Origin of the sequence: Microbispora rosea, assembly GCF_900156315.1 — a bacterium.
Taxonomy (GTDB): Bacteria; Actinomycetota; Actinomycetes; order Streptosporangiales; family Streptosporangiaceae; genus Microbispora; species Microbispora rosea.
In genome coordinates, this window is the sequence record NZ_FTNI01000013.1 from 1 (window position 1) to 212,890 (window position 212,890).

The window sequence follows — 212,890 nt, forward strand, 5'->3', positions numbered from 1 at the left end:
GCGCAGCCGGTGCAGCATCGCGGCCGTGGTCTGCGGGTCGAGCAGCGACTGCCCGCCGGCCACCGTGCGCACCGCGCCCACCAGGTCAGAGCCGTGGATCTGCTTGAGCACATAACCGGCCGCCCCGGCCATGACCGCGTTGAACAACGCCTCGTCGTCGGCGTAGGAGGTCAGCATCAGGCAGGCCAGGCCGGGCACCTTCGAGCGCACCTCACGGCAGACGTCCACGCCGCCGCCGTCGGGCAGGCGCACGTCGAGCACCGCCACGTCCGGCTTCAGCGCGGGGATGCGGGCCACGGCCGACTCGGCCGTCCCCGCCTCGCCGACGATCTCGATGTCGTCCTCGGCGTCCAGCAACGCCGCCACCCCACGCCGCACGACCTCGTGGTCGTCCACCAGGAACACCCGAATCATGTCTCTACGCTATGCCGCGGGCGGGCCGATACCATGCGTATCCCGACGATTTGAGCCTTTGGAGGGCGAATGTCGCGACCCGGTCTGGTGATCGGCGGCTACACCCCCGACACGGAGGGATCGGGCCCCGGCCTGACGGTGGCCCGGCCGCACGCGGACGGGCGGCTGGAGGCGGTGGCCGAGACGACCGCGTCCGGGCCGTCGTTCGTCGTCGCGCACCCGCGGCTGCCGCTGCTGTACGCCGTGCTCGAACGCGCAGCGGACGGCGGGCTCGCGGTCTTCGCCGACGACCCCGGCGACGCCGCCCCCCGGCTGCTGGCCGAGCACCCCAGCGGCGGGTCGCTGCCGTGCCATCTGGCGCTCGACCCCGAGGGCGGGTGGCTGGCGATCGCCAACTACGGCGACGGGACCGTCACGGCCTACCGGCTGGGCGCGGACGGGATGCCCGAGCCCGGGCCGCTGACGTTCCCGCACAAGGGCCGCGGCCCGCATCCGGACCGGCAGGAGGGCCCGCACGCGCACCAGGCGGTCTTCGGGCCCGGCGGCGTGCTGTACGTGACCGACCTCGGCACCGACGAGATGCGCCGCTTCCTGCCCGGCATGCGCCCGCATCCGGACGGGCCCGTACGGCTGGCCTCCGGCAGCGGCCCCCGGCACTTCCTGCACCACGACGGGCACTGGTACGTCACCGGAGAGCTCGACGGCACCGTGCGCGTCTACGACGGCGAGTGGCGGGAGGCGGGCGTGGTGCGGGCGAGCGGCGCCGAGGGCGACAACCTGCCCGCTCACATCGCGCTGTCCGCCGACGGCCGTCACCTGTACGTCACCAACCGCGGGCCGGACACCGTCAGCGTCTTCGAGGTCGACGGGCCCCGCCTCACGATGGCGGCCGAAGTGCCGTCGGGCGGAAGCTGGCCGCGCCACTTCGCGATCGACGGCGACCGCCTCTACGTCGCCAACCAGCGGTCCGATTCCGTCGCCGTTCTGGCGCTCAAGGACGGGCTGCCCGGGCCCGCCGAACAGGCGCTGGAGGTGGGCACCCCCTCCTGCGTGCTCATCCGGTAGATCGTCAGCCCACCCGGCCGACGCCTCCGACGATCCACACCCGCTGCGCCTGGCCGGTGCTCTGCTGGGTCTCCGGCCGCCACTGGCGGATGTAGACGAGTCCGGGATCGACGAGTTCGGTGCCGTCGAAGAAGCGCAGCACCTTCTCCCGGTCCCGCGGCGCGTCGTGGGCCTGCGGCACGATGTGCCGGAACAGCTCGACGATCGGCGTGGCCAGCTCGGGGCGGCTGTCGAAGACGGCGTGACCGATGGCCAGGTAGCTGCCCGGGGCGAGGTGGTCGCGGACCCGGGCCACGCACTTGTACGGCTCGGCGGCGTCGGGAAGGTACTGCAGCCGGGCCGGGATCAGCACGGCCACCGGCTGCTCGAAGTCGATGAGGCGGAGCATCTCGGGGTCGGCCAGCATCTCCGCCGGGCGCAGGATCGAGCCGTCCACCACCCCGGTGCCGCGGTCGCGGGCGAGCATGGCCCGCGCGTGGTTGAGCACCACCGGGTCGTCGTCGACGTACACCACGCGGGCGTCGGGTGCGAGCTCCTGGGCGACCTCGTGCGTGTTGCGGCGGGTCGGCAGCCCGGACGCCACGTTGAGGAACTGCCGCACGCCCTGCCCGACGAGGAAGCGCACCACCCGCTCCAGGAACTCGCGGGTGTCCACGGCCATCGTCTTGACCTCGGGCGCGATGGTCATCAGCCGCTCGGCGAACTCCCGGTCGGCGGCGAAGTTGTCCTTGCCTCCGAGCAGGTAGTCGCTCATCCTGGCGATGTTCGCGGTACCGGTGCTGAGGCCCGCGACCTTGGCGGGCCGTTCGCCCCCGCCCAGCTCCGTGCCGCTCAAACCGCCTCCTCCCTCACGCATCATCAGTCCGCCGGTCATTATCTCCTTAATCCCACCAGAACGACCAGGCATTCTGGCCCACGATCTGCTCGGCGTAGTCGGCCAGCGTGCCCGGGCCCTGCAGGATGCTGTCGGGGCAGAACGTCCAGTGCTCGGCCGCCACGCGCAGCGCGTGCGCTGGGGTCGCGGGCGGCGCCGCGACGCTGAGCTCCAGCGTGTTGAACCCCATGCCGACCACCCGCGCCCCGAACCGCTCCTCCCAGCTGCGCACGACGGCCGCCAGGGGCACGGTCCACTCGTTGTGGTGCAACGCCCCCTGCCAGCCCATGGCGACCATCGCGTCGGCGCCGCGGTGCACCGCGGCGAGTCCCAGCGGCGTCATCCGCTCGGCCACCACATCCGCGTACCAGTCGGCGACGACGTCGGGGTCGGCCACGAGCGCGGCGGGCGGCGCGATCCCCGGGCACTCGGCTCCGAACGGCGCGAGATAGGCCTCGTGGCCCAGCAGCAGGTCCTGCCACGTCTCGGTCATGAACCCGGCCGCGCTGTAGTAGTCGATCTGGCCGGGCGAGTCCGGCGCGATCTGCCCGGCCGACCAGGGCTGCACGCCGTCCTCCAGCAGCACCGGCCACAGGCCCGACCGGGGGTGCTCGGCGCGCAGCCGGGCCCACAGCCCGGCCGGCACCGGCTCGTCGCTCAGCCAGAACGAGGGGTGGTGATGGGTGCGCAGCTTGTCGTAGTCGGGGTCCGGCCACACGAGGGACCCGGACGGCAGCTCGACGGACAGCACCCGGCCGTCGCCGCCGTCGCCGAACAGCAGCTCCAGACCCGTGGGGAGCCGCCGACGCTCGTGAACCGACATGCGCCAATAATGTCGGACCCGGCCTCGGCGCGTCCCGTGAGGGCGATCATTACGGGGGTCACGGAACGTCGAGCCGGCACAATCCCTCGGCCAGAACCTTCGTGGTCAGACGCGTACGGCTGTCGCAGCCCAGCTTGGCGAAGATGTGCTCCAGATGGGTCGTCACGGTGCGCACGCTCAGGACGAGCGCGGCGGCGATCTGCGGGTTGGAGTCGCCCTGCGCGACCCGGGTGAGCACCTCGATCTCCCGCGAGGTCAGGTCGTAGGGCAGGGCGCACGGGCGCTCGGCGATGACCGCGCCCTGGATGGAGCCGTGGAAGCCGACGCCGGCCCGGTGGAGGCGCAGCTCGCGCCACTGGCCGGTGCCGTCCAGCCACAGTCCCCGGCGCGACAGCTCGCGGGAGTCGATGAACGCCCTGGCCAGCTCCGCCATCGCCGGCTCGGCCGCGAGCGCCTCCGACGGGGGCCACCCGGCCACGTCCCTGCGCCGCCCGCCCCGTTCGTACGCCACGGCGTGGAACCCGGGCGGCAGGCCGAGCGGGTCGATGACGCAGCGGGTCACGTCGGTGAGGTGGGCCAGGGCGGGGGAGACCGCGCTGATCACCGCGGGCGCCTCGGGCGGCAGGTCCGCGCGGGAGTTGACGTGCAGCAGCCCGGTGTAGCGCCCGCCGGTCAGGAACAGCGGCGTGGTGATCCCCGCGCGCCAGCCGTACGGCTCCAGATGGCGGCGGAAGTAACGCTCGGTGCCGGGGGAGCCCATGACGACGGGCGTGCGCAGCGACATGGCCCGGCGGTAGGCGTCGAGCCGGGCGTACTCCTCCGCGGCGTCGTCGTCCACCCGCGCGTACCCCGACGCCACCAGCGACCGGTGCCGGCCGGTCGCCGGGTCGAACGCGACGAACTCGTAGGCCTCCACGGGGATGACCTCGCCCAATGCGGTCATCGCCCCATGCGCCCCCTGCCGGGCCACCTGAAAGCCGAGTTCGGCGACGGCGTGCAGGCTCCGCGCGCTGAGGCTGATTGCGTCCATGGATCCTCCATGTTCAGCCTGCCGGGTAAAGGTCCCGCAAGGAATACGTAAAGTCTCCGATGCAGTCGGCGGCCCCGTTTCCTACCCTCACCCGCAACACGACGGAGAGGTGGAGGGCCAGTGAGGGTCACGAGAAGCCGGGCGGCCGCCCTCGCTGTGGCGGCCATCATGCTGAGCGGCGGGTGCGGGGGAGGGTCGTCGTCAAACGACGGCGGCGGTGGCGGCAAGGGAGCGAACGCGTTCTCGGTCGCGCTGACCGAACCCGATCATCTCACTCCGGGCAACACCTCCAGCGACTACTCGATCACGGTGCTGGACACGCTCTTCGAGACTCCGGTCTCCATCGACGCGGCCAGCGGCAAGCCCGTGATGCGGGCGGCCGAGTCGGTGAACAGCACCGACCAGAAGGTCTGGACGATCAAATTCAAGGCGGGGCAGAAGTTCAGCAACGGCGAGCCGGTCACGGCGCAGAGCTTCGCCGACTCCTGGAACGCCACGGCCTACGGCCCCAACGGGTGGACGAACAACTACTACTTCGCCAACATCGAGGGCTACGACAAGCTCAACCCCGAGAAGGGCGACCCGTCCACGGACAAGATGAGCGGCCTCAAGGTGGTGGACGACACCACGCTCGAGGTGACGCTCACCGCGCCGTTCAGTCAGTTTCCGATCACGCTCGCCTACATCGCGTTCGCGCCGATGCCCAAGGCGGCGTTCAGCGACCTCAAGGCGTTCGACCAGGCGCCGGTCGGCAACGGGCCCTTCGTGCTCGACGGCGCCTGGGAGCACAACCAGCAGATCAAGATCAAGCGGTCGCCGTCCTACACCGGCGAGCGTGCGGCCAAGGCCGACGCGGTCACCTTCAAGATCTACGCCAGCCGCGACACGGCGTGGACCGACCTGCGGGCCGGCCGGGTGGACCTGATGACGACGGTCCCGCCCGCCAGCACGGGCGAGGCGAAGAAGCTGCTCGGCGACCGCTTCGTGCAGACCCCCGACGGCACGATGGACTACCTGGGCTTCCCGACCTTCGACAAGCGGTTCGCCAGCGCTGACCTGCGCAAGGCGTTCTCCATGGCCATCGACCGGCAGGCCATCGTGGACGCGGTCTACGACGGCGCGTTCAAGCCGATGGCGTCCCTGCTGGCGCCGCTGGTGCCCGGCTACCGGGAGAACGCCTGCGGCGAGGCGTGCACGTACGACCCCGCCAAGGCCAAGGCGCTGTTCGACCAGGCCGGGGGCTTCAGCGGCACGCTGAACCTGTGGTTCTCCAACGCCGACCCCAGCTACGAGCAGTGGATGACCGCGGTCGCCAACCAGCTCAAGCAGAACCTCGGCATCTCCGACATCAAGTTCCGCAAGATCCCGGCCGCCGACTACCTGTCGACCCTGCGCCAGCGCAAGGAGGACGGTCCGTACCGCAACAACTGGGTCATGGACTACCCGAGCCCCCAGGACTACCTCGAGTACATGTGGGGCGCGGGCAACCGGATGGGCTGGGAGAACAAGGAGTTCGACGACCTGATCAAGCAGGCGAACTCGGCGCCCAGCCTGGACGCCAGCCTGCCGCTCTACCAGAAGGCCGAGGACGTCGCGCTGGCCGACATGCCGATGATCCCGCTGTGGAACTGGCAGAACCAGGTCGGCTTCACCAGCCGGCTGAGCGGCGTGAACGTGACTCCGTACAGCAAGAACCTGTACACGATCAGCGTGAAGCAGGGGTGACACAAGGGTGAGGTACGCCGCGCAGCGCCTGGCCCAGGCGATCCCGGTGTTCTTCGCGACCACCTTCCTGATCTACGCGATGGTGTTCGCGCTGCCGGGCGACCCGATCCTGGCGCTCGCGGGCGACAAGCCGGTGCCCGAGCAGGTGCTCGCCGTGATGCGGGCGCGCTACCACCTCGACGAGCCGCTGCTCGTGCAGTACGGCCGCTACATGCTCGGGGTGTTCCAGGGAAACCTGGGGGAGACCTTCACCGGCCAGCCGGTGAGCGAGCTCCTCCAGGACCGATGGTCGGTCACCGCGCAGCTCGCGCTGACCGCCTGGATCTTCGAGCTCGCCGTCGGCATCGGCCTCGGCGTCCTGGCCGGGCTGCGCCGCGGCGGGGCCGCCGACACGGCGGTGCTCGCCGGCACCACGTTCGTCATCGCGGTCCCGGTGTTCGTGGTCGGGTACACGGCCCAGATCGTGCTGGGCCTCAATCTGGGGCTGTTCCCGACCGCGGGGACCGACGAGGGCTGGCCGGGCAGCTACCTGCTGCCCGGCATGGTCCTCGGCTCGTTCGGCCTGGCGTACGTCGCCAGGCTCACCCGCACCTCTCTCGTGGAGAACCTGCGGGCCGACTACGTGCGGACGGCGACCGCGAAGGGCCTGTCCCGGCGCCGGGTGGTGGGGCTGCACGCGCTGCGCAACTCGCTCATCCCGGTCGTGACCTACCTCGGGGTCGACTTCGGCAACCTGATGGCCGGGGCGGTCGTCACCGAGGGCATCTTCAATCTGCCCGGCATCGGCCAGCAGGTGTTCCAGTCCATCCAGCTCCAGGAGGGTCCGGTCGTCGTCGGAGTCGTCACCCTGCTCGTCATGATCTTCATTCTCGCCAACCTGGCCGTCGACCTGCTGTACGGCGTGCTCGACCCGAGGATCCGCCGTGCTCGCGCGTGACGCCTGGGCGGAGCTGCGCGGCCGGGTGATCTTCTGGTTCTCCGCCGCCGTCCTGCTGGTGGCCCTGGCGATGGCGGCCTTCCCCGGGCTGTTCGCCCGCCTCGGCCCCAACGAGGCCTGCAACCTGCGCATGTCGAAGCACGGCCCGGCCGACGGCGCGCTGTTCGGGTACGACCTGCAGGGCTGCGACTACTGGTCGCAGGTCGTGCACGGCACCCGGGCGTCCATCGTGGTCGGCGTCGCGGTCACCGTCTTCGCCCTGCTGATCTCCATCGTGCTCGGGCTGGTCGGCGGCTACTACGGCGGCGTCGCCGACGCGCTCATCTCCCGGATCACTGACGTGTTCTTCGGCATCCCGTTCGTGCTGGGCGCGACCGTCGTGCTGGTCGCCTTCCCCGACCACGGGATATGGGCGATGACGCTGGTCCTCGTGCTGCTCGGCTGGACGACCATGACCCGGCTGATGCGCGGCCAGGTCATCGCGGTCAAGGACATGGACTTCGTCGCCGCGGCCCGCATGCTGGGGGCGCGCGACCGCAGGCTGATGTTCCGGCACATCCTGCCCAACGCGATCGCACCGGTCATCGTGGTGGCCATGCTGAACGTCGGCAACGTCATCGCTGGCGAGGCCACCCTCGACTACCTCGGCGTCGGCCTGCAGTACCCCGACGTGTCGTGGGGCCTGCAGCTGAACATCGCCCAGACGTTCTTCGCCGATCACCCGCACCTGCTGGTCTTCCCCGCGCTGTTCCTCACCGCCACCGTGCTGAGCTTCCTCATGCTCGGCGACGTCGTCCGCGACGCCCTCGACCCCCGCCTGCGCTGACCCGGGCCCCGGCTCCGCCGAACAGCATGGACAAACGAGACATCGCGGGTGAACCTGGGGAGGAGGGGGAGTCGCGGGGAGATCGCCTTGACCCAATTGGTGGTGGCGCCGGATGGCAGAAGGCTCGCGGTCGAGCAACGGGGGGAGCCGGACGGGCATGCCGTCTTTCTGCTGCACGGCACGCCCGGCAGCAGGGTGGGCCCCTCACCGAGGGCGACCGTGCTCTACCGGCTGGGCATCCGGCTGATCACCTTCGACCGCCCAGGATATGGGCGCTCGGACCGCCTGGAGGGCAGGAGGGTCGCCGACGTCGCGGCCGACGTGGTGACGATCGCGGACGCGCTCGGCGTCGGCAGGTTCGCCGTCGTAGGCAGGTCGGGTGGGGCCCCGCACGCGCTCGCCTGCGCCGCGCTGCTGCCCGACCGGCTGACCAGGGCCGCCGCGCTGGTCGCGCTCGCCCCTCGTGAAGCGGAGGGGCTCGACTGGTTCGACGGCATGACGGAGTCGAACGTGGTGGAGTATCGGCTCGCGCTGGCCGGCCCGGGCGCGGTCGCGGCGCGGCTGACGCGGGCCGCCGAGCAGATCCGCGCGGATCCCGCCAGCAAGGTGGCCGGCCTGTTCCGGGAGGTGCCCGAGTCCGACCGCCGCGTGGTGGCCGACCACGGCATCCGAAGGCTGCTCGTGCGCAACTTCGCCGAGGGGCTCCGGGAGTCCACGGACGGCTGGGTCGACGACGTGCTGGCCTTCTCCGGGCCGTGGGGGTTCGATCCGGCCGAGATCCGGGTGCCGACCCTGTTGTGGCACGGGGAGAACGACGTCTTCTCGCCGGTCGGTCACTCCCGCTGGCTCGGCGGGCGGATCCCCGCGGCCACGCTGCGAATCCAGCGGGGCATGGCGCACTTCGGAGCCTTCGGCGTGCTGCCCGAGGTCCTCCTGTGGCTCGTCCGCACGTGATCAGGTGGGCTGGGGTTCGAGGTCCCGGTTCAGCCTCCGCCACGACAGCGCGGCCACGACGTTCGGATGGTTCTCGCCGAGCACCCGTCGCATCACCTCCAGAGCGCCTTCCATCAGCCGCTCCGCCTCGCCGGTCTGCTCCGCGGCACGCAGGCTGATCGCGAGGTTCGCCTGGGCGGCGAGGGCGTCGGGATGCTCCGGCCGGAGCGTGTCGCGCAGGCGGTCCAGCGCATCCCGCTCCAGGGCCTGCGCTTCCTCCAGCCGCCCCATGTCCGCCGCGCAGTTGGCGACGTTCACCATGCACGACAGTGTGAAGGGATGGGCGGGTCCCAGTTTTCTCCGGAGGGCGTCCAGCGTCCTGACGCCCAGCGCGTACGCGTCGGAGAGCTCGCGCGTGCCGCGCAGGTAGGTCATGAGATTGTTCGCGGTCGCGAGCGTGAAGGGGTGCTCCCCGCCGAGGCTCGACCTGTAGGACCCGAGGATGTTCCTCGCGAGGTTGCGCGCGCCCGGCTTGTCGTCGAGGGCCGACAGGCAGCAGGCGAACTCGAGGGCCGCGGCGGTGGCTTCCGGCGAGGAGGGATAGAGCCGCTGGTAACGCTCGTGGGCCTGCTGGGCGATCAGCCAGGCGTCGTGCTGCTGCCCGGCCTTCCGCAGGGACACGGCGAGGCTCTTGGCCGTGCGCAGGGTGTCGAGGAAGTCATCGCCGAGGCTCTCGCGGTAGAGCTCGAGCGTCGCGCGCAGCAGGTCGACCGACTCGCGGAACCGCCCCGCCTCGCGCATGTCCCTGGCGAGGTTCGCCTGGGAGAACAGCGTGTACGGATGCGCCTGGCCGAGCACGGTGAGCCGCCGTTCGAGCGTCTCCTTGTCCAGGTCCAGCGCGCTGTAGCAGTCGCCGACCAGCCGGTAGGAGACCGCGAGGTTGTTGGCGGCGGCCAGCGCCCGCGGATTGTCCTCGCCGTACAGCTCCTGCCACCGCTCGTAGGTCTGTTTGTCCATCTCCAGCGCCCGGTCGAACTCCCCGAGGGCGCGCAGGTCGGCGGCGAGACTGCCCGTGGTCATGAGCGTGTGGGGGTGGCTGGGGCCGAGGATGTCGTTCTGCCGGTTCCACACCCATTCGTCGAGTTCACGCGCCTCGCGCGACTTGCCCTCGGAGCGCAGCACGTTCGCGATGTTGAACAGCAGGTGGAGCCGCTGCCGCTCGTCCCGCCCGAACTGCCCCTCCCAGTAGTCGGCGAGCCGCTGGCCGAGCTGCAGCGCGTTGGCGAACTCGCCGCGTTTCCAGAGGTACCGGACCCGTTCGGTGAGCAGCTGGCGGGTCTCCTCCTCCACACAGTTCTCCGCGTCCGAGGGCAGCAGATGGGGCCAGATGAGGTCGTACGCCGGCCAGTTCTCGGGATCGTCCACCTCGCCCAGCCGCGGCCGGGCGCCGACGAGGATGTGGTGCACCTCGTGGGAGGTGGAGTCCACCTCCTCCGCGGTCATCTGGCTCTTGATGACGGCTTGGACCAGGCGGTGCACCTGGATCGTGTTGCTGCCGGGGTCGACCTTCGCCAGCGCGAACCTGCTGATCTCCCGGATGAGACGGTGCAGCATGAGCTTCTCCCCCCGCAGCGAGCCGTCGTGGGGCAGCAGGGACCGCATCATCTCGTCGCTGTAGAGCAGCGTCATCGAGATGGGGTCGGGCGAGAAGAAGGCGCACAGCTGCAGCATCCGCACCGCGGCGGGGGCCCGCTCCCGCAGCTGTCCCAGGGAGATGTTCCAGGTGGCGGCGACGGGCTGCGGGTATCCGGCCGGCGGGTTCGTGGCCAGGAGCTCGGCCGCCTGCGTCTGCACCTGCTCGATGTACTCGGCCGCCGACATGCCGGTCTCGCCCAGCCAGGCCGCCGCCTGCTCCACCGCGAGCGGCAGGTAGCCGAGAGCCTCGGCCACGCCGAGCGCGTCCTGCGGCTTGAGTTTCGGGACGCGGCGCAGCAGGTGCTCCAGGCTCTCCTCACGGCTGAAGACGTCCACCTCCAGCGGCGCGGCCACCGTCGACCACGACTGGTTCCGCGAGGTCACCAGCACGTGGCCCGATCCCCCGGGAAGGTAGCCGCGCACCTCCTCGGGGTCGCCCGCGTTGTCGAAGATGAGCAGCCACCGGGAGTACGGCTGGCCGCGCCGCAGCGCCTCGCGCGCCGCCTCCGCCGCTTCGACCACGTTGTCGCCCACCCGGATGCCGAGCCGTATGGCGAGCTCGGCCAGCGCCGGGTTGATGAGCTCGGGCTGCTCGGCGGGGATCCACCACACCAGGTCGTAGTCGGCCATGAACCGGTGGGCGTACTCCAGGGCGATCTGCGTCTTGCCGACGCCGCCCAGGCCGTACAGCGCCTGTGGCAGCACCACGGCCTGGTTGCCGCCGACGAGCTGGTCCCGGAGCGACTCGAGGGCCATCCCGCGCCCGGTGAAGGCGGCGTTGCGTGCCTGCACGTTCCACACCGGCGGCACGCTGCCGGGGAAGCGCGCCCCCGCCTGCGACGGGCCGGCGAGTTGCTCCGCGTCCTGCCGCCCCACCGTCCGCAGGACGGCCTCGGCGGCCGGCTCCGCGCCCATCCGCACGAGGTCGACGAGCGGAACCTCGGCGAAGGGCGGGACGAGCCGGACCTCCGACACGCGCACCAGAGTGAGGCCGCCGCTGCTCGCTGTCGGGTCGATGGCCGACAGCCGCTCCACCACCTCCCTGCCCTGCGGCGAGCGGGTGTAGGCGGCCGACAGCACCACCATCGCGCGGCTCGGCTCGCTGATGTCGGCGTGGGAGGCGCTGCCCAGGGCACGCGGCGTGACCCGGCATCCCGCGCGTTCCAGAACCCCGCCGATCCAATCGGCCCACATGCGGTCCTCGGGGGCGTAGCTGAGGAAGACATCGGCCGGCTGGGACGGTTGACGGCGGGTGAACGCATCGAGCCACCGGGTCCGCACGTGCTCGTCCAGTGGCGGCAACGACGTCACCCGCCCCTCGCTGATTGCGGCGGTCAGGCGCTCGTAGGCCGCCAGGAGCGAGGTGGGGGAGCCGGGGGTGTCGCCGAAGGCCGCCAGCGTCTCCTCGAAGGCGTAGAACCGCTTGTAGGGGATCTCCACCGCACCCCAGTACTGGTTGGCCTGCTCCGCGGTGAACCCCTGGGGGAAGCGGTCGAACATCGTGCGCGCCATAAGGCGGCCCGCGTCGAGCTTCTCCTTCTCTCCGTCGTCGATGCGCATCGGGACGGGAAGAATCCGGATGTTGCGCTCGTGGTACAGGTCGTCGATGTACCGCGCCACCTTCGAGGCGCCCTCGATGCTCTGGTCGCTCATCGTGAAGCAGTCGACGAGGATGTCCGGAAGCTGGATGGTGCAGATGTCGGCGATGTCGCTCAACCCGGTACGGCTGTCGATCAGGGCGTAGTCGTAGTTCCGCTTCATGTCGGCGCGCAGCGCGTCCAGGAACTTTCCCCCGCCCAGCCGCTCGTAGAAGTTGTCCCAGTCGAAGGTCGACACCAGCGAGGAGTAGTCGCGGTTCTGCTGTCCGGCGGAGACGTAGTCGAGCGTTCCGTCCCCCGGGAACTCCCAGTCCAGCGACACGGCGTGCGGCACCACGCGGGCGTACTCGAGATGCCAGTCGGCGGTGCGCTCCCGCGGCCGCACGGCGGCCCACATGTAGTTGCTGATGATGTCGATGACACCGGGCGTCGCGGTGAAAACGCTGCTGTCGAGAAACGGATGGAAGAACTTGTGCAGCCCGGGCGACTCGAGGTCCCAGTCGACCACCAGCACGCGCAGGCCGCTGCTGGCGAGCACCCACGCCGTGTTCGCCAGCGCCATCGTGCGGCCCGTCCCGCCCTTGTAGGAGTAGAACGTGACGACGCGGCCGTCGTGGACGTCATTCATCGGGGATCCTCCGGCTGCATCAGCCTGGGTCGTCTGGTGGGCGCGCCAGTCGGCGGGTAGGCGGTGGCGGTCTTGAACACCTGGTTGGCCGCCCTGCCGAGCGCGTCGGACAGCGCGCCGCGGAACGCCGTGACCGAGTTGATCTCGGGGCTGGAATCGGGCGGATTGGTACGCAGGGCGGATTCGAGCGAGCGCTGGAGCCTGGCCCGGGCCGTCATCGTCTCCCGGTCGTCGAGGTTCCACGGCACCATCACGCTGGTACGGCTCCGCTCGCGCTGGTCGAAGCCGCGCAGCCGCCGCCGGCAGTCGGGGGTGGTGGTGGCCCATGGATCGACCAGCATGACGGACGGATGCTCCTCGGGGGCGTCGGAGGCGAGGACGTCGGTGTGCTCCTCCAGCGACCCCACGTCCGGCAGGAAGCCGTGCGCCGTCGCGATCTCCTCGGCGTGCGACACGAGGGTCCGGGTGTTGCCGCCCCGGCGGAAGGGGTTCCACTCCTGCGGCGTGTGGCCGTAGAAATAGGGGCTGCGGTCGGAGGGGAGATGGTCCAGGTCCGGGGCGACCACCGTCACCCGGAGGGGCCGCTGCGGGGAGTAGTCGTGGAAGACGCTGCGCAGTTCGTCGTACTTCGGCGGGGGATCGAGGACGGCGACCCGGGTGCGCTGCGCGACGTGGACGATCCGCTTGGCGAGCTCCAGGGTCGCCTTCTGGTAGTGGCTGCGCATCCCCGAGAGCTTGACGAGCCCGTAGAAGCCCTCGTCGCTGTACCGCTCGCCGAGATCGTTGTGAGTGAACTGGATCGACTGGGCCACGTGGGGCAGGTGTTCGGGGGGTAACGGAGTCCACAGTGCCGGAACGATGGCCTCCGGCATCTGCCCGTCCGGTCCCTCGTGGTTCCTGACGCGCTGGAGGAACGCGGCCCATTCCTTGCCGCACTGCTCGCTCTCGAAGTAGCGGGGGGAGTAAAGGGGGACGAACACCCGGCATGTCGAGAGGGCGTCGGACAGCCGTTCCGGCCAATGGTGGCCCGAGCGCAGCTCCACATCCATGAATCCCGCCTGCCCCTGCGACAGGTTCGTCATGTTGATGATGTGGTCGCACAGGTCGGCGAAGAGCTTCGCCACCCACTTGTTCGGGTCTTTCCTGCTGTTCGGGTCGTGCATGGGGATGTGAGCGTAGCTCAGGAAAAAATATGGCACCTGCCCATGCGCGCCCGGTTGTAGGGGCATTCGCCTCCTTCCCCCAGATTCATTCACTATGGGAACGAAGCGTAAGTCAAGTGACCTTGTGTTGGGGGAGAATCTTTCGGATCACGGTGCTCTGCCAGCCACTTGGCGGCGAATCGGACGGCCCCGCCTATGGGAAAAAGGCGGCTTTCCGCGTTTCCGATCCGGCCGAGGCGGACGGCTTCCGTGGTTTCGAACGCCGTGCCGAGCTCGCCGAAGTCGCCGTCGTCGAGAACTACGTCCTCGTACTGCCACCATTGCGGCCCCTGACCGAAATCCCGCACACATCGGTAGGAACGGCGGGGTGGCCGTTCGGTGTAGCGGTACTCGCCGAGATGAAAGGCCGTGCACTGGTCATAGCCGACGCCGATGAGCAGAACGGACGCCTCCACCTCGCACAGCCGCGCGAGCGGCGACTCCTCACCCAGGTGGCACTCGGGGGCGTGGCCGTCCATGAGCGCCGCCGCGAGGGGGCCGACGGCGGCGAACGACGACTGGGGATGGGCGCTGCGGACGGCGCCCGCCGTCGTGCGTACGCACTCCGCGACTTTTCCCATGCCCGACGAGGGCGACGTCAGGGGGTCGAAGGCGGGCATGCTCGCCCGGTAGTCGGCCGTCTCGGCGTCGGTCATGCCGGCGACCTTGCGCAGGTAGGCGCGTGAGGTATCTGAATTGCCCTCAGTGGCGGTGAGCACCACGAGCGTGCCGCCGGCGCCCAGCGCGTCGCACAGCGCGCCGACGACCGCACTGGCGCCCCCCAGCACTCTTCCGATGCTCCGCATCGAGGCGTGGACGAGCAGGACCCCGCCGACGCGGACACCGAGCGCGGTCAGGTCGCGTGCGAGGCTGTACCGGGTGAACATCACGCGGTGTCACCTCCCGGGCGCCGCGGCGGGCTCGGCGACCTCCTCCGCCAGCCACGGGGCGATCGCGTGGCGCATGCCGGCCACGAAGCGCTCGCCCAGCGGAGTCAGGGCCTTCGAGCCGGCGAGGGTCTCGATCGCCTCCGCGGTCTGTACCCGCCAGTGGGCGAAGTGGCGGCGCGCCGGCTCCGGCTCGGCGTGCCTGCGGACGCGCCAGAAGTCGGTGACGGCGAGGTGGGCGTAGGTCCCCTGCAGCAGCCCCTCGATCGGCCGGGGGTCATCACGCCACGGGGCGTGGAAGAGCCGCCGGTCGCTCTCGTCGAACAGGTCGAGCAGGTCGAGCACGGCACCGAGCTTCACGTGCTGGAACTCGTGCAGGATCAGCAGTGCGAGCGTCGCCGGGTCGGAGGGCAGCGCCGCGGCGACGGCGCCGAAGGCGTCGCGGGCGGCCGAGCTCACCTCGCGGCCCTCCTCGGCGGGGAGGAGCGGCACGATCGTGGTCAGGCCCGCCTCGATCGCTGGGACGTACGACGGGTACTCCTTCTCGATGAGCTGCCACGCCTGCTCGAACGCCTCCTGCCACCGCGCCGCCTGTTCGCCGGTCAGCCGGCCGGCGGGGCGCCACCGGTGGCAGTCGCGGTAGGGATCGGCGTCCTCCAGCACGACGGAGAAGCCTCCCGAGACGAGCCTGAGCACGGGTCGCAGCGACCGCGGGCCGCCGTCCCGGAGCCGCGCCCGCCCGTCCTCGATCACCAGTGCGGCCGGCCCCTCCCCGGCACCCTCCAGCACGCCGATCGTGGGCAGGTGCACCTCGCCGCCCACCGCCTCCACATCGAGTCGCGCGTCGAGCCGGGCATGGACGGCCGCCGCCGCGGCGATGTTCGCCAGGCGTGCCGCCGGGGCGTCTCCGCGCAGGCAGGCGACCGCCCAGGCCCGGACGTACGGATGGGTGAGCACTGCGGCGAGCGCCGCCCCGTGCTCGCGGTCGAGCCGCGTCAGCAGGTCCCACGCGGTGGATTGGCCGGCCTTTCTGCGCACCGCCGCCAGCAGGGCCCGGCGCAGGCTGAGCTGGGCCGTCGCGAGGCGCTCCACCTCCTCGGCTCCGCCGAGCCCCGAGGCGATCGTGTCAAGGTCGGCCGAAGGCAGGGTGTGGGCCCGCATGGTCGTGGCCCTGACATGTCCGATCAGCGTGAACAGGTCCGCGCAGTAGACGCTGGGATTGTCGAACGACCCGGATCGGTAGCGGTGCGGGTACAGGCCGCCGCCGCAACTGCGCACGAGGGGACATCTCCTGCAGCCGGCGGACACGCCGCGCAGACCCTGCTGCCGCGCGCGCACCCCGGGATGGGCCGCGACCTCGTCCAGCGACGTGGTGGCGACGTGGTGGCCGGTGACCGGGGCGCCCTCGTGGGCGACCTTGAGCGAGTCGACCAGCTCGTAGGAGCCGTCGGTCTCGATCACGATCAGGGTGCTCGGCTGTAGCCCGATCGCCTCGGTCAGGCTGGCACCGCCGTGCGTGGTTCTGATGATCGATTCGAACAGGCGGACGGTGGTGGGCCGCCCGTCGGCCACCCAGCGATCGTAGATCTTGACGAGCCAGTCCGCGTACGCCGTGGGGGTGGGACGCGCCGGGGGCGCGTCCCAGGTCGCGTGGGGGAGCAGGAAGTCGACGCGGGGCGGCCGCAGAGCGAGCAGAGCCTCGTAGACGGCGATCGGATCGTTGGCGACGTCGATCGTGCACAGCAGGCCGGCGTACAGCTCGGGCCGCCGCCTGAGCAGTTCGACGGCCCGCACGGCCCTGGCGTGGCTGCTGCGGCCGTCGGCGTAGCGCCGGTGCCGGTCGTTGGCGGCCCGGTCCCCGTCGAGCGACACGCCCACGGTGATGCCGTGGGCGGCGAACACGTCGAGGAAACGGTCGTCGAGCAGCATGCCGTTGGTGTGGATCCGCAGATCGAGACGGCACAGGCCGTCGAGCCGGCGGCGCAGTTCCGTGGCCACCGAGGCGAGACGGTCGCGACCGGCGAGCAGCGGTTCGCCGCCGTGCAGGACGACGTGGATCTCATCCAGGCCGTGGCCGCGCACGTGGTCGGCGATGCGCTCGGCGACCAGTGCGATCGTCTCCGGTGACATCGTGGTGGGGCGGCCCCGCCAGCTCTGGTCCGCGTGCTCGTAAACGTAGCAGTGATCACACGCGAGATCGCAACGGCTGTGCACCTTCAGCACGAACTGACGAAACGGCAGGATCGGCCCGCTCGCGCCGCCCCCCTCCATCAGATCGAGGAGTTGAACGCGGCGACCGGCACGCGGGCGTCGTCAGGAGAAAAGGGCAGCAGGCGGTGCAGCGCACCGCTCAGTTCGTTCTCGCGGGTCGTCATCTCGTCGAGCGGGACACTCCGCAGGTCGCTGACCTCGGTGGCTATTTCTGATGATTCGTCATCGGCATTGTGCATGTTCGACCGTTCCGAATGGTGAGTTCGAATGAATCCGCGGCGGACGCGCGCAGCGATGCGCGGCCGCGGTCCAGGAGAACTCTAGCCCCAACAAAGAGTGCCAGAACCCGCCCCGTCGGCATGTCCGGTGCTGTCCTTTGAATAGTCTGCCGCAGCGCTCGCGCTCGCGCCGTTGTGCGCAAGTCAAGTTATCGCATGCGCCGGCGTCTGCACGGACCGCTCTTCGCCGGACAGCGCTCACAATCACCCCATATGGCCACCGATGATGAAATTTACGTATAAATCATCATTTGTCCTCATGGCCCTCGGGTCGAATCAGGCATGGGACGACCGCCACATCCCGTGCTCGCAGGACATGACGTTCTCGGCCTCGTCGACGAAGCGCGCCCGCTCCTCCCCGGCCGTGGGCCGGTCGGCGCGCGACAGGTGCCTCCGGCTGCTACCTCCGGAGACGTTCTACCCCGTCGTGAGCAGGCGGTCGAGGACGCGGACGCCGAACTCCAGGCCCTCGACGGGCACTCGCTCGTCGAGACCGTGGAACATGCCGAAGTAGTCGAGGGCAGGCGGCAGCAGCAGCGGTGCGAAGCCGTAGCCCCTGATGCCGATCCTGGCGAACCACTTGGCGTCGGTGCCGCCGGTCATGACGTACGGCACCGGCCTGCCGGCGGGGTCCTCGGCGAGCAGGGCGGCGGTGAGCTCGTCGAACAGGCCCTCGGCGGGGGAGGAGACGGCCTCCTCGAAGCTGACGAACTCGCGGGTGACCTTCGGGCCGAGCAGCCGGTCGACGGTCTCCAGGAACTCGTCGCGCTGCCCCGGAAGGAACCGGCCGTCCACGTGGGCCTCGGCCGTGCCGGGGATTACGTTGACCTTGTATCCCGCGTCGAGCATGGTCGGGTTGGCGGAGTTGCGCAGCACCCCCTTGAACAGGGCGGCCGCGCGGGGAATCCGCTCGATCTCCTCCTCCAGCCGGTCGAGGTCGATCGACCGGCCGAGCGCCCGCGACAGCTCGTCGATCAGCCGGGCCACCTCGGGCGTCAGCCGTACGGGCCATCGGTGGTCGGCGAGGCGGGCGAGGGCCCGGGCCAGCTCGGCCACGGGGTTGTCCACGGCGGGCTTGGACCCGTGACCGGGCACGCCGCGCGCGGTCAGGCGCATCCAGGCGGTGCCGCGCTCTCCGACGGCCACCGGGTAGATGCGGACGCCGTCCTCATACCAGGAGAAGCCGCCGGACTCGCTGATCGCCTCCGTGCAGCCCTCGAACAGGTCGCGGTGCCGTTCGACCGCGTGGCCCGCGCCGTACTCGCCGGTGGACTCCTCGTCGGCGAGGAACGCCAGCACGAGGTCGCGCCGGGGACGCACGCCCCTGCGCGCGTTCTCGCGGGCCCAGGCGAGGGTCATGGCGAGCGTGCCTTTCATGTCGACCGCGCCCCGGCCGTGCACGCAGCCGCCGGAGATCTCCCCGGAGAACGGGTGCGTTCCCCACTCGGCCGGGTCGGCGGGCACGACGTCGAGGTGCCCGTGCATGAGCAGCGCGTCGCGGCTGTCGCCGGGGATGCGGGCCACCACGCTGGTGCGGCGCGGCGCCGACTCGAACACCACCGGTTCGATGCCGACCTCGGCGAGCAGGGACGCCACGTATTCGGCGGCCCGCCGCTCGCCCGGTCCGTCGCCGGACCCGTCGTTGGTGGTGTCGATCCGCAGCAGTTCCGAGCAGAGCTCCGCGACCTCACTCACGGTGTTTCCCCCTTGTCGAGCGTCAGCGGTGGCACCTCGGGGGTGGGGAAGCCGAAGACGATCCCGTAGAACGCCAGCTCGGCCTCCAGGGCCCGGACGATCGTCTCCTCGCGCCGCCACCCGTGCTGTTCCCCCTCAAAGGTGAGGTACGCCCAGCGGTGCCCGTGACGGGCCAGCGCGGCGGCGAAGCGCTCCGACTGCGCGGGATCGACCACCTTGTCCTCCAGGCCGTGCAGGAGCAGGGCCGGCCCGGAGGCCCGTTCCGCGTGCAGTTCGGGCGACCTGTCCACGTAGCGCTGCCGGGTCTCGGGCAGCGGGCCGATCAGCCCGTCGAGGTAACGCGACTCGAAGTCGTGCGTCTCCGCCGCCCAGTGTTCGGGGTCGGAGATGCCGTAGTGGGACACCGCGCCGCAGAACACGTCGCTGTGGACGAGGGCGGCCATCGACGTCCAGCCGCCCGCGCTGCCGCCTCTGATCGCCACCTTCTCCGCACGCCCGCTGTCCAGCAGCCACCGCGCCACCGTCTCGCAGTCGCGCACGTCCACCACGCCCCAGCTGTGGCGCAGTCGCTCGCGGTAGGCCCGGCCGTAGCCGGTGGAGCCGCCGTAGTTGACCTCGGCGACGCCGATGCCCCTGCTGGTGAAGTAGGCGATCTCCAGGTCGAGCACCGGCGGCGCGGAACTCGTCGGCCCGCCGTGCACGAACACCACGTACGGCGCGGGCCCGCCGTCTGACCGGGCCGCAGGGGCGTACAGGTGCGCGTGGACCCCCGCGACGGTCACCGCCTCGGGCGTGGGCAGCTCGGCGTCCTCGGGCATCGGCTTGCCCGGGGACAGCACCTCGTGCGCCCCCGTGTCCAGGTGGACCCGCACCACCTCGTACGGCCGGTGCGGCGAGCCCGCGACCCCCACGACATGGGAGCCCGAGGCCGACAGGGCGGGCGCCCAGTAGGTGTAGCCGCCGCCGACGTCCCTGATCGACCCGGTGCCCGCCGGGTCGTCGGCGACCCCGAGCCGTCGCTCGTCGGCCGTGCCGTACACGGCGGCGATCCGCCCGTCCGCGACGGCGAAGAACGTGCCGCCGATCTTCCAGGTGGCGTCGCCGAACTCCAGCGGCACCGGGGTCAGGTCGCGCGCGGCGCCGTCCAGGCCGACGAGGTGGATGTTCCACCAGCCGGTGGGGTCGGTGACGGTGTACAGGCTCTCGTCGTCGCGCCACTCGGCCTGGCAGGTGGACGCGCCGGACAGCAGGACGCGATGGGGGCCGCCGTCCACGGATCCGACGCAGAGCTCGGTGGCGTCCCAGGGCATGTCGGGGTGGTTCCAGCCGATCCAGGCGAGCGTCCGCCCGTCCGGCGAGACGCGCGGGTTCATCAGGAAATGGTGGGTCTTCACCACGCTGCGCAGGGGAGAGCCGTCGAGCGGCACCGCGACGATGTCCCGGTCCCCGCTGCGGGCGTCGCCCCGCTCGCGCACGCACCACACCTCGTCGCCGTGGACGACGAGGTCGGCGTAGCGGGCGGGCTCCTCGGGGGTGAGCGGAACCGGCTCCTCGCCGGGCGTGCACAGGTAGATCCGGCCGTCCGCCCAGTTGGTGAATACCAGGCGGCCCTCGTGCGCCCGCCAGGACCGCCCGCCGTACTCCATGACCCGGTTCCTGGCGTTCCAGCCCTGCGGGAGCACGTCCTCGATGACGCCGTCGGCCATGCGCCGCACCACGCAGCGCCGGCCGCCCTCGCGCGGGCGCGGCTCGTCCCACCAGACCTCGTCTCCCGAGATCTCGACCCACACCGGGCGGTCGTCCACCCGCGCGACGTCGACGGCTCTGATGGTCACCAGTTCCCCCCGGATTCTGGAAGCGGAGTGCCGGGGGGATGCACGATGTGCGCGATCCCCCCGCTGCTCGTGGCGCGCAGCCAGACGCTCTCGAACGCCGCGCGCGGGTACACCCGCCGCACGCCGCCGTCGTCCGGCGCGGCCGGGTCGTTCGCGATGACGTCGCCGTCGGCCGTGAATCCCGTGACGACCATGATGTGCCCGCCGGTGGAGTATCCGGCACCCGGCAGCTCGTGATCGCGGAACGCCTGAGAGGTGATCACCGGGATCCCGGCGGCGACGAACCGCTCCAGCTCGGCCAGCGAGCGCAGCCGCGTGACGAAGCCGTCCAGCCCGTACCTCCCGGCGTACGCGACGCCGAAGGGCCAGTTGCCGGTGCCCTGGTAGCTGTGGTCGTACGTGTCCCGCGCGGCGTGGTCGACGGCGGGGCACGGGTCGCCGGGGGTGACCCAGGCGAGGTCGGCAGGGGCGGGCCCGCGGCCCCAGTAGTCCAGCACCATCGTGAACGACGCGGGGCTGCACCAGGACTCCCCGCCGCCGTCCCACTGCGGGTAGTGCCCCGTGTGGGCCTTCTGTGAACGGCGCGGCACGTCGAGCTCGACCGCCCGCAGGCCAGGCGGGCCGCCTCTGCCCGCCTGCCCCACGGCCGAGGCCATCACGGTGAGCGAGCGCACGCCGCCGCCGCTGCCGTACAGGGTGGCGCGTACGCGGTAGGAGGTGACGGGGCGGGCGGCGACGAAGGTGTCCACCGCGACGTCCCCGTCGGCGTCCCCCTGCCCGGGCAGCGACGTGCGGTGGATGTCGGCGTCGGTCTCGGCCCACCTGCCCATGACGTACCACTTGGTCGGCTCGCCGGTGACCGTCCGCGCCTGGATCTCGATCTCCAGCCAGGCGCCGGGCGGCGCGGCGGCCGTCCACGACGGCACCAGTTCGGTGGCCGCGAAGCCGATCTCCCGCTCGGGGGACGTCCAGCGGAGGTAGGGCCACTCCCGCTCGCCGCCGGGAGCGAACGGGTCCAGATATTTCGCCGTCCCCGACTCCCGGGCCTCGACGGACCACCGGTGGAGGACGACGGGGCTCACCTGGGGGCTCGGTCCGGCCGACAGCAGGGTGACCACCTCGCCGATTGTTGTTACCGCCCCGACCTGGCACATCGGATGGTTTACGTATCCGACACATCGGACAGTACGGCATCGGCCGCCGTGGTCCTGTCAGAGATAGAGGCCGGTGGCGGGCGCAGGATCGGGCGCGACGGACGGATGGCCGTCCCGCAGGGCGAACAGTTCCGCCAGCGTGGCATCGCCAGGACCGGCGCCTTCGGCGTGGCCCAGCCACTCGGCCGCCTGCCCGGAGTCGAACCGGCCGACCTCGATCTGCGCCAGGCACCGCCCGGGCCGTACGACGGCCGGATGGAGCCTGCTGAGGTCCTCGTTGGTCGTGATGGCCACGAGCACGTCCCTGCCCTGGCCGAGCAGCCCGTCGGTCAGGTTGAGCAGGCGTGACAGGCCCTGGCCCGTCGACTGCTTGGCCTCGGCGCGGATCAGTTCGTCGCAGTCCTCCAGGACGAGCAGCCGCCAGCGCGGCTCCTCGTCCTCACCCGGGCCGTCCCAGCCGACGGCGACGTCCATCAGGTAGCCCGGGTCGTTGAACAGCAGCTCGGGGTCGAGCACGCAGTCGACCTGGCACCACGACGCCCACTCGCGCGCGAGCGTGCGCAGCAGCGTCGTCTTGCCGGTGCCGGGCGGGCCGTGCAGGAGGATCAGCCGGCCCGTCACGCCGGCCGCGGTGGTGGCCATGAGGGCGTCAAGGCGGCCGGCGGCGGCCCGGGGGTAGTTCCGCCTGATTTCCTGCCAGGACGAGGTGGTGATGGGCTTGCCGGAGCGGTGCGGCCCGTGGCTCGACCGCCACCAGAAGCCCATGCGCACGTGGTCGGCGTCGGGGGCGGCCTCCTCCGCGTCCCTGGTCGCCTGCTCCAGGACCGAGCCGGCCAGTTCCTCGCTCACCGCCGTGGCGGTGAGCGTCGCCGACCGGTTCGCGCCGCGCGCCACCCGAAGCGTCCATCCCTCGCCCGCGATCAGCCGGGTCTCGTAGCCGTCGGTGTGCTGGGCGACCCGCAGCAGCCGGCCGCCCTCGGCGGTCAGCGGGGCGTCCGCGCGGACCCGGCCGAGGCTGGTGGTGCGCGACCAGGGCTGCTCGCCGGTCGCGAACGGCGACAGCGCCAGGGCGTCGATGACGTCGGCCGGGCTGTCGGCGTCGTCGAGCCAGATCCGCATCGGCACCGGCGGCGGGGGCGTGGAGTGAGGGGAGAAGTCGACCTCCTTGAGAACGGACATGCAGTGATGATCTCGACGTACGACTTGCTCTGTCGAATGGATTTATCGACGTATTCACTTTGCTTGCCGTTTAAGTAGTTTCTTATGGGCAAAAGGCAGTAGCTGTTGGGGCGTTACCGCTACGCTCGGTGTCCAGTCGTACGGTTTTCAACGGAGAGCACTGTGGCCATCGATCTCGTGTCCCGCGCTGAATGGGGCGCGCGTCCTCCCCGGGGCTCGTACTCGTCGCTGACCTCCACGCGCGGCGTGAAGGTCCACTACACCGGCGGCCGGGTGGACCCGGGCATCGTCACCGACCACGCCAAGTGCGTGGCCATGGTGAAGTCCATCCAGAACTTTCACATCGACGGCAACGGCTGGATCGACATCGGCTATTCGATGGTGGCCTGTCCGCATCGGAAGGTCTTCACCGGACGCGGGCCGGGGCACCTGCCGGCCGCCAACGGACCCGGCCTGAACTCCGGCCACTACGCGGTGCTCGGCCTCGTTGGCAACGCCGGCCTGATCCAGCCGACCGACGGCATCCTGCACGCGATCCTGGACGCGGTGGAGTATCTGCGAGCCAAGGGCGGCGCGGGCAAGGAGATCAAGGGCCACCGCGACGGCTACTCCACCGACTGCCCCGGGGACCCGCTGTACGCCTGGATCAAGAAGGGCGCGCCGCGTCCCGGCGCCACCCAGCCGCAGCCGGATCCCGAACCGGAGCCGGAACCGCAGCCCACGCAGAAGTGGCCCGGCCGCCTGCTCAAATATCCGCCGGTGATGCGCGGCGACGACGTGCGGACCTGGCAGGCCCGGATGAAGGAACTCGGCTACGACATCGTCGTGGACGGCGCGTACGGGCCGGACTCCCGGGACGTGTGCCGCAGGTTCCAGAAGGACCGGCGCCTCGACGTGGACGGCATCGTCGGCCCCGACACCTGGAACGCCGCGTTCGCCAAGTGATTAGGCACCCGGCGTCGTCCACAGACCGGGACCCCGGGGCCCCGAGACCGGGCCGGTGCATCTAGCATCCGGTTCATGACGGTGCCGCCTGTTGAACTCGACGATCTCGCCGATCCCGCAGCGGGGTTTCCGCAGGCCACGCGGGAGCAGTGGAGGACGCTCGCGGCCGAGGTGCTGCGCAGATCCGGCTGGGACGGTTCGCCGGACGAGGTCGAGGCCGCCCTGACCACCACGACCTACGACGGGGTGGCGGTCGCCCCGCTGTACGACGCCGCCGACCTTCCGACCGCGCCGCGGACGGCGCGGGCGCCGGGTCCGTGGGACGTGCGCCAGCGGCACGCCGACCCGGATCCGGCCGCGACGCGGGAGGCGATCCACGCCGACCTGGAGAACGGCGTCACGTCCCTGTGGCTCGATCTGAACGCGAGCGGCCCGGCCGCGCTGCCGGCCGTGCTCGACGGCGTCCTGCTCGACCTCGCCCCGGTCGTCCTCGACGCCGGCCCGCGTACGGCCGAGGCGGCGGAGACGTTCCTGCGCCTCGTCGGCGGAGTCTCGGTGCCCGCGGGCAACTTGGGCGCCGACCCGATCGGGCTGGCGGCCCGCACCGGCGCGACCGTGGACACCGCCGCCGCCGTGGCGCTCGCCCGCCGCTGCGCCGCCGATCACCCCGGCCTGCGGGCGATCACGGTCGACGCGTTGCCGTACCACGACGCGGGCGGCGCCGACGCCGAGGAGCTCGGCTGCTCGGTCGCGACCGGCGTCGCCTACCTGCGGGCGCTGACCGGCGCGGGCCTGACGGCCGAGCAGGCGTTCGGGCAGCTCGAGTTCCGCTACGCCGCGACCGCCGACCAGTTCCTCACCATCGCCAAGCTCCGGGCCGCGCGGCGGCTGTGGGCGCGGGTCGCCGAGGTGGTCGGCGGGCCGGGTGGCCAACTGCAGCACGCGGTCACCTCCTCGGCGATGATGACGGTCAGGGACCCCTGGGTGAACATGCTGCGCACGACCGTCGCCTGCTTCGCGGCCGGAGTGGGCGGGGCCGACGCGGTGACGGTCCAGCCGTTCGACGCCTGCCTCGGGCTGCCCGACGCGTTCGCCCGACGCATCGCCCGCAACACCCAGTCGCTGCTGGTGGAGGAGGCGAACGTCGCCCGCGTGGCCGACCCGGCCGGCGGCTCCTGGTATGTGGAACGGCTCACCGAGGATCTCGCGGTCCGGGCCTGGGAGTGGTTCCAGGAGATCGAGCGGGCCGGCGGCATGGCGGCCGCGCTGGAGCGGCTGGTCCCCGAGCGGCTGGCGGCGACCAGGGCCGGGCGCGCGGACAACCTCGCCCACCGCCGCGATCCGATCACCGGGGTCAGCGAGTTCCCCGACCTGAAGGAGAGAGCGGTGTCCCGGCGTCCCGGCCCGGGGCTCGCCGCCGCGTCCGGGGCCACGTCCGGTGAGGGGCTGCCGGTGACGCGGTACGCCGAGGAGTTCGAGGCGCTGCGCGACCTGGCCGACGCCCAGCCGAGCCGGCCCACCGTGTTCCTCGCCACGATCGGGCCGGTCGCCGCGCACACCACGAGGGCGGCGTTCGCCGCCAACCTGTTCGCGGCGGGCGGCGTGGCGACCGTCACCAGCGGCCCGGGCACCGACCCGGCCGCGATCGCCGCCGCCTTCCGCGACTCCGGCACGCCCGTGGCCTGCCTGTGCTCCGGCGACCGGCTGTACGGCGAGCACGCGGCGGCGGTGGCCGCGGCGCTGCGGGAGGCCGGGGCGCGCACGGTCTGGCTGGCGGGGAAGGGGGAGTATGAGGGGGTGGACGCCACCCTGTACGCGGGCTGTGACGCGCTCGGGGTGCTCCGCGCGACGTTCGACGATCTGGGAGTGCCTCGATGATTCCGGACTTCTCGGAGATTGACCTGGGGTCGGGCGCCGCCGCCGCGGACATCCCGGACGGCCCGGCCTGGGAGACCCCCGTGTGGGAGACGCCCGAGGGCATCGCCGTCAAGCCGTTCTACACGGCGGCCGACCTGGAGGACGGTGCGTCCCTCGCGACCTACCCGGGCGTCGCGCCCTTCCTGCGCGGTCCCTACCCGACGATGTACGTCACCCAGCCGTGGACCGTCCGGCAGTACGCCGGGTTCTCCACGGCCGAGGAGTCCAACGCGTTCTACCGGCGCAACCTGGCGGCCGGGCAGAAGGGCCTGTCGGTCGCCTTCGACCTCGCGACCCACCGGGGCTACGACTCCGACCACCCCCGCGTGGCCGGCGACGTCGGCATGGCGGGCGTGGCGATCGACTCGATCTACGACATGCGGCAGCTGTTCGACGGGATCCCGCTCGACCGGATGAGCGTGTCGATGACGATGAACGGCGCGGTGCTGCCGATCCTGGCGCTCTACATCGTCGCGGCCGAGGAGCAGGGCGTCACGCCCGACAAGCTGGCGGGGACCATCCAGAACGACATCCTCAAGGAGTTCATGGTCCGCAACACCTACATCTACCCGCCGGGCCCGTCGATGCGGATCATCTCCGACATCTTCGAGTACACCTCCAGGCGGATGCCGAAGTTCAACTCGATCTCGATCTCCGGCTACCACATCCAGGAGGCCGGGGCGACGTGCGATCTGGAGCTCGCGTACACGCTGGCCGACGGGCTGGAGTATCTGCGCGCCGGAGTCCAGGCGGGGCTGGGCATCGACGAGTTCGCGCCGCGCCTGTCGTTCTTCTGGTGCATCGGCATGAACTTCTTCATGGAGGTCGCCAAGCTCCGCGCCGCCCGGCTGCTGTGGGCCCGCCTGGTCAAGGGCTTCGACCCGGCCAACCCCAAGTCGCTGTCGCTGCGCACCCACAGCCAGACCTCCGGATGGTCGCTGACCGCGCAGGACGTGTTCAACAACGTCGCACGGACCTGCGTCGAGGCGATGGCGGCCACCCAGGGGCACACCCAGTCGCTGCACACCAACGCCCTGGACGAGGCGCTCGCGCTGCCGAGCGACTTCTCGGCGCGGATCGCCCGCAACACCCAGCTGCTGCTCCAGCAGGAGTCGGGCACCACACGGGTCATCGACCCGTGGGGCGGCTCCTACTACGTCGAGACCCTCACCCGCGAGCTCGCGCGGGCGGCCTGGGGTCACATTCAGGAGGTCGAGCGGGCCGGCGGCATGGCCAGGGCCATCGACCAGGGGCTGCCCAAGATGCGCATCGAGGAGGCGGCGGCCCGCACCCAGGCCCGCATCGACTCCGGAAGGCAGCCGGTGATCGGCGTCAACAAGTACCGCCCCGAGGCCGACGAGCCGATCGAGGTGCTCAAGGTCGACAACACGGCGGTGCGCAACCAGCAGATCGACAAGCTCCGCAGGCTGCGCGAGGAGCGCTCGGCCGGTGCCGTCGCCGAGGCGCTGGAGGCGCTGACGAAGGGCGCGGCCGGCGGGGACAACCTGCTGGAGCTCGCGGTGAACGCCGCCAGGGCCAAGGCCACGGTCGGGGAGATCTCCGACGCGCTGGAGAAGGTCTTCGGCCGGCACGCCGCGCAGATCCGTACGATATCGGGCGTGTACCGCGCGGAGGTGGGCGGCGCCGCGGACCGGGTCCGGGAGGCGTGCGCGCAGTTCGAGAAGGCGGAGGGCCGCCGGCCAAGGATCCTCGTCGCGAAGATGGGCCAGGACGGTCACGACCGGGGCCAGAAGGTGATCGCGAGCGGCTTCGCCGACCTCGGTTTCGACGTCGACGTCGGCCCGCTGTTCCAGACTCCCGAGGAGGTCGCCCGGCAGGCCGTCGAGGCCGACGTGCACGTGGTCGGGGTCTCCTCGCTGGCGGCCGGGCACCTGACGCTGGTGCCCGCGCTGCGGCAGGCGCTCGCCGGTCTCGGCGCGGAGGACATCATGATCGTGGTCGGCGGGGTGATCCCTCCGGACGACGTCGAGGAGCTGCGGGCCGCGGGCGCGTCGGCGATCTTCCTGCCCGGCACGGTGATCGCCGACGCCGCCCTGGAGCTGCTGCGCGAGCTGTCGGCCCGGCTGGGTCATCGGGGATCGCATCGGTGATCGCATCGGGGATCGAGGACTACGTCAAGGGCGTGCTGTCGGGCGACCGGCGGTGGACCGCCCGGGCCATCACGCTGGTGGAGTCGACCAGGGCCGACCATCGGGAGATGGCGCAGCGGCTGCTGGTCGAGCTCACCCCGCATGCCGGCAAGGCCCGCAGGGTGGGCGTGTCCGGGGTGCCCGGGGTCGGCAAGTCGACCTTCATCGAGGCGCTCGGCACGCATCTCACCGGGCAGGGGCACCGGGTGGCCGTGCTGGCCGTGGACCCCTCGTCGCGGCGCTCCGGCGGTAGCATCCTGGGGGACAAGACCCGGATGGCCCGGCTGTCGGCCGACCCTGACGCCTTCATCCGGCCGTCCCCCACGGCCGGGACCCTGGGCGGCGTGGCGAAGGCCACCCGCGAGGCCATCGTCGTCGTGGAGGCGGCGGGCTACGACATCGTGCTCGTCGAGACGGTCGGGGTCGGCCAGTCGGAGACGGCGGTCGCCGACATGGTCGACACCTTCCTCCTGCTCACCCTCGCCCGCACGGGGGACCAGCTCCAGGGCATCAAGAAGGGCGTGCTGGAGCTGGCCGACGTCATCGCGGTCAACAAGGCCGACGGCGAGCACGAGATGGCCGCGCGCAAGGCGGCGCGTGAGCTGTCCGGGGCGCTGCGGCTGCTGCGCTCGGCCACACCGGTGCTGACCTGCAGCGGTCTCACCGGCGCCGGGCTGGAGGAGCTGTGGGCGCACATCGTGCGCCACCAGGAGGGCGCCGACCTCGCCGCCAGGCGCAGCCGCCAGCAGGTCGAGTGGACGTGGGCGCTGGTCAGGGAGCGGCTGCTGGCCATGCTCCGCGACGCCACCGGGGAGATCGCGCCGGACATCGAGCGGCAGGTCCTCGCCGGGGCCCTCACCCCCGCGCTGGCCGCCGACCGCATCCTGGCGGCCTTCCTGGCCACCGAAGACCAGGCGGACGCATCTCATGACACCCGGGGCATCACCTTTCCTCCCGAGTGAGAAAGATCGCTACCCGTGTGACCGGGAATGCACTGTTGCACGTTTTCCCCGGCCGAAACCGTGCCACCATGTGGCCGCTTTCGATAACGGGGAGGTGCGATGAATCACGATCCGATGATGCCGCCGCAGGTGGAGGCCGCGCTGCGGGAGTACCGGGCGTTACTGGCCGCGCATGGGATCACCTGGGGAGAGCCGCCGCTGGGCTACGTCCGGATGATGCCGTTCCTCCGGTTTCCTGAGGAGGCCGACCGGATGAGCATCAGGCCCGACCTCGACGCCGAGTTCCGCGACACGCTGGCCGGCGAGGTCCCCCGGGGCCTGGTCGCGCTGCGGCTGACCGCGGACGGTCCCCGCCTGAAGCATCGCCTGGAACACGGCCCGGCCCGGCCGCTGCTGTCGCCGGGGCCGGCGCCCGTCATCCTGCTGGTCGACTCCGCGCTGCCGCACCCGGTCGAGGTGACGGCCGACGGCGTGCCGTACGGGATCACTGCGGGCGGGGCCAGGCTCCTCGACGTGACGACCGCGACCATGCTCACGGTGGACGGCGAGGAGGTGGACCTGTCGGGGCTGGCCCGGCCCGCGCCGGCCGCGCGGTTGCGGCTGCGCGCGGGCTTCCCGTGCCGGTGGAGCGTCACGTCGGCCGGCGGCCAGGGGTGGTATCCGGAGGGAGTGCCGGAACGGCGTGACAACGACGACAGGCCGTTCTTCCACGGCGACGACATCGTGCTCGCCGTGCCCTGCGAGCCGGTCACGATCCGGGTCACGCGCGGCATGGAGTATGACACCGCCGAGACGACGGTCGTCCCCAGGACGGGAGAGGAGACGCTGGTCGGGCTCGCCCCCCAGCGGCTGTACGACGCCGCCGCCCGCGGCTGGTACGGCGCCGACCTGCACGTCCACATGAACTGGGCGGGTGACCTGGTCGCCGTCCCGGCGGAGGCGGCCGCCGCGCAGCTCGGCGAGGACCTGCACGTGCTCAACCTCGTCGCCGGGAACGTCGCGGGCGACCGGGTCTACGACCGGGAGGCGCTCCAGCACTGGGCCGGGCGGGACCTGCCGTGGTCGGACGCCGGGCACGTGGCCCGGATGGGCGTGGAGTATCGCAACGACCTGTTCGGGCACGTCCACGTCTTCGGGGTGGCCGCGCCGCCCGCCGTCTACCACACGGGGTTCGGCGCCGACGCCGACTGGCCGCCCAACGCGGCGGTCTGCGGCGACCTGCGGGAGCCGCGCGCGGTCCTGGGGTACGCCCACCCCTTCCACGGCCCGATCTCCTCCCCGGAGGACGTGGCCGCGAACGGGACCAGGAACTGCACCGGCCGCGCCCTGGTGGTGGACGCCGCGCTCGGCATGGTCGACGGGGTGGAGGTGCTGCATTTCAGCGACCTGTCGCCCGCGCCGGGGACCGCCGAGGTCTACCGGAGACTGCTCGGCGCGGGCAACCGGCTCGCCGCCCTGGCCGGGACCGACACCATGCTGTCGTTCACCCGCCAGGACACGGTCTCCAGCCCGCCGGGCTGGGAGCGCGTCTACGCCCGCGTGGACGGGCCGCTCAGCGCCGAGTCGTTCGCCGAGGCCGTACGGCGGGGCCGCACGTTCGCCACCACCGGCCCCTGGCTGGAGCTCACGGTGGACGGCCTGGGGCCGGGGGAGACGCTCGACCTGGCGGGCGGCGAGACGGTCGCGATCCGGGCCCGGGCCGTCGGTCCGGAGGTGGAGCACATCGAGATCAGGACCGCGGCCGGCGTGCTCGCCGAGGGGCCGGGTCACGAGATCAGCGCCTCGCTGCCGGTGACGGACGCCACCTACGTGGTGGCCGTGGCCCACGGCGGTCCCCATCCGCGCTCCCCGCGCGGGCGCGCGTACGCCCACACCAGCCCGGTCTACCTGGACGTGCGGGGACGGCGCGTGGCACGAGAGGAGGACGTGCGCTGGTGCCTGCGGTGGCTCGACCTGCTCGACGAGCTGGTGCGGGCCAGGGCCCGCCTGCGGACCCGGGCCCAGCTGCGCGACCACCTCGACCTGATCGAGAAGGCCAGGGCGGTGTACGGGTCGCGCCTGTGACCCGGGTCAGGCGAACAGCGTGCGGCCCCAGTAGTCGCCGCCGTCGACCACGCCGGGCGGGCAGGCGAACAGGCCGCTGGAGACGTGCTTGATGTACTCGTTCAGCGCGTCCTTCTGCGACAGCATCCGCTGGATGGGGACGAACTGCTTGCGGGGATCGCGCTGGTAGGCCATGAAGAACAGGCCGGCGTCGAGCCGCCCGAGGCCGTCGGAGCCGTCCACGAAGTTGTAACCGCGCCGCAGCAGCCGCGCCCCGCCGTGGGCGTCGGGGTGCGCGAGCCGTACGTGCGCGTTGCCGGCGATCACGGGCGTGCCGTCCGGGCCCTTCTTGGCGAAGTCCGGCGGGTCGAACTCCCCGTGCCCGGTGAGCGGCGCGCCCTTGCCCTTGTCGCGGCCGAAGATGGCCTCCTGCTCGGCGAGCGGGGCGCGGTCCCAGGTCTCGACGTGCATGCGGATCTTGCGGGTCACCAGGTAGGTGCCGCCGTCCATCCAGGCCGGGCCGTCGCCGGACGCGACCCACAGGTGGTCGCGCAGCATGGCGGTGTCTTCGAGCTTGAGGTTGTTGGTGCCGTCCTTGAAGCCCATGAGGTTGCGCGGCGTCGCCTGCGACCGCGAGGTGGACGAGGTGCGCCCGAACCCGAGCTGCGAGTAGCGGACGGAGACCTTGCCGAACCCGATCCTCGCGAGGTTGCGGATGGCGTGCACCGCCACCTGCGGGTCGTGCGCGCACGCCTGCACGCAGATGTCCCCGCCGGAGATTTCGGGCTGCAGGTCCTCGCCGGGGAAGGCGGGCAGGTCGGCGAGCGCGGGCGGTTTGCGGCCGGCGAGGCCGAACCGGCCGTCGAACAGCGACGGGCCGAAGCCGACGGTCAGCGTCAGGCCGGAGGCGGGCAGGCCGAGCGCCTCGCCGGTGTCGTCCGGCGGCGCCTCGGGCGACCCGCCCACGGCGCCGAACGTGCCGGCGTCCTTGCCCTGGGTCATCCGGGCCGCGGCGGCCGTCCACTCCTGGAGCAGCTCCACGAGTTCGGCCTTCTCCTTCGTGATCACGTCGAACGCGACGAAGTGCAGCCGGTCCTGGGCGGGAGTGGTGACGCCCGCCTGGTGCGGGCCGTAGAAGGGCACGGGGTCGGAGGCCGTGGCCGCGTGGGCGACCGGCTCCTCGATGAGGGACCGGCCGGCGACCGCCCCGGCCCCGACAGCGGCCACACCGGCCACACCGGCCGCGCCGAGGCCGAACAGGCGTCTGCGGCTGATCCCCGCGCCGCTCATCCGGCCACCACCGAGGCCACCTTGCTGATCGGCTCGGCCAGGGCGTTGATCGCGTCGGACAGCGCCTTGAGGTCGTCCTTGGACAGCTCCGTGTGCAGCTTCCAGCCGTCGCCGCTGCGGTGGGCGGCGAGCGCGTTCTCGGCGTCGGCGAACTTCGCGTCGAGCGTCTTCACCAGCTCGGGGTCGCGCTCCTCCAGCACCGGGCGCAGCGCCTGGACGGCGGCCTTCGAGCCCTGCAGGTTGGCGTCGAAGTCCCACAGGTCGGTGTGCGAGTAGCGGTCCTCCTCGCCGGTGATCTTGCCGGTGGCCACCTCGTCGAGCAGCCCCTTGGCGCCGTTGGCGAGCTGCACGGGGGACAGGTCGACCGTCGCGGACTTCGTCACGATCGTGTTCACGTCGGTCATCAGCTTGTCGGCGATCGCGCCGTCGCCGCCGACGTCCTTCTTGACCCACAGGTCCTTCTCGATGCGGTGGAAGCCGGTCCACTCCTCGCCGTCGGGCACGTCGTTCTCCCGCGCGTCGATGGCCGGGTCGAGATCGCCGAAGACCTCGGCGACCGGCTCGATCCGCTCCCAGTAGGTGCGGGCGACCGGGTAGAGCTCCTTGGCCTTGGCCACGTCGCCGGCCTTGACGGCCTCGGTGAACTCCTTGGTCTTGCCGAGCAGCGTGTCGGACTGGCTCTTGATGTAGCGCTTGTAGCTGGCGACGGCCTCGGCGAGCTTGGCGTCCTCGGTGAGCGGCTTGTGCTCGCCGCTGACCTTGAGGGGGCCGCGGATGCCCTTGCCGGTCATCCCGGGCTTGCAGGCGGTCTCGTACACGCCTGCGGGAAGCTCCACCACGACCTCGCGGGTCAGGCCGGGCACGATGTTCTCGACCTCGCCCATGACCCGGTCGCCCGCCGCGTACACGTAGAACTCGGTCACCTTCGTGCCGTTGTTGGTGATCGAGAAGGTCGAGGTGCCGGCGGCCAGGTCGGACTTGGCCACCGTGCACTCGGTGTCGGTGGCGGCCACGGCGATCTTCCCGTCGCCGGCCGCGGTCGCCTCGGTCGTGGTGCCGGCGCCCGTGGACGAGCAGGCGGTGAGGCCGGCGAGGGCCAGCGTCGCGGCGGCCAGGACGGTGGGGGTGCGCATGTCGGTGGACTCCGGTCAGGAAGCGGGCTGGGGAGACTTGGAAGCGGGGCTCGCCGGCGTCTTGGCCGCAGGCCGCAGGAACAGGATGAGGACGGGAACCAGGTAGACGACCCAGGCCACGGCCTCCAGCACGCTGGGTTGGGGGGTGATGTTGAACATCCCGCTCAGCAGCGTCGAGTACCAGGCGCTGGGGTCGAGCACTCCGCTGATGTCGAAGGCGTAGGTGCTCAGGCCGGGCACCAGCCCCGACTCCTGCAGGTCGTGCACGCCGTACTTGAAGATTCCGGCGGCGACCAGGATCAGCAGCAGGCCCGTCCAGGTGAAGAACTTGGTGAGGTTGATCCGCAGGGCGCTGCGGTAGAGCCCCCAGCCCAGCGCGACCGCGGTCAGCAATCCGAGCGTGATGCCGATCAGCGGGCTCGCGCTGCTGGTCGCGCCCTGGACGGCGGCGAACCACAGCAGCGTCGTCTCCAGCCCCTCGCGCGCGACGGACAGGAACGCCACCACGACCACGGCGGTGGACCCGAGTTCGAGGGCCGCGCCCATCTTCTCCCGCAACTCGCCCGACATCTTGCGGGCGGCCGTGCGCATCCAGAAGACCATGAAGGTGACGAAGACGGTCGCGGCCAGGGACGTCACCGCGTCGAACATCTCCTGCTGCTGCGTCGCGAGATGGGCCGCGGTGAAGGTCAGCAGTGCGCCGAACCCGACGGAGAGGAGCACGGCGGCGCCGACGCCGGCCCAGACCATGGGCAGCCGCTCGCGGCGGCCGCTCTTGACGAGGAAGGCCACCAGGATGGAGACCACGAGAGTGGCCTCTAGGCCTTCGCGAAGGCCGATGAGATAGCTCGCGAACACATCGCCTCCGGGATTGTCGGTAAGCCTTACCTAACTTAGGGCAGGTTCACCTTACCGACAAGGTCTCCAACCCGTGGAGCGGGGTAGGTCTTCTGTCACCTTCAGGGACGCCTGAGGCGATGCATCCGGCAGGCGGTTAATTCGGTGGCGTCCCGTCTCCGCTCGCCGTTATCGTGACGGACGTCCTGCCGCCGCACCCTGGAGGGTCACTTGGAGCTCTGAGGTCTCGACACCGCGCTTACGGCCGCCATCGGCGGTCCGGCGCAGCGACCTCAGGCAGACCCTCGCCTCGCGGCCCGTGCCCGCGGTGTCTCCACGGTTCGTTCACCCATTCGCCCTTGGGGATACCCGGAGCCGCCCTATGTCTCATTCCATTGTCTGTACGGATCTGTCCTTTTCCTGGCCCGACGGGACGTCCGTCTTCGAGGAGCTCGACTTCGCGTTCGGCGCCGGTCGCACCGGGCTCATCGGCGTCAACGGCAGCGGCAAGTCCACTCTGCTCAAGCTGATCGCGGGGGAGCTGACCCCGGCGGGCGGCTCGGTGTCGGTCACCGGGCGGCTGGGCTACCTCCCGCAGAACCTTCCGCTCGGCGCGAGCCGTACGGTGTCCGACCTGCTGGGGATCACGCCCGCGCGGGAGGCGCTGCACGCGATCGAGCGGGGCGACCTGAGCGAGGCGAACTACGACGCGGTGGTCTGGGACGTCGAGGAGCGCGCTCGCGCCGAGCTCGACCGTCTCGGGCTGACGGGGGTGGATCTCGACCGGACGGTCGCGACGCTCTCGGGCGGCGAGACCGTCATGGTCGGGCTCGCCGCGCGCTTCCTCGCCGAACCCGACGTGCTGCTGCTCGACGAGCCGACCAACAACCTCGACCTCGACGCGCGGCGGCGCCTGTACGACGCCGTCGCGTCGTGGACGCGGACGCTGGTCGTGGTCAGCCACGACCGCGCGCTGCTCGACCTCGTGGACCAGATCGCCGACCTGCCCGCCCGCCGCACCTTCGGCGGCACGCTCAGCGAGTACGAGGAGGTGCTCGCGGTCGAGCGGGAGGCCGCGGCGCGGATGGTCCGCGTGGCCGAGGGCGACCTGCGCCGCCAGCGGCGCGAGCTGATCGAGGCGCGGACCAAGCTGGCGCGGCGCGTGCGCTACGGCAACAAGATGTACGAGCAGAAGCGCGAGCCGAAGATCATCATGCAGGAGCGCAAGCGCCAGGCCGAGGTCTCGGCGGGCAAGCACCGCACGATGCACGAGGAGAAGGTGGCGGCCGCCCGCGAGCGGCTGGCCGAGGCGGAGGAGGCGGTGCGCGACGAGGGCGAGATCCGGGTGACGCTGCCGGCCACCGAGGTGCCGGCCGGGCGCACCGTGCTCGAACTGGACGGCCTGCGCACGGCCGCCGGGCCGATCGGCGACCTGGTCGTCCGCGGCCCGGAGCGGGTCGCCCTGCTGGGGCCGAACGGCTCGGGCAAGACGACGCTGCTGCGCACGATCCTGGGGGAGATCCCGCCGGGTGAGGGCTCGGTCCGGCTCGACGTCCCGGCGCGCTACCTGCCGCAGCGGCTCGACGTGCTCGAGGACGCGCTCAGCCTGGTCGACAACGTGCGGGCGGTCGCGCCCGCGGCGTCGGTCAACGCCGTGAGGGCCGGGCTCGCCCGGTTCCTGTTCCGAGGCGCACGGGCCGAACGGCCGGCGGGCACGCTCTCGGGAGGCGAGCGCTTCCGCGCCGTGCTGGCCTCGCTGCTGCTGGCCGAGCCCGCGCCGCGGCTCCTGCTGATGGACGAGCCGACCAACAACCTCGACCTGGCCAGCGTGCGTCAGCTCGCGCAGGCGCTGTCGGCATATCGGGGAGCGCTCGTGGTGGTCTCCCACGACCTGCCGTTCCTGGAGTCGATCGGCATCACCCGATGGGTGACGCTGGGCCCGGAGGGGGTGACGTCGTCGGCGTGAACACGTGTTGACAGCGTCCGCTCACCGCCTGACAGTGTTTCGGGTGATCACCCCCCGGACCTTCTCACGTACCGTCCCGGCCGGCGCCGTCGCCGTGCTGGCCGCGTCTGTCACGCTCGCGGCCTGCACGGGATCGCCCGGCGGATCCGGAAAGGCCGCCTCCGGCGAGGAGGCGGCCCCGTCCGCCACGACGACCACGGCCTCCGGCCCGCCGGCGTTGACGCCGGAGGCGTACCGCAACGCGCTCACCGCCGCCGGCCGCCCCGCCCGTACGGCGCTCGCCGACATCGCCAAGGCGCGGACCTTCAAGTCGCTCCACCAGCGCATCGACCGGGCGCAGAGCTCCCTGGAGTCCGCGCTGAAGCGGCTCGGCGGTCTGCGGCCTCCCGCGGACGTCGCCCCCGAGCACGCCGACTACGTCGCGGCGCTGCGGGGCCTGAACGGCAGGCTCGGCGCGCTGGACGAGGATGTGACGTCGCACGCCCTGTGCAGCGGGACGGCCGTGCTGGCCGGTCTCGGCCGGTCGGGCGAGTTCAAGGACCTGAGGGCTTCCGCGGGCGGCCTCGCGAAGGCCGGAGACTACCCGGTGGTCCAGATCAGGCCGCCGGCCAGGCACGCCCGCCGCCTCGGCAACGGGACGACGCTGCTCTCGGCGATCCGGGGCGGCCGGGGCAGCCTGACCGTGAAGAACGGCGGCACGCAGGACGGCGTCGTGACCCTCGTGCGCGGCGGCCGTAAGGCGGTCAGCTTCTACGTGCGCAAGGGGTCGACCGCGAAGGTCGCGAACATCAAGGACGGCACCTACCGCGTCTACTTCACCACAGGGGTGGACTACGACAGGGCCACCCGTGCCTTCACCAGGGACTGCGGTTTCTCCAAGTTCGACGACGCGCTGAAATTCCAGACCGTCTACTCCGGATACAGCGTGAGGTGGAGCGACTGGACGCTCACCCTCGACGCCGTGTTCGGCGGGAACGCCACCACCAGCAAGGTGGACCCGGACGCCTTCCCGGCGTGACCGGGCACGCCGGAGGCCGCGGCCCGGGTCCGGGCCGCGGCCTCCGGTGAAGCCGTCAAGAAGAACTCAGCTGGAGAACAGCATGCCGACCCAGCTGTTGCGCCGGTGGCCGTGGTGGCCTCCGTGGTGGCCGCCCCAGGCGGGGCCACCGTGCGCCGGCGGCGGGGGAGCGTAGTGCTGCTGGGCCCACTGGGACTCCATCCGGGTCAGCGTCTCCAGCTCGCCGTAGTCCAGGAAGATCCCGCGGCAGTTGTCGCACTGCTCGATGTGGACCCCGTTGCGGTCGAACGTCCGCATCCGGCCACGGCACTTGGGGCACTCCATGTGACGAACTCTCCCTCGATCAGGTCCCGGCCTCCGCGGCCGCGACGATCCTCCTGCAGGCGGACACCAGGGCCTCGGCGGCGTCGTCGGGCGGTTCCCCCGCCCGCGCCGCCGTGGCCACCGCCGTCGCGGCCAGTTGGACGGTCAACGCACGGGCCGGCGCGTCGAGTTCCCGCCACGGGTCGTCCGCGGAGACGGCGGTCCCGCCCGCCGCGAGGTAGGCGGTCAGGAAGCGTTCCCAGTCCCACGGTCCGAGCAGGCCGGCGGCGTACCACGCGGCCGGGCGGGCCAGGTCCCACGCGGGGTCGCCAGGGCCCAGGTCGTCGGGGTCGATCAGCAGCCACGCGCCGTCGTGCCGGACGATCTGGCCGAGGTGCCAGTCGCCGTGCGTCAGCGCGCCTCCCTCCCGGACCGGCGGCAGCGTCGCGTACGCCGCCCGGATCGGGGCGGCGGCGGCGTCGGGGACGCCGGCGGCGGCCAGGTCGGCCATGGCCCTGGGCAGCCGTGACGGTCCCCCTGCGGGCGGCAGCTCCGGGGGCGTCGGCCGGGAGTGCAGCAGGGCGAGCAGCCGGCCGCCCTCCTCCCACGGGGTGGTCCCGGCGTCCACGTCGTCGATGGTGAGTGGTTCGCCGGCGGGCCAGATCGTGACGAGCCTGCCGTCCAGCCGTTCGAGGCCGAGAGGGGCCAGCATGACGCCGGGCAGGTCGGCGGCGGCGTCGAGGCGGGCGCGCAGGGCGCGTTCGTCGGTGCCGGGGGGATGGGCCTTGACGACAATGTCGCCGGCCCTCACCACGAGCACGCGGGTCTGCTTGAGCACCGTCACCGGCCCGTCGCGGCGCGCCAGCCGCGCCAGTTCCTCGATCACGGGGGACACCCTAGGGTGTCGTCATGAAGGTTGGTTTCGGTGTGCCGGTGTCGGGCTCGTGGGCGACTCCGGAGAACATGAGGCGGATCGCGCGCCGCGCGGACGAGCTCGGCTACCACGGGGTGTGGACGTTCCAGCGCCTGCTCTATCCCGTCGGCAACCCGATGGGCCCGGTCTACCGGAGCGTGCACGACCCGGTCGTCGCGCTCGCGTACCTGGCGGGCGTCACCGAGCGGGTGCGGCTCGGGGTGGCCGTGCTCAACCTGCCCTTCGTCTCTCCGGTGCTGATGGCCAAGCAGCTCGCCTCCCTCCAGGAGGTGTCGGGCGGCAGGCTCGACGTGGGCCTGGGGCTCGGCTGGCTGCCCGAGGAGTTCGCCGCCTCCGGCGTGCCGATGGAACGGCGGGGCAGGCGTGGGGAGGAGTACGTCGGCCTGCTGCGGCGGCTGTGGACCGAGGACGTCGTCGAGCACAAGGGCGAGTTCTACGAGGTGCCGCGCTCCCACCAGGACCCCAGGCCGGCGACGCCGCCGCCGGTGATGCTCGGCGGCACGGCCCGGGTGGCGCTCGAGCGGGCCGGGCGGATCGCCGACGGCTGGATCAGCTCCAGCCGGGCCGATCTGAGCACCATCGACCAGCAGATCGCCATCGTGCAGGAGGCGGCGCGGCAGGCGGGCCGCGACCCCGGCGCGCTGCGCTTCGTCGTCCGCGGCGTCACCCGCGTCCTCGCGTCGGAGGAGGGCCCACTGACGGGGTCGTACGACAAGATCCGGCGGGACGTCGAGGCGCTCGAGGCCAAGGGCGTGACCGAGGTCTTCCACGACCTCAACTTCGACCCCGAGATCGGCAACCCCGAGGCCGACCCCCGCGACTCCATGCGACGCGCCGAAGAGGCCCTGGAAGCTCTCGCCCCCCGGTGAGCTCCACCGCCGTCAGGGACACGACGAGGACGAGCCCGACGGCCAGCGGCCCGGCGACGGCCAGGTGGGCGGTGATCGCGTTCGCGAGGTCGGGGACGGACCTGCTGAGGGTCACCAGGGTCGCCGCCCACGCCGCCGCCGTGGGCACGCTGACGCGGGCGAAGGCCGCGTACGGCACGCCCGCCCAGCCCGTGAGCCTCGGGACGAGGGTGCGGGCGGCGCCGAGCCACTGACCGCCCGCGACGGCCCAGGCGCCTCTCCTCGCCACCATGCGGCGGGCCCGCGCCCACGCGGCGGGCGCGAACCGGTCCGCCAGGGGGTGGATGGAGGCGGCGCCCTCGCGTCTGCGGCCCTGGGCGTACGACAGCTGCGTGCCGGCGACGGCGGCCGCCATGGCCACGGCGACCGTCCCGGCGAACGGCAGCACGCCGAGGCGGGCGAGGTAGCCGAGGGCCACCAGCACGCTCGTCCCCGGCAGCGCCACCCCGGCGAGCGTGCCGGCCTCGGCGACGATCAGCATCGCCGCGACCGCGAGCACGAGGGGAGCGGGAAGCCGGCCGAGCAGCTCAGCCACGGTGCACCGGCCTGCGGCACACGTAGGCCAGGCCGGGCGGCATGTTGCGCCAGACCGGCCCGGTCGTGAGCACCTCGTCGAAGGCGGCGCGCAGGCGCCGCCGGAAACGCCGCGCCCGTGCCAGCGGCACCGCGGGCAGATAGGTCACCGTGGTGAACGCTCCCGTCGGGCGCAGCACCCGCCCGACCTCCCTGAGGATCGACTCCTGCACGTCCTCGGGGAAGAGCGTCCACGGCAGCGTGCTGACCACGGCGTCGACCCGCGAGACTCCCCGTTCGCCCAGCAGCGCGCCGAGGCGGGCCGCGTCGCCCTGGAGCACGTCCAGCCAGGGCCGGGCGCGTCGCAGGTGCGCCACCATCCCCGGGTCGATCTCGACGGCGAGCTGGCGGGAGCCGGGGGCGAGCCGTTCCCTGATGGCCTCGCTGATCGCGCCGGTGCCCGGGCCGAGCTCCACGACCACGGCGGGACCGTTCGTCGGGACGACGGCGGTGAGGGCCCGCGCGAGCGAGCGCGAGCTCGGGGCCACGGCCCCCACGACGCCCTGCCGCCGCAGCGCCACGCCCGCGAACGCCCTCAGATCGGAGACCTGCTGGACTGTCTCGTTCATGCGGTCCATCAGACCGGTGCGCGACCCGGGCCCGCCAGCCGTCCCGGCCCCCCTGCGGGGGTATGGCCAGCCCTACCTCCGCTGGGGGGCCTGGCCGTCTTCGACCTGGCCCGGACGGCCTCTAGGGTGGGTCGGGTGCGCCTCAACGGCCCGTGGCAGGCCCTCGCCCGCAGGGACCTGCTGGCGACCTCGCTGCCCTGGCGTGCCCTCGCCTACCTGGTGACGGGCGCGGTCGTCGGCGTGGTCGTGCTGGCGTCGCTGGTCGTCTCGCTGACCGCAGGGGCGCTGCTCACCGTTTTCCTGGTGGGCGTGCCGCTGCTGGCGGTCCCGGTGGTCGCCGCCGTGCCGCTGGGCGCGCTCGAACGCCGGCGGCTGCGGATCATGGACGCCGAGCCCGCGCCGAGCCCCCACCGCCCCGCGCCCCCGGGCCCGCGCGGATGGCTCGGGACGCGCCTGCGGGAGCAGGCGACCTGGCGGGCCCTCGCCTACACGGGCCTGCTGGCCGTCGTGCTCGGCCCGGTCGAGCTGATCGCCGTGACGTACGGCCTGGTGGCGCCGCTCGTGATGATCTTCGCCCCGGTCAGCGTGGCGGAGGCGGGGCCCATCGTGCTGCTGAAGTTCTGGCCGCTCGGCTCGCTCACCGAGGCGTTCGCCGCCGCGCTCCTGGGGGTCGCGGTGCTCGTGCTGGCGGCGTACCCGATCACCGCACTCGCGACCGCGCACGCACTGCTGGCCCGGTTGCTGCTCACGTCCGGGAAGGGCGAGCCGGGCGAGCGGCTCGCCGAGCTGACCCGCTCCCGGAGCCGCCTGGTCGAGGCGTTCGAGGTCGAGCGGCGGCGCATCGAGCGTGATCTGCACGACGGCGCGCAGCAGCGGCTGGTCGCGCTGACGATGACGCTCGGCCTGGCCAAGGTCTCACGGGGTGAGGAGGCGGCCGAGCTCGTGGCCAGGGCGCACGAGGAGGCGAAGCTCGCCCTCGCCGAGATCCGCGACCTGGTCCGCGGCATCCATCCCCGCATCCTCGCCGATCGGGGACTGCCCGCCGCGGTCGCGGAGCTGGCCGACCGGTCGCCCGTGCCGGTCGAGGTCGACGTGGACGTCCCCCGGCTGCCGGAACCGGTGGAGTCGGTCGCCTACTTCGTCGTCAGCGAGGGCCTGGCCAACGTGGCCAAGCACAGCGGGGCCGAGCGGGCCCGGGTGCGGGGCCGGCTCGACGGCCGGCTGCTCACCGTCGAGATCCGGGACGACGGGGTGGGCGGTGCGGACGTGACCGCCGGAACCGGGCTCGCCGGGCTCGCCGACCGCGTTTCCGCGGTCGAGGGCAGGCTGATGCTGTCGAGCCCGCCGGGCGGCCCGACCCTGCTGCGCGCGGAGATCGAATGCCTGCCGGCGCTTCCCTGACCGTCGTCATCGCCGAGGACGGCGTGCTGCTCCGCGAGGGACTGGCCACGCTGCTGGCCCGGTTCGGCCACCGGGTGGCCGCCACCGCCGGCGACGCCGAGGGGCTGGTGAAAGCGGTGGAGGAGCACGCCCCCGACATCGTCGTCACCGACGTGCGGATGCCGCCCGGCTTCTCCGATGAGGGACTGCGGGCCGCCGTGGCGTTGCGCGCCGCGCATCCCGGGCTCGCCGTCCTGGTGCTGAGCCAGTACGTCGAGCAGACCTACGCGGCGGAACTGCTCGACTCGGGGGACGGCACCGGCGTGGGCTACCTCCTCAAGGACCGGATCGGAGAGGTCGAGGAGTTCGTGGACGCCCTGACCACCGTCGCCGGCGGGGGGACGGTCGTGGACCCGGAGGTCGTGCGTCAGCTTCTGCGCCGCCGCCGCGACCCGCTGCGGCGGCTCACCCCACGGGAGGGCGAGGTCCTCGCCCTGATGGCCGAGGGCAGGTCGAACGCCGCGATCGCCCGCGCGCTGGCGGTGTCGGAAGCCGTCGTCGGCAAGCACATCGGGAACATCCTCGCCAAGCTCGACCTGCCTCCCGACGAGGACGCCCATCGCCGCGTCCTCGCCGTCGTCGCGTTCCTGCGCGGCTAGACCATCCCGTACGCCTGGGCGATCAGCTCGTAGGAGCGCAGGCGCGCCGCGCCGCCGTGGACCTGAGTGGTGATCATCAGCTCGTCGGCCCCGGTGCGCTTGCGCAGCTCCTCCAGCCCGTCGCGCACGGTCTGCGGGCCGCCGTGCACCACCGTCGACAGCCGCTCGTGGACGAACTCTCGCTCCATCGGGGTGTACGGGTACGCCTCCGCCTCCTCCGGAGTGGGCGTACGGCCGGGCCTCCCCTGCCGCAGGCGCAGCCACGACAGCGCGCCCGGCATGACCTGGCGCAGCGCCTCCTCGTCGGTGTCGGCCGCGACGGCCGCCACCCCGATCAGCGCGTACGGCCGGTCGAGGACCGCCGAGGGCCGGAACGAGGAGCGGTAGAGGTCGAGCGCGGGCTCGGTGTTGGCGGCGCTGAAGTGGTGGGCGAAGGCGAACGGCAGCCCGAGCAGCCCGGCCAGCCTGGCGCTGAACCCGCTGGAGCCGAGCAGCCAGATCGGCGGCCGGTCGTCACCGCGCGGCACCGCCTGGATCCTCGCGTACGGGTGGCCGGGCGGGAAAGCGCCGTCGAGGAAGCCGGTCAGCTCGGCCACCTGCTGCGGGAACTCGTCGGGGTCCACCTCGGCGGAGCGCCTTAGGGCGTTCGCCGTCGCCATGTCCGTGCCGGGGGCGCGGCCGAGGCCGAGGTCGATGCGGCCGGGATGCAGCGCGTGCAGCGTGCCGAACTGCTCGGCGATCACCAGCGGCGCGTGGTTGGGCAGCATCACGCCCCCGGAGCCGATCCGGATCGACCGGGTCGCCGCCGCGAGGTGCGCGATCAGCACGGCAGGGGAGGAGCTGGCGACTCCGGGCATTCCGTGGTGTTCGGCGACCCAGATGCGGTGGTAGCCCCACTCCTCGGACCGGCGGGCCACTTCGGTGGCGTCGCGCAGCGCCTCGGTGGGCGTGGAGCCCTCGCCGACGGTCGCGAGCTCCAGGATCGACAGCGGCACCTCGGCCGTCCCGCGCGGCACCCCACGGATGTTGTCATCGCTCATGCTCGGCCCAACCTGAGGTCGCATCAGGATATTTCCGGACGTGGTGAGGGATGTGCTTCGGCGCTCCGTCACCTGCCATGCTTGGACGCATGAGCGAGCGAAAGCCCATCGAGTCGTGGCTGTCCGACATGGACGGGGTGCTGGTCCACGAGGGGCAGCCGGTGCCGGGTGCCGACGAGTTCATCAGGCGCCTGAAGGAGTCGGGGAAGCGGTTCCTCGTCCTGACGAACAACTCGATCTACACTCCCCGCGACCTGTCCGTACGGCTGCGCGCGGCCGGGCTGGAGGTGCCGCCCGAGTCGATCTGGACCTCCGCGCTGGCCACCGCCAAGTTCCTCGCCGACCAGCGGCCCGAGGGTTCGGCGTACGTGATCGGCGAGGCGGGGCTGACCACGGCCCTGCACGAGGCCGGCTACGTGCTGACCGACCTCGACCCCGACTACGTGGTGCTGGGCGAGACCCGCACCTACAGCTTCACGTCGATAACGCGGGCGATCCGGCTGATCGACAACGGCGCGCGCTTCATCGCGACCAACCCCGACCCCATCGGCCCCTCGACCGAGGGCTCGCTTCCCGCCTGCGGCGCGGTGGCCGCGATGATCACCAAGGCGACCGGAGTGGAGCCGTACTTCATCGGCAAGCCCAACCCGATGATGATGCGCAGCGCGCTCAACCGGATCGACGCGCACAGCGAGACCACCGCGATGATCGGTGACCGCATGGACACCGACGTCGTCTGCGGCATCGAGGCGGGACTGCACACGATCCTGGTGCTCACCGGCGTCACCCAGAAGGACCAGATCGACCGTTATCCGTTCCGGCCCACGCAGGTGGTCAACTCCGTGGCCGACCTCGTCGACCTGGTCTGAACCTGACGGGTTCCGTCAGGTACGGGTGCCATGCTGGCCGGCATGAACCATCGCGTCTACCTGGAACTCGGCCCCAAGAAGGTCTTCGCCTGCTCGATCGACTGGCCGGGCTGGTGCCGCATCGGCAAGACGGAGGAGGCCGCGCTCGGCACGCTCGTGGACTACACGCCGCGCTTCCGGGTGATCGCCGAGCGGGCGGGGCTGGAGTTCGCGCCGGGGGAGCCGGAGGTCGTCGCACGGGTCAAGGGCGACAGCACGACGGACTTCGGCGCGATCTCCGCCATCCCCGGCTTCGACCGGGAGCCGGTCGACGCGCCGGAGGCCGCGCGTGCGGCCGCCCTCGCCCGCGCGGCGTGGGCGGTGTTCGCCGAGGTGACCGCGGCGTCTCCGGAGGAACTGCGCAAGGGCCCCAGGGGCGGCGGCAGGGACCGGGACAAGATGGTCTCCCACGTCGTGGAGGCCGAGCGCGCGTACGCCCGGAAGATCGGCGTGCGGCACAAGCCCTTCAAGGACGAGGCCGGCCGCATCGCCATGCGCGAGGACATCGTGCGGGCGCTCGAGCGGCCGGCCGAGGCCTTTCCTCCCGGTGGTGAGGGCTGGCCCGTGCGATACGCCGCGCGCCGCATCATCTGGCACGTGGTCGACCACATCTGGGAGATGGAAGACCGCAGGCTCTAGTCCCCCTGGTTATGCGCAATTGAGTACGAGCAAGGCCCGCGGCGCGGGCATCGCCTCCTTCGTCGGCACCTCCATCGAGTGGTACGACTTCTATCTACGGAACCGCCTCGGCGCTGGTGTTCGGCAAGCTGTTCTTCCCCGAGGCCAGTCCCACGGCAGGCGTCATGGCGTCCTTCGCCACGTTCTGGGTCGGGTTCCTGGCCCGTCCTCTCGGCGGTGTGGTCTTCGGCCACCTCGGCGACCGCATCGGCCGCAAGGGAACGCTCATCACCACGCTGCTTCTCATGGGCGGCGCGACGACCCCGTGCTGCCCACGTACGCGTCCGTCGGCATGGCCGCGCCCGCGCTGCTGGCCGTGCTGAGGCTGGTGCAGGGCATCGCGGGTGGGCGGCGAGTGGGGCGGCGCCGTGCTGATCGCCGCCGAGCACGCCGGGCCCAAGCGCATCTTCTACGCGGCGTTCGCCCAGCAGGGCTCGCCCGCGGGCTCGATCCTCGCCACCGGGATGTTGGCGCTCGTCAACCTGCTGCCCGAGGACGCGTTCCTGTCGTACGGCTGGCGCATCCCGTTCCTCGCCTCCGCCGTCCTGCTCGTGATCGGGCCGGTCATCCGGCTGCGGGTCGAGGAGTCGCCGGATTTCGTGCGGCTGCGTGAGCAGCGGGAGGTCGCCAAGCTCCCCGTCGCCGAGGTCCTCCGCCCGGCGTGGCCGCTGGTGCTGCTCGGGATCGGCGCGAGCGGCGTCGGCATCGCCTCGGCCTACTTCACCAACACCTTCATCCTGTCGTGGGCCACCAGCGACCTCGGCATCGCGAAGGGCACGGTGCTGATCGTCATGACGCCGGTGACGTTCCTGCTGGTCGGCACCGGCTCCGCGCCGTTGGCCACGCTGGGCCTCACCCTGAGCATCGTGTTCGGCGGCGCGTCGTATGCGGCGCTGGCGGGCTTCCTCGCCGAAGTGTTGGGCTGGACGAGGACCTGGACGGGCTCACCGCCGATGCCGTCGTCGACCTCGGCGGGGCGCCGGTGGTGCCGGGGTTCAACGACGCCCACCACCACCTGAGCATGCGGGGTCAGCGGCTGCGCGAGCTGGACCTGCGCGACGGCCAAGTGGGGACGCTCGACGAGGTGTACGCGAAGGTCGCCGAGCGCGCCGCGGGCCTGCCGCAGGACGCGTGGGTCAAGGGAGCGGGCTACGACCAGAACAAGCTGGGCGGGCTGCACCCGAGCCGCGAGGCGCTCGTCGGGCGGCCGGCGGCCGGCCCGACGGGCTGCTCGCCGAACAGGCCCAGGGCCTGGCGGACGCCGTGCTGCGCCCGGTGCCGTTCGAGGACTTCGTCGAGGGCATCGCGCTGGCTGGCCGGGAGGCGGCCGGTGAGGGCCTGACCAGCTTCACCGAGCCGGGCATCGGACGCGGTCTGGCCGGCAACGGCGCCTGGGACCTCGCCGCCTTCCAGGAGGCGGTGCGGCGGGGCGTGCTGCCGCAGCGGGCCACGCTGATGCCCGGCTCGCCCAACCTCCACGACATCGGCGACGGCTGGTTCGGGCTCGACCTCGGGTTCCGCACCGGCATCGGTGACGAACGGCTGCGGATCGGGCCGGTGAAGCCGTTCTCCGACGGCTCGCTCATCGGCCGCACCGCCGCCATGTGCTGCGACTACGAGGGAGAGCCGGGCAACCGGGGACTGCTGCAGCAGGACGCCGAGGCGCTGCGTGCCTTCATCCTGCGGGCGCACGCCGCGGGCTGGCAGATCGCCACCCACGCCATCGGCGACCGCGCGGTCGACGTGGTCCTCGACGCTTACGAGGAGGCGCAGGCGCGCGATCCCCGGCCCGACGCCCGCCACCGCATCGAGCACTGCGCGGTGACCAGCGACGCCCAGGTGGCGAGGATCGCCAGGCTCGGCGTCATCCCGGTGCCGCAGGGCCGGTTCGTCTCCGAGCTCGGCGACGGGATGCTCGCCGCCCTCGGGCATGGTACGTTGTTACCATGGTAACAGTGCAGCGGACGCAGACCGGCCTTCGCGTCGAGCGCAACACCTTGAAGGTGCTCAAGGGCCTGGCCGAATACCTGGACATGTCCCTCGGCGACCTCGTGGAGGGAATCGTCCTGCACGCCTTCGAGGGCAAGTCGCCGTTCGGGCCGGAGACCCTCGCGAAGATCGGGCAGCTCAAGGAGGTCTACGGCCTGACTCTGACGGCCGCCGACGCCCACCGGCTGGAGGAGAGGTGAGCGCCGGCCCGCGGCGCCGCCGCCTCACCGGCAGCCTCCGGGTCGCGCTCGCGCCCGCCGAGGCGTTCCGGCTGTTCACCCCATACGGCGAACGGGACTGGGCGGAGGGATGGGAGCCGCGGTTCCCGGAACGGGTCACGGACGACACGGCGCCCGGCACGGTCTTCCAGACCCATGCGCACGGGGCCACCACCACGTGGATCGTCCTGCATCGCGAGCCCGGCCGGTCGGTCTCCTACGCCCGCGTGCGCGAGGGGGTCCACGCCGGCACCGTGGGCGTGACGCTCGCTCGGGCGGAGCGCGGGCACAGCGACGTGACGGTCACCTACGACCTCACCCCGCTCACCGCCACGGCCGAGGCCGACCTGGCCGCCTTCGCCGCCGGCTACCCGGCGTTCCTGCGCTCCTGGGAGGACGCCATCGCCGCCCATCTCGGCAAGATGGACCAATAAGTACAGGAAGTTGGTCCGAAGGAGGGGTGCGATGGGGGCGCTGACCACGAAGGGGGCCGCCACGCGGCATCGGATCGTCGAGGGTGCGGCCGAGACGATCCGCGAGCGCGGGGTGATGGACACCACCCTTGACGACGTGCGCGCCCGGACGCGCACCAGCAAGAGCCAGCTGTTCCACTACTTCCCCGGCGGCAAGGAGGAGCTGCTGCTGGCCGTGGCCCGCTTCGAGGCCGACCGGGTGCTCGCCGACCAGCAGCCCTACCTCGGCGAGCTCACCTCGTGGGCGGCCTGGCAGGCCTGGCGTGACCGCGTCGTGGAGCGCTACCGCGAGCAGGGGCGGCAGTGCCCGCTCAACGTGGTGATGTCGCAGGTGGGGCACAGCACACCGGGCGCCCAGGCGGTGGTGACCGAGCTGATGCTCCGGTGGGAGGCGGAGATCGCCGCCGGCGTGCGGCACATGCAGGCCGCGGGCGAGATCGACCTGGGCATCGATCCCGGGCAGGCGGCGGCCGCGCTGCTTGCGGGGATCCAAGGAGGCGTGCTGCTCCACCTGTCCACCGGCCGGCTCACCCACCTGGAGGCGGCGCTGGACGTCGGCATCGGCCACCTGCGCGGCAGCGTGGCGCGGCTCAGTCCTCCGTACGGCGCAGGCGCTTGAGGTCGGAGCGGTGTTTCTTGGCGGTCAGGCGGAGCGCCGGGCCGAGGGCGGTCGTCCCCGCGAGGTCGAAGCTCGGCTCGACCCGGCTGTCGGTGGTGTTGACGCCCTGGCCTCCCGGGCCGGACGAGCGGGAGAATCGCCAGGCGAGCTCCGCTTCGGGCACGACGACCGAGCCGCGCACGGGCAACGGGCCTGTCATGACGTTCCTTCCCGCGCGTGCGGGCCCGCGACGCGGTCGCCGAGGTCGTCCGCAGGCGCCGCCCCCGGGTGGTGGTCGCCCACTCGCTCGGCAGCGTCGTGACCTGCGACATCGACTGGCTCGACTTCCACTGTAGGCCGCCCGTCTCGCGCGGGCGACGGGCGCTCTCCGCGGAGACGGAGCCTCCGGGGAGAGCGGCCGCCGTCGCGACTCGCCGCGCCGGCCTACGAAATCCAGGGATTGACGCCGTACAACACCCGGTTCTTCACCCCTTCCCCTTCGGTGATCGACCACAGGATCGGAGGCTGGGTGGATCGGTGCCAGTAGAGTTCCTGCACACCCCTGGCCGCGAAGTGCGGCACCGGCGGCTGACCCGGGACGGCGTCGTACCGCCGGCCCAGAGTGGCCACCTTGTTGTTGCTCATCGTGAACTGGTAGAGGCCGTTCCACGAGATGCCGCCCTGAGTCCAGGGGGTCGGCTGCGTGTAGGCCGCGGTCGCGCGTGCCCTGTCGTCCGTGCCGTAGGCGAGGCAACCGCGGTCACACGCGCTGGTGTCCGGAGCCATCCTGTACCGCGCGACGCGGCCCGTCGGGGCCGCCGCCTGCGGCGAGGCCGGCCTGCAGGTGGGTGTGGGCTGACGGGGGTCGCACCATTCACCGGTGAGCACGCTCGGCGGACTCGTGCTCCGGTCGAGGCCGAGATATCCGAAGCACGGCGGGCTGCTCATCGATGCGCACCGCACGCCGGTGACCTGCGGCCGCCATATGCCTCGCAGGGGCAGGACGTACCGGTTTCCCTGGGAATAGTAGGTGCCGTTGTGAAGGCCGATGGGCCTTCCGGTGTTGGTGATGTCGCTGACCGCGCTCAATCCCAGATCGAAGAGGTCGCGCAGGTCGAAGACGAGAATCCCGTTGTTCTCCGGATGTTCCCTGTTGTCGTCGGCGATGAGCAGATATTGGTGATACCAGACCACTCCGCCGGCGTGGATCCGCATGGGATCGAAGGAGACGGGGCCGCTCGCGTCCTTGAACGGATTCACCAGAAGAACGTGCTGGTAGTGGTTGAACGGCCCGACCCCCACTTCGTTCAGGAAGGTCACCCGCGATGAGTTGTTGGCGGGACCGTGCCACGTGAAGACGAACGCCCTGGCGGTGTCGTCATACGCCGTCCCCTGCGCGGTCGAGTCCCAGGTGCCGCTGATCCCCTGCGGTGTCCACATGCCTGTGGCGTCCTCGGGGGCCAGACAGAACCAGTCGACGACGTTGCGGACCCGCTCACCCTGGGGAGTGACCAGCGCCCCGCTGTCCTCCATCGGAGCGGGGCACCTCCGATTGGCGAAGGGGCCGCCCGGCAGGGAGCCGGCCAGCAGTTCCGACACCTTGGTGTAGCTGTAGCCAGGCGGCGTGAACCGGAGATCCTGGCGAAGTCCCTGGATGAGATCGCCGTACGTGTTCCCCTGCGCGTTGCGGTCGTCCCAGGTCAGTGTGTAGTCGCCGGTGCCCGTGGTGCGCATCGGGACCGGGGTCGGGACCGGTTGAGCCCCCACCACGGGGTTCGCGGGTGGGTCCGCTGCCGGGTCCACCGCTGGATCCGCCGCTGGATCCGCAGCCGCGCTTGCGGCGGTCCCCGGCGCCGGGTCACGGACGACCTGCTTGTCCCATGACTTGTTGTCCACGCCGTGAACGCCGTTCAGGCCGGTCCACGGAGCCGTCTTCTCGTCCGCGGCCTGCCAGTTGTAGGGCAGCGCCCGGGTGTCCGTGCCGGCTTTCTGGAACGGTGCCAGAATCTGCGTGAGATCTCGCAGCGCGTGTTGCCTCTGCGCGTTCTTCTGGTGCGAATACTGCCGCTGCCTCTTCTTGTTCTTGTTCGCGTTCTTGTTCCCCCCGCCGTGCGAAGCGCCGCCGGGTCCGCCGGAATCCACTCCCACGGTGGCCGTGGCGACGCCGTCCAGCAGGGGACAGGCGACGGTCAAGGCGGCGCTTATCGCGAAGGCTCTGATAAAGTCGCCGAGTGTTGGCAATTACACCCCTTTAATAAATTCTCGCCGGACTGTCCGAGTTCTTCCTGATGGCGAGAATGTCCGCTCTGAGATCCGGGGACGGATCGATGTACGCCGAATTTCCTCGGCGGCCGGAGCGGCAAACGAACATCGGCGAGCTCTTATCCCGCCGATTGTCGCTTCGTTGATGACGCAGTTTGATATGGGTGTTTTCGCCGCCTGGGGGCGGTACTCCAGGGCCGGGCTCAGTCCTCCGTACGGCGCAGGCGCTTGAGGTCGGAGCGGTGTTTCTTGGCGGTCAGGCGGCGCTCGACCGCGCCCTTGGACGGCTTGGTGGGACGGCGCCGCTTGGGCGGCGGCGCGATCGCCTCGCGGAGGAGGGCGGCGAGCCGTTCCCGCGCCGCCTCCCGGTTGCGCAGCTGCGAGCGGTATTCCGAGGCGGCCAATGTGATCACACCGTCGACCAGGCGGGCGGCGAGCCGTTCGAGCGCGCGGGCCTTGAGCGCCGGGCCGAGGGCGGTCGTCCCCGCGAGGTCGAAGCTCAGCTCGACCCGGCTGTCGGTGGTGTTGACGCCCTGGCCTCCCGGGCCGGACGAGCGGGAGAATCGCCAGGCGAGCTCCGCTTCGGGCACGACGACCGAGCCGCGCACGTGCAACGGGCCTGTCATGACGTTCCTTCCTCGATCGGGACGCCCAACCTATCTCGGTGAATATCACCACCGCTTGCCATTTATCACCGTAAACGCGGCGGGTGGTTGTCGCGGTCCAACGCGTCGTGCACAGTGACCCCCGTATTCCAGACGACAGGGATGGGCGGGAGCATGACCTCGATCGTGGGCGTCCACGGCATCGGCAAGTACCACTACTACGAGGAGGCCGGCGGGTCGGCGGGCGGCGCCGCCGAGGCCGTGCGGACCAAGTGGAACACCTATCTGCACCAGGGGCTCACCGGCCGGGCGGACGGCGCGGGCCAGTACTTCGCCGAGATCGCCTACTACGCCCACCACCTGCACGGCGGGCCGCCGAAGCCGCCGCGGCAGATGGAGGCGCCGGCCAAACTGGTCCTCGCCGACTGGGCGGTCCAGCTCGGCGGCCCGTTCCGCGACGCGGCGGGGGAGTCGCTCACCGGTCTCGCGCACCGGCTGGCCGAGTGGCTGCTGACGAGGATGGGCCCGCAGGCCGTGCGGTTCGCCCAGGACTTCTGCCCGGAGGTGGCCGCCTATCTGGGCGGCGGAGACCCGCGCGTGCGGGCCCGCGACGCGGTCGCCGAGGTCGTCCGCAGGCGCCGTCCCCGGGTGGTGGTCGCCCACTCGCTCGGCAGCGTCGTGACGTACGAGGCGCTGTGGGCGCATCCCGATCTCTCGGTCGAGTTGCTGGTGACGCTGGGCAGCCCGCTCGGCATGCGCGACGTCGTCTTCGAGCGGCTCGCGCCGGTCCCGGTGCGGGGGCGCGGGGCGCGCCCGCCGGGGGTGCGCCGCTGGATCAACATCGCCGACAAGGACGACATCGCCGCGATCCCGGCGGTGCTGGCGTCGTGCTTCGACGGCGTCGAGCGGGACGTCTCCTGCGACATCGACTGGCTCGACTTCCACACCGTGCGCAACTACCTGCGCTGCGGGAGCGCCAACGAGTACCTCAAGCCCTATGTGACCTGATTCCGAACACAGGTTACGATCGTACGACCATGAAGATTGTGCTTTTCGACTACGGCAACGTCGTGTCGCTTCCCCAGGACCCCGAGGACGTCGCGCGCATGGCGGGAGGTGATCCGGGGTTCGAGGACCGCTACTGGGAGGTGCGGCTCGACTTCGACCGCGGCTCGCTCGACCCGGCCGCGTACTGGTCCCACGTGTACGGCAGGCCGATCGGCGGAGCCGAGCTGGACGCGGTCGTCGCCCTCGACGCGGCGAGCTGGTCGCGGCCCAACGAGGAGACCGTGGCGATCATCGACGAGCTGGCCGGCGTCGGGGTTCCCATGGCGCTGCTGTCCAACATGCCGGTCAGCATCGCCGAGAGCATCGACACGCTCCCGTTCATGCGGCCGATCGGCCCCCGGTTCTACAGCGGCCGGATGGGCCTGGTGAAGCCGGAGCCGGAGATCTTCCACGAGACCGTGGCCTGGCTCGGGGCGGCCCCCGGCGACCTCGTCTTCGTGGACGACAGGCCGGAGAACGTCGCGGCGGCCGAGCGGGCGGGGCTGGCTGCCGTCCACTTCCGCGACGCCGCGGCCCTGCGCGAGGACCTCAAGAGGCTGCTGGCCTGATCCGGAAACCCGTCAGGCGTCCGAGCTCGCCGACGGGCGGGGGCCGAGGGTAGGCGCCTCGACCGGGCAGCCGGGGGCGGGCGGCTCGGGCGCGGACGCCAGGACGTTCCTCCTGATCGTGACGAACGTGACGGCCGCCGCGACGACCATCATGGCCGCGGCGGCCAGCATCGAGGTGTGGAACCCCCGGGTGAACGACGCCGGGGAGTCGTAGGCCTCCCCCGCCAGCCCCACCAGCGGCGGGACGGCGGCGACGGCCAGGAGGCCGCCCGTCCGGGCCAGGGCGTTGTTGATCCCGCTCGCCACGCCCGCGTACCGCTCCTCCGCCGTGGCGAGCACGGTCGCGGTGAGCGGGGCGACGGCCGACGACAGGCCGAGCCCGAACACGACCGCCGCGGGCAGCACGTCGGCGAGGTAGGACGCGTCCGGGGCGATGCGGCTCATCAGCAGCAGCCCGGCCGCGCACAGCAGGATGCCTCCCGTCATGGGGAGGCGCGGGCCCACCCGCTTCGCCAGTTCGCCCGCCCGGGGCGACAGCAGCAGCATGAGGATCGTCACCGGGAGCATCGCCGACCCGGCGGCGATCGGCGAGAACCCGGCCGACACCTGGAGCTGGACGACCAGCAGGAAGAACACCAGGCCCATCGCCGCGTACATGACCAGCGTGACGACGTTGACCGCGGTGAACTCCCGCGAGGCGAACACCCCCACGGGGACGAGCGAACGGGGGGAGCGCCGGATCTCCACCACCACGAAGCAGGCGGCCAGGACGATCCCGGCGGCCAGCGGCACCAGCCCGTCGCCCGCGAGGATCAGGCCGTACGTCAGCCCGGCCAGCGCGGGTGCGGCGAGGACGGTCCCGAGCACGTCGAAGCGGCCGTGCGGACCGGCGTCCCGGGTCTCGGGCACGTGCCGGGCGGCGACGCCGACCACGACGGCGGCGAGCGGCAGGTTGAGCAGGAACACCCACCGCCAGCCCGCCGTCTCGACGAGCCAGCCGCCGAACAACGGCCCGAGCGCGGCGGCCACGCCGCCCAGCCCCGACCAGGCGCCGACGGCGCGCGGCCGGTCGTCGGGCGCGAAGCTCGCCTGGATGATCGCCAGGGACCCGGGGATCAACAGGGCCCCACCGACACCCTGGAGCGCGCGGGCGAGCACGAGCACGGGCGTGTTCGGCGCGGCCCCGCAGAGCGCGGAGGCCAGGGCGAACCAGACCACCCCGGCGACGAAGATCTTCCGTCTGCCCAGCCGGTCGCCCAGCGACCCGCCCAGCAGGATCAGCGCGGCCATGGTGAGCGTGTACGCGTTCACGGTCCATTGGAGGCCGGACATTCCGGCGTGCAGGTCGCGCCCGAGAGCGGGAAGGGCCACGTTGACCACGGTGCCGTCGAGTGTTGCCATGCCCGACCCGAGGACCGTGGTGAGCAGCACCCACCGGCCTGGCGCCGAGCGCAGCCGGATATGTCCGGATGTCATGGACGCCATCATGCGTTACCCGGAGGAGTGGCCGCGCCCTACGGCAAGGTGGATTACACGATTACGATCGCTCACAGCGAACTGACGCAGAACAGGGAACAGGATCGGACTCCTGTTAGTTGAGCCGACATAACTCAACCTACTGGAGTGCTGATGTCCCAGATCCTTCCCGTCCTTCCGCTCGACGACGAGGTCGTCCTGCCCGGCATGGTCGTGCCCCTCGATCTGTCGGACGCCGAGGTCCGCGCCGCCATCGACGCGGCCCGCGCCAGTGGCGAGAGCACGGTCCTGCTGGTGCCCCGCATAGACGGCCGCTACGGCCCGGTGGGGGTGAGCGCCGTCGTGGAACAGGTCGGCCGGCTGCCGGGCGGCGAGCCCGCGGCCGTGGTCCGCGGCGTCGACCGCATGCGGGTCGGCACCGGCACCACCGGCCCCGGCGCGGCGCTGTGGGTCGAGGCGACCGTGCTGGAGCCGGTCACGACCGGGGCGAGAGCCGAGGAGCTCGCCAAGGAGTACAAGGCCCTGACCACCACGATCCTGCAGAAGCGGGGCGCGTGGCAGGTGGTCGACGCGGTCAACCAGATCGCGGACCCCGCCGTCCTCGCCGACAGCGCGGGATACGCCCCCTGGCTGCAGACTCCGCAGAAGCTGCTGCTGCTGGAGACCGCCGACCCCGCCGAGCGGCTGGACAAGCTGGTCGGCTGGGCCCGCGACCACCTCGCCGAGCTGGACGTCGCGGAGACGATCCGCAAGGACGTCCAGGAGGGCATGGAGAAGCAGCAGCGGGAGTTCCTGCTCCGCCAGCAGCTCGCGGCCGTGCGCAAGGAGCTCTCCGAGCTGAACGGCGAGCCCTCCGACGAGGAGGAGGACTACCGCGCCCGCATCGAGGCCGCCGACCTTCCGGAGAAGGTCAGGGAGGCCGCGCTCAAGGAGGTCGCCAAGCTGGAGCGGGCCTCCGACCAGTCGCCGGAGAGCGGCTGGATCCGCACCTGGCTCGACACCGTGCTCGACATGCCGTGGAAGGTCCACACGACCGACTCCTACGACATCGCCGGGGCCCGCGCGGTGCTCGACGCCGACCACACGGGCCTGGACGACGTGAAGGACCGCATCGTGGAATACCTCGCGGTGCGCAAGCGCAGGGCCGACCAGGGGCTCGGCGTGGTCGGCGGCCGCCGCAGCGGCGCCGTCCTCGCGCTGGCCGGACCTCCCGGAGTCGGCAAGACCTCGCTCGGCGAGTCGGTCGCCCGCGCCATGGGCCGCAAGTTCGTCCGCGTCGCCCTCGGCGGCGTCCGCGACGAGGCGGAGATCCGCGGTCACCGGCGCACGTACGTGGGGGCGCTGCCCGGCCGCATCGTCAGGGCGATCCGCGAGTCGGGCTCGATGAACCCGGTCGTGCTGCTCGACGAGATCGACAAGGTCGGCGCCGACTACCGGGGCGACCCGACGGCGGCGCTGCTGGAGGTGCTCGACCCGGCGCAGAACCACACGTTCCGCGACCACTACCTGGAGGTCGAGCTCGACCTGAGCGACGTGCTGTTCCTCGCCACGGCCAACGTGCTGGAGCAGGTGCCGGGGCCGCTGCTCGACCGCATGGAGATCGTCACGCTCGACGGCTACACCGAGGACGAGAAGGTCGCCATCGCCCGCGACCACCTGCTCCCGCGCAACCTGGAGAAGGCGGGCCTCACCGCCGACGACGTGACGGTGGAGGAGGCGGCGCTGCGCCGCCTGGCGGGCGAGTACACCCGCGAGGCCGGCGTCCGCTCTCTCGAGCGCTCCATCGCCCGGATCCTGCGCAAGGTGACGGCGAAGCTCGCCCTCGGCGAGGCCGAGCTCCCGCTGACGGTCACCGCCGGCGACCTGGTCTCCTACCTGGGCCGGCCGCGTCACGTGCCCGAGTCGTCCCTGCCGGAGGCCCGGCAGCGTACGGCGGTGCCGGGCGTGTCGACCGGCCTCGCTGTGACCGGCGCCGGCGGCGACGTCCTCTACGTCGAGGCGTCGCTGGCCGACCCGGAGACCGGGGCGACCGGTGTGACCCTGACCGGCCAGCTCGGCGACGTGATGAAGGAGTCGGCGCAGATCGCGCTGTCCTTCCTGCGGTCGCGGGGCGCCGAGCTGGAGCTGCCGGTCGGGTCGCTCAAGGACAGGTCGGTGCACATCCACGTGCCCGCGGGCGCGGTGCCCAAGGACGGCCCGTCGGCCGGTGTCACCATGACCACCGCCCTGGCCTCGCTGCTGTCGGGCCGGCCGGTCCGCGCCGACGTGGCGATGACCGGTGAGGTGTCCCTCACCGGGCGGGTGCTGCCGATCGGCGGGGTGAAGCAGAAGCTGCTGGCCGCCCACCGGGCGGGGATCACCACGGTGCTCATCCCGGCGCGCAACGAGCCCGACCTGGACGACGTCCCGGCCGAGGTGCTGGCCGACCTCACCGTCCACGCGGTGAGCGACGTGCGCGAGGTCCTCGACCTTGCTCTCACCCCGGCGACGGTCGCCCGGCAGGCGGTGGCTTGAGGCGGCCTGACCCACTCCACACGGCCCGCGTCTCCGTCGTCCCGGAGGCGCGGGCCTTTCCTGTGAGAAAGCACACATTTCCGGTATGGAATAAGGAATGCCTCACATCGTGTTTCAGCCGGTCGTGAGCGTATCGAACCTGGTGAACTCGCACGTGCGAGGGTGTCCCGCGGCCTGAACATCGTCGGTCCGCACCCTCCCCACGAAGGCACTCACCAATGACGCTCTCTCCGCTGCCCGATCCGATCCTGCGCCGGATCACGTCTTCGAAGGACAGCAAGTGATCACGGTTTCCGGCCTGCGCAAGGCCTACGGCGACGTCGTCGCGCTCGACGGCGTCGACCTCCACGTCGGCAAGGGCGAGGTCTTCGGCGTGCTCGGGCGCAGCGGCGCGGGCAAGAGCACCCTGCTGCGCTGCGTCAACCTGCTCGAACGTCCCGACGAGGGCGTGGTGACCGTCGACGGGCGCGAGCTGACCGCCCTCGGCGCGGCCGACCTGCGCCGCGCCCGCCAGCGCATCGGCATGATCCACCAGCACTTCGCGCTGCTGTCGTCGCGCACGGTGGCGGGCAACGTGGCCTTCCCGCTGGAGGTCATGGGCGTCGGCCGGGCCGCCCGGGCCCGGCGCGTCGCGGAGATGCTCGACCTCGTGGGCCTGGCCGACCGCGCCGGGGCCTACCCCGCGCAGCTGTCCGGCGGCCAGAAGCAGCGGGTCGGCATCGCGCGGGCGCTCGCCGCCGAGCCGTCGGTGCTGCTGTCGGACGAGGCCACCTCCGCGCTCGACCCCGCCACGACCCAGTCGATCCTCGCCCTGCTCCGGCGGCTCAACCGGGAGCTGGGGCTGACCATCCTGCTCATCACCCACGAGATGGACGTCATCAAGGCCGTCTGCGACTCGGCGGCGATCATGAGCGACGGGCGGATCGCCGAGGCGGGCCCCATTCCCGAACTGCTCGCCACCCCCGGGTCGCGCCTGGCGGCCGAGCTGTTCCCGCTGCCGTCCCCCGAGCCCGGCACCGTGACGGTCGCCCTGGCCGCGGACCAGACCCTGCTGTCGCGTCTCGCGCGTACGCACGACGTGGACGTCGCCATCGCCGCGGGCGCGGTCGAGCAGGTGGCGGGGGTCCCGGCCGGCCGCCTGCGGCTGCGGATCACCGGAGCCGGCACGGCTGCCGCCCTTGCGGAGCTGCGCGGGCGCGGGCTGCTGGTGGAGGAGGACGCATGACCTGGTCGGAGATGAGCCCCCTGCTGTGGGAGGCGACGGGGCAGACCGCCGTGATGGTGGGCTGGTCCACGCTGTTCACCGTGCTGTTCGGGCTGCCGCTCGGCGTCTGTCTCGCGGGGACGGACCGGGGCGGGCTGTTCCCCACGCCCGCCGTGCGGCGCGTGCTCGGGCTGGTCGTGAACGTCGGGCGGTCGCTGCCCTTCATCGTCCTCATGATCGCGGTCATCCCGGTCACCCGCGTGCTCACCGGCACCACGATCGGGACCGCCGCCGCGGTGGTCCCGCTGACGATCGGCGCCGTGCCGTTCTTCGCCCGGCTGGTCGAGACGGCGCTGCGCGAGGTGGGCCGCGACGTCGTGCAGGCGGCCGAGGCCATGGGGGCGGGCCGCGCGAGGGTCGTCGCGCGCGTCCTGCTGCCCGAGGCGCTGCCCGGCCTGGTCGCCGGGCTGACCGTCACCGTGGTCACCCTCATCTCCTACTCGGCCATGGCCGGGGTGATCGGCGGCGGCGGTCTCGGCGACCTCGCCGTCCGCTACGGATACCAGCGCTTCGAGACCACGCTCATGGTCGTCACCGTGGTCGTCCTGGTCGTCGTGGTGCAGCTCGCGCAGACCCTGGGCGACGCGGTCGCCCGTCGTCTTTCCCACCGTTAACCCTTCGAAGGAGTCTTTCCCATGCGTAGAACGCTCGGCCTCGTCATCGCCGCCGTGGTCGCGCTCGTGTTGTCCGCCTGCGGAGCCTCGTCTTCCGACACCGCTACCGCCTCCGGCACGGCGGCGGACGCCCCGCTCAAGGTCGGCGTGAGCCCGGTGCCGCACGCGCAGATCCTGAAGTACGTTGCGGACAACCTCGCCGCCGCGAAGGGCCTGAAGCTGGAGGTCGTGGAGTTCAGCGACTACGTGCAGCCCAACCTGCAGCTCCAGGACGGCCAGCTCGACGCCAACTACTTCCAGCACAAGCCCTACCTGGACGACTTCAACGCCTCCAAGGGCACCAAGCTGAGCTTCGTCGCCCCGGTGCACCTGGAGCCGCTCGGCCTGTACTCCAGGAAGGTCAAGGACCTCGCCTCACTGCCGCAGGACGGCACGGTCGCCGTGCCCAACGACGCCACGAACCTCGGACGGGCGCTCAAGCTGCTCGCCGACAACGGCGTGGTCACGCTGAAGGACGGCGTGGGCACCGCCGCGACCGAGCGCGACGTGACCGGCAACCCCAAGAACCTGACCTTCCGCCCGCTGGAGGCCGCCCAGCTCCCGCGCTCGCTCGACGACGTGGACGCCGCCGTGATCAACGGCAACTACGCGCTGGAGGCGAACCTCAGCCCGTCCTCCGACGCGCTGGTGCTGGAGAAGGCCGAGGGCAACCCGTACGCGAACGGCCTGGTGGTCGCGCAGGGGCACGAGAGCGACCCGCGGGTGAAGACGCTGGCCGGGCTGCTGACCGGCCCCGAGGTGAAGAAGTACATCGAGGACACCTTCAAGGGCTCGGTCATCCCCGCCACCTGACGGGCACTTACGTGGACGAATCATCCAGTCACTTGACTGAATGATTCGTCCATGCTGTCATGGTCAGATGTTGTACGCCACACCGGCACTGGACGCCGCGGACGAGAAGGTGCTCGCCGAGATCGAAGAGATGCGGCGCGACCTGAAATACCGGCTGGCGGAGGCGCATCGCTGGGACGGCCTGCTGCGGCGGCAACTGCAGGCGCGGGCGATCCAGGGGTCGAACTCCATCGAGGGCTACCACGCCAGCGTCGAGGACATCGAGTCGATCATGTCCGGTGAGGACCCGCTGGAGACGTCGGCGGCCGTGGCGCGCGAGATCTCCGGCTACCGGCAGGCGCTCACCTGCATCGGCACACTCTCGCGGGCGTGGACCTTCCGATACGACGCGGGCCTGCTGCACGGGCTCAACTTCATGATGATCGGCCACCACGTGGACAAGACACCGGGCACCGTGCGGCCCGGCGGGATCTACGTCCGGAACTCCGCCGCGGGCGAGGTGGTCTACGAGGGGCCGGACCACGAGCAGGTCCCCGGCCTGCTGGCGGAGCTCGTCGAGTGGCTCAACGAGGGCGACCTCGACGCGCCCAGCTACGTCCGCGCTGCCATGGCCCACCTCAACCTCGTCAAGATCCACCCGTGGCGGGACGGCAACGGCCGCATGTCGCGGGCGCTGCAGACGCTCGTGCTCGGCCGCGACCAGATCACCACGCCGGAGTTCGCCTCGATCGAGGAGTGGCTGGGCGAGGGCCGCACCACCTACGACTACTACGACGTGCTCGGCGAGGTGGGACGCCGCCGGTGGAGCCCGCACGGGGAGACCCTCTCGTGGGTGCGGTTCGTGCTGCGCTGCCACCACATGCAGGCCCAGCGGGTGGGTCGCCGGCTCGCCGAGGCGGGCGAGGTGTGGATGCTGCTGGAGGAGCGGACCGGGGCGCAGGGCCTGCACCCGCGCACGGTCTCCGCGCTCTACCAGGTGTTCGTGTCCCGGCGGCTGCGCCGGAGCATGTACCAGGCCGACGAGGGACTGAGCCAGGGCCAGGCCGCCCGCGACCTGCGGGAGCTCGCGGCCACCGGGTGGCTCCAGCCGTACGGCGAGACGAAGGGGCGTTTCTACGCGCCGGGGCCGAAGATGACGGAGATCAAGGCGGCGTTCGCCGAGCGGGCCGCACCGCTGCGCGACCCCTACCGGACGCTGGAGAGCTGATCACTGGCGCATCAGGATGTGACTCCTCCCACATCGACGGCAAACCGAGTAACGTTCGGTTATGCACCCTGGGGCGATCGCGGCGGTGACGCCGGACAAGCCTGCGGTGATCATGGCGGGCTCCGGCCGCGTGGTCACCTTCCGCGAGCTCGACGAGGAATCCAACCGGCTCGCGCACCTGCTGCGGGCGGCGGGCCTGAAGCCCGGCGACCACATCGCGTTCATGCTGGAGAACCATCCGCTCTTCCTCGTGATCGCGTGGGCCGCGCACCGCTCGGGCCTGTACTACACCGCGATCAGCTCCCGTCTGCAGGCCGACGAGCTGGCGTACATCGTGGACAACTGCGGGGCGCGGGTCTTCATCTCCTCGGCGAAGCTCGCCGGCGTCGCGACCGCGGTCACCGGGGCGACGCCCGGGGTCGAGCTGCGGCTCATGGTCGACGGCGTAGCCCCCGGCTTCACGTCGTACGAGGAGGCCGTGGCGGGGCAGCCCGCGACGCCGCTCGGCGACGAGTGCCAGGGCGCCGACATGCTCTACTCGTCGGGCACCACGGGACGGCCCAAGGGGGTCAAGCCGCCGCTCAGCCGGGCCCCGCTGGAGGCCCCCGGGGTCCTGGTGCAGCTCATCCAAGGCCTGTTCGCGCCCTCGGCCGACAGCGTGTATCTGTCGCCCGCGCCGCTCTACCACGCCGCTCCGCTGCGTTACAGCATGTCCTTCCAGCGTCTCGGCGCGACCGTGGTGGTGATGGAGAGGTTCGACCCCGAGGAGGCGCTGGCGCTCGTCGAGCGCCACGGGGTCACCCACGCGCAGTGGGTGCCCACCATGTTCGTCAAGATGCTCAAGCTGCCCGAGGAGGTGCGCGGGCGCTACGACCTGTCGTCGCTGCGCTGCGCCGTCCACGCCGCCGCGCCCTGCCCCGTCGAGGTCAAGGAGCGGATGATGGAGTGGTGGGGGCCGATCATCCACGAGTACTACGCGGGCACGGAAGGCAACTGCTTCCTGTACGCGGGGCCGGAGGACTGGCTCGCCCACAAGGGCACGGTGGGCCGGCCGCTGCTCGGGGTCCCCCACGTCTGCGACGAGGACGGCGACGAGCTGCCGCCCGGTGAGCACGGCACGGTCTACTTCTCCGACGGCCCCAGGTTCGAGTATCACGGCGACCCCGCGAAGACCGCGTCGGTTCAGGACCCGCACGGCCGCGGGTGGACCACGCTGGGGGACATCGGCTATCTGGACGAGGACGGGTTCCTCTACCTCACCGACCGGCGCTCGTACATGATCATCTCCGGCGGGGTGAACATCTACCCGCAGGAGGCCGAGAACGTCCTGGCGATGCATCCCGAGGTGGCCGACGTGGCCGTCTTCGGGGTGCCGGACCCCGAGATGGGCGAACAGGTCAAGGCCGTCGTGCAGCCCGCGGACCCGGCCTGCGCCGGTCCCGTCCTGGAGGCCGAGCTGATCGCCTACTGCCGGGAACGCCTGGCCCACTACAAGTGCCCGAAGTCGGTCGACTTCCGGGACGAGCTGCCCCGTCACCCCACGGGAAAGCTGTACAAGCGCCTGCTCAGGGACGAGTACTGGCCCCGGACGAGCTGACATAAAGTACACGTAGGGCGCCCGGGGATCCCCCCCACTGATCGCTTAGCGCGACCTTATCGCCGATGCGTCATCGTATTACGTGTACCGGCGGAGAGCCGGGATCACCGGCGAATCCATTGAGGGGGATGGCGATGAGCTCACCTGAGCATGTTCCCGGCGACGAGAACACCCAGATACTCCCCGGTCACGGCTGGAGCCAGTTCGGAAGCACTCCGCCGCAGCACGGGCAGTACACCGGGGCGTACCAGTCGTACGGCGCCTACGGCAGCGGTCCTTATGACACGGCGCAGTTTTCGCCTCCGGCGCGGAAGGGCACGCTGACCGCGCGCCAGAAGGCGGGCGCGGGTCTCGCCCTCGTGGCCGTGGCACTGGGCGGCGGGGTCACCGGGGCCCTCGTCGCCAACAGCGTGAACGGCGGGCAGACCGTGATCGCGAGCCCGGTGGTCAAGGGGGTCTCCAACTCCTCTACCACCACGATCGCCGCGGTGGCCAAGGCGATCATGCCGTCGGTGGTGTCGATCGAGGTGAAGACCGCCACGGCCGGCGGCGAGGGGTCGGGCGTCATCCTGTCGGCCGACGGCCTGATCCTGACGAACAACCACGTGGTGAGCATCGGCGGCGGGGGCGGCGGCACGGTCACCGTGAAGTTCAGCGACGGCAAGACCGCCAGCGCCGTCGTCAAGGGCACCGACCCCACCACGGACCTCGCCGTCATCCAGGCGCAGGGCGTGTCCGGCCTGACCCCCGCCTCCCTCGGCGACAGCGACAAGCTCCAGGTCGGCGACGGGGTCCTCGCGATCGGCAGCCCGCTCGGCCTGGAGGGATCGGTCACCTCCGGCATCGTGAGCGCCCTCGACCGCACGCTGACCGAGGCTCCCGAGGAGCAGCAGCAGCCGCAGTTCCCCTGGGGGATGGAGCAGCAGCAGCCGCAGAGCCAGGGCAACACGATCGGCGGCATGATCCAGACCGACGCCGCGATCAACCCCGGCAACTCCGGCGGCGCGCTGGTCAACACCAACGGGCAGGTCGTCGGCATCAACACGGCGATCGCCACCTCGGGCTCCAGCTCCGGCAACATCGGCGTCGGCTTCGCGATCCCCATCAACACCGCGAAGCTCGTCTCCGACCAGCTCATCAAGACGGGCAAGGCGACGCACGCCTTCCTCGGGGTGAGCGTGGCCGACGCGGTCGGCGGCGCGTCCGGCGCGGTGGTCAGCTCGATCACGGCCGGCAGCCCGGCGGAGAAGGCCGGCCTCAAGGAGGGCGACCTGATCACCAAGATCAACGACAAGGTGGTGGACAGCGCGGAGGCGCTGGTCGGCACCATCCGCAGCTCCCGCGCCGGCGACAAGGTGACCATCACCTTCACCCGCGACGGCAAGGAGAACACCATCACCACCGCGCTCGCGGAGCAGTCCGCGGGCTGACGGCCCACGATCGTCGCCGGCGGGCCTCTGGGGGGACGGCCCGCCGGCGATCGCCAATCGCGATCGCGGTCTGCGCCCCGGCGCAGACCGTGGCGCAGGCCGCCCTGCCTCACTTGCTCATGCCGGCGGTCAGCTCGGCGATGATCTGCTTGGTCGCCAGGACGAACAGCACGAAGAGCGGCGCCGTGGCGAGGACCAGCCCGGCGAACAGCGCCGACCAGTCGGTCGTGTACTCGCCGAAGAACTGCGACAACCCGCGCGGGATCGTGAACTTCTCGTCGGAGCGCAGCAGCACCAGCGGGTAGAGGAACTCATGCCAGAGCGGCACGAACTGGAACAGCATCACCGACGCCAGCGCGGGCCGCACCAGCGGCAGCATGATCTGCCCGAAGATCCGGAACTCGCCGGCTCCGTCGATCCGGGCCGCCTCGTCCAGCTCGCCGGGCAGGGAACGGTAGAACGCCGACAGCACGAACACGCAGAACGGCACCCCGGACGCGGCGTACAGCAGCGTGAGCCCGAGCAGCGAGTCGATCAGGCCCATGGAGTCCATGAGGTAGAAGATCGGCACCAGGCCCAGCCGGATCGGCAGCATCAGCCCCGCCAGGAAGTACGCCCCGAGCACCCGGCTGCCGGCGAAGTCGTAGCGGGCCAGCGGATAGGCCGCCAGCGCGGAGACCGCCGTGCCGAGCAGCACCGCACCGCAGGTGACGACCAGCGAGTTCGTCAGGTAGGAGCTGAACGACGCCTCCGTCCACACCCGGGCGTAACTGTTCAGCGTGGGGGACGCCGGCAGCCCCAGCGGCGTGGTGAAGATCTCGCTCGTGGGCCGCAGCGAGTTGAGCACCATGACGACCAGCGGCAGCAGCGCGACGACCCCGTAGCCCCACAGCAGCAGGTGGACGGCGACGCGCCCCGGAGCCCGGCGCCGCGCCGTCACAGCAGTCTCCGCTCACGGCGGCGGAAGTACGAACCGGCCAGCAGCGACACCCCGAAGATGAACACGAACATCAGCACGGCCAGCGCCGACGACCGCCCGATCGCCTCCGTGCCGCCCTCCACGAACGCGACCCGGTAGAACAGCAGGCCGAGCACGTCGGTGGAGCCCGCGGGGGACCCGGTCGATCCGGCCATCGCGTAGACCAGCCCGAAGGCGTTGAAGTTGCCGATGAACGTCAGCACGCTCACCACGCCGATCGCCGGGGTGAGCAACGGCAGCGTCACCCGCCGGAACGACTGCCAGGCCGACGCGCCGTCGACCCTCGCCGCCTCGTGGTACTCGGCCGGTATCCCGGCGAGCGCGGCGGAGAACAGCAGCATGGGGAAGCCCACCCACTGCCATGCGTTCACCACGATGACGACGGGCAGCGCCGTACGGGTGTCGCCCAGCCAGGGCAACGCCCACGAGTCCAGCCCGGCCGCCTCCAGCAGAGAGTTGACCGGGCCGAACGTCGGGTTGAGCAGCAGGCTCCACAGGTAGCCGATGACCAGCGGGTCCACCAGGTAGGGCGTGGTGAACGCGGCCTGCAGGAACCGCTTGCCGCGGCCGTACCGGAACAGCAGGAGGGCGAACAGCAACCCGACCGTGTTCTGGATCAGCATGGTCCCGGCGAAGAACAGCGCGTTGTGCCCGAACGCCCGCCACAGCTGCTGGTCGTAGGGGTAGACGCCGAACAGGTCCCGGTAGTTGCCGAGCCCGGCGAACCCCGCCTGCCGGATCCCGCGCCACTCGAAGAAGCTGTACTCGAGGGCGGTGACCAGCGGATAGACGATGAAGACCGAGTAGAGCAGGAGCGCGGGCAGCAGGAAGACGGCCAGCACCCGCCATCGAGGTGCGGCAGAGCGCCGGGGCGTGTTCAGTTCCCCGGCTTGAACCACTGCTCGACGCCCTTCTGCACGCTCTCGGCGACCGACTTGGGGTCGGTCTGGCCGGCCAGCATCTTCTGCACCTCGTCCCGGAAGACCGCGTCACCGTTCGGCTGGCCGTAGCGGAAGTCGACGAGCAGCGTGTACGGCGCGCCGTTGGCGGCGTAGTTCTTCGCCATCTCGGCCAGGAGCGGGTCCGACGGCGTGACCCCGGGAACCGCGGACAGCTGCTTGAGCTCGCTCGCGTAGAGCTGCCCGAACTCCGGCGTCGCCATCCACTTGACCAGTTCGAGCGCCTCGGCCTGGTGGGCCGACTTGGCGTTGACCCCGAACGAGCCGTCGGCCCAGCCCGGCGTGACAGGCGTGGTCACCGGGGAGCCGGGCGGCGGCGGCACCTGGAAGGCGCCGACCTCCAGACTCGGGTTGGCCGCGAGCACGGGCGCCAGGTCGAAGCTGCCCGTGGGATACATCGCCGCCCTGCCGGTCGCGAACAGCGCCTGGACGTCGGGGATCTTGACGGCCACCACGTCCTTGGGGAAGTACGGCTCCAGGTCCTTGAGCAGCTTGACCGAGGCCGTGAAGCCGGGGTCGGTGAACTTCTTGTCGCCGCTCAGCAGCGCGTCCCGGAACTTGGTGCTGCCGTAACGGGCGTTGCCGAAGATCTCGTGGACGATCGGCAGCGTCCACGTCGCGTCGGGCCCGGCCGCGACGGCGAACGGCGTGATCCCGGCGGCCTTCAGCTTCCCGGCCGCCGCGATCATCTCGTCCCAGGTGGCGGGGGGCCGGATGCCGTTGTCGCCGAACAGCTTCTTGTTGTAGAGCACCTGGAGCGTCTGGTAGGCGAACGGCACGCCGTAGATCTTGCCGTCCTTATGGCCCTTGGCGCCTTCGAGCAGCTTGGCGTCGAAGCCGGACAGCGCCTCCACCTTGCCGTCCAGCGGCACCAGCTGGCCCGCCTCGACCAGCGGCTGGAGCCCGCCGTACGCGCGCAGCTGGGCGACGTCGGGCCCGGCGGTGCCGGACAGGCCGGTGGCCAGGATGTTGTTGTACTCGGTGGCCTGGAACGGCTTGAACTCGACGTGGATCTTCGGGTGCGACTCCTCGAACCTGGCGAGGATCTTGTCGTACGCCTTGACGTCCTCCACCCGCCACGACCACAGGCTGAGCGTGACCTTGTCACCGCCCGCCTCGCCGCCCTGCGCGTCGCCGTTCTGGCCGGATGCGCCGCCCCCGGGCGCGCAGGCCGCCAGAGCCACCGCGAGCACTCCGATCGCTCCCGCGATCCACCCTCTCTTCATGAGACTCCCTTTCGGCTGGTAGCCAGTTCGGCGAGCGCCATGCGTGTAGGTAAATGCCATGCAAGGTCATCGCGTTGTCTGAAAATTACTTACATCTGACAAGATCCGCAATGCCTTCGTCACGGAAGGTTCACACGAAGGGGGTGGCGGGGCGGGCGCGTTCAGCCGCGGCGGCGGGTGAGGGCCTCGGACTCCCACAGGTCGCGGTAGTAACCGGGCACGGCGACGAGGTCGGCGTGCGTGCCGCGCTGGGTGACTCTGCCGCCCTCCAGCACGACGATCTCGTCGACCTGTTCCAGGCCGTGCAGCCGGTGGGTGACCAGCACCGTGGTGCGGCCCCGGGTGGCGTCCAGCAGGTCGGCCATCAGCAGGTCGGCCGTCTCCTCGTCCAGGGCCTCGGCCGGCTCGTCCAGCAGCAGCACCGGCGGGTCGTACAGCAGGGCCCGGGCCAGCGCGAGCCGCTGGAGCTGGCCGCCGGAGACGGTGCGGCCGTCCTCGCCGAGCACCGTGTCCCAGCCGGTGCGCTCGGTCCAGGCGTCCAGCCGGGCCCGCCGCACGGCCGCCTCGACCTCCTCGGTCGACGCCTGCGGCCCGGCCAGGCGCAGGTTGTCCGCCACCGTGGCCTGGAAGACGTACGGGTCCTGGGTGAGGCCCGTGACGAGCGCCCGCACGTCGTCGGAGGACAGGCGCCGCACGTCGGTGCCGTTGAGCCGGATCGTGCCGGACTCGATCTCCACGGTCCGCATCAGCGCCGACAGCAGGGTGCTCTTGCCCGCGCCGCTCGGGCCGACCACCGCGACCCGGCGGCCCGGCGTCAGCGTCAGGCTCACGCCGTTCAGCGCGGGCCGGCGCTCGCCGTGGCGCACCAGGAGGTCGTCGACCTCGATCGTCAGCGGCGGCTCGGGCGCGGGCGCCGGGTCCGCGGGCTCGCGCACGGCCGGGGGAGTGGCGGCGGTCTCCCTGAGCCTGCGCAGCGCCGCGACCACGCCCGCGAAGCGTTCGCCGGCCGCCGCCAGCGGCAGCGCGGGCTCGAAGGCGACCAGCGAGGTCAGGGCCGCCACGGCGGTCGCGACGCGGTCGAGACCGGCGGCCTGCGCCGCCAGGACCACGGCGACGACGGTCAGCCCCTGCGTCAGCATGCCGAGGCCGAGCGCGGCGGCGTTGATCCGGGCCTGCCCCCGCTCCAGGCGGGACAGCCGCCCGTCGGCGTCCATCGCCGCCGACAGCGCCCGGTCGCGCGCGCCGTACGCCGCGAGGTCGGCCGCGCCGTGGACCAGGTCGGCCACCCGGGCGGCCAGGTCGGCGCGGGCCGGGGCGATCCGCGCCGACCAGCGCCGCGCCGCGGCCGCGGCGCCCGCGGGCAGCAGCACCCCGGCGACGAGCAGGCCGGCGGCGAGCACGACGGCGGCGACGGGCAGCAGGAAGCCCGCGATGACGACGGCGGCGACGCCGGTGATCAGCGCGGCGGCGGCCGGCAGCAGGCAGCGGACGAGCAGGTCCTGCACGGCGTCGGTGTCGTCGACCATCCGGCTGAGCAGGTCGGCCCCGCGCTGCGGCAGCGGCCCGGCCGGGATCAGCGCCCGGTAGAGCCGCTCACGGGTGCCCGCCTGGGCGCGCAACGCGACGTCGTGCCCGGCCAGGCGCTCGCCGTAGCGGAACACGCCGCGGGTGGTCGCGAACGCCCGCACGGCCACGATCGCGACCGACAGCGCCGCCAGGGGCGGCTGCTCGGCGGCCCGCGTGATCAGCCAGGCGGCCGACGCGATGAGCGCGACCCCCGCGAGGTCGGCAGCCGCCCCGGCGAGCGCGGCGAGCACGAGCCGCCGGCCCATGCCGGTGCCGGTGACCACCGACAGCGGTGAGGCATCCGCGTGGCTCATCGGGCCTCCCCGCCCTGTGTGGAGATCGAGGGCGCCGGAACCGGGCCGACGAGGGCGCCGCCGTCGAGGCGGACGACGCGGTCGGCCAGGTCGATCATGGCCGGGCGGTGCGCGACGATGATCGCCGTGCGGCCCTCGGCCAGTCTGCGCGTGGCCTCCACGATCGCCGCCTCGCTCCTGCCGTCGAGCCGCGCCGTGGGTTCGTCCAGCAGCAGCACCTGGGCGGCGGGGCGGCAGAAGGCCCTGGCCAGGGCGACCCGCTGACGCTGGCCAGCCGACAGGTTCGCACCGCGCTCGCCGAGCGGGGTGTCGTACCCCTGCGGCAGGGCGCCGGCGAACTCGGCCACCTGCGCCGCCTCGGCGGCGGCCCTGATCTCGGCGGGTCCCGCGGCCGAGCCGAGCGCGATGTTGTCGGCCACCGAGGTCGCGAACAGATGCGGCCGCTGCGGCACGAAGGCGAGCCGCCGCCGCCACTCGTCGAGGTCGAGGCCGGCCAGATCGGTCCCGTCCACCAGCACCCGACCTTCGGACGGGGTCACGAACCCGAGCAGCAGGTGCAGCAGCGTGCTCTTGCCCGCGCCGCTCGGGCCGACGATCGCCACCCGCTCACCCGGCCGGATGACCAGCGAGACGCGGTCGAGCGCGGTCTCCTCGCGGCCCGGGTAGCGCACGGTGACGTCCTCCAGCCGGATCTCCGGCGGCCCGCCGTCCCGCGAAGCGCGCCCGGCGCCCGTCCTGGCGGCGACCGGCCCGGCCTCATGCCCGGCCTCCCGTGGGGGGTTGATCACCGCGAACGCCTCGTCGGCGGCGGCGACGCCCTCCATGGCGGCGTGGAAGCGCGTGCCCATCGCGCGCAGCGGCAGGTACGCCTCCGGGGCCAGCAGCAGCACGAGCAGCGCCGTACGCAGGTCGAGCGAGCCGGACAGCAGGCGCAGCCCCACGGGCACCGCCACCAGCGCCAGCGACAGCGACGCCACGAGTTCGAGCACCAGCGACGACAGGAACGCCACCCGCAGCGTGCGCATGGTCGCCGCGCGATGCGCCTCGGCCACCTCGCGGATCACCGACGCCTGGTAGCGGGCCCGGCCGAACGCCCGCAGCGTGGGCAGGCCGCGCACGACGTCGAGGAAGTGGCCGCCGAGGCGGGACAGCGCCCGCCACTGGCGTTCCGTCACGGTCTTGGTGGTCCACCCGACCAGTGCCCCGAAGATCGGGATCAGCGGCAGCGTGAGCACTACGATGACGGCGGTGGCCAGGTCGGCCACGAAGAGCCGGACCACGACCGCGAGCGGCACGATCCCGGCCACGGCGACCGACGGCAGGTAACCGGTCAGGTAGGGGTCGAGCGCGTCCAGCCCCCGGCCCGCGAGCGTCACCAGCTCGCCCGACCGGTACGCCGGCCCGAGACCCTCCACCCGGCCGAGGAGCAGCCGCCGCAGGGCCGACTTCAGCGCGGTGGCCGCGCGGCCCGCGAGCACTCCCTGCGCCCAGCCGAGCAGCCCGCGGCAGCCGACGACGAGCGCCAGGGGCAGCAGCGCGGCGACCGCGAACCGGCCCGACAGGACCCCGGCCAGCAACTCCGCCTGCACGAGCACGAGCAGCCCGGCCACCACCGCCGCGGCCAGGCAGCAGGCGAGATGGATGCGGACGCCCCGCTCCGCGCGGGCCAGCCGGAGGAGATCCTTGTGCAACGGTCTCCAATCAGAAGAACGTCGGCAGCGCGCCCCTGGAGAAGGTGCGCCACACCCATACTTGCGCGCCCACGAGGATCGGGGCGACCGGGACCACCATGACACTGAGCACACTCAGTGTCGGATCCGGGGCGGCGTTGCCGAGCATGTGGCCGGTCGCGGCCGCGATGACCAGGACGGCGGGCGCGGCGGCGGCGCAGGCCGACAGCAGCAGCGCGCGCCCGCTTCCGCGCGGGCCGTCCTGGAGGCGCCAGGCCGCGAACGTGCGGCCGTGCCAGGCGAGCAGCGCGAGCAGCGCCACGCCTCCCGCCACGGCGGGCGCGTCGAGGGGCGAGTCGGGCAGGCCGCGCGCGACGGCCACCAGGATCGCGCCCCAGGTGAGCGCCAGCCCGGCCGAGCCCGCGCACAGCGCGCCGTCCCACACCAGCCGCCAGGCGGCGCCGTCGGCCCTGCGGCGGAACCACAACCCCGCGTCGCGCACGATCCAGGCCAGCAGCAGGGCGACGACGAGGGGATACAGGCGGCTCAGCGCCTGGCCCTCCAGCACCGGGAACGCGCCGAAGAGCACGCCGGCGAGGGCGACCAGCCACACCTCGTTGGCGAGCACGAACGGCGCCATCGCGCCGACGAGGCGGTCGCGGCCCGCGGGAGAGCGGCCCAGCACGGGCAGCAGCACGCCGAGCCCGATGTCGAAGCCCTCCAGGGCGAAGTAGCCGGCCAGCAGAACGGCGAAGGTCAGGAACCAGAAGATGTCCATGGGGAGTGTGTCCTTCTACAGCGCGTGGGCGGGGGCGGGCTCCGCGGTGACGGGAAGGTCCGCGGCTCCGAGCACGACCCGTCCCGGGCCGCGCCGTACGGCACGGGCGATGAGGACGTAGTCGACGAGGGCGAGCAGTCCGAGCACGCCCGCGAACCCCGCGAAGGAGGCGGTGACGTCCGCCCGGGTCAGCCCGGGGGTGAGGGCGTCGGCCACGGAGAGCTTGCCGTACACCAGCCAGGGCTGGCGGCCGACCTCGCGGACGATCCAGCCGGCGATCGCCGCGACGAACGGCAGCGGGGTCATGACCATGAGGAGCGGGTGCAGCCAGCGTGAGCGGGCCAGCACGTCGCGGATGAGCAGCGGCGTCAGCACGAACATCACGGCGAACTGGACGAGCTGCCCGATCGTGATCATCAGTCCGAGCGCGGTGCCGGGGACCGCTCCGTGGAACTTGTCCGGCTGGACGGAGCCGACCGGCCCGAACTGGGCGTACCCGAACCCGACCGTGAACAGCGACCCGACGAAGGCGGTCAGCACGCCGATGCGCAGGGATCGGATGAAGAACTCCCGCTCGGGGGTGCGCCGGAACAGGTGGTAGGCGCTGGCGCCCATGACGACGAACCCGCCGGCCCACAGGCCGGCGCTCAGCACGTGGGGGAGCGCGAAGACGAGGGTCGGGTTGGTGAACAGGGCGCCGAAGTCGCGCAGCACGAGCCGTCCGCCCACCTCGGCCGAGCCCGCCGGGTTCTGCAGGAAGGAGTTGGCGACCATGATGAACAGCGCCGAGGCGTACGCCGTCAGCGTCACCAGCCAGATGCAGGCCACGTGGAGCGCGCGCGGCAGCCGGTGCCAGCCGAAGATCCACAAGCCCAGGAACGTGGACTCCAGGAAGAAGGCCAGCAGCGTCTCCATGGCCAGCGGTGCGCCGAACACGTCGCCCGCGTAGTGCGAAAGCCCGCTCCAGCTCAGCCCGAACTGGAACTCCATCACGAGCCCGGTGACGATGCCGAGCGCGTAGTTGATCACATAGATCTGCCCCCAGAAGCGGGTCATCCGCTCGTGCAGGGGGTTCCCGCCGATGGCGTATCGAGTGTGCATGATCGCCACCAGTGGGGCCAGTCCCAGCGTGAGCACGACGAACAGGAAATGGAGGCTTCCTGTGACGGCGAACTGCGTCCGGGCGAGGTCGACGACGTCCATTGATTTCTCCATGCGTAGACTGTCTACATGTAGACAGCCTACATGTAGACTCGACGCATGAGTGACCGGGATAGGCTGCGGGCGTGAACGCCGATGCGCTCCGAGGGCATATGGACGCCCTGCTGCTCTCCGTGCTGGAGCGTGAGCCGCTGCACGGCTACGCGATCATCGAGGCGCTGCGCGAGCGCAGCGGGGGTGCGCTCGACGTGCCGACGGGCACGGTCTACCCCGCGCTGCGCAGGCTGGAGCGCGCCGGACTGCTCGCCGGTGAATGGGCCTCCGACGGGGGGCGCAAACGGCGGACCTACCGCCTCACGGACGCCGGGCGCAAGGCGCTGGCGGGGGAGCGGTCGGCCTGGCGGTCGTTCACGACCGCGATAGGGAGCGTTCTCGATCCGCTGCGCTGAGATTCGTCGAGCCGAGCGCGGAGATCGCCCTGGTGCAGCGCACGCAGTGCGCGGCGCTGTACAGCTGCCACACGCTGAGCGCGTAGCTGACCGCGGACACGGCCAGCCCGGGGACGTAGCCGCTGAACCCGACAGGGCCGTGGGCGCCCGCCGCCAGCGTCAGGCCCATCGCCCCGATCAGCGGCGTCTGGATCCAGACGAACAACCCCAGCCACCGGGTGAGCCGCGCGGGCCGGCGGATGTGCCGCGATCCGCGCCCGAGCGCGAGCAGCGCGACGCCGCCCATCACGCCCACACTGAGCTGGAGCAGATCCACCGTCCTGGCCAACGGCCCGAACCACACCGGTTTGATCTCGTCGACATGCGGGCTCTCCGGGAAGACCCGCCAGATCACCGCCCACATGAACGCGACGAGCGGCACGCTGAGGAACAGCAGCGCGGCCGTGCGGCGGCCCTGGCTCACCGTCAGCTCCCCCTGGAAGCCCGGCGCGACCTCGGGCACGGTCCCGAAGTCGGCGACCGCCAGCCGTTCGGCCTCGACCCGGGGGAGACCCTCGCTCTCGTACGCCTCGGCCGCGTCGAGCAGGCTGTCGCGCGCCTCGGCCAGCAGGTCGCGCCTGGCCCGGCCGGGGCCTCGCAGCGCATGACGCATCGACGCGACGTACTCGTCGATCGGACCCGCGTTCCCCATCGTCCCTCCCCGGTCTGCCGCAAGCGTACGGCCGGGAGCCCGGGGGCGCATCAGGGTCATCCCTGACCTGGGCCCAAGGGCCCGTGCCGCCCGAGCCGTACGGCACTGCCGCCGCGGGCCGGCGGATGCTTTCCTTGAGGAACGCGGAGCGGGCACGAGACGGTCAGCGGAGGCCTCGGATAGGCAAAGGGGAGGAGCGGCAGCACTCCGGTTCGCAGATACCCTGTCCTCAGGCGAACCCGGCCCCCCAAAACATGGTCCTGTCCCTTTTGCGGCGCGAGGGACAGGCGGTTTTTGTGGGTACAGGGATGCTTATGGGCGGTGTCTTCTGACCGTTTCGCCGCGGCAACACCCTGTTAACCCTGGTCGGCGAGACTGAGAGCGGAGAGCGAGGCGGAACGTGAACCAGCCGAAGATCGTGGTGGGCATCAACGGGTCGATGGCGTCGCAGGCCGCACTGCGGTGGGCCGCCGCCGAGGGTTCGCTGCGCGGCGCGCGGGTGGAGGCGGTGTACGCCTGGGAGTGGATGGGCGGGCTGCACGCCCACTACGCGCCGATCGCGAGCCGCACCTCACGGGAGGACGAGCACAGGACCGCACTCGACGTCGCCGCCCAGGCCGTCGCCGAACTCGGCGAGCGTCATGTCGAGCCGGTCGTGGTCGAGGGTCCGCCCGCCCAGGTCCTGCTGCGCGCGACCGAGGGCGCCGACCTGCTGGTGCTGGGCGCGCACGAGGCCGAGTCCGAGCCCTACCCCGTGCTCAACCCGGTCGTCTCCGCCTGCCTGCTGCGGGCCAGGTGCCCGGTCGTCGTCGTGCTGCCCGGCATGGAGCACGACCGCCGGCCCGGAGTGCTCGCCGGGAGCCGGTCCTGACCTGACCTCCTCAGGGGCCGGATGTCCTCCCGGTCCCGGGACTTTCCGCCCTGCCGCACCGCACGGCCCGGGCGGAGCATGAGCGTATGCGGCCCAACACCCCGGCCGGCTGCCCGGTCACCGACCCGGGCGTCGTCGTCGGGTACGACGGCTCCGACTTCGCCATGCAGGCGCTCGACTGGGCGATGGACGAGGCCGAGTTCCGCGACTCGCCCATCACCGTCTGCCACGCCTGGCAGTCGCCGTACGGCGACGGCGACGAGGACGCGCGCACGTCGCTGCAGCACGCGGCCGAGCACGTGCTGTGGCACGGCGCCGAATGCGCGCGGCAGTGCACGAGCGGCGTCCGCGTGCGGGAGGACCTGTTCGAGGGCCCGGCCTCCGACCGGCTCGTCGCGCTGTCGGAGACGGCCGATCTCGTCGTCGTGGGATCGCGCGGCCTGAGCGGGGCGGCCCGGCGCGTGATGGGGTCGGTCGCGGGGCATGTCGCGACGCACGCCCTCTGCCCCGTGGTCGTGGTCCGCGGCACGGGCCCGCTGCCGCACCGCAGGCACCCCGGCCCCGTCGTCGCCGGCGTCGGCGGCGGCGACGACCACGTCCTCGCCTTCGCCTATCACGAGGCGGCCCTGCGCGGGCTGCCGCTGGTCGCGGTGCACGCCTGGCGCTACCCGGCCGCCGCCTGGAGCGCGGGGATGGCGCCCATGGTGATGTCCGACGTCCCCGGCAGGGAGGCCGTCGAGGCGCTGGAGGCCGCCGTGGAGCCCTGGCGCGCGCGGTATCCGGACGTGCGCACCCTGCTCAAGCCGGTCGAGGGGCCCGTGCTCGACGGGCTGGCCGGAGCCTCACCCGGCGCGACCATGCTGGTCGTCGGCGCGACCCGCGCCCGGGGGGTGCTCGGCAGGCTCGGGTCGGTCACCCGGCCGCTGATCGACGCGGTCACCTGTCCGGTGGCCGTCGTCCACTGCTGAGCGCTGCCGAGCGCTGCCGTGCGCTGCCGACCACGGGGACCGATAGGACCGATCCATCCCGGACCGTGACGCGCAAGGGCAGCAGGCCTACGGTAGCGGCGTCAGGTAATCGGCAAATTCCTACAAGTTTGTGATAAAGACACTTATTGGTCCTGGTGTCGCGGTGATCTCCCCCTAAAGTCCGGGGCATGCGTGCTCTAACCCGGGCCTGCCCCGATGACCGCCCCGGCGCTCGCGCGGTCGCCGCGCTCGCGGCCGCCGGCCTCCTGATCGCCGGCGTCACGGTCGCGGCGGCGGCGCCCGCCTCGGCCGAGCCGAGCGCCGTGGTGATCAGCCAGGTGTACGGCGGCGGCGGCAACTCCGGCGCCCCTTACACCAACGACTACGTCGAACTGTTCAACCGCGGCGCCGCCGCGATCTCGCTGGACGGCTGGTCCCTCCAGTACACGAGTGCCACCGGGACCGGTCAGTTCGGCTCCCAGAAGCAGAACCTGTCGGGCTCGCTCGCCCCCGGCCAGTATCACCTGATCCAGCTGTCCGCCGGATCGACGCCGAGCGGTGCGCTGCCGTCCGCCGACACCGTCGGCGCGCTGAGCCTGAGCGCCACGGCCGGCAAGGTCGCCCTGGTCCGCTCGACCACCGGCCTCGCGTGCAACGGCGGCTCCTCGCCCTGCACCCCCGAGCAGGCGGCGCAGATCGCCGACCTCGTCGGGTATGGCACGGCCAACTACTTCGAGGGTCCGGCGGCGGCCCCGGGCCTGAGCAACTCCACCGCCGCGGTGCGCGCCGGCGGCGGCTGCGCGGACACCGACGACAATGCCGCGGACTTCACCGCGGGCGCGCCCGCACCGCGCAACACGGCGACGCCCCCGGCTCCCTGCGGCGTCGCCTCGCCGTCGCCGTCCGCCTCGCCGTCCGCCTCGCCGTCCGCTTCGCCGACACCGTCGCCCACACCCACGCCCACAGGCGACCCGTGCGATCTGCCGGCGAACCGGCAGATCGCCGAGGTCCAGGGCAGCGGCGACGCCTCCCCGCTCGCCGGGCAGACCGTCCGGGTCGAGGGCATCGTGACCGGCGACTTCCAGGGGACTGGCCAGCAGAGCGGCTTCTACTTCCAGGACCCGACGCCCGACTCCGACCCGGCCACCTCCGACGGCCTGTTCGCGTTCGCCCGGGCGTCGTTCAAGGACGTCAAGGCCGGCGATCGGGTGCTCGTCACCGGCCGGGTCACCGAGTTCAACGGGCTCACCGAGTTGTCCCCGGTGACGGCGGTGGACGTCTGCGGCACCGGGACGATCAACCCGAAGGCCTATGACCTGCCGCCGGCCGGCGGCGCCACCTTCGAGCCGTACGAGAACGTGCTCGTGACCTTCCCCGAGCCGCTGACCGTGACCGACCACTACAACCTCGGCCGGTACGGCGAGGTGACGCTCGCCGCGGGCGGCAGGCTGTTCCAGCCGACCGACCGGAAGGGAGTGGACCCCGCGCTGGACGCCCGCAGGTCGCTGCTCGTCGACGACGGCTCGAACACCGAGAACCCGGCGACGATCCCGTACACGACGCCGCAGGCCGTCCGCCTGGGCGACACCGCGGCGGGCGTCACCGGCGTGCTGAGCTACGGCTTCGGGGCCTACCGGCTGGAGCCGACCAAGCCGGTCACCTTCCTGCGGACCAACCCCCGGCTGCCGGCGCCTGCGCCGGTCGGCGGGAACGTCCGCGTCGCGAGCCTCAACACGCTCAACTGGTTCACGACGCTCGGCTCGCGCGGCGCGAACACCGCCGAGGAGCAGCAGCGGCAGCTGAAGAAGACCGTCGCCACGCTCAAGGGCCTCGACGCCGACGTCGTCGGGCTCATGGAGGTCGAGAACAACGGGCAGACCGCGCTCAACGCGCTGGTCGCCGCGCTGAACGCCGAGGTGGGCGCGGGCACGTACGCCGCCCTTACCCACCCCTACCCGGGCACCGACGCCATCCACGTCGCCGCGATCTACAAGCCGGCGAAGCTGGCCCCCGTCGGGGCGACGCGGTCCTCGACCGACCCGGTCTTCCGGCGGCCGCCGCTGATCCAGACCTTCCGCCGGGTGGGCGGCGGCCAGCCGTTCACGCTGCTCGTCAACCACTTCAAGTCCAAGGGCTGTGACGAGGAGGCCACCGGCGGCGACACCGACCAGGGCGACGGGCAGAGCTGCTACAACGCCGAGCGCGTACGGCAGGCCAAGGCCGTGCTCGGCCTCGTCGACTCGATGGACCTGCCGAACCCGCTGGTGATCGGCGACCTCAACGCCTACGGCGAGGAGGACCCGATCCACACGCTGGAGGCGGGCGGCCTGACCAGCCTGTCCAAGCGGTTCATCCCCGAGGCGCAGCGCTACAGCTACCTGTTCGACGGGCTGTCGGGCGAGCTGGACCACGCGATGGCCGGCAAGCAGCTCGTCAAGCGGGTGACCGGGACGACGATCTGGCACGTCAACGCCGACGAGCCGCGCATCCTCGACTACAACCTGGAGTTCAACCCGCCGAGCCTCTACCGGCCCGACGCGTTCCGCTCCTCCGACCACGACCCGCTGCTGATCGGGCTGAACCTGCCCGGCGGCAAGGGCTGACGACCCGCACGCGAAGGGGCCCCCGGCGACGGGGGCCCCTTTTCGACGGTCAGGCGTTGGGATCGACGAAGTCGCGCTTGGTCGCCGGCGGTTCGCCCGGCTTGCCGCCGAGACGCGGATAACGCAGGTCGAAGGCGGGCCGCTCGGAGCGGATCGGCGGAATCGACACGAAGTTGTGGCGCGGCGGCGGGCAGGACGTCGCCCACTCCAGCGAGTTGGCGTGCCCCCACGGGTCGTCCACCGTCACCTTCTCCCCGTGCCGCACGGTCCACCAGATGTTGTAGAGGAACGGCAGGGTGGACAGGCCGAGCAGGAACGCCCCGAGGCTCGACACCTGGTGCATCCAGGTGAAGCCGTCGGCGGCCGCGTAGTCGCCGTACCGGCGCGGCATGCCCTGCGCGCCGAGCCAGTGCTGGATGAGGAACGTCAGGTGGAACCCGATGAACAGCATCCAGAAGTGGATCTTCCCGAGCGGCTCGTTCAGCATCCGGCCGGTCAGCTTCGGCCACCAGAAGTAGAAGCCGGAGAACATCGCGAAGACCACCGTGCCGAACACCACGTAGTGGAAGTGGGCGACCACGAAGTAGGTGTCGGTCACGTGGAAGTCGAGCGGGGGCGACGCCAGGATCACCCCGGTCAGCCCGCCGAGCAGGAACGTCACGAGGAAGCCCACCGCCCACAGCATGGGCGTCTCGAACGAGAGATGGCCCCGCCACATCGTGCCCGTCCAGTTGAAGAACTTCACCCCGGTGGGCACGGCGATCAGGAACGTCATCAGCGAGAAGAACGGCAGCAGCACCCGGCCGGTGGCGAACATGTGGTGCGCCCACACGGTGACCGACAGCGCGGTGATCGCGATCGTCGCGCCGACCATCCCGACGTACCCGAACAGCGGCTTGCGGCTGAAGACCGGGATCACCTCGGTGACGATGCCGAAGAACGGCAGCGCGATGATGTAGACCTCGGGATGGCCGAAGAACCAGAACAGGTGCTGCCACAGCAGCGGGCCGCCGGTCGCCGGGTCGTAGATGTGCGCGCCCAGCTTGCGGTCGATCTCCAGTGCCAGCAGCGCGGCGGCGAGCACCGGGAAGGCCAGCAGCACGAGGATCGAGGTGAAGAACACGTTCCACGTGAAGATCGGCATCCGGAACATCGTCATGCCCGGGGCGCGCATGCACATGATCGTCGTGATGAAGTTGACCGAGCCGAGGATCGTCCCGAGGCCGGACAGCGCCAGGCCCATCACCCACAGGTCCCCGCCGAGCTGCGGGGTGAACGCCGCGGTCGACAGCGGCGTGTAGGCCGTCCAGCCGAACGTCGGCGCCCCGCCGGTCAGCATCGATCCGAGGACCATCAGGCCGCCGAAGAGGAACAGCCAGTAGCTCGCCATGTTCAGCCTCGGGAACGCCACGTCCGGCGCTCCGATCTGCAGCGGCATGATCGCGTTGGCGAATCCGGCGAACAACGGCGTCGCGAAGAACAGCAGCATGATGGTGCCGTGCAGCGTGAACAGCTGGTTGTACTGCTGCAACGTGACGAACTGCATGCCCGGCTCGAAGAGCTCCGCCCGGATGACCATCGCCTGCAGGCCGCCGACCAGGAAGAAGAAGAACGTGGTGATCAGATAGAGGTTCCCGATCACCTTGTGGTCCGTGCTCGACAACCATGAGGCGAGCCGAGCGCCTGTGCCCCTCTGGCCCGTCAGATCGGTCGGCCGTACGGCATGAGTCGTCATCCGGGTGCTCCTTCTAGGTCAAGAAGGTCTCCTGCCCAATCACACGAGGCTCATCGCGAAATGGAATGCTGGGATCGACCGGCTGGTTATGCCCGCTGAAGACCGAGCGAAAGGAGTCGCCCATGGCGACCATCGAGGTAACCGAGAAGAACTTCAACGACATCGCCGACAACGGCATCGTACTGCTCGATTTCTGGGCATCCTGGTGCGGCCCCTGCCGGTCCTTCGCGCCGATCTTCGAGAAGGCGTCCGAGGAGCACGCGGACATCACCTTCGGCAAGATCGACACCGAGGCGCAGCCGGCGCTGTCGGAGGGCTTCGAGATCACCGCGATTCCGACGATCATGGCGATCCGCGACGGGATCGTGGTGTTCGCCCAGCCGGGCGCCCTTCCCGCGCCCGCGCTCGAGGACCTGATCGGGCAGCTGCGCGCACTCGACATGGACGCCATCCGCGCCCAGATCGAGGCGGAGGCCAAGAACTCCTGAGGCCCCGGGCCGCGCGCCCGGAAACGGAAACCGCCGTCACCCCGTCCGAGTGATCGGAGGGCGACGGCGGATTCAGACGATCGGTGACGGGCGGGCCGGCCCGGTGCCGGTCAGCTCGACCGGTACAGCTCCGCGACGCGGAAGGCGAGGTCGAGCGACTGACCGCGGTTGAGGCGGGGGTCGCAGGCGGTCTCGTACCGCAGCGCCAGGTCCTCCTCCACGATCGCGTGCCCGCCGCCCACGCACTCGGTGACGTCGTCGCCGGTGAACTCGATGTGGATGCCGCCGGGGTGGGTGCCGAGCGCGTGGTGCACCTCGAAGAACCCCGCGACCTCGTCCAGCACGTCGTCGAGGCGGCGAGTCTTGTGCCCGCTCGGCGCCTCGAAGGTGTTGCCGTGCATCGGGTCGCAGATCCACGCCACGGTCGCGCCGCTGGCGTTGACCTTCTCCACCAGCGTCGGCAGCGCGTCGCGGACCTTGCCGGCGCCCATCCGGGTGATGAAGGTGAGCCGCCCCGGCTCGTTGTCGGGGTTGAGCTTGTCGATCAGCGCGAGGGCCTCTTCCGGAGAGGTCGTCGGGCCGAGCTTCACGCCGATCGGGTTGCGGATGCGGCTGAAGAACTCGACGTGCGCCCCGTCGAGCTGCCGGGTGCGCTCGCCGATCCACACCATGTGCGCCGACACGTCGTACGGCAGGCCCGTGCGCGAGTCGATCCGGGTGAGCGCCCGGTCGTAGTCGAGGATCAGGGCCTCGTGGGAGGAGTAGAACTCCACGGTGTGGAACTCCTCCGGGTCCGCCCCGCAGGCCCGCATGAACGAGAGCGCCTGGTCGATCTCCCGCGCGAGCTGCTCGTAGCGCCGCCCCGCCGGGGACTCCGCGACGAAGTCCTGGTTCCACGCGTGGACCTGGCGCAGGTCGGCGTAGCCGCCCTTGGTGAAGGCCCGCGCGAGGTTCAGCGTGACGGCGGAGGAGTGGTAGGCGCGCAGCAGCCGGTTGGGGTCGGGGCGGCGGGCCTCGGCGGTGAAGTCGAAGCCGTTGACCATGTCGCCCCGGTAGGCCGGCAGCTCCACGCCGTCGCGGGTCTCCATAGGCTTGGACCGCGGCTTGGCGAACTGCCCGGCGAGCCTGCCGATCTTGATGACCGGCACGCGGCCGGCGTAGGTCAGCACGATCGCCATCTGCAGCAGCGTCTTGAGCTTGTTGCGCACGTTCTCGGCCGTCGCGCCCGCGAAGGTCTCGGCGCAGTCGCCGCCCTGCAGGACGAACGCCTCCCCGCGTGCCACGGCGGCCAAGCTCTCCTTGAGCTGGTCGCACTCGCCGGCGAACACGAGCGGAGGCAGGGACGCCAGCTCCGCGACGACCTTGTCCAGCTCGCCGCGGTCCGGCCAGTCCGGCTGCTGGGCCGCGGGCAGGTCACGCCAGGTGTCCAGGGCACGCGAGGTGTCGGGATTCGATGCGCTCACGGTCACCAAGGTTATTGCACCGCGTCCTGTGCGGCCCCCTCCCTGTCCACTTGCTGAGATCTTTTTTCTTGACCGGTAAGCCGCACATGCTCGGGCAGCACGCCGAGCCCGATGAACCGGGCCACCAGCGAGCGCACCACCGGCACGCGGGTGAGGGCGGGGATCCGCATCACGGGACCGGCGAGCGCCGGCCGGATGAGGCGTTCCTGCACCACCCGCTGCACGGTCTGCACGACGGCCGTGGGGACCCTCCTGCGGCGCTCGACCTTGGCGAGCAGCGCCGCGGGGGCCCGGCCGCGCAGCAGGGCCGGCCCGACGATGTTGGCGGTGGCGACCGCGTCCTGCACCGCGAGGTTGATCCCGACGCCGAAGATCGGCGACATCGCGTGGGCCGCGTCGCCGATGGCCAGCAGCCCCGGCAGGTGCCAGCGCGTGAGCCGGTTCACCTCGACGCTGAGCACGCCGGTCTCGTCGAAGCCGTGCAGGTCGCGGGTCCTGCCGCTGAGGAAGGGCAGCAGCCGTTCCACCTCGTGGCGCAGCTCGTCGACGCCCTTCGCCTCGAGCGCGGTGAAGCCGCCCTTGGGGATGACGTAGGCGAGCTGCCAGTGGGTCTTCCTGTTGATGGCGACCATGAGCCGGCCGGTCGACGCCCGCAGGAACGGCTGATCGGGATCGCCCTCGGCGCGCGGCAGCCGGAACCAGACGACGTCCATCGGGGCGCCGAACCGCTTCGGCGCCAGCCCGGCCGCCCGCCGCATCTCGGAGTGCCGGCCGTCGGCGGCGACCGTGAGCACGGCCCGTATCTCGTGCTCCTCGCCCCGCTCGTCGCGGTAGCGCACCCCGCGGATCGCGCCGTCGTGCCGTACGAGGTCGACGACCTTGGCGTTCATCAGGAGGTGGAAGTTGGGATACGCGCCCGCCTCACGGGTGAGGAGGTCGAGGAAGTCCCACTGCGGGACGAAGGCGATGTACCGGTACCTGCCCCGCAGGCGTCGCAGGTCGGCGATGGCCACCTCGCCGTCGTCGGTCCGTACGGACATCGTGTACGCCTTGTGGTGCGGCAGCCGGTGGAACTCCTGGGCCAGGCCGATCTCGCTCAGGACCTGGAGGGTCGAGGGATGGATCGTGTCACCGCGGAAGTCGCGCAGGAAGTCCGCGTGCTTCTCCAGCAGAGTGACATCGACGCCCGCGCGGGCCAGGAGCAGCGCGAGCATGGCCCCCGCGGGCCCGCCGCCCGCGATCACACATGTCGTCTCCATAATTCATCACCCGCTGAAATTGTCTCACGCGGGAGGCCGGGTCGCCAGAGTGGGCCTACCGGAGCGCGTGCGGGACCGCTATTTTGTGATCAATGGAGTCGGCCTTCTGGAGTTCGCTGTGAGTGCTCGTGTCAGTCACCTGGGTCGCGTCGCGGCCGGGGCGATGGTCCTGTCCCTCGTGGCGTCGCTGACCGTCGGGGCGCCCGCGGCCCTCGCCGCGACCGGCGACTCCGAGCCGCACACCGGCAACGGGTGCGGCTCGCAGTCCCTCACGCTGGAGGCGTGACCTCAGACGTGCGCGTGGTTGCGGGACCCCGCGCGCAGCACGTCCAGGCAGGCGACCAGTGACCTCGTGGTGATGTCCCGGGTGCGGGCGTAGGCCTCCTCCGGATACTGCCGCGGGCCGTCCTCCACCAGCATGATCAGGTAGAGGTAGACCCGGTAGAGGGTGATCCGGACGCGGGCGGCCTGGTCCAGCCGCACGGGGCCGGCCTCCTGCCGGTAACCCGTGAGCATCGGGTCGTCCTCGCGCAGCTCGTCGAAGATCGTAGGGGTGACGAAGTCGGCGAGCGGGTCGCCCCAGAACGCCCTCTCATGGTCGATGAGCGCCTGGACGCGCTTGTCGCCGTCCAGGAACACGTTGCCCGGCCACATGTCGAAGTGCACCAGTGACGGCGTGGTGACCTGATCGAGGACGTGCGCGTTCATGTGCACGAGCCCGACGATCTCCACGATCGTGGCGGGGAGCGGGGTGTTGTAGTAGACCGCGTCGTCGAGCAGCGCGCCGACCATGACGAGGAACGCCTCCCGCCAGGTCCGGCCGGTCAGCCCGGCGTACGGGTAGCCGAAGACGTCCGTGCCCGGGATGGTGTGCAGGCGGGCGAGATGGCGGCCCAGTTCGAACCGGAGCGCGCTCTCCTCCGCGGGGCTGAGCGTCGTCCGGTTCCACGGCGCCCCGCCGAGCGCGGACAGGATGAGATAGTCGCCGCCCAGCAGCGGGTCGTCGAACGACGCCTTGAGCAGGGCGGGCATCGGCAGCCCCACGGGCTCGGCGAGGTGGTAGACCATCGCCTCGGTGCGCAGGAGGTGGCGCTCGTAGGACAGCAGCCGCAGGTCGGGCGGCGGGCCGAGCTTGAGCACCACCTGACGTCCGTCGTCGAGGCCGAGCCGCCAGACGGCGTTCGCGTAGCCGTCGGTGAGCTCCTCCGACGAGGTCACCCCGCAGCCCAGCGCGTCGCGGGTGATCTCGTCGAGTTGGGCGGGGGACAACCGCCTCTTCGTCCTGCTGTCCATTCAGCCTTCCAATGACGCAGTGGTGACCGCGATGGTCCACGTGGCCTCGTGCTTGTCCCCCGGCTGCAAAACGATCAGGTCCGTGCCCGAGTTGAACGCGTCGGGCGGACAGGTCATCGGCTCCACGGCCAGCCCCCGGTGGCCGAGCCCCGTGCCGGTGCAGACCTGGACCCACGGCAGCACCGCGGGGTCCCAGGTGATCTCCACTCCGCCCTCGGGCCCCAGTGCGCGCACGCGTCCCTCCGTCACGCCCGTGAAGGCATGGTCGACGGCGGTGTCCCCGATCACGTGCGGCGTCCTGAAGTCGTAGGGCGTTCCCGCGACCTCCACCAGGTCGGTGGGGGCGAGCAGGTCGTCGGTGAGCAGCACCCGTCCGGCCGGCAGGGAGAGCTCGTAGGCGGTGACGTCGGGCCCGGCCAGCAGCCACGGGTGCGGTCCGCAGCCGTACGGCGCGGCGGTCTCGCCCACGTTCTGCGCCGTCAGCGTGGTCGACAGGCCCTCCTCGGACAGCGAGTGCCGCACCTCCAGGGCGATCCGGTGCGGATAGCCCTCGGTGGGCTCCACGACGTGCGTCAGCCGCACGTGGCCGTGGTGGTCCTCGACCGACAGCAGCTCCGCGCACTTCCAGTCGAGCCCGGAGACGAGACCGTGCAGGGCGTGGCCGCGGTCCGGCTCGTTGACCGGCAGGTGGCGGCGCTGCCCCTCGAAGACGTACGTGCCGCCGACCACGCGGTTCGGCCACGGGGCCAGGACGGTGCCGCTGTAATAGGGGACCGGCCCGCCCTCCGGCCAGCTCGTCACCAGATCGCGGCCCTCGTGGCGCAGCACCCGGAGCGCGCCGCCCCGCTCGCTGATCGTGGCCTGGTATCCGCCGCCGGCAATCGTGTAATCGGGCACGGGGGAGTCCTCTCGCTGACGCGACGTCAAGAAGCGGGTCATCTGACGGTATGCAGGGACTTTATCCCAGCTCATCGCGCTTGATCCAAGCGGGGTGGGAGGAGAGTGGGAGCGCTCCCACTTCGGGTAAAGCTAAGTCTTTTCGGCTGACGCGTCAACTTATTCGCGGGATTATCGCGTAGATCGGTATAACGGCACCGATTTGCCGCACGCCGGTCCTTGCGTGCACGTGCATGGGCGATCGCCCACCATTGCGCGCTGAAAGTTTCAGCAATTCCGCGCAGCCGTCATCGCACCGCCGCACTCCATTCGGACGGAGTGGGGCGCCGTGGGTCGCCCGCAGGCCGAGTCCGGCGCATGGGTGCGGCCCGGTGCGCGGCGCGAGATCGCCTCGCTCACCGGGCCTGCTCGCCGAGCGTTTTATCTGGTGCTGTTTATCGGCTGCTGTTCATCGGGTGCTGTTCATCGGGTGCCGCTCATTCGAATCGCGCGGGCCCGCGTGGGTGTCAGCGCAGCTCGCCGCTCTTCACGACGTCGCGGTACCAGAACGCGCTGTCCTTGGGAGTGCGCTGCTGCGTCGTGTAGTCCACGTGCACGATGCCGAACCGCTGGCTGTATCCCTCGGCCCACTCGAAGTTGTCCAGCAGCGACCACACGTGATAGCCCTCGACCTGCGCGCCGGCCTCCATGGCGCGGTGCATCGCGCTCAGGTGGTCGCGCAGGTAGGCGATCCGGCGGTCGTCGCGCACGCGGCCGTCGGCGTCGACTCCGTCCACGACGGCCAGGCCGTTCTCGGTGACGATCATCGGGACCCCGGGGTAGTCCCGCTGCACCCGGACGAGGATGTCGTGCAGGCCCTCGGGGTAGATCTCCAGCCACTCGGCCTGGGCCCGCGCGTGCCGGAAGACCCGCTCGCCCTTGCCGTCCACGAAGACCGGGGTGTAGTACTGCACGCCCAGGACGTCGATGGGCTCGCTGATGACGCCGAGGTCCCCGTCGAGGATGTGGTCGGCCATCGGGCCCCGCTCGGAGATCCAGCGCAGCGTGTCCTCGGGGTAGCGGCCCTTGAAGACGGGGTCCAGGTAGAGCCGGTTCTCCAGCCCGTCCTGGTGGTGGGCCGCCTCGCGCGCCTCCTGCGTGTCGTCGGCCGGGTAGGTCGGGTGCAGGTTGAGCGCCGGGCCGATGCGGCGTCCGGGGTGCCGCTCGTGCAGCACCCGCGAGGCGAGGCCGTGGGCGAGCAGCAGGTGGTGGCAGGCGACGAACGCGCGCGCGTCGTCCTTGAAGCCCGGCGCGTGGCTGCCGAAGCGGTATCCGCAGTCGACCACGGTCTTGGGCTCGTTGATCGTCAGCCAGTCCCCGATCTCCAGGGCGTCGAAGCAGATCTCGGCGTACTCGGCGAAGCGCTCGGCGGTGTCCCGGTTCTCCCAGCCCCCTCGGTCCTGCAGCTCCTGCGGCAGGTCCCAGTGGAAGAGCGTGGCCATCGGCCGGACGCCGCGTTCGGCCAGCCCGTCCACGAGCCGGCGGTAGAAGTCGAGGCCCTTCTGGTTGGGCTTGCCCGAGCCGGTCGGCTGGATCCGCGGCCAGGCGATGGAGAACCGGTAGCTGCCCAGGCCCAGATCGGCGATCAGATCGAGGTCCTCGTTGTAGCGGTGGTAGTGGTCGGCGGCGTGCTCTCCGCTGTCGCCGTCGCGTACGTTGCCGGGGACCGCGCAGAACGTGTCCCACACCGAGGGCCCGCGACCGTCCTCCGTCGTCGCGCCCTCGATCTGGTACGCCGCGGTGGACGCCCCCCAGACGAAGTCGGCCGGAAACCGTGCGGGTGAGTTCATGGCTTCATCCATTCTCGGTGAGGAAACGCGCGGGTGATTCGAGCGCCGTGCGGAGTTCGCCGAGGAACTCCGCGGCATCGCGACCGTTGATGTAACGGTGGTCGTATGCGAGGCCTACTGTGGCGGTCTTGCGTACGGCGAAGCCTGGACCGTCCTGGACGACCTCCGTGCGCGGCGCGGTCAGCGACAGCGCGCACGTCTGGCCGGGGAAGACGATCGGGACGGCGAACACGATGCCGTCGTGCGTGTGCAGGGTGAGCGTGATCGCGCCCCCCTGGAGGTCGCGTTCCCGGAACGACCCGGTGAGCGCCGTCTTGCGGAAGCCGACCAGGTCGCCGGCGATCTCGGCCAGCGGCCGGTTGCCCGCGTCGCGGACGACCGGGATGAACAACCCTCGGCCCACGTCGACCGTCACGCCCACGTCGGCGGTGGCGGCCCTTCTCGCCCGCGGGCCGGGGCCGGGCTGCGCGAAGAACATCGGGAAACGGTCGAGCAGCCCGCCGGCCGCCTTCACCACCATCTCGGGCAGGCCGACGAGGGTGCGCAGCCGGCGGGTGAGGTCGCGGGCGAGCGACAGGACCTCGGTCACGTCGACGTTCATCGCCGTGAAGGCCGCCGGGATCTCGCGCCGGGACCGCTCGACGACCTCGGCCGTGCGCTGCTGCGCCCGCGACAGCGTGATCCACTGCGCGTCGTCGCCCCCCGTTGTGGCGTCGTCCCCCGTTGTGGCGTCGTCCTCCACTGCGGCGTCGTCCGCGACGGCGGGGGAGGGCTCCCGCGCGCCGAGCAGTTCCTCGACGTCGGTCCGCCTGATCACCTTGCGCCCCAGGGCGTACACCCGCTCCATGGCGATGCCGTGCGCCTCGATCAGTTCGCGCGCGGGGGCCGTGACGATCACGCCGGAGACGTCGCCGGGCGGCGTCGAGGCCTGCGGCTCGCCCGGATTCCCGCCCGAGCCGGCGCCCGGGGTCTCCGTGGTCTCCGCGGGCGGCTCGTCCGCGCTCGCGAGCAGCCGGGCGATCACCTGCCCCGGCTCGCACTCGGCCCCCTCGGCGAGCAGCCGCCGCAGGACGCCGTCCGCCGGGGCCTCGACCTCCTCGGTCGCCTTGGAAGTCTCCAGCAGCACGATCGGATCGCCGTCCCGCACCTCCTGCCCGTCCTCGGCCAGCCACTCGACCAGGACGTACGACGTGTCGTTGTTGTTGAGCTTGGGCACCCGGAACTCGGTCACGAGAGCGCCTCCCTCACCGCGGCCCGGATGCTGTCGGCCTGCACGAGCACCTCGCGTTCCAGATGGGGCGCGGCGGGGATCACCCCGTCGGCCGAGTTGATCAACGTGATCGGGCGGCGCAGGCGGCCCCACAGGCGCGGGTAGAGCGCCGTGGCCACCTCGGCCGCCCAGGTGCCGCCCTCGGCGCCGTCGTCCACGACGCAGACGTGCGCCGCGTCCTCCAGCCCCGGCAGCCGGGGCACGGGGTAGAGCTGGGCGGGCACCAGCAACTCGCAGACCAGTTCGTCCTCCAGGAGGAGCGCCCGCATGGCGTCGAGCGTCCGGTGGACGAGCCCGCCGTGGGTGACCAGCGTGCAGTCGGGCCGGCCCGCGCCGTCGAGGTGCACCCGCGCCACGTCGTCCACCAGCTCGAACCGGAACAGGTCGTCCGTGCGGTACATCTGCCGCGTGTACAGGACCTTGTCCTCGAAGAACAGGCAGGGCCGCCCGAGCCCGAACATCCGGGCGAACAGCTCGCCCGCGTCGTGGAACGGGGTCATCTCGAACAGGGACAGCCCCGGCACGCCGATGAAGTGCTTCTGCGGGTTCTGGCTGTGGGTCGGGCCGTAGCCGCGGTTGCCGCCGGTGGGGCAGCGCACGACGAGCGGCACCGGCACGGGCCTGCCGTACATGGAGGTGGACTTGGCGGCGAAGTTCGTGATCTGGTCGAAGGCCAGCGCCACGAAGTCGGCGAACATGATCTCGACGATGGCCTTGTCGCCGGCGAGGGCCAGCCCGGCCCCGACCCCGGCGATCGCGCCCTCGCTCAGCGGTGTGGACCTCACCCGGGAGCCGAACCGGCTGGACAGTCCGCGGGTGACCTTGAACGCGCCGCCGTACGGGTCGCTGACGTCCTCGCCGAGCAGGTGGACCGAGGGGTCGGACTCCATGAGATCGTGCAGCGCCTGGTTGAGGTGCTCGGAGACCCTGGTCACGCCGCTCCCCCCGGCCGGGCGTGGGGGCGGGCGGAGACCTCCGCGACCACGCGCTCGACGAGCTCTCGTTGCTCCCGGTCGATCCGGGCGAACCGCTCGGGATCGGCCTCGGCGTACCGGTCGTACCAGTCGGACTCCGCGGCCCGGCGGATCTCCTCCGGCGGGCGGGTGTCGTCGCCCTTGCTGTGCGGTCCGAGGCGGTGGGTGGCGAACTCGACCACCAGCGGGGACGGCTCGGCCCGCACGGCGTCGACCAGCGGGGCGAGCGCCTGCCTGATCTCGCCGACGTCGGTGGAGCCGACGTGGTGGTGCCGGACCCCGAAGGCCGCCGCCCGGGCGGCGATCGTGCCCGCCATCTGCGCGGACGTGGGGGTCGACTGGGCGATGCCGTTGTGCTCGACCACGACGAGCAGCGGCACCCGCCAGAGGGACGCCATGTTCAGCGCTTCGTAGACGGCGCCCTCGCCCCAGGTGCCGTCACCGATGTACGCGCAGGCGAGCGCTCCCGTGCCGGCAAGTTTCAGGGCCACCCCGGTCGCCACGGGCAGGCTCTCGCCCTGCACTCCCGTCGACAGGAAGCGCCGGTGGTAGATGTGCTGGCTGCCGCCGACGCCCCCGCACAGCGCGCCCTCCCGCCCCATGATCTCGGCGAGCAGGCCGTGCGGGTCGGGATGGCGGGCGAGGAAGTGGCCGTGCCCCCGGTGGTTGCTGAACACGAAGTCGTCGTCGCGGAGCAGGGCCGACAGCGTGACCGGGATGTACTCCTGCCCGAGGCAGGTGTGGGTGGTGCCGCTCAGCACACCCTGCTCGAACAGGCCGAGCAGGGCGCGTTCGAAGTGCCGGATGAGCAGGAGTGAGCGGAGGTCCGCGTCGTTGAGAGCATGCCGCGGGCTCCGGGACGGTGCAGCGGTGACGATCACAGGTGGTCGGCTCCTGGTGCGTCTCTGGTCGAGGGCGCGCTCGACGGCGGGCCCCGCTGCCAGGGAAAAGGAGCACCGCGGCATCCATCACAGGAGCAGCAGCATCCATTGACAGGAGCGCCAGCACCCATCGACAGGAGCATCCTGCCTGGGAGCGCTCCCACGGAGCGTAAGTGCGGTAAGGGGCCGTGTCAATCCCTGGCCATACGGCTAATTTGGGAGATTACGACCGCATTGTCCGTGATCTGCGGCAATATCCTCACATTCCCCGTCTTGGGGCTAATAACGGACAGAAACTTCCATGACTCTTGACGAACGAAAGCCGTGATCCCTAGCCTCCACTGCCGTGGGAGCGTTCCCACTACTGCGTCCGAAATTGGGGGTTAACGGCGCGAGCGGCATGGATTCGCGCCGCCCCAGGCACCAGTATGGAAGCTCTCCGGCGGTGATTCCGTCGCCGGACCGTTGGTCGTCCGCGTCTTCGCATCGAATCGCCGGCGTCCGGGGCGCAGAGCGCACAAAGGAATGCCATGTTCTTAATACAAAATTCAACAGAGGTGCCGGCGTCGTGACCCGGACCGGCCTCTCACCGGCCAAGCAGGCGCTGCTGGCGCAGCGCCTCAGGGCCGGGAAAGCCGCGAGGGTCACCGTGCCGCCGCGGCCGGTAGGCACCCACCCGCCGCTTTCACACGCGCAGGAGCGCCTGTGGTTCCTGGAGCAGTACGCCCCGGGCACCACCGCCTACACCGTCGCCTTCGCCGTCCGGCTCGACGGCGGTGAGATCGACGACGCGGCCCTGGAGCGCGCCCTCATCGAGGTGGCCCGGCGCCACGAGAGCCTGCGCACCCGGTTCGTCACCACCGACGACGGGACGCCGGAGATCGTGCTGGACGACGAGCCCGTCGTGGAGCTGCGGCTGTCGCAATCGGACGACCCCGCCACCGTGCGGGAGGAGGTCCAGGCGGAGCTGGACCGGCCGTTCGACCTGGCGGCAGGCCCGCTGCTGCGGTTGCTCCTGGTCCGGCTCGCCGCCCGCGAGCACGTGCTGCTCCTGACCATGCACCACGCCGTCACCGACGGCTGGTCGTGCGACATCCTGGTGGAGGAGCTGCTCGCCCTGCACGAGGCGTACCGGACCGGGACCGAGGCCGGTCTCGCCGACCCGCCCGTGCAGTACGGCGACTACGCGCTCTGGGAACGCGGGCGGACCCACGAGGACGACATCCGTTACTGGCGGGAGCGGCTGGCCGGGCTGCCGCCGCTCGAACTGCCGACCGACCTGCCCCGCCCGCCAGAGCAGGGTTCCGCGGGGGCCGCCCACGGCATCGTGCTGGACCGCGAGCTTGCGGACGCGCTCACGGCGCTGGGCGGGGCGAACGGCGCGACGCTGTACATGACGCTGCTCGCCGCCTTCCAGGTGCTCCTCGCGCGATACTCCGGCCAGGACGACTTCGCGGTGGGATCGCCCGTGTCGGGACGCGACCTGCCGGAGCTGGAGCGGGTCGTGGGGCTCTTCATCAACTCGCTGCCGATGCGGGCGGACCTGTCCGGCGACCCGACCTTCACCGAACTGCTCGGCCGGGTGCGCGAGACGGCGCTGGACGCCTACGCCCACCAGGAGCTGCCCTTCGACCGGCTGGTCGGCGAGCTCGGCGTCGAGCGCGACGTGAGCAGGTCGCCGGTGTTCCAGGTGATGTTCGCGCTGCAGAACTACCGGTCGGCCCCGCTGCGCACCCAGGGCCTGACCATGTCGGCATACCCGTTCGAGGTGACCGCCAGCCGGTTCGACCTCGCGCTCTACCTGATGGACCAGGGCGACGGCCTGCACGGCAACATCACCTACCGCACCGAGCTGTTCCGGCCGGCCACGATCGCGCGCCTGGCGGAGTGCTTCGAGCATCTGCTCAGGTCGATCGTCGCCGATCCCGATGCCCGGGTGTCCGGCCTGGAGTTGCTTCCGGCGGCCGAGCGCGACCGCGTGCTCGCTTTCGCGGGAGCGGCGCCCGAGGCCCTGGCGCCCGCCGCGGACGCGTTCGGCGGGGCGTCGTCGCTGCACGAGGTGATCGCCGCGCAGGCGGCCCGCACCCCGTCCGCGACCGCCGTCGTGTGCGGCGGCGAGGCGCTCACGTACGCCGAGCTGGACGCGGCGGCCGACCGGCTCGCCCGGCGGCTGCGCGGGCTCGGCGTGCGGCGCGACGACCGTGTGGCGATCTGCCTGGAGCAGTCCACCGGGCTCGCGGTCGCGGTGCTCGGCGTGCTCAAGGCGGGCGCGGCCTACCTGCCGCTCGACCCGGAGCACCCGCGCGGCCGGCTCGAGTACGTCCTGGCCGACGCCGCGGCATCGATCGTCGTGACCACCCCGGACCTGCGCGACCGGCTCCCCGATGACGTCACCGCCGTAAACCTCGGGGAGGACGCGCCGGAGCCCGGTGACGCCATGGAGCCCGCGGCGCGGGGCGACCTCGCGTACGTGATCTACACCTCCGGCACCACCGGGCGGCCCAAGGGCGTCGCGGTGCAGCACCACGAGGTCCTGGTCTACCTCGCCGGGGTCCGCGAACGGCTGGGCGTGGAGCCCGGCTCGTCCTTCGCCCTGCTCCAGTCCCTGGCCTTCGACTTCGGTGTCACGGTCTTCTACCTGTGCCTGATGACCGGCGGCACGCTGCACCTGGTGCCCTCGCGCACCGCCGGTCCCGAGCTGGCGGAGATCTTCCGGCGGACCGGGATCGACTACCTGAAGATCACGCCGTCCCATCTGGCCGCGCTGCTCGCCGACGCCGGGCCCGAGGACCTGCTGCCCAGGAAGCTGCTGCTCCTCGGCGGCGAGGCGGCTCCGCGCGGCTGGGCGGCCGAGCTGGCGGCGACGGGCCGTTGCCGGGTCGTCAACCACTACGGGCCGACCGAGGCCACCGTGGGCGTGACGACCTACGACGTCGCCCGGCTGCCCGCTCCCGACGGCCCGGCGGAGGCGAGCGTGAGCCTGCCGATCGGCTCGCCGCTGCCCGGGGCGCGGGCGTACGTGCTGGACGAGCGGTTGCGGCCGGTGCCGGCGGGAGTGCCCGGGGAGATCTACCTCGGTGGCGACCGGCTGGCCCGCGGCTACCTGAACCGGCCGGGCCTGACAGCCGACCGGTTCCTCCCCGACCCGTACGGCCCGCCCGGGTCGCGTATGTACCGCACCGGCGACCTCGGCCGCTGGACCGCCTCGGGCGACCTGGAGTTCCTCGGCCGCCGCGACCTGCAGGTGAAGATCCGGGGTTACCGGGTCGAGCTCGGCGAGGTCGAGTCGGTGCTGGCCGACCATCCGGACGTGGCGCAGGCCGTGGTCGAGCCGCGCGGCGAGCAGCTCGTCGCCTACCTCGTCCCCGCCGCCGGGGAGGCCGGGGACACCGCGGCCGTGCGCGCATGGCTGGCCGACCGGCTGCCCGCGTACATGATCCCCTCGCGCTACGCCTGGCTGGACGAGCTGCCGCTCAAGTCGCACGGCAAGGTGGACCGCTCGCGGCTGCCCGAGCCGGAGGCCGACGTGCCGGCGGCCGAATACGTCTCCCCGGCGCCCGGCGCCGAGGAGGACGTGGCCCGCGTCTGGGCGGAGGTGCTGGACGTCGAGCGCGTGGGGGCGCTTGACGACTTCTTCGCCCTGGGCGGCCACTCGCTGCTGGCGATGCGGGTCATCGCCCGGCTGCGCAAGGCGCATCCGGACCGGCAGATCACGGTGCTCGACGTGTTCAAGCACCGCACCGTCCGAGAGCTGGCCCGGCTGCTCACCGCCGAGGGGGACGTGCCGCGTTCCCTGCTGCACCGGCTCACCCCCGCCAGGACCGCCACCACCACTTTGGTGTGCGTGCCGTACGGCGGGGGCAGCGCCGTGGTCTACCAGCCGCTCGCCGACGCGCTGCCGGACGACTGGGCGCTCTACTCGGTCGCCGTGCCCGGCCACGAGCTGGGCGAACAGGCCCGGCCGTTCGACGAGGTCGTTCTCGACTGCGTGGCCGAGATCTCCGAGATCATGGACAGGAACGGCGGCTCGCTGGTGCTGTACGGCCACTGCGGCCTCGGCGTCATGCTGTCCGCCGAGATGGCCCGGAGGCTGGAGGCGGACGGCCGCACGGTGGACGCGCTGTACCTCGGCGGCGTGTTCCCCTTCGCCCGTCCCGGCCGCGGCCTGAACTGGCTCGGGGCCTTCTTCGACCGCCTCACCAGCGACCAGCAGCGGGTCAACGCCCTGACCGCGGCCGGGCTCGACGTGGAGGACCTCGGCCGGGAACAGGTCAAACTCATCGTGCAGAACCGCCGCGAGGGCACCCGCGCCGCCGAGCGGTACTTCACGCGGATCTTCGAGGAGGGCGACGGCCCGGCGCTGCGCGCGCCGGTGATCTCCGTGGTCGGCGAACGCGACCCGGCGGCCGAGTTCTACCAGGAACGTTACAAGGAGTGGCACTGCCTGTCAGAGGAGACGGCGTGCGTCGTCCTCGACGAGGCCGGGCACTTCTTCCTGCGCTATCGCAACGAGGAGCTGGCCGACATCGTCACCGGCACCCACCATGCGCTCGCCTCCGGGCGTACGGAGGGGATGGAACGGGACGAAGGCCGCACCTGGTGGCTGCAGGGCGTCTCGCGCCGGGCCCATACCGTGTCCGCCGAGACCGGGGCCCAGGCGAGCGGGGCGCGGGACGGCGTGGACGGTAGGGACGATGCGGAGGGCACGCGGGTGCGCGTCGGCCCGCCGCCCAGCATGCGGCGGTTCCTCGTCGTCGCGGCCGGACAGCTCGTCTCGATGACCGGCTCCGCGCTGACCGAGTTCGCCATCCCGCTGTGGATCTACCTCACCACCGGCTCGCTCGCCAGGTTCGCGCTGTTCTCCGTGCTCGGCCTGCTGCCCGGCATGCTCGTCGCCCCGCTGGCCGGAGCCATCGTCGACCGGTTCGACCGGCGCAAGGTCATGATCGCCGGTGACGCCGCCGCCGGCGGCACCCAGCTCATGCTGGGACTGCTGCTGTGGACCGGCAACCTGCAGGTCTGGCACATCTATCCGCTGCTGGTCTGCCTGTCGGTCTCGCTCACCTTCCAACGGCTCGCGTACGGCTCGGCGATCCCGCAGCTCGTGCCCAAACGGTTCCTCGGGCACGCCAACGGCGTCGTCCAGATGGCCACCGGCACCGCGCAGCTCATCGTGCCGCTGATCGCGGTCGGGCTGATGGCGGCGATCGGTCTCGAGGGCATCCTCGTCATCGACGTGGCCAGTTACGTCGTCGCCACGCTCACCGTCGCGCTCATCCGCTTCCCGGGGACGATGGCCTGGAAGCGGCGGGAGAGCGTGCTCGCCGAGATGATGGGCGGAATCCGCCACTCCTGGGGCAACCGGGGCTTCCGCGCGATGCTGTTCTACTTCGCGGTGCTGAACATCTTCCTGTCCCCGCTGTTCATGATGATCTCGCCGCTGGTGCTGTCGTTCGGGACGCTGGCCGAGGTCGGCCGGGTGTCGTTCGCGGGCGGGCTCGGCGCCTTCCTCGGCGGCCTGGCCATGGCCGCATGGGGCGGGCCGCGCCGCAGGCGGCTGCTCGGCGTGCTGCTGTCGACGCTCGCCCTGTCGGTGTTCTGCCTGCTGACCGGCCTGCGCCCCGACCTGTTCCTCATCGCGGTCGGCGCGTTCGGCATGTCGCTGTGCCTCACCCTGCTGAACGGCGTCTACGCCACGATCATCCAGGTCAAGGTGCCGCAACGGTTCCACGGCCGGGTCATCGCGCTGAACACGCTGATCGCCTGGTCCACCCTGCCGATCGGGTTCGGCCTGGTCGCGCCGTACGGCGCGCAGGTCTTCGAGCCGCTGCTCGCCCCCGACGGGCCGCTCGCCGGCACGGCGGGCGCTCTGCTCGGCACCGGCGCGGGCCGCGGGATCGGTTTCATGTACGCCTGCTTCGCCGTGGCGATCGCGATCATCGCGCTGGTCGCGCTGCGGATCCGGGTGCTGCGCCGGTTCGACACCGACGTGCCCGACGCCCTGCCGGACGACGTCGTCGGCTACCAGGCGCTGACCGAACGCATGGCGGCCGCCCGCACGGACGCTCAGCCGGACGCGCGGACGGACCCGGGGACGGCCCTCGAGCGCGAGAAGGAGCACGCATGACGGGGACGACGAGGACGCGGCGCCTGCCCGCGCTCACCGTGCCGGAGCTGCTGCGGCTGCGCGCGGAGCAGGAACCCGACGGCGTCGCGATGATCGTGGAGGGGCACGGGACGCTCACCTTCGCCGAGTGGGACCGCAGGTCGGCGGCGCTCGCCGCCGGGCTGGCGGCCCGGGGCGTCGCCCCGGGCGACCGGGTGGCGCTGCACTTCGGCAGCCGCGACTGGATCGACTTCGCCGTGGCGTTCTTCGGGGTGCTCAAGGCGGGCGCGGTGGCCGTGCCGATGTCGGACCGGCTGGCGCCGGCCGAGCTGCGCTACATGATCGAGCACTGCGCGGCGTCGGCGGTGCTGCTCGGCCGGGACCTGACCGCGCCCCCGGGGCCCGGGGAAGGCGCCGCGGAGCCGTGGACCGCGACCCCGGCGGAGCTGGAGGCCGGCTTCGAGCCGGAGACGGCGCCGGAAGGGCCGCGGGTGCGGCCCGGCGACCTGGCGCAGATCCTCTACACCTCCGGCACGACCGGGCGGCCCAAGGGGGTCGGCGCGAGCCACGCCAACCTGGCCTACGGGTGCGTCACGCAGCCCAAGCACCGCAGGTTCGCCCACTCGCGCCACCTGTTGCACGCCTTCCCGATCGGCACCAACGCCGGCCAGACCATGCTGATCAACGCGCTGGACGCCCGGCCGGCCGTGCTGACCCCGGCGAGGTTCACGCCCGGCCGGTTCGCCCGGCTGATCGAGACCTACCGTCCCGGCACCGTGTTCCTGGTGCCCTCCATGGCGATCGAGCTGCTCGACGCCGGGCTGCACGAGCGGCACGACATGTCCAGCGTGGTGCTGCTCGGGTCGGCGGCGGCCGCGCTTCCCCCCGCTCTGTCGGAACGTCTGTCGGCGGCCTTCCCGAACGCGACCGTGACGAACTACTACACGTCCACCGAGGCCGCCCCCGCCCAGACGATCATGATTTACGACCGGACGCGGCCGGCCGCGCTGGGGCGGCCCGCGTTCGGCGGGTCGCTGCGCGTCACGGACGAGGAGGGCGACCCGCTCCCGCCCGGGGAGACCGGCGAGGTGTGGATGCGGTCGCCCACCGCCACCCGGTCCTACTACGGAGACGCCGAGGCCAGCGCCCGGTCGTTCCGCGACGGCTGGGTGCGCATGGGCGACGTCGGATACGTGGACGCCGACGGCTACCTCTACCTCGTCGACCGGGAGAGCGACGTGGTGAAGACCGGCGCGTTCAAGGTGTCCACGCTGCAGGTGGAGGCCGCGCTTCACGAGCACCCGGGGATCGCCGAGGCGGCCGTGTTCGGGCTCCCGCATCCGGTGCTGGGCTCCGTGCTGGGCGCCGCGATCGTGCCCAGACAGGCAGGGCAGGCGGGGCAGGCGGGCAGCCCGGGGCTGTCCGAGAGTGAGGTGCGCGCCTTCCTGATGGACCGGCTGGCCTGGCACGAGCTGCCCGAACGGGTCCTCGTGGTCGACAGCCTGCCCAGGAACCAGTCAGGCAAGGTCATCAAGAAGAAGCTGCCCGCGCTGCTGGGCGGCTCCGTGATCAGCACGACGGAAGGCGAGTGAGATGTCACCGACACTCATCGGCGAGGGGGAGCAGGCCTCCCTCGCACAGCACGGCATGTGGATAACGGAACAGATGGGCTGCGGTGGCCGGGTGTACCACATGCCGCTGGCCATCCGTCTCGACGGCCCCCTCGACGTGGACCGGCTGCTGGCCGCCTGCCACGACGTGGTCCGCGCGCATCCCCAGCTGGCCGCGGCCCTGGCGGAGCGGGACGGCGTGGTGCGCCTGGTGCCCGCCGCCGTGCCGCCGCCGATCAAGTTCGAGGACGTGTCCGGGTTCGAGGACGCCGGGCGTGAGCCGGGCGAGCTGGTCGACCGCGAGACGTCGCTCGCCCTGGACCTGGGGACCGGGCCGGTCGCCCGGTTCACGGTGTTCCGGCTCGCGCCGGAGCGGCACCTGCTGGTCTTCGTCGCCCACCACGCCGTCTTCGACGGCATGTCGAAGGACATCCTGGTGCGCGGCCTGGCCGCCGCGTACGCCGGGCTGCCGTCGCAAGCCCTCCCCCTGACGTACGGCGAGGCCGTCGAGCGGGAGAACGCCCAGGTGGCCAAGCTGCTCGGCGACGCCGCCGAGTTCTGGCACGGCCGCTGGAGCGACCGGCAGGACCTGCGGCTCCCCGGGCTGTCCGGGGTCTCGATCCGCGCCGCGGCCGGCGACGCCGTCGACTTCGCGCTTCCCGCCGATCTCGCCGTCGCCGCCGACAAGATGGGCGTCACCCGGTTCGAGCTGGTGCTCGCCGCGGTGCACACCCTGCTCGCGGCGTACGGCAACGAGGACGCGGCGGTGTCCGTCGACCTGTCCACCAGGATCGAGGAGACGCGGGGCCACATCGGCCTGTTCGTGAACGAGCTGCCGGTGCCGGCCCCCGCCCCGGCCGGGAGGTTCGCCGAGTTCGCCCGCGCCGTACGCGACGAGTTGCGGGCCACGTACCGGTTCCGTGAGGTGCCGCTCGCGCGTGCCGTCGGCGGCGTGAGCCCGCGCACCGCGCTGACGCCGGTGTCGGTCAGCTACCGCAGGCGTGACGGGAGCGAGCCGGAGTTCCCCGGCGTCGAGGCGTCGGTGGACTGGATGGCGTTCAACCAGGCGGTGCGCGGCACGCTGCACCTGCAGGTGGTGGACGCGCAGGACGGCGTCGCGGCCCGGCTGCAGTTCAACCCCCTCGTCCTGAGCCGCTCCGGGTGCGAGAGCGTCGCCGATCACCTGCTCGCCCTGCTGCGCGCGGTGGCCGCCGCTCCTGACGCCGACGTGGCCGACCTGCCGCTGCCGTCCCCGGTGGTCGACGGCGCGGTCGAGCCGTCCTTCGCCCGTGCCGGGGACGTCCGTGCGGAGGAGCCGTCCCCCTCGGCGCGGGGCGGTGCGGCGGACGCCGTGCCGTACCTCGCGGAGGTGGGCGAGATCTGGCGCGAGGTGCTCGGCATGCCGGAGATCGGCCCGGACGAGGACCTGTTCGACCTCGGCGGGCACTCGCTGTCGATCACTCAGATCATCGCGAAGGTCCGCGAGCGGATGGACGTGGAGTTGTCCTTCGACGTGTTCTTCGACGACCCGACGATCAACGGGATCGCGGCGGAGGTCGTCCGGCTGCGGGAGGAGGCGTGATGCGGGAGCGCGTCGCCGAGCTGGTGTCGAAGGCGAGCGGCGGCGACCTGGCCGTCGCCGACATCCTGGCGGCTGAGTGCAGCCTGCCCGCGCTCGGTCTCACTTCGATCGCCTATCTCCGGCTGATCGACCTGCTGGAGGTCGAGTTCGACTGTGACGTCGACCTGGACGGCGGCCATCTCGACACGCTCGACGGCCTGGTCGAGCACATCGCGGGGCAGCGGAAGTGACCGCGAGCCCGCCGGCGCAGGTCACCGGTCTCACGGCCCTGCCGCCGCGCACCGTGGAGTTCCGCGGCGCGCGGGGCGGGCAGGCCGCGCTCACCTGGGGCCAGCAGGGAATCTGGCGCTCCACGCGGTGGCTGGACGACGGCGACCCCTACTTCAACCTGGCCTGGACCCTGCCGGTAACCGGCGCGGCCGGTCTGGACGCCGTGCTGCGCGCCGTGGGCCGACTCGTCGAGCGGCACGAGACGCTGCGCACGGCGTTCGCCCGCGCCGGGGAAGGCGCCGGGGAAGGCGACGGGGAAGGCGGGGAGGACGGCGGGGAGGACACCGTCCAGCGGGTGAGCCGCGAGGGCCGGCTCACCGTGGGCGTGTACGAGGCGGCGGCCAGGCCGATGAGCGCGGCCAAGGAGCTGGCCGCGGAGCTGGCCGCGACCGGGTTCGACTACGCGGCCGAGCTGCCGATCCGGTGCGCGGTCGTCTGCCAGAGGGGCCGCCCGCGGGTGCTGGCGCTCGCGTTGTCCCATCTGGCGCTCGACGGCTGGTCGCTGAACATGGTGGCGGCGGAGTGGCCGCGGCTGGTCGCAGGGGAGGACCTGCCCGAGCCGGGCCGGCAGCCGCTCGACCAGGCGGCGTTCGAGCGGTCGGACTCGCCGCCCGGCGGCCAGGCGTTGTGGCACTGGCGGACCGGTCTGGCGTCCGCCCCGCGTTCGATGTTCGACTTTCCGATGCGCGAACCCGAGGAGCCGCGCTTCGTCCGGCACGGGATGGACTCCCCGGCGGCGGCCGTCGCCGCCGAGGCGCTGGCCGCCCGGCACGGCGTGACGACGTCCAGCGTGCTCACGGTCGCGAGCGCCGCGCTGCTGGCCGCCGTCACCGGGCACCGTACGGCGGCGCTGCAGCTCATCGTGTCGAACCGGCACCACCCGGGGATGGAGGCGATGGCCGGGCCCGCCGCCCAGGACGGGCTGTGCGTCATCGAGCTGGGGGCCGGAGCGACGTTCGCCGACGCGCTGCGGCACGGACATCGCCGAACTATGGCGACCTACCGCAACGGGCACTACGACCCCGCGCTCGTGCACGCCGCGTGGGAGGCGGAGGCGTGGGACCGCGGCGCCGACATCGACCTGGACGCGTTCTTCAACGACGTCAGGCAGGCGGGCCGCTGGCAGGGCCTGCCGCCGGTCGATCCCGGGGACGCCGCCGCGCTCGCCACACTCCGGGCCAGGACCCGCACGTTCTTCGTCGGCGCCTACTCGAAGGTCAAGGCGAGGATCTTCTTCGCCACCGGCCCGACCCCGTCCACCTGCGAGTTCTACGTGCTCGTGGACACGGCCTTCCTGCCCGGCGACGTCGCCGGGCGGATGCTCACCGGCCTGGAGGAACTACTGGTCCGGGCGGTCTCGGAGGAGGTGCCGCTGGACCGGGTCGCGAAGGTCGCGGGCCTGGACCCGGTGCCGCGCCCCACCGGATGGACCGCGATCGGCCACGACTGGGTGGACCTGCCGGCGACCGAGGAACTGCTGCGCCGCGCGTGCGGGACCGACCTGGCCGCGGTCGTGGTCGAGGACGCCTCGGACGGAGCCGGAGCCGGAGCCGGAGACGGGGCGGCGGCCCGGCTGACCGGGTATCTCGTCGCGTCTCCCGGGCTGGACACGCCCGAGGCCGTCCACAGCGCCGTGATGCGCGCCGCGGCCGGCCGGACCGACGTGCTCGCCCCCCACCACTACGTCCTGTGCGCGGCGCCGCCGGCCGGCCCCGCGGGCTGGCCCGCCTGTCCCCGCCTGATCGAGGGCGGTGGCCGGGCCCCGTCTTCCGCAATGACCGTCTTGGGAAGGTGACATGACCGACTCCCCGATGCTCGTGGTCGTCAACGACGAGGAGCAGTACTCCGTATGGTGGAGCGACCGCGAGCCGCCCGCCGGGTGGCGGGCCACCGGCTTCGCCGGCACGCGGCAGGAATGCCTGGACCACATCGAGACGGTGTGGACCGACATGCGCCCGCTGAGCGTACGCGACCAGGAGACGCTGAGCGTACGCGACCAGGAGACGCTGAGCGTACGGGCCCCGGCGACGCCGAGCTCCCGGGACAGATGACCAGCGCGGAGCGCCGCGCCGCGCTGATCGAGAAGCTTGCCGGGCTGCCCCCCGAGCGACGGGCGGCGCTGCTGCGCTCCCTCGGGGGCGCGTCGCGCGACCCCGGCGGCCAGGAGTGGCCGCTGTCGCCGGGCCAGGAGCGCCTGTGGTTCCTCAGCCGCTTCGACCCCGGCGACACCGGTTACAACACGCCCTGGTGCATGCGGCTGCGCGGGCCGCTCGACGTGGACGCGCTGACCGCGGCGTTCACCCGGATCGTGGAGCGGCACGAGGTGCTGCGGACCCGCTTCCGCCTGCGCGGCGACGCGCCCGTGCAGGTCGTGCTGCCGCCGGAGCCGGTGCCGCTGGAGAGGATCGCGCCGTCCGGCGAGGCGGACCTCGACCGGGCGCTGAAGGAGTTCGTCGAGCGCCCGTTCGACCTGGAGAACGCGCCTCCCCTGCGGGTCGGCCTGGCCGTGCCGGGCGAGGACGACGCGGTCGTCTGCATCGTCCTGCACCACATCGTGATGGACGGCTGGTCGCTCGACGTGCTCCTGCGCGAGCTCACGGAGTGCTACGCCGCCGGGCGCGAGGGGCGTGAGCCCGAGCTGCCGGAGCTGCCCACGCAGTATCCCCGCTTCGCCGTGCAGGAGAGGCGGCGGGACCACACGCAGGGCCTGGAGCACTGGACGAGCCGCCTGGCCGGCGCTCCCACGCTGGACCTTCCGGCCGACCGTCCCCGCCCGGCCCGCTGGTCGGGGCGCGGCGGACGCGAGGAGCTGCTGCTGCCGCCGGAGGAGATCACTCCGTTGGAGAAGGTGGCCAGGAAGCGGCGCTGCACGTCCTTCATGGCCCTGGCCGCCGCCTACCAGGCGACGCTCGCATCGGCGTCGGGCCAGACCGACTTCTGCGTCGGCGTGCCGGTGGCCGGCCGGCCCCGCAGCGAGCTGGCGCCGCTGATCGGCTACTTCGGCAACACGATGGTGCTGCGCGCCGACCTGTCCGGCGACCCGTCGTTCCACGAGCTGCTGGACCGTGTGCGCGAGGCGACCCTGGCCGGGATGCGGCACGCGGAGGTGCCGTTCGAGCACGTCCTGGCCGCGCTGCGCGTCCCCCGCGACATCAGCAGGCCGCCGCTGTGCCAGGCGATGTTCAACCTGCACAACCTGCCCAAGGACGATCTGCTGGGGACCCGGTTCGCCGACCTCGACCGGGAGGTCTACGTGGTCCCGCCCAGCCACACCAAGGCCGAGATCTCGATGGACCTGTGGCGGGGCCCGGAGGGGCTGGGCGGTGTCCTCGACTACAGCAGCGATCTGTTCGCGCCCGCGACGGCGCGCCGCCTCGTCGGCGCTTTCGCCGAGGTCGTACGGCGGGCCGGGGCCGACCCCGACCTCCCGCTGTCCGCGCTGGGCGGCCCGTTCCCGAAGTGAGAGGTGTTGAAAGTGAGTGACGCGGTGAGCGGCGTGACCAGCCCTGATACGGCGCTCGCGCTGATCCGCCGGTGGCGTGACGCGAGCCCCGACGCGGTCGCGGTGAGCGGTGCCGACGGCGTGCTGACATACCGGGAGCTGCACGACAGGGTCGACCGGCTGGCGGCGCTGCTGCGCGCCCGCGGAGTCGGCCCGGAGGTCCCGGTCGGCCTGTGCCTGGAGCGCTGCCCCGGCATGGTCGTCGCCCTGCTCGCCGTGTGGCGGGCCGGCGGCGCCTACGTGCCGCTCGACCCGGGCTTCCCCGAAGAGCGGCTCCGGTTCATGCGGGAGGACGCGGGCATCCGGCTGGTGCTGGCCGGCCAGGGCGTCGAGTCCCGGCTGCTCGAGGGCGTCCCCGACGTCGTCGAGCTTGCCCAGGACGGCGTTCCCGTCGCCGGCGGGGCGTCCGGTGATGGCGGCGTGCCATCCGACGGCCCGGTGGGGGATGCGGTGGGTGACGCGGTGGGCGACCTGGCCTACCTCATGTACACCTCCGGTTCCACCGGCAGGCCCAAGGGGGTCGCCGTCCCGCACGGCGCGGTGGTCAACCTGCTGGAGTCCTTCGCCTCCCTGCTGGAGCTCACCCCGCGGGACGCCTGGCTGGCGGTCACCACGCTGTCGTTCGACATCTCGGTGCTCGAGCTCCTCCTGCCGCTCGCCTGCGGCGCCCGCGTGGTGGTCGCGTCCGGGCACGAGACGGCGGACGGCCGCGCCCTGCGGTCGCGCGCCGTGGCCGAGGCGGTCACGATCATGCAGGCGACCCCGGCGAGCTGGCGCATCCTGCTCGAGTCCGGCGGGGTCCCCGAGAACGTCGCGACCCGGCTGTGCGGGGGCGAGGCGCTGCCCCGCGACCTCGCCGACGCTCTCCTTGAGGGAAGCGCCGGGCTCTGGAACGTGTACGGCCCGACCGAGACGACGGTCTGGTCGACGGCCGGGCGCGTCAGCCCGTCGCCCGCCGCCGTCGACCTGGGCGAGCCCATCGGCAACACGACGGTGCACATCCTCGGTCCCGACGGGCGTCCCGTGCCGCCCGGCGAGGCCGGCGAGCTGCACATCGGCGGCGCGGGCCTGGCCAGGGGATACCGCGGCATGCCGGGCCAGACGGCGGCCAGGTTCCTGCCCGACCCGTTCTCCGCGGCGCCGGGGGCCCGCCTGTACGCCACGGGCGACCTCGCGAGGATCGAGAACGGCAGGCTCTGCTATCTGGGCCGGGCCGACCAGCAGGTGAAGGTGCGCGGGTTCCGGATCGAGCTCGGCGAGATCGAGACCGTGCTGCGGGCCGCGCCCGAGGTGGCCGACGCCGCCGTCGGCGTCTGCGACGGCCCGGACGGGCTGCCGCGCCTGGTCGCCTACGTCGTGCGCGCGGCCGGGGAGCCCGAGGAGGCCGACCTGTGGCCGTCCCTGCGTGACCGGCTGCGCCGCGACGTGCCCGAATACATGGTGCCCGCGCACCTCGTGATGCTGGACGCCCTGCCGCTCACCCCGAACGGCAAGCTCGACCGCAAGGCCCTGCCCGTGCCCGAGTGGACCCGGGCGCGGAGCCGGCCGTACCGGCAGCCGTCCACGCCGCTGGAGCAGGACCTCGCGGCGATGTGGGGGGAGGTGCTCGGCATCGCGGAGCCGGTCGGCGTCGACGACGACTTCTTCGAGCTGGGCGGGCACTCGCTGACCGCCACCCAGATCATCGCCAGGATCCAGGCGCGCTTCGCGACCAGCGTGCCGATCGTGGTGCTGTTCGAGAACCCCACGGTGGCCGAGCTGGCGGCGGCGATGGACCGGCTCGACGACGACGACCTGGACCTGACCGAGATCGCCGCGCTCCGCGACGAGCTCGACGGCCTCAGCGCCGAGGACCTGGCGGCCGTGCTCGACGAGATGGCGTCGGACAGATGAGGGCGCCCCTGTCCCCGGGCCAGGAACGGCTCTGGCTGCTGCAGAGGCTGGACCCCGCCGACGCCTCCTACACCATGTACACCGTCCGCAGGCTGCGTGGACCTCTCGACGCGGACGCCCTGGAAGGGGCGCTCGCGGACGTGGTGGCCCGCCACGAGGGCCTGCGCACCCGGTTCGAGGAGGAGGACGGCGTCCCCTGGGCGGTCGCCGGGCCGCCGGGGGCGGCGGAGTCGGTCCCGCCGGTCGAACGGATCCAGGCCGGCGACGAGGAGCACGCCCGGCGGATCGTCGCCGAGCGGGTGAACGCGCCGTTCGACCTCGCCGAGGGCGTGCCGCTGCGCGTCGCGCTGATCGCGATCGGCGCGCTGGACCACGTGCTGTGCGTCACGATGCACCACATCATCGGCGACGGCTGGTCGCTGGGGATCCTCTTCGACGACCTGGCGGAGTGCTACACCGCGCGCCTGCACGGGCGCGCGCCGAGCCTGGCGCCGCTGCCGGTCCAGCCGTCCGACTACGCCCGCTGGCAGCGCCGCCGCGCCGAGCGCGCGGTGCCGTACTGGCAGGAGCGGCTGGCCGATCCGCCGCCGCCCGAGCTGCCCTGCGGTGTGGGAAACGGGGGCGAGGGTCCCGGGGACTTCCAGGTCGTCCGGCTGGGCCGGGAGGTCGCGGCCGAGCTGGACCGGCTCGCCCGCGACCACAGGACCACCCTGTTCACCGTGCTCATGGCGGCCTACCAGGTGCTGCTGCACCGCCATACCGGCCACACCGACGTTCTCGTCGGCACGGCCGTGGCCGGCCGCGACCGGGTCGAGCTGGAGCCGATGATCGGCTACCTCTCGCAGACCGTCGTGCTGCGCGGCGACCTCGACGGCGACCCGTCGTTCACGGAGCTGCTCGGGCGCACCAGGCAGGAGACGCTGACGGCGCTGAGCCGGCCCTCGGTGCCGTTCGAGCGGATCGGGCATCCCGCCGAGGCGCTGATGCCGACCATGTTCATCCTGCATACCCAGGACCTCGGACCCACCCGGCCGTTCGGCGACCTGTCCGTCGGCTTCTTCCCCGACGGCTACCGGCAGGTCAAGCTCGGCCTGTACGCCGAGGCGTGGTTCGAGGACGGCGAGATCGTCGTGTCGTTCGGCCACGACGGGTCCAGCGGCTCTCCCCACGAGGCGGAGGCCGTCCGCCGGCTCGCCGACCGTTTCCTGCTCCTGCTGGAGTCGGCGGTGGCCGAGCCGCATCGGCGGATCTCCGAGCTGCGCCTGTGGACCGGCGACGACGAGAGCGACATCCGCGCCATGGCCGGCGACGGCGCCGACGCCGCCGGACTCGTGGTTCCCGAGACGACGGTTCCCGAGATGATCGCGGGGGTCGTCCGCCGCACGCCCGGCGCCGTCGCGGTTGTCTGCGGGGAGACCGAGGTCACCTACGCCGAACTGGACCGGCGGGCGGCGCGGCTCGCCGCCGCGCTGCGGGCCCGGGGCGTGCGCTCCGGCGACGTGGTCGGCGTCTGCCTGCCCCGTTCTGTCGAGGCGATCACCGCGTTGCTCGCCGTCTGGCGGGCCGGCGCGGCCTACATGCCGTTCGAGCCGGACGAGCCGGAGGAACGGCTGGCCTTCTCGCTCGCGGACGCCGGGGCGACGCACGTGATCACGACCCGGGCGTTGCCCGCCGGGCTCACCGCCGTCGACCCGCTGGACGGCGCGGACGGCGCGGACGGCGCGGACGACGCGGCCCCCGGCGACCCGGAGGGACCGGAGGAGGCGCGCCCGGGTGACGTGGCCTACGTGATCTCCACCTCCGGCTCGACCGGCAGGCCCAAGGGCGTCGCCGTCGAGCACCGCGCCATCGCGGCCCGGATCCGGTGGATGCGGGAGGAGTACGGCCTGGCGCCCGGAGAGCGCGTCGTCCAGTTCGCGTCGCTGAGCTTCGACACGCACCTCGAAGAGGTCTTCCCCACGCTCGCCGCGGGAGCGGCCCTGGTGCTGCTGCCCGGCGGGGCGGCGACGCTGCCCGACCTGCTGGCCGCCCCGGGCGGGGAGCGGATCACGATGCTCGACCTGCCCACCGCCTACTGGCACCACCTGGTCGAGGAGATCGACCAGATCGCCTGGCCGCCCGCGCTCCGCCTGGTCGTCATCGGCGGCGAGCAGGCGTCCGGGGGCGCGGTGGCGCGCTGGCGCGGCCGGTTCGGCGACCGCGTCCGCCTGGTGAACACCTACGGCCCGACCGAGGCCGCGGTCATCGCGACCGCGGCCGACCTCGGCGCGACGCCGTACGGCAGGCCCCCGATCGGCCGGCCCGTCGGCGCGACGACGGTCCACCTGCTCGACGCGGCCGGGGCGCCGGTCCCGAAGGGCGTGATCGGCGAACTGGTCATCGGCGGCGCCGGGGTGGCGCGCGGTTACCTGCGCCGCCCGGCGCTCACGGCCGCCGCCTTCGTCCCCGACCCGCTGGGGCCGCCGGGATCGCGGAGGTACCGCACCGGCGACCGGGCGCGCTGGAACGAGGACGGCACGCTGGAGTTCCTCGGGCGGCTCGACGGGCAGCTCAAGGTCCGCGGCTTCCGCATCGAGCCGGGCGAGGTCGAGGCGCGGCTGCTCGACCATCCGGGGGTCGGCCAGGCGTTCGTCACCGTCCACGCCGAGGAACTGGTGGCGTACGTGACCGGGACCGTGACCGGGGAGGAGCTGGCCGCGCACCTCGCGCGGACCCTGCCCCGCCATCTCGTCCCGACCGCCTGGGTCGTGCTCGACGCGCTGCCGCTCACCAGCCGCGGCAAGGTGGACCGCGCGGCGCTGCCCGCGCCGGTGCGGGCTTCGTCGGCCGGGCACGTCCCGCCGAGCACGGACGCGGAGCTGCTGGTGGCCGAGATCTGGGCGGAGCTGCTCGGCGTCGGTTCCATCGGCGCGAACGACGACTTCTTCACCCTGGGCGGGCACTCGCTGCTCGCGACGAGGATCGCGGCCCGGCTGCGCCGGGCGACCGGCGTGGAGGTCCCGGTCCGCACGATCTTCGAGCGGCGCACGGTGGCCGAGCTGGCGGTCGCGCTGGAGGACCTGCTGGTGGCCGAGCTGGAGGAGCTCTCGGACGAGGAGGCCGAGCGGCTGCTGTCGTCCGCCGACCACTGACCGCGAGGCGGGCGCCTGTGTTTCCCGGGCGGCCGCCTCATGCCGTCCGAGCGCGTTCTGGGCGGCGCTGTGGGTCAAGGCGGCAGGGTCAGGAGGCCGGCGGTCGAGCCGGTGCACCGCGGGCCACCGGTTGGCGCCGTCTCCGCGACCGCCTCACCCGCACAGGCGCGGCCTGGAGACTGACACCACTCGACCGTTCCCGGGTCTGGCCGCCGTGCCGGCAGGGCAAAACCGCCGCGCACCCTCGGGTGCGCGGCGGTCTCGTCGTTGCGGTCTCCTCGCGGCCGCGGCGCGTCAGGCGGAGGTGCGGATCACCAGGTGCGTGTCGAGGATGACGACCGGCTGCTCCAGCGGCTCGCCGTTGATCCGGGCGATCAGGAGCTGGACCATCTGCCGGCCCATCGCCTCCGTGGGCTGGTGCACGCTCGTCAGCTGCGGATCGGTGTGCAGCGCCACCTTGGAGTCCTCGAAGCCGATCAGCGCGACGTCGTCGGGCACGACCAGCCCCTGCTCCTTCAGCACCCGCAGCGCGCCGACCGCCATCGGGTCGGACGCCGTGAACACGGCGTCCAGGTCGGGGTGACGGGCGAGCAGGTCGCGCATGCCCGCCTCCCCGCTCTCCTCGGAGAAGTCGCCGTACGCGACGCGCTCGGTCATACCGGTGGCCAGCAGCGCGTCGCGGTATCCGGCGAGACGGTCGACACCCACGCCCATGTCCTGCGGACCGGCGATGGTGGCGATCTTGGTACGGCCCTTGGAGAGCAGGTACTTGACCGCCTGCCGGGCGCCGGCCCGGTTGTCCATGTCGACGAAGCTGTACGGGTTGAGCCCGACCGGGCGGCCACCCAGCACGGTCGGCACGCCCAGCTCCTCCAGCCGTCCCGGCAGCGGGTCGGCGCCGTGCACCGAGGTGAGCAGCACGCCGTCGACGTGCTGGCCGGTCAGGTAGTGCTCCAGCCGGTCGTGCTCGGCACGGTTCTGCGCCATCGTCAGGATGAGCTGGAGGCCGGTCTCCGCCAGGGCGGAGCCGATGCCGCGGATCAGCCCGGCGAAGTACGGCTCGTCGAAGACGCGCTGCTCCGACTCCGACACCACCAGCGCGATGGTGTCGGTCCGATTGGTCACGAGGGTGCGCGCCGCCCGGTTGGGCACGTAGCCCAGCTCCTGAATCGCCAGTAACACCGCGTCGCGGGCGCGGTCGCTCACCTTCGGCGAGCCGTTGATGACCCGCGACACGGTGCCGCGGCCGACCCCGGCGCGCGCGGCGACCGCTTCCAGAGTCGGCCGGCCTCCGGAACGGCGGTCCCCGTTCATCTATACTGCCCCCTTATCGCGTCTGCGCTTATTGTGCCCGACCCAGAAGCCCGCCGTGTCTGATGGCGTCGGCGTACCACAAAGCGCTTGATTTCATGGTCCTCGCCTGGGTCTCGTAGTCGACGTACACGAGACCGAAGCGCTTGCCGTAGCCCCAGGCCCACTCGAAGTTGTCCATCAGGGACCAGGCGAAGTACCCCTGCAGCGGAATGCCCGACTCGATGGCCGTGTGGCAGATCCGCAGGTGGGCGTCGATGTAGTCCACCCGCTCGGGGTCGTGCACCGCGCCGTCCTCGCCGATCACGTCGTCGTAGGCGGCGCCGTTCTCCGAGATGTAGAGCGGGACCCGCGGATACTCGTCGGTGAGCCGCTGCAGCATCTCGAGCAGGCCGCTGCCGTCGACCTCCCAGCCCATGGAGGTGACCGGGCGGCCGCCGTTGACGAAGCCCACGTGCTCGCTGCCGATCCACGGCGACCCGGAGTCCGTCGGCGCGGCGGCCGCGGACGCCGCGCCGCCGGGCGCGCCGGAGACGGTGAAGCGGCTGTAGTAGTTGATCAGCAGCATGTCGATCGGTGCCGCGATCGTGGCCAGGTCGCCGTCGTGGATGAACTCCATGTCGGACAGGTGGCTCAGGTCGGCCAGCACGTCCTCCGGATAGGAGCCCTTGAGCAGGGCGTCCAGGAAGAAGCGGTTCTGCAGCCCGTCGATGCGGCGGGCGGCGTCCTGGTCGGCCTCGCTGTTCGTGGCGGCCGTGACCGGGTAGACGTTGACGCACCCGCCGATCAGCGAGTCGGGGTTCTGCGCCCGCATCGCCTGGACGGCCAGACCGTGCGCGAGGTTGAGGTGGTGCGCGGCGCGCAGCGCGGCGGCCGGCTCGCGCCGTCCGGGGGCGTGCTCGCCCGATGCGTAGCCGAGGAACGCGGCGCACCAGGGCTCGTTGACCGTGCTCCAGTTCCTGACCCGGTCGCCGAGCTCGGCGTGCACGGTCGCGGCGAAGTCGGCGAAGCGCTTCGACGTGTCACGCGACGGCCACCCGCCCGCGTCTTCCAGGGCCTGGGGGAGGTCCCAGTGGTAGAGCGTCAGCCACGGGTCGATGCCGTAACTGAGCAGCTCGTCGACGAGCCTCTTGTAGAAGTCGAGGCCCTTGCGATTGTACGCGCCGGAGCCGTCGGGCTGGATCCGCGGCCAGGAGACGGAGAACCGGTAGGCGGTGAGGCCGAGGTCCGCCATGAGCTTGACGTCCTCGCGATACCGGTTGAAGTGGTCGATCGCGATTTCGGCGGTGTCGCCGCCCACGATCCGCCCGTCCTGACTGCAGAAGGTGTCCCAGATGGAGCGGCCCCGCCCGTCGGCGGCGAGGGCGCCCTCGATCTGGTAGGCGGAGGTGGCGGCGCCCCAGACGAACCCGGTGGGGAACATCACACTGGGGGCCTCTGCCTCGGGACGTGTGCCTTGCGTTGTCACGCCTTGACCGCACCTTCCATGAGTCCGCCGATGATCTGTCGGCCGAACAGGATGAAGACGACGATGAGCGGGAGAATCGACAACAGCGTGCCGCTGAAGATCAGCACGTAGTCCGTCCCGTACTTCGCGTTGAGCGAGTTGATGGCGACCTGGACCGTCGGGTTGTCCGGGTTCAGCACGATCAGCGGCCACATGAACTCGTTCCAGTTCAGCATGAACGTGTTGATGCCCAGCACTCCCATGCCCGGCCGTACGGCGGGCAGGATGACGTTCCACCAGATCCGCAGGGTGGAGGCGCCGTCGACGCGGGCGGCCTCGACCAGCTCGTTGGGCACGGCCTGCTCGGTGTACTGCGTCATGAGGAAGACGCCGAAGCCGTTGAGCAGGAAGGGCAGGATCACGGCCTTGATCGAGCCGACCCATTCGAGGTTGACCATGAGCCGGTAGAGCGGGACCTGGCCCATCTGCTGCAGCGGGACCATCATGGTCAGCAGCACCAGCAGCAGCAGGATCTTGCCGCCCTTGAATTTCAGCCGGGCGAACGCGAAGCCGGCGAACGTCGAGATCACCACCACCGAGATCGTCACCGTGGCAGAGATGATCAGCGAGTTGGTGAGACCGGTCATGTAGTGCGCGTCGGGGTTGGTCAGCACGCGCTGGATGTTCTCCCCGAGCTTGCCGCCGGGTAGGAACGGCGGCGGCATGTCGGTCGCCTCGGTGTTGGTCCGGGACGCGATGACGATCATGTAGTACAGCGGGAACGCCGAGATGATGATCGTGACCGCGAGGATGAGCCTCGTCATCGGCGTGGCGGTCCAGAGACTGCCCGTACCCCCCGGCGCCTTGCGGCGCCGCCGCGTCTGGGTGGGCGCGGAGAGCGTGGTCACTTGTTGCCCCCGATCCGGCGGATGAGCAGGAAGTTGATGGCCGATCCGATGAGGATGAGCAGGAACAGCAGCCAGGCGGCCGCGGAGGCGTAGCCGTAGTCGAACTCGCGGAAGCCCTGCTCGAAGATGAACATCGAGACGGTCTGGAACTGGCTGTTGGTGCCGCCGTGGACGTTGCCGTTGTAGAACGTCGTCGGCTCGGAGAACAGCGTGAGACCGCCGATGGTGGAGTTCAGCACGACGAAGATCATCGTCGGCCGGAGCATCGGAACGGTGATCTGCCAGAACTGGCGCCGGCGGGACGCGCCGTCGATCGAGGCCGCCTCGTAGAGGTCCTTGGGGATCGTCTGCATGCCGGCCAGGAAGATGATCGCGTTGTAGCCGGTCCAGCGCCAGTCGATCATGGTCGCGATGGCGAGCCAGGAGGGGAGACGCTCGGCCTTCCAGTCGATGGGGTCGGCCCCGAACCAGCCGAGAACCCAGTTGACCACGCCCCAGTCGCGGCCATACAGCTGGGTGAAGACGACCGCCACCGCGACGACCGAGGTCACGAGGGGGAGCAGGACGCCCAGCCGGACGAACAGCTGCAACTTGAACCGCTTGTTCAGCGCGTTGGCCAGCAGCAGCGCCAGCAGAATCTGCGGGACCGTCGCGATGACGAACATCGCGAGGGTGTTGACGACAGCCCTCCAGAAGGCGGCGTCGTCGAGCAGGGCGGTGAAGTTGCCGAGGCCCGTCCACTCGACCGTCCCCGTGAGGTCGTAGTCGAAGAACGAGTAGTAGAGGGTGAAGGCGAGCGGGAAGAGCCCGAAGACCAGGAAGAGCAGGTAGTAGGGAGAGACCAGGAGGTACGGTGCGGCCTTGAGGTCCAGCCAGGTCATGAAGGACCGGCCCGGTCTCGGCCGGACATGCCTCCGGCTGGGCGGCATCGGTGCCCGGGTGGGGTGCCCGGCGTCGACGTGCAGGCTCATTGATTACCTTTCGGGTGAAAGCAGGCGACCGGCCCGCCGGCGGGGTGCCGCTGCGGCGGACCGGTGCTCACCTGGCGGGCTGGATCAGCCCGCGGCCTTCACGGCGTCGTCGACGAGCTTCTTCCAGCCGTTCGCGTACGGCACCGAGCCGTCGTCGATGGCGGAGACGACCGACTCGATGGCGTTCTTGACCTGGGCGTGCTTCACGCCGAGGAAGACCGGCTGGAGCGCGGCGGCCGACTTGGCGAAGATGTCACCGACGGGGGCGTCGTTGAAGTACTCGTTCTTCGCACCCTGGACGGCCGGGTCCTGCTGCGCCTGGATGTTGCTCGGCATGTTGCCGGCGTAGTTGAAGACGCTGACCTCGGCGTCCTTACCGGTCAGGTAGTCGAGGACCTGCGCCGCCTCCTTGGGGTGCTTCGACTGCTTCGGCACGGCGAGCCAGGAGCCGCCCCAGTTGCCGCCGCCGCCGGGCACCGCCGCGACGTCCCACTTGCCCTTGAAGTCCGGTCCGGCGCCGCCGTCGCCGCTGACCGCGCCGAGCATCCACGACGGGCAGCCGAGGGTGGCGAACTGCGACTTCTTCATGCCGGTGTTCCACTCCGGCGTGAAGTTGCGCAGCTTGGCCGTGAGGCCCTCCTGGCTGATCTTCTGGGCGAAGTCGTACGCCGTCTTGACCGCCGGGTTCTTGTCGACGATCAGGTTGTTGTCCTTGTCGAAGTAGGAGACGTTGCCGTTCTTGGCGGCCTCCTGCACCAGGACCACGTTGTAGAGCGTGTTGGTGCCGTCGACGAACTTGGTGTCCTTGATCTTGTCCTGGAACTTGTGGGCGACCTGGATGAAGTCGTCCCAGGTCGGCCAGAGCTTGCTGACCTCGTCGCGGTCGGCGGGCAGACCGGCCTTCTCGAACAGGTCACGGCGGTAGCACAGGCTCATGCCGCCGACGTCGGTGCCGAGGCCGAACAGCTTGCCGTCGGCGGTGACGCCGTTCTCCCACTTCCAGGCGGCGAAGTCGGCCTTGCGGTTCTGCAGGCCGAACTCGCCCAGGTCGGCCCACCACTCGGGGTGCGCCTTGGCGAGGCCCATGCCGCCCTCGTCGATGCCGACGACGTCGCCGGCGCCCGCGCCGGACTGCAGCCACTGGATCATCTGCGGCCAGTAGACCTGCTCGAACTGGTCGGTCAGGTTGTCATACTTGATCTGGATGTCCTTGTGCTCGGCGTTCCACTTGTCGACGGCCTCCTTGTAGCCGAAGTTCTTGCCGCCGCCGAACGTCTGGAGCGTGACGGTGACGGGGCCGGCCGCCGCCGAGGACCCGCCGCCCGCTGCCGCGCCCGTGCCCGTGTCGTCGGACCCGCAGGCGGCGGCGCCGAGAGCCAGCGCGGCCACCGCGGCGACCGCGAGCAGTTTGCCGCGGCGCGAGTTGTCAATCATTCCGGACCCCTCTCAGGTGGTATCCCGAATCGTCTGTGGGAGTGCATCCCAGGCCGGTCCCCGATCTCACGGCCCGCGATCGAAGGTTGTGCTCGGTGCTCCCCGCCCTGTGTCGAGCACGTTGGGAGCGCTCCCACGAAGGGTCCTCTATGAGCAACCGAGGCGTCAATATGCCGAAACCTAACTGTTACTCCCTGGGTGGTTAGAGCCGGTCAAGGGGACATAATAGGACATACCACGCTTGGGAGCGCTCCCATATCCATATGGGCAGAAATGAATAGCGGACGCCCCGAACCTGCCGGGGCGCCCGCCCTGATAAGATCGATCACCTCACTCGTGCGCCGCCCCGGCCGTCCCCACGGACACTCCGCCGCTCACCGAGACTCCTGTGCCTGGGACCGCGGCGTCCGCCACCCGGCAGGTCGGTCCGGAGCAGGCCCGCAGCAGCGCGAGCCGGGCCGAGAGCGCCAAGGTCAGGAACGGGTCGGCCGTCGCCGCGATATTGCGCAGCTCCGCCGGGTCGTCCCGCAGGTCGTACAGCTGCCGCTCCCCGGTCTCGTACTCCACGTACGCGTACCGCCCGGTCCGCAGCATCGCGTACGTGGGCGGCGAGTGCGGCGAGTAGGAGGGGTGGTAGAACTCGGCGAGCACGGTGTCGCGCCAGGGGACGTGCTGCCCGCGCAGGAGCGGGACGAGCGAGCGGCCCTCGGCCGTGGGCGGGACCGTGGCCCCGCCCAGCTCGGCGAACGTGGGCGCGAGGTCGACCGTCGAGGTGAGCGCGTCGATCACGCCCCCGGCGGGCACGCCCGGCCCGCGCACCACCATCGGCACCCGGATGTCCTCCTCGAAGGGTGTCGTCTTGCCCGGCCGCAACCGGTGCTGGCCCAGGTGGAAGCCGTTGTCGGAGGTGAAGACGATGTAGGTGTCGTCGAGGCGGCCCGCCCGGCTCAGCGCCTCGACCAGGGCGCCGACCATGTCGTCGACACCGAGCATGGCGCGCAGCCGGTCGCGGTGGACGCGATCGATCCGGCGTGTGTCGGCGGCCGACAGCGGCGTGCGCTCGCGGAGCCAGCGGGGCTCCGCCGACAGGTCGGCCTGGTCGAACGACGCGGTCCGCGGCGCCTGCTCGCCGGCGAAGGCGGCGGCGTGGCGCGGCGCGTGGTGCGCGGGCAGGTGCGGCGCGACGGGGGCGAGGTAGAGGAAGAACGGGGTGTCCCCCCTGGTGGAATCGGTCGCGAACGCCGCGGCCTTGGCGCTCAGCACGTCCTCCAGGTAGTCCTCGGGGGCGTCGCCGTACCGCCGGACCACGCCGTTCTCGTTGAGCGCGTAGCCGTACTCCTGGTAGAGGCGGGTGACGGGGACGTGCCACTCGTCCCAGCCGGGCGGGATGTAGGTGCGCGGGGCGCCCTCGGGATAGTTGTTGAGATATTTGCCCATGAGAGCGGTGCGGTAGCCCGCGTCGTGCATCCATGTCCCGAGGGTGGAGGCCTCCAGTGGCCGGAACTTCGGGAACCCGCCGGTCGGCGACCGGTTGCTCTCCACGTGGTGGCTGTGCATGTACTGCGAGCGCAGGATGGACGAGCGGGAGGGGCAGCACCAGGGGTTGGTGACGAAGAAGCGGGACAGGGTGGTGCCCTGGCGCACCAGGAGGTTGGTGATGTTGGGGAACCGGCTCAGATCCGACGCGTCCAGGTCGTCGGTGAGGATCAGCACGATGTTGGGCCGGTGAGCCGCCGGGGCGGGCTGGGCACGGGAGGCGCCGGTGAGCGCGAGGCACAGCAGGAGCGCCGCGGCGAGCCCGGCCCACAGCTTTCTCGATGGTCGTGGTTGGGGCACGGCAGCAATCATTGCCACGCGTTCACCGGGGGAAACGCCGCAGCGTGATCGCGCGACCGCGCTGCGTCCGTTATGTGGGTGATTCTTCTGGTGAATCCTCCGCTGCCGGCCAGGCCGAGCGTGTGTCGTCGCCGAGAGTGACGGCGTCCATGCCCTCCACGCTGCCGTAACGCGCCGAGGAGATCCCTTCGGGGTCTGTTCACCGCGCGTTCCCGTCCTCGTCGTGTCGCGCGGCTAGGGTGAGCGCGTCGTGAACGTTTCTTTACGGGGCGTGGAGAACGAGGGACGGCGCCACGCCGCCGAGCAGGGGCAGGCCGTCGCGTGGGTGGAGTCCCCCCTGCAGATGCTGTGCGTCGTCGAGGCGCACCACGCGGGGCTCCTCGGATCCGTCACCACGGTGGTGCCGCGGGCCGGGCTGCCGGCCCTGCGAATGACCCGCCGCGAGCTCGAGCGGCTCGGGCTGCCCGACGGGCTGGAGTTCGCCGAGCCGGCCGAGCGGGTGCCCCGGCCGGGCCGCGTCTGGGCGGTGGGCGACGCCTTCTCCGGGCGCGTCCAGCTCGCCCTCGCCACGGCCCTCCCCGGCCGCACGGTGCTGGTGGACGACGGGCTGGCCACGATCCGCCTGCTCGAGCTGCTGGTCGCGCGCCGCCCGCTGCTGCGCGCCCGCGGGACCGCGGGCCTCGGCCGCAAGGTGCTCGCCGCCGCCGCCGGGTTCCGCCTGCGCACCCGCAGGCCCACGGCGTTCACCGCGCTCCCGGTGCCCGCCGGCCTCGCCGAGGCGGTGGAGCGCACGGGCGTGCCGCTCGTCCGGCACGACTTCGCCTGGCTGCGCGCCCAGCCCGCCGACCGTCCGCCGCCGGAGCGCACCGTCGTGCTCGGCACCTCGCTCGTACGCAACGGGCTCATCCATCGCGACCGCTACCTGCGCTGGCTGGAGCGGATCGACGAGCCCGTCGCGTACTTCCCCCACCGGCGCGAGGATCCCGGTGACCTCGACCGGGTGCGCAGGATCGCCGGACTGACCGTGTACGACGCCGGGGCGCCCGCCGAGATGACGCTGCGCGACCTGCGGCCGGACCAGCGGGTGCTGAGCCTGCCGTCCACCGCGGTGACCTCGCTGCGCGTCCTGCTGTCGGCCCGGGGCGTACGGGTGGAGGCCGTGGACGTGCCGGACGACTGGTGGACGGCGTCGGCCGTACCGTCGCTGCGCTCCCACCTCCAGCTCTTCGCGCACGAACCTCACCAGCCCCTCACGCACGATCCCGGAAAGGTCGCTCCTTGACCCGTCTGCTCGCCGTGGCCGACTCCGACTCGTATCTCAAGTGGGCCGCGGGCCTGCTCGACGCGACTCCGGAGGACTGGGTCACGGACCTCGCCGTCGTCCGCACGCCCATCACCCCCTCCGCGGCGCAGATCGCCTCCGCGGTGAGCGGGACCCGCGCGCAGGGCGAGGCGCTTCCCCCGGTGCTGACGGCGCGGCAGCTGCGCCGGGCCGCCGAACGGTTCCGGCCCGACGCCGTGCTGCTGGCCTGCACCGGGCCGGTGGTGGACGCGCTGGCGGCGGAGACGCTGTCCGGGCTGCGGCCCCGGCCGGTGCTGGTGTCGGGGCTGCCCGGCATCTCGGTGCCCGCGACGGAGAAGGCCTGGCTGTTCCGCAGCGGCTGCGACCTGTTCGTCGTGCACAGCGGCCGGGAGGTCGCCGAGTTCTCCGAGATCGGCGCGCGGCTCGGCGGGGGAGGGGCGGTGGCGCTGGCCCGCCTGCCCTACCTCGACCTCCTGCCCCGCGAACCGGCCGCGCACGGCGCCGGGGGCGTACGCGACCGCGTCGTGTTCGCCACCCAGGCCAAGGTGCCCCGGCGGCGCGAGGAGCGGGAGCGGATCCTGCTCGCCCTGGCCGGCCTCGGACAGGCCAGGCCCGACCTCGACGTGGTGGTCAAGCTGCGGGCCCGCAACGACGAGCGGCAGACGCACAACGAACGGCACCACTACGAACGGCTGTGGACCGCGATGGAGGCCGAGGGCCGGGTGCCCGCCGGCGCCGTACGCTTCGCCGCCGGGCCGATGCACGAGCATCTGAGCCGCGCCGCCGGGTTCGTCACGGTCAGCTCGACGGCCGCGCTCGAGGCGATCGCCGGGAGCGTGCCGCTGCTCGTGCTGTCCGACTTCGGGGTCAGCGCGGAGATGATCAATCTGGTGTTCGAGGGCAGCGGCTGCCTGGGCACGCTCGACGACCTGGCCACGGCGGACTTCCGGGTCCCCGCCGAGGAGTGGTGCCGGGCCAACTACTTCCACGACTCCTCGGCCAGCGACTGGACCGGCCGCGTCGCCGCGCTGGTCGCCGCGGCTCGCGCGGGGACGCTGGAGCCGGCCCGCTCGCTCCTCGACGGTCCCGAGCACGCGGCCGCCCGCCGGCGCGCCCGGCTGCGCCTGGAGGTGCCGCCCAGGGTCCTGCGGTACGGTTACCGCGCCAAGCGCCGGGTGCGCCGCTATCTCAAGGCGTTCTAGACGCTCACCCCGGGGGTGTCGCGGTGAGCAGCTCGGCGGCCCTGCGGACATCGGCGTCCAGCGCGCGGTCGGGATCGACCGCGGGGATCGCCTCGACCAGGGTGTCGAGGAGCGCGGCGCAGCCCGAAGCCGTGGGGCGGCGGGCGCCGACGTGCGCCGCCTGCCGCAACCCCACCGCCAGCGACCCGCAGAGCAGCCGCAGCAGTTCGGCCATGTCGTAGGCACGCAGAGCGGCCTGGGTGCCGAACGGCACCACGTCCTGGTTGTGCAGGTTGGTCGGCAGGCTCTGCGTGCTGGCCGGCACGGCGGCGCGGCGGATCTCGGCGACGAACGCGGTCGTGGCGAGCTGCACCCCCTGCATCCCGTGCTGGCGGCCGGGTCCGGCGGCGAGCATAGGAGGCAGGCCCCCGTTGCGGGCCGGGTCGACGAGGAGGTCGAGCTGCCGCTCGGCGAGGTTGCCGAGCTGAGCGGTGACCATCGCCAGGACGTCGGCGGCGAACGCGGCCGGCTGCCCGAAGAAGTTGCCGCCGTGCACGACCAGGTCGTCGTCGGGGAAGAACAGCGGGTTGTCGCTGACACTGGACAGGTCGGCCGCGACGACACCGTCGACGTAGCGCAGGGCGTCCTCGGCGGCGCCCAGCAGCTGCGGCGAACAGCGGATGCTGTACGGCTCCTGCAGCGGGCGGGTGCCGGCCGGGAGGGTGCCGGCAAGGGTCTTGCGCATGCCGTCGGCGACGTCGACCGCGCCGGGATGGCCGTAGGCGCCGAGCAGGCGCGGGTGGAGGAAGCCCGGGTCGCAGCCGAGCAGATCGACCAGCAGGCAGGTGAGCGCCTGCAGCGCGCGGTGCGAGGACCGGACGCTGTCCAGGGCCAGGGCGGTCGCGGCCGTGGTGAGGGAGGTGCCGTTGACGAGCGCGAGTGCGTCCCGGCCGTCGAGCGCCAACGGGGTCAGCCCGGCATCGCGCAGTGCCTCGGCCGCGGGCATCCGCGAACCGTCGAGATACGCCTGTCCCCGGCCACGCAGTGCCTGGGCGGCATAGGCGAGCGGGATCAGGTCCCCGCTCGCGCCGACCGACCCGTAGCGTGGGATCGCCGGGACGAACGTCGTCGTGAACATCGCGGCGAGCCCGTCGACCACGTGTGCGGACACGCCGGACGCCCCCTGGGCGAGCGACCACGTACGCACGAGGATCGCGGCCCGGCTCACGTCATCGGCCAGATCCGGCCCCTGCCCGGCGCCGAGGTGGGCCAGGGTGTTGTCGCACTGGTCCGCTTCCTCCTCCCGGCCGGCGAACCCGACGAGGGCGCCGAATCCGGTGGTCGCGCCGTAGACCGGACGTTCCTCCTCCCGCACGTCGCGGAGGAAGTCACGGCCGCGCTCGACGCGGTCACGGACGGACGCGTCGACCACGACGGACACCGGTGCCGCGGCGCGGCGCAGGTCGGCTGAGCGCAGCGGAGCGCTGAGGTCGATGGTGCCTTCGACGGCGGACATGTCCGGACTGTAGGCACCCGATTCTCAGAATCCTATGAGAATTCGTCCGTAGCTTCCGGCTCATGGCGCATGACTACCTGATCATCGGGGCCGGACCGGCCGGGCTGCAGCTCGCCGCAGAGCTCGAACACGGCGGTCACGACTACGTCGTCCTGGAGCGCGGAGCCGGCCCGGGCACCTTCTTCACCCGGTTCCCGCGGCACCGCCGGCTGATCTCCATCAACAAGGTGCACACGGGGTACGACGACCCGGAGCTGCGGCTGCGGATGGACTGGAACTCGTTGCTGAGCGACGATCCCGACCTGCTGTTCACCCGCTACAGCGAGAAGTACTTCCCGCAGGCCGACGATTTCGTGCGTTACCTGTCCGACTACGCGGCGGCGACCGGCGTCCGGGTGCACTACGACGTCGACGTCTTCCGGATCGGCCGGGACGACGACGGGTTCACTGCCACCGACCGCAGTGGACGCTCGTGGCGGGGGCGGCGGCTGGTCGTGGCCACCGGAGTCTCCCAGCTCCACGTCCCGCCGATCCCGGGCATCGAACTCGCCGAACGCTACGACACGTTCGAGACGGACCCGCCGTCCTTCGCCGACCAGCGGGTCCTGGTGATCGGCAAGGGCAACTCGGGGTTCGAGACCGCCGACGCGCTCATGGACCAGGCCGCGGTCATCCACGTCGCCGGGCCGCACTCCGTCAGGATGGCCTGGCAGTCGCATTACGTCGGGCACCTGCGGGCGGTGAACAACAACTTCCTCGACAGCTACCAGCTGAAGTCCCAGAACTCGGTGCTCGACGGCACGGTGGAGAGCATCGAACGCCGTGCCGACGGCGGCTACCGGGTGATGTTCCGCTATGCCCGCACCGTGGAGGCGCTGCGCGAGCTGTTCTACGACCGGGTGATCGTGTGCACCGGCTTCCGGTTCGACGCCTCGATCTTCGACGACGGTTGCCGGCCCGCGCTGGTCATCGACGATCGTTTCCCCGAGCAGACGCCGGCGTACGAGTCCGTCAACGTGCCTGATCTCTACTTCACCGGCACGCTCACCCAGCAACGCGACTTCAAGAAGGCCACCAGCGGGTTCATCCACGGTTTCCGGTACGGGGTGCGCGCGCTCTACCGGATCCTGACCACCCGTTACCACGGCGAGGCCTGGCCGGCCGAGCAGGTCGAGCCCACGCCCGACGCGATCGCCGACGCGATAATCGCCAGGGTCAACCGCTCGTCGGCGCTGTGGCAGCAGTTCGGCGTGCTCGGCGACGTCGTCGGCGTGGCCGGAGCCACCGCGCTCTACCAGGAGGAGGTCCCGGTGGCGTACGTGGCGGACGGCGGCCTCGGCCGTTCCCCGCACAGGTTCGTCGTCACCCTGGAGTACGGCCTGCACCACGACGCCGTCGACCCCTTCGACATCTCGGTGCCGAGGGTCGTCGAGAACGACGCGGTCAACGCCCATGACGCGAGCTACCTGCACCCGGTGGTGCGGCACTACCGGGACGGAGCGCCGGCCGGCGTCCACCACCTCGCGGAGAACCTGGAGAACGAGTGGAACCTGCCGCAGGTGCACCAGCAGCCGCTGGCCGTCTTCGTCAAGGAGTGCCTTGCCGACGCCGGCTGAGCCGTACCCGCGCGCCGTTCTGGACCTCCTGGCCGCGGCCGGGGACCGGCCCGTCTTCGAGCACGGCGCCCGTGTCGTCACCGGCGCGCAGATGCTCGGCCTCGTCCGCCGGATCGCGGCCGGGCTGCGCGCGGCGGCCGTCGGGCCGGGGGACGGCCTCGCCACGGTGCTCGGCGTCACCCCGGAGGCGTTCGCCGCGACGATCGCCGCCTACGTCGTGGGAGCCCGGGCCGTCGGGGTGCGGCCCGGGCTGCCCCACGACCAGCTGCGCCACGTGCTCCACCAGGACATCGCCGCGGTCGTGACCGACGCGGCCACAGGCCCGGAGCACGCGCGGCGCACGCTGACCGTCTCCGAACTGCTGGCCGCGCCCGGCGAGGACGGTCCGCTGCGCCTGTCCGGCCGGCCGGAGGACGTCGCCCGGCTCGTCTACACCAGCGGCAGCACCGGCACGCCCAAGGCGTGCGCGCAGACCTACGCCGCCATGGACGCGGCGTGGACGGCCCGCCCGGCGGCGTGGCCGCCCGCGATCCGCGAACTGGCCTCCCGGCTGCGGCGCTATCTGGTGTTCGGGTCGCTGAGCAGCCAGGTGATGATGGAGTACGGCGTGCTCACGCTCGCCGCGGGCGGGACCATGGTCGTCGCCGACCCGCCCGCGTTCCCCGAGGCGATCACCAGGTATCGGGCGACCGCCAGCGTCATCACCGTGCCCCGCCTGTACGGACTCGTCGCCGCCCAGCGCACCGCCCCGGCCGACCTGAGCAGCCTCCGGGCGCTCATGGTGTCCGGGTCGCCGCTGGAGGCGTCCCGGCTCCGCGAGGCGTCCGACGTGCTCGGCCCGGTCGTGTTCCACGGCTATGGGCAGACCGAGACCGGCACGATCTCCATGGCCACGCCGCAGGACGTCCCCCCGTCGGTCGGGTTCCCGCCCGGCGTCGTCGACGTCGAGATCCGGGACGCGGAGGGCCTGCCGGTCCCGCCCGGCGCCGACGGCGAGCTGTACGTCCGCACCCCCGCTCAGGCCGTCGGCTACTGGGCCGACCCGGCGGAGACCGCCGAGGTGTTCGTCGACGGGTGGGTGCGCACCCGCGACCTGGGCCACTTCGACGAGGACGGACGGCTGTACCTGGCGGGGCGGACACGGGACGTCGTCATCGTCAACGCCAACCTCCACTACACCGGCCCGATCGAGCGGGTCCTGGCTACCTCCCCCGACATCGCGGAGGCGTACGTGGTCGGCGCCCCGGACGAGGACACCGGCGAGGCGGTGCACGCGTTCGTCGTACCGGTGGCGGACCGGACCCCCGACCGTGACTCGCTGCGCAGGCTGGTCGGCGAGCGGCTCGGCGTCGAGTGCGTTCCCGCGACCATCACCGTCCTCGGCGAGGTGCCGCTGACGCCGAACGGCAAACCGGACAAGCGCCTTCTGGCGACCGCGATACCCCGAGCCCGGAACAGCGCTCCTTGACGGCCGGACGGATACGGCCGACCAGACGGACCCGTCCGATGTCGAACCGTCACCTATGTCGAGCGGGCCGGCTCGGTTCGCCCGCGCGGTGCCGGCTCGGCCGACGGCGCCTGTGGCTCGGGTGGTCGCGACGCCGTGCGGCGCCGGGTGAGCAGGAGCGCGAGCGATCCGGCGATCAGCCCCCAGAAGGCCGATCCGATGCCCGCGATGGAGGCCGCCGAGGCGGTGACGACGAAGGTGACCGCCGCCGCCTCGCGCAGGTCCGGCCCGGTGAAGGCGGAGGCGAGCGAGGAGGCGAGGGCCGGGAGGAGCGCGAGCCCGGCCACGGCGGTGACCAGGACCGGCGGTGAGGCCACGACGAGCGCGGTGGCGAAGGCGGCGCCCAGCCCCAGCGCGAGCTGACCGGCGCCGAGGGCCAGGGTGGCGATCCAGCGCCGGGCCGGGTCGGGGTGGGCGTCGGGCCCGGCGGTCAGGGCGGCGGTGATGGCGGCGAGATTCACGGCGTGCCCGCCGAACGGCGCGGCGGCAGTGCTGACGAGCCCCGTCGTCACCAGTGCGCCGCGCAGCGGCACGGAGTAGCCGTAGGTCGCGAGGACGGCCGCCCCGGGCACGTTCTGCCCCGCCATGGTCACCAGGAACAGCGGCAGTGCGATGCCGACGAGGGCCGGCAGGGTCACGGCGGGCATCGTGAACACCGGGTCGGGGCGCAGGGACGCGGCCGGGAACGCGGCGCCGCCGATCGCGAGGCCGGCCACGGCCGCGACCAGCGCCCCGGCGATCGCCCACTGGCGGGCGTACCGCATCAGCACGGCCCAGGTCAGCGTGACCGGCCCCGCCAGCAGCGGGACCTCGGCCATCGCGTGGAGCGGGGCGGTGCACAGCGGGACCAGAACGCCGGCGAGCATGGCCGCCGCGATCGGGCCGGGGATCGCGGCGACGCCGCGGGCCAGCCACGGGACGACCCCGGCGAGCACGGTCAGGATCCCGCACACGGCGAAGGCCCCGACCGCCGCCGGGTAGCCGCCGGCCACGTGGCCGGTCGCGACGAGCAGCGCGGCGCCCGGAGTGGACCACGCGATCGCGATGGGCATCCGATAGCGGACGGACAGGACGGCGACGGCGATCGCGATGCCGGCGCACAGCGCGAGCAGGCCGGAGGCCGCCTGCCGGGAGTCGGCCCCGACCGCCCGCAGGCCCGCGAGGACGACCGAGAACGCGCTGGCGTAGCCGACGACCGCGCTGACCAGGCCGGTGAGCACCGGCTGCAGGATCCGCACCGCCCCTCCCCGAAAATACGACCGTTCCGTTTACGGAACGATTTCAGGTGACACCATAGCCAGGTGGGTACAGATGGGACAAGCCGGATCGACCCGGCCATCGGGCGGCGGCTGCGCGGGCTCCGGGAGGCACGCGGGCTGTCGCTGTCGGAGCTCGCCCGCAGGGCCGGCGTCGGGAAGGCCACCGTGTCCGGGCTCGAGCACGGAACGCGCAACCCCACGCTGGAGACGATGTACGCGATCGCGGCCGCGTTGTCGGTCCCGATGAGCGCGCTGACGCTGGACCCCGGCGCCCCGGCCGGCGCCGCCTCGCCGGTGCGGGGCACGGCCGTCCTGTCCACCCTGCTGGAGGTGTTCAGGGACCCGGGCGCGACCTACGAGATGTTCCGCCTGCGGATACTCCCCGGGGTCGAGCAGGCCTCGCCCGCGCATCCGCCCGGGGTCACCGAGCACCTCTCGGTCGTCGGGGGGACGATCAGGACGGGCCCCGCCGCCGCGCCGCTCACCGCGGGCCCGGGGGAGCACGTCTCGTGGGCCGCGGACGTCCCCCACGTCTACGCGGCCCTCGGCGGCGAGGAGGCGCACGCGATCCTCCTCATCCGCACCCCCCACGACCGCCAAGGGGCGGCGGGGGCGGCGGGGTCAGCGGGCGAGCAGGCGGCGCAGGCGTGAGGCCGGCGGCGCGGGCGGGGCGGGCGGAGGCGGAGGATCGATCAGGCCGAGCGACTCCAGCCTGCGCTTCTTGAAGTAGCGCGCCGGTCCGTGGGCGCTCACGTAGGCCGCCGCGGTGTCGCGCAGGCCGGGGTGGGCCGTGCTCTGCATGCAGTAGCCCACGGCGGCCACGAGGGCGGTGAGGTCGGCGGCGGGCGGCTCGGTGACCGTGCCGCCGGCCTCCAGCCGGGGCAGCGTGGCGTCCACGATCGTCGCCGGGATCCGGTTGCTGTTCTCGTACGGCGTGAGCCGTTCGAGGACGAGATCGGTGCCGGTGGTCGCGACCGGCAGGCCGAACAGCCGCCGCGCGGTCACCAGCGCGGTGGAGAAGCACCCGGCGACCAGCTCGGGGCGGTGCGTGGCGAAGCACGCCTCGGCGGGCGTCGTCTCGGGGGCCACGAGGAGGTCGACGCCGAGCTCCGCGGCGACCTGGCGCAGCTCGCGGGCGTGCCGCCGCCCGGCGGCGGGGTGCGGCTTGAACAGCACGGTTCGATGGCCGCGCGCCGCGACGCCGCGCAGCATGCGCTCGTGCAGCGCCGCCTCCTCGGCATCCGTGACCAGCCCCAGCGCGGACAGATACTGGCCGAGGACCACGGCGTCGGCGCGGGGCGCCGCCTCGGCCGCCCCCGCGACCCGGCCTGCCACGCTCGCGAACGACGCGTCCGTCAGCGCCTCGGCCGGCACGCCGTGCTCGGCGAGGAGCAGGGGCGCCAGGCCCGGGACGAGGTCGAGGTGGAGCAGCCGGGTGATCCGCCCGGCGATCTCCTGGGGGAGCGGGTCGCGGGTCGGCCCGTAGCTCATCAAGCCGTCGGAGTAGACGGTGATCGGGCAGTCCTTGACCAGGCCCGCGAGCGTGCGCGACGGGGACACCGCGATCGACTCCAGGACCAGCTCGTCCGGATCGCCGATCAGGTCGCGCAGCAGACGGCCGAGCATCGGCGTCTCGATCGAGCGGGGCTTCCAGTCCGACGGGTGCAGCGGCGCGATGATCTCGTTCCAGGACAGGACGCGGTCGAACCGGTCGCGCAGCGCGGCGAACCCCGGCGCCTCGTCCAGCGCCGGGGTGACCTCCGGGATCGCCGTGTTGTTCGACACGAGGAGGACCCGGCCGCCGTCGCGGAACCGCCCCTCGTCGATCGCCGCGGCGAGCGTCATCGCGCCGAACAGCGTGGAGGCGTAGAACAGCGTGGAGTCAGGCACGCGGCCCTCCTGTCAGGTGAGGGCCCGGTAGGTAGGGGCCGAGCAGAGCGGCCCGCTCGGGCTCCAGACCGCCGATCGCCTCGGTCAGCGCCTCGTGGGGGAGCCGGGCGAGCGCCGTACGCGCCCGCTCGTCGAACCGGGCGCGTACGGCCGGGGTGAACCGGCCGGCCAGCTCCACGTGGTGGGCGAGCAGCGCGCACAGGTTGCGGGCCGCCTTCGGCAGGTAGCGGGGCTCGACCTCGTCCAGGACCATCGCGTAGGCGTCGAAGAAGTGGAGCTGCCGCTCGTCGCCGATCTGCGTGAGCGAGGCCGTGAGGCCCCGCCGGTAGAACACCCCGGCGAGGGAGACCACGGCGTACGACCGGGCCAGGCGGTGCAGCCGCCAGATCCACGGGCGGTCCTCGGCGGTGTGCAGCCCGGCGGGGAAGGCCAGCAGGTCGTCCAGCTCCCGCCGGTAGATCCCCGCCCAGGCGTAGGGGTAGTCGACCATCGTCTTGAAATCGGCCGGCAGGATGCCGTCGCGCGGGTCCAGCACGACGCCGCGGCGGGGCTGCGGCGCCCGGTGCGTCTCCCGTCTGCGGCCCTCGACCTGGACGTGGTCCACGCGCACGAAGTCGCACCCGAGCCCGTCGATGGCGGCGACGAGGCGGGGCAGGTAGCCGGGCGCGAGCCAGTCGTCGGCGTCGAGGAAGGTGACGTAGCGGCCGGCGGCCAGCTTCAGGCCGGCGTTGCGGGCGCCGGCCAGTCCCAGCGGCACCGGGTTGCGGACGACGGTGAGCCCCGGCAGATCGCGCCGGAACTCCTCGACGACCTCCGCGGTCGCGTCCGTGGACCCGTCGTCCACGACGACGACCTCGGTCTCGAACTCGCGCGTCCGGTTGCGCACCAGTGACTTGAGGGCGTCGCCGAGGTACGCCTCGCCGTCCCGGACCGGCACGACCACGGACAGAGTGATCATGCGGTGACGCGGCGCAGGCGGGCCCGCGGGGCCTCCTCACCCGGGTAGACGCGCTTCACGCCGTCGCCGAGCGCCGTCTCGATGATGCGGATGTCCCGGACGAGGTGGTCCAGGCCGGTGGGCTCCAGCGAGGCGGCGTGGTCGGAGCCCCACATCGCCCGGTCGAGCGTGATGTGCCGCTCGACGGTCACCGCGCCCAGGGTCACGGCGGCGAGCGAGATCTGCAGCCCGCGCTCGTGCCCCGAGTAGCCGACCGGCACGCCGTACCGCTGCTGGAGCGTGGTGATCATGCGGAGGTTGGCCTCCTCCGGCGGGAGCGGGTAGGTGGAGGTGGCGTGCATCATCACCAGGCGCTCGGTGCCGAGGATCTCCACCGCCGCGTCGATCTCCTCGAGCGTGGACATGCCGGTGGACAGGATGACCGGCTTGCGGGTGGCGGCCAGCGCGCGCAGCAGTTCGTGGTCGGTCACCGAGGCCGAGGCCACCTTGTGCGCGACGACGTCCATGTCCTCGAGGAAGTCCACCGACGGCACGTCCCAGGGCGAGGCGAACCAGTCGATGCCGCGCTCATCGCAGTATTTGGCGATGTGGGCGTACTCGTCCGCGCCGAACTCGGTGCGGATCTTGTACTCCATGTAGGTCATCTCGCCCCACGGCGTCTGCCGGATCTGGTCGCGCTGCTCGAGCGGCACGCAGATCTCCGGGGTCCGCTTCTGGAACTTGACGGCCTGGCAGCCCGCGTCGGCGGCCACGTCGATCAGCTTGCGGGCGATGTCGACGTCGCCGTTGTGGTTGATGCCGATCTCGCCGATCACGTACACGGGCTGTCCGGGGCCGACCAGCGACCGGCCGATCCGCACCGGCCGCGGCTGCCCGAGGTGGCGGGACGCGGTGACGGGCGCGGGCGCGGCGGCGGAGGCGGTCTCCAGCGAGGCGGCCGGGCGGGCCGCGAGCACCCGGTCGGACAGCTCGCGCACGGCTCCGGCGCCCCCGGGGGCCGACAGCACGACGCGGGCGGCGGCGCGCACCCGGGGGTGGGCGTCGGGCACCGCGACCGGCCAGCCGACGATCGCCATGCAGGACAGGTCGTTGACGTCGTTGCCCACGTACGCCACCCGCTCGGGAGCCAGGCCCTCGGCGGCCAGCCACTCGCGCAGCGCGACGTCCTTGGCGCCGAGACCCTGCACCACGGGCACGCCGAGCTTGGCGGCGCGGGCGGCGACGACCGGGTTGCGCTCGGTGGACAGCACGAGCACCTTCACACCGGCCCGGCGCAGCAGCGCGATCCCCATGCCGTCGGAACGGCTGACCGCGACCATCTCCCTGCCGTCGGAGTCGACGAACGCGCGGTCGTCGGTGTGCACGCCGTCGAAGTCGGTGACGACGGCGTCCACGTCGATCGGCAGCGGCTCGTCCACGAACGGCGCGAGCGCCCTGGCGATCTCCAGGTCCTCCGGGGTGTCGATCTCGACCGCGTGCCGGGCGGGCACCGGCTGGACCGCGACCTTGCCGAAGAAGCGGTGGCCCCGCTCGCGCAGGCCCTCCGTACGCATCACGTAGAACGCGCCGGTCTCGCGGAAGTCGGGCTCGCGGTCCTGGCGGCGCGGGCGCACGGCCGGGTCGTGGTTCACCCCGTGGCCGGCGCCGGTCCAGACGAACTCGTAGGTCTCGGTGCCGGAGAAGACCGAGTCGGCCTCGCCGTCCAGCACCTTCGCGACGGCGGCGTCGAGGTCGCGGGGATCGAGGAACGCGCTGGTGCACTGGACGAGCACGACGATCTCGGGCGCCTCGCCGGCGATCTCGGACAGGGCGTGCAGCACGGCGGACTCGCTGGAGGCGGCCGGGCCGCTGAGCTCGGCCGGCCGGCGCACGACCCGGGCGCCCGCGCCCTCCGCCACTTCGGCGATGCGCTCGTGGTCGGTGCTGACGACCACGTCGTCCACCAGTTCGGCGCGCAGACAGGCGTCCACCGCACGGGCGACGAGCGGGACGCCGCCCACCTTCTCGAGGTTCTTCAGCGGGACGCCCACCGACCCTCCACGGGCGGGGACGACGGCCAGCACTCGCACGAGTGACTCCTCTACCTGCGACATCGGGAACCCCAGGGGGCCGGGGTGTCCCGAAAACTAGCCAGCAGGTTCTCCCGTTGGGGGTTACTGGGCTGAACGACCAGGGGCGCGGTCCTTAACTTTGGGTGTCGCCGCACGGGGCGGCGTTGCCGGCGGCGGAATCGTCGGCGGCGCGATCGTCAGCGGGATCACCCGCGGGATCGTCCGCGGGTCTCTCAGCGGGATCGTCCGCGGCGTCCGGGGCCAGCGGCAGCGTGATCACGAAGCGCACGCCGGGCTCGCCGTCCGTGACGTCCTCCACGCCGATGGAGCCGCCGTGGGCCTCCACCACCTCACGGGCGATGGCCAGGCCGAGGCCCGTGCCGCCCCGGTCGCGGCTGCGCGCCGCGTCGGTGCGGTAGAACCGCTCGAAGATCCGTTCGCGGTCCGCCTCGGAGATCGGGCGGCCGTCGTTGCGCACGCACAGGACGGCCGTGTCCTCGGTGCGCGTGACCCGCACGCAGACCACCGTCAGCGCGTGCCGCTCGGCGTTGTCGAGCAGGTTCGTCACCACCCGGGCGAGGTGGCGGCGAACACCCCTGACCGTCACGCCCGGGGTGTTGTGGAGGTGGGTCGGCAGCTGTTCCGGCCGCCGCGCGATCTCGCTGACGACCAGCTGGGACAGGTCGACCTCCTCCCGGGCGGTCGCGGGGGCGGTCGGGATCCGCGCGAGCAGGAGCAGGTCGGCGACGATCGCCTCCAGACGCTCGGTGTCGCGCAGCGCGGCGCAGAGCGCCTCGCAGGTGTCCTCGGGGTGCAGGCGCGCGCTCTCCAGCTGGGCGCGGATGCCGGCGATGGGGGTGAGCAGCTCGTGCGAGGCGTCGGCGGCGAACTGCCGCTGCCGCTGGATGGAGGTGTCCAGCCGGGACAGCGCGTCGTTGGCGGCCTGGGCGAGCCGGGAGAACTCGTCGTCGCCGGGCGGCTCGGGCACCCGGCCGCCGGGATTCCGCTCGGTGATCTCGGCGAGCTCCGACCGGATCGCCTCTACCGGCCGCAGCGCGCGGCCCGTCACGTTGTAGGCGGTCCAGCCCGCGAGCGCGGTGAGCAGCAGGGCCGCCAGGAGCAGCGCGGGCAGCGTGACGGAGGTGTCGAGGATGGCGGGGGCCGCCCGGCCCGCGTAGACGAGCTCGGAACCGGGCCCCGGAGAGACCCGCAGCACCGTGACGTAGAGGCAGTCGCGCCCGGAGAGCGAGCAGGCCGTCGTCTGGGTGACCTCGCGGTCGGAGGCCGGGCGTAACGGGCTCAGGCGGGGCACGCCCTCGGCCGCCGGGCTCTCGGCGACGACCCGGCCGTCCGGTCCCGCCACCTCGATCAGGTCGATGTCGTTGCCGGCGGTCGGAATGGGGTTGGGAAGGTGACCGTCGCGGATCTGCGCGGCGACGGAAGTAGCGGTGTCCAGGCTCCGGTCCCAGATGCGGTCCGCGACCATGTCGCGTACGAGCACGTGCACCACGATCGCGAGCGGGATCAGCAGGATCGCCGCAGTCCCGGTGGCGAGGAGGGCCAGCCGGGCTCGCAGTGACGGGGAGCGCCTGGGGAGGAGCATTACCCGAGGTTACTTATGGTCATCCTTAGGGAAACTCGCGACATCGAAAAGCTCACCCCAAAGATGCTCAAATTCTCTTAATGAGTGCAACCGGGCGCGGGTGCCCGCGCCGGGTCGCACTCCTCCGGGCGTCCCTACGATGTTTCAGTGAACACCCCGGCCGTGCGGGCGGGCACGGTCAGCGTGCCGGTCGCCGGATCCGCCGACGCCTGCCGGACCACCGGGTCGTCCGACGCCGCCTGCACGGGGTGCGGCGCGACCCGTGCGCCCTTCAGCGCGGGCACGACGGGGGCGGCGGTCCTCCCGGTGGCGTTGAACACCACGTAGATCGCCTTGTTCGCGGGATCGACCCCGGTGGCGTCGATGCGCATGACGATCACGCCGGGAGTGCCCGACGGCGGGAAGGAGACCCGTCTGCCGATCTCCGCGGCGGAGCCGAGCGAGAAGGCGGGGGAGGAGTAGCGGATCCGCAGCAACTCGCCGAACCTCGCCCGGGCCGCGCCGATCGCCGCGCAGCCCGGCTTCAGCGCGGGGTCGGCCAGCAGGGGCCGCGCGTACGGCCAGCGCGCCTCGTTGTCCTTGGCTGGCGGCAGTCCGCCGCCGAAGCCGTTACCCTCGTGGCAGTCCCACAGCAGGCGGTTGAACCAGTCGCCCGAGTCGTAGGAGTTGCGGTCGAGCGACTTCGACCGCAGCCGCTCGCTGCCGGCGTGGACGAACGCGGTGCCCTGGCCGAGCAGGACCGTCGCCAGCGAGAGCGACTGCATCCTGACCCGGTCGGCCATCGGGGTGTCCCCGGGCAGCTTGTAGGCGAGCGCGTCGAACAGCGTCTCGTTGTCGTGGGCGTCGACGTAGGTCACCGTGTCGGCGGGCTCGGCGGCGTACCCGGCCGGGCTGCCGTTGTGGTCGACCTCCGAGCCCCTGACGGGCGTGCCGGACGATCCGGTGAACGTGAAGTCGCGCAGGTTGCCCGCGAGCCCGAGCTTCACGAGGTCCTCGTAGTGCGCGAGCCGGTCGTCCGGCCCTGAGTCGTCCGGCCCTGAGTCGGCCGGCCCTGAGTCGGCCGGCCCTGAGTCGGCCGGCGCGGAGTCGGCCGGCGCGGAGTCGGCCAGGCCGGAGCCGAAGCCCCGGACGCCCGGGTCCGCGTCGAACGGCGTGCCGCCGCGCACGGCGTCGCGCAGCCGGTCGCTGAACGTGCCGATCCCGGTGCCGGCCATGTTCGCCTGGGTGGCCTGCTCGAACCGGGCGCCGCCGGCCACCTCGCCGAAGTCCCAGCCCTCGCCGTACAGGATGATCGACCTGCCGTCCACGCCGTCCCTCTCGGGCGTGAGCGCGTCGAGTGCCTCGCGCACGGCCAGGATGTTCGCCTTCGGGTGGTGGCCCATCAGGTCGAACCGGAAGCCGTCGACCTTGTACTCCTTCGCCCAGGTGACGATCGAGTCGACGACGAGCCGGCCCATCATCGCGTGCTCGGGGGCGGTGTTCGCGCAGCAGGTGGAGGTGGCCACCGTGCCGTCGTCCATGAGCCGGTGGTAGTAGCCGGGCACGACGCGGTCGAGCACGCTCGCGGGGTCCTGCCCGGCGGCGTGGGTGTGGTTGTAGACGACGTCCATGACCACCCGCAGGCCCGCGCCGTTGAGCCCCGCGACCATCTCGCGGAACTCCTTGATCCTCCGGTCCGGGTCGGTCGCGTACGACCCCTCGGGCACGGTGTAGTGCAGCGGGTCGTAGCCCCAGTTGTACGAGTCCTTCGCGGCCGTCTCCGCCACGCACGCCTGCTGCCGGTCGGAGTCCGGCGGCAGCGCGGCGAGGTCGCAGCGGGGTTCGGTGCGGTCGGCCTTCCGGTCGGGCACGGTGGCGAAGTCGAAGACCGGCAGCAGGTGGACGTGGGTCAGCCCGTCCTTCGCCAGGCTCCGCAGCTCGGTCATCCCGGCGCCGCCGGTCTCGGTGAACGCCTTGTACGTGCCGCGCCGGGCGGCCGGGACGGTGGCGTCGGAGGCCGAGAAGTCGCGCACGTGCAGCTCGTAGATCGACGCCCGGTCCTGGCGCACCGCCGGGGGCTTTTCCAGGCCCGTCCACCCCTCGGGCCGCAGCGACCGGTCGCCGAGGTCGACGATCTGGCTGCGCCCCGAGCCCGCCGAGACCGACAGGCTGTAGGGGTCGGTCACCTCGTTGGTCACGACCTTCCCCGCGGCGGGGGCGTAGACGGTGACGAGGTAGGTGTAGTACCTGCCCCGCCACGACGCCGGGCCGTCGATCGACCACACGCCCGTCGCGTCGTCCCTGCGCATCCGGTGGACCGTCCTGCGATCGGTGGACGGGCCGTCGTAGAGGGCCAGCTCGACCTTCTGCGCGGTCGGCGCCCACACCGCGAGCCCGCCGCGGCCGGTGGGGCCGAGCGGAGTCTTCGCGGCCCCGGCGTACAGATCGTCGAGCACGCCGGGGATCTGCACGCCGGTGGCGGTCAGCAGCGCGCCCGAGGGCCCGCGCTCGATCGCCACGACCTGGCCGCGCAGCGCGTCGCGCACGAGGCCGGCGTCGCGCGGATCCACCTTCAGCGCGCCGTACGCCGCGCCGGGAGAGGCCAGATGCGGCCACGCGGCCTTCTGAGCGGCGCTCAGCCGCCCGGGCGCCAGGCGGATCAGGCGGACGTCCCCGGTCAGGTCGCCCTTCTCGTACGCGATGCCGCCCGTGGGGGAGCAGGCCAGCGCGTAGTGGTTCTCCTCGGCGGCCTCGCCCTTCCACGCGACCGTGTCCCGGGCGATCCACTGGGCCGTGGCCCTGGACAGGTCGGCGTCCGCCCCGGTGGCCGCGGGCCGCGGCAGCAGGTATCCGTCCACACCTGACAGTTTCCACACCTCGCGGCCGGTCACGCCGAGGCCCGGCGCATGCAAGGATTTGCGGTAAGTTCCAGAAACATTGCAGTAGTTTCGTGACCCACCGCCGTAACAGGCGCGAAACGTGTGTCCGACACTGTTGGTGTCGCATGAGAAGGAGGTGGTGGGGATGCTGCTGCGGCTGCGGGTCTCGCTCCCCGACCGGCCAGGGGTGCTGGGCCAGGTGGCGCGCGCGTTCGGCGTGATGGGCGCGGACATCCTGCAGGTGACCGTGCTGGAGCGGCAGGCGGGTCGCGCGGTCGACGACTTCACCGTCTCCTGGTCGGGTGTCTTCGAACCCGGCGAGCTGCGTGAACGGATCGGCGTGGTCCCCGGCACACGGGTGGAGGCCGTGTGGCCGACCCGGGAGGTGCCCGGAGCGACCCCCGACTACGACCTGCTCGGCCACGTCGCCGCGGACCCCGACCGGGCGTACGTCACCCTCGTCGACGCGGTGCCCGACCTGGTCAGCGCCGAGTGGGCGGTCGCGGTCGACTCGGCCGACGGCACGATCGTCCACGGAAGCTGGCAGGCGCCGGAGACCGTCCCCGCGGCCGACCTCACGCCGCTACGCGCCTCGGCCTTCGAGGAGGGCGGGCTGCATCTGGTGAGCGTGCCGATGGACGGCGTCCACCTGGTGGTGGCACGGTCCCAGGGTCCCGCGTTCCACCGGGCCGAGCTGGACAAGATCGCCCGCCTGGTGGGCATCGTCTCCGTGCTGGCCGGCGGCGTCAGCCGTACCATCTGACGGCGTTACCTGCGCGGCGGGTCGATGCGGGTGCCGTCCATCGTGAACAGCATGAGCCGGGAGACGTCGACGGCGACCCGGCCGGCGTCGCCGGCGCGCCACACGGGCCGGTTGCCGAGCCTGACGATCAGATCCGCGCGGCGGTGCGTGCCCGACTGCGAGGCCGCGGGCTGCTGCTGCTGCTCCTCCTCCGCCGGGGCCGAGCCGTTCAGCAGGCGGCGCATCATCGACCGCGCCTTGCCGCCGCCTCCCGCGCCGTTGAGCTGGCGGCGGTCCGGCGGTTCCGGCACGTTGACGGCCGGGATCCCGGCCTCAAGGTAGGCGAGCCACTCGTGGCCGTGATACTCCAGGGTCCTGACCCGGCCGAAGAACGTCGGGCCCTCCGTCCGCTCCGGCACCGGCACCAGCCCGTCCGGCCGGATTCCCACGATGATCTGCGTGCCGGTGTGCTGCGACACCGCGTACGCCCGTGGATCGGTCCAGGGCATCGTGATCTGGTGAGGGCCGAAGTCGAGCATGATGAACTGGTTCTGCGGGGTGCGCACGGTCGCCGCGAGCAGGTTGAGCTGCTGGGAGTTGAGGAACGCGGCGGTGAACGCGGTCGCGGGGTCGTTGTAGACCTGCGCGGGCGTGCCGATGTCCTGCAGCACGCCCCGGTTCATGATGGCGATGCGGTCGGCCAGGGTGAGGGCCTCGACCTGGTCGTGCGTGACGTAGATGGTGGTGACGCCGAGGGCGCGCACCAGCGACGAGATCTCCATGCGCAGCTCGGTGCGCATGCCGGCGTCCAGGTTGGACAGCGGCTCGTCCATCAGGAACAGAGAGGGCTGCCGCACGATGGCGCGCCCCATCGCCACCCGCTGGCGCTGGCCACCGGACAGCGTGCCCGGCCGCCGGTCCAACGTCTCGTCGATGTGCAGCGCGCGCGACAGCTCGACGACCCGTTGCTTGACCATCGTGGGATCCGCTTTGGCGATCTCCAGCGGGAACGACAGGTTGCCGCGTACCGTCCGGTGGGGATAGAGGGCGCCGTTCTGGAAGACCATCGCGACGTCCCGGTCCCGGGGCGCGAGGTGGTTGGCGATCTCCCCGCCAAGCCACAGGTCGCCGGAGGTGATCTCCTCCAGCCCCGCGATCATGCGGAGTAGCGTGGACTTCCCGCAGCCCGACGGCCCGAGCAGGACGAGGAGCTCACCCTCGTCCGCGCGCAGGTTCATGCGGTCGACCGCGAGGTACCCCCCCGGGTAAATCTTCGTCACGTTGTCGAGGACGACGGTGCTCATGCGCGCTCGTTCCTCCCGGGCAGGCACGCCCGGATCCCCAGCCTTCGGTGTGAATGATGAGGTAGTACATCGCGTCGCGGGCACTCGTGTCCATACGTGTCGTGAAAGATCCGGCATCTACTTGCAACTTCTCGTTACACTCGACTTTCCCTTTGCTAAAGACGGCTGTCAGGGTTGTGCCATGACCTCCCTGCGGCCCTCTATGCGGCGTCAAATGTAACGAATTTGCTGAAAGTTTCTGTAAGGCCTTTCATCCCCTTCGCGCCCCTGTTACGTTCCGCTCAAATCCCCCTGAGCAAGGAGTGCGACGCAGATGAGGCGAGTCCTCACGTCCGCGGCGGTGGCCGCGGCGCTCGCGTTGGCGGTCACGGCCTGCGGCGACGGTTCCGGCGACCCCGGATCAGCCCCGGCCAAGAGCGCCGCCCCCGCCGAGGTGTCCGGCACGGTCACCTGGTGGGACACCTCGGACGCCACGACCGAGGGCCCGGTCTTCCAGGAGATCGTCAAGGACTTCGAGGCGAAATATCCGAAGATCAAGGTCAATTACGTCAACGTGCCGTTCGCGGAGGCGCGGGACAAGTTCAAGACCGCCGCGCAGTCCGGTTCCGGCGCGCCCGACGTGCTGCGCACCGACGTGGGCTGGGTCGCGGAATTCGCCTCGCTCGGTTACCTCGCGCCGCTCGACGGCACCCCGGCCGTCGACAAGCCCGAGGAGTTCCTGCCGGTCCCGGCGGCGAGCGGCAAGTACAACGGCAAGACGTACGGCGTGCCGCAGGTGACGGACACCCTGGGCCTCCTGTACAACAAGGAACTACTGAAGAAGGCGGGCTACGACGAGCCTCCAGCGACAATGGCCGACCTCAAGAAGGCGGCGCTCGACGTCAAGTCGAAGACCGGAGCGGGCGGCCTCGCCCTGAATGTGGACGCCTACTTCCTGCTTCCGTTCATTTATGGCGAGGGCGGCGACTTCGTCGACGTCCAGAACAAGAAGATCACGATCTCGTCCCCGCAGAGCGTGGCGGGGGTGAAGATCGTCGAGGACCTGATCACGTCCGGCGCCGCCGTCAAGCCCGCGCTGCAGGACAGCTACACGAACGCCGAGACCGCGTTCAAGGACGGCAAGGTCGCGATGATCTTCAACGGCCCGTGGTCCAACGCGGACAACCTCGGTGGCAAGGTGTTCAAGGACAACCCGGACAACTTCGGCGTCGCCCCGGTCCCGGCCGGCTCGGCGAAGGCCGGCTCGCCCCTGGGCGGCCACGATTACACCGTGTACGCGGGCTCGAAGAACCTGGACGCGTCCTACCTGTTCGTCCAGTTCATGGACAGCGCGGAGAGCCAGGCCAAGGTCGCCGGCAAGCTCGGCCTGCTGCCCACCCGCCAGCCCGCCTACAGCGCCTCCGAGGCGACGGCCAACCCGAAGATCGCGCAGTGGGCCAAGCCGATGGAGACGGCCGTCGAGCGTCCCTGGATCCCCGAGGCCGCCTCGCTGTTCCAGCCGCTGGTCGAGGGCTACCAGAAGCTCGCGGGCGGGCAGACGGCGACCGAGCCCATGCTCACCGACGTCGCCACCGCCTACCAGGGCATCCTCAAGGGCTGGAGCCTGTAGGAGATGACGGCTGACGTCGTCGCGACGAGAAGGGCCGCGCCCCGCTCCGGGGCGCGGCGCCTCCTGTCGCGTCACTGGTACGCGTGGGCGATGACCGCGCCGGTCGTCGTCGTGACGCTGGTGCTGGTCGGCTACCCCCTCGTGCGAGGCGTGTACCTGTCGCTCACCGACGCGACCGAGGCCACTCTGGGCCACACGATCGGGATGAACGTCATCCCTGACAGATACGAGTTCGTGGGCCTGCGGAACTACGCCGACATCCTGACGTCCTCGGCGTTCCTCGGCCGGCTGACCTGGACGGTCGTGTGGACCGTCGTCTGCGTCGCCCTGCATGTGGGCATCGGCCTCGGCCTGGCGATGCTGCTGAACCGGCCCATGCGGCTGCGGGCGCTCTACCGGATCCTGCTCGTGCTGCCCTGGGCCGTGCCGGCCTTCGTGTCCGCCTTCATCTGGCGCTACCTGCTGAACGGCGAGTTCGGCGTGGTCAACGCCATGCTCCGGGCCGCGGGGTTCGCCGGGATCAGCTGGCTGGACGACCCGTTCTGGGCCAAGGTCTCGGTGATCGCCTGCAACGTGTGGCTGGGCGTGCCGTTCATGATGCTCGCGCTGCTCGGCGGCCTGCAGTCCATCCCGCGCGAGCTGCACGAGGCCGCGGAAGTGGACGGCGCCACGCCGTGGCAGCGCTTCCGCCACATCACGCTGCCGGGCCTGCGCCCGGTGTCGAGCACGGTCGTCCTGCTCGGCACGATCTGGACGTTCAATCAATTCCCGGTCATCTTCCTGCTGACCAAGGGAGGACCGGGCGGAGCCACGGAGATCCTCGTGACGTACGCCTACCGCCAGGCGTTCGAGGGCATCAGGAACTACTCGGGCTCCGCGGCCTGGGGCATGGTGATCCTCGCGCTGCTCGTCGTGATGGCCACGGTCTACCGGCGCGCGCTCAGGCAGCAGGGGGAGGCATGGTGAGCCCGGCCGCTCCCGCCGGCGCGTGGAGCCGCGACAGGCGCAGCCCCGGCAGGTCGATCGCCCTGCACCTCACGCTGATCGCGGCGAGCATCGTGTCGGTGTTCCCGGTCGCGTGGCTGGTGCTGACCTCGCTCAAGCCGCGAACGGTCATCGAGACCGCCTCGGTCGCGCCGGTCGACCACCCCACGCTCGCCAACTACACGCAGGTCCTGGGGGAGACCCGGTTCCTGACGTGGGCCGCCAACTCCGTCGTCGTCTCGCTCATGACGGCCGTGCTCGGCGTGCTGCTGGCGGCCACCACCGGCTACGCGGTCAGCCGTTTCCGCTTCCCCGGCTTCCGCTCGGTGATGTGGATGCTGCTGATCACGCAGATGTTCCCCGTGGCGATCCTGATCGTGCCGATCTACAACCTGATGGCCGGGCTCGGGCTGATCAACCAGTTCCCGTCCCTCGTCATCGCGTACCTCACCTCCACCGTGCCGTTCTGCGCGTGGATGATGAAGGGCTACTTCGACACCGTCCCGGTGACGATCGACGAGGCCGGCCGGGTGGACGGCCTGACCCCCTTCGGCACGTTCTGGCGGCTCATCCTGCCGCTGGCCAAGCCCGGCCTCGCCGTGGCCGCCTTCTACTCGTTCATCACCGCCTGGGCGGAGGTCGCGTACGCGACCGCGTTCATGACGGGTGACGACAAGTACACGCTCGCGGTCGGCCTGAGCCAGTTCGTCGGCCAGCACAAGGCGGAGTGGGGCCTGCTGACGGCCTCGTCGGTGCTGATCGCCATCCCGGCGGCCGTCGTCTTCCTGCTCGTCCAGCGCCACCTCGTCACCGGTCTGACGGCCGGTGCGACGAAGGCGTGACCCTATATGAGAATCGGGGGATCCCAATGACCGAACTCGCCGTCCAGCCGTCCGCGGTCGCGACCCGGTGGTGGCGCGACGCGGTGATCTACCAGGTGTACGTCCGCAGCTTCGCGGACGGCAACGGCGACGGGATCGGCGACCTGCTCGGCGTGCGCAGCCGCCTGCGGTACCTGTCCGACCTCGGCGTGGACGCGATCTGGCTGACGCCGTTCTACCCCTCGCCCATGGCCGACTTCGGATACGACGTTGCCGACTACCGCGACGTCGATCCGCTCTTCGGCTCGCTGGCGGACGCCCAGGCGCTGATCGCGGACGCCCACCGGCTCGGCCTGCGGATCATCGTGGACGTGGTGCCCAACCACACCTCCGACCGCCATCCCTGGTTCGAGGCGGCGCTGCGGGCCGGGCCGGGCAGCCCGGAGCGGGAGCGCTACATCTTCCGCGAGGGCAAGGGCGCGGCGGGCGAGCTGCCGCCCAACGACTGGGAGTCGATCTTCGGCGGGCCCGCCTGGACCCGGGTCGAGGACGGCCAGTGGTACCTGCACCTGTTCGCGCCCGAGCAGCCGGACCTCAACTGGGAGCACCCGGAGGTGCACGAGGAGTTCGCCGGCGTGCTGCGGTTCTGGCTCGACCTCGGCGTGGACGGCTTCCGGATCGACGTGGCGCACGGCATGGTCAAGGCGCCGGGCCTGCCCGACGTGGGCGCCCGGGGCCAGGCCGAGATGATCGGCACGCAGGTCGTGCCGTTCTTCGACCAGGACGGCGTGCACGAGATCCACCGGGCCTGGCGCCGCATCCTCGACTCCTACGAGGGCGAGCGGATCGGGGTGGCCGAGGCGTGGGCGCCCTCGCCCGAGCGGCTGGCCAACTACGTCCGCCCCGACGAGCTGCACCAGGCGTTCAACTTCCACTTCCTCAAGACGCCCTGGGACGCGGCGCGCTTCAGGGAGGTCATCGACGAGTCCGTACGCACGTCGGCGCTGGTGGGCGCGCCCCCGACCTGGGTGCTGTCGAACCACGACGTCAAGCGGCACGTCACCCGCTACGGCGACGGCGAGCGCGGCCTGCGCAGGGCGCGGGCGGCGGCGCTGCTCATGCTGGCGCTGCCCGGCTCGGCCTACATCTACCAGGGCGAGGAGCTGGGGCTGCCCGAGGTCCTCGACCTGCCCGAGCAGTATCTGCAGGATCCGCAGCGGCTGCGCGACCCCGACAGTGGGCGCGACGGCTGCCGGGTGCCGCTCCCGTGGACCACCGCGGGCGAGCCGCCGTACGGCTTCACCCCGCCGGGCAGCTACGAGAGCTGGCTGCCGATGCCGCCGGACTGGCGCGGCCTGTCGGTGGAGGCGCAGCTGCGGGACGGCGCGTCGATGCTCAGCCTCTACCGGACCGCCCTCGCCCTCAGGCGGGAGCACCCGGAACTGGGCGACGGCACGCTGACCTGGCTCGACAGCCCGGCCGGCACGCTCGCGTTCCGGCGCGGCGACGCGTTCGCCTGCGTCCTCAACATGACGCCCGAGTGGGTGGAGATCGGGCCGGGGCACGGTGACCTGCTGCTCGCCAGCGGGGGACCGGAGACCGCCGGCGGCGTCGTCCGGATCGCCCCCGACTCCGCCACCTGGTGGACCGCGAGAGATGTCTAAAGTAAAGCTCATGAACAACACACGGCTCGCCGACATCGCCGCCCAGGCCGGAGTCAGCGAGGCGACGGTGAGCCGTGTGCTCAACGGCAAGGCGGGGGTCTCCCCGGCCACCCGCCAGGCCGTGCTCACCGCCCTCGACCTGATGGGCTACGAGCGCCCCCAGCGGCTGCGCCAGCGCAGCAACGGCCTGATCGGCCTGGTGATCCCGGAGCTCGGCAACCCGATCTTCCCTGCGTTCGCGCAGGCGATGGAGAAGTCGCTGATCCAGCACGGCTACACACCGATCCTGTGCACCCAGGAGCCCGGCGGCGCCCCCGAGGACGAGTTCACCGAGATGCTCCTCGACCGGGGCGTGTCCGGCATCGTCTTCGTCTCCGGCCTGCACGCCGACACCACCGCGCGAATGGACCGATACACCCGGCTCACCGACCGGGGGCTGCCGATCGTGTTCGTGGACGGCTACAACGAGGCCATCCCCGCGCCGTTCATCTCGCCCGACGACCGGCTCGCCGCGCGCCTGGCCGTCCAGCACCTGGTGGACCTCGGGCACGAGCGCATCGGCCTCGCGCTGGGGCAGCGGCGCTTCGTCCCGGTCATCCGCAAGATCGAGGGCTTCCGCCAGGCGATGGCGCAACTGCTCGGCCCGGCCGACGCCGACGACCTCATCCAGCACTCGCTGTTCTCCGTCGAGGGCGGGCAGGCCGCCGCCTCGGCGCTGCTCGACCGTGGCTGCACCGGGATCTTCTGCGCGAGCGACCTCATGGCGCTCGGCGCGATCCGCGCCGCCCGCGAGCGCGGGCTGTCGGTGCCCGGGGACGTGTCGGTCGTCGGGTTCGACGACTCGCCGCTGATGGCGTTCACCGACCCGCCGCTCACGACCGTCCGCAAGCCGATCGGCGCGATGGCGGCCGCCGCCGTCGAGACCCTGCTGGAGGAGATCGGCGGCACTCCCGCCAAGCACGTCGAGCTGGTCTACCAGCCCGAGCTCGTGGTGCGTGGCTCCACCAGCTCAGGCCCGCTGGTCAACCGCTGACCCCACCACCCCCACCACTCCCACCCCGTGATCTTGCAGTTTGTCGCACGGAGGGCCGCTCACCTGCGCGTCCACCCTCCGTGATCATGCACCAACCCCGTGGAGCCCGGCGTGACCTCGAACGACGCCCTTCCTGATCATGCACTCGACGTTCTCGTCGTCGGCGGCGCCGGCGTCGACACCACCGTCTACGTGCCGGAGCTGCCCCTGCCGTACGCCGACACCTACGCCGTGCCGCCCGTGGTGGACCGCATCGGCAACACCGGCGCGGGGGTCGCCCTCGGCTGCCACGCTCTCGGCCTGCGGGTGAAGTTCGTCGACCTGATCGGCGACGACCCGCAGGGCGCGCTGATCAGGGACCACCTCGCCGCCCGGGGTGTGGACTTCTCCCACGCGGTGTCGGAGGCGGGCACTCGCCGCAGCGTCCTGCTGGTGGACGCCGGCGGCAGGCGGCTGTCGCTCTTCGACCCCCGGGCCGTCCCCGGCCAGCGGATGCCGCGCGATCTCTACCTGCCCGCCCTCCGGTCGGCCCGGCACGTCCACGTCTCGATCATGGACTTCGCCCGGCACGTGTACGCCGACATCCCGGACGGCACGACGGTCTCGACCGACCTGCACGACTGGGACGGGGAGAACCCGCACCACGAGGACTTCGCCTACTCCTCCGACCTGGTCTTCCTGTCCGCGGTGAAGCTCGGCGGGCGGCGGGAGGAGGTCATGCGGTCGATCGCGGAGCGGGGCCGGGCGTCGGCCGTCGTGTGCACGGCCGGGGCCGAGGGCTGCCACGTGCTGGCCGAAGGCAAGGTCCGCAGCTTCCCGGCCGAGCCGCTGCCCGTGCCGAATCATGGGCCTGTGGCCGACAGCAACGGCGCGGGCGACGCGTTCGTGTCCGGTTTCCTGTACGGCCGCCTGGCCGGCCGGCCCCTGGAGGAGTGCGTACGGCTGGGCGCCGTGGCCGGGGCGCACGCGTGCACCAGCGAGGGCACCCACGAGGACCCGATCGGCCTGGACACCCTGTTGAGCACGGTGTCGTGAGATCGGGGCCGGTGCTGTGAGACGACGCCGGGCCCGCCACCGCCGGTGAGCGGTCGCGGGCCCGGCACCCATGGACGCCTCCGGGTCGCGGACACGAGCATGGCCACCGGCTCCGCCGAGGGAGGAAGGACGGACCGGCGAGCTGAGGGAGCCCCAGGGACGCGGCGCTCAGGGACGCAGCGCGGCGGCCTCGGACGCGAGCTTCTCGATCCTGGCGAAGTCGCCCGCCGCGACCAGGCTGCGCGGCGTGAGCCAGCTTCCGCCGACGCAGCCGACGTTCGGCAGGGCGAGGTAGGCCGGCGCGTTCGACGGGGTGATCCCGCCCGTGGGGCAGAACCGCACGTCGGGCAGCGGGCCGCTCAGCGACTTGAGGTACGCGACGCCGCCGGCCGGCTCGGCCGGGAAGAACTTGAGCTCGCGCACACCGCGCTCGGCCAGCGTCATCGCCTCGGTGGCCGTGGCGACGCCCGGCAGGAACGGCACGCCCGCGGCGAGCATGGCCGCGAGCAGGCCGGGCGTGGTGCCGGGGGAGACGAGGAAGCGGGCGCCGGCCCCGGCCGCGGCCTCCACGTCCCCGGGCGAGCGCACGGTGCCCGCGCCGACGACGGCCTCCGGCACCTCGGCGGCGATCCGCCGGATCGCGTCGAGGGCGGCCGGGGTGCGCAGCGTGACCTCGATGACCGGCAGCCCGCCCGCGACCAGGGCCCGGGCGAGGGGGACGGCGCTCTCGGCGTCGTCGAGGACGACCACGGGAACGACCGGCGCGAGGTCGAGAAGGTTGCTCATACCAGCTCCACATCGGGGTTTTGTTGGGCGAGCCAGGCGGCCGCACCCGTCAGCGCGGGCTGCTCGGCGGTGATCAGGACGGTGGCGATCGCGGCGGCGTACTCCGTCAGCGCCGGCGCGGTCGTCTCGAACCGGGCCCGGAACGCGCTGCCGGGGATCCGCGAGACCAGGCGGGGCAGCACGCCGCCGCCCAGGTAGACCCCGCCCCGCGCGCCGAAGGTGAGCGCCACGCCGCCCGCGAAGCCGCCGAGCATGGCGAGGAAGACCTCCACGGTCTCCGCGCACAGCGGGTCGTCGGAAGAGGTGATCTTCGCGGCCGTGCGGGCCTCGGGCGTGACGCCGCGCACGAGCGCGAGCCCGCGGTGCAGACGGGGCAGCCCGGTGCCCGACAACAGGTGCTCGGCGTCCACGTACGGCAGGCCGTCCGCGCGCAGCGCCCGGACGATCTCCATCTCCAGGTCCGTGACGGCGGGAACCGCCACGTGCCCGCCCTCGCCGGGCACCGGCTGCCAGCCCTCCCGTACGGGCACGAGACCGGCCACTCCGAGCCCGGTGCCGGGTCCGAGCACGACCTTCGTCAGGCCGGCGGTCGGCGGCGGGCCGCCGAGGGGCACGAGGTCGTCCCCGGCCAGGTGCGGGAGCGAGATCGCCAGCGCCTCGAAGTCGTTGAGGAGCACCGTACGCGGGATGCCGAGATCCTTCACGGACCCGGACCATCCCGCGTTCGTCAGCCGGTATCGGTCGTCGTCGACCGGACCGGCGATCGCCAGGCACGCGGCCCCCGGCCGAACTCCGCCCGCATGGTCTGCGAGATAGGCGGCTACGGCATCGGCAAGGCCGAGATGCTGGGAAACGTCGAGTACGGCTACCGCCTCCGGCTGCCCTCCGGGCCGGGCCACCAAACCGAACCTGGCGTTGGTTCCGCCGATGTCCGCGACCAGCCAGGGAAGGCTCACGCGGCACCTCCGAAGACGCTCGCCCCGCGCTCGGCCGGGCCGACCGTGCGGCGGAATGAGGCGAACAGCTCGCGACCGGTGCCGGCCCACTGCTCGTCGGTCAGCGGGGCGCCCCCCGGCGTACGGCCGGTGAGGTCGGCGAGCACGGTGAGGGTCCCCGCGGCCGAGTCGAGGCGGATCACGTCGCCGTCGCGCAGCAGCGCGATCGGCCCGCCGTCGGCGGCCTCGGGGGACAGGTGGATCGCCGCGGGGACCTTCCCCGAGGCGCCGGACATGCGGCCGTCGGTGACGATGGCCACCTTCTGGCCGCGGTCGAGCAGGACGGCCAGCGGCGGCGTGAGCTTGTGCAGCTCCGGCATGCCGTTGGCCCGGGGGCCCTGGTAGCGGACGACCGCGACGAAGTCCTGCCCGTCGAGCTCGCCCCGCTCGAACGCGGCGAGCAGGTCGAGCTGGTCGTCGAACACCTTGGCGGGGGCCTCGATCACCAGGTGCTCGGGCTTGACGGCGGAGACCTTGCTCACCGCCCGGCCCAGATCGCCCGACAGCATGTGGATGCCCCCGTCGGGGGAGAACGGCTCGGCGACCGGCCGCAGGACCTCGGTGTCGGTGCTGGGCTCCGTCCGCTCCTCCCACGCCAGCACGCCCTCCTTGAGCGCCGCGCCCTCCTTCAGCACGGGGGCAGAGCGGTAGAGGCCGAGGCCGCGCCCGGCGACCGTCAGGACGTCCGCGTGGAGCAGCCCGGCGTCCAGCAGGTCGCCGATGAACACCGCCATGCCGCCCGCGGCCTGGAAGTGGTTCACGTCCGCCTGGCCGTTGGGGTACATGCGGGTGATCAGCGGCACGACCTTGGACAGAGCCGCCATGTCGTCCCAGGTCAGCTCGATGCCGGCGGCCGCCGCCATGGCGACGAGGTGCATCGTGTGGTTGGTGGAGCCGCCGGAGGCGAGCAGCGCGACGACCGCGTTGACGATCGCCTTCTCGTCCACGACCTCGGCGACGGGCGTGTACTCCGCGCCGTGCGGGGTGATCTCGACCGCCCGCCGCGCCGCCGCGGCGGTCAGCGCGTGCCGCAGCTCGGTGTGCGGGTTGACGAACGTCGCGCCCGGCAGATGGAGGCCCATGACCTCCATGAGGAGCTGGTTGGAGTTGGCGGTGCCGTAGAACGTGCAGGTGCCGGGGGAGTGGTACGACGCCGCCTCGGCGTCGAGCATCTCCGCGCGGCCGATCTTGCCTTCGGCGAAGGCCTGCCGCGCCCTGGCCTTGACCTTGTTGGGCAGGCCCGAGGTCATGGGCCCGGCGGGGACGAATATCGCCGGCAGGTGACCGAAGCGTAAGGCGCCGATGAGCAGCCCCGGGACGATCTTGTCGCAGACCCCGAGCAGCAGGGAGGCGTCGAACATGTCGTGCGACAGCGCGATCGCGGTCGCCATGGCGATCACGTCGCGGCTGTAGAGCGACAGCTCCATGCCGGCCCGGCCCTGGGTGACGCCGTCGCACATCGCGGGCACGCCGCCCGCCACCTGCGCCACGCCGCCCGCCTCGCGGACCGCCCGCTTCAGCTCCGGCGGGTAGGTCTCGTACGGCTGGTGCGCCGACAGCATGTCGTTGTACGACGTCACGATGGCCACCCCCGGCTTCGCCGTACCGCGCAGGCCGAGCTTGTCCTCGGCGGGCGCGGCGGCGAAGCCGTGGGCCAGGTTGGCGCAGCCGAGCCGCCCCCGGGCCGGCCCCCGCTCACGCAGTTCGGCCCCGGCGCGGCGCACCCGCTCCAGGTAGGCCCCGCGGCTCTCGCGGCTTCGCGCGACCACGCGCTCGGTGACCTCGCTGATAACGGGGTGCGTCACGGAAGGTCCTCCTCCTGCCGGGGCCGCCGCGAGGCGGGGTCCAACTCGCCCCGGGGCCTTCGTCCCGGGACGTGTGCCCGTCGGCGCGTCCGGCCCCCGATTCGTTGATCGGGCACCAGTTGATCGGGCACCAGGGGTCGATCGGGCACGGAAGGGACAGTATCGGGAAGTTATGCGACTTTTCAAGCCCACTTTTGTAACTTGGAATGAATAAGTCATTGAACTTAGGTGAGCTTCTGTGCTTCACTTACGCTCGATGTCACGTTTAGCCACCCCCGGCGAGGTCCTCCAGCTCATCCGGAGCGGGGAGGCGGTGACGCGTGCCGACATCGGCCGTGTGACGGGCCTGTCCCGCCCGGCCGTCGCGCACCGCGTCGCCGACCTGCTCCAGCGCGGGCTGATCGTGGAGGACGCCGAGGGGCCGTCCACCGGGGGCCGCCCACCCGTACGGCTGCGCTTCGCCACCTCCGGGGGAGTCGTCCCGGTGGCCTCGCTCGGCGCCCGCCGTACCCAGATCGCGCTGTGCGATCTCGCGGGCGAGGTGCTGCAGCGCACCGACCTGGACATCGACGTCGAAGAGGGGCCGGGCGTCGTCCTGCCCCTGCTCATGGACACCTGGGAGAAGCTGCTCGACGGGCGGGACGACGTCGTCGGCATCGGCCTCGGCGTGCCGGCGACCGTGGAGTTCGCCGCCGGACGGGTCGAGAGCGCCCGCGTGATGGCGAGCTGGACCGGCGTGGTGATCCCGCCGATCATCGCCGAGCGGTTCCGCGTGCCGGTGCTCGTGGACAACGACGTGAACGTCATCGCGATGGGCGAGCACCGGGTCGTCTACGCCTCGGAACTCGACGACCTGCTGTTCGTTAAGGTCTCCACCCGGATCGGCGCGGGGGTCATCTCCGGCGGCGGGATCCTGCGCGGCGCGCTCGGCGCGGCCGGGGAGATCGGGCACATCCCCGTGCGGGACGGCGGCGGAGTGCTGTGCCGCTGCGGCAACCTCGACTGCGTCGACTCGGTCGCCAGCGGCACCGCGATCCTGCGCGAGCTGCGGGCCAAGGGCCGCGACGTGATGTCGCTGGCCGACGTGACCGCCCTGGTCCGGGCCGGCGACGCGGAGACCATGGCCGTGGTGCGGCAGGCCGGCCGCTGGCTGGGCGAGGTCATCTCCGGCGCGGTCAACCTGCTCAACCCCGCCGTCGTGGTCCTCGGCGGCGACGTCGCCGAGATGTTCCAGCCGCTGGTGTCGGGCGTGCGCGAGGTCGTCTACCGGCGCTCGACGCAGCTCGCCACCCGCAGCCTGCGCATCGAGCGCAGCCGCCTCGGGCCCGGCGCGGGCATCACCGGCTGCGCCCTCATGGTCCTCGACCACGTCCTGTCGGCCCAGGCCGTCGACGCCGCCGCCCGCTAGAAGTCCCACGGGCGGCCGGGCATGCCGCGAATGCCCGGCGAATGCCGGGTGAACGCCCTGGTCCGCGACGTAGGCGGCCAGGAGAGTGGATCCCACGACCGGTGCGTGACCGTCGATCCGCGGCAGGGGCGCCGCTGTTTCGTCCGCGCTCCGATGCCGCCGTGAAGGCCGCACCATGCGGTTCCCCCGGAACGGCCCGGCAGAAGGGAAAGACTCGCATGTTCAGACGGCTCCGAGCGGCCACGACGGTGGCTGCCGCCGTGGCGGCGACCGCGTCGGCGGTCCTCGTCGCGTCGCCCGCCCAGGCGTCCCCCAGTGACTGTCTCTCCTACCTCGCCGGTGCGGGTTACCCGGAGACGACGGCGAAGCGGATGGCGTGCGAGCGGGCCGCCAGCGGCGAGATCGGCGGCTACGTGTTCTGCTACGACGTGCTCAGGGAGACCGGCGTCAGCGCCGCGCATGCCGCCGAGGCCTGCGACCGGGCCGACGGAGTGTGGGCGGCCTCAGCCGGCGCCGGCTCCGCGGACCGCTGACCGCCGCGACGACCGGTGTCGCCGGTCACGCCCAACGGACGCTATCGAAAGGAACGCATCATGACCGTGCGCTTCACGAAGACGGCCATAGGACTGGGCGCGGCACTCGCGCTGATGGCGGGCGGAATCGCGAGCGTGGCCCCGGTGTGGGCGGAACCTTCCACGGCCGGCCTCGCGCCCGCCGTGAGCTGCTCGACCTCGCTTCCCCCGTCGGGCTCCTTCCTGGAAGCCACCTACTCCCAGCCCAACGCGTGCGGGAAGTGCGTGGCCGCGGGCAGCGCGTACGAGGTGACCGGGAACTACCGCGCCTACTGCCGGAACATCCGTGACGGCGGCAGCACCGTCGCGGTCCAGCTCTGGCTCTTCTGCGTGGTCTGCAGGGGCGACGAGCCGCTCCCGAGCCGTGCCGTGGCCGCCTGAGACCACGACCCGCGGCGCCCTTCCCGATCGTTCCCCGGAAGGGCGCCGCGCTTCGCCGCTTCGGCGCCGGCCGGCGATCAGCACGGGGTGTCCCGGCGTGCCCCGCACCGGCACGCGGGTTCGACCCTCACGGCTGCGGCGTCCGCGAGCACGATCAGCAGCCTGTGGCCGGTCAGGACCGTCCGGTAGAGCCGGCCCCAGCCCCCGGGATTCGAGGTCTCCATATGAGGCAGGCGGAGCGTGCGCAACAGATGACGGAGAACCTCGTCGGGCTCCGGCCTGCCCGACAGATCGACGAGAAGGCACGCCTCCGGCAACCGCCGCACGAGCCGGTGATCGGACTCCCTGGCCACGGTGCTGTCGCCGGGCACGCTCACGCGCTCCGTCAGGCCGGTGCCGCTCTGCGCCCGCCCCGGGGGACCGGCCGCGTGCGCAGGCGCCCCCCGGCGCGGGATGCCGGGGCAGGCCTGTGCCGCGCCGCGCCGAGCCGGCATGCGGCGGGCCGCCGCGGCGAGCGCGGCCCGCTCCCACGCGTCCAGGCCCAGCGCCTCGGCCAGCCGCTGCAACGACGCGCTACGGGGGCGCCCCACGGCGTCGCCTTCGAGCCTGCCGATGGTGCGGACGTTGACGCCCGCCAGGTCGGCGAGCTGCTCCTGGGTCAGCAGCGCCCGCTCCCGCCAGGCCCGGATGAGCGTCCCCAGGCTTCGATGCTCCTTCTCATGCGTGCCGCGTGTCGTCCGTGTCATGGCGCGACTCTCCCGGCGGCTCCGGCACGTGCCAAGGACGGCTTCAAAGACAGGTCCGGAATCTTGGGCCTTCCGTCCGTCATCCCACGAGCAGGCCGACGTGCCGCAGGCGTCCGGGATCGCCGATCATCTCGATCGCGGTGATCTTGTCGTGGCCGAAGGTGAAACCGAGCGCCCCGATGAGGCGGCCCTGCGGGACGATCGCGAGACCCACGCTCCCGTCCACCAGCGCGGGCCGTACGAACCGGGCGGCCCGTGAGAAGACGAGCGCGCGGGCGCCCACGGCTCGCGCACCCCGCACCAGCCCCGCGTCGCCGTCTCTGAGGACGACGTCGGGATCGAGCACGGCGAGGAGCCCGTCGAAGTCACCGTGCCGCAGCGCGGCGAGGAAGGCCTGGACGACCTGCCGCTGACGGACGAGGTCCACCTGCCGGGGCGGGGTCGCGCCCACGACCCGTCTGCGCGCGCGGCTGGTGAGCTGACGGGTGGCGGCCGGGGACCTTCCGAGGATGGCGGCGATCTCGTCGAAGGGCACGGCGAAGACGTCGTGCAGGACGAAGGCGAGCCGCTCGGCGGGGGCGAGACTGTCGAGCACGACCATCAGCGCGAGACCGATCGAGTCGGCCAGCAGGGCCTCGGCTTCGGGATCTCCGGCGTCGTGCCCCGCGGCGGAGGGCCTGGCGCTGGAGGGCCCGGCGGTGAAGGGCCCGGCGGTGAAGGGCTCGGTGGTGGTGCCGGCGAAGGGCTCCTCACGGCGGTTGCGGCGCGCGCGCAGCATGTTCAGGCACTCCCGGGAGACGACGGTGGTCAGCCACCCGGCGAGGTTGGCCACCTCGGCGGTGTCGGCGCGGCTGAGACGCAGCCACGCGTTCTGCACCGCGTCGTCCGCCTCCGCGTGCGAGCCCAGCATCCGATAGGCGACCGCCCGCAGACGGGGCCGCTGCTCCTCGAAGCGCACGGCCAGCCTGGCCTCGTCCATCTGTCACATCCTTCCGCCGCCGGGGTTCATGGCGATGAACCCGGACCCCGCTCGGATGTGACAAGGAGCATCTCATGGCATCGATTTCGGGCAGCGCCAGGCGCCGCGCACATGTGCGGGCGGCCGGCTACTGGACGGCCACCGCGGCGGTGGCGGCCGAACTGGCGGTCGGCGGCGTCTGGGACATCGCGCGGATTCCGTACGTCCGCGACCTGGTGACGCACCTGGGCTATCCGTCCTACTTCCTGGTGCTGCTGGGAACCTGGAAGGTGCTGGGGGCGATCGCCCTGCTCGTCCCGCGTCGCGCGCTGGTCAAGGAGTGGGCGTATGCGGGCGCCTTCTACACCTACACCGGGGCCGTGGTCTCCCACCTGACCACCGGGTATGCCGTGGGCGAAGTGGGGGTGCTCGCCGTCCTGACCGCACTCACCGTGCTGTCCTGGGCGCTGCGGCCCCCCGGGCGGATGCCGGCTTCGGGGAGCCGGGTTCGGGGAGCAGGGTTCAGCGAACAGGGGCGACGATCGGCCGGGCCGGGCCCCACCCTCGGTAGGACGTCGTGAAGGACGACGAGAGCAGTCCCAGCTGCGGCACGGACGCCTTCCAGGTGAACACGAACCTGACCGGCAGGTCCTCCTGGCCCAGAGTCACGACGTACGAGATGCGGGACCTGTCGAGACCGCGGGCCGGGCTCATCCAGCTCGCGAGGAACTGGCGCAGTTCGTAACCGGCGTCGGCGACCTGGACCCCGCCCGAGTACGTCCTGCCGTCCTTCCCGGAGCGGTAGACCCTCGGGGTGGCGCCGACAAGGGTCAGGATCGTGGGAATCGAGCCGACGAGGATGAAGAGCGCGGCGCCCGCCGCCGCGCTGTCGCGCCCGTCGGCGGCCTGTCCCTGCGGGTCGAGATCCAGCGGCAGCTTCTCGCCGTGCGGGAGGTGGACGTCGTCGGCGATGACGACGACGCGTTTCCGATCGCTGCCGGGATAGCTGACGCGCATTTCGTAGGAATCGCTGTCGTACCGGCCTGCCGGGTCATGGGTGAACCGGCCGTCGGCCCGCAGGTAGGTGTCACTCTGGGTGAACGCCCCCGAGCAGGTGAAGCTCGCGGAGGGAGTGGCCGTGGCGGCGGCGTCGATCGCCGCGCCCAGCTCCGCCGGCGTCCGGGGAGCCGCGACCGGGGACGGCTCGGCCGTGCGGGCCGGGCCTGCCGACGGCGAAGCGGTCCCGCCGGGCGTGGAGGCCGCCGAGGCGGAGTTGCTCGCGGTGGACCCGCCCGAAGGCCCGGCGAGGGAGGGGGAGCCGGATGCGGCAATCGGCACGGGCGATGCCCCCGGCCCCGACGCCGACAGCGGAACGCCGCCGGTCGCGGTCCGACCGGGTAGGCGGGCGACCGCGATCCAGGTCCCTGCGAGGGCCGCGACCACGGCGCCCGTGCCGGCGAGCAGAGCCCGGCGTGGAAGCCGGTGCTGCCCGCCGCTCGTCGTCTCCGCCGCGAGGAGACGAGGGGCCTGCCCGGCCGCCGCCTGCCGGCCCATCTGGAGCGCTGCGACGTCCTCTCCGGAGGACGGCACGTCGTCCAGGAGGCTCAGGAGGACCTCACGGGCGGTCGGCCGTCGCGCCGGGTCCTTGTCCAGGCAGCGCGCCACCAGGTCGCGCAGCCCGCCCGCCAGGTCACCGAGGACGGGTTCGCCCTGCATGATCCGGTAGGCGACCGCCGCGGGAGTGTCCCTGCCGAACGGCGGCGCCCCCGTGGCCGCGTACGTGATGGTGGAGGCCCAGGCGAACACGTCCGCCGGAGGCCCGATCCGGTCACCGCGGAAGTGCTCGGGCCCCATATACGACGGCGTGCCGGCCGCGTAACCGGTGGTGGCCGAGGCGTCGATCAGCCGGGCGATGCCGAAGTCGATGACGCGCGGCCCGTCGGGACCGACAAGCACGTTGCTCGGCTTGAAGTCGCGGTGCACCACCCCCGCCCCGTGGACGGCCGCCAAGGCGGTGATGGTGCCGATGGCCAGCCGGTGCAGCGCGGCGCCCTTCATCGGGCCACCGTTCTCGATCACCTGCTGGAGCGACAGGCCGTCGACGAACTCGCTCACGATGTAGGGCATGGCGGCGTCCAGTCTGGCGTCGACGATGCGCGCCGTGCAGAACTCGGCCACCTGGCGCACCGCGGCCAGCTCCCTGGCCAAGGACACGGGAACGCCGATGGACGGCCGCGCCCGTACGACCTTGACCGCCACCTTCTCCCCGGCCGGGGTCTCGCCGAGATACACCACTCCCTGGCCGCCTTCACCCAGGCGGCTTATGAGGCGGTAGTCACCCAGCTGTTCCGGGTCTCCGGCACGTAACGGACTCCCGGCCATGCAGCCCCTCATCCATCGTGATCACGGTCCAGCCTAGCGAAGGCATCGGCTCCGTCCAGGTGTCGCGCCGGGTGTTCGATCGGTTCGGCCACCGCCGGGGCCGGGCGACCGGGAACGAACATGCCGGGCGGTGGCACTAGGCTCTGTGGCGATCTCCCATGTCCCCCAGGAGTTTTTCGTGCGTGAACGTGTCCGCCGCCTGATCGAGTCGCGGCGGTTCCAGCAGGTGATCACCGTGGTGATCCTCGTCAACGCGGCGACGCTGGGCGTCGAGACCTCCGCCGAGGCGACCGCCCGCTACGGCACGGAACTACACGTCGCCGACCACATCGCCCTGTACATTTTCGTGGCGGAGATCCTGGCCAAGATGTACGTCTACCGGTGGCGGTTCCTCCGCGACACCTGGAACGCCTTCGACCTGCTGATCATCGGCTTCTCGTTCCTCCCCACGGCGGGAGGACTGTCGGTGCTGCGGGCTCTGCGCGTCCTGCGGGCGCTGCGGCTGATCTCGGTGGTGCCGTCGCTGCGGCGGGTGGTCTCCGCGCTGCTCACCGCCATCCCCGGGATGAGCTCGATCGTCGTCCTGCTCGGCCTCGTCCTGTACGTCGGCGCCGTCATGGGCACCAAGCTGTACGGCACCGCCGCGCCCGAGTATTTCGGCGACCTGCCAACGTCGCTGTACACGCTGTTCCAGGTCATGACGGGGGACGGCTGGTCGGAGATCAACCGCCAGCTGATGGAGAGCCACCCCTCGTCGTGGATCTACTTCGTCGTCTTCGTGCTGGTCTGCACCTTCGTCGTGCTCAACCTCTTCATCGCGGTCGTGGTGAGCGCCATGGAGGAGGAGGCCAGGGACGACAACCCGACGCTCGCCGAGCTGTCGGCCCTGCGTGAGGAGATCAGGAGCCTGCGCGAGAGCCTGGGCGAACGGGTGCCCTCCTGACGTACGGGCCCGGGCCCCTTCGCTCATGATCGTCGCTTGCTAGACTCCACGCATGGGGCTTCCGACGGACGCCGAGATCCGCGCTCTGCACGCGAAACACGCGCCCACGGAGGAAGCGTTCGACCTCGTCCACACGCACTGCGAGATCGTCTGCGCGATCGCCCTGCGCCTGGCCGACCACGCCGGGCTCGACGTCGACGCCGACGTGGTGCGGGCCGGAAGCCTCCTGCACGACATCGGCGTCTACCTGCTCTACGACGCGGACGGACGGCTCGACCATGCCGGTTACGTGCGCCACGGGATCCTCGGCCACGAACTGCTCCGCGGGGAGGGCCTGCCCGAGAGCCTGTGCCGGTTCTGCTCCCACCACACGGGTGTGGGGATCAGCAGGGAGGACGTGCTGCGCCAGGGCCTGCCGCTGCCTCCCCGCGACTATCTCGCGGAGTCGGCCGAGGAGCGGCTCGTCATGTTCGCCGACAAGTTCCACAGCAAGAGCGACCCGCCGAGGTTCGTCACCGCCGAGGCCTACGCGGCCCATGTCCGCCGGTACGGCGACGACAAGGCCGAGGTGTTCGCGTCGATGTGCGCCGTCTTCGGGGTCCCCGACCTGCGGCCGCTCGCGGCCGCGTACGGGCACGAGATCGTGTGACGGCGACCGCGTGAGCCGCGAGGGCTACGGGGTCAGGACGATCCTGCCGAACACCTCGCCGGCGTCCATCTTCCGGTGCGCCAGCACGGCCTGCTCCAGCGGCAGCACCTCGTGCACCACCGTGTGCAGTTCGCCGCGACTCGCCGCGGCGAACTGCTCGATCCGCACGGCACGCCGGTCGCGTCCGGCCACGGTGTCGGCGCTGAAGGTGGCGAAGGACATCGACTTCCGGAACGCCGACATCATCGCCGTGCCGAAGTCCGCCGGAGGCCGGCCCCCGACCACGCCGACGACCACCATCCGGCCGTTCGGGTTGAGCCTGGCGAAGAAGGAGGGCAGGTCCGGACCGGCGACGACGTCGATGACGACGTCGTAGCCCGCGGGAGCGTCCTCGCCTCCCTCGCCGGCGCGGTCCAGCACGTGGGTCGCGCCGAGCGCGCGCAGGCGCTCGCCGCGCTCCGCCGACGAGGTGGTGACCGCCACCGCACCGGCACCGCCGCGAGCCGCGAGCTGGACCGTCATGATCCCGATGCTGCCCGCCGCGCCGCGCACCAGCACCGACTCGCCGGGCGCGAAGCGGGCATGGGCAAGGCCGAAGTGGGCCACCACGCCGGAACTGCCGAGCGTCACCGCGTCGGCGGCGGACAGGTCCGCGGGGAGGGGAAGGACCTCCTCGACCGGGGCGATCGCCCGTTCGGCGTAGCCGCCGCCCACGCCGGTGAACGCCCACACCCGCCGGCCGATCCACGACGCGTCGACGCCGTCGCCGACGGCGGTCACGGTGCCCGCCACCTCGCCGCCGGGGATGTGACCCTCCTCGAAGCCGTAAGCGGCAAGAGTGCCGCTGCGGATCACGGCGTCCACGCCGCCGACGCCGATGGCCTCGACGGCGATCAGCACCTGCCCGGCGCCCGGGGCCGGGGCGGGGAGGTCGATGACCGCCAAGCCTTCGGGACGTCCGAACTTCCGGATCGCGACTGCCTTCACTGTCGTCTCCTGCGCTGGAATCGATCGGGGCGGCGCGCCGCGCGGGCGGGCCGCACCCGGAGAAGCAGGGAGCTTCCACGCCTCGGACGGTAACGGCCACCACCGTCCGGCCGGCCGAAGTGAGAACGGCGGGCGACCGCTTGCCTCGGATCCCGCGTTCCGGCGCTCCGCACGGTTGTGAGGGGCCGAAGCCGCCGGCCTACGCCCTCGTCACCAGCCGGTCGATCTGGACCTCCAGCGCAGGCGCGCCGAGGCGGTTGTCGACCTCGTCGTACGGCACGGCGGGCGGCTCGTCGACGCGGATGGCGCGCAGATATTCGGCGAACCTCTCCAGCTTCTGCCCGTCCCTCGCGAGGCCCCGGCGGACGAGCCGCTCACGCAGCGTCGGGCCGTCGGAGCGGATCCAGACCAGGCGCACGCCGGGCCCGCCCAGCGCCTCCACCCACGCGTGCCAGAGCGCCGCGTCGTGCACCTGGGAGGTGAAGGGCCCGCCGAGCAGCACCGGGCAGCCGTGGGAGCGGATCTCCCTGGCCGTCGCCGTCATGCCGGCGTACTCGTGCCGCTTGACGTGCTCGTCGTACCACGGCCCCTCACGCTCGCCCGCGGGCCTGCCGTACGCCGCGAGCGTGGCCTCGACGAAGCCGCCGTACATCGTGTCCTTGTCGAGCAGGGCGGGCACCGGGTCGAGGCTGGCCAGCAGCAGCTCGCAGACGGTCGACTTGCCCGCGCCCGGCGGACCGGACACCACCCAGACGGGAGCGGTCATCGCGGCGGGCCGTAGGGCTCGATGGGTGGATCGGAGTAGGGCCCGCCGTCCGCCGCCCCGGCGTCCGAGTCGCCGACGCGCCGCCCGGCCTCCTCCGTCACCCGCAGGACGTACAGGTTCCTGCCGGGATCGACCGGCACCAGACCATAGCCGGTGTCGACCTCGTCCTCGGTGAGGCCGAGCCGCCGCATCGCGCCCTCCAGCGTCGCGGGCGCGGCGAGCCGCACGGTGACGAGCACCTTGGCCACCGGCCCCGCCTCCCTCTGCTGGACGTTCTCGTCACCGGACGGCGTGGCCTCTTCAGGCCGCCTTCGCGGCGCTGTGCTTTCAGGCCGCCTTCGCGGCGCGGCGGCGCAGCGCGGCGATGATGCCGGCGGCGTCCACCACGCCGTACCCATAATCGTGGTCATACCCTACGGCACTGCGATCATCGGCCGTCCTGCGGAGCAGCGTCCGGAGCTGGGAGGGCGGCAGCACCGTCGAGGGCCAGCGGGACCGGACGGCGGCGACCAGCCCGGCCGCGACGGGACAGGCCGCCGAGGTGCCCGAGTCGGGCTCGCCGTCGCCGAGCGCGCCGGAACCGGCGAAGTGCGTGTAGGCGCAGACGTCCGGCTTGCGCGCGGCCAGCCGCCCGGGGCCCTGCGAGGAGTAGCCCACCCGCGTCCCCGCCGTGTCGATGCCGCCGATCGACAGCGCGCTGGGATGGGAGTTGGCCCCGACGATGGGCCGGTCGGGGTAGGCGCACCTGCCGTCGCGGCACTGCGTCCCGCAGTTGCCCGCGGCGAACAGGATGTCCGCCCCCGCCTCGGCCAGGCTGCCGACGATCAGGTTGAACGGATGGGCCGGGTTGTCGGAGTAGTTGCCCGGGTGCCCGGGCGGGAAGTCCCAGCGCGGGGAGAACGACCCCCAGCTGTTGGTCACCACGAGCGCCCGCGACTCGGCGGGCTGGGCGTCGAGGACATCGCGCAGGTGGGCGTACGCGGCGATGGCGTCGGACAACAGGCCGTCGAGCGTCGAGCCGCCCTGCCGCCGCGACAGCAGCACGGGCACGTCCAGCAGCGACGCCTTGGGCGCGGCGATGAGCGCGTCGAAGGCGCACATCGTGCCGTGGTCGACCGGGAAGTCCCCCGGGGTTCCGGAGACGCCCTCGGGGTTCCAGCTCCGCTCGTGATCCACTGTCACGTCGTGCCCGCGGGTGGCCTTGACGTACGCCGCGTTGATGCCGGTGTCGACGACCGCGAGGCGGACGCCGGAGCCGTCCAGCCCCTCGGCCGTCAGGTCGGGCACGCGCAGCAGCCGTTCGACGTCGTGCCAGTCGCCCACGGCGGGGTCGCCCCCGCAGGTGAGCGTGGTCTCGATCGCCGGGTCGGCGTACACCGCGACCACGTCGCGGCGGGCCGCGGACAGGAGGGCGACCCTGCTGGTGACCTCGTCGTCGGCGATCTCCCCGCGGACCACGACCGAGGCGTCCTGGGGCGCCATGGAGAAGACCAGCGGCTGGTTGAGCGACAGCGGGTCGCCGCCGGGGGACGCGGGCATCGGACGGGGTACGGCCACGGGGGCGTACGAGTGGTCGAGGACCACCCCGGGCAGGCCGTCGGCCACGTCCGACGTCATCGAGGGGACCGACGGGTCGGCGACGGCGGCGACCAGGTCGGGGGACGGACGCAACTGGATGAGTACGCGCACGACGAGTCCACTCCGTTGTTAGGCGGACAGTGACTGGGTGGATACGTTACGTGACCACATTGCTGCATCGGGAAGGCTGCGTCCACGCCTTCGCGCAAAAACGGCCCGGTGTCGCCCGGCCGGAAGCCCTCGCCCGGCAGCCTGCCGTCCGGAAGTCCCCGCTCAGCGGCGCTCGGTCAGAAGCCGCACAGGTCCGAGAGGCTCTTGGCCGCCTTGTCGTTCGGGGTGGGCGTCGTGCGGGGGCTCGCCCCGGCGACGACCGGCGTACGGGAGGCGGACGGACTCGGCGACGCGGACGGGGAGTGGGAGCCGGAGGGGGCGGCGGACGCCGCCGATCCGGCGGACGTCATCGGCGATGCGGTGGCTGCGACGGCGCCCCGGTCGGACATCGACTCGCGGATCGCGTCCTTGGTCAGTCGCCTGATCTTGGCCCAGTCCGGGTTGCCCGTGTAGATGAGCGGCGGCACGAACTGGAGACTGGTGATCTTGGCGCTGCGCACCTTCATGCCGAGCGGGACGAGGTGCTCCAGCAGGTCGCGGGGGATGTCGGTGCGGAACAGGTGCCGGGCCGCGGAGGCGATCTTGTTGAAGTTGGCGAGCACCGTGGCCGGGGTGACCTGCTGGGCGAGCGCGCCGATGACGCAGCGCTGGCGGGCCATGCGGGAGAAGTCGTCGCTGTCCACCCGCGAGCGGCCGTACCAGAGCACCTCCTCGCCGTTCAGCGTCCGGTAGCCGGCCTTGATGGTCCCGGCGGTGCCGAAGTGGCCGCCCCACTTGACGTCCTTCTCGACCCGGATCTTCAGCCCGCCGACCGCGTCGATCAGGGCCGCGAAGCCGTACATGTCGACCATCGCGTAATAGTCGATGTGCAGACCCAGGGTGTAGCCGATCGCGTCCTTCAGCGCCTGCGCGCCCCTGTTCTTGCCGCCCATGACCTGGGGATTGTTGTCGGCGTAGTACCAGACGGAGTTGAGCAGGCCCTGCCCCTCGGCGTCGAACCCGTTGGGGAACACCTTGCGCAGGGGGCTGGTCGTGGGGAAGCGGACGTACTGGAGGTTGCGCGGCAGGCTGAACAGGACGGTGTTGCCGGTGGCGATGTTCACGCTGGCCACGGTCATCGAGTCGGTGCGCACCCCGACCCGGTTGCCCGCCGCGTCGCCGCCGATCAGCAGGAAGTTCACACGCGTACGGCCGTTCCACGGGTCCTCGGCGCGTACGGGGACGGGGGTCGAGCCCTCCACCGGGGCCATGACGTCGTCGAGTAACTGGCTGGCCGTCCTGATCGTGTTCGCGGTGAAGGCGAACGGGGCCATCACGGCCACGCACAGGACGCCCGCGACGACGCCCGACACCACCTGCCCCATCTGTGTCAGGCGCTGCGGGCGCAGGGCGACGAAAGACAGGAGGACGAGCGCGAACCAGGCGAGCGCGCACACGGCGGCCCCGGCCATGACGGCGGTCATCGTGCTGCCGCGCAGCGCGACCCCCGCGTTGTCCTTCAGACGCAGGACCAGGACCACCAGGGCGACCAGCACGACGCCGAACGTCGCGAGCAGGGCGATCCCGGTGCGGCGGTTGCCCGCCCGCAGGTGGGCCGCCCCGGGCAGGACGGCCGACAGTGCCGTCCAGCCGATCAGGGAGGCGGTGGTCAGCGGAGTGCCGAAACGCGGCTGCCCACCGCGCGGGGCCGCGGCGGGCGGCGGGCCCATGGTCGCCTGGCCGTCCCCGCTCCCACCACGCCACCCCGCCTCTCCACCGGGCTGAGTCGCGTTTCCATCGAGCTGACCTGGGTTGCCGCCGGGCTGGCCTGCGTTTCCACCGGGCTGAGCTGCGTTCTCACCGGGCTGGCCTGCGTTCTCACCGGGCCGAGCTGCGTTCCCGCCGGGCCGAGCTGCGTTCCCGCCGGGCTGAGCTGCGTTTCCACCGGGCTGACCTGGGTCTCCCGGCCGGCTCGCGCCATCGCTACGCCGGCCTGGGCGTCCGCCGGGCTGAGTCGTGTTTCCATCGGGCTGACCTGCGTTCCCACCGGGCTGACCTGGCCGCTGACCTTCCCGGGGCCTACCGGTCTCGTCAGCGGGACCCCCGCCTCGCATGGTTCACCGCTCTCTCCTCCGAAGCTGTGGGGGGATTCTAGCCCCCATATCGGGACAAGGTAGACGCAAACTGAGGCGTCGATCAGGACACGGAAGTGGAGCCGACAACCCAGGTGTTGCACTGGTAGGCCTTCGGGCGCGTGTATCCCTGGCGGAACCAGGCGGCGTTGCTGCGCGTGTTCCCGTGGTCGCGAGGCCCTCCCGGCGGGTCGCCCAGGTGGCTGTAGGCCCACAGGAGCGTGTTGCGCCGGGTGGTGTCGATCGGATACGAGGCGGCGACCGACTGCATGAACATGCCGCCGAAACACGTCGCCTGCAGTTCGTGCCGGCGGCTCAGGGCCATCTTTCCGCTCTGCGAACCGGAGTCGAGCGTCTGCCGCCACCAGGAGTCGGAGATGCCAGACAGGTTCTGAATATGGTGCCCGTACTCATGGGCCATCATGCTGACGATGATCCCGTTCCACGAGCCGAGCGGGCCGTACTCCCTCGTCATGGCCGAGGTGGACGCGTAGATCGTGCTGTTGCTCGGGCAGTAGTACGGCACGTTGCTGCCGGGGGAGGGATAGTCGCCGCACGCGCCCCTGCCCTTGCGGGCCGCGATCATGTAGTTCGGCGGGCTCCAGTCGATCCCGACCCGCTTCAGCGCCGGCCCCCACGCCTTGCCCATGCACCCGCCGGTCTTGAGGATCAGCGCCTTGAACTGGGTGTGGTTGTAGATGCTCGCGTTCCCGGCCCGGCAGTTCGTCTTCGCCAGCGACCCGGCCCGATAGAGGGTGTTGTTCTTCGTCGTGCGGTTGAGCACCGGAGTCGGCCGCGTCGTGGGCTGCGACGTCGGCTTGGAGGTGGGCTTCCCGGTCGGTTCCGTGTCCGTGGTGGCCTCGTCGGTGGGGAACGGCGAGAAGGTGAAGGTCGGGATCGCGACCGGCGACACGGTCTCGTCGTGGTCGGACAGGCCGACCAGCGCGCTCACGACCACGATGAGCACGAAGACCAGCGCCAGCACGCCCATGAGCGCGCCGATGACCGCCCCCGCGCCGGACTTGCGGCGGGGCGGCCGCCAGGCGGGCGGCGGATAGGGGGCGGCGGGCCCGCGCGGGGGAGGCGGAGACTGCGGAACCCACCCCGGCCCCTGGGGCGGCGCCGGCTGCTGCGATGGCGCCTGCGGCGGTGGCACCTGGAACGGCGCTCCCTGAGGCGGCGGCACCTGGAACGGCGCCGCCTGCGGTGCCGGCATTGGTGAAGCCTGAGGTGGCGCCGCTTGGAACGGCATGCCCTGCGCAGGGCCGGGGGCGGCCGTGTTCCCGGGCGATCCCGGGAACTCCTGCGGATACCCGAGCCCGTTCGGCGCGTACGGGGCGCCGGGTGGCGTGCCCGCCGGGGCGGCGGGGGACGGCGGGGGTGGGTAGGGCTGCCCGTAGGGCCCGGCGTACGACTGCGCCGGAGGCTGCGCTCCGCCCTGGAACTGCGCCCCGCCCTGGAACTGCGCTCCACCTTGGAACTGCGCCTCGCCCTGGAACTGTGCCCCGCCCTGGAATTGAGGCCCGGGCTGGTAGGGCGTCGCGCCGGGGTAAGGGCCGTTCTGCCCATAGGCGCCACCCTGCGCTTCCGCCCCTGAATGAGACTCTGAGCTGTAGGGCGGCGAGGCCTGCGGATAGACACCGCCCCCGTTCGGCCCCGGATGCGGAACCCCGCCCTGCGGCTGAGATCCGGCGTACGCACCGGAGCCCTGCGGCATGCCGGGGACGGCGCCGTGAGACTGCCAGCCGGAAGACGGAGGGCCGGAAGGATGGGGGCCGCCCTGGGGTGAGGCGTTCGCGGGATAGGCCGGGCCGGGAGACGGGGCGCTCCCCGGGTAGGCGGCCGGGACCTGGGGATGTGCCCCCGGCGGGTAGGGGCCGCCGTACGGCTGACCTCCCTGCGACGGGGAGCCGTTCTGCGGCTGTCCCTGCGGCGGGTAGGGAGCGGCGCCGGGCGCCTGCTGCCACGCGCCGCGCTCAGGGCCGCTCCACCCCGGCGGCCCGTACGGCCCCGGCGTCGCGCCGGAGGGTCGCGATCCGTCCGGTGTGCCGGGCACGGCCTCCGGCTGCGGTGAATACGGCGGCCCGGAATAGGGAGAACTCTCCCCGGGTGGCTCTTGGGGAGGGTACTGCTGCGCCACGACATTGCCCCCTTTGTGGATTTGGGGCAAAAGAATACTGTTTTCCCATCCATCACGGATGTAGCAGATGTCGGGCACGATGTGTAATCGACCGACGTGATCTCTGCGATGTTCCGGAATCGCCGGGCTCGTCTGCCCTAGCGTTTTTCGCATGAATCTGCAGCAGCTCCGTTACGTGGTCGCCACTGCGGAGCACCGCACCATGACCGATGCCGCCAGATCGCTCTATATCGCGCAGCCCGCCTTGTCCCGCGCGATACGCGACCTGGAACGTGAACTCGGAATGACGCTTTTCGCCCGCTCGGGCCGCGGGGTCGTCGTGACGGCCCAGGGGCGCCGGGTGGTGAAGCTGGCCCGCGAGGCCCTCGACGCGGTGGCCGAGATCGAGGCCCTCGCGACGCAGGGCACCTCCTCCGGCGCCGAACTGCGGATCGCGTCCACCCCGAGCCTGGAGCCCGGTCTCGCCGGGCGTCTGCTGCCCGCCTACGCCGCCGAGCATCCGGGAATCCGGGTGCACATCGTGCGGTGCGAGGGCCGGGAGGGGGTGGTCAGCGCGGTCCGCGAGCAGCGCGCCGACCTCGGGCTGACCGACCTCCCGGTGCCCACCGACCTGGTGAGCCACCCGCTCGAGCGCCAGGAGATCGTGCTGATCTCCCCGCCCGGCCTCGACCTGCCCGACCCCGTCCCCGTGGCCAGGCTCGACGGCATGCGGCTGGTGCTGCCCGCTCCCGGCAGCCCCCGCCGCAGGGAGTTCGACCAGATCTTCGCCACGCACGGCGTCCGGCCGATCGCGGCGGTCGAGTCCGACGAGCGCCGGGGCTGGCTCCGGACCGTACGGGAGGGGCGGGCCTCGCTGCTGTGGTATCGGGGCATGGCCGAGCAGGCGGCCAGGGCCGGCCTGGTGGTCCGCTCGCTCGATCCCTCGCTCCGCAAGATCATCGCGGTCGTGCACGCCCGGCGGCGACTCCCCGCGATGGCGCAGCATTTCGTGGCCCTGGCCGAGGGCGGCTCGGCGGCGTGACCGCATGCCGTCGTTTTGGACCGTTCCACGGCTCCGCTCCCGGCGGGCACGCGAGAGGACGGCGTCCACCTAGTACGCTGGCGGCGATGTCCACTACGCCGATGCCCGCCGAGGCGCCCGGCCTGTCGGCCGTTCTGCGCCTGCGCGGCCGTGCCTTCGGTCCCGGCGACTTCGCGGTCATGGCCGTGGTGAACCGGACCCCCGACTCCTTCTACGACAGGGGATCGACCTACGCCTTCTCGGCCGCGGTCGACGCCGCCTCCCGCCTCATCGAGGAGGGGGCGGACATCGTGGACATCGGTGGCGTGAAGGCCGGTCCCGGCACGGAGGTCGATCCGGCCGAGGAGATACGCCGCGTGGCGGAGGTCGTCGCCGCGGTGCGCGACCGGCACCCCGATGTGATCATCAGCGTCGACACCTGGCGGTCGGAGGTCGCCGAGGTCGTCGCCGAGGCCGGGGCCGACCTGCTCAACGACACCTGGGGCGGCGTGGACCCCAAGCTCGCCGAGGTGGCCGCGGCGTACGGCATCGGCCTGGTGTGCGCGCACGCCGGGCGGGTGGAGCCGCGCACCCGGCCGCACCGCATCGCGTACGCCGACGTGGTGGCCGACGTGGTCGCGTACACGACGGACCTCGCGGAGCGCGCGGTCGCCGCGGGGGTCCGCCGCGACGCGATCCTGATCGACCCGGCTCACGACTTCGGCAAGAACACGTGGCACTCGCTGGAGGTCAGCAGGCGGCTCGGCGAGCTGACCGCCACAGGGTGGCCGGTGCTGGTGGCCGTCTCCAACAAGGACTTCGTCGGCGAGACGCTGGGCGGCCTGCCCGTGGAGGAGCGCCACGCGGGCACGCTGGCCACCCTCGCCGTGTCGGCGATGCAGGGCGCCCGGGTGTTCCGCGTCCACGACGCGGCGAGCGCCCGTACGGCTCTCGCGGTCGTCGCCCGCCTCGGCGGCGCGCTCTCCTAGCCCTCGATTCCAGGCAAGACCCCGAGCAGGGCGCCGGCAGGCCCTAGCAGGTCCTGGCACGGCTCCCCGGCAGAGCCCTGGGCCTCGGCCCTTCCGCACCACGACCGGCCGCGCCCGTCCTGCCGGTGCCGGAAGCGGGTCGCGATCAAAGCGGTGGACAGGGCGTTCGCGCCGTGGCTAACGTGTCGGCCATGTCGAGCCCCGAGGCGTCGAGACGCTAGCCACCGGTCATTCGGTGGCTGAATCGTCGCACCCCTGAACGGCCGCAGCGCTGAGTGGCGGCAGACCGAGCGGTGGCAGCACCGAGCGGTGGCAGCGCTGAGTGGCGGCAGACCGAGCGGTGGCAGCACCGAGCGGTGGCAGCGCTGAGTGGTGGCAGCGCTGAGTGGTGGCAGCGCTGAGCTGTCGTACCGCTCACGTGCGCGAGTGGTGGCAGCGCTGAGTGGCGGCAGCACTGAGTGGTGGCAGCGCTGAGCTGTCGTACCGCTCACGTGCGCTGAGTGGTGGCAGCGCTGAGTGGCGGCAGCACTGAGCTGTCGTACCGCTCACGTGGCGCGCTGAGCCGCGGCGCCGGCATGTCCCGCCGTGCTCGCCCCGCTGTATGCGTGGCTGCACATCATGCCTGGTTGCACGTGGCGCTGGATCGTCGCGGCCCCGTCGTCGCCGCGCGCCACCGCCGCGCGCCGCCGCACAGGGGACGCGCATGAGGACCGCCGTCGCGCCCGTCGCAGTGCCGTCGCTGTGCCTTCGCAGTGCCTTCGCGCGGCGCCTGCGGCCGAATGACCGTCGTACGGGCCGTTTTCTCCCGGGCTCCGCGCACGGTCGCCGCCGTCATGGAGTGCTTCCACCGCCGGATCCCGGGTTCGTTCGCGCGGTGATCCCGCGTGCCCGGCCGGACGCTCCCTCGTGTCGGGCCGTGGTCCGCCGCGGCGCACCGCGTGCTCATCGACCGTTCGCGATCCTTCGTGCCTTCGTGGGCTTCGCGACCTCTTACGACGCGGTGTGGAGTTGTCATGCCAATCCCCATCTACATGCTCGCACTTGCGGTCTTCGCCCAGGGGACCTCCGAGTTCATGCTGTCGGGCCTGGTGCCCGGCATCGTCCGTGACCTTCAGGTGTCCGTCCCCGCCGCGGGGGCGCTGACGTCGGCCTTCGCCGTGGGGATGATCGTGGGCGCGCCCCTGACGGCCGTCCTCAGCCTGCGGTGGCCGAGACGGCGGGCGCTGCTCGTCTTCCTGACCATCTTCATGATCGTCCACGTGGCCGGCGCGGTCACCACCAGCTTCGGCGTTCTCCTGGCCGCCCGCGTCGCCGGAGCGCTGGCCAACGCCGGATTCCTGGCCGTGGGTCTCGCGGCGGCGACCGCCATGGCCGGGCCCGGCGCCAAGGGCCGGGCCGCCTCCGTACTGCTCGGCGGGATCACGCTCGCCTGCGTCGCCGGGGTGCCGGCGGGCGCCGTGCTCGGCCAGGTGTGGGGCTGGCGCTCGGCGTTCTGGGCGGTGGCGGTCGTCTCGGTGCCGGCCGTCGTCGCGGTCGCGGTCGCCGTTCCGGCCATCCCGCCGGGGACGGCCATCCCGCCGGGGACGGCCATGTCACCGGACGCGGCCCCGCCACCGGAGGCGGTCGTGCCCGCCGCGCGACGCGAGCTGCGGGCGCTGCGCCGGCCCCGGCTGCTCGTGACCCTGCTGCTCGGCGCGCTGGTGAACGGCGCCACGTTCTGCACCTTCACCTACCTGGCTCCGCTGGTCACCGAGGTCGGCGGCTACGGCCCGGGCTGGGTGCCGGTGCTGCTGGCGCTCTTCGGCCTGGGGTCGTTCGCCGGGGTGTCGATCGGCGGCCGGATGGCGGACCGGCGGCCGATGCGGCTGCTGGTGCCCGGCGGCCTGGCCCTGACGGCCGGCTGGATCGTGTTCGCCGTGGCCGCGGGCAACCCGGCCGCCGTGCTCGTGCTCGTCTTCGTGCAGGGCGCGCTGTCCTTCGCCGTCGGCTCCACACTGATCACGCGAGCGCTCTACGCGGCGGCCGACGCGCCCTCTCTGGGCGGCGCGTTCGCGACCGCCGCCTTCAACGTGGGCGCGACCGCCGGTCCCCTGCTGGGCGGCGTCGCCATCGGCGCCGGGTTGGGCTACCGGTCACCGCTGTGGGTCAGCGCGCTGCTGGTGGCGCTGGCGCTGGCGCTCGCGGCGGCGGTGGCGGCGCGGAGGACCAGGACGACCGGCCGGCCGGCGTCCCCGACGCGCCGCGCCGCCCGCTGACCACCGGAAGGTGAACGCCGGCCGCTGACCGCCGGCCGACGAACGCCGGAAGGCGAAGACCTGGAAGACGGCCGCGTCAGGAGTACAGGACCGACAGGAACCGGACGAGGATCGCCTCGCGGGTGGCGGCAGGCAGCGCGTCGAGCACGGCGTTCACCACCGCCATCCCGGGCTGTCCCGTCGCCGTGAGGTCGATTCCCACCGACGCGGCGAGCTCGGCGAACGTGGCGTCGTCCAGCGCGTCGAGGTCGAGGGACGTGATGAGCTCGGGCAGGCCCTCGGGCACGTCGGCCGGTCCCCGTCGCCGGGCGGCGTCGGCGGCCTCGGCGATCACCTCCAGCATCGCGTCCACGCCCGCCAGCGTCACACCGGTGACCGTCACGTGGATGTTGGCCGGGATCCCGGCGTACGACAGCTGCGGCTGAAGGAACCAGCCGAGCCGGCGCGCCTCGTCGGCCAGCACGAAGACGTCCACCTCGGCGGATCCGGCGATCGCGACCAGCGCGGCCTCCGGCTCCCCGAGCACCCGCAGCCCGGGGATCTTCCCCACACCCTCGGCCAGCCGGCGGGTCGCCTCCAGCGTCCTGCGGCCGAGTTCCAGGTAGCCCTCCCGGCCGAGGGCCTGCAGGGTGGCCCAGGCGCCGCCGAGCGGCCCGGCCGACCGCGAGCTCTGCACGGTCGCGTTGATGATCGTGTAGCCGGGCCAGGCCGCCGAGGCGAAGTAGGCCCGGCGGCGCAGCTCCGCGTCGCGGAACAGCAGCACCGACGCCCCCTTCGGCGCGTACCCGAACTTGTGCAGGTCGCACGAGATCGAGGTGACGCCGGGCACGGCCAGGTCGAACGGCGGGATCGCGGCGCCCGCCTCGCGCAGCCACGGCAGCAGCCAGCCGCCGACACAGGCGTCCACGTGGCACGGCACACCGCGCGCGGCGGCCAGCGCGGCGACCTCCTCGACCGGGTCGACGACGCCCTGCGGGTAGGAGGGGGCCGACGCCACCGCCAGCGCCGTACGCTCGTCGAGCGCCGCCTCGAACGCCGGGACCGAGGCCCGGTAGGTCACCGGGTCGACGGGGACCGGCACGATCTCCATGCCGAGGTAGTGCGCGGCCTTGTGGAACGCCGGGTGCGCGGTGACCGGCAGCACGACCCGGGTCGTGCCCGGGCGGGCGTCGCGGGCGGCCTTCACCGCCAGCATGATCGACTCGGTGCCGCCGCTGGTGAATATCCCCGGCGCGCCCGGACGGCCGAGCAACTCGGCGACCGCCCCGACCACCTGCCGCTCCAGCGCGACCATGCTGGGGAAGGCGGTCGGGTCGAGCATGTTGACCTCGAGCATCTCCGCGTACGCCCGGTGCGCGGCCTCGTGCACCTCCGGCAGGCCGGTGTCGTAGACGTAGGCCGTCACCTTGCCGCCGCGCACCGGCAGGTCGGCCGCCTTCAGGGTGGTCAGCTCGGCGAGCAGCTCGGTGACGGGCCTGCCGTGTTCGGGAAGCATGCGACTCCTCAACGTGCCAGGGGGATCCGGACGACGGCGCGCAGTCCGGGGGAGGCGTCCTCCAGGTGGACCGTACCGCCGTGGGCCTCGACCGTGGTGCGCACGATCGCGAGACCGAGCCCGGCGCCGCCGTCGTCGCGGCTGCGCGCGTCGTCGAGCCGGGTGAACCGGTCGAAGACCCGCTCCCGGTCCTCGGGCGGGATGCCCGGCCCGTCGTCGGTGACGGTGAGCTCGGCGGCGCTCCCCACGGCGCGTACGCCGATCCTGACCGCCGACGCCGCGTGCCGCAGGGCGTTGTCGACGAGGTTGGCGAGCACCCGCCGCAGGTCCAGCGCGTCGCCCAGCACGACGGGAGCCGCGCCGGGCGGGAGGTCGAGGCCGAGGCCGTACCGCTCGGCCGTACGGCGGGCCATCTCGGCCAGGTCGACCGGCTCCCGGCGGCCGGTGCGGCCCTCGTCGAGCCGGGCGAGGGCGAGCAGGTCCTCGGCCAGGCGGGACAGCCGGAGGGTGTCCTCCAGCACCCCCTCGGCCGTCTCCTTCCAGTCCTGCCCCTCCGGGTGGCTGAGCGCGACCTCCAGCTGGAGCCGGATGCTCGCGAGCGGGCTGCGCAACTCGTGCGCCGCGTCGGAGACCAGCGCCCGCTGGCGCGCGTCGGCCTCCTCCAGCCGCCCGAGCATGTCGTTGAGGGTCGTGGCGAGCGCGTGCACCTCGTCGCGCGCCTCGGGCACCGGCAGCCGGCGTGACCGCGCGGTGGCGCCCACCTCGGCCGCGCCCCGCCGCAGCAGCGCGATCGGCCGCAGCGTGCGCCCGGCGACCAGCCACGAGACCGCCGCCAGCAGCGCGAGCAGGAGCGGCATGCCGGCGATCAGCACATGGCCGATGGTCACCAGGCTGCTCTCCACCTCGCCGAACGACCGGGCCACGATCACCGTCACGCCGCGGTCCGCGCTGAGCGCCCGCACCCGCAGCGGCCCCGGCAGCGCGTACGGCCGGCCGTCGAGGAAGTCGGGCTCGCCGGTGCGCACGGCGGCCTCCCGCGCCTGCGCGGACAGCAGGGGGACGAGGCGGTCGGTGTTCGGGGTGGCGTCGACGATCCGCCCGTCGCGGTCGAGCACCTGCACGATCGTGTTGTCCACCGAGACGACGGGATCGGACAGCCGGTTCGCGTCCGACAGCGCGACGATCTCACGTCCCCGCTGGTAGACCTGGTCGTCGATGCTCCGGACGAGCGCCTCGCCGAGCACCGCGACGAACACGTACGCCGATCCGGCCAGGGCGAGCGCCAGCACGGCCGTCGCCGCCGCGGTGACCCGGAACCGCAGGCTCTGCCGCCGCCACCACGTCACCGGGCGCGCGAGCACGGCAACACCGGCGCCACGTGATCCGGGCGCGGATGATGGGGGCGGGGGTGACGCGGGCACGCTCAGCCGCCGTCGCTCGCGAGCCGGTAGCCGGCGCCGCGCACGGTCTGCAGGGCGGCGCGGCCGAAGGGCGTGTCGATCTTCCTGCGCAGATATCCGACGTACACCTCGACCACGTTCGGATCGGTGTCGTAGGTGTCCCACACGTGCTCCAGGATCTCCGGCTTCGACACCACCTCGCCCGACCGGCGCATCAGGTATTCGAGCAGGGCGAACTCCCTGGGCGTCAGCTCGACCGGCGCCTCGCCCCGCGTGACCGCCCGCGCCGCCGGGTCGAGCGACAGGTCGCCCGCGCGCAGCACGGAGGGCCTGCGGCCGCCGCCCCGGCGCAGCAGCGCCCGGAGCCGGGCCACCAGCACCACGTACGAGAACGGCTTGGTGAGGTAGTCGTCGGCGCCGAGGTCGAGCCCGTCGGCCATGTCGTACTCGCCGTCCTTGGCCGACAGCATGAGGATCGGCACCCAGTTCTCCTCCGCGCGCAACTGCTTGCACACGTTGTAGCCGGACAAGCCGGGAAGCATGATGTCGAGCACGACCACGTCGTAGTCGCCGACGCGCGCCAGGTGCAGGCCCTCGTTTCCGTCGTGTGCCAGGTCGACGGCGAAGCCCTCCGCCTGCAGCCCCCGGCGCAGCGCCGCCGCCATCCGCCGCTCGTCCTCCACCACCAGAACCCGCATTGCCCCAGTGTGGCCCCTTTCGCCTGTGCGGGCGCGGCCGGCCTGAGAGCCCTCTCAGTCCGTCTCAGCGTCGGCACAGGAACGTCTCGGCAGTCTCGGGTTGTCAGGTTTTCCGCCCATAGTGGGAGATGTGAAATGGCGAAGAGAACCCGCGCCGTGAGGTGGGGAGTGCCGGTGGCGGCGGTGGCCGTGGTGGCGGCTGCCGTGGGGACGGGGCCGGTGATCGCGGCGGTGCGCAGCGACCCGTCCCTGCCGGACCGTACGGCGGAGCAACTGCTGGCCGACGTCGCGCGCACCTGGCAGAACGGCCGGATGCCGCAGATGTCCGGCACGATCGTCGAGACCGCGTCGCTCGGCCTGCCCGCGCTGCCCGGCCTGTCGGGCCTGTCCGGGCCGGGCGGACCGTCCGGCGCCTCGCCGGCGTCGCTGCTGTCGGGGTCGCACCAGCTCAAGATCTGGTACGCGGGGGAGGACAGGTTCCGCCTCATGCTGCCGGGGGAGATGAGCGAGACCGACCTCGTCGCCGACGGCGGCACGGTGTGGCTGTGGGACAGCGCCGCCAACAAGGCGACCCGTCTCACCGTCCCCGCGGCTCCCGAAGGCGGACACGGCGGCGGGCACGGGGGCGGGCACGGCGGCGCCTTCCCGATGCGGCCGGGAGCCGCGTCACCGTTCGCGTCACCGTTCGCGACGCCGGAACAGGCCGCGCGGCAGGCGCTGCAGGCGGCCGGGACCGACACGGCGATCAGCGTCGGCGACGTCGTCACGGTCGCGGGCCGCGCGGCCTACCAGATCGTGCTGACGCCGAAGTCGGCCGATTCGCTGATCAAGGACGTCCGGGTGGCGCTCGACGGCGAGAAGCTGATGCCGCTGCGCGTCCAGGTGTACGCCAAGGGGGCGGCCGAGCCGGTCTTCGAGGTCGGTTTCGAGTCGCTGTCGTTCACCGCTCCCGCGCCGGAGAACTTCTCCTTCACGCCGCCGCCCGGCGCGAAGGTCGAGCAGGGGACGGCCACCCCTCCGCAGGACCACCGGCCGGAGGCGCTCGCCGAGGCGCACGACCGGGGCCGCGTCGTCGGCTCCGGCTGGGACAGCGTGCTCGTCACCTCCCTGCCCGACGTTCCCGCGCAGGACGTTCCCGCCCAGCAGCAGGACGGGAAGGGACGTGACGGCATGGACGTGACCGCGCTGCTCGACGGCCTGAAGGGGGCGGCCACCCCCGTCAGCGGGGAGTGGGGCAGCGGCCGGCTGCTGCGCACGAAGGTGGTGTCGATCCTGGTCACCGACGACGGCCGCCTGCTCGCCGGCGCCGTGGCCCCGGAGGCCCTTTACCGCGCGGCCGGTGTGAAGGGATGACCGAGCCCACGCACCGCGGACGAGCGGGGATCGCGGTGGGCCCGGTGGGCCCGGTGGACGCGGTGGACGCGGTGGACGCGGTGGACGCGGTGGACGCGGTGACGGTGGGCACGCGCGCGGGGGCGCCACGGGAGGACACCGGGGCGCCCCCGCCCTCCCCCGAGGCCGCCGCGGCGTCCGCCATCGTCACGTCCGGTCTCACCAAGCGCTTCCGCGGCGGCCACGTGGCCGTCGACGGCGTCGGCCTGGCCGTGCCGCGCGGATCGGTCTTCGGCTTCCTCGGCCCGAACGGCTCGGGCAAGACCACGACGATCCGCATGCTGCTCGGCCTGGTCGCCCCGACCTCGGGCACCTGGTCGCTGCTCGGGACGCCCATGCCGGCCGGGCTGGCCCGGGCGCTGCCGCGCGTCGGCGCGGTGGTCGAGGGGCCGGCCTTCTATCCGTACCTGTCGGGGGAGGCCAACCTGCGCCGCTTCGACGCGGCCGATCCGGCGGCCGACGCGCGTACGGCGCGCGCAAGGATCGGCGCGGCGCTGGAGCGGGTGGGACTGACGGCGGCGGCGGGCAAGCGCTACCGCACCTACTCGCTCGGCATGCGCCAGCGCCTGGCCATCGCGGCCGCGCTGCTGGTTCCGAGGGAGCTGCTCGTGCTCGACGAGCCGACCAACGGACTGGACCCGCAGGGCACCCGCGAGGTCCGCACGCTGATCAGGAGGATCGCCGAGGACGGCACGACCGTCTTCGTCTCCTCCCACCTGCTGAGCGAGGTCGAGCAGATGTGCACCCACCTCGGCGTCATGCGCACCGGCAGGCTCGTCGCCCAGGGCCCGATCGCCGCGCTGCGCGCGTCGGGCGAGGAGCCGCGCCTGCGGGTGGAGACGCCGGACGCGGACGCGGCGGCGGCCGTGCTTGCCGGGGCCGGGCTCGGCGACGTGCGCGCCGCGGACGGCGAGGTGACGGCGGTCATCGGCGCCCGGGCGCCGGAGGAGATCTGCGCGCTGCTCGTCGGCGAGGGCGTGGCCGTGCGCGGGTTCGCCGTGGTGCGTCCCACGCTTGAGGAGGTCTTCGTCGGCCTGACGGGGGAGGGGTTCGATGTCGGTGCGTGAGAACGGGAGGCGGCACCTGACGCGGCTGCTGGCCTCCGAGATCGGGCTGACGTTCCGCCGCCCGCGCAACCTCGCGATGCTCGGGGTGCTCGCGGTCGTGCCGGTGCTGGTCGGCGTCGCGGTGCGGGTCGCGTCGGGCGGCGACGTGGGCGGCTCGATCATCGGCCAGATCGCCGGCAACGGCCTGATGCTGACCTTCGCCGCGTTCGCCGTCATGACGCCGATCGTGCTGCCGCTGACCGTGGCGGTCGTGGCCGGCGACGCGATCGCCGGCGAGGCGAGCCAGGGCACGCTGCGCTACCTGCTCGTCGCGCCGGCCGGCCGGACCAGGCTGCTGCTGGTGAAGTACGCCAACGTCGTGGTCTTCTGCCTCGCGGCGTGCGCGCTGGTGGCGCTGTCGGCGCTGGTGGCCGGGCTGGTGCTGTTCCCGGCCGGGCCGGTGACGCTGCTGTCGGGCACGACGATCCCGGCCGCCGATGCCCTGCTGCGCGCCGGGGTGGTCGTCCTGTACGCCGCCGCGGGGATGGCCGCGCTCGGCGCGGTCGCGCTCGCGGTCTCCACGCTGACCGAGGCGCCGATCGGGGCGGTGGCCACGAGCGTCGTGCTGGTGGTGGTCAGCCAGGTCCTGAGCGCGATCCCGCAGGTGGCGGCCGTACGGCCGGTCCTGCTGACCTCGTGGTGGGGGGCGTTCGACGGGGCGTTGCGGGCGCCGGTGGCGTTCGACCAGATGGGACAGGGGCTGCTCGCCTTCGCCGCGTACGTCCTGGTTTTCGGCTCCCTCGCCTGGTCGCGCTTCACGAGTAAGGACATCACGGCGTAAGTGCTGCCCTTTACCGTTCTTTATCGCTAGTGTTGCCGCGGACCTCTCACCCAAGGCGGTGTTCATGCGGCACTTCTTCGGGCTGCTCCTTGGCGTTGTCGTCGCGGCGGCTCTTCTCCTCGGTGGTGGATGGGCGTCCCAGGAGGCGGTCCGGGGAGCGGCACAGAGCGTCGACCCGGCCAAGGACACCCGGATGCTGATCGCCCTCGGTGTGATGGCCGTCGTGGGCCTGCTGCTCGGGCTGGTGCTGGTCGGCCGGGTGTCCCCGCTGGCGACGTTCGTGCCGTCGATGGCGCTGCTGGCCTGGACCGTGGTCTACGTCCTCGACGTGTCGCGCGCCGCGAGCCTCGTGCCCTCCGGCCCCTCGGTGCAGGCCGAGCTGCTGCAGGCCGGCCGCGGGATGCTCATGCTGCTGTCCACCGGCGTGTACGGCCTGCTCGGCGTCGCGCTGTTCCTCCCGGTGCTCATGCCGTCGCGCTGGGCCCGTCCGGAGCCGGACGAGGAGCAGGAGGAGTACGAGGAGTCGTACGGCTTCTGAGATAGAGCTCGGCCACGACGTCCTCGATCGAGGCGCGTCCCGGCGCGGTCGCCCGCAGGCCGTCCACCGTGCCGTCGAAGGCCAGCCGGCCGTGGTCGATCAGCAGCACGCGGCGGCACAGCCGCTCCACGTCGCCCAGGTCGTGGGTGGTCAGCAGCACCGTCGTCCCGCGTTCCGCGTTCAGCCGCCGCAGGAAGTCGCGCACCTCCGCCTTGCTGACGACGTCGAGCCCGATCGTCGGCTCGTCGAGCACGAGCACGGCGGGGTCGTGCAGCAGGGCGGCGGTGATGTCGCCCCGCATCCGCTGGCCCAGGCTGAGCTGGCGCACCGGCGTCGCGAGGAAGCCGCCCAGGTCGAGCAGGTCGCACATCTCGTCGAGCCGCTCGCGGAACACCTTCCGATCTACTTTGTAAAGGAGCCGGACCAGTTCCAGGCTGTCGCGGAGCGGCAGGTCCCACCACAGGGTCGTCCGCTGGCCGAAGACGACGCCGATCCTGCGGGCGAGAGCCGTTCGGCGCCGGGAGGGATCGAGACCGGCCACCTGGACCCGGCCCGACGTGGGAGTGAGGATCCCGGTCAGCATCTTGATCGTGGTGGACTTGCCCGCGCCGTTCGGGCCGAGGCAGGCGACGAACTCCCCGGCCCCGACGCGGAAGGACAGGTCTCGTACGGCGTGCACGACCCGGCGGCGGACCGTGAAGGTCCTCCCGACCCTGTCTGCCTCGATCACTGCTCTCAGCTCCCCGTCGATCGGTAGCGGCGGATACCCGCCCGCCAGGCGAGCGCGGCGACGGCGGCCAGCGCGAGCGCGGCGGCGGGGGACAGCAGGCCCGTCCAGGACGGCAGCCCGAGCGGATCGGGCCGGCCGAGCACGTACAGGCCCGGCTGCCAGTTGACGAACGCCAGCGGCAGCGCGAAGGTCATCCCCCGCACGATGCGGGTGTCGTAGACGCTCAGCGGATACTGCGTGAGCGTCGCCCCGCCGTAGGTGAAGGCGTTGGCCACCTCGGGGGCGGCGGTGAGCAGGAACTGCAGCGCGCCGCCGAGCGTGAAGAGCGCCGCGAAGATCACGATTCCCGAGACGACCATGACGGGCACCATCCAGACCCGGCCGAGGGGGACGTCCAGCCCCGCCAGGCCCGCGGCGAGCACGGCTCCGGCCTGGATCGACCGGCCGAGCCGGTGCGGCGTGAACCGGTCGGCGGCGACCTGAACGAAGGGCGACGCGGGCCGGATCAGCATGACGTCCAGCGTGCCGGCCACGATGTGCTGGCTGATTTTGTCGACGTTGCCGAACAGCAGGTCGGCGAGCGCGAAGGCCAGTTGCGACGCGCCGTACAGGAACATGACCTCGGTCAGCCCGAAGCCCGCCAGCTCGCCGGTGTTGGCGAAGATCACCCAGATGACCGCGACGTCGAGGCCGCCGACCACCAGCCCGCCCGCCGTCATGAGCGCGAACGACAACGGATACTGCGCCGCCGCCCGCGTCCACGTCCACGCGAGCAGCGCGTACGTCCTGATCACGGCCGCTCACCCACCCTGGATCACGACCTTCCTGCGGGCGGCGCCGGTCATGAGCGCGCCCAGGGCCAGCAGGACGGCGGCCCACAGGGCCTGGAAGCCGAGGGCGGGGGCGGGATCGGCCGTGCCGAGGTAGACGTCGGCGGGCACCTGTGCCATCGCCGACCACGGCAGCGCCCGGGACAGTACCCCCAGCCATCCGGGGAAGATCGCCAGAGGCAGCATGAGCCCGCTGAAGAACGTCGTGAGCACCATCGACAGCACCCCGAGACCCCGGTCGTCCATCACCCAGCAGGTGGCCAGAGCGACGATGTAGCGCCAGCCGAAGCTCACGACCACGCCCAGGGCGACACTCACCAGGAACGCGGCCGGGGCGTGCGGGGCGACGATGCCGAACAGCAGCGCGCCCACGAGGGCCGGCGGGCCGCCGCGGACGACGAAGAGGTACGCCGCCCGGCCCAGGTCCTCCGACAGACACCACATCTGCAGGGACGCCGGGCGGACCAGGTCGAGCGCGACGTCGCCGGTGCGGATCCGCTGCGGCAGGTCCAGGCCGCCGCCGAACAGCTGCATCGGGCCGATGAACGCCTGCGTGAGGAACGTGAAGGTGATCGCGCCGGCCACGTCGTACCCGCCGAGGCCGGGCCGGGCCTGCCACAGCGCGATCAGCACGTACGCGCGGAGCACGCCGAAGACGGTGTTGGTGAACGCCCCGGCCAGCGCGGCCGCCCAGTAGGTCGCGTGCCTGCGGAAGCCGTACCAGGCCAGCCGCGGATAGAGGGAGACGGCGGCGCCGTGACCGGGCATCAGCGGCCGGCGAGGCGGTAGTCGAAGCGGTGGACGAAGCGAGGGCAGTCCTCGTCGTGACCGTTTGTTGGCAGGTTTTGCGGAGCCTTTACCGGCGACACGCGGGGGCCGGGCTTGACGCCGAGCTTCCAGGGCAGCGAAGACCCCGAATATCCAGTCATGGATGCCTCATGTCCTGCGCTGTTACCTTGTCGTAACATTCCTGTAAGGGGAGTGAAACATACCTACCGGTAGAACGGATGACCAGATGGGGAATGTCCCTTTTGGGAGGCTTGCATGGGACATGAGCTGAATGTAGACATCCGTCCGGAATATCCGGTCAGTTGGCAGGCCGCCGCGATCAACGGGGTCCTGCGGGGCACCATGAAGCCGATCTCCACCATCCTCGTACGCAACACCGCGGGGATGGCCGTGGCCAGCCGCATCATGTGCCTCGGCGAGCGGGTCCCCGGCATCCTTCCCAAGCACGTGTCCATCGTTCCAGACCGGTTCGGCTCGTGCACGGGAGAATGGGTGCACGGCGGGCCCGGCCTGGACGAGGGCAAGGTGGTGCTGTACTTCCACGGCGGGGCGTACTTCGTCTGCTCCCCGGCGACCCACCGGCCGATCACGTGGCGGTTGTCGGCCGCCGCCGGCCGTCCGGTGTTCTCCCTCGACTACCGCCAGGGCCCGGTCCACTCCCTCGCCGAGTCGCTGTCGGACGCGCTCCAGGCGTACGAGTGCCTGCTCGGCCTCGGGTACGCCGCCCAGGACATCGTGCTGGCGGGGGACTCCGCCGGAGGCCATCTCACGCTCGCCACGCTGCTGGCCCTCCGCGACCGGGGCATGCCCCTCCCCACCGCCGGCCTCTGCCTGTCCCCCTGGACCGACCTCAGCTCCAGCCGCCGCCGCGCCAACATCTGGTCCGACCCCATGCTCCCCGCCGGCCGCGTCGAATGGCTCGCCCGCCGCTGGACCGACGGCCTCGACTGCTTCGACCCCCTCGTGTCCCCCGTGTACGGCGACTACACCGGCATCCCCCCGCTGATGATCGTCACCGGCTCCACCGAGGTCCTGCGGGACGAGGCCCGCCGGGTCGCCGTCAGCGCCCGCGAGAACGGCGTGCAGGTGACCTACGAGGAGTGGAACCGCATGCCGCACATCTTCCCCCTCCTCGCCGACGTCCTCCCCGAAGGCCGCCTGTTCTTCGATCACGTCTCCCGCTTCCTCGACGCCGTCCACGACCACACCTCCGCCTCCGGCGTGGAGGCCGCCTGAAGCATCTTTCGCCGATCGCCGTTCACGGGGAGGGCAGCGCTGGATTGTGGCTTATGAGGCCTATGTGACCTGCGGTTATCCTCGGCGGGCCTTACCTTAGGGTGCCATTGGTCTTACCTCTCATGCCGCTTGGCGCTACTTGAGCGCGTGGCGCGTTCCAAACGGCCACAGTGGCTGTGCGGCACTTCGAGAGAGGTAGCTTCCGTATGGCACGAGGCGGAAAGGCTTCCCGTAACGGCATGCCTCCCGGTGTGCGCCCGCTGACCGTGGGCGACCCGGTCGTCATCGGGCGCTACCTGCTGCTCGGCCGGCTGGGCAGCGGCGGAATGGGCGTCGTCTACCTGGCCGAGCACCCGAGCGGAGGATACGTCGCGCTGAAGACGCCGCACCCGATGCACCTGGGAGACCCCACGTTGCGGGCCCGCTTCGCCGAGGAGGTCGCGCTCTCCCGGCGCGTGGCGCCGTTCTGCACGGCCGCCGTCATCGAGGACGGCCTCGACGGTGAGCGGCCCTACCTCGTCACCGAGTACGTCCCCGGCCCCCCGCTCTCCCAGGTGGTCGCCACCCGGGGGGCGCTCACCCCCGACCTCGCGTACGGCGTGGCCCTCGGCACGGCCGCCGCGCTCGTGGCCACGCACGAGGCCGGGCTGGTGCACCGGGACCTCAAGCCCGGCAACGTGCTGCTGTCGCCGCGCGGGCCGTTCGTCATCGACTTCGGGATCGCCCGCGACCTCGACGTCGCGATGGCGCACACGCAGGCCGGGCAGATCATGGGCAGTCCGGGCTGGGTCGCACCCGAGCGGCTGCGCGGCCACCACGCCATCCCCGCCTCGGACGTCTTCTCCTGGGGCTGCCTGGTCGCGTTCGCGGCGACCGGGCTGCATCCGTTCGGCGCCGGCGACCTCGACGTGCTCACCCGGCGCATCCTGGTCGAGGAGCCGCGGCTCGACGCCGTGCCGAGGCTGCTGTGGGGCGGCGTGGCGGCGGCGCTGCAGCGCGAGCCCGCCGACCGCCCGGACGCGGCATGGCTGCTCGCCTCCCTGCTCGCGGCGGGCGGGGTCCAGGTGACCGCCGACCCCCGGCGGGCGGTCGCCGCCGTGCTCGACGAGATCTGGCAGCCCGTGCCCTACCCGGCGGGGACCATGCCCGGCCGGGCCACGCAGGGTCAGCGCACACAGGGCAGGGCCTCCCAAGCGCCGGAGGAACCGGCGCAGGAGGCGACCCAGGGCAGGGTGGCGCGGCGCCGGGCGGCGCGGTCGCGGGCGCAGGTGTCCCACGCGGGCTTCGCGGCGCTCGCCACCGTGACGATCGCCGCGGTGACGGTGGTCGCGGCGGGCGCCGGGTCGGCCCATATGGACAGCTCCGCGGATCCGCCGCCCGCGGCGCCGGTGGTCATTCCGGGCGAGGACAGCGCCCTGCCGCCGGAGGACGTGCTCGGCACCGCCCGGACGCCGGTGGTGCCCATCGCGGACGCCGCCCGGCCCAGGGTGACGGTGACGGCCACGCGGACCATGCCGCCCAGCACACCCGGCTCGCCCGGCTCGAAGCCCGGGCCGCCGACCGCGGACGAGGGGCGGACGACCTCGGCGCCCTCGCCGACGCCGGCCGGGATGACCCTGCGTCCGGGGGACGGGCGCTGCGTCACCGGGCGGCAGAGGGACTGCCGTCCCGCCCGGCCCTCCCCGCCCGGGCGTCCGGGCCAGCCGGGACATCCCGGTCAGCCGGGGCAGCCTGGCCAGCCGGGGCAGGGCCACTCTCCGGTCCCGTCCTCGGGGGTCAGCCAGGAGCCGCAGTGGGGCGACGGGGAGTCGCCGCCACCGGTCCCGAGCACGCCGCCGGAGAGCGGGCCGCCCAGCGTGGTGGCCACCCCCGCGCCGTCCATACCCTGATACGACGTCTCGATCGGCTGTCCGCGTGCAGCATGCTGTGTGTTCATGGAAGCAGCTCTCGAACTCGACGACGTGACCGTCCGCGTGGTCGGCCGGACCCTGGTGACCGGCGCCGACTGGCGGGTGGAACACGGCCAGCACTGGGTGATCCTCGGCCCCAACGGAGCGGGGAAGACGACGATGCTCTCGGTCGCCGCGGCCGTACGGCACCCGAGCTCGGGGACGGCCACGGTGCTCGGGCGGCGGCTCGGCAGGGTCGACCTCCGGGAGCTGCGCCGGAGCATCGGCCTGGTCGCGGCGAGCCAGCGGCTGGTGGACGAGTCGCTGCTCGAGGAGGAGGGCGCCACCGCGCTGACCGTCGTGCTCACCGGGCACACCGGGACGAGCGCGCCGCTGTGGGACCGGTACGGCGACGAGGAGCGGGAGCGGGCGCACCGGCTGCTGGCTGACCTCGGCTGCAAGGACCTGGCCGACCGCAGGTTCCAGGTGTGCTCGCAGGGGGAGCGGGCCCGGGTCCGGGTGGCCAGGGCGCTGATGGCCGACCCGGCGATCCTGCTGCTCGACGAGCCGTTCGCGGGCCTCGACCTGCCGGCGCGGGAGGACCTGATCGAGGCGCTGGAGGATCTGGCCCGCACCCGCCCGGGGCTCACCACCGTGATGGTCACGCACCACCTGGAGGAGGTGCCGGCCACCACCACGCACGCCCTGCTGATGCGGGACACCCGCATCCTGACCGCCGGTCCCGTGGGGGAGGTGCTCACCGGGCCCGACCTGTCCGAGTGCTTCGGCCGGCGGCTGCGGATCGACTCGCTGGACGGCCGCTGGTACGCCCGCGCCCTGCGCGTCTGACCGGCCCCGACGACGAAGCCCCGCCGCCGATCCGTCAGATCCCCGAGGGTGACCTGCGGACAGGCGGCGGGGCCCGTCACCGACCTGTGTCCGAGATGTCCGCTGTGGTTAGTGAGCCCCGGCGAACTGCGCCTCCTCCGTCGAGCCCTTCAGGGCCGTCGTGGAGGAGTCCGGCGCGACGGCCGTGCTGACCAGGTCGAAGTATCCGGTGCCGACCTCCCGCTGGTGGCGGGTGGCGGTGTAGCCGCGCTGCTCGGCGGCGAACTCGGCCTCCTGGAGCCCGACGTACGCCGTCATGCCGTCCTGGGCGTAGCCGCTGGCCAGGTCGAACATCGAGTAGTTCAGCGAGTGGAAGCCGGCCAGGGTGATGAACTGGAACTTGTACCCCATGTGGCCCAGCTCGCGCTGGAACTTGGCGATCGTCGCGTCGTCCAGGTGCTTCTTCCAGTTGAACGACGGCGAGCAGTTGTAGGCCAGCATCTGGTCCGGGTACTCCTGCTTGATCGCCTCGGCGAACGCGCGGGCCACGTCGAGGTCGGGCGTGGAGGTCTCCATCCACAGCAGGTCGGCGTACGGTGCGTAGGCGAGGCCCCTGGCGATGCAGGCGCCGACGCCATTGCGGACCCGGTAGAAGCCCTCGGCGGTGCGGTCGCCGGTGCAGAAGGCGCGGTCGCGGGGGTCCACGTCGCTGGTCAGGAGCGTCGCGGCCTGGGCGTCGGTCCGCGCGATGATCAGGCTGGGGACGCCCGCCACGTCGGCCGCGAGGCGGGCCGCGCTGAGGGTCTTGATGTGCTGGCCGGTGGGGATCAGCACCTTGCCGCCGAGATGGCCGCACTTCTTCTCGGAGGCGAGCTGGTCCTCCCAGTGGACGCCCGCAGCGCCGGCCGCGATCATGGCCTTCATCAGCTCGAACGCGTTGAGCACCCCGCCGAAGCCGGCCTCGGCGTCGGCCACGATGGGCGCCAGCCAGTGCGGGGCCTCCTGGTCGCCCTCGGCCCAGCTGATCTGGTCGGCCCGCAGCAGCGCGTTGTTGATCCGGCGGACCACGGCGGGGACCGAGTTGGCCGGGTAGAGGCTCTGGTCGGGGTAGGTGTGACCGCTGAGGTTGGCGTCGGCGGCCACCTGCCAGCCGGACAGGTAGATCGCCTTGAGGCCCGCCTTCACCTGCTGGACCGCCTGGTTGCCGGTCAGCGCGCCCAGGGCGTGGACGTAGTCCTCGTGGTGCAGCAGGTCCCACAGGCGCTCCGCGCCGAGCCGGGCCAGCGTGTGCTCCTCCTGCACCGAGCCGCGCAGGCGGACCACGTCCTCGGCCGTGTAGGTCCGCTCGACGTTCGTCCACCGCGGATTGGTCTCCCAGTCCTGCTGCAGCCGCTGGGCGGCTGCGGTGAGGCGATCCGACATCTCCGGTCACTCCCTTGTTGCGTGCGTTGGCGTCACCTGGGGCTTGCTTCCGAGTTTGTGTCGATATCAAGACACTCACAAGGAGGTATGGGTCGAAAGAACGTCAAAACTTCCGGTCGGTGTAAGACTGGCGGGTATTCGAGGGTGAAGAAACGCATAGTTTTCCCAATGGACTAGACCAATCCGTGGCGGATGGGATCATGCACTGCTGGAAGAAACGCCGATTTTCCGCATAGGATCGGGTTATGACCTCCGTCCTGGGCGAAGAACCGCTGTCTTTGACGCACGAGCTCGATCTCCTGGCCTTCGGCCAGCGGCTCAAGCACCTGCGCAAGCAGCGCGGTCTCACGCTCTCCGAGCTCGGCGAGCGCGTGGGGCGTGCGCCCAGTCAGCTGTCGCTGCTGGAGAACGGCAAGCGTGAGCCCAAGCTCTCGCTGCTGAAGTCGCTCGCCGCCGCGCTGAACGTGCCGGTGGAGGAGTTGCTGCGCAGGCAGGCGCCGAACCGGCGGGCCCAGCTCGAGATCGCCTTGGAGGAGGCCCAGCGCGACCCGCTCTACGCGGGGCTCGGACTGAGCCGGCTGAAGGTCTCCTCACGGGTGCCCAACGACGTGCTCGAGCACATCCTCGGCCTGTTCGAGGAGCTCAAGGCCAGGGAGGCGAAGGGCACGGCCACGCCGGAGGAGGCACGGGCGGCCAACGCCGAGCTGCGCCGCAGGCAGCGCGAGCTGGGCAACTACTTCGAGGAGATCGAGAAGGCCGCCGCCGAGGCCCTGACCGCCGTCGGCTACCGGACCGGCGCGCTGTCGGAGAGCACCGTCCAGGCGCTGGTGTCGCACTTCGGGTTCACCGTGCACACCGCGCCCGACCTGCCGCGGTCGGCGCGGTCGGTGACCGACCTGCGCAATCGGCGCATCTACGTCAAGCGCCAGCAGCTCGGCATGCACACGCCGCGCACCGTGCTGCTGCAGACGCTCGGGCACATCGCGCTCCAGCACCACAAGCCGCGCGACTTCGCCGACTTCCTGCGTCAGCGGGTGGAGGCCAACTACTTCGCCGCGGCCGTCCTCGTGCCCGAGGCGGCGGCCGCCCCCTACCTGCGGGAGGCCAAGCAGGACAAGGCGCTGTCGGTGGAGGACCTGCGCGACGTGTTCGCGGTGTCCTACGAGATGGCGGCGCACCGGTTCACGAACCTCGCCACCCGCCACCTCGACCTCGTCTGCCACTTCGTGCGCAACGACGCCGGGGGGATCATCTACAAGGCGTACGAGAACGACGGGATCGTCTTCCCCGCCGACGAGCAGGGGGCGATCGAGGGCCAGCGGATGTGCCAGCAGTGGTCGGGCCGCCAGGTGTTCCTCTCGCCCGACCGGTTCTCGCTGTACTACCAGTACTCCGACTCGCCCACGGGCACGTACTTCTGCATCGCCCACGTGGACCCGTCGCAGGAGAAGGACTTCGCGATCACGCTGGGCGTGCCCTATCGGGAGTCGCGCTGGTTCCGCGGGCGCGAGACCACCCACCGCACCAAGTCGAACTGCCCGAACGGCGAGTGCTGCCGCCGCCCGCCGGCCGAGCTCGCGCAGCGCTGGGAGGGCTACGCCTGGCCGTCGGCACGTGCCAACTCCCATGTGCTCGCCGCGCTGCCGCCCGGGTCGTTCCCCGGGGTGGACGAGGCCGACGTGTACGCGTTCCTGGAGCGCCACGCCGCCCACGGCTGAGGCGTGTCATTCCCGGCGGATCGTCACCTCCTTCAACGCGGCGATCGGGCCGATGTCGCGGCGCACCGCCGCCACGAGCTCCGCCTGGAGGGTCTCCGGCGCGATGCGGACGCCGGCCTTCAGCACCACGAAGCCCCGTGGCACCTGTCCCTTCAGCGAGTCGCGCACCGATCACCGCGCACTCGGCCACGCGGCTCGGCTCGATGCCGCAGGAGGCACACACCAGCACCTTCGGCGCGGCCTCTTCGATGCGGGCGGCCAGTTCCCTCGGGGCGAACCCGCCGAACACGACCGAGTGCACCGCACCCAGCCGCGCGCAGGCGAGCATCGCGATCACCGCCTGCGGCACCATCGGCATGTAGATCACCACGCGGTCGCCCCGGGCGAGGCCGCGCAGCGCCCCGGCGAACCGCGCCACCTGGTCGCGCAGCTCGGCGTAGATGTACCTCGCGGTCGCGCCGGTCACCGGCGAGTCGTAGAGCAGGGCGGGCGGTCGCCGTGCCCGGCGTCCACGTGCCGGTCCAGCGCGGTGTAGCAGGTGTTCAGCTCGCCGTCGGGGAACCAGTGGTAGAACGGCGCGCGGCCGGCGTCCAGCCCGCGCCGGGGGCGGCGTGACCAGGTCACGGCGTCGGCCGCGGCGTGCCGGAAGGCATCCGGATCTTTCCGGCTCGCCGAGTAGGCGTCGCGGTAGTCACCCATCATCGATCCCGTCAGTCGTTCGTCCTCCGCGCCCGGGGACGGCGCGGGAGTCACGTCCATCCCAGAAGGAGCCCCGGCGTCGTGGTGTGCGGCGCTTTCATGCCGAACTACGATTGACGCCGCATGTGGGCGCATTGTCAGCCTCATGTCACCGTTCATGACGGCGGCCACCGTCGGCGCGACCGTGACACAACCATGACACGGCGCGGACAAGGTGGGGACACGGCCGGCCGACAGTGGATGGGTTGACCGGCGGGAGAGTTACGGAGCGTGCGGTGAAACCCGGCGGCGTGCCGAGAGTGTTGTTGATCGAGGATGACCCGGCCGTGCGGGAGGGCCTTGAGCTGGCCCTGACCCTGCACGGATACCGGGTGCGGGTGGTGGAGTCCGGTGAGCAGGGGCTGGAGCGCTTGCGTGCGGACCTTCCCGACGTCGTCGTGCTCGATCTGATGTTGCCCGGCATGGACGGGTTCGAGGTCTGCCGCCGCATCCGGGCCGCCCGCGAGGTGCCGATCATCATGCTGACCGCGCGCGGCGACGACATGGACGTGGTGGCCGGGTTGGAGGCGGGCGCCGACGACTACGTGGTCAAGCCGGTGCAGCCGAGGGTGCTCGAGGCGCGCATCCGCGCGGTGCTCCGGCGGATCGGCCGGGACCAGGCGGAGCTGGAGCGGCACGGGGACCTGACGATCGATCGGGCCGGGCTGGTGGTCGCCAAGGGCGGCGTCCCGGTCAGCCTCGCCCCGACCGAGCTGCGCCTGCTGCTCGAGCTCTCCGGCACGCCGGGCCGGGTGCACAGCCGCCAGCAACTGCTGGAGTCGGTCTGGGAGCACGGGTATTTCGGCGACTCGCGTCTCGTGGACGCGTGCGTGCAGCGGTTGCGCGCGAAGATCGAGGACGACTCGGCGGCGCCCGTCTACGTGCAGACGGTGCGCGGGTTCGGGTACCGGTTCGGGCCGATGTGAGCCGCCGGTGAAATCTCGGCCGAGCCCGGGGCTGCGTGCCCGGCTGTTGTTCGCCTTCGCACTGCTGTGTGTGGTCACCGCGGCGGCGGTGGCCGGCGGGATGTACCTCCTGGCCCGCAATGCCATCCTGGTGCGAACCCAGGATGCCGCGGTGGAGGCGATGAAGAGCCGCCTGGAGGCGCTCTACCCGTTGCGGAGTCCGGCCCCGGGCCCGGACGAGCTCGGCGAGATCGCCGGCGCGGTGACCGACCGGTACAGCTCCGCGATCGCCGTCTACCACGAGACGTACGCGCCGGTCAGGCCGCCGCCGGGGGACCGGAGGCCGGGAGGGAACGCGCCGGCCCTGGATCCAGGGGGGATCCCGTACGCGCCGGTCGGGCCGCCGCCGGGGGATCGGACGCTGGGCGGGAACCCGCCGACCCTGACTCCCGGGGTGATGCCGAAGGGGCTGCGGCGGGCGGTGGCCGGCGGCGACATCGCGTGGCAACGCGTGGTGTGGCAGGACGCGCCCTTCCTGATCATCGGCATGCCGTTGCTGATCGTCGACCAGGACCGGACGGCGCGCGTGTCGGGTATCGAGGTCTACACCGCGCGCAGCCTGCTGCCCGAGCAGCTCAGCGTCGACGAGCTCGCCGCACGCGCCTGGCGCATCGGCGGGGCGGCCCTGGCGTTCGCGGTCGTCCTCGCGTTGCTGGCCACCCGTGGCGTGCTGGGGCCGGTCCGCGAGCTCGGCCGGGCGGCACGCCTGCTGGGCGAGGGCGAGTTGCGGACCAGGATCGCGGTGCGCGGCTCCGACGAGCTGGCCGAGGTGGCGCGCACGTTCAACACCACCGCCGCGGAGCTGGAACGGCACGTCGAGCAGTTGCGCGAGATGGAGGCCGACGCCCGCAGGTTCGTGGCCGATGTGTCGCATGAGCTGCGTACCCCGCTGGCCGCGCTGGCCGCGGTCGCCGACGTCCTGGACGAGGAGGCGGTCCGGCTGCCCGAGCCCGCGGGCAGGGCCGCCAGGCTGGTCAGCCAGGAGACGCTCAACCTCACCGCTCTGGTTAACGATCTCATCGAGATCAGCAGGTTCGACTCCGGCGTGGCGGCCCTCGCGCTGAACGAGGTCGACGTGGCCGAGCTGGTGCACGCGACCCTGCGTGTCCGGGGCTGGTCAGATCTGGTGCATACCGAGCTTGCAGCCGCGGTGACGGCGCGGCTGGACCCGCGCCGAGTGGACGTCATCCTCGCGAACCTGGTCGGCAACGCCCTGCGGCACGGCGAGCCACCGGTGTCGGTCTGGCTTCACGCCGACCCGCACTGGATCGCCGTCGAGGTCCGCGATCACGGACCGGGGCTGGACGAAGCGGTGCTGCCGCACGTGTTCGACCGGTTCTATAAGGCCAGCGCGGCCAGGGCCAGGTCCGAGGGCAGCGGCCTCGGCCTCGCCATCGCGCGAGAGAACGCGCGCCTGCACCGAGGCGACCTCACCGTCACCAACGCCCCGGACGGCGGCGCCGTATTCACGCTGCGCCTGCCACGCCGGGCACACGATCCGGACGGAGGCCCCGAGTGAGGATCGGGCTCGCCCGCCGCCTGCTCGCCGCGGGCCTGGTCGCGCTCGTCGCCGTGGCCGGCTGCGGTGTGCGACCCAGCGGCGTCATCATCGGCGGCGACCCGCCCAGCGGAGCCGTCGCACGCACCACGACGATCACTCTCTTCTTGGTGAAGAACGGCCGGCTCAGCGCGGTGACGCGGCGGCCCGGTGGTCGTCCGCTGTTCCCAGGGGACACGCTCATGCTGCTGGCCGCCGGACCCACTCCGGAGGAACAGGCGGACGGACTGACCTCCGACATCCCGCCCGCGGCCGGCCCGTTCTCGGTGACCGCCGGGCGGGCCGGCCACGTGGTGGTGACCCTGTCGGCCGCGGCCGGCGACCTGTCCTCTCTGGCCGTCGAGCAGATCGTGTGCACGGTCGCCGCCACGACGCCGGAAAGCCCTGTTCAGGTCACCGTCGTCGGTGCTGGGCAGAGCGTCGGCCCCCGGAGCTGCCCGAGGCGACGGTAGCGATCCATCGGCGGTTGCCGAAGGGCCGGCGGACGTCCCCGGCAACGGTCTTACGGGCGCTGCGGGGACATGCCGGATGCGCAGCACGAGCTCGGGAGTCCCCACCGCGCCGACCTGCGGTTGATCCGTTGCTTCGCGGCGTGTCGCGGCTTCGGGAGTGCTCGGCCGCCCGAGAGGGGATGACCGACTGGGTCATTCACGAAATCGGCACCATTTCAGGATTCAGGTATCGCAGGGCCGCCACGATCAACTTCCTGCTCGCGGCGAACGCGGCCTCCTTCTTCTCCTCAAGCGTGTCATCGGGGTCGCCCTGGCGCAGGACCACCCCGAGGACCAGCCGGTCGCGGTCCCCGGAAATGGGACGGACGGCCCACAGCAGCGCTCCGCCCGCCGCCGTGCTGGTGCCGGTCTTGATGCCGACCACCCCGGGCAGTTCGAGCAGCGTGTTGGTGTTGACGATCTCGCCCGGGATGCCCGGGACGGTGGTCCTGGCGGTGGCGACGATGTCGCGCAGCACGGGGTTCTTCATGGCCTGCCTGGCCAGCTTGAGCTGATCCACCGCCGTGCTGACCGTGGTGGGCTCATATCCGCTCGCCCCGGTGTACGTGGTGTTCGTCATGCCCAGCTTGGCGGCGGCCGCGTTCATCTTGCCGGCGAAGGCCTGCTCCGAGCCGGCGTCCCAGCGGGCCAGCAGACGCGCGGCGTTGTTCCCCGAGGGGATCAGCATCAGCTCGAGGAGCTGCCGCTCGGTGAAGATCTGGCCTGCGGCGAGCGGCACCGTCGACTCGTCCCGGTTTCCTGATTCGATCGCCGCCTGCCGGTCGACCGGGATGGACGGCCCTGGGTCGTTCCCGCCGAGCGGGTGGTCGCGAAGAATCACCAGAGCGGTCATCACCTTGGTGACGCTCGCGATCGGCACGGGCCGTTGCTCGCCGTACACGCTGAGGCTGTCCGCTCGCCCGGCGACCTCGACCGCCGCCTGCCCTGCCGACGGCCAGGGCAGAGCCCACGGCCAGGCCGAGGTGAACGATGCCTGCGTGGAGTTCGACAACGGCGGTGGCTCGTCCTGGTCCTGCGCGCCGGTGTAGACCAGCCAACCTCCGACGGCGAGGACGGCGGACGCGGTGACACCGAGCACCCGCGTGAGGGGAGATAGACGAGATGGCAAGGGCTGTTCACCTCCGAGAGACCGGGGCGCGCTTCCCGCACCCGCGTGGGTCGTGCGTAGGGACGGCGCTCATAGGCGGGCAGCGGTGATCGGCGGCTTCGGGACGCAGGTCGTAGCGCGATGGCGAAAGAACGCCGAGGGCGGCAGGAGCACGGCGAGCGGGGGCGTGACCGCGGCGTACAGCCGGTCACGGGGCCGAAGCGGGATGGTTTGCAGCTCGTCCATGCCGCACCACGATCGACGCGGCATGTGCGCGCGTTGTCCCCCGAATGTCACCGTTCATCGACGGCTGCCGCCGTCGGCGCGACCGTGACACGGTGCGGACGAGGCGCGGACGAGGCGGGCCTTGAGCGGCCCCGGAGGCTCCGGTGACACCCTCGGCGAGCCGCCCTCAGCGAGCCCTCAGGGGACGGGACAGGGCGGGATGAGCCGGCCGGAGCTGCTGTGACCGCCCGTGGGGCAGGAAACCGGCACGCCGTTCGGCGCGGTGGCCGTCGTGCAGCCGGCGCGGCAGGGCAAGGTGAAGCCGCCGGACGCGGTGAGCACCCATCTGACGGGTTTCGCCAAGGAGGCCGCCCCCGCCGCCGTCCTCACCTGGCTCGTGAGCGCCTGCGGTCTCGGCTACGCGGGTGGCTTCCTGCTGTCCGGCCCGCTGTCCGATCTGCTCGGCAGGCGCCGCGTGATGACCTGGGGCATGGCGGCCACGGCGGTGACGACCGCGCTGGTCGCGCTGAGCCCCGCCCCCCGGGGCGGCGCTCGCCCTTCGGGTTGTCGAAGGCATCACCACCGCCGTCTTCGCCCCACCGCGTTCTCGTACATCGCCGAGCGGGTCGAACCCCGCCTCCGGGCCGTCACGATGACCTCCGTGGTCAGCGCGCTGTTCGCCTCGGCCGTGGTCGCGCAGCTCGCCGCCAAGGCGCTCGTCGACCTGCTCGGGTGGCGGCCGGTCTTCCTGCTCGGCGGCGCCGCGTTCGCTGTCGTGGCCGTGGTGCTACGCCGGGTGATGCTGCCCGACACCGCCCGCCGTGCCGGAGCGAACCCCTACGCCGTCGTCCCGGCGCTGCTGCGCACCCCCGCCTGGTCCTGGTGTACGCCGCCACGCTGACGATCCTGGGCGCGTTCGTCGCCCTCTACACCGCGTTCGTGTACGCGTTCCTGGAGCGCCACGCCGCCCACGGCTGAGCGGACCGCGGTCCGCGGTCGGGGGTGCGGGTACGGCGGGCGGCGGCTCACCGCCCCGATGAAAGTTTCACGACGTCCCATCACTACGGCGTGACCGTGCCATGGAGAGAGCCCAGGCGGCGCGCCGACGGCACCCGGCCATCTGAGACATCACATCTCTCCTCTTGACGCAGGGACCCTCGTCGAATTGACTCCGCACTACCGTCAAACCGCGAATCGGTGTCGGGCGTCGATTGATGTTAGCGCTAACATTACCTGGCCGGGCCTGCCGTGTCGCCGTCGTCCGATCATGATTCCTGATCGAGAGAAGAAGGCAATGACGCTTTTCGGGAGCCTGAGAAGGGCGCTCGCGGCAGGGGCGAGCGCGTTCATCGCCGCCACGTGCCTGCTCGGGGGTGGTGTCGGCGGTGGTACGGCCCAGGCCGCGACGTCGCAGCCGTGTGACATCTACGCCGCGGGCGGGACGCCGTGTGTGGCGGCGCACAGCACGACCCGCGCTCTGTACGGCAACTACAACGGCCCGCTGTACCAGGTGCGCCGTTCCTCGGACAACGCCACCCGCGACATCGGCGTGCTGAGCGCGGGCGGGGTGGCCAACGCCGCCGCGCAGGACTCGTTCTGCGCGAACACCACCTGCCTGATCACGATCATCTACGACCAGTCCGGCCGCAACAACCGCCTCACCCAGGCGCCCCCCGGCTACTGGAAGGGCCCTGCCGCCGGCGGATGGGACAACCTCGCCGACGCGAAGGCGGCCCCGATCACGGTCGGTGGGCAGAAGGCGTACGGTGTGCGCGTGGAGCCGGGCACCGGCTACCGCAACAACAACACCAACGGCGTCGCGACCGGCGACCAGCCCGAGGGCATCTACGCCGTCGTCGACGGCACGCACTACAACCAGTGGTGCTGCTTCGACTACGGCAACGCGCAGACGGATGGCCAGGCCGACTCCCCCGCCATCATGGAGACCGTCTACTTCGGCGCCGACAAGCAGTGGGGCTACGGGTCCGGAGCCGGACCCTGGATCATGGCCGACCTGGAGTGGGGACTGTTCTCCGGGGTGAACGCGGGCTACAACAACCTCGCGCCCATCAACCACCGCTTCGTCACCGCCATCGTCAAGGGCGAGCCGAACCACTGGGCGATCCGGGGCGGCAATGCGCAGTCGGGCGGCCTGACCACCTACTTCGACGGACGGCGTCCCAACGGCTACAACCCGATGAAGAAGGAAGGCGCCATCCTGCTCGGCATCGGCGGCGACAACAGCGTCTCCGGCCGCGGCACCTTCTACGAGGGCGTGTTGACCTCCGGCTATCCGAGCGCCGCCACCGAGGACGCCGTACAGGCCAACATCGCCGCCGCCGGCTACGCGCCCGCGGGCGGCGGCAACCCGCAGCAGAACGTCGAGATCGTGGGCGGCCAGTCCGGCCGGTGCGCCGACGTGCCGGACTCCAGCACCGCCAACGGCACCCAGGTCCAGCTGTGGGACTGCTGGGGCGGCACCAACCAGCGGTTCACCTACACCTCGGGCAAGAGCCTGCAGGTCTACGGCAACAAGTGCCTGGACGCCTACGGGCAGGGCACCGCCAACGGCACCCAGGTGATCATCTGGGACTGCAACGGACAGGCCAACCAGCAGTGGAACGTCAACGCCGACGGCACCATCACCGGGGTGCAGTCCGGGCTGTGCCTCGACGCCAACGCGGCCGGCACCGCCAACGGCACGAAACTCATCCTGTGGTCCTGCAACGGACAGGCCAACCAGAAGTGGAGCCTGCGCAGCTGATCCCGGCCGGCTGTTTCGGCGCTTGAGGGCGATCGGGTGAAACGCCCTGGCGGAGGTCCGGACACGTGGGCCGGGCCTCCGCCGGTGTGCCGGCTGCCGGCGTTCGGCGGCTCTCGGGCTGCTAGCCTGCGCGCATGTCAGACCTGGGGCCCATCGCCTGGCCGCCTGAGCCGATCAAGACCGGCAGACTCGTGCTCCGTGCGCCCGAGGCCCGGGATCGCGCGACGTTCATCGAACTGCTGGCGTCGCCGGAGGTGCACACCTACCTCGGTGGGCCTCGCCCGCGTGACGAGCTCGAGCGTGAGATGCCCGAGGCGCCCGAGCGGTGGCCCGGGAGTTTCGTCGTCGAGCTCGACGCGGCGATGATCGGCCAGATCCTGCTCAGGCGAGCAACCGAGCACCGTCGCCCGGCTGCGGTGGGGAAGGCCGATCTCGGCTACCTGTTCCTGCCGCGAGCGTGGGGATTCGGGTACGCCGCCGAGGCCTGCGCGGCGGCACTCGACTGGTTCGAGGGCGTCCTTCCCGGCGAGCCGGTGGTGCTCACCACCCAGACCGCCAACGTCGCCTCGATGCGCCTCGCGGCGAAGCTGGGGTTCACCGAGGTGGAGCGGTTCGAAGCCTGGGGCGCCGAGCAGTGGCTCGGCCTGCGGTCCCCGGTCACGCCGTCCGCGTGAGCCGCCGAGGTCGCCGCCAAGGCGCTCGTCGACCTGCTCGGGTGGCGGCCGGCATTCCTGCTCGGCGGCTGGAAGGCCTCGCGGGCATCGCCGGCGATCCCTCGGCGTTGCGGACGCTGCGGCACACCGCGCTCATGCCGGAGCTCGGAGGGGGCTCGCGCTGATCGCCTCCTCCGGCCGCCGCATAAGGTGATGCCAGTAAACGTGGCGGACAGGGGGAGGACGGGCGTGCTGGCTGAGGTGGAGGCCTGGCTGAGTCGGCGTACCTCGTCTGCGGCCGACTGGCCGGCCCGCGCCCTGCTGTCCGCCAAGGGAGGCGCCACGATCTCGGTGGTGCTGCCCGCGAGGAACGAGGAGGAGACGGTCGGGGAGATCGTCTCCGCCGTGCGGCGCGACCTCGTCGAGGCCGTGCCGCTCGTGGACGAGCTGGTCGTGATCGACTCCCGGTCGTCCGACGACACGGCGGCGCGGGCCTTACGCGCCGGGGCGAAGGTCTTCGCGCAGGACGAGATCCTGCCCGAGCTGGACGATCCGCGCTACGACGGCAAGGGCGAGGCTCTGTGGAAGTCCCTCGCGGTGACGACCGGCGACCTGGTGGTGTTCGTCGACGCCGACCTGCGCGAGTTCCGGACCTCGTTCGTCACCGGCCTGCTGGGGCCGCTGCTCGCCGATTCCGCGGTCGGATACGTGAAGGCGTGCTACGACCGGCCGTTGCTCGGCGCGACGGAACCGAACGCCGGGGGCAGGGTCACCGAGCTGGTCGCCCGTCCGCTGCTCAACCTGCACTGGCCGCTGCTCGCCGGGTTCGTGCAGCCGCTCGCGGGCGAGTACGCCGGCCGCCGCGCGGTTCTGGAACGGGTGCCGTTCGTCACCGGATACGGCGTGGAGCTGGGACTGCTCATCGACCTTCTCGACATGCTGGGGCTCGACGCGCTCGCCCAGGTCGACCTGGGCCGCCGAATCCACTCGCACCAGTCGACGGAGGCGCTCGGCGGGATGGCCGGGCAGATCATGCACACCGCCTGGGCGCGGCTGGAGCGCCAAGACAAGATCGTTCCGTTGCACGAGCCGTCCGCGCGGCTCGTCCAGTTCGAACGCGGCCCCACCGGGCACCGCCCGCTGACCCGGGACGTCGGGGTGGCCGAGCGCCCGCCGATGGCCACGGTCCCGCAGTACGCGTCCCGGCTGCGCTGATCGGCTCCCTCCGCCGTGCTGTTACCGTTGGTAACACCAAGGAGAGGAGAGCCCCCGATGACCTTCTGCCCCGAGTTGAGCGACGACCTTCGCGAACTGCGCGACTGGGTCCACGAGTTCGCCCGGGACGTCGTCCGCCCGGCCGGTGCGGAGTGGGACGAGCACGAGGAGACGCCCTGGCCGGTCATCCAGGAGGCCGCCAAGATCGGGCTGTACTCGCTGGATTACTTCGCCCAGCAGTGGTTCGAGGAGTCGGGGCTCGGCCTTCCCGTGGCGTTCGAGGAGTTGTTCTGGGGTGACGCCGGGATCGGCCTGTCGATCGTGGGCACCGGCCTCGCCGCCGCATCCATCGCCGCGAACGGCACCCCCGAGCAGATGGGGGAGTGGCTGCCCCAGATGTTCGGCACCGCCGACGACGTCAAGCTCGGCGCGTTCTGCTCCTCCGAGCCGGACGCGGGCAGCGACGTCGGTGCGATCAGGGCACGAGCGGTCTACGACGAGGCGAAGGACGAGTGGGTCCTCAACGGCGTGAAGACCTGGGTGACCAACGGCGGCATCGCCAACGTCCACGTCGTCGTGGCCTCGGTCGACCCCTCCCTCGGCACCCGGGGGCAGGCGTCCTTCATCGTCCCGCCGGGCACGCGCGGCCTGTCCCAGGGGCAGAAGTTCAAGAAGCACGGCATCCGGGCCTCGCACACCGCCGAGGTCGTCCTCGACGACGTACGGGTGCCCGGCCGGTGCCTGGTGGGCGGCAAGGAGAAGCTGGACGAGCGGCTCGCCCGGGTGCGCGCCGGCGAGCGGTCCGGTGAGCAGGCCGCGATGCGGACCTTCGAGACCACCCGCCCTCTCGTCGCCGCCATGGCCGTCGGCGTCGCGCGTGCGGCCTACGAGTACGCCCGCGACTACGCCCGAGAGCGCGAACAGTTCGGCCGCAAGATCGGGGAGAACCAGGCGGTCGCGTTCCTGCTGGCCGACATGGCCACCCGGGTGGACGTCGCCCGGCTGATGACCTGGCGGGCGGCGTGGATGGCCCGGCACGGCCGGCGCCTCGAGCATGCCGAAGGGTCCATGAGCAAGCTGGTCGCGAGCGAGACGGCCGTCTGGACGACCGAGCAGGCCATCCAGATCCTCGGCGGGGCCGGCTACACCCGCGAGCACCCGGTCGAGCGCTTCCACCGCGACGCCAAGATCTTCACCATCTTCGAGGGCACCAGCGAGATCCAGCGCCTCATCATCGGCCGCGCCGTCACCGGCCTCCCCGTCCGTTAGCGGTGGCTGCGGCGCCGATTGCTCGGCGCGCAGAGCGATCCGATGAGGTGCACGTCCGATCTTCGCCGGCGGCTGCCGTTCCAGCCGCCGGCGGAACCGCTGTCTCCCAGCCCGCCTACGCGGCGGGACATCCTGGCGTCCTGATCAGTGGGGTGGTTCGCCGGTCAGGAACTCGTTCAGGGCCGAAATGATGATCTCCTGGGACTCCGGACGCGCGAGGGCGGCCGGCTGGAGCGAGGGGTATTTCGCGTAGGCGGCGGATTCGAGCTGGTCGCGCAGCCGGGCCGATCCCGCAAGGACGCCGAGCCTGTCGGCGAGCCGTGCCATGCGCTCTCGTGATGCGCCGTGGTTGTGCATGGACCCGAAGTTGACGGCCATGACGGACTTGGCTGGGCCGGTGTAGATGCTCCATACGGAGGATGTGTCCGAGCCGAGGTTGAACCAGGCGGTCACCGACGGATACTCGCCATTACCGAAGTAGTACTCGTGGAAGGACGGGTGGCTCTCGGCGTGACGATAAACGGCCAGTAGCGTCTCGCGAACGTCGGCGGGACAATACTGCTCGACGGCCTGGAGGAAGCCGGGCTCGTCCCACGTGCGCTTCACCCGGGAGCCGGCGGCCGGCCCTGCCCCGGCTGTCGAAGGGGCGCCTTGCATCTCACTCGGGCTGTCGGGACTCGGGGCGGGAAGCGTGTCGCCGAGGGCCAGTTGGATGGCGATGGCCATCGTTTCGAGCCACTCGATGGTCGCCTCCGCCTCGTCTGCGGTGATCGAGGCCTTCTGCCCGGGGCGTACCGGATCGTGGTCGGCGGTGTGGGCGATGTTGTTCCTGCGCCAGGCGATCTCTCGCAGCCTCGTACGGACGCCGTCCGCGGTGATCGGATTCTTCGCGTCCTGCCCTGTCAGGACCTCGGCGACTCTCACCCAGAGGTTCACCGTGCTGACGTGCGCGAACCCTTCCTTGATCTTGTCCGGGTTCTGGAAGGTCATGAAGGCGAAATGGCGCTCGAGATGCGTACGGAAGGCCTTGCCGAGGTCTTCGTTGCGGTGGTGGATGTCCTCGAACAACTCCACGGGGATGCTCAGGTTGGTGAACTTGTGGGGGCGGGGCTCGCCCGGGGTCAGCGCGAGGGTAACGGCCCGGTCGACGATCTCGCGCGTGACCCAATGGTCGAGGGCCGCCACGGCCTGGGTCCAGGCCGCGCGGTAGAGGTCGGTGACGTCGAAGGAGCCGACCCCGAGCCGTTCCAGGCTGCGGCCGCCGTCGACGAGTTGCCGGGCGTACTCGAGGTTCTGCTGGAACTGCTCGAACGCGGCAGGAGTGGGGTCGGGCGGAGGGGTGGGCTCGGGGCCGCCCGCCCGGGGCAGGACGACGCCGGCCTGGGCGAGCATCGTACGGAACCGGTCGGCGGTGATGTGCCGCCGTGGGTCGGCCCGGCCTGCCTGGTCGAAGGTCAGGCCTTCCTTCTCGAGCACCTCACGCGGATCATCGGTCCGTTCCGGGTCCAGCCAGCGGAACTGAGGGGAGATCCGCCCTCTCGACTGCAGGACCCGGTGAGCATGGTCGGTGTCGGCGCTCTCGGCCATGAAGCCTCCCATCGACTGCGGCGACATGCCCACCAGGGCCGCGAGGTCGCCGTACGTGGTCCAGTGGCCCGGTTCCAGACGTTCCAGAGCCTGCAGGACGATGCTCCAGCGGGGATCGCTGTAGACACGACCCTGTGGCGGCAGTCGCCTCGCCCGGTACTGACGCGCCAGTTCGCGGTAGAGCTCGGTGCCCTCGAAGTCGTCGAGCACGCGGACGCCGGCTTCGGTGATCGCCCAGCCGTTCCGTTTGGTCATCCAGCCGAGCGACGCGGCCTCTCCCGTGCGGAAGCCCAGTTGCGCCCACCACCGCGCCTGGCCGTGCGCGTTGGGCCCCTGGAGCTCCGGGGGTATCGTCACTCTCCCTTCGACTTCCTTGCGAACCTCTTCGGGTCGCAGCGGCCGTCCGGCCTCACGCAGGAGCTCGAGCGTGGCGCGGAGAATCGGAGAGATCTTGTCGGCATAGGCCATCGGGGGGATTCCTGCCTTTCGACTGTCGCCCCCGGCAGGATAAGCAAGGGCTCGGTGAAAGTCCCTCGTCTCACATAACCCTCACCTCTTGAGGAGGGCGGGTGGCGTGGGGGTCGTACGGGGGTAGGAAGGGGAACCGGGGCCGGGGGAGTGTGGGGAAGCGGCCGATGACGACGGCGTTCATCCTGTGGGGAGGCGGCAGCCTGGGAGCCGCGCAGGTCGGCATGCTCCGCGCGCTCACCGCTCACGGGATCCGCGCCGACATGGTGGTGGGCGCCTCGATCGGGGCGCTCAACGGCGCCTATTACGCCTCCCGCCCCGACGCCGCGGGTGTGGAGGAACTGGCCCGGCTGTGGCTGTCCGTGAGCAGCCACGACGTGTATCCGGGAGCGGGCCCGACGTGCTCCGCACACTGGCCGGAAACCTTCCCTTCCATCCCCTGCGGGGAGCCCTGCAGGCGTTCGGCCTGCTCAACTACACCTTCCCGCTCAATCCGGCCACGCTGGCCGCGGCCCTGCTGGGCCGTCGCAACTACCTGTTCGAGAACTCCTCCCTGCGGCGGTTCCTCGAACGCATCCTGCCGATCCGCGCTCTGGACGAGACGCTGATTCCGCTGTCGGTGCTCACCGCGGATGTGCGGACGGGGCGGCCGGTGGTCCTGTCGCGGGAGCCCGCGTTGCCGGCCGTGCTGGCCAGCACCGCGATCCCGGCCCTGTATCCCACCGTGACGATAGGCGACCGCGTGCTCATGGACGGCGGCGTCGCCGACCTGACCACCCTGGACTACGCGGTGGACGCCGGGGCCGACGAGGCGTACCTGCTGGCGCCGGGGTTCTCCTGCCACCTGCCGGCCGCGCCGTCGACGGCGATCGCCATGGCCCTGCACGGTTACAACCTGCTCAGCGAGCAGCGCATCAGCGCCTCGATCAGGCAGAACAGGCGGCGGACCCGCCTGCACGTGCTGCCGCCGCTCTGCCCCGTCGAGGTGCTGCCGGTCGACTTCCGCGGTACGGCGGACATGATCGAGCGAGCGACCCTGTCGACCGCCCATTGGCTGGAGCGGCGTGAACCGCACCCTCGTCTCGCCCGCCCGCTGTGCCCCCCGCACGACGAGGACCACCGGCCGCGCCGGCCGGGCTAATTCGGTTGTGCCGACGCGTGCGCGCGGCTTTCATGAGCAGTGCCGGAGCCCAAGGAGGGAGACGATTGGTGAGACGTGCCGGAGCATAAGCGACCGAGGCCGGGTACGGCGGCCGCCATCGGTGACGGGCTCAAGCTGCACCGCCGCCCGCTGCGAGCGGACGGTCGCGACTACAGCGTCATCACCCTGCGGCCGGGCACCCGGGCCCGCTTGTCCACCAACCGTTTCCACGAGACCTGGCACATCCTGTCCGACCTGCACGGCGCACGCCTGCTGGGCAGGTTGCTGTGGGGCCTGTCCTTCCAGCGCCTGCCGGGCACCGTGGTCGTGATCGACCGTCCGCACCTCGACCCGAACCCGTTCGACGCCGAGCCGGCCGACCCGATCGTGCTGGTCCCGGCGCACCTGACGACCGTCACCGCGCAGGCGATCCGGCGGCTGCGCCGGGGTATGGCCGAGCCCTCTCAGGGCACGGTCCGCTGGCACACATGGGGCCTCGACGCCGAGCTTGCCCGTATGCGTGAGCGCGTCCGCGAGTGCCGGGAGTTCCGTCGATGGCCCGGCTGGGAGCCGCCGGCCGCAGACCACGGCGCCGCCGTGGAACGGATCGGGGGCGCGCTGGTCTTCCGCGCCCCGCCGGCGCGGCTGCGCGAATGGGCCGTCGACGTCGCCGCGCTGGGCGACGACATGCGCCACGGTATGGACTACGTCTATCTGGAGGCGTCGAACAGCCCGCTGCGCTGGGGCGACGGCGAAGTGCAGATCTTCTCCGACTATCGGCGGCGGGTCGCCGTCGCCGGGGTCTCTCGTCGCGAGGTCCTGGCAGATGTCCCCGAGGGATCGGCCCCCGCCGACGTCCACCCGCGGATCTGGCGTCACAACGGCACGGTCCGCGCCCGAGGCAGGGTGAACACGGCCACCGGATGACCCGGCATGGCCCTCGGCTTCTCGTCGCGGCCTGCGGTCAAGGGGAGCAGGTGGCCGGACTCGCGGCACGGGTTGCGCCGACCTGCGAACCGCTCCCCGCCTGGGCAAGTACGATCGATCCGTGACCGAAATGACCGAAACGACGCCAGGCTGGCTCGCTCCCGACGAGATCGAGTCGATGCGGGGCCGGATGCCGATCCTGTACGTGGACGCCGTGCCTGTGCGCGTGGACGACACGGGCACTGTTACCCGCGTCGGCCTGCTGCTGCGGATCGGCGCCGACGGCACCGTGAGCCGGGCGCTGGTGTCCGGGCGGGTGTACTACCACGAGCGCATCCGCGACGCGCTTCTGCGCCATCTGGAGAAGGATCTCGGGCCGGTGGCGCTGCCGAGCGTGCCGGTCTCGCCGACGCCGTTCACGGTGGCGGAGTACTTTCCCACCCCGGGGGTCACCCCGTTCCACGACCCCCGCCAGCACGCGGTCTCACTGGCGTACATCGTCCCGGTGCGCGGCGACTGCCGGCCCCGGCAGGACGCGCTGGACCTGGAGTGGTTCACGCCCGAGGAGGCGGCCGCCCCGATCGTCCAGCAGGAGATGACCGGCGGTCAGGGCGTGCTGCTCAAGCAGGCGCTCGCCTACGTCGGCCGCCTGACCTGATCCGGGGTCACTTCTTCGCGAAGGCCGGGCCGAGCGCCCACGCCAGCCGGTCCAGCCATTCGCAGGGGTTCCCGGTGACCTGGGGATACTCGGCGCGGAACTCGTCCCAGTCCACCTCGAGAGAACGGATCGTCTCCGGGCCGAAGTCACCGGCCTCGCGCTCCCCGAGCGCGTCGCGCAGAACCTCGTGCATGAGATCGCGGGGGAGCGTCACGCGCTCGGCGAGCAGGACGGCGTCGTAGAGGTCCTTGCCCTGCGGCCAGATGTCGGAGGCCAGCCAGAGCAGCTTCCAGGCCAGGGACAGCTCCGGGGAGGCGGCGAGGATCGGCGTGGGCTCGCCCCCGCCGGAGCGGGGGATCAGGGCGACCTCCGGCGGGACGGGAAGGCGCTCGTTGAAGGTGAAGTCGAGTTGGACGGTCCCCGGCGGAAGGTCGCCGGCCCGCCAGGTGAACACGAGCCGCCGCCCGGGGACGCGGTCGTAGGTCCAGATCTCGTCCGTCGCGATGTCGCCCGGGTCGAAGGTCACCGCGCCGTCGGCCGGTCCGGCCACGGCGGCGGCGATGACGCCCTTGAACATCGCGGCGGTGAGCGGGCTGACCATGTCCACGGTGGGCGGGACGACGACCCAGTCGAGGTCGCCCGGTTCACGCGCCTCCTCGCCCACCCACGCCTCGAGCAGCAGGCTGCCGCGCAGCACGAGGTTCTCGTGCCACGGGGACTCGGCGATGACCCGGACGAGATGATCGATCGCTTGGCGGCGGGCCTGCCGCCACCGGCGCCCGGCCTCTGGGTCGTCGAAAATCGGTTCGCCGGCCCGGAACGCACGGTCGAACTGCTTCAGCGCCGGGTCGAAAATCGGCGGCTGGCGTATGCCCGGCCTGTTCGCGACCGGCAGGTAGGTCTCCGGGAAGCCCTGCGTCCCGCGAGGTGGGACGGTGACTCCCTCGGGGAGGGAAACATACGGGAACCGCTCCCAGCTCGACGTCATCTCTCCTCGATCCAGCCGTGGTCGGCATCCGGGTTGTCGTCGTGGACGACGTACTCTCGCTCGGCTTCCAGTACGGCGTAGCCGTGCCGCTCCAGGTCGGCGAGCAGTCCCTCGAATCGGCGGTCCGCCGTGGCCAGCCCGACACCCCGGCATCGCTGCGTGACGAAACGCTCGTGTGAACCGTCGTCGCGCCGCCGGCGGGCGTTCCGCGACACGTGCGCGCCGTGGACCACGGCGAGATCGGTGAGGGGCGCCGGGTCTCCCCGGAGGACGACCTTGACGTGATGTTCGAAGTAGCGGTCCGGCATCGCCGCGGCGGCCTCGGCGGTCGGAGGGACGTCCTCGTTCCAGGGAGCCGCCTCGATCTTGACCCGGACCACGCGAAACCCCTCGTCCCGCAACCGCGCCACGTGTGTTGCGGCGGCCGTCCGCTGCGCGCTGAGCGTGCCCGCGCCCCGGACGGTGAGCATCGGCTGGGAGCGGACCGTCCCGCGATCGAGCACGATGTGGGTGAACTTGGCGTCGTTCTCCCGCGCCCAGGCGGCGAGCGGCGCGACGTCGTCGGCGGCAACCGTCAGATGGATGTCGAAGACGCCCCTGAACTCCGGGCCGCTCACCGGTGGCGTGGCGCTTCCCGGCGCATCCCCGGTGCGGGGGGACTGTGGCATGACGACGACCATAATCGAGCGCGCGGGCGTACGGCATCGGGATTATCCGGCCGCACGGCCGCCCGCCTCACCGCAGGGACGCCAGCTCGTCCCATCGGCGGGGGTCGTGGCGCTGCAGCAGGATCGTGTCGACGAGCAGCTCCAGCAGCAGGCGGTCGTACGCGTCCCCGACCCGCCGGTGCCGCCCGCGGTCGGCCTCGACCCGGGCGGCGACCACGAACCGGCCACCCTGCGTCCGGCCGAAGCGGGCCTCGTAGATCTGGTGGCCGGTCCAGCTCCGGTGCAGGTGCAGCGTGTCGCTCTCCACGTAGGCGGACCATCGGTCGTCCATGCCCACGGGCCGGTGGCCGAGCCGGATGACCGCCCAGTCGTCGTCGCTCCACACCCGCTCCGGCGGCGACATGGCGACGGGAGCGGCGAACGGAACCACCTTGCGCAGGCTCGACCGGGTGACTCGCCTCGCGGTTGGCGGGCACGAAGAAGTGGGAACCGAGCGCGTCGCCCAATGCCAGGCCGTACAGGGATGCGGTCGCGCGCGTGAGGGGATCGGACGCCATCGCCGCGAAGTCTGGCACAGGCCGGGAGAACGCGCCCTGCTCAGGCGGCGCCGACGACGGCGGCGAGGGCGGCCGGCAGCGGATAGGGCCGTTCGGCGGGCGGCGCGGAGGCGCCGGCCCGGACCGTGCCGAGCGTGTCTGTGATGTCGGTGATGGAGACGATCCACTGGTCGACGTAGCGGTCGACGGCCTCGCGCGACAGGCCGATCTGGATCGACCGGTACGGCAGCGGGTTCAGGTGGGCGTCACGCTCGGGATCCCACTGGATCCGGACGGGGCTGTCGCGGAGCCGGGCGGCCCACGAGGCGTGGTCGTCGCCGGTGCCGGGATGACTGGGACAGGAACGGGCGAGCGCCCATTCGAAGCCGTCGCGGGTGATCTCGATGGCGAGCACACGGGTCTGGCCGGGCTTGGCGGCCCAGCCGCTGCGGTACATCATCCAGTGGAACGACGGCTTTATCCAGGTCATCCGCTCCCGTTTGAACGGCGGCACGAACCGTTGCGCCGCGACGGCTCTGCCGGCGATGTCCGGATCGTAGGCCTGGTAGACGGTGACGGCCTCCTCGGTGTAGGAGGCACGAATCTGCCTGTAGGGAAGGTTCATGCCGCCGAGTGTCGCCACCTCGTGTCGGGGCGGGCAACCGGTTATCGCCGACGGTCATCGCCGGCGCCGAGGGGGCACCGCCATCCGCGCGCCGCCGCCGACGGAGGCGGCGGCGCGACGGGCGGCCGTTCAGTGCCGTGAGGTCAGCACCTGGGAGAGCACCTTGTGCACGTAGGTGTTGGGGTGCTTGCCGGTGAAGAGGGTGGACAGGGGTCCCTCGGCCGTGACCGGCACATCCACGCCGGTGTGCCCGGTGGTGGTCCAGTCCATGACGAACTTGAGGTTGCTGCCGTGGATCGGGAACGGGCCGTCCTCGGTCGACAGGTCGCTGCCGCTCTCGTCGGTGTCGGAGGTGTCCTCCACGGTGAGGCCGCCGCAGTCGTGGTCACCCGTGATGACGAGAAGCGTGTCCGGGTGCGCGGCCACGTACGCCCTGGCGACCTTGACGGCCTTCTCCAGGGATGCCATGGCCTGGAGCACGCGGGAGCCGTTGTTCTCGTGCGCGAACTCGTCGATGCCCTCTTCCTCGACGAAGAGGAAGAAGCCCTTCTTGTTCGTGCTGAGGGTGTCGAGGGCCTTCTTGGTCATCGTGGCCAGGTCCACGGCCGGAGCGTAGACGTCGCCCTGGCCTTCGGGCCTCTGCTGGAACATCTCCTCGTTGCTGAACAGGCCCAGCAGCTTCCCTCGCTTCGCCTGGGCCAGCTCCTTCGCGCTGGAGACGTACTGGTAGCCGGCGCGCTTGGCCTTGTCGATCAGGTTGCCCTTGGTGCCCTTGCTGGCCTCGCTGGGGTCCTCGGCGGGCTTGTCGGGCCATGCGCCCGGCGTGCCCGCGGGGAGCCACCAGTCCTCGCCGCCGCCGAGGATGACGTCCGGCTTGCTGACCGCCAGGTACTGCCGCGCGATCTCGTCCTGAGAGTCGCGGTCGGCGGTCTGGGAGAACCACGCGGCAGGGCTGGCGTCGGTCACCTGAGACGTGGTGACGAGGCCGGTGGACTTGCCCGCCTCCTTGGCCTGCCGACCCAGGATCGGCAGCGGCTTGCCATTGACGTCCACGCTGATGGCGCCGTTGTAGGTCTTGGTCCCCGTCGCCCAGGCGGTGGCCGCCGCGGCGGAGTCGGTGACGGCGGTCTTGGGGTCGTGCGGGCTGGTGCTCAGCTGCCCGGAGACCGGGAGCTTGTCCATGGCCAGCTGTCCGCCGAGGCCGGTCAGGTACAGCCGGCCGGCTTCACGATGAGCCGCGGACATGCCGTCGCCGTTGATGAAGATCACGCTGCGTGCCCGGCCCCCGTCGTGGTGAGAGGTGGCGGCGTTCGCGGGCAGGCCAGGACTGAGGACCGCGCTGACGACCGCCGCCGTGGCCACAGTCGTCGTAGGGACAAGCAGCCGCAGCAGACGCGTGCGGGAGGAACCCATGTAAAACCCCCAAGTGGGTATCTGTTTGCAAGACGGGGATATTACGGTCGAAAATCCACCATCAGGTGAACGTGGCCTGGAGACATCTTTAACCGCTCGGGCCAGGTCTCCCGCCTGTCACGATCTTTGTTTACTCGGCGTAAACCCAGTGTTGTCATGGTGCACACCGTCCAGCGTCCTTAGTGGGTCTAACTTTCTCGCTGCCGTACCGATCAACGAACCTGCGATCGAGTGCCGGCTGCCGAGGAAGGACACGGATGGGAAAAGTCGACGAAAACAGGAGCCCGGCAGTCCGGGCTCGCGGGATCACGAAGTCCTTCGGCGATGTGGCCGCACTCGACGGCGTCGACCTCGATGTGGCGTACGGGCAGGTCCACGGCCTGGTCGGCCCGAACGGCGCGGGCAAGACGACGCTCCTCGGCCTGCTGCTGGGCTTGGCGGTCGCGGACGGCGGCCGCCTCGAGATCCTGGGTACGCCGGTCGGGCGGACGCTCGCCGTCCCCGGCGGCGTCGCGGGCTTCGTTGACGGGCCCGGGCTCTATCCCTCGCTCACCGCACGGCAGAACCTCGCGGCCCTGGCCTCGCTGGGCCGGTACGACGCCGGGGGCGCCACCGGCGTCGACGACGCGCTGGAGCAGGTCGGGCTCTCCGACGTGGCCGAGGACCGGGTCCGGGGCTTCTCGCTGGGGATGCGCCAGCGGCTCGGGCTGGCCGCGGCGCTGCTCACCAAGCCGCGACTGCTCGTCCTCGACGAGCCGGCCAACGGCCTTGACCCCGCGGGCAAGCACCACGTGCACCGCGTCATCGCCGGACTCGCCGCGAACGGCGCCGCCGTGGTCCTGTCCAGCCATCGCATGGACGACCTCGCCGCGCTGTGCTCCGAGGTGACCATCCTCGCCACCGGACGGGTCGTCTTCTCCGGGCCGGTGAGCAAGCTCGCCGCCGAGAGCGGCGAGCTCGACTACCGGCTGCTCACCTCCGACCCCGCGGCCGCCCACCGGCTGGCGTCGGAGACGCCCGGGCTCCGCGTCGTGCCCGGCCGCGACCCCGCCCAACGACTCGACGCCGACGCACTCGTGGTGCGCGGGCCCGTGCCGGCCGTCGACGAGCTGGTCGTACGGCTGGTGCGGGCCGGCGTGGCGCTCCGGGAGCTGGCGCCCGTGGTGACGCCGATCGAGGCCGCGTTCCTCGCCCTGACCGGGGCGGGCATCACCCCTGCGCAGGCCCAGGAGGAGCGGACCGGCCAGCAGGAGCGGACCGGCCAGGAGGCGCAGACCGGCCAGGAGGCGCAGACCGATCAGGAGAACCTGCGATGACCGCAACCGTCACCCAACCCCCGGTCGGCGTCCGGCCGGCGCCCATGCTGCCCGGCTACCGGTTCGAGCTGGCCAAGCTGCTCTCCCAGTGGCGCATCCGCCTGCTGCTGCTCGCCTGCTGGATCGCCCCGGCGGGCTTCGTGGCCGCCGTGAGCCTGCAGAGCTCGCTCCCCGCCGACACGGTCTTCGGCCGCTGGATGAACGCGACCGGCTGGGCGGGGGCGCTGGTCGTACTCGACTTCTCGTGCAGCTGGGCGCTTCCGCTGCTGACGGCGCTGGTCGCCGGCGACGTCTTCGCGGCCGAGGACCGGCTGGGCACCTGGCGCCACCTCCTCGTGGCGGTCCGCTCACCGAGGCGGATCTTCGTGACGAAGGGCCTCGCCAGCCTGACCGTGCTCCTGCTGCTGGTGGCGGGGCTGGCCGCGTCGGGCGTCATCGGCGGCCTGGCCGCGGTCGGCAACCGGCCGCTCGCCGGCCTGGACGGCCATCTCCTCGCCCCGGCGGACGCCGCCGCCACGGTTCTGCTCGCCTGGCTGTGCGTGCTGGCGCCGACGGTGGCGTTCGCCGCCGTCGGGCTCCTCGGCTCGGTGGCCCTGGGCCGCTCACCGATGGGGCTGCTGATGCCCGCGCTGCTCGCCCTGGTGCTGCAGCTCGCACAGCTGCTCCCGCTGCCGGTGGCGGTGCGTGCGGCCCTGCCGAACAGCGCCTTCATCGCCTGGCGCGGGCTCTTCACCAGCCCGGCGCAGACCGGCCCCCTCCTCATCGGCATCGCGGTGAGCGTGGTCTGGGCGGTCGCCGCCACCGCGCTGGCCTACCGGCTGTTCCTGCGCCGCGACTTTACCGACCTCGCGTACGACGGGTCGGGCCGGCGGGTCGTGGTGGCGGCGGTCCTGCCGCTGGCCGCACTGGTCGTCCTCACCGTGGGCGTGATCGCCGTCGCGACCCCGGCCACGGGCTCGGGGATCGAGAAGGGGAAGCTGCAGGACTCGCTCGCCACGGCGTACGCCCATCTCTATCGGCTGCAGACGCGGGAGCTCCATCGCCCCGACGTCACCGAGGCGCAGCTGGGGGCGTCCGCGTCCTGCGACAAGGGCGGCTCCCGGGTCCTCGACCGGGGACCGGGCAACGACTGGCGGTGCGTCGTGTCCTGGCACCTGCCGGGCGCGAGCGCCGTCGGCTCCGCCATCTACCAGCTCGACGTCACCGCGGACGGGCGGTACGTCGCCGACGGAGACGGACCCAAGGAGGTGAACGGCTACTTCCAGGTGCGCACCCCGGCCGGGGACGCACCCAACCCCCTCTGGCAGTTCGACGGGAACGTCGACCTGCTCGCAAGCACCCCGAAGGAATGATTCATGCACGTCACGCGCCAGCGCGTCGCCAAGGTCCCTACCGGACTCCTCAGCGGACGCACCGGCAGGCGGACCCGCCTCCTCGCGGCCGCCACCGCCGCTCTCGTCGTCACCGGCGGCGGCATCGCCTACGCGTCCACCGACGTATTCGGCACCCAGCAAGTCGGCCAGACCACCGACAAGGGCCTGGTCGTGTCGAGTGACCAGTACATCAACCCGATCGGCGAGCGTCTCGTCATCGACAACGGCAAGATCATGTCGTCCTCGCTCAGCCCGGACGGCACGCACCTCGCCGCCTCCGTCACCGACGGCGGCATGGCGCTCGTCATCGTCGACCTGAAGAACTGGAAGGTGCAGCAGGTCGTCGGCAACAACGCCGCGGCGAACCTGCGCATCACCGACAACCTTGTGGGCCAGGAAGGCCCCACGTACTCGCCCGACGGTTCGCAGCTGTGGCTGGGCCGGGCCGACGGCTTCACCAGGTTCACCGTGAACCCGGACGGCTCCCTCGCCGCCCCGGTCAACATCGCCATCGCCGCGCAGGGCTCGAAGCGCGCGCTGGTGGGAGAGCCGGTGTTCTCCGCCGACGGCAAGACCGTGTACGTCGCCGTCAACGGTCAGAACCGGGTAGTCGCCATGGACGCGGCGACCGGGGCCATCCAGCAGAGCTGGGCCGTGGGCAACGCCCCGCGTGACATGGTCATGGTCGGCACCAAGCTCTACGTCAGCAACGAGGGCGGCCGTCCGGCCAAGCCCGGCGAGACGACGATCAACTCCTACGGCACCCAGGTGCCGGCCGACCCGAAGACCGGCGCCACCACCACCGGCACGGTCAGCGTCATCGACCTGGCGAACCCGTCCGCCGTCCCCTCGAGCATCGACGTCGGCCTGCACCCGACCAGCCTGTACGTCAAGAACGGCGCGCTGTTCGTCACCAACACCGCCACCAACGACGTGTCGGTCATCGACACCGCCGCCGACAAGGTCGTCCAGACCATCGCCACCCAGCCGTGGCCGCAGTCCTCCGTGGGCTACGAGCCCGACGCCGTGACGCTCACCGACGACGGTCACCTGCTGGTGACGCTCGGCCGCGCCAACGCGGTGGCCGTCTACCGGTACACGAGCCCGCAGGAGCCGGTCAGCTACGTCGGCCTGCTCCCGACCGACTACTTCCCGGCGGAGATCACCACGGTCGGCGACCAGGTGCTGATCTCCAACACCCGTGGTATCGACGCCCGCCGCCCCACCACCGCCGCCGGGCACGGCACGCACGACACGACGTCGAGCCTGCAGCGGTTCACGCTGCCGGACGACAAGGAGATCGCCAAGTCCACGGCCACGGTCTTCGAGCAGAACGGCTGGGGCAAGAACGACGTCAAGATCGCCCACGGCAACAAGCAGAAGGCCGAGCCGGTCCCGAAGCGTCTCGGCGACCCCTCGACGATCAAGCACGTCTTCCTGATCGTCAAGGAGAACCGGACCTACGACCAGGTCCTCGGTGACATTCCGGAGGGCAACGGCGACCCGTCGCTGGCCCAGTACGGCGAGAACGTGACGCCGAACCAGCACGCGCTGGCGCGCCAGTTCGGCCTGTACGACAACACCTACGACATCGGCACCAACTCGGCCGAGGGTCACAACTGGCTGATGCAGGCCGACAACCCGGAGTACACCGAGTCCTCGGCCGGTCAGTACCTGCGCAGCTACGACACCGAGGACGACGCCCTCGGTCACCAGCGGACCGGCTTCATCTGGAGCGGCGCGCAGGCCGCGGGCAAGACCGTGCGGAACTTCGGTGAGTTCCACCAGTTCCTCACCAAGCCCTCGGGCGCGACGTGGCAGAACCTGTACTGCGACACCAAGAACATGGAAGCCACCGGGGCGAACACCGCCTACACCCTGAACTCGTCCTCGCCGATCCCGTCGCTCAACGACGTGTCGGTGCACGGCTTCCCGAAGTTCGACACCAGCGTCCCGGACATCTACCGCTACGAGATCTGGAAGCGTGACTTCGACGCCAACGGGCCGGCCAACCTGAACATGTTCTGGCTGTCCAGCGACCACACCGGCGGTCCGGTGAACGGCGCCGGCCAGGTCGCCGACAACGACCTGGCCGTCGGCAAGATCGTCGACAAGATCTCGCACAGCAAGTACTGGAAGGACTCGGCGATCTTCGTCGTCGAGGACGACTCCCAGGCCGGCACCGACCACGTCGACGGCCACCGTGCTCCGATCCAGATCATCAGCCCCTGGGCCAAGCACGGCACCGTGGACAGCCGCTACTACACGCAGATCACCATGATCCGCACCATCGAGCAGATCCTCGGCATCCAGCCGATGAACCAGAAGGACAGCGCCGCCACCCCGATGGCGGCGGCTTTCACCAACAAGCCCGACTACACGCCGTTCACCGCCCTGCCGAACCGCACGTCGCTGACGCTGGGCCTGTCGGGCTCCACCCTGCCGTCCTGTGGTGCGGACACCCCGGCGCCGCAGAACCCGGCCGCGGCGGCGGCGCCGTCGGCGAAGGTGCCCGCGGACAAGCAGGAGATCGCGAAGAAGTGGGGCGCCTGGAAGTCGCACCAGGCGTTCAACGGGCCCGCCGCCAGGGCCGACTCCGGGAACCCGGAGCAGATGAACCGCTTCTCGTGGTACGAGGCGCACGACTACAAGAAGCCCTACCCGGGTGACGGCGAGATCTACGCGCCGGACCAGGTGCCGGGCGCCTACATCCCGTCGTCGGAAAACGACGGCTGACGCAGGCCGAACAGACGGAAGGGCCCTTGACCGGCGTCACCGCCGGTCAAGGGCCCTTCCCGCCGTTGCGCGAGGCGGAGGCCGGCCGGCGCCGCGGACGCGTGCGGCCGGGTCAGCGCCGCGCCCGCGCGTCGCTGCCCGTCTTGGCCAGCAGGAGTTCGGTGAACAGGTTCTCCCACAGCGGCATGACGTTCTGCGGCGCGTACTCCCCGGCGGTGACCGCGGCGGCGGCGCCCATGCGCAGCCGCAGGTCGCGGTCGGCGATGAGCCGGTTGATTGCCGCGGCGAGGGCGTCCACGTCCCCCGAGGGGACCAGGACGCCGTCGGTCCCGTCGGCCAGCACGTCGCCGGGTCCGGTCGGGCAGTCGAAGGCCACGATCGGCAACGCGTGGGTCATCGCCTCGATCATGACCATCGGCAGGCCCTCGAACCGGCTGCTCAGCGCGTAGATGGAGGCCCGGGCGAGCTCGTCGTCGAGCCGGTTGGTCCGGCCCATCAACGTCACGTGCGCGGACAGGCCGTGCTCTTTGATCAGAGCCCGCAGGGCCGCCTTTTTCGGGCCGGTGCCGAAGACGCGCAGGCGCCACTCCGGATGTTCCTTCACCACCTGGGCGAACGCCGGCAGCAGCAGGTCGAAGCCCTTCTGCTTGACCAGGCGTCCGGCGGCGACCACGACCGGATGCTCCTGCCGCGACGGCGCCTGGTTCACCGAGTGCACCGCGTTCGGGATCCGGACGATCCTCGTGTCTGGCAGCACCTGCTCGTACTCGCGCCGGTCGCTGGGGGTCAGCACGGCGACCGCGTCGAACGCGCCGTAGTGCCGGATGATCTCCTCGCGCAGCGGGCCGGGGTAGGTGCCGAGGTTCATGTGCTCCTGCGCCACTCGCACGACGTTCTTGGAAGCACGGCGCGCGGAGATGAGGTTGAGCGCCGGGCGCGTGGTGACGAGGATCCCGTCGTCGATCGAGGCCACGTAGTCGATGACGGCCTTCTCGACCCGCTCGGTGAAGTAGCCCGCGGCGAACTCGCCGTGCGGCACGATCTTGCCGCGCAGCCTCCGCCACACGCGCCGGCCGAGGGTGTCGGCCCGTACGCCGGTACGCTGGTCCACCAGCGCGGTGAGCGCGACGTCGGGATGCAGCTGGAACTGCGGCTCATCACGGCGGCGCACCACGCTGACGACCTCGACCTCGTGGCCGAGCGCCGCCATCGCGTTCGCCTGGTTGACCACGGTGCGGATCGTGCCGCCCATGCCGTAGGCGTGCAGGAGCATGTAACGGATCCTCATCGGCCCTCCTCCTTGGGGAGGTAGCCCCAGCTGCGGCAGATCGGTTTGAGCAGGTCGGGTATCTCGTCCGGCCCGGGCAGGTCGCGTCCCGGCTGCACCGTGCCCGACCGGATCTTGTCGCTCCAGTCGCCCAGGCCCTTCTGCACCACCTTCTGCTCGCCGTACGCCAGCATGCCGGGCTCCCACTCCACTTCGAGGAATTCGCAGATGGCCCGGGTCGTCTTCTCCGGCTCGGCGGTCAGATCCTCATACCGCACGGTCAGCCCGGTGAGCGCCTTCCTCGCCCGCTGCACCGCCTTCATGTAACGCAGCGCGTCGGAGGCGGCCTCCTCCCTGGTGCGCTTGACGGGGTCGGCCTCATACCAGGAGGCGGCGATGGAAGCGGGGTGGCGCAGCAGGAAGATGTACCGGGCGTCGGGCCAGCAGGCGGCGATCCGGGCGTACGCGAAGGCGTTGGCAGGGGTCTTGTCCACGATGGTCCGCTTGCCGCTCCGCACCAGTTCGCGGTGGAGCACCCGGTCCCACAGCATGTGCTCCAGGTCCGCCTGGTTGTGGCCGAGCGCATCCATGGCCTTGCGGGCCAGCGGCGTGCCGAATCCCACGGTCAGCCGCCTGACGTGCATCTCGTGCGGGGCGTGCAGTTCGGGGTGGGCGTTCAGGATCGACCGCAGCAGGGTGGAGCCCGAGCGCACCGGGGACATGATGAACACCGGCGCGACCAGAAGGCGGTCGGCGCGAGGGTCGGCGGGAGGACGCACGAGCTCCTTCGGCGCCGCAGGAGGGGCCGGGCTCGCGGGCGACGACTGGGCGGCGGGCGGGACTCGGGTGAGCTGGACTCCCGTGAACTTGACGAGTGCGCCGTTGATCCTCCGCTGCCATGTCATGGCCCGCGAGACTACCGGGGCTTCCGGGGAAATCCCTGAGAATCCGCCCCTCGCTCACCGGTGACCCCACCATGTCCTACCTGGCGGCTTGCCGCCTCCGCGCGGTCAGCCATCGGCGGGCCGCGTCCAGGTGGGCGTCGCCGAGCCCGTCTCTGGGGTCGACCGCCACGACCAGGAACTCACCGACCCCCGGATGGCCGTGCAGGAACTCCAGATCGGCCGGGCCGAGGTCGTCGTCGAACCACACGAACGGCCGGCCCCGGACGTACTCGGCGACGTGCCAGGTCTTGAGGTTCACACCGGGCGGGCGGGGAGGGTCGCCGTCGATCGGGATCACCGGCAGCGGGGGCAGCCCGATCCTGGGGCCGATCTCCGTGTTCGCGCGTTCGCCCCAGGTCGTCGCCCAGGTCAGCGTCGCACCGGTCTCCCGGCGCAGCGCGGTCAGCTTGGCACCGTGCCGGGGATCGAGCAGCAGGCGGAACCACTCGCCCTCCGCCACGCACTCGAAGCGGCGGAAGCGCGGCGAGGAACGTCGCACGGGGTTGAGCACCCCGTCGACGTCCAGCAGCAGCAGTGTCCCGTCCATCACGGCCATCATCCCGCCGCCGGCGTCCGCTCCTCCACCCCCGAAGGCGCGGGTGGGACAGCGCGAAACCGGACCCGGCCGGACAGCGTCCGAACCGGATCCGGTTTCGTCAGGGGTCAGGGGTCAGGGGTCAGCTGCAGGTGACGGACGGAGTGGCCGCGCTTCCGTTGGCGGTGAAGCCGAGGGTGGTGGACGAGCCGGCCGCGACGGAGCCGTTGTAGGGGGCGTTGCGGACGGTCACGGAGGAGCCGGACACGCTCTGCGTGCCGTTCCACAGGCTGCTGATGGTCTGCCCGCCGGGCCAGGTCCACTTCACGGTCCAGCCGTTCAGTGCCGAGCTGCCGGCGCTGACCGTGACCTCGGACTGGAAGCCGCCGGGCCAGCTGTTGATCGTACGCATGGTCGCGCTGCACCCGCCCGGCTGGGGCGAGGTGCCGGGCGACGGGCTGACCGGCGGCGTCGGGCTCGGGCTCACCGGCGGGGTCGGGCTGGGGCTCGGGCTGACCGGCGGGGTGGGGCTGGGCGAGGTGTTGGGTGAGGCGTTGTTCAGGGCGTTGAGGACCGAGGTGTAGGCGGCCTTCTTGTTGCCGTTGCCGTCGAACAGCAGCGGAGTCTGGCTGGAGCGCCAGGAGTCGCTGTCGCGTACGCCCCACACGGTGATGCCGACGCAGCGGGAGACCGCCAGGCAGTCGTTGACGATGTTGGCGTAGGTGGTGGCCGAGGCGCCCTCGACGTCCAGCTCGGTGATCGCCACGTCGACACCGAGGGCGGCGAAGCTGGAGATGGTCGTGCGGTAGTTGCTGTTGTAGGCGCTGCCGCTGTTGAAGTGGCCCTGCAGCCCCACGCAGTCGATCGGCACGCCGCGCTGCTTGAAGTCCTTGACCATGTTGTAGACGCCCTGCGTCTTGGCCCAGGTCCAGTTGTCGATGTTGTAGTCGTTGTAGCACAGCTTGGCCGCCGGATCGGCGGCCCGCGCGGTGCGGAAGGCGACCTCGATCCAGTCGTTGCCGGTGCGCTGCAGGTTGGAGTCGCGCCGCCCGCCGGTGCTGTCGTCGAAGGCCTCGTTGACCACGTCCCAGTACGGGATCTTGCCCTTGTAGTGGGCCATCACCCCGTTGAT

The 212,890-nt window shown here is 72.0% G+C and carries 180 protein-coding genes and 2 pseudogenes; 92 read left to right on the plus strand and 90 right to left on the minus strand.

The features are described from left to right. Positions 1–414 (minus strand): response regulator (locus BXA11_RS19150; RefSeq protein ID WP_143734393.1); only part of this gene is annotated, 414 nt, incomplete at its 3' end. A gap of 69 nt (positions 415–483) precedes the next feature. Between BXA11_RS19150 and BXA11_RS19155 the strand changes: the two genes are divergently transcribed. Then, positions 484–1,479, plus strand: a complete 996-nt coding sequence (locus tag BXA11_RS19155; protein WP_076436384.1) for a lactonase family protein — start codon at positions 484–486, stop codon at positions 1,477–1,479. A 4-nt stretch (positions 1,480–1,483) separates the two neighbouring features. Here the strand turns inward: BXA11_RS19155 and BXA11_RS19160 are convergent, their stop codons facing one another. Genes BXA11_RS19160 through BXA11_RS19170 form a run of 3 tightly spaced genes read right to left on the minus strand, consistent with a single transcriptional unit; the run spans position 1,484 to position 4,206 of the window. Next, positions 1,484–2,314 (minus strand): SAM-dependent methyltransferase, encoded by an 831-nt coding sequence (locus BXA11_RS19160; protein WP_239105043.1) that lies wholly within the window; start codon positions 2,312–2,314, stop codon positions 1,484–1,486. A gap of 46 nt (positions 2,315–2,360) precedes the next feature. Further along, positions 2,361–3,176, minus strand: a complete 816-nt coding sequence (locus BXA11_RS19165) for a DUF4253 domain-containing protein (protein WP_076436386.1) — start codon at positions 3,174–3,176, stop codon at positions 2,361–2,363. A gap of 58 nt (positions 3,177–3,234) precedes the next feature. Further along, on the minus strand, positions 3,235–4,206 hold the full coding sequence (locus BXA11_RS19170) for a helix-turn-helix transcriptional regulator (protein WP_076436388.1): 972 nt from the start codon (positions 4,204–4,206) through the stop codon (positions 3,235–3,237). A gap of 120 nt (positions 4,207–4,326) precedes the next feature. Here BXA11_RS19170 and BXA11_RS19175 point away from each other — a divergent pair, with 120 nt between their 5' ends. The 4 genes from BXA11_RS19175 to BXA11_RS19190 all read left to right on the plus strand — a co-directional run bounded on the left by BXA11_RS19175 (position 4,327) and on the right by BXA11_RS19190 (position 8,648). Beyond that, positions 4,327–5,931, plus strand: a complete 1,605-nt coding sequence (locus BXA11_RS19175) for a peptide ABC transporter substrate-binding protein (protein ID WP_076436391.1) — start codon at positions 4,327–4,329, stop codon at positions 5,929–5,931. 7 nt (positions 5,932–5,938) lie between these two features. After that, positions 5,939–6,868 carry an ABC transporter permease gene (locus tag BXA11_RS19180; protein ID WP_076436393.1) on the plus strand — a complete coding sequence of 310 codons (930 nt, stop codon included), beginning with the start codon at positions 5,939–5,941 and terminating at the stop codon, positions 6,866–6,868. Next, the gene (locus BXA11_RS19185; protein WP_076436396.1) at positions 6,855–7,694 is read left to right on the plus strand and encodes an ABC transporter permease; all 840 of its coding nucleotides are present in this window, start codon (positions 6,855–6,857) and stop codon (positions 7,692–7,694) included. The genes BXA11_RS19180 and BXA11_RS19185 overlap by 14 nt, the downstream gene beginning before the upstream one ends. An 87-nt stretch (positions 7,695–7,781) precedes the next feature. Then, the gene (locus BXA11_RS19190) at positions 7,782–8,648 is read left to right on the plus strand and encodes an alpha/beta fold hydrolase (protein ID WP_076436398.1); all 867 of its coding nucleotides are present in this window, start codon (positions 7,782–7,784) and stop codon (positions 8,646–8,648) included. On the opposite strand, the gene fxsT is transcribed toward BXA11_RS19190, so the two are convergent. The 9 genes from fxsT to BXA11_RS19235 all read right to left on the minus strand — a co-directional run bounded on the left by fxsT (position 8,649) and on the right by BXA11_RS19235 (position 22,989). After that, entirely contained in the window at positions 8,649–12,548 is a 3,900-nt protein-coding gene (gene fxsT, locus BXA11_RS19195) for an FxSxx-COOH system tetratricopeptide repeat protein (RefSeq protein WP_076436400.1), read from the minus strand. It lies immediately after the preceding gene. After that, positions 12,545–13,777 (minus strand): TIR-like protein FxsC, encoded by a 1,233-nt coding sequence (locus BXA11_RS19200; protein ID WP_083744388.1) that lies wholly within the window; start codon positions 13,775–13,777, stop codon positions 12,545–12,547. Before BXA11_RS19200 ends, fxsT begins: the two co-directional genes overlap by 4 nt. A 26-nt stretch (positions 13,778–13,803) precedes the next feature. Beyond that, the gene (locus BXA11_RS19205; RefSeq protein WP_076436690.1) at positions 13,804–14,637 is read right to left on the minus strand and encodes an AAC(3) family N-acetyltransferase; all 834 of its coding nucleotides are present in this window, start codon (positions 14,635–14,637) and stop codon (positions 13,804–13,806) included. A gap of 9 nt (positions 14,638–14,646) precedes the next feature. Continuing rightward, positions 14,647–16,860: an FxsB family cyclophane-forming radical SAM/SPASM peptide maturase gene (locus tag BXA11_RS19210; RefSeq protein ID WP_239105044.1), complete on the minus strand. Its 2,214-nt coding sequence runs from the start codon at positions 16,858–16,860 to the stop codon at positions 14,647–14,649. A 47-nt stretch (positions 16,861–16,907) separates the two neighbouring features. After that, positions 16,908–17,087: an FxSxx-COOH cyclophane-containing RiPP peptide gene (gene fxsA / locus BXA11_RS41395; protein WP_083744389.1), complete on the minus strand. Its 180-nt coding sequence runs from the start codon at positions 17,085–17,087 to the stop codon at positions 16,908–16,910. A gap of 456 nt (positions 17,088–17,543) precedes the next feature. Next, positions 17,544–18,821 (minus strand): M20/M25/M40 family metallo-hydrolase, encoded by a 1,278-nt coding sequence (locus BXA11_RS19220; protein WP_076436406.1) that lies wholly within the window; start codon positions 18,819–18,821, stop codon positions 17,544–17,546. Beyond that, the gene (locus BXA11_RS19225) at positions 18,818–20,656 is read right to left on the minus strand and encodes a S9 family peptidase (RefSeq protein ID WP_239105045.1); all 1,839 of its coding nucleotides are present in this window, start codon (positions 20,654–20,656) and stop codon (positions 18,818–18,820) included. Before BXA11_RS19225 ends, BXA11_RS19220 begins: the two co-directional genes overlap by 4 nt. Further along, positions 20,653–21,774 carry a C39 family peptidase gene (locus tag BXA11_RS19230; protein WP_239105046.1) on the minus strand — a complete coding sequence of 374 codons (1,122 nt, stop codon included), beginning with the start codon at positions 21,772–21,774 and terminating at the stop codon, positions 20,653–20,655. The genes BXA11_RS19225 and BXA11_RS19230 overlap by 4 nt, the downstream gene beginning before the upstream one ends. 93 nt (positions 21,775–21,867) lie before the next feature. Beyond that, a complete protein-coding gene (locus BXA11_RS19235; protein WP_076436410.1) occupies positions 21,868–22,989 on the minus strand; it encodes a DUF5925 domain-containing protein in 1,122 nt (373 codons plus the stop codon). 162 nt (positions 22,990–23,151) lie between these two features. On the opposite strand from BXA11_RS19235, the gene BXA11_RS19240 reads away from it, so the two are divergent. From BXA11_RS19240 to BXA11_RS19260, 5 genes are all read left to right on the plus strand, one after another. Continuing rightward, positions 23,152–23,934, plus strand: a complete 783-nt coding sequence (locus tag BXA11_RS19240) for a peptidoglycan recognition protein family protein (RefSeq protein ID WP_083744390.1) — start codon at positions 23,152–23,154, stop codon at positions 23,932–23,934. A 75-nt stretch (positions 23,935–24,009) separates the two neighbouring features. Continuing rightward, positions 24,010–25,812, plus strand: a complete 1,803-nt coding sequence (locus BXA11_RS19245; RefSeq protein ID WP_076436412.1) for a methylmalonyl-CoA mutase subunit beta — start codon at positions 24,010–24,012, stop codon at positions 25,810–25,812. Beyond that, positions 25,809–27,962 (plus strand): methylmalonyl-CoA mutase, encoded by a 2,154-nt coding sequence (gene scpA / locus BXA11_RS19250; protein ID WP_076436414.1) that lies wholly within the window; start codon positions 25,809–25,811, stop codon positions 27,960–27,962. The genes BXA11_RS19245 and scpA overlap by 4 nt, the downstream gene beginning before the upstream one ends. Beyond that, positions 27,959–28,963 (plus strand): methylmalonyl Co-A mutase-associated GTPase MeaB, encoded by a 1,005-nt coding sequence (gene meaB, locus BXA11_RS19255; RefSeq protein WP_076436416.1) that lies wholly within the window; start codon positions 27,959–27,961, stop codon positions 28,961–28,963. The genes scpA and meaB overlap by 4 nt, the downstream gene beginning before the upstream one ends. Before the next feature lie 99 nt (positions 28,964–29,062). Next, entirely contained in the window at positions 29,063–31,027 is a 1,965-nt protein-coding gene (locus BXA11_RS19260) for a CehA/McbA family metallohydrolase (protein ID WP_076436419.1), read from the plus strand. 6 nt (positions 31,028–31,033) lie between these two features. On the opposite strand, the gene efeB is transcribed toward BXA11_RS19260, so the two are convergent. The 3 genes from efeB to efeU are packed head-to-tail and all read right to left on the minus strand — an operon-like array spanning position 31,034 to position 34,287. Then, positions 31,034–32,296, minus strand: a complete 1,263-nt coding sequence (gene efeB, locus BXA11_RS19265; protein WP_076436422.1) for an iron uptake transporter deferrochelatase/peroxidase subunit — start codon at positions 32,294–32,296, stop codon at positions 31,034–31,036. Next, positions 32,293–33,429: an iron uptake system protein EfeO gene (efeO, locus tag BXA11_RS19270; protein WP_076436424.1), complete on the minus strand. Its 1,137-nt coding sequence runs from the start codon at positions 33,427–33,429 to the stop codon at positions 32,293–32,295. Before efeO ends, efeB begins: the two co-directional genes overlap by 4 nt. 15 nt (positions 33,430–33,444) lie before the next feature. After that, positions 33,445–34,287: an iron uptake transporter permease EfeU gene (gene efeU / locus BXA11_RS19275; protein WP_076436428.1), complete on the minus strand. Its 843-nt coding sequence runs from the start codon at positions 34,285–34,287 to the stop codon at positions 33,445–33,447. Positions 34,288–34,648: 361 nt separating this feature from the next. Here efeU and BXA11_RS19280 point away from each other — a divergent pair, with 361 nt between their 5' ends. Both BXA11_RS19280 and BXA11_RS19285 read left to right on the plus strand, forming a co-directional pair. Continuing rightward, the gene (locus BXA11_RS19280; protein ID WP_076436431.1) at positions 34,649–36,232 is read left to right on the plus strand and encodes an ABC-F family ATP-binding cassette domain-containing protein; all 1,584 of its coding nucleotides are present in this window, start codon (positions 34,649–34,651) and stop codon (positions 36,230–36,232) included. Between the two features lie 43 nt (positions 36,233–36,275). Beyond that, positions 36,276–37,250: a hypothetical protein gene (locus tag BXA11_RS19285; protein ID WP_076436433.1), complete on the plus strand. Its 975-nt coding sequence runs from the start codon at positions 36,276–36,278 to the stop codon at positions 37,248–37,250. A 66-nt stretch (positions 37,251–37,316) separates the two neighbouring features. On the opposite strand, the gene BXA11_RS19290 is transcribed toward BXA11_RS19285, so the two are convergent. Both BXA11_RS19290 and BXA11_RS19295 read right to left on the minus strand, forming a co-directional pair. Next, complete coding sequence (locus tag BXA11_RS19290) at positions 37,317–37,574, minus strand: TFIIB-type zinc ribbon-containing protein (protein ID WP_076436436.1); 258 nt, start codon at positions 37,572–37,574, stop codon at positions 37,317–37,319. Between the two features lie 19 nt (positions 37,575–37,593). Continuing rightward, positions 37,594–38,439 carry a phosphotransferase gene (locus BXA11_RS19295; RefSeq protein WP_239105047.1) on the minus strand — a complete coding sequence of 282 codons (846 nt, stop codon included), beginning with the start codon at positions 38,437–38,439 and terminating at the stop codon, positions 37,594–37,596. A 23-nt stretch (positions 38,440–38,462) separates the two neighbouring features. Here BXA11_RS19295 and BXA11_RS19300 point away from each other — a divergent pair, with 23 nt between their 5' ends. Next, positions 38,463–39,356 carry a TIGR03619 family F420-dependent LLM class oxidoreductase gene (locus tag BXA11_RS19300; RefSeq protein WP_076436440.1) on the plus strand — a complete coding sequence of 298 codons (894 nt, stop codon included), beginning with the start codon at positions 38,463–38,465 and terminating at the stop codon, positions 39,354–39,356. On the opposite strand, the gene BXA11_RS42230 is transcribed toward BXA11_RS19300, so the two are convergent. Beyond that, a complete protein-coding gene (locus tag BXA11_RS42230) occupies positions 39,262–39,930 on the minus strand; it encodes a DedA family protein (protein WP_143734394.1) in 669 nt (222 codons plus the stop codon). The genes BXA11_RS19300 and BXA11_RS42230 overlap by 95 nt on opposite strands. Further along, on the minus strand, positions 39,923–40,537 hold the full coding sequence (locus BXA11_RS19310) for a class I SAM-dependent methyltransferase (RefSeq protein WP_076436696.1): 615 nt from the start codon (positions 40,535–40,537) through the stop codon (positions 39,923–39,925). Before BXA11_RS19310 ends, BXA11_RS42230 begins: the two co-directional genes overlap by 8 nt. Positions 40,538–40,672: 135 nt before the next feature. Here BXA11_RS19310 and BXA11_RS19315 point away from each other — a divergent pair, with 135 nt between their 5' ends. Then, positions 40,673–41,938: a sensor histidine kinase gene (locus BXA11_RS19315; protein WP_076436446.1), complete on the plus strand. Its 1,266-nt coding sequence runs from the start codon at positions 40,673–40,675 to the stop codon at positions 41,936–41,938. After that, positions 41,917–42,576: a response regulator transcription factor gene (locus BXA11_RS19320; RefSeq protein ID WP_030507059.1), complete on the plus strand. Its 660-nt coding sequence runs from the start codon at positions 41,917–41,919 to the stop codon at positions 42,574–42,576. Before BXA11_RS19315 ends, BXA11_RS19320 begins: the two co-directional genes overlap by 22 nt. On the opposite strand, the gene BXA11_RS19325 is transcribed toward BXA11_RS19320, so the two are convergent. Then, complete coding sequence (locus BXA11_RS19325) at positions 42,573–43,616, minus strand: LLM class flavin-dependent oxidoreductase (protein WP_143734395.1); 1,044 nt, start codon at positions 43,614–43,616, stop codon at positions 42,573–42,575. The two genes, BXA11_RS19320 and BXA11_RS19325, sit on opposite strands and share 4 nt — an antisense overlap. 89 nt (positions 43,617–43,705) lie before the next feature. Here BXA11_RS19325 and BXA11_RS19330 point away from each other — a divergent pair, with 89 nt between their 5' ends. From BXA11_RS19330 to BXA11_RS19370, 9 genes are all read left to right on the plus strand, one after another. Next, positions 43,706–44,485, plus strand: coding sequence for an HAD-IIA family hydrolase (locus tag BXA11_RS19330; protein ID WP_076436451.1), 780 nt, complete (start codon positions 43,706–43,708; stop codon positions 44,483–44,485). Between the two features lie 42 nt (positions 44,486–44,527). Then, positions 44,528–45,163, plus strand: a complete 636-nt coding sequence (locus BXA11_RS19335; RefSeq protein ID WP_076436698.1) for a hypothetical protein — start codon at positions 44,528–44,530, stop codon at positions 45,161–45,163. A 116-nt stretch (positions 45,164–45,279) separates the two neighbouring features. Then, complete coding sequence (locus BXA11_RS43950; protein WP_076436454.1) at positions 45,280–45,525, plus strand: hypothetical protein; 246 nt, start codon at positions 45,280–45,282, stop codon at positions 45,523–45,525. Between the two features lie 21 nt (positions 45,526–45,546). Next, positions 45,547–46,221, plus strand: a complete 675-nt coding sequence (locus BXA11_RS43955; RefSeq protein ID WP_076436456.1) for an MFS transporter — start codon at positions 45,547–45,549, stop codon at positions 46,219–46,221. Next, entirely contained in the window at positions 46,188–46,544 is a 357-nt protein-coding gene (locus tag BXA11_RS45400) for an amidohydrolase family protein (RefSeq protein ID WP_204053730.1), read from the plus strand. Before BXA11_RS43955 ends, BXA11_RS45400 begins: the two co-directional genes overlap by 34 nt. Further along, the gene (locus BXA11_RS19355; protein ID WP_275409717.1) at positions 46,430–47,155 is read left to right on the plus strand and encodes an amidohydrolase family protein; all 726 of its coding nucleotides are present in this window, start codon (positions 46,430–46,432) and stop codon (positions 47,153–47,155) included. Before BXA11_RS45400 ends, BXA11_RS19355 begins: the two co-directional genes overlap by 115 nt. 2 nt (positions 47,156–47,157) lie before the next feature. Next, on the plus strand, positions 47,158–47,391 hold the full coding sequence (locus BXA11_RS19360; RefSeq protein ID WP_197042529.1) for a hypothetical protein: 234 nt from the start codon (positions 47,158–47,160) through the stop codon (positions 47,389–47,391). Further along, positions 47,388–47,843, plus strand: a complete 456-nt coding sequence (locus tag BXA11_RS19365; protein ID WP_076436462.1) for an SRPBCC family protein — start codon at positions 47,388–47,390, stop codon at positions 47,841–47,843. Before BXA11_RS19360 ends, BXA11_RS19365 begins: the two co-directional genes overlap by 4 nt. Before the next feature lie 31 nt (positions 47,844–47,874). Further along, a complete protein-coding gene (locus tag BXA11_RS19370) occupies positions 47,875–48,501 on the plus strand; it encodes a TetR/AcrR family transcriptional regulator (RefSeq protein ID WP_076436464.1) in 627 nt (208 codons plus the stop codon). On the opposite strand, the gene BXA11_RS19375 is transcribed toward BXA11_RS19370, so the two are convergent. The 3 genes from BXA11_RS19375 to arfB form a co-directional block, all read right to left on the minus strand. Beyond that, a complete protein-coding gene (locus tag BXA11_RS19375; protein ID WP_083744394.1) occupies positions 48,473–48,700 on the minus strand; it encodes a peptide chain release factor-like protein in 228 nt (75 codons plus the stop codon). The genes BXA11_RS19370 and BXA11_RS19375 overlap by 29 nt on opposite strands. 224 nt (positions 48,701–48,924) lie before the next feature. Beyond that, entirely contained in the window at positions 48,925–50,673 is a 1,749-nt protein-coding gene (locus BXA11_RS19380; protein ID WP_076436466.1) for a hypothetical protein, read from the minus strand. Positions 50,674–50,945: 272 nt separating this feature from the next. Continuing rightward, entirely contained in the window at positions 50,946–51,368 is a 423-nt protein-coding gene (arfB, locus tag BXA11_RS19385) for an alternative ribosome rescue aminoacyl-tRNA hydrolase ArfB (RefSeq protein WP_030507050.1), read from the minus strand. A gap of 153 nt (positions 51,369–51,521) precedes the next feature. Between arfB and BXA11_RS19390 the strand changes: the two genes are divergently transcribed. Together BXA11_RS19390 and BXA11_RS19395 are read left to right on the plus strand one after the other, a co-directional pair. After that, a complete protein-coding gene (locus BXA11_RS19390) occupies positions 51,522–52,355 on the plus strand; it encodes a hypothetical protein (RefSeq protein WP_076436700.1) in 834 nt (277 codons plus the stop codon). A gap of 29 nt (positions 52,356–52,384) precedes the next feature. Continuing rightward, positions 52,385–52,963 carry an HAD-IA family hydrolase gene (locus tag BXA11_RS19395; protein ID WP_076436468.1) on the plus strand — a complete coding sequence of 193 codons (579 nt, stop codon included), beginning with the start codon at positions 52,385–52,387 and terminating at the stop codon, positions 52,961–52,963. Positions 52,964–52,975: 12 nt separating this feature from the next. Here the strand turns inward: BXA11_RS19395 and BXA11_RS19400 are convergent, their stop codons facing one another. Continuing rightward, positions 52,976–54,439: an MFS transporter gene (locus tag BXA11_RS19400; protein ID WP_239105048.1), complete on the minus strand. Its 1,464-nt coding sequence runs from the start codon at positions 54,437–54,439 to the stop codon at positions 52,976–52,978. 153 nt (positions 54,440–54,592) lie between these two features. On the opposite strand from BXA11_RS19400, the gene lon reads away from it, so the two are divergent. The 7 genes from lon (at position 54,593) to BXA11_RS19435 (ending at position 63,917) form a co-directional block, all read left to right on the plus strand. Beyond that, a complete protein-coding gene (gene lon, locus BXA11_RS19405; RefSeq protein ID WP_076436706.1) occupies positions 54,593–56,953 on the plus strand; it encodes an endopeptidase La in 2,361 nt (786 codons plus the stop codon). Between the two features lie 280 nt (positions 56,954–57,233). After that, on the plus strand, positions 57,234–58,178 hold the full coding sequence (locus BXA11_RS19410) for a methionine ABC transporter ATP-binding protein (protein WP_076436472.1): 945 nt from the start codon (positions 57,234–57,236) through the stop codon (positions 58,176–58,178). Further along, on the plus strand, positions 58,175–58,831 hold the full coding sequence (locus tag BXA11_RS19415) for a methionine ABC transporter permease (RefSeq protein WP_076436474.1): 657 nt from the start codon (positions 58,175–58,177) through the stop codon (positions 58,829–58,831). Before BXA11_RS19410 ends, BXA11_RS19415 begins: the two co-directional genes overlap by 4 nt. Before the next feature lie 21 nt (positions 58,832–58,852). Further along, on the plus strand, positions 58,853–59,683 hold the full coding sequence (locus tag BXA11_RS19420; protein WP_076436476.1) for a MetQ/NlpA family ABC transporter substrate-binding protein: 831 nt from the start codon (positions 58,853–58,855) through the stop codon (positions 59,681–59,683). 67 nt (positions 59,684–59,750) lie between these two features. Continuing rightward, the gene (locus tag BXA11_RS19425; RefSeq protein WP_076436478.1) at positions 59,751–60,890 is read left to right on the plus strand and encodes a Fic family protein; all 1,140 of its coding nucleotides are present in this window, start codon (positions 59,751–59,753) and stop codon (positions 60,888–60,890) included. A 61-nt stretch (positions 60,891–60,951) separates the two neighbouring features. Then, positions 60,952–62,487 (plus strand): acyl-CoA synthetase, encoded by a 1,536-nt coding sequence (locus BXA11_RS19430; protein ID WP_076436480.1) that lies wholly within the window; start codon positions 60,952–60,954, stop codon positions 62,485–62,487. 134 nt (positions 62,488–62,621) lie between these two features. Then, positions 62,622–63,917, plus strand: coding sequence for a S1C family serine protease (locus tag BXA11_RS19435; RefSeq protein WP_030507040.1), 1,296 nt, complete (start codon positions 62,622–62,624; stop codon positions 63,915–63,917). A gap of 109 nt (positions 63,918–64,026) precedes the next feature. Here BXA11_RS19435 and BXA11_RS19440 read toward each other — a convergent pair whose 3' ends face one another. The 7 genes from BXA11_RS19440 to BXA11_RS19470 all read right to left on the minus strand — a co-directional run bounded on the left by BXA11_RS19440 (position 64,027) and on the right by BXA11_RS19470 (position 72,612). Continuing rightward, positions 64,027–64,857, minus strand: a complete 831-nt coding sequence (locus tag BXA11_RS19440) for a carbohydrate ABC transporter permease (protein ID WP_076436482.1) — start codon at positions 64,855–64,857, stop codon at positions 64,027–64,029. After that, complete coding sequence (locus tag BXA11_RS19445; protein ID WP_231513809.1) at positions 64,854–65,795, minus strand: carbohydrate ABC transporter permease; 942 nt, start codon at positions 65,793–65,795, stop codon at positions 64,854–64,856. Before BXA11_RS19445 ends, BXA11_RS19440 begins: the two co-directional genes overlap by 4 nt. Next, positions 65,774–67,081, minus strand: a complete 1,308-nt coding sequence (locus tag BXA11_RS19450) for an extracellular solute-binding protein (protein WP_076436484.1) — start codon at positions 67,079–67,081, stop codon at positions 65,774–65,776. The genes BXA11_RS19445 and BXA11_RS19450 overlap by 22 nt, the downstream gene beginning before the upstream one ends. Before the next feature lie 161 nt (positions 67,082–67,242). Continuing rightward, the gene (cydC, locus tag BXA11_RS19455; RefSeq protein ID WP_239105049.1) at positions 67,243–68,961 is read right to left on the minus strand and encodes a thiol reductant ABC exporter subunit CydC; all 1,719 of its coding nucleotides are present in this window, start codon (positions 68,959–68,961) and stop codon (positions 67,243–67,245) included. Next, on the minus strand, positions 68,958–70,652 hold the full coding sequence (gene cydD, locus BXA11_RS19460) for a thiol reductant ABC exporter subunit CydD (RefSeq protein ID WP_076436486.1): 1,695 nt from the start codon (positions 70,650–70,652) through the stop codon (positions 68,958–68,960). Before cydD ends, cydC begins: the two co-directional genes overlap by 4 nt. Positions 70,653–70,662: 10 nt before the next feature. After that, positions 70,663–71,409, minus strand: coding sequence for a cytochrome d ubiquinol oxidase subunit II (locus BXA11_RS19465; RefSeq protein WP_076436489.1), 747 nt, complete (start codon positions 71,407–71,409; stop codon positions 70,663–70,665). Between the two features lie 15 nt (positions 71,410–71,424). Beyond that, positions 71,425–72,612, minus strand: coding sequence for a cytochrome ubiquinol oxidase subunit I (locus BXA11_RS19470; RefSeq protein WP_076436492.1), 1,188 nt, complete (start codon positions 72,610–72,612; stop codon positions 71,425–71,427). 83 nt (positions 72,613–72,695) lie between these two features. Between BXA11_RS19470 and BXA11_RS19475 the strand changes: the two genes are divergently transcribed. Then, entirely contained in the window at positions 72,696–73,019 is a 324-nt protein-coding gene (locus BXA11_RS19475) for a helix-turn-helix transcriptional regulator (RefSeq protein ID WP_076436494.1), read from the plus strand. Here BXA11_RS19475 and BXA11_RS19480 read toward each other — a convergent pair. Next, positions 72,979–73,710 (minus strand): permease prefix domain 1-containing protein, encoded by a 732-nt coding sequence (locus BXA11_RS19480; protein WP_076436496.1) that lies wholly within the window; start codon positions 73,708–73,710, stop codon positions 72,979–72,981. The two genes, BXA11_RS19475 and BXA11_RS19480, sit on opposite strands and share 41 nt — an antisense overlap. A 400-nt stretch (positions 73,711–74,110) precedes the next feature. On the opposite strand from BXA11_RS19480, the gene BXA11_RS19485 reads away from it, so the two are divergent. From BXA11_RS19485 to BXA11_RS19495, 3 genes are all read left to right on the plus strand, one after another. Beyond that, positions 74,111–74,581: a universal stress protein gene (locus BXA11_RS19485; RefSeq protein ID WP_051761495.1), complete on the plus strand. Its 471-nt coding sequence runs from the start codon at positions 74,111–74,113 to the stop codon at positions 74,579–74,581. 86 nt (positions 74,582–74,667) lie between these two features. After that, the gene (locus BXA11_RS19490; RefSeq protein ID WP_076436498.1) at positions 74,668–75,549 is read left to right on the plus strand and encodes a universal stress protein; all 882 of its coding nucleotides are present in this window, start codon (positions 74,668–74,670) and stop codon (positions 75,547–75,549) included. A 188-nt stretch (positions 75,550–75,737) separates the two neighbouring features. Beyond that, entirely contained in the window at positions 75,738–78,152 is a 2,415-nt protein-coding gene (locus tag BXA11_RS19495) for an ExeM/NucH family extracellular endonuclease (RefSeq protein ID WP_076436501.1), read from the plus strand. 49 nt (positions 78,153–78,201) lie between these two features. Here BXA11_RS19495 and ctaD read toward each other — a convergent pair whose 3' ends face one another. After that, positions 78,202–79,887: an aa3-type cytochrome oxidase subunit I gene (gene ctaD, locus BXA11_RS19500; protein WP_076436504.1), complete on the minus strand. Its 1,686-nt coding sequence runs from the start codon at positions 79,885–79,887 to the stop codon at positions 78,202–78,204. Positions 79,888–80,009: 122 nt separating this feature from the next. Here ctaD and BXA11_RS19505 point away from each other — a divergent pair, with 122 nt between their 5' ends. Then, positions 80,010–80,375 (plus strand): thioredoxin family protein, encoded by a 366-nt coding sequence (locus tag BXA11_RS19505; protein ID WP_030507026.1) that lies wholly within the window; start codon positions 80,010–80,012, stop codon positions 80,373–80,375. Between the two features lie 110 nt (positions 80,376–80,485). Here the strand turns inward: BXA11_RS19505 and BXA11_RS19510 are convergent, their stop codons facing one another. Both BXA11_RS19510 and BXA11_RS19515 read right to left on the minus strand, forming a co-directional pair. Next, positions 80,486–81,838 (minus strand): class II 3-deoxy-7-phosphoheptulonate synthase, encoded by a 1,353-nt coding sequence (locus BXA11_RS19510; protein ID WP_051761510.1) that lies wholly within the window; start codon positions 81,836–81,838, stop codon positions 80,486–80,488. Between the two features lie 11 nt (positions 81,839–81,849). Further along, entirely contained in the window at positions 81,850–83,097 is a 1,248-nt protein-coding gene (locus tag BXA11_RS19515; RefSeq protein ID WP_076436506.1) for an FAD-dependent oxidoreductase, read from the minus strand. A 118-nt stretch (positions 83,098–83,215) separates the two neighbouring features. Between BXA11_RS19515 and BXA11_RS43220 the strand changes: the two genes are divergently transcribed. Then, a complete protein-coding gene (locus BXA11_RS43220; RefSeq protein WP_156080843.1) occupies positions 83,216–83,383 on the plus strand; it encodes a hypothetical protein in 168 nt (55 codons plus the stop codon). A 2-nt stretch (positions 83,384–83,385) separates the two neighbouring features. Here the strand turns inward: BXA11_RS43220 and BXA11_RS19525 are convergent, their stop codons facing one another. From BXA11_RS19525 to BXA11_RS19550, 6 genes are all read right to left on the minus strand, one after another. Continuing rightward, positions 83,386–84,390: a phosphotransferase family protein gene (locus tag BXA11_RS19525; protein WP_076436510.1), complete on the minus strand. Its 1,005-nt coding sequence runs from the start codon at positions 84,388–84,390 to the stop codon at positions 83,386–83,388. Further along, positions 84,391–85,287: an aldose 1-epimerase family protein gene (locus BXA11_RS19530; RefSeq protein WP_239105050.1), complete on the minus strand. Its 897-nt coding sequence runs from the start codon at positions 85,285–85,287 to the stop codon at positions 84,391–84,393. Positions 85,288–85,793: 506 nt separating this feature from the next. Further along, complete coding sequence (locus BXA11_RS19535) at positions 85,794–87,116, minus strand: GH1 family beta-glucosidase (protein WP_204053732.1); 1,323 nt, start codon at positions 87,114–87,116, stop codon at positions 85,794–85,796. 4 nt (positions 87,117–87,120) lie between these two features. Beyond that, positions 87,121–88,347, minus strand: a complete 1,227-nt coding sequence (locus tag BXA11_RS19540; protein ID WP_076436518.1) for a 2-oxo acid dehydrogenase subunit E2 — start codon at positions 88,345–88,347, stop codon at positions 87,121–87,123. Beyond that, complete coding sequence (locus BXA11_RS19545; RefSeq protein WP_076436521.1) at positions 88,344–89,321, minus strand: alpha-ketoacid dehydrogenase subunit beta; 978 nt, start codon at positions 89,319–89,321, stop codon at positions 88,344–88,346. Before BXA11_RS19545 ends, BXA11_RS19540 begins: the two co-directional genes overlap by 4 nt. Continuing rightward, positions 89,318–90,241 (minus strand): thiamine pyrophosphate-dependent dehydrogenase E1 component subunit alpha, encoded by a 924-nt coding sequence (locus tag BXA11_RS19550; RefSeq protein WP_076436525.1) that lies wholly within the window; start codon positions 90,239–90,241, stop codon positions 89,318–89,320. Before BXA11_RS19550 ends, BXA11_RS19545 begins: the two co-directional genes overlap by 4 nt. A 568-nt stretch (positions 90,242–90,809) precedes the next feature. Between BXA11_RS19550 and BXA11_RS19555 the strand changes: the two genes are divergently transcribed. Genes BXA11_RS19555 through BXA11_RS19590 form a run of 9 tightly spaced genes read left to right on the plus strand, consistent with a single transcriptional unit; the run spans position 90,810 to position 108,335 of the window. Next, a complete protein-coding gene (locus BXA11_RS19555) occupies positions 90,810–96,368 on the plus strand; it encodes a non-ribosomal peptide synthetase/MFS transporter (protein ID WP_076436527.1) in 5,559 nt (1,852 codons plus the stop codon). Continuing rightward, positions 96,365–97,939 carry a class I adenylate-forming enzyme family protein gene (locus tag BXA11_RS19560; RefSeq protein ID WP_076436530.1) on the plus strand — a complete coding sequence of 525 codons (1,575 nt, stop codon included), beginning with the start codon at positions 96,365–96,367 and terminating at the stop codon, positions 97,937–97,939. The genes BXA11_RS19555 and BXA11_RS19560 overlap by 4 nt, the downstream gene beginning before the upstream one ends. A gap of 1 nt (position 97,940) precedes the next feature. Next, the gene (locus BXA11_RS19565; protein ID WP_076436532.1) at positions 97,941–99,539 is read left to right on the plus strand and encodes a condensation domain-containing protein; all 1,599 of its coding nucleotides are present in this window, start codon (positions 97,941–97,943) and stop codon (positions 99,537–99,539) included. Further along, on the plus strand, positions 99,539–99,769 hold the full coding sequence (locus BXA11_RS19570) for a hypothetical protein (protein ID WP_076436535.1): 231 nt from the start codon (positions 99,539–99,541) through the stop codon (positions 99,767–99,769). The genes BXA11_RS19565 and BXA11_RS19570 overlap by 1 nt, the downstream gene beginning before the upstream one ends. Continuing rightward, positions 99,766–101,604 (plus strand): condensation domain-containing protein, encoded by a 1,839-nt coding sequence (locus tag BXA11_RS19575; protein ID WP_076436538.1) that lies wholly within the window; start codon positions 99,766–99,768, stop codon positions 101,602–101,604. Before BXA11_RS19570 ends, BXA11_RS19575 begins: the two co-directional genes overlap by 4 nt. Positions 101,605–101,620: 16 nt before the next feature. Beyond that, positions 101,621–101,860, plus strand: coding sequence for an MbtH family protein (locus BXA11_RS19580; protein ID WP_373320604.1), 240 nt, complete (start codon positions 101,621–101,623; stop codon positions 101,858–101,860). Beyond that, on the plus strand, positions 101,857–103,272 hold the full coding sequence (locus tag BXA11_RS41405) for a condensation domain-containing protein (RefSeq protein ID WP_159454806.1): 1,416 nt from the start codon (positions 101,857–101,859) through the stop codon (positions 103,270–103,272). Before BXA11_RS19580 ends, BXA11_RS41405 begins: the two co-directional genes overlap by 4 nt. A gap of 12 nt (positions 103,273–103,284) precedes the next feature. Beyond that, complete coding sequence (locus BXA11_RS41410; RefSeq protein WP_159454807.1) at positions 103,285–105,204, plus strand: non-ribosomal peptide synthetase; 1,920 nt, start codon at positions 103,285–103,287, stop codon at positions 105,202–105,204. Beyond that, a complete protein-coding gene (locus BXA11_RS19590; RefSeq protein WP_076436540.1) occupies positions 105,201–108,335 on the plus strand; it encodes a non-ribosomal peptide synthetase in 3,135 nt (1,044 codons plus the stop codon). Before BXA11_RS41410 ends, BXA11_RS19590 begins: the two co-directional genes overlap by 4 nt. Positions 108,336–108,629: 294 nt before the next feature. Here the strand turns inward: BXA11_RS19590 and BXA11_RS19595 are convergent, their stop codons facing one another. The 6 genes from BXA11_RS19595 to BXA11_RS19620 form a co-directional block, all read right to left on the minus strand. Then, complete coding sequence (locus BXA11_RS19595; protein ID WP_030507009.1) at positions 108,630–109,649, minus strand: LacI family DNA-binding transcriptional regulator; 1,020 nt, start codon at positions 109,647–109,649, stop codon at positions 108,630–108,632. A 28-nt stretch (positions 109,650–109,677) separates the two neighbouring features. Then, a complete protein-coding gene (locus BXA11_RS19600) occupies positions 109,678–111,069 on the minus strand; it encodes a GH1 family beta-glucosidase (RefSeq protein ID WP_076436542.1) in 1,392 nt (463 codons plus the stop codon). 41 nt (positions 111,070–111,110) lie between these two features. Continuing rightward, a complete protein-coding gene (locus BXA11_RS19605; protein ID WP_204053733.1) occupies positions 111,111–111,917 on the minus strand; it encodes a carbohydrate ABC transporter permease in 807 nt (268 codons plus the stop codon). Between the two features lie 80 nt (positions 111,918–111,997). Further along, the gene (locus BXA11_RS19610; protein WP_030507006.1) at positions 111,998–112,972 is read right to left on the minus strand and encodes a carbohydrate ABC transporter permease; all 975 of its coding nucleotides are present in this window, start codon (positions 112,970–112,972) and stop codon (positions 111,998–112,000) included. Positions 112,973–113,056: 84 nt separating this feature from the next. Beyond that, on the minus strand, positions 113,057–114,406 hold the full coding sequence (locus tag BXA11_RS19615) for an ABC transporter substrate-binding protein (protein ID WP_076436547.1): 1,350 nt from the start codon (positions 114,404–114,406) through the stop codon (positions 113,057–113,059). Positions 114,407–114,736: 330 nt separating this feature from the next. Beyond that, entirely contained in the window at positions 114,737–116,242 is a 1,506-nt protein-coding gene (locus BXA11_RS19620) for a sulfatase family protein (RefSeq protein ID WP_083744401.1), read from the minus strand. A 250-nt stretch (positions 116,243–116,492) separates the two neighbouring features. Here BXA11_RS19620 and BXA11_RS19625 point away from each other — a divergent pair, with 250 nt between their 5' ends. Both BXA11_RS19625 and BXA11_RS19630 read left to right on the plus strand, forming a co-directional pair. Beyond that, a complete protein-coding gene (locus BXA11_RS19625; RefSeq protein WP_076436552.1) occupies positions 116,493–117,524 on the plus strand; it encodes a hypothetical protein in 1,032 nt (343 codons plus the stop codon). Continuing rightward, positions 117,521–118,747 (plus strand): DUF6716 putative glycosyltransferase, encoded by a 1,227-nt coding sequence (locus tag BXA11_RS19630; protein WP_076436554.1) that lies wholly within the window; start codon positions 117,521–117,523, stop codon positions 118,745–118,747. Before BXA11_RS19625 ends, BXA11_RS19630 begins: the two co-directional genes overlap by 4 nt. 4 nt (positions 118,748–118,751) lie before the next feature. Here BXA11_RS19630 and BXA11_RS19635 read toward each other — a convergent pair whose 3' ends face one another. Further along, positions 118,752–120,242 carry an aromatic amino acid ammonia-lyase gene (locus BXA11_RS19635; protein ID WP_076436556.1) on the minus strand — a complete coding sequence of 497 codons (1,491 nt, stop codon included), beginning with the start codon at positions 120,240–120,242 and terminating at the stop codon, positions 118,752–118,754. A gap of 62 nt (positions 120,243–120,304) precedes the next feature. Between BXA11_RS19635 and BXA11_RS19640 the strand changes: the two genes are divergently transcribed. Next, positions 120,305–121,858: an NAD(P)-binding domain-containing protein gene (locus tag BXA11_RS19640; protein ID WP_076436558.1), complete on the plus strand. Its 1,554-nt coding sequence runs from the start codon at positions 120,305–120,307 to the stop codon at positions 121,856–121,858. Further along, positions 121,842–123,326 (plus strand): class I adenylate-forming enzyme family protein, encoded by a 1,485-nt coding sequence (locus BXA11_RS19645; RefSeq protein WP_076436560.1) that lies wholly within the window; start codon positions 121,842–121,844, stop codon positions 123,324–123,326. The genes BXA11_RS19640 and BXA11_RS19645 overlap by 17 nt, the downstream gene beginning before the upstream one ends. A gap of 53 nt (positions 123,327–123,379) precedes the next feature. Here the strand turns inward: BXA11_RS19645 and BXA11_RS19650 are convergent, their stop codons facing one another. Next, positions 123,380–124,603 (minus strand): benzoate/H(+) symporter BenE family transporter, encoded by a 1,224-nt coding sequence (locus BXA11_RS19650; RefSeq protein ID WP_076436563.1) that lies wholly within the window; start codon positions 124,601–124,603, stop codon positions 123,380–123,382. A gap of 63 nt (positions 124,604–124,666) precedes the next feature. On the opposite strand from BXA11_RS19650, the gene BXA11_RS19655 reads away from it, so the two are divergent. Beyond that, the gene (locus BXA11_RS19655) at positions 124,667–125,275 is read left to right on the plus strand and encodes a helix-turn-helix domain-containing protein (protein WP_204053734.1); all 609 of its coding nucleotides are present in this window, start codon (positions 124,667–124,669) and stop codon (positions 125,273–125,275) included. Here BXA11_RS19655 and BXA11_RS19660 read toward each other — a convergent pair. The 5 genes from BXA11_RS19660 to pulA form a co-directional block, all read right to left on the minus strand. Further along, positions 125,246–126,514, minus strand: a complete 1,269-nt coding sequence (locus tag BXA11_RS19660; RefSeq protein WP_239105051.1) for a polysialyltransferase family glycosyltransferase — start codon at positions 126,512–126,514, stop codon at positions 125,246–125,248. The two genes, BXA11_RS19655 and BXA11_RS19660, sit on opposite strands and share 30 nt — an antisense overlap. Then, entirely contained in the window at positions 126,507–127,472 is a 966-nt protein-coding gene (locus BXA11_RS19665) for a glycosyltransferase family 2 protein (RefSeq protein ID WP_076436566.1), read from the minus strand. The genes BXA11_RS19660 and BXA11_RS19665 overlap by 8 nt, the downstream gene beginning before the upstream one ends. After that, positions 127,469–129,541 carry an N-acetylneuraminate synthase family protein gene (locus BXA11_RS19670; protein ID WP_239105052.1) on the minus strand — a complete coding sequence of 691 codons (2,073 nt, stop codon included), beginning with the start codon at positions 129,539–129,541 and terminating at the stop codon, positions 127,469–127,471. Before BXA11_RS19670 ends, BXA11_RS19665 begins: the two co-directional genes overlap by 4 nt. 115 nt (positions 129,542–129,656) lie before the next feature. After that, a complete protein-coding gene (locus BXA11_RS19675; protein WP_076436568.1) occupies positions 129,657–131,126 on the minus strand; it encodes a sensor histidine kinase in 1,470 nt (489 codons plus the stop codon). 134 nt (positions 131,127–131,260) lie between these two features. Then, entirely contained in the window at positions 131,261–133,963 is a 2,703-nt protein-coding gene (pulA, locus tag BXA11_RS19680; protein ID WP_239105053.1) for a pullulanase-type alpha-1,6-glucosidase, read from the minus strand. 139 nt (positions 133,964–134,102) lie between these two features. Between pulA and BXA11_RS19685 the strand changes: the two genes are divergently transcribed. Further along, a complete protein-coding gene (locus BXA11_RS19685) occupies positions 134,103–134,747 on the plus strand; it encodes an ACT domain-containing protein (RefSeq protein ID WP_239105054.1) in 645 nt (214 codons plus the stop codon). A 5-nt stretch (positions 134,748–134,752) separates the two neighbouring features. On the opposite strand, the gene BXA11_RS19690 is transcribed toward BXA11_RS19685, so the two are convergent. Continuing rightward, positions 134,753–136,030, minus strand: coding sequence for an ABC transporter ATP-binding protein (locus BXA11_RS19690; protein ID WP_076436574.1), 1,278 nt, complete (start codon positions 136,028–136,030; stop codon positions 134,753–134,755). A 313-nt stretch (positions 136,031–136,343) separates the two neighbouring features. On the opposite strand from BXA11_RS19690, the gene BXA11_RS19695 reads away from it, so the two are divergent. From BXA11_RS19695 to BXA11_RS19720, 6 genes are all read left to right on the plus strand, one after another. Further along, positions 136,344–137,639: an extracellular solute-binding protein gene (locus tag BXA11_RS19695; protein WP_076436577.1), complete on the plus strand. Its 1,296-nt coding sequence runs from the start codon at positions 136,344–136,346 to the stop codon at positions 137,637–137,639. A 3-nt stretch (positions 137,640–137,642) separates the two neighbouring features. Beyond that, complete coding sequence (locus tag BXA11_RS19700) at positions 137,643–138,605, plus strand: carbohydrate ABC transporter permease (protein ID WP_076436579.1); 963 nt, start codon at positions 137,643–137,645, stop codon at positions 138,603–138,605. Then, complete coding sequence (locus BXA11_RS19705) at positions 138,599–139,465, plus strand: sugar ABC transporter permease (RefSeq protein WP_076436582.1); 867 nt, start codon at positions 138,599–138,601, stop codon at positions 139,463–139,465. The genes BXA11_RS19700 and BXA11_RS19705 overlap by 7 nt, the downstream gene beginning before the upstream one ends. Before the next feature lie 26 nt (positions 139,466–139,491). Continuing rightward, entirely contained in the window at positions 139,492–141,108 is a 1,617-nt protein-coding gene (locus tag BXA11_RS19710) for a glycoside hydrolase family 13 protein (protein WP_076436585.1), read from the plus strand. 10 nt (positions 141,109–141,118) lie between these two features. After that, positions 141,119–142,141, plus strand: a complete 1,023-nt coding sequence (locus tag BXA11_RS19715) for a LacI family DNA-binding transcriptional regulator (protein ID WP_030506986.1) — start codon at positions 141,119–141,121, stop codon at positions 142,139–142,141. Between the two features lie 111 nt (positions 142,142–142,252). Further along, positions 142,253–143,176, plus strand: coding sequence for a carbohydrate kinase family protein (locus tag BXA11_RS19720; protein ID WP_076436715.1), 924 nt, complete (start codon positions 142,253–142,255; stop codon positions 143,174–143,176). Positions 143,177–143,344: 168 nt separating this feature from the next. Here BXA11_RS19720 and eda read toward each other — a convergent pair whose 3' ends face one another. Genes eda through edd form a run of 3 tightly spaced genes read right to left on the minus strand, consistent with a single transcriptional unit; the run spans position 143,345 to position 146,762 of the window. Further along, positions 143,345–143,962, minus strand: coding sequence for a bifunctional 4-hydroxy-2-oxoglutarate aldolase/2-dehydro-3-deoxy-phosphogluconate aldolase (gene eda / locus BXA11_RS19725; RefSeq protein ID WP_030506984.1), 618 nt, complete (start codon positions 143,960–143,962; stop codon positions 143,345–143,347). Further along, complete coding sequence (locus BXA11_RS19730; RefSeq protein WP_076436587.1) at positions 143,959–144,918, minus strand: glucokinase; 960 nt, start codon at positions 144,916–144,918, stop codon at positions 143,959–143,961. The genes eda and BXA11_RS19730 overlap by 4 nt, the downstream gene beginning before the upstream one ends. After that, positions 144,915–146,762 carry a phosphogluconate dehydratase gene (gene edd / locus BXA11_RS19735; RefSeq protein ID WP_076436590.1) on the minus strand — a complete coding sequence of 616 codons (1,848 nt, stop codon included), beginning with the start codon at positions 146,760–146,762 and terminating at the stop codon, positions 144,915–144,917. The genes BXA11_RS19730 and edd overlap by 4 nt, the downstream gene beginning before the upstream one ends. Before the next feature lie 256 nt (positions 146,763–147,018). Here edd and BXA11_RS19740 point away from each other — a divergent pair, with 256 nt between their 5' ends. The 3 genes from BXA11_RS19740 to BXA11_RS19750 all read left to right on the plus strand — a co-directional run bounded on the left by BXA11_RS19740 (position 147,019) and on the right by BXA11_RS19750 (position 149,123). Next, positions 147,019–148,170: an ROK family transcriptional regulator gene (locus tag BXA11_RS19740; RefSeq protein ID WP_030506981.1), complete on the plus strand. Its 1,152-nt coding sequence runs from the start codon at positions 147,019–147,021 to the stop codon at positions 148,168–148,170. Between the two features lie 218 nt (positions 148,171–148,388). Continuing rightward, positions 148,389–148,703 (plus strand): hypothetical protein, encoded by a 315-nt coding sequence (locus tag BXA11_RS19745; RefSeq protein ID WP_076436593.1) that lies wholly within the window; start codon positions 148,389–148,391, stop codon positions 148,701–148,703. A 60-nt stretch (positions 148,704–148,763) separates the two neighbouring features. Next, positions 148,764–149,123 (plus strand): hypothetical protein, encoded by a 360-nt coding sequence (locus tag BXA11_RS19750; RefSeq protein ID WP_076436596.1) that lies wholly within the window; start codon positions 148,764–148,766, stop codon positions 149,121–149,123. 77 nt (positions 149,124–149,200) lie between these two features. On the opposite strand, the gene BXA11_RS19755 is transcribed toward BXA11_RS19750, so the two are convergent. Both BXA11_RS19755 and BXA11_RS19760 read right to left on the minus strand, forming a co-directional pair. Then, positions 149,201–149,869: a helix-turn-helix domain-containing protein gene (locus tag BXA11_RS19755; RefSeq protein WP_076436598.1), complete on the minus strand. Its 669-nt coding sequence runs from the start codon at positions 149,867–149,869 to the stop codon at positions 149,201–149,203. 79 nt (positions 149,870–149,948) lie between these two features. Further along, entirely contained in the window at positions 149,949–150,848 is a 900-nt protein-coding gene (locus BXA11_RS19760) for a sigma-70 family RNA polymerase sigma factor (protein ID WP_076436601.1), read from the minus strand. 74 nt (positions 150,849–150,922) lie between these two features. Between BXA11_RS19760 and BXA11_RS19765 the strand changes: the two genes are divergently transcribed. Continuing rightward, positions 150,923–151,408, plus strand: coding sequence for a DoxX family protein (locus BXA11_RS19765; protein ID WP_083744404.1), 486 nt, complete (start codon positions 150,923–150,925; stop codon positions 151,406–151,408). Here BXA11_RS19765 and BXA11_RS19770 read toward each other — a convergent pair. Then, positions 151,350–153,221, minus strand: coding sequence for a serine/threonine-protein kinase (locus BXA11_RS19770; protein WP_083744405.1), 1,872 nt, complete (start codon positions 153,219–153,221; stop codon positions 151,350–151,352). The genes BXA11_RS19765 and BXA11_RS19770 overlap by 59 nt on opposite strands. A gap of 166 nt (positions 153,222–153,387) precedes the next feature. Between BXA11_RS19770 and BXA11_RS19775 the strand changes: the two genes are divergently transcribed. Beyond that, the gene (locus tag BXA11_RS19775; RefSeq protein ID WP_076436605.1) at positions 153,388–154,152 is read left to right on the plus strand and encodes an ion transporter; all 765 of its coding nucleotides are present in this window, start codon (positions 153,388–153,390) and stop codon (positions 154,150–154,152) included. Positions 154,153–154,204: 52 nt separating this feature from the next. Further along, positions 154,205–154,801, plus strand: coding sequence for an HD domain-containing protein (locus tag BXA11_RS19780; protein ID WP_076436607.1), 597 nt, complete (start codon positions 154,205–154,207; stop codon positions 154,799–154,801). Positions 154,802–154,825: 24 nt separating this feature from the next. Here BXA11_RS19780 and BXA11_RS19785 read toward each other — a convergent pair whose 3' ends face one another. From BXA11_RS19785 to BXA11_RS19810, 6 genes are all read right to left on the minus strand, one after another. Next, positions 154,826–155,788 (minus strand): zinc-dependent alcohol dehydrogenase family protein, encoded by a 963-nt coding sequence (locus BXA11_RS19785; protein WP_076436609.1) that lies wholly within the window; start codon positions 155,786–155,788, stop codon positions 154,826–154,828. Positions 155,789–155,987: 199 nt separating this feature from the next. Beyond that, positions 155,988–156,554 (minus strand): P-loop nucleotide/nucleoside kinase family protein, encoded by a 567-nt coding sequence (locus tag BXA11_RS19790; protein ID WP_076436612.1) that lies wholly within the window; start codon positions 156,552–156,554, stop codon positions 155,988–155,990. Continuing rightward, on the minus strand, positions 156,551–156,802 hold the full coding sequence (locus BXA11_RS19795) for a hypothetical protein (RefSeq protein ID WP_231513803.1): 252 nt from the start codon (positions 156,800–156,802) through the stop codon (positions 156,551–156,553). Before BXA11_RS19795 ends, BXA11_RS19790 begins: the two co-directional genes overlap by 4 nt. Positions 156,803–156,881: 79 nt before the next feature. Beyond that, complete coding sequence (locus BXA11_RS19800) at positions 156,882–158,243, minus strand: S8 family peptidase (protein WP_076436614.1); 1,362 nt, start codon at positions 158,241–158,243, stop codon at positions 156,882–156,884. Positions 158,244–158,419: 176 nt separating this feature from the next. Next, on the minus strand, positions 158,420–159,952 hold the full coding sequence (locus BXA11_RS19805; protein WP_076436616.1) for an LCP family protein: 1,533 nt from the start codon (positions 159,950–159,952) through the stop codon (positions 158,420–158,422). A gap of 466 nt (positions 159,953–160,418) precedes the next feature. Further along, positions 160,419–161,570: a neutral zinc metallopeptidase gene (locus BXA11_RS19810; protein ID WP_083744406.1), complete on the minus strand. Its 1,152-nt coding sequence runs from the start codon at positions 161,568–161,570 to the stop codon at positions 160,419–160,421. 1,075 nt (positions 161,571–162,645) lie between these two features. On the opposite strand from BXA11_RS19810, the gene BXA11_RS19815 reads away from it, so the two are divergent. The 3 genes from BXA11_RS19815 to BXA11_RS19825 all read left to right on the plus strand — a co-directional run bounded on the left by BXA11_RS19815 (position 162,646) and on the right by BXA11_RS19825 (position 166,738). After that, complete coding sequence (locus BXA11_RS19815; protein ID WP_030506967.1) at positions 162,646–163,515, plus strand: LysR family transcriptional regulator; 870 nt, start codon at positions 162,646–162,648, stop codon at positions 163,513–163,515. Positions 163,516–163,601: 86 nt separating this feature from the next. Further along, a complete protein-coding gene (folP, locus tag BXA11_RS19820) occupies positions 163,602–164,483 on the plus strand; it encodes a dihydropteroate synthase (RefSeq protein WP_204053735.1) in 882 nt (293 codons plus the stop codon). Between the two features lie 1,013 nt (positions 164,484–165,496). Further along, a complete protein-coding gene (locus BXA11_RS19825; RefSeq protein WP_076436621.1) occupies positions 165,497–166,738 on the plus strand; it encodes a Cmx/CmrA family chloramphenicol efflux MFS transporter in 1,242 nt (413 codons plus the stop codon). Between the two features lie 76 nt (positions 166,739–166,814). Here BXA11_RS19825 and BXA11_RS19830 read toward each other — a convergent pair whose 3' ends face one another. The 3 genes from BXA11_RS19830 to BXA11_RS19840 form a co-directional block, all read right to left on the minus strand. Next, on the minus strand, positions 166,815–168,233 hold the full coding sequence (locus tag BXA11_RS19830; RefSeq protein WP_076436623.1) for a pyridoxal phosphate-dependent decarboxylase family protein: 1,419 nt from the start codon (positions 168,231–168,233) through the stop codon (positions 166,815–166,817). A gap of 8 nt (positions 168,234–168,241) precedes the next feature. Further along, entirely contained in the window at positions 168,242–169,594 is a 1,353-nt protein-coding gene (locus BXA11_RS19835) for a sensor histidine kinase (protein ID WP_051761486.1), read from the minus strand. A gap of 62 nt (positions 169,595–169,656) precedes the next feature. Beyond that, complete coding sequence (locus BXA11_RS19840) at positions 169,657–170,331, minus strand: response regulator transcription factor (protein WP_076436626.1); 675 nt, start codon at positions 170,329–170,331, stop codon at positions 169,657–169,659. 135 nt (positions 170,332–170,466) lie between these two features. Between BXA11_RS19840 and BXA11_RS19845 the strand changes: the two genes are divergently transcribed. The 4 genes from BXA11_RS19845 to BXA11_RS19860 all read left to right on the plus strand — a co-directional run bounded on the left by BXA11_RS19845 (position 170,467) and on the right by BXA11_RS19860 (position 174,148). Next, the gene (locus BXA11_RS19845) at positions 170,467–171,684 is read left to right on the plus strand and encodes a LolA family protein (RefSeq protein ID WP_076436628.1); all 1,218 of its coding nucleotides are present in this window, start codon (positions 170,467–170,469) and stop codon (positions 171,682–171,684) included. Next, the gene (locus BXA11_RS19850) at positions 171,681–172,790 is read left to right on the plus strand and encodes an ABC transporter ATP-binding protein (protein ID WP_083744407.1); all 1,110 of its coding nucleotides are present in this window, start codon (positions 171,681–171,683) and stop codon (positions 172,788–172,790) included. The genes BXA11_RS19845 and BXA11_RS19850 overlap by 4 nt, the downstream gene beginning before the upstream one ends. Then, positions 172,777–173,610 (plus strand): ABC transporter permease, encoded by an 834-nt coding sequence (locus tag BXA11_RS19855; RefSeq protein ID WP_076436630.1) that lies wholly within the window; start codon positions 172,777–172,779, stop codon positions 173,608–173,610. Before BXA11_RS19850 ends, BXA11_RS19855 begins: the two co-directional genes overlap by 14 nt. Before the next feature lie 64 nt (positions 173,611–173,674). Continuing rightward, positions 173,675–174,148, plus strand: coding sequence for a hypothetical protein (locus tag BXA11_RS19860; protein ID WP_030506958.1), 474 nt, complete (start codon positions 173,675–173,677; stop codon positions 174,146–174,148). Here the strand turns inward: BXA11_RS19860 and BXA11_RS19865 are convergent. From BXA11_RS19865 to BXA11_RS19875, 3 genes are read right to left on the minus strand one after another with little or no spacing between them, the layout of a single operon-like run. Next, the gene (locus BXA11_RS19865; protein ID WP_083744408.1) at positions 174,075–174,878 is read right to left on the minus strand and encodes an ABC transporter ATP-binding protein; all 804 of its coding nucleotides are present in this window, start codon (positions 174,876–174,878) and stop codon (positions 174,075–174,077) included. The genes BXA11_RS19860 and BXA11_RS19865 overlap by 74 nt on opposite strands. A gap of 5 nt (positions 174,879–174,883) precedes the next feature. Beyond that, the gene (locus BXA11_RS19870) at positions 174,884–175,672 is read right to left on the minus strand and encodes an ABC transporter permease (protein WP_076436633.1); all 789 of its coding nucleotides are present in this window, start codon (positions 175,670–175,672) and stop codon (positions 174,884–174,886) included. 6 nt (positions 175,673–175,678) lie between these two features. After that, on the minus strand, positions 175,679–176,476 hold the full coding sequence (locus tag BXA11_RS19875; protein WP_076436635.1) for an ABC transporter permease: 798 nt from the start codon (positions 176,474–176,476) through the stop codon (positions 175,679–175,681). Positions 176,477–176,752: 276 nt separating this feature from the next. On the opposite strand from BXA11_RS19875, the gene BXA11_RS19880 reads away from it, so the two are divergent. The 3 genes from BXA11_RS19880 to BXA11_RS19890 all read left to right on the plus strand — a co-directional run bounded on the left by BXA11_RS19880 (position 176,753) and on the right by BXA11_RS19890 (position 180,471). Beyond that, entirely contained in the window at positions 176,753–177,733 is a 981-nt protein-coding gene (locus tag BXA11_RS19880; protein WP_076436637.1) for an alpha/beta hydrolase, read from the plus strand. A 239-nt stretch (positions 177,734–177,972) separates the two neighbouring features. Beyond that, a complete protein-coding gene (locus tag BXA11_RS19885; RefSeq protein WP_076436640.1) occupies positions 177,973–179,622 on the plus strand; it encodes a serine/threonine-protein kinase in 1,650 nt (549 codons plus the stop codon). 45 nt (positions 179,623–179,667) lie between these two features. Then, positions 179,668–180,471, plus strand: a complete 804-nt coding sequence (locus BXA11_RS19890; protein WP_076436720.1) for an ABC transporter ATP-binding protein — start codon at positions 179,668–179,670, stop codon at positions 180,469–180,471. Positions 180,472–180,579: 108 nt separating this feature from the next. On the opposite strand, the gene aceA is transcribed toward BXA11_RS19890, so the two are convergent. After that, complete coding sequence (gene aceA, locus BXA11_RS19895) at positions 180,580–181,872, minus strand: isocitrate lyase (protein WP_030506951.1); 1,293 nt, start codon at positions 181,870–181,872, stop codon at positions 180,580–180,582. A 245-nt stretch (positions 181,873–182,117) separates the two neighbouring features. Between aceA and BXA11_RS19900 the strand changes: the two genes are divergently transcribed. After that, entirely contained in the window at positions 182,118–183,590 is a 1,473-nt protein-coding gene (locus tag BXA11_RS19900) for a helix-turn-helix domain-containing protein (protein ID WP_076436642.1), read from the plus strand. A gap of 6 nt (positions 183,591–183,596) precedes the next feature. Here BXA11_RS19900 and BXA11_RS42240 read toward each other — a convergent pair whose 3' ends face one another. The 3 genes and pseudogenes from BXA11_RS42240 to BXA11_RS44625 form a co-directional block, all read right to left on the minus strand. After that, positions 183,597–183,758 carry a propionyl-CoA synthetase gene (locus BXA11_RS42240; RefSeq protein WP_143734398.1) on the minus strand — a complete coding sequence of 54 codons (162 nt, stop codon included), beginning with the start codon at positions 183,756–183,758 and terminating at the stop codon, positions 183,597–183,599. Between the two features lie 88 nt (positions 183,759–183,846). Continuing rightward, positions 183,847–184,056, minus strand: a pseudogene (locus BXA11_RS44620) (AMP-binding protein); the annotation flags it as partial. Beyond that, the gene (locus BXA11_RS44625) at positions 184,053–184,349 is read right to left on the minus strand and encodes an acetyl-coenzyme A synthetase N-terminal domain-containing protein (protein WP_239105056.1); all 297 of its coding nucleotides are present in this window, start codon (positions 184,347–184,349) and stop codon (positions 184,053–184,055) included. The gene BXA11_RS44625 and the pseudogene BXA11_RS44620, both read right to left, overlap by 4 nt. Before the next feature lie 230 nt (positions 184,350–184,579). Here BXA11_RS44625 and BXA11_RS19915 point away from each other — a divergent pair, with 230 nt between their 5' ends. The 3 genes from BXA11_RS19915 to BXA11_RS19925 are packed head-to-tail and all read left to right on the plus strand — an operon-like array spanning position 184,580 to position 187,303. Then, positions 184,580–185,254: a response regulator transcription factor gene (locus BXA11_RS19915; protein WP_159454811.1), complete on the plus strand. Its 675-nt coding sequence runs from the start codon at positions 184,580–184,582 to the stop codon at positions 185,252–185,254. Positions 185,255–185,261: 7 nt separating this feature from the next. After that, positions 185,262–186,812 (plus strand): sensor histidine kinase, encoded by a 1,551-nt coding sequence (locus BXA11_RS19920; protein ID WP_076436648.1) that lies wholly within the window; start codon positions 185,262–185,264, stop codon positions 186,810–186,812. Next, the gene (locus BXA11_RS19925) at positions 186,809–187,303 is read left to right on the plus strand and encodes a GerMN domain-containing protein (protein WP_076436651.1); all 495 of its coding nucleotides are present in this window, start codon (positions 186,809–186,811) and stop codon (positions 187,301–187,303) included. Before BXA11_RS19920 ends, BXA11_RS19925 begins: the two co-directional genes overlap by 4 nt. Positions 187,304–187,499: 196 nt before the next feature. Here the strand turns inward: BXA11_RS19925 and BXA11_RS19930 are convergent, their stop codons facing one another. Both BXA11_RS19930 and BXA11_RS43225 read right to left on the minus strand, forming a co-directional pair. Beyond that, positions 187,500–188,441: a D-alanyl-D-alanine carboxypeptidase family protein gene (locus BXA11_RS19930; protein ID WP_076436654.1), complete on the minus strand. Its 942-nt coding sequence runs from the start codon at positions 188,439–188,441 to the stop codon at positions 187,500–187,502. 99 nt (positions 188,442–188,540) lie between these two features. Continuing rightward, a complete protein-coding gene (locus tag BXA11_RS43225) occupies positions 188,541–188,696 on the minus strand; it encodes a hypothetical protein (RefSeq protein WP_159454809.1) in 156 nt (51 codons plus the stop codon). 229 nt (positions 188,697–188,925) lie between these two features. On the opposite strand from BXA11_RS43225, the gene BXA11_RS19935 reads away from it, so the two are divergent. From BXA11_RS19935 to BXA11_RS19955, 5 genes are all read left to right on the plus strand, one after another. After that, positions 188,926–189,576, plus strand: a complete 651-nt coding sequence (locus tag BXA11_RS19935; RefSeq protein ID WP_076436657.1) for an MFS transporter — start codon at positions 188,926–188,928, stop codon at positions 189,574–189,576. A gap of 393 nt (positions 189,577–189,969) precedes the next feature. Continuing rightward, entirely contained in the window at positions 189,970–191,439 is a 1,470-nt protein-coding gene (locus BXA11_RS44630; protein ID WP_083744411.1) for an arabinofuranosidase catalytic domain-containing protein, read from the plus strand. 134 nt (positions 191,440–191,573) lie between these two features. Then, the gene (locus BXA11_RS19945) at positions 191,574–192,113 is read left to right on the plus strand and encodes a GNAT family N-acetyltransferase (RefSeq protein ID WP_076436659.1); all 540 of its coding nucleotides are present in this window, start codon (positions 191,574–191,576) and stop codon (positions 192,111–192,113) included. A 228-nt stretch (positions 192,114–192,341) separates the two neighbouring features. After that, positions 192,342–193,307, plus strand: a complete 966-nt coding sequence (locus tag BXA11_RS19950; protein WP_030506942.1) for a glucosyl-3-phosphoglycerate synthase — start codon at positions 192,342–192,344, stop codon at positions 193,305–193,307. Between the two features lie 57 nt (positions 193,308–193,364). Then, positions 193,365–194,576 carry an acyl-CoA dehydrogenase family protein gene (locus tag BXA11_RS19955; protein WP_076436661.1) on the plus strand — a complete coding sequence of 404 codons (1,212 nt, stop codon included), beginning with the start codon at positions 193,365–193,367 and terminating at the stop codon, positions 194,574–194,576. A 144-nt stretch (positions 194,577–194,720) separates the two neighbouring features. Here the strand turns inward: BXA11_RS19955 and BXA11_RS19960 are convergent, their stop codons facing one another. After that, positions 194,721–196,520, minus strand: a complete 1,800-nt coding sequence (locus BXA11_RS19960; protein ID WP_159454810.1) for an MGMT family protein — start codon at positions 196,518–196,520, stop codon at positions 194,721–194,723. Positions 196,521–196,798: 278 nt separating this feature from the next. On the opposite strand from BXA11_RS19960, the pseudogene BXA11_RS45405 reads away from it, so the two are divergent. From BXA11_RS45405 to BXA11_RS19980, 4 genes and pseudogenes are all read left to right on the plus strand, one after another. Continuing rightward, a pseudogene (locus tag BXA11_RS45405) lies at positions 196,799–196,996 on the plus strand (patatin-like phospholipase family protein); the annotation flags it as partial. Positions 196,997–197,031: 35 nt separating this feature from the next. After that, a complete protein-coding gene (locus BXA11_RS44640; RefSeq protein WP_239105057.1) occupies positions 197,032–197,772 on the plus strand; it encodes a patatin-like phospholipase family protein in 741 nt (246 codons plus the stop codon). A 75-nt stretch (positions 197,773–197,847) separates the two neighbouring features. Then, positions 197,848–198,699 carry a hypothetical protein gene (locus tag BXA11_RS19975; RefSeq protein WP_076436670.1) on the plus strand — a complete coding sequence of 284 codons (852 nt, stop codon included), beginning with the start codon at positions 197,848–197,850 and terminating at the stop codon, positions 198,697–198,699. Between the two features lie 121 nt (positions 198,700–198,820). Continuing rightward, entirely contained in the window at positions 198,821–199,357 is a 537-nt protein-coding gene (locus tag BXA11_RS19980; RefSeq protein ID WP_244303586.1) for an NUDIX hydrolase family protein, read from the plus strand. A gap of 7 nt (positions 199,358–199,364) precedes the next feature. Here the strand turns inward: BXA11_RS19980 and BXA11_RS41415 are convergent, their stop codons facing one another. The 5 genes from BXA11_RS41415 to BXA11_RS20000 form a co-directional block, all read right to left on the minus strand. Beyond that, positions 199,365–200,345 carry a nucleotidyl transferase AbiEii/AbiGii toxin family protein gene (locus tag BXA11_RS41415; RefSeq protein ID WP_083744412.1) on the minus strand — a complete coding sequence of 327 codons (981 nt, stop codon included), beginning with the start codon at positions 200,343–200,345 and terminating at the stop codon, positions 199,365–199,367. Beyond that, positions 200,342–201,013, minus strand: a complete 672-nt coding sequence (locus BXA11_RS41420) for a hypothetical protein (RefSeq protein ID WP_081903399.1) — start codon at positions 201,011–201,013, stop codon at positions 200,342–200,344. The genes BXA11_RS41415 and BXA11_RS41420 overlap by 4 nt, the downstream gene beginning before the upstream one ends. A gap of 67 nt (positions 201,014–201,080) precedes the next feature. Continuing rightward, positions 201,081–201,443, minus strand: a complete 363-nt coding sequence (locus BXA11_RS19990) for a hypothetical protein (RefSeq protein ID WP_083744413.1) — start codon at positions 201,441–201,443, stop codon at positions 201,081–201,083. Positions 201,444–201,610: 167 nt separating this feature from the next. Beyond that, positions 201,611–202,174 carry a DUF4291 domain-containing protein gene (locus BXA11_RS19995; RefSeq protein WP_076436726.1) on the minus strand — a complete coding sequence of 188 codons (564 nt, stop codon included), beginning with the start codon at positions 202,172–202,174 and terminating at the stop codon, positions 201,611–201,613. A 129-nt stretch (positions 202,175–202,303) separates the two neighbouring features. Beyond that, positions 202,304–203,587 carry an alkaline phosphatase gene (locus BXA11_RS20000; protein WP_030506934.1) on the minus strand — a complete coding sequence of 428 codons (1,284 nt, stop codon included), beginning with the start codon at positions 203,585–203,587 and terminating at the stop codon, positions 202,304–202,306. A gap of 257 nt (positions 203,588–203,844) precedes the next feature. Between BXA11_RS20000 and BXA11_RS20005 the strand changes: the two genes are divergently transcribed. The 3 genes from BXA11_RS20005 to BXA11_RS20015 are packed head-to-tail and all read left to right on the plus strand — an operon-like array spanning position 203,845 to position 209,012. Next, a complete protein-coding gene (locus BXA11_RS20005) occupies positions 203,845–204,903 on the plus strand; it encodes an ABC transporter ATP-binding protein (RefSeq protein ID WP_076436673.1) in 1,059 nt (352 codons plus the stop codon). Then, the gene (locus BXA11_RS20010; protein ID WP_076436676.1) at positions 204,900–206,255 is read left to right on the plus strand and encodes an ABC transporter permease; all 1,356 of its coding nucleotides are present in this window, start codon (positions 204,900–204,902) and stop codon (positions 206,253–206,255) included. The genes BXA11_RS20005 and BXA11_RS20010 overlap by 4 nt, the downstream gene beginning before the upstream one ends. Positions 206,256–206,258: 3 nt before the next feature. Next, positions 206,259–209,012, plus strand: coding sequence for a bifunctional YncE family protein/alkaline phosphatase family protein (locus BXA11_RS20015; protein WP_076436679.1), 2,754 nt, complete (start codon positions 206,259–206,261; stop codon positions 209,010–209,012). 112 nt (positions 209,013–209,124) lie between these two features. On the opposite strand, the gene BXA11_RS20020 is transcribed toward BXA11_RS20015, so the two are convergent. The 4 genes from BXA11_RS20020 to BXA11_RS44645 form a co-directional block, all read right to left on the minus strand. After that, entirely contained in the window at positions 209,125–210,300 is a 1,176-nt protein-coding gene (locus BXA11_RS20020) for a glycosyltransferase family 4 protein (protein WP_076436682.1), read from the minus strand. Further along, on the minus strand, positions 210,297–211,184 hold the full coding sequence (locus BXA11_RS20025) for a sulfotransferase family protein (protein ID WP_076436684.1): 888 nt from the start codon (positions 211,182–211,184) through the stop codon (positions 210,297–210,299). Before BXA11_RS20025 ends, BXA11_RS20020 begins: the two co-directional genes overlap by 4 nt. A 76-nt stretch (positions 211,185–211,260) precedes the next feature. Then, a complete protein-coding gene (locus tag BXA11_RS20030) occupies positions 211,261–211,770 on the minus strand; it encodes an HAD domain-containing protein (protein ID WP_143734400.1) in 510 nt (169 codons plus the stop codon). A 130-nt stretch (positions 211,771–211,900) separates the two neighbouring features. Beyond that, on the minus strand, positions 211,901–212,890 hold a 990-nt coding region (locus tag BXA11_RS44645), incomplete at its 5' end, for an endo-1,4-beta-xylanase (protein ID WP_143734401.1).

Excerpts from the sequence above, each read along its gene's own strand:
- BXA11_RS19155 (WP_076436384.1), top strand. The coding sequence starts at position 484 with ATGTCGCGACCCGGTCTGGTGATCGGCGGCTACACCCCCGACACGGAG.
- BXA11_RS19165 (WP_076436386.1), bottom strand. The coding sequence starts at position 3,176 with ATGTCGGTTCACGAGCGTCGGCGGCTCCCCACGGGTCTGGAGCTGCTG.
- BXA11_RS19170 (WP_076436388.1), bottom strand. The coding sequence starts at position 4,206 with ATGGACGCAATCAGCCTCAGCGCGCGGAGCCTGCACGCCGTCGCCGAA.
- fxsT (WP_076436400.1), bottom strand. The coding sequence starts at position 12,548 with ATGAATGACGTCCACGACGGCCGCGTCGTCACGTTCTACTCCTACAAG.
- BXA11_RS19200 (WP_083744388.1), bottom strand. The coding sequence starts at position 13,777 with ATGCCCCTACAACCGGGCGCGCATGGGCAGGTGCCATATTTTTTCCTG.
- BXA11_RS19205 (WP_076436690.1), bottom strand. The coding sequence starts at position 14,637 with ATGTTCACCCGGTACAGCCTCGCACGCGACCTGACCGCGCTCGGTGTC.
- fxsA (WP_083744389.1), bottom strand. The coding sequence starts at position 17,087 with ATGCACAATGCCGATGACGAATCATCAGAAATAGCCACCGAGGTCAGC.
- BXA11_RS19235 (WP_076436410.1), bottom strand. The coding sequence starts at position 22,989 with ATGTCCGTTCTCAAGGAGGTCGACTTCTCCCCTCACTCCACGCCCCCG.
- BXA11_RS19245 (WP_076436412.1), top strand. The coding sequence starts at position 24,010 with ATGACGGTGCCGCCTGTTGAACTCGACGATCTCGCCGATCCCGCAGCG.
- scpA (WP_076436414.1), top strand. The coding sequence starts at position 25,809 with ATGATTCCGGACTTCTCGGAGATTGACCTGGGGTCGGGCGCCGCCGCC.
- BXA11_RS19260 (WP_076436419.1), top strand. The coding sequence starts at position 29,063 with ATGAATCACGATCCGATGATGCCGCCGCAGGTGGAGGCCGCGCTGCGG.
- efeB (WP_076436422.1), bottom strand. The coding sequence starts at position 32,296 with ATGAGCGGCGCGGGGATCAGCCGCAGACGCCTGTTCGGCCTCGGCGCG.
- efeO (WP_076436424.1), bottom strand. The coding sequence starts at position 33,429 with ATGCGCACCCCCACCGTCCTGGCCGCCGCGACGCTGGCCCTCGCCGGC.
- BXA11_RS19280 (WP_076436431.1), top strand. The coding sequence starts at position 34,649 with ATGTCTCATTCCATTGTCTGTACGGATCTGTCCTTTTCCTGGCCCGAC.
- BXA11_RS19290 (WP_076436436.1), bottom strand. The coding sequence starts at position 37,574 with ATGGAGTGCCCCAAGTGCCGTGGCCGGATGCGGACGTTCGACCGCAAC.
- BXA11_RS19300 (WP_076436440.1), top strand. The coding sequence starts at position 38,463 with ATGAAGGTTGGTTTCGGTGTGCCGGTGTCGGGCTCGTGGGCGACTCCG.
- BXA11_RS19310 (WP_076436696.1), bottom strand. The coding sequence starts at position 40,537 with ATGAACGAGACAGTCCAGCAGGTCTCCGATCTGAGGGCGTTCGCGGGC.
- BXA11_RS19320 (WP_030507059.1), top strand. The coding sequence starts at position 41,917 with ATGCCTGCCGGCGCTTCCCTGACCGTCGTCATCGCCGAGGACGGCGTG.
- BXA11_RS19325 (WP_143734395.1), bottom strand. The coding sequence starts at position 43,616 with ATGAGCGATGACAACATCCGTGGGGTGCCGCGCGGGACGGCCGAGGTG.
- BXA11_RS19330 (WP_076436451.1), top strand. The coding sequence starts at position 43,706 with ATGAGCGAGCGAAAGCCCATCGAGTCGTGGCTGTCCGACATGGACGGG.
- BXA11_RS19335 (WP_076436698.1), top strand. The coding sequence starts at position 44,528 with ATGAACCATCGCGTCTACCTGGAACTCGGCCCCAAGAAGGTCTTCGCC.
- BXA11_RS19370 (WP_076436464.1), top strand. The coding sequence starts at position 47,875 with ATGGGGGCGCTGACCACGAAGGGGGCCGCCACGCGGCATCGGATCGTC.
- BXA11_RS19375 (WP_083744394.1), bottom strand. The coding sequence starts at position 48,700 with ATGACAGGCCCGTTGCCCGTGCGCGGCTCGGTCGTCGTGCCCGAAGCG.
- arfB (WP_030507050.1), bottom strand. The coding sequence starts at position 51,368 with ATGACAGGCCCGTTGCACGTGCGCGGCTCGGTCGTCGTGCCCGAAGCG.
- BXA11_RS19390 (WP_076436700.1), top strand. The coding sequence starts at position 51,522 with ATGACCTCGATCGTGGGCGTCCACGGCATCGGCAAGTACCACTACTAC.
- BXA11_RS19395 (WP_076436468.1), top strand. The coding sequence starts at position 52,385 with ATGAAGATTGTGCTTTTCGACTACGGCAACGTCGTGTCGCTTCCCCAG.
- BXA11_RS19400 (WP_239105048.1), bottom strand. The coding sequence starts at position 54,439 with ATGACATCCGGACATATCCGGCTGCGCTCGGCGCCAGGCCGGTGGGTG.
- lon (WP_076436706.1), top strand. The coding sequence starts at position 54,593 with ATGTCCCAGATCCTTCCCGTCCTTCCGCTCGACGACGAGGTCGTCCTG.
- BXA11_RS19415 (WP_076436474.1), top strand. The coding sequence starts at position 58,175 with ATGACCTGGTCGGAGATGAGCCCCCTGCTGTGGGAGGCGACGGGGCAG.
- BXA11_RS19420 (WP_076436476.1), top strand. The coding sequence starts at position 58,853 with ATGCGTAGAACGCTCGGCCTCGTCATCGCCGCCGTGGTCGCGCTCGTG.
- BXA11_RS19425 (WP_076436478.1), top strand. The coding sequence starts at position 59,751 with ATGTTGTACGCCACACCGGCACTGGACGCCGCGGACGAGAAGGTGCTC.
- BXA11_RS19430 (WP_076436480.1), top strand. The coding sequence starts at position 60,952 with ATGCACCCTGGGGCGATCGCGGCGGTGACGCCGGACAAGCCTGCGGTG.
- BXA11_RS19435 (WP_030507040.1), top strand. The coding sequence starts at position 62,622 with ATGAGCTCACCTGAGCATGTTCCCGGCGACGAGAACACCCAGATACTC.
- BXA11_RS19450 (WP_076436484.1), bottom strand. The coding sequence starts at position 67,081 with ATGAAGAGAGGGTGGATCGCGGGAGCGATCGGAGTGCTCGCGGTGGCT.
- cydC (WP_239105049.1), bottom strand. The coding sequence starts at position 68,961 with ATGAGCCACGCGGATGCCTCACCGCTGTCGGTGGTCACCGGCACCGGC.
- BXA11_RS19465 (WP_076436489.1), bottom strand. The coding sequence starts at position 71,409 with ATGGACATCTTCTGGTTCCTGACCTTCGCCGTTCTGCTGGCCGGCTAC.
- BXA11_RS19470 (WP_076436492.1), bottom strand. The coding sequence starts at position 72,612 with ATGGACGTCGTCGACCTCGCCCGGACGCAGTTCGCCGTCACAGGAAGC.
- BXA11_RS19480 (WP_076436496.1), bottom strand. The coding sequence starts at position 73,710 with ATGGGGAACGCGGGTCCGATCGACGAGTACGTCGCGTCGATGCGTCAT.
- BXA11_RS19490 (WP_076436498.1), top strand. The coding sequence starts at position 74,668 with ATGCGGCCCAACACCCCGGCCGGCTGCCCGGTCACCGACCCGGGCGTC.
- BXA11_RS19495 (WP_076436501.1), top strand. The coding sequence starts at position 75,738 with ATGCGTGCTCTAACCCGGGCCTGCCCCGATGACCGCCCCGGCGCTCGC.
- ctaD (WP_076436504.1), bottom strand. The coding sequence starts at position 79,887 with ATGACGACTCATGCCGTACGGCCGACCGATCTGACGGGCCAGAGGGGC.
- BXA11_RS19505 (WP_030507026.1), top strand. The coding sequence starts at position 80,010 with ATGGCGACCATCGAGGTAACCGAGAAGAACTTCAACGACATCGCCGAC.
- BXA11_RS19515 (WP_076436506.1), bottom strand. The coding sequence starts at position 83,097 with ATGGAGACGACATGTGTGATCGCGGGCGGCGGGCCCGCGGGGGCCATG.
- BXA11_RS19525 (WP_076436510.1), bottom strand. The coding sequence starts at position 84,390 with ATGGACAGCAGGACGAAGAGGCGGTTGTCCCCCGCCCAACTCGACGAG.
- BXA11_RS19535 (WP_204053732.1), bottom strand. The coding sequence starts at position 87,116 with ATGAACTCACCCGCACGGTTTCCGGCCGACTTCGTCTGGGGGGCGTCC.
- BXA11_RS19560 (WP_076436530.1), top strand. The coding sequence starts at position 96,365 with ATGACGGGGACGACGAGGACGCGGCGCCTGCCCGCGCTCACCGTGCCG.
- BXA11_RS19565 (WP_076436532.1), top strand. The coding sequence starts at position 97,941 with ATGTCACCGACACTCATCGGCGAGGGGGAGCAGGCCTCCCTCGCACAG.
- BXA11_RS19570 (WP_076436535.1), top strand. The coding sequence starts at position 99,539 with ATGCGGGAGCGCGTCGCCGAGCTGGTGTCGAAGGCGAGCGGCGGCGAC.
- BXA11_RS19580 (WP_373320604.1), top strand. The coding sequence starts at position 101,621 with ATGCTCGTGGTCGTCAACGACGAGGAGCAGTACTCCGTATGGTGGAGC.
- BXA11_RS41405 (WP_159454806.1), top strand. The coding sequence starts at position 101,857 with ATGACCAGCGCGGAGCGCCGCGCCGCGCTGATCGAGAAGCTTGCCGGG.
- BXA11_RS19590 (WP_076436540.1), top strand. The coding sequence starts at position 105,201 with ATGAGGGCGCCCCTGTCCCCGGGCCAGGAACGGCTCTGGCTGCTGCAG.
- BXA11_RS19595 (WP_030507009.1), bottom strand. The coding sequence starts at position 109,649 with ATGAACGGGGACCGCCGTTCCGGAGGCCGGCCGACTCTGGAAGCGGTC.
- BXA11_RS19600 (WP_076436542.1), bottom strand. The coding sequence starts at position 111,069 with ATGTTCCCCACCGGGTTCGTCTGGGGCGCCGCCACCTCCGCCTACCAG.
- BXA11_RS19605 (WP_204053733.1), bottom strand. The coding sequence starts at position 111,917 with ATGACGAGGCTCATCCTCGCGGTCACGATCATCATCTCGGCGTTCCCG.
- BXA11_RS19610 (WP_030507006.1), bottom strand. The coding sequence starts at position 112,972 with ATGAGCCTGCACGTCGACGCCGGGCACCCCACCCGGGCACCGATGCCG.
- BXA11_RS19615 (WP_076436547.1), bottom strand. The coding sequence starts at position 114,406 with ATGATTGACAACTCGCGCCGCGGCAAACTGCTCGCGGTCGCCGCGGTG.
- BXA11_RS19635 (WP_076436556.1), bottom strand. The coding sequence starts at position 120,242 with ATGTCCGCCGTCGAAGGCACCATCGACCTCAGCGCTCCGCTGCGCTCA.
- BXA11_RS19640 (WP_076436558.1), top strand. The coding sequence starts at position 120,305 with ATGGCGCATGACTACCTGATCATCGGGGCCGGACCGGCCGGGCTGCAG.
- BXA11_RS19665 (WP_076436566.1), bottom strand. The coding sequence starts at position 127,472 with ATGATCACTCTGTCCGTGGTCGTGCCGGTCCGGGACGGCGAGGCGTAC.
- BXA11_RS19675 (WP_076436568.1), bottom strand. The coding sequence starts at position 131,126 with ATGCTCCTCCCCAGGCGCTCCCCGTCACTGCGAGCCCGGCTGGCCCTC.
- BXA11_RS19690 (WP_076436574.1), bottom strand. The coding sequence starts at position 136,030 with ATGAGCACCGTCGTCCTCGACAACGTGACGAAGATTTACCCGGGGGGG.
- BXA11_RS19695 (WP_076436577.1), top strand. The coding sequence starts at position 136,344 with ATGAGGCGAGTCCTCACGTCCGCGGCGGTGGCCGCGGCGCTCGCGTTG.
- BXA11_RS19700 (WP_076436579.1), top strand. The coding sequence starts at position 137,643 with ATGACGGCTGACGTCGTCGCGACGAGAAGGGCCGCGCCCCGCTCCGGG.
- BXA11_RS19705 (WP_076436582.1), top strand. The coding sequence starts at position 138,599 with ATGGTGAGCCCGGCCGCTCCCGCCGGCGCGTGGAGCCGCGACAGGCGC.
- BXA11_RS19710 (WP_076436585.1), top strand. The coding sequence starts at position 139,492 with ATGACCGAACTCGCCGTCCAGCCGTCCGCGGTCGCGACCCGGTGGTGG.
- BXA11_RS19715 (WP_030506986.1), top strand. The coding sequence starts at position 141,119 with ATGAACAACACACGGCTCGCCGACATCGCCGCCCAGGCCGGAGTCAGC.
- eda (WP_030506984.1), bottom strand. The coding sequence starts at position 143,962 with ATGAGCAACCTTCTCGACCTCGCGCCGGTCGTTCCCGTGGTCGTCCTC.
- BXA11_RS19740 (WP_030506981.1), top strand. The coding sequence starts at position 147,019 with ATGTCACGTTTAGCCACCCCCGGCGAGGTCCTCCAGCTCATCCGGAGC.
- BXA11_RS19745 (WP_076436593.1), top strand. The coding sequence starts at position 148,389 with ATGTTCAGACGGCTCCGAGCGGCCACGACGGTGGCTGCCGCCGTGGCG.
- BXA11_RS19750 (WP_076436596.1), top strand. The coding sequence starts at position 148,764 with ATGACCGTGCGCTTCACGAAGACGGCCATAGGACTGGGCGCGGCACTC.
- BXA11_RS19755 (WP_076436598.1), bottom strand. The coding sequence starts at position 149,869 with ATGACACGGACGACACGCGGCACGCATGAGAAGGAGCATCGAAGCCTG.
- BXA11_RS19760 (WP_076436601.1), bottom strand. The coding sequence starts at position 150,848 with ATGGACGAGGCCAGGCTGGCCGTGCGCTTCGAGGAGCAGCGGCCCCGT.
- BXA11_RS19765 (WP_083744404.1), top strand. The coding sequence starts at position 150,923 with ATGGCATCGATTTCGGGCAGCGCCAGGCGCCGCGCACATGTGCGGGCG.
- BXA11_RS19770 (WP_083744405.1), bottom strand. The coding sequence starts at position 153,221 with ATGAGGGGCTGCATGGCCGGGAGTCCGTTACGTGCCGGAGACCCGGAA.
- BXA11_RS19780 (WP_076436607.1), top strand. The coding sequence starts at position 154,205 with ATGGGGCTTCCGACGGACGCCGAGATCCGCGCTCTGCACGCGAAACAC.
- BXA11_RS19790 (WP_076436612.1), bottom strand. The coding sequence starts at position 156,554 with ATGACCGCTCCCGTCTGGGTGGTGTCCGGTCCGCCGGGCGCGGGCAAG.
- BXA11_RS19805 (WP_076436616.1), bottom strand. The coding sequence starts at position 159,952 with ATGGGCCCGCCGCCCGCCGCGGCCCCGCGCGGTGGGCAGCCGCGTTTC.
- BXA11_RS19810 (WP_083744406.1), bottom strand. The coding sequence starts at position 161,570 with ATGCCGGCACCGCAGGCGGCGCCGTTCCAGGTGCCGCCGCCTCAGGGA.
- BXA11_RS19815 (WP_030506967.1), top strand. The coding sequence starts at position 162,646 with ATGAATCTGCAGCAGCTCCGTTACGTGGTCGCCACTGCGGAGCACCGC.
- folP (WP_204053735.1), top strand. The coding sequence starts at position 163,602 with ATGTCCACTACGCCGATGCCCGCCGAGGCGCCCGGCCTGTCGGCCGTT.
- BXA11_RS19825 (WP_076436621.1), top strand. The coding sequence starts at position 165,497 with ATGCCAATCCCCATCTACATGCTCGCACTTGCGGTCTTCGCCCAGGGG.
- BXA11_RS19830 (WP_076436623.1), bottom strand. The coding sequence starts at position 168,233 with ATGCTTCCCGAACACGGCAGGCCCGTCACCGAGCTGCTCGCCGAGCTG.
- BXA11_RS19840 (WP_076436626.1), bottom strand. The coding sequence starts at position 170,331 with ATGCGGGTTCTGGTGGTGGAGGACGAGCGGCGGATGGCGGCGGCGCTG.
- BXA11_RS19845 (WP_076436628.1), top strand. The coding sequence starts at position 170,467 with ATGGCGAAGAGAACCCGCGCCGTGAGGTGGGGAGTGCCGGTGGCGGCG.
- BXA11_RS19850 (WP_083744407.1), top strand. The coding sequence starts at position 171,681 with ATGACCGAGCCCACGCACCGCGGACGAGCGGGGATCGCGGTGGGCCCG.
- BXA11_RS19855 (WP_076436630.1), top strand. The coding sequence starts at position 172,777 with ATGTCGGTGCGTGAGAACGGGAGGCGGCACCTGACGCGGCTGCTGGCC.
- BXA11_RS19860 (WP_030506958.1), top strand. The coding sequence starts at position 173,675 with ATGCGGCACTTCTTCGGGCTGCTCCTTGGCGTTGTCGTCGCGGCGGCT.
- BXA11_RS19875 (WP_076436635.1), bottom strand. The coding sequence starts at position 176,476 with ATGCCCGGTCACGGCGCCGCCGTCTCCCTCTATCCGCGGCTGGCCTGG.
- BXA11_RS19880 (WP_076436637.1), top strand. The coding sequence starts at position 176,753 with ATGGGACATGAGCTGAATGTAGACATCCGTCCGGAATATCCGGTCAGT.
- BXA11_RS19885 (WP_076436640.1), top strand. The coding sequence starts at position 177,973 with ATGCCTCCCGGTGTGCGCCCGCTGACCGTGGGCGACCCGGTCGTCATC.
- BXA11_RS19890 (WP_076436720.1), top strand. The coding sequence starts at position 179,668 with ATGGAAGCAGCTCTCGAACTCGACGACGTGACCGTCCGCGTGGTCGGC.
- aceA (WP_030506951.1), bottom strand. The coding sequence starts at position 181,872 with ATGTCGGATCGCCTCACCGCAGCCGCCCAGCGGCTGCAGCAGGACTGG.
- BXA11_RS19900 (WP_076436642.1), top strand. The coding sequence starts at position 182,118 with ATGACCTCCGTCCTGGGCGAAGAACCGCTGTCTTTGACGCACGAGCTC.
- BXA11_RS44625 (WP_239105056.1), bottom strand. The coding sequence starts at position 184,349 with ATGGACGTGACTCCCGCGCCGTCCCCGGGCGCGGAGGACGAACGACTG.
- BXA11_RS43225 (WP_159454809.1), bottom strand. The coding sequence starts at position 188,696 with ATGGACGAGCTGCAAACCATCCCGCTTCGGCCCCGTGACCGGCTGTAC.
- BXA11_RS44630 (WP_083744411.1), top strand. The coding sequence starts at position 189,970 with ATGACGCTTTTCGGGAGCCTGAGAAGGGCGCTCGCGGCAGGGGCGAGC.
- BXA11_RS19945 (WP_076436659.1), top strand. The coding sequence starts at position 191,574 with ATGTCAGACCTGGGGCCCATCGCCTGGCCGCCTGAGCCGATCAAGACC.
- BXA11_RS19955 (WP_076436661.1), top strand. The coding sequence starts at position 193,365 with ATGACCTTCTGCCCCGAGTTGAGCGACGACCTTCGCGAACTGCGCGAC.
- BXA11_RS41415 (WP_083744412.1), bottom strand. The coding sequence starts at position 200,345 with ATGACGTCGAGCTGGGAGCGGTTCCCGTATGTTTCCCTCCCCGAGGGA.
- BXA11_RS41420 (WP_081903399.1), bottom strand. The coding sequence starts at position 201,013 with ATGCCACAGTCCCCCCGCACCGGGGATGCGCCGGGAAGCGCCACGCCA.
- BXA11_RS19995 (WP_076436726.1), bottom strand. The coding sequence starts at position 202,174 with ATGAACCTTCCCTACAGGCAGATTCGTGCCTCCTACACCGAGGAGGCC.
- BXA11_RS20000 (WP_030506934.1), bottom strand. The coding sequence starts at position 203,587 with ATGGGTTCCTCCCGCACGCGTCTGCTGCGGCTGCTTGTCCCTACGACG.
- BXA11_RS20005 (WP_076436673.1), top strand. The coding sequence starts at position 203,845 with ATGGGAAAAGTCGACGAAAACAGGAGCCCGGCAGTCCGGGCTCGCGGG.
- BXA11_RS20010 (WP_076436676.1), top strand. The coding sequence starts at position 204,900 with ATGACCGCAACCGTCACCCAACCCCCGGTCGGCGTCCGGCCGGCGCCC.
- BXA11_RS20015 (WP_076436679.1), top strand. The coding sequence starts at position 206,259 with ATGCACGTCACGCGCCAGCGCGTCGCCAAGGTCCCTACCGGACTCCTC.
- BXA11_RS20020 (WP_076436682.1), bottom strand. The coding sequence starts at position 210,300 with ATGAGGATCCGTTACATGCTCCTGCACGCCTACGGCATGGGCGGCACG.
- BXA11_RS20025 (WP_076436684.1), bottom strand. The coding sequence starts at position 211,184 with ATGACATGGCAGCGGAGGATCAACGGCGCACTCGTCAAGTTCACGGGA.
- BXA11_RS20030 (WP_143734400.1), bottom strand. The coding sequence starts at position 211,770 with ATGGACGGGACACTGCTGCTGCTGGACGTCGACGGGGTGCTCAACCCC.